Raw genomic sequence first — 228,207 nt, 5'->3', positions numbered from 1 at the left:
GAGGTCACAGCGCCGCCGCACCCCGCGCGGCCTGATCGTAGCTGCCCGACAGCGCGCGCAGGAGCGCGGCCACCCGGCTCATATCCTCGGGATCATGGCCCAACTGGCGCGCCGCCCGCACCAAAAGCGCCTCCCGCACCTCCTTGTAGCGGGCGCATAACGTCGCCCCCGCCTCGGTGATCGCCACGGTCTTTTCCTTGCCCTTGCGCCCGGCCTTCAAAAGCTGCGCCTGCGTCAGCTTCTTGATCGCGTAATTGGCCAGATGCGTATCCTCGATGTTCAGGATCAGGCAGACCTCGGCCAGCGTCTTGGGCCGCCCGCGATGATGGACCAGGTGCAGGATCAACACCTCGAGCGGCGACATCGTCGGCCCGCCCGCCGCCGTCATGCAGCGCACCATCCAGCGCTGATAGGCGTGGTTGGCCATGGTCAGCGCAAACTCGACCTCCGACAGCGCGGGCAAGGCGCTGTCGGCCAGATGCGCCGAGGATACGACAGGCCCGATATCGGGCAGGGATGGGCGGCGGTCGGTCATCGTGCGGACATGGTCGAGGGCAGCCAAAGCGCGATCTGCGGAAACAGCGTCAGGATCACGGTAGCCGCAACCAGCAGGAAGAAGAAGGGCGCGGCATAGCGCGCGATGGTGAAAATCCCCTTGCCGGTGATGGATTGCAGCACGAACAGGTTGAACCCCACGGGCGGCGTGATCTGGCTCATCTCGACGACGAGGACGAGGAAAACACCGAACCAGATCGGGTCGATGCCCGCGGCCAGAACCATCGGCAAGATGACCGAAACGGTCAGCACAACGATGGAAATCCCATCGAGGAAAAAGCCCAGCACGATGAAGAACACCAACAGCGCCGCCAGCAACGCATATTGCGAAAAGCCCTGGTCCCCGATCCATGCCGCAAGGCTGCGCGGAATGCCGGTATAGCCCATCGCCCCGGTCAGAAAGGCCGCGCCGACAAGGATGAAGGCGATCATGCAGGTCGTGACCGCTGCGCCCCGCAGGCTGTCCCACGCGCCCTTGCGATCCAGCCCCCCCGACAGGCCCGAGATGGCGAGCGCGCCCACCACGCCCACGACCGCCGCCTCCGTGGGAGAGGCAAGGCCGCCGTAGATCGAGCCGATCACGGCCACGATCAACCCGACCGTCGGCAACAACAGCGCCGCCGCCCGGATCTTTTCCCGCCAGGGTGCCGGCGGTTCGGGCGGGGGCATCAGGTGGCGGTTCCGCCAGGCCCAGAACATCGTGTAACCGCCGAACATCGCGGCCAGCATCAGCCCCGGCAGGACGCCCGCCAGGAACAGACGCGCGATGGATTGCTCGGTCGCGGCCCCGTAGACGATCAGGATGATCGAGGGCGGGATCAGAAAGCCAAAGGTGCCCGACCCCGCCAGCGTGCCGATGGCCATCTTGTCGTCATAGCCGCGCGCCTTGAGTTCGGGCAGCGACATCCGCCCCACCGTGGCCGTGGTCGCCGCAGACGAGCCGGACACGGCCGCAAACAGCGCGCAGCCCATGATGTTGACATGCAACAGCCCCCCCGGCAGCCGCCGGGTAAAGGGCGCAAGCCCCGTGAACAGGTCGGATGACAGCCGTGACCGGAACAGGATCTCGCCCATCCAGATGAACATGGGCAGTGCCGTCAGGTCCCAGATATTGAGCGCGGCCCAGGCCTTGGTCCCGAAAACGGCGCCCACCGGCGCGGGCGTGGCCAGCGTCATGGCGACCAACCCGACCGCGATCAGCGAAAAGCCGACCCACAGGCCCAGCGCCAGACAGACGAACAGAACCGCGACAAGGATGAGCGACAGGGTGAACAGATCCATCTCAATGCCCTCCGTCGTCGATGCTGCGCGCCGCTTCGGCCTCGCGGAAGGCGGGCGTGGCCCCGCGCAGCGCCGCGACCAGCTCATCGGCCAGCGCGACCGCGAACAGGATCAATCCCAGCGTCATCACCCCTTGCGGGATCCACAAGGGCACCCGCACCATCCCGAAAGAGACCGAGTTGAAGGCCCAGCTGTCCTGCGCCTGCACCCCGCTGTGCCATGCGGCGAATGCGGCCAGCCCCAGCCCCGCGGCCAGGACGATGATCGTGACCGCCCGTGCCGCCGCCCCGGGCAGCGCCTGCGCCAGCATCGTCACCCGCACATGCCCCGCCGCCCTCAGCGTCGCGGGCAGCGCCAGAAAGGCGGCACCGACGAACAGGAACCCGCCGATCTCGGCCAGCGACGGCACCTGGAAGCCGACAACCTCCCGCCCCATGGCCAACAGGAACCGGTCAAGGATACGGCCCCCGATCTGCGCAAAGACCAGGACGGCGATGGTCACCAATGCCCCGGCCGAAGCCACCAGCGCGGAAGTATAGATGAGATCGAGCATACGACGCATTGCGGCCGCCTCCCTGTCGGATGTGCCAGGCATGTTGCGCGAAACCGGGCCAGGCCCGAGGGAAAGGGGGCCGGGCATCTCCGCCCGGCCCCGTTCGATGATTACTGTGCCGCCTCGTAGGCCGCGACGATGGCCGCACCCTCGTCACCGGCGCGCGCCAGCCATTCCTCGGTCATCTGCGCCCCTGCCGCAGCCAGTGCCGCCGACAGCGCCTCGGAGGGCTGGACGACGGTCATGCCGTTGCTTTCCAGCGTGGCGATCTGGGTCGCGGTCTCGGCCTCCGACATCGCCCAACCGCGCGCTTCCGCCTCGGCGGCAGCCGCAAGCAGACCGGCGCGCTGATCCTCGGGCAGCGCGTTCAGCGCCTCGGTGTTCACGAAGATCACGTTCTTGGGCAGCCATGCGTTCACATCGACATAGACGCTCGTGAAATCCCACGCCTGCGACGACACGCCGGTCGAGGGCGAAGTCATCATCGCCGCGACCCGGCCCGTCGCGAAAGCCGTCGGGATATCCCCCGCCTCGACCTGCGTCGGCACCATGCCAAGGATATTGGCCAGCTGCTCGGTCGCGGTGTTGTAGGCGCGGAAGGTCACGCCCTGAAGCGCGGCGGGGTCCGTCACCTCCTCGGTCAGGTAAAGCGACTGGCCCGGCCACGGCACGGCGTAAAGCAGCGTCAGACCCTGCTCGGCCAACAGCGCCTCGACGGCAGGGCGCGATGCGGCCCAGAGCGCGCGGGCATCGGCATAGCTGTCGGCCAGGAAGGGGATCGAATCCGCCTCGAACAGCGGGTTCTCGTTGGCCAGACGCGACAAGAGGATCTCCCCGATGGGCGCAAGCCCCCGGCGCACGGCGTCCTTGATCTCGGGATGGCCGAACAGCGAGCCTGCGGAATGGACGGTGATGTCCAGCTGGCCGCCCGTCGCCTCGCGCACGTCATCGGCGAATTCCATGATGTTCATCGTGTGGAACACCGTGTCGCCATAGGGCGTCGGCATGTCCCATGCAGTCTGTGCCGCGGCGGGCAGGGTCAGGGCAGTCAGCGCGCTGGCCAGCGCGATCGAGCGGAAGGAATAGGTCATCAGGCATCTCCCATGGCTGTTGGACCGGCGCGATCCTGCGCCGGGATCTCGTGGTTCAGGGCTCTTCGTGACCCTGCGTAAGGAGGAGGTTGACCACTGATCGACAATTTGTCAACAAAATGTCATCGGAATGCGAGGGCGCACCAGGCACCCTTCCCGGATCGCCCGAAAAACGGGCGGCACGAACAGCGGAGAGATCACGATGACACATGCGCCCGAGCCTTGGGATTTCTGGATCGACCGTGGCGGCACCTTCACCGACGTGGTGAGCCGCGCCCCCGACGGCACGCTGACGCCGCTCAAGCTGCTCTCCGAGAATCCCGAAAGCTATGCCGATGCCGCCATCGAAGGCATCCGGCGTCTCCTGGGCGGCACCATCGAGCCTGCGCGCATCGGCACGGTCAAGATGGGCACGACAGTCGCCACAAACGCCCTGCTGGAACGCAAGGGCGACCGGACCATCCTCTTGATCACCAAGGGATTTCGTGACGCGCTCCGCATCGCCTACCAGGCCCGCCCCGATATCTTCGCCAAGGAGATCATCCTTCCCGAACAGCTCTACGAACAGGTGATCGAGGTCGAGGAACGGCTTCGCGCCGATGGCACCATCGAATTGGCGCTCGACACCACGACCCTCCATGCCCCCCTGGCCGAGGCCAAGGCCAAGGGCATCGACGCGGTTGCCATCGTCCTGATGCACGCCTGGAAAAACCCCGCGCACGAGGCGGCACTGGCCGAACTGGTGCGGGGCCTGGGCTTTGCGCAAGTGTCGGTCAGCCACGAGGTCTCGCCGCTGGTGAAACTGGTGGGACGCGGCGACACGACCGTGGTCGATGCCTATCTCTCCCCGATTCTCCGCCGCTACGTCGCGCGGGTGGCCGATGCGCTGGGGGCCACGCCCGCAGGCCAACCGGGCCCGACGCTGCAATTCATGATGTCCTCGGGGGGCATGACGGCGGCCGAGAAATTCCAGGGCAAGGATGCGATTCTCTCCGGTCCCGCGGGCGGTGTCGTCGGCATGGTGGAAACGGCGGCCGATGCGGGCTTTGACCGGGTCATCGGCTTCGACATGGGCGGCACCTCCACCGATGTGGCGCATTTCGCGGGCGATTACGAACGCGCCTTCGACACCGAGGTGGCGGGCGTGCGCATCCGCGCGCCGATGATGCGCATCCACACGGTTGCGGCGGGCGGCGGGTCGATCCTGCATGCCGAACCGGGGCGCTTCCGGGTCGGTCCCGATTCGGCGGGGGCCAATCCCGGCCCCGCCTGCTACCGGCGCGGCGGTCCCCTGACCGTGACCGATGCCAACGTGATGCTGGGCAAATTGCGCCCCGAGTTTTTCCCCCGCGTCTTCGGCCCCGATCAGGATGCGGCGCTGGACGCCGATGTGGTCCGCGCGCGGTTCGAAGCCATCGCCGCCGACGAGGGGAAAACCCCCGAGGAGGTGGCCGAGGGGTTCCTCACCATCGCGATCGAGAACATGGCAAATGCCATCAAGAAGATCAGCGTCCAGCGCGGCTATGACGTGACCAGGTACCTCCTCAATGCTTTCGGCGGCGCGGCGGGGCAGCACGCCTGCCTTGTCGCCGATTCTTTGGGGATGGAATCGGTCCTGATCCATCCGCTTTCGGGCCTCTTGTCGGCCTATGGCATCGGGCGCGCGACCGTTTCGGCCAGCCGCCAACAGGCGCTTGTCGAGACGCTCGCCCCCGAAACCCTGCCCGCCATCGACCGGCTTGCAAGCGATCTGGGCGCGGCCGTATCCGCCGACCTGTCCGAACAAGGCGTCGACCCGGCTGCTGCAACGGCCGTCACCCGCCTGCACCTGCGCTATGCAGGCACCGACACCGCCCTGCCCGTGGTCTGGACCAGCAATGCTGCTGCCGCCCGCGCGGAATTCGAAGCGGCCCACAAGGCGCAATTCGGCTTCGTCAGCCCCGACAAGCCCGTGACCGTCGAAGCCGTCGAGGTCGAGATGACCGAGGCCGCCAGCGCCCGGACCAGCGAAACCACCGCCGCGACCGCGACACGCGATGCGACAAGCGACCGCCACGTCCCGATCTTTAGCGGTGGCAAGATGGTCGAGGCCGCCGTGTTCCCACGCGCGGCGCTGTCCCCCGGCGACCGGCTGCGCGGCCCCGCGCTCATCATCGAACCCAACCAGACCGTGGTCGTCGAACCCGGCTGGACCGCCGAACTGACCGCCCGCGACGATATCGTGATGCGCCGCCACGAACGCATGGCCCGCACGCAGGCCGCTGGCACGACCGAGGCCGATCCGATCCTGCTCGAAGTGTTCAACAACCTCTTCATGAACATCGCCGAACAGATGGGCGTGGCGCTCCAGAACACCGCCCATTCGGTGAACATCAAGGAACGGCTCGATTTCTCCTGCGCGGTTTTCGATGCCTCGGGCGCGCTTGTCGCCAATGCACCGCATATGCCCGTGCATCTGGGCTCGATGGACCGCAGCGTCGAAACCGTGATCCGGCTCAATGCAGGCAACATCCGCCCCGGCGATGTCTTTGCGCTGAACGCCCCCTACAATGGCGGCACCCATCTTCCCGACATCACGGTCGTCTCGCCCGTCTTCGACGATGCGGGCGACACGATCCTCTTCTGGGTCGCCTCCCGTGGCCACCACGCCGATGTCGGCGGCACCGCCCCCGGCTCCATGACGCCGCTGGCCAAGACCGTGGACGAGGAAGGCGTGCTGTTCGACAATTTCATCCTCGTCGAACAAGGCTCCTTCCGCGAAGCGGCGCTGCGACATCTCCTGACCGATCACCCCTACCCGGCCCGCAACCCCGACCAGAACATCGCCGATCTCAAGGCGCAGATCGCCGCCAATGAACGCGGCGCCGCCGAACTGCGCCGCATGGTCGCCGAATTCGGCCTCCCCACGGTTCAGGCCTATATGGGCCATGTGCAGGACAACGCGGCAGAAGAGGTCGCGCGCCTGATCGGCGGGCTTCAGGATTGCTCCTACGACTACCCCACCGACACGGGCCAGGTGATCCGGGTCAAGATCACCGTCGACCGCGACGCGCGACAGGCGACCGTCGATTTCACCGGCACCAGCCCCGCGATGGAAAACAACTTCAACGCGCCCGAACCCGTGACACGCGCCGCCGTCCTCTATTGCTTCCGCGTCATGGTCGAGGCACCCATCCCCATGAACGCAGGCTGCCTGCGCCCCATCCGCATCATCATCCCCGAAGGCTCGATGCTGAAACCCGCCTATCCCCGCGCGGTCGTGGCGGGCAACGTGGAAACCAGCCAGCATGTGACCAACGCCATCTTCGGCGCGCTCGGGGCCATCGCCAACAGCCAGGGCACGATGAACAACCTGACCTTCGGCAATGACACCCACCAATATTACGAAACCATCTGCTCCGGCTCTCCCGCCGGCGTCATGAAATCCGGGCGCGGCTTTCCCGGCACGTCGGGCGTGCATGTCCACATGACCAACTCGCGCCTCACCGACCCCGAAGTGCTCGAGATGCGCTTTCCCGTCCTCCTCGAACATTTCGCCCTGCGTCCCGGATCGGGCGGTCAGGGCCAATGCCCCGCTGGCGACGGGACCGAACGGCGCATCCGCTTTCTGGAACGGATGGATTGCGCGATCCTCTCCTCGCACCGCAGCCTGCCGCCGCGCGGCATCGCGGGCGGCGGCGACGGGCAACTCGGCCAGACCTTCGTCCGGCGCAACGACGGCACGACCGAAACGCTGCCCGCCTGCGCCCAGACCGTCCTGGACCCGGGCGAGGCCGTCACCGTCATCACCCCCACCGCAGGCGGCTGGGGCAAGGCCTGAGCCCCCTTGCGGCCTCCCGGGCGCGACGGCACTCTCGCGCCCGAGAGGCTGGGGGAGGATGGCGTCTTGAAACCTTCGACACGATTGCGCCAGCTGATGGGGCAGGGCGGGCCGGTCGTCGCACCGGGCGGCTATGACGGCATCTCGGCGCGCATGATCGAACGCGCGGGTTTCCCGGCGGTCTATGCCAGCGGCGGGGCCATCGCGCGCGCGACCGGCCTTCCCGATCTGGGCCTCCTGAGCCTGGCCGAGGTCACCGACCGCCTCATCCCCATCGTCGATGCCGTCACCATCCCCGTGATCGCCGATGCCGACACCGGCTATGGCAATGCGCTCAACGCCCAGCACATGGTCCGCGCCTTCGAACGGGCGGGCGTCGCGGGCTTTCATGTAGAAGATCAGCATTTCCCCAAGCGCTGCGGCCATTACGACGACAAATCCATCGTCCCCACGCGCGAAATGACCCAGAAACTCCGCGCCATCCGCGATGCCGCCACCGACCCCGACCTGGTCGTGATCGCCCGCACCGACGGTCTCGCCGTCGAAGGGTTCGAGGCCACGATCGACCGCGCCCATGCCTATATGGAAGCAGGCGCCGACGTGATCTTCGTCGAGGCCCCGACAAGCATCGACCAGATCGAACAGATCGCCGAACGCCTCCCCTATCCCAAGCTCATCAACATGTTCGCAGGCGGCAAGACGCCGCTTGTCCCCACCGACCGGCTGGGCGCGCTTGGCTATGCCATCGTCATCATCCCCAGCGACCTGCAACGCGCAGCCCTCTGGGCGATGGAACAGACGCTTCATGCGATCCGCCGCGACGGCGACAGCCACGCCCTTCAGGACCGCATGGTCAGCTTCGCCGAGCGCGAGGCGATCATCGGCACCGCCGATTGGCTCGCCCGCGACAAGACCTATTCGGCATGACGGGGATCAAGATGACCAACCAACTCCGCATTCCTTGCGTCTTCATGCGCGGCGGCACCAGCAAGGCGCTCGTCTTTCACGGCCGCGACCTGCCCTCCGACATCGAGGAACGCCACCGGATCTTCCTGTCCGCCATGGGCAGCCCCGATCCCGGCAAGCGCCAGCTCGACGGGATGGGCGGCGGCCTGTCGTCCCTGTCCAAGATCTGCGTCATCGACCCGCCCAGCCGCCCCGATGCCGATGTCGATTACACCTTCGTCCAGATCCCGGTGACCGATGGCCCGCCCGATTACAGCTCCAACTGCGGAAACATGTCCTCCGCCATCGGCCCCTTCGCGGTGGAAGAAGGCTTGGTGCACCCCCCGGACGGGGAGGCCGTGGTGCGCATCCACAACACCAACACGGGCAAGATCATCGAAAGCCGCTTCGCGGTGCAGGATGGCCTGCCCATGGTCACGGGCGATTTCGTCAATCCCGGGGTCGCGGGCAAAGGCGCGCGCATCCGGCTCGATTTCGTCGATCCGGCGGGGGCGGCGACCGGGCGGCTCCTGCCGACCGGCAATCCAAGCGACCTGATCGACGTTCCGGGCCTGCCCGCCCCCATCGCGGTCTCGCTGATCGACGCGACCAACCCCGTGGTCTTCCTCCGCGCCGAGGCGCTTGGCCTGACCGGCTACGAAACCCCCGAAGAGATCGAAGGCACCCCCGGCCTCATGGACAGGCTCGAGGCGATCCGCTGCGCGGGCAGCATGGCGATGGGCCTGACCCCGACGATGGACGCCGCCCATGCCCGCGCCGGCAGCCCCAAGATCGGCATGGTGGCACCCCCCCGCGCCTATCGCAGCACGGCGGGCGAAACCCTGTCCGCCACGGATTTCGACATCGCGATCCGCATGATTTCCATGGGGCAGGCCCACCGCGCGGTCACCCTCACCGGCTCGATGTGCACCGCTGTCGCAGCCGCCCTCCCCGGCACCTGTGTCGCCGATCTGGCCAACCCACCGCAGGACGGTATCCTGCGCCTCGGCCATGCCTCGGGCGTGATGCCCGCCATGGCCCGCGTCACGCGCACCGACGACGGATGGCATGTCGCCCATGCGACCGTCTTCCGCACCGCCCGCCGCCTGATGGAAGGGCATGTGACCGTCCCGCCACGACCAAGGGCAGATCACGCGGGGCAATGACAGGACATCAGGCACCCGAAAGGGCGGCTGCCGCCCCACAGATGACCACAACGGGTTGACAGCGCTGGGTCTCTCCTGTCCACCCTCAAAGGGTCGTTTATTCAGTTCGCGCGTTCCATGTCCCTGTTCACGAGTGTCGAAACCGCCATCCTGTCGCGGGATCATCTGTTCCTTCGCGCCGCGCCCAAGGTGGTGAAGGCCGGGCTTTCGCTGGCCCATGACGGGTATGTCCTGCCGCTCGACCCTGTCGCCGATCTGCCGCCCGACCTGCGCGCCATCACCTTGCGGCACAGTTTCGCCTTTTCCGCCGCGTCTGCCATTCGCGCCGAAACGCGCCCCGATGGAACATCCCTGCCCCCCTCGACCGAGGCGATGGTGAACCAACTGCCCGATTGGGCGCTTGAAAACGGCCAAACGCTGCAATTGCAGATCGGGGAATTCGACAAGCCCCGCCTGATCGACCTCGATGCCACGGTCACGATCCCGCCCGCGTCAAAGCCCAGAACCTTCACCGCCCTGATCGCCGCCCATCGCGCCGAGGCGGAACTGATCGTGCGCTTCGACCCCGGCACGGGGGGCAGCGCCCAGACCATAGTGGTCCCTTTCGACCCCGCTTTCCTGGGCGGGCGGCGGGCCGACGGCTATCAGGCCGTCACCCTGCCCTGCCCGGCCCATGACCGGCCCGTCACCGTCAGCCTGCAAATCCGCTACCTCGGCTTTCGCGAGGATGGACAGGACAATTTCCCCTTCCTCTTCCTCGCCGATGCCCGGATTGCGGCGGCGAAAAGCGATCCGCTGGCCCCCCAGCCGCGTCAGGAAACCTTTGCCAAGACCACCAATGGTCAGTGGTTCCGCGCCCATGTCCCGCCCCGCCGACCGAATTCTCCGCCGCTCCAGCTGCGCCTCGGGAAAGAGACGCTGGATCTCTTCGAACCCGACGCCAATACCGTCACGCTGACCGACGATTACGGCCATACGCTGATGCTCAAGGCGGAACGGCCCGACAGCTTCCTCCTCTTCGCCGATGGCAAGCCGGTCGACCGTATCCATATCGGCCAGGGCGAAACCGCCATCCGCCTGCCCGCCGCCTGCCTGCGCGGCGAAATCACCGACCTGTCGATCCGCGACCTGTCGGGCAGCCAGATCTTCCTGTCGCTCGCCGTTCTGGCCCCGCGCGCCCTCACCCCGCACGACATCATCGCCCGCGAAACCCGTGCGCCCTTTCCCACCGATCTGACCCAGCGCGCCAATCACCGCTACCGCGGCCTGCGCGCCCATCTCGACCATCCCGTGCCGGGCCTCGACCCGGCCTCGCTCGCGACGGCGGCGCGCGCGCTCGATTGCACCCATGAAACGGTCAAGCTTCAGCCCATCGCCTTTCCCGCCGTGGAAAACCCGCAGGTCAGCGTCATCATCCCCGCCCACAACAAGGCCGAGGTCACCTATTACTGCCTTTGCGCGCTCCTCGTCGCCCATAACCGCGCCAGCTTCGAGGTGATCCTCGTCGACGACGCCTCGACCGACGACACCGCCACGATCGAACAGATCGTCACGGGCATCCGCGTCATCCGCAACGCCGAGCCGCAGCGCTTCATCCGCGCCTGCAACGCGGGGGTCGCCGCCGCCCGGGGCGATCATGTCGTCCTTCTCAACAACGACACCGAACCGACCGTGGGCTGGCTCGACGCGCTGCTCGATGCCTTCGCCCGCCTCGACAACGTGGGCCTTGCGGGCGCCAAGCTCCTCTACCCCGACGGCAAGCTGCAAGAGGCGGGGGGGATCGTCTGGGGCAACGGCAATCCCTGGAACTACGGCAACCGCGCCAACCCGTGGGAGCCGCGTTTTTCCTACGCGCGCCAAGCCGATTACCTCTCGGGTGCCGCCCTCATGACCACAAGGCGCATCTGGGACGAGGTCAGCGGCCTCTCCTCCTACCTCGAACCGATGTATTTCGAAGACACCGACCTCGCCTTCAAGATCCGCGACGCGGGCTACAAGACCTGGTTCGTCCCCGCCTCCATCGTCTACCATTTCGAAGGCGTGACCAGCGGCACCGACACCACCCAAGGGTTCAAGAAACACCAGGAACTGAACCGCCCGAAATTCAAACGCCAATGGGCCCGCGCCTATGCCTCCCACGGCAAGGAAGGGCAGAGCCCCGACCTCGAAAAGGATCGCGGCATCGCGGGCCGCGTCCTCTTCATCGACTACACCACCCCCCGCCCGGATCGCGACGCCGGCTCCTACGCCGCCCTGCGCGAGATCGAACTGGTCCAATCCCTGGGATACAAGGTCACCTTCCTGCCCCAGAACCTCGCCCATATGGGCAGCTACACCGACGACCTCCAGAACATCGGGGTCGAGGTCGTGACCGCCCCCTTCTACACCTCCCTCGCCGAATTCCTCACCCAGCGTGCCGCCGAATTCGACGCCGTCTACATCACCCGCTACTACGTGGCCCAGGACACGATCCGCCACATCCGCGCCCATGCCCCCCGCGCGCGCATCCTGCTCAACAACGCCGACCTCCATTTCCTGCGCGAATTGCGCGCCGCCCTCAGCACCGATGACCCCTCCCGCCTCGCCGCCATGCGCCGCATCCGCGACGAAGAGCTCGAGATGATGCGCGCCGCCGATCTCGTCCTGAGCTATAACGAGGTCGAACACGCCGTCATCGCCTCCCATACCGATGGCTCGGTCCCCGTGATGACCTGCCCCTGGGTGGTCGACATCCCCCCCGCCGTGCCGCCGCTCCCGGGCCGCGCGGGCCTCTCCTTCCTCGGCAGCTTCAAACACCACCCCAATGCCGAGGGCGTGACGTGGTTCTGCCGCTCCGTCCTGCCGCTCGTGCCCGACGCGCATCTGACGATCTACGGCGCGGGGATGGATGACCGGGTCCGCGCGCTGGCCTCGGACAGCATCGACCCCGTGGGCTTTGTCGCCGACATGGCCACGGCCTTCGACCGCCACCGCATCTTCGTGGCCCCCCTCCTGTCCGGTGCCGGGATCAAGGGCAAGGTGCTGAGTGCTCTGGCCCATGGCATCCCCACGATCCTCACCCCCGTCGCCGCCGAAGGCATCGGCCTGCGCCACGGCCACGATTGCCTGATCGCCACCACGCCCGCTGAATGGGCCGCCGCCATCACCCGCCTGTCCGAGGATGACGCACTCTGGACCGCCATCTCCACCGCCGCCCGCAGCTACGCGGCCGAGCGCTTCTCCTTCGCGCGCGGCCGCGAGACGATGAAGGCCGCCTTCGAGGCGGTGGACCTGTTCGGAGCGGGGTGAGGGACGGATGGCCGAACGCACCATCATCCTGCACTACCACCTGTTCAAGAACGCGGGCACATCCGTCGACGCGATCCTGAAACGCAACTTCCCCGACCGATGGGTCACGCGCGAATTTCCCGCCATGGGCGGCAACAACACGCCGCTGGTCGAGGCATGGATACGCGAAACGCCCGAGGCCATCGCCTATTCCTCCCACACGATGATGGGGCCGATCCCGCATATCGACGGGGTGCGCGTGATCTCCTTCCTGCTCCTGCGCGACCCCATCGAGCGGATCAAATCCGCCTACCGTTTCGAGCGGACCCAGAACGCCGACACATGGGGCGCGCGGCTCGCCAAGGAGCATGATTTCGAAGGCTACGTCCGCGCCCGCCTCGCCCGCCCCGGCGACCGCCAATGCCGGAATTTCCAGACCCACAGGCTGGCCAGCCTCATGCCGGGCGCGGAACCGGAACTCGACCGCGCGAAACGGGCGCTCGCGGCGCTGAGCGTCGTGGGACGGGTGGAGGCGTTTGACGAGGCGATGGAGAGGTTGGCAGCGGCCTATCCAGGTTTCACCCATCAGGCGGTGAAGGCGAATACATCGGCAGGCAAGGATGAGGTGGAGATGACTGCCAGCCTGCGAAAAAACCTGCAGCTCATCAACGCCGACGACCTGAATGTCTTGCACTCATTCCTTCCGCTGTCCCCGGCTGCCTAGACCTCGCGTTCAAGATACCGGCGCTCGGCATCCAGCAAGGCTTTGCTGCGTTCGCGAAGCCGCCTTGCCGGGTTTCCGGCATAGATGCCCCACGCATCGAGGCTCTTGGTCACGAGGCTCAGCGCACCCACCGCCACACCCTCGCCAATCTCCACCCCGGGTAGAACGACACTTCCCGACCCGATGATGACATGTCGTCCCACGGTCACGGGGGCGACGGTGACATTGGTGAAGTCGGGTGGCACGGTGGGGTTGGTCATGGCCGCACCGGAATAATCGTCGGAAATGGTGTAGATGCGCACGCCTTGGGAGAGGCCGACAAAATCCGCCAAGTCCAATCCTCCCGCGCAAGCCAGGTAGGTTCCCCCGCCGATATGAACATTCCGACCGATCCGGCAATGCCCGCGCGCCGCCGCGATGGTGGTCTGACCGTCGATCCGCACATTGTCACCGATATGGATGTTCTCCAGCCCGATCAGGGTGCAGTTGTGCGCAATCATGACATTCTTGCCCACATGCGCGAAACCTAGCGTGCGGAGTTCTTCGGTAGTGGCGTAGCCGGGGTTGAAGGAAGGGCTTTGCAAGATCAACGATCCTCACCAAAACTCACTCAAAACTAATTCGCGAAAATTGCTGGCGGGATTTCCAGCATGCTTCATGCAAGCCTCTGGCGGCAGCTTTGAGCAAGTTTTCTCCAAAGACGGAAGCAGACAATGCCTTCATCTTATTTCGGTACTCTACGTCTTTTTTCAGGCTTTGCAGTGCACGGTGCAAACCAGATAGATCCTCGAAGATGCAGTCTTCTGGCAAGCTCTTAGCTCCATCAGATGTAGGCAGAGTAAGCACAGGGAGGCTAGTTGATGCAGCCAGCCCGATGCCACGCCCCCTCCACCAATTGGTGGCATTACAAAAGCGTCACATATCCTATAGAGCGCTACCAAATCATCTTCGTTCTCAATAAAAATTATTTTTCGTGCATCAAGTAGATCGATGAACTCCACGCTTTCACGCAAACTGTAAGGGACAGCTTGACCAACAAGTATCCAACAAGACTCATCGTTTAGTACATTTTCAACCACCATTTGAAGAAAGCCACTTGCGTCCTCAATGGCAGAACGAGAATACCATTCGCGCCCAACGGAAACAATGACGAATGCATTCGCAGAAATGCCAAATTCTACCCTATCGTACTTTACCGCCGACGAAAACGGAATTTGTGGGTAATCGCAGATAAAAAGCTTGTCACCATATCGCTCCTGCTGAGTCTTTCCAACCCTTCCGTTCGGAATTACAATGTGATGCCCACGGGAAATATTCATTCCGTTTGCAAGCTCAATCCCGACAGATGGAAGAAATTTTGACACAACGGATGAAAGAGCCCATCTCGGACCGGGAAATTCTACGATTGACAAAGGATTAAACCGATCAAGGCAATCACTAACAAAAGAGGAAATAGATACGTCTTTTCTTACAATAAAATCAACCCTATCTAGAATATTATGGCCCTCTATCGTAGAAAAAAGATCTTCTTTTGTCAAAATGCTAACATCAGTACGACCCAAAAGTAATCCTTTAGGAGCAAGGGCATCTTCTGTAACAATGATCTTGGCCGTCCTGCCTACTTCTTCTCGAAGCCATACATATAGCCAATCAGCAATAAGTTTATTCACCGTAGATCGGGGGTTGGGATGCAATTCCTCAACAAGAATAAGTATTTCGAACTCATTGAACTCTTGGGGGTCTTTATCTGCAAAAATTGATCGCGAGGCAGCGCGCTCAAATTCATCTTGAAGAGAGTTGAGAAACCTCCATCTGAAGGACAAATCATCATGAAATGAGCTCTGTATAATTAAGTCAAGGCCAGCGAGGTATTTCGGCTTAATTCTTGCCATAAGCTGCGTATACTCACGCCGCACACAACTAGTTAGACTCAGAACGGTTTCATCGTCGGCAGACCTGAGCACCCGCAAGAAAAAATCTTCAAAATCATTGAGGCGACTCTCAGAAAGAGCCGCAAAGAAAGAAAACTAAGAATGTTATTCGTTGCTTCTCCAGAAGGTGAGAAAATTGCAAACAACTCATCTAACGAGGGAAGATTCTCTGGAAGCTTCAATAACCCATATGCCGCCGATTTTGATAAATTCCGAATATGGCCAGGAGAACCATCGCTTAGCCTGTCTGAAAAAAAATCGGTCACAGTTTTTCCCTTAACTTGAGAGGGTCCGAAAAACACGTTCCCGCAACTGACTACCCATGTCGCTCGAGAAATCCGAATAGACCGGGAAACAGGCGCAGCGGTCCTGCATGGCAAGGCTTTGTGTCAGATCAACAGCATGCATCTCCCGCCCGCCGACATAGCCACGCCGGACACCCGGCCAGTAGTATTTCTTGATCTCGATCCCGTTGTCGGCAAAGGCGCCCAGCGTCGTCGCGGTCACGGGCTGTTCGAACACGACGGGATAAGTCGACCACGGCGTCGGACCCGGGTCTTGCGCCGTCCCGAATCCGCCAAGAGCCGCGAACAACTCATCGTAAAAGGCGGCATGTGCCTGTCTTTTTGGCACGATGGCGTCCATCTTGCCCAGCATTGCCAACCCGATCGCGGCGCGAAACTCGTCGAACTTGGCGTTCTGTCCCTCGCCATAGGTTCGATCCGGGTTGAACCCGAAATTCATTGCGGCCCTGATCTTCTGGATCATGGACGCGGGTGCCGCGATGAACCCACCCTCGCCCACGGCAAACACCTTGGTGGCGTGAAGCGAAAAGACCTCGATCTCGCCGAAAGCCGACCCGAACCCCGCGCCATCCTTGGGCGCCCCCAATCCAGCCGCGGCATCGATCAGGAGCGGGCGCTCATACTCGGCACAAACGGTTCGAACGCCCGAAATGTCCCGGATCAATCCGAAAGGCCGAACATGGATAACGGCGGCTATGTCGGAATGGGCCTCGAAAGCGGCGCGCAGGCTTTCCGGCGACAGCTCCCAAGTCTGCGGGTCGATATCACAGACGACCGGTGTCGCCCCTGCCGCGAAAACAGCCTGTGGCGTGGCCGCGAAGGTGAAATCGGGAAGCGCCACCTTACGGCCCGCAACGTCGAGCGCCTGCAACACGGCGGTCAATCCGGCCGTGTTGCTCGAACACAGAACCCCCTGATAGCCGGGTGCAAGATAAACAGCCGCCATTCGGTCGGCCAACCGGGTCGCGAGCGTCCCGAAGTTGGAAAAGTATCTCTGGTCATAGGCCGCATCGAGCAGGCGCACCCACTCATCTGGGCGAGGCAGGTCGGGACGAAGGAATGGAAAAAGCACTACATACTCACTACGCTTGCACTACCGGAAAACTACGAGATCCTACCCCCTGCCATACCCGTCCTCATACCGGATGATGTCATCCTCACCCAGGTACCCGCCCGTCTGCACCTCGATCAGCACCATGGGCAATTTCCCCGGGTTTTCCAGCCGGTGCCGGGCCCCCAGCGGGATGTAGACCGACTGGTTTTCGCTCACCAGCCGCACCTCGGCGTCCACCGTCACCCGCGCCGTCCCCTGCACCACGATCCAATGCTCCGCCCGGTGATGATGGCTCTGCAAACTCAGGCTCGCGCCCGGGTGGACATGGATGCGCTTGACCTGGAATCTGTCAGCCAAAACAAGGCTTTCGAACCATCCCCAGGGTCTGTGATCCTTGGGAAATTCCGTCGCCTGACGTGCCCCCGACGCCTTCAGCGCGGCCACCGCCAGCCGCAGATCCTGCGCCCTGTCCATCGGCGCGACCAGCACCGCATCGGGCATCGCGACCGCGATCATCCTCTCCAACCCCAGCCCGATCAGCACCTGCCCCTCGGCCTCGGACCTGAGCAGCGTATCGCGGCAGTCGATCGCGTGAACCGCGCCCGACGCCGCCACGCCCTGCCCGTCCGGCCCCATCTCGCGCCAGACGGTTTCCCACCCCCCGAGATCCGACCAACCGCCGTCAAAGGGCACCACGCTCAACCTCTCCGCGCGCTCCATCACCGCGTAATCTATGGATATTTCCTCGGCCTCGCCCCAAGGCTCCGCTGCCAGCCGCAAAAAGCCCAGATCCGGCTGCGCCCCCTCCAGCGCCGCGCGAACAGGCCCCACCAGGCCCGGCGCGTGCCGCTCGAACGCCGCCAGCAGCACATCGGCGCGCGCCATGAAAATCCCCGCGTTCCACAGGAACCGCCCCTCGGCCAGCATCGCCTCGGCCCGCGCGCGATCGGGTTTCTCCACGAAGCGGCGCAAGGGTGCAGCCACCCCCGCTTCGACCCCGCCCTCGACCTCCAGGTACCCATACCCCGTTTCGGCCCGGTCCGGCGTGATGCCGAAGGTCACGATCCGCCCCTCCGCCGCCGCCCCGACCGCGACCGTGAGGGCCGCGTGAAAGGCCTGCACGTCGCGCACCACGTGATCGGATGGCGCGATCAGCACAATGGCCTCCGGATCGTTCTGGGCCACCTGCATCACCGCGGCCAGAACCGCAGGCCCCGTGTTGCGCGCCGACGGCTCGAGGATCACCGCGGCGGGATCCGCCCCCACCTCGGCCATCTGCTGGGTGACGATGAAGCGAAACTCCGCCCCCGTGACCACGACGGGCCGCGCGAATTCCTTGCCCCAGACCCGCCGGACCGAGGCCTGGAACAGGCTTTCTTCGCCCATCAACGCCGAGAATTGCTTGGGATAACTGCGTCGCGACAGGGGCCAGAGCCGCGTGCCCGATCCGCCGCACAGCAAGATCGGCGTGATGGCAACCCTACCGGTCATCCTCGTTATCTCCTGCACAGGTCGTGGCCCACAGGGGCTACGCGGATACCATCACCCGGCACACAGCGCCTTGTAAAGCCGTGATGCCAGCCATCCCTCATGCAGGTAAATCCGCCCCGATCCTCGCTGCCATGGCGCGCCCGATGGGGCGGCAGGGATGCAGGATCTGCCGCAACCGACCGGCGGGTTGAAGGGTCAGGGGGGCGCTGCCGACCTCCGCGCGCGACCCTGCGATGACCCGCGTCATCAGGCCGGGACCGGTCTTGAACCACCGATGCTCGGTTTCCCGCGACAGGCAGGCGGCAAGCGCCGCCTTAAGTGCCGCGCGGATCAGCGCATGGCCGGGCGGCGCGATCATGCAATCCATCGCGATCCCGCCGCTTCCCTCCAGAAACAGGGTCGCGCCATCGCCAAGGACCAGCGTGTCGAGCGCGCCGCCGGGGACCTGCTCGGCACTGCAAACCATGCCACCCTCTACCGACAGGACCGCCAGCATCACCAGATCGGCGCGCTGCTCCGCATCCTGCGCCATGGCAAAGGCGCGCGCGGCCTCGGACCCCAAGGCATCCGCGATCCACCGGCCAGCGGTCGCAAGATCCCACAGGCGCAGGTCCCGTCCCGTCGCGGCCTGCCAAGCCGTCACCATCCGCTCCGCAACTTCGGGCGGGGGCATCCCGCCACGCCAGACCAGGTGCAGCGCGCCCGGCACCTCAGCCTGTGCGCCGGCATCGGGGGAGGCCGGAGCGCGCCGCAAAAGCGCCGTGCGAGCGGTCAGGAAAAAGCCGCCTGCATCCTCCGCCACATCGGGTCCGAGAGCGGCAAGAATACGTGCCTCGTTCAAGAGACTGCCCAACCGCGTCGCCCGCGGGCGGCAGATCAGCGCCTCGGCCTCCGGTCCGTCGTCAATCGACAGACGGGCAAGGCTGGCTTCCGCGCCCGGCAGATCGCCACGCAAAAGCTGCGCCTCGATCAGGTCGATCAGCGGTAGCGCCCCATCCGCCCCGGCACAGGCGGCAACCGCCGCAGAAGGATCACCCACGGCCAAGGCCGCGGCCACCAGACAGGCCAGACCCGCCTCGGCAGGGGCCCCATCCAAAAGTGCCGCAACCTGCCCCGCCGATCCGCTGGCGATCATCGCCTCGGTCGTGCGCCGCAAGATCGCATCATCCCCGGGCCAGCGCCGCGCGGCCATCCGCAGGTAACGCGCCGCCAAAGGCGCCTGCCCCGCCGCCAGCAAGATACGTCCAAGCCTTTCACACGCCTCGGCATCGCGGCGCGGCACGGGCGGCCCTGCCCGCACATGATCAAGCGCCGAAAGCGGCCCCTCTGCCAACAACAGCCACTCCAGCGCAAAGGCCCGCCGATCCCCCTCGGTCCATGGGCAGAGGGTACAGGCATCGGCAAGGCTCTGCGCCTCGGCCAAACGCCCGACCTCCACCAACCGATCCGCCAGTCGCAAGGCCACGAACCACGGCAAATCCCCTTGCGTCTGAAGCCGCGCCAACAGGGCCGCGACCGCCGCATCGCCCGCCGCAAGCGCCGCCTCCAGGGCCGATAGCGCATCCCCGGTATCGGCATCGGGGGGCGTGGACCCCAGACGCGACCGCGCCACCTCGGCCACCTCCGCATGACCCGTGGCCAAAGCCTCCGACCACAAGCCGCGCGCCAGATCCGCCGCGCCCTGCGCCTCCGCGATCTCGGCCCGCAGTGCCACGCCCCACGGGGCAAAGGGGGAGGTTTCGGGCACCGCCCGCGCAAGGCTTTCTGCCCGCATATCATCCCCCGCCAGCCGATAGGCCTGTGCGGCGCGCAAAAGGATCTCGTCGTGATCCGGATGATGGGCAAGGGCCGCTTCGGCACAGCCACAGGCGGCCACGGCATCGCCCGCGACCAAGCCGATCTCGATCCGGGCCAGATGGGCCACGGCCTGAGCCGGGGACAACGCGACCAGACGCGCGCAGAACGGCTCGGCCTCCACGACGCGACCCGCCGACCGGTGCAGGGCGATGGCAAGGGCCAGATCCTCCTCCACCATCGCCGCGAGGGGCTGATCGCACAAAAGGACCAGTGCTGCCTCCGGCCCTTCGGCGGCTTGGGCCACCTCGGCGCATTTGCGGCGCAAGAGCCGTTCCTGTGGCAGATGTCCAAGCGCCTCCCGCCCCAGGGCCAGCGCGCCCGTGGCATCGCCCCGCCCCAGGACAATCTCGATCAGGCCGATCCAGGCCCACAGGTGCCTTGGGTTCCCGGCCAGAAGCTGCCGGAACAGCGGCTCGGCCCCGTCACCATCCCCCAGTTCGGCCAAGCCGCCCGCCACGCCGAACCGCAGCGCCGCGATCCAGCCCTGTTCCCCGTCGATATCGCCCAAGACCCCGGCCAGCCCGCGCAAGAGACCCGGCAGCGACCCGGCATCCCCCGCCGCCGCCATGTCAGCCCCCCGTGCGGACAGGGTCGATCCGGTCGGGCGGCGCGATGCCCCAGGCCGGAACCTGCGCCCGCGCGCGCCCCACCGCGCCGAGGTCCAGCGTGACGACCCGCAGCGCCGGTGCCTCCTCCCCCAGATCGGCCAGAACCCCGCCCCATGGGTCGACCGCCAGCGCATGGCCATAGGTCTGCCGCCCATCGGCGTGATGCCCCGCCTGCGCGGCAGCCAGAACGAAAGCCCCCGTCTCGATCGCGCGGGCGCGCAAAAGCACCTCCCAATGCGCCCGCCCCGTGGGAACGGTGAATGCCGAGGGGATGAACATCACCACCGCGCCCGCCTGCGCATAGGCCCGGTAGAGATAGGCAAACCGCAGATCGTAGCAGATGCTCAACCCCATCGGCCCCCATGGCGTCTGGGCGATCACGGCCTGCGTGCCGGGGGCAAAGCGCTTGGATTCCCCGATCGGGGCCTGCCCCTCCAGCGTCACGTCGAAAAGATGGATCTTGTCGTACTCCGCCACGATCCCGCCCTTGGCGTCGATCAGCGTGGAATGGTTCAGAAACCGCCCATCCGGCCCCAGCACGGGTGTGGAGCCCGTGTGCAGCCAAAGCCCATGCCGCGCCGCGATCTCGCGGCAGGCCCCGATGAAGGGGTCATCCCCCGCCGCGACCACCTGTTTGCGCGATGTCTCGGGATTGCGGTTCATCAGCCCCGCGACCTCGGGCAGGACCAGCATCTCGGCCCCCTCGCCCGCCGCCTGCGCCGCAAGGGCCGCGACCGTCACGATATTGGCCGCGTGGGTATCGGCAGAACACATCTGCGCCAGCGCCACGCGCAGGCTTTGTGGGTCGCTCATCGCCCCGTCCCTCGCCCTACTGATACACCCATGATCGCCTCGCCCTTAGGGACAGGGCCAAGCCTAGCCAAGACCGCCCCGCCTTGCCAAGCGCCGCTCACGACCCGGCTGCGCGCGCGATCAGCCGCTCCACCTCCGGGCCCAGCGCCTCAACGATCAGGGCAACGCCCGCCGCATTGGGATGGATGCCATCGGCCTGCATATAGGCCGTGAGCGCGCCTTGCCGGTCCGCCTCCGCCGCTTCGGACAGGGGGGCCAGAAAGCTCTCCACATGCAGCGCGCCATAGGCTCCGGCCAATTCCGGATACATCGCATCGAAGGCCGCCTGGTATTCCGGCCCGTAATTGCCCGGCGCGGTCAGCCCCACCAGCAAGACCGGAACCCCTGCCGCCTCCGCCGCCTGCAAGATACCCTCGAGGTTCGCGCGGCTCGCCTCGGGCGGGATCGCCCGCAACAGGTCGTTGCCCCCAAGCGCCACGATCATCGCATCCACATCGGGCGTCAGCGTCCAGCCCACCCGCGCCAGACCGCCCGCCGTCGTATCGCCAGAAACGCCCGCGTTCAGAATGGCCACGTCATGGCCGCGCGCCACCAGCCAATCCTGCAACTGCGCGGTGAACCCGTCCTCCTGCAGCAAACCGTAGCCTTGCGTCAGGCTGTCGCCCAAGGCCGCGATCGTCACCTCCTGCGCGGCAGCAGGCAGGACCATGGCCAGCGACAGAACAGCCGCCTTGCCCATGGTGGCACAGGCCCCATATGCCTGACACAGAAGTAAACCGAGGCGTTCAGTCATGTCCGATCCCGTCCTGTCCCTGTCCGAGGCCCGCCTGTCGCTCGATGGCAATGCGGGGCGCGTCGACATCTTGCATGGCATCACCTTGCAGGTGGACAAAGGGGAAACCGTGGCGCTCACGGGGCCTTCGGGATCGGGCAAATCGTCTCTCCTCATGCTCATGGGCGGGCTTGAACGGGCCACCGGGGGCGATCTGCGCGCCCTTGGCCGCGACCTGACCGCGATGACCGAAGATCAGCTCGCCCGCTTCCGCAGGGACCATATGGGGGTGGTTTTCCAATCCTTCCACCTGATCCCCACCATGACAGCGCTGGAAAACGTGGCAACGCCGCTGGAACTGGCCGGCCATGCCGATGCGTTCGAGCGGGCCGAGGCGGAACTGGCCGCCGTTGGCCTTGCCGCCCGCGCGCATCATTACCCCGGCCAGATGTCGGGTGGCGAACAGCAGCGCGTGGCGCTGGCCCGCGCCGCCGCCCCGCGCCCCGCGATCCTTTTGGCCGATGAACCGACCGGCAATCTGGACGGCGCGAATGGTCAGGCGATCATGGACATGCTGTTCGGGCTGCGCGACCGGCATGGCGCGACGCTCGTCCTTGTGACCCATGCGCCCGAGCTTGCCCGCCGCTGCGACCGGGAAATCCGCCTGCGCGACGGGCGGCTCGACACGGGCACCCTGCGCGAGGCCGCGGAATGACCCCTTGGTCCCCGATGTTCCTGCGCATCGCGCGGCGGGAACTCCGCGGCGGGCTCAAGGGGTTTCGCATCTTTCTCGCCTGCCTTGCCCTTGGCGTTGCCGCCATCGCCGCCGTCGGTTCGGTGCGCGAGGCGATCGAGGCCGGACTGACCCGCGAGGGCGCGGTGATCCTGGGCGGCAATGCCGAGATGTCCTTTACCTACCGCTTCGCCGATCCTGACGAACGCGCCTTCATGGAGGGGATCGCCAGCCGCGTCTCGGAAACCGTGGATTTCCGCTCCATGGTCGTGATCGACCGCGACGGCACGCTCGAGCGTGGCCTGACACAGGTGCGCGGCGTCGACAGCGCCTATCCGCTTTATGGCCATGTCACGCTCGACCCGGCCATCCCGCTCGAACGGGCGCTGGCCACCACCGACCGCCCCGGCGCGGTGATGGACCCGGTCCTGATCGACCGGCTGGCGCTGCGGATCGGCGATATCTTCCGCCTCGGCACGCAGGAATTCGAGCTGCGCGCCGCGATGCTGACGGAACCTGACGGGGCCTCGGGCGGCTTCGGCCTTGGCCCCCGCACCATCGTGACGCTGGACGGGCTTTCGGGCTCAAACCTCCTCGCCCCCGGCACGCTTTATGAAACCCAGTATCGCCTTGCCCTGCCCCCCGGCCGCGACCTGCAAACCGCCGAGACCGAGGCCCGCGCCCGGTTCGAAGACAGCGGGATGCGCTGGCGCGACAGCCGCAACGGCGCACCGGGCATGCAGGAATTCATCGAACGGATCGGGGCCTTTCTGGTGCTCGTCGGTCTGGCGGGGCTGGCCGTGGGCGGCGTCGGCATCTCGTCCGCCGTACGCGCCTATCTGGAGGGCAAGATCGAAACCATCGCCACGCTCAAGACGCTCGGCGCGGAAAGCCGCACGATCTTTGCCGCCTATTTCGCCCAGATCGGTCTTTTGACGCTGGTGGGACTTGCGCTTGGCCTGACGCTTGGCGCGCTCTTGCCGCTTGCGCTCTCCCCGATCATCGCAGCGCAATTGCCCGTGCCCATCGCCTTTGCCATCTACCCCGGCCCCTTGGCCGAGGCGGCGCTTTACGGGGCGCTGACGGCGCTGATCTTCACCCTCTGGCCGCTCGCCCGCACCGAACAGGTGCGCGCCGCAGCCCTGTTCCGCGATGCCTCCGGCCCTCAGCGCGCCTGGCCCAGACCGATCTGGACGGCAACGATCCTTGGCCTGTCCGTGGTGCTTGTCGGCCTTGCCACCTGGCTATCGGGCATTTCCCGCCTTGCCATGGGGACGGCGGCGGGCATCATCGGCTCCCTCCTTCTGCTGACATTGTCGGCCCTTGCCATCCGGGCGCTGTCCCGGCGGCTGTCGCGAGCCCGCGCGCTTCGGGGCCGCACGGCGCTGCGGACGGCGCTTGGCGCGGTCGGCGGGCCGGGGTCCGAGGCGACAAGCGTCGTCCTCTCCCTTGGTCTTGGCCTTGCGGTTCTGGCGGCGGTCGGACAGATCGACGCGAACCTGCGCGCCGCGATCCAGCGTGACCTGCCGACCGTCGCCCCGTCCTATTTCTTCGTCGATATCCAGCCCGATCAGCTGCAACCCTTCCTCGACCGCGTCACCAATGACCCCGCCGTCAGCCGCGTCGACACCGCCCCGATGCTGCGCGGCGTCATCACCCGCATCAACGGTGCGCGCGCGCGCGACGTGGCAGGCGATCACTGGGTGATCCAGGGTGACCGGGGCGTGACCTATACCACCACCGCCCCCCCGCCCGAGGAAATCACCCAAGGCCAATGGTGGCCCGACGATTACGCCGGTCCGCCCCTTGCCGCCTTCGCCGCCGAGGAAGCGGCCGAAATCGGCCTGACCATCGGTGACAGGCTCACCATCAACATCCTTGGCCGCGACATCGAGGCCGAGATTGCCGCCCTGCGCGATGTGCGCTTCGAAAACGCCGGCATCGGCTTTGTCCTGACCCTGTCGCAAAACGCGCTGGCCGGTGCCCCCCATACCCATATCGCCACCGTCTATGCCGAGGAACAGGCAGAAGCCGCGATCTTGCGCGACGTGGCGGGCGATGCCCCCAACATCACCGCGATCCGGGTCCGCGACGCGCTTGACCGCGTGGCCGATGCGCTGCGCAGCCTTGCCGCCGCCACCTCCTATGGCGCGGCGGCGACGCTTCTGACAGGGTTCATCGTCCTGATCGGGGCCGCCGCTGCCGGGGAACGCGGCCGCGTCTTCGAGGCGGCAGTGATGAAGACGCTGGGGGCCAGCCGTGCGGGCATCCTTGGCAGTTTCGCGCTCCGCTCCGCGATCCTGGGTGCGGCGGCAGGGATCGTGGCGATCTGTGCCGGGGCCTTGGGCGGCTGGGCGGTCATGACCTTCGTGATGGACAGCACCTACCGCTTCGAACCCGTTTCTGCCGTGGCGATCATCCTTGGCGGGGCGCTCGCGACCCTTCTTTCGGGGTTGGCCTTTGCCTGGCGTCCGCTGGCGACCCGGCCCGCGCGAGTGTTGCGCGCGCGCGACTGAGCGGGCTTTGCCGCGCGCCGCCCCTTGCGCCGGACGGATGCAGCGCGCAGGTGACAGGCATGTTGCGTTCACTCCGCTCCCTTTTCGGGACCAAAGCCAAACAGCCCTCTGCGGGTGCCGCGGCACCCGATCTGCCGCGCCCGGCTGCGGCCACCTATATCGTGGGCGATCTGCACGGGCGCGCCGACCTGCTTGAACTGATCCTCGAACTGGTCGACGCCCATATCGGCGGCAGCGGGGCGGAAGACCCACAGCTCGTCTTTGTCGGCGACTACATCGACCATGGCCCCGACAGCGCGGGCGTTCTGGCGCGGCTGCGCGAACTGACCCGCGATTTCCCGGACAATGTCACCTGCCTCATGGGCGACCATGAACGCATGATGCTGGATTTCCTGGCCGATCCCGCCCAACGCGGCCCGCGCTGGCTGCGCGCGGGCGGCGATGCGACCCTGATGGGGTTCCGCATCGACCCCGAAGATCTCGGCACCAATGCGCCGCCTGATGCCTGGGAAACGGCCGCAAGCCGCCTTGCCACCTCGCTTGGCCGCGATACCCGCGACTGGCTCGAGGCGCTGCCGCTGTCATGGTCCTCGGGCAATCTCTGGGCGGTGCATGCCGGCGCCGACCCTTCGCGCCCGATGGACGATCAGACCGCGCGCGTCCTCTTGTGGGGCCATCCCGAATTCGACAGCGCCCCGCGCGGCGATGATGCCTGGATCGCGCATGGCCATGTCCCGCAGGACAGGCCCGACGCCCGCGAGGGCCGTATCGCGCTCGATACCGGCGCCTGGTCCACCGGTCGCCTCAGCGCCGTGGCGATCAAGCCCGACGGCACCCACGCCTTTCTCCAGACCTGACAGGCCCGGTTCAGCGGCGCAGGTTTTCCTCGGCCCCCGGCTCGATTTTCGTCTTCCACAGGGGCACGCCGTCGCGGAAGGCCGCCCGCCCGATCATATGGGCGGCCACCGGTGCCGTGAGCAGCAGGAACAAGATCGCGGCCAGGGCCCGCGTGATCGTCGCCCCATCCCCGAAATAGACGGCCCCCGCCCCCAGGATCAGGCCAGCCCCCAGCGTTCCCGCCTTGGTCGAGGCATGCATCCGGATCAGCACATCGGGCAGCCGCAAGATGCCAAGCCCCGCGACAAAGCAGAAGAACCCGCCCAGAACCACCATCGCGGCCATCAGCCAGTCAATCATCGCCCTGCTCCTCTCCATGCTCGGGCGCGACGGCCCGCGCCTTGCGCCGCTCCACGAAGCGGGCCAGCGCGACCGTGGCCAAGAACCCCACCAGCGCCAGCACGATCGCCACGTCGATAAAGGCCGTATCGTCCGACAAGATCGCGTAAAGCCCGCAGAAACTGACCAAAAGCACCGTCATCATGTCCAGCGCCACCACCCGGTCCGACAGGGTCGGGCCGATCACCAGCCGGACAAAGGCAAAGACGACGCCCAGCATGACAAGGATGAAACTCAGATCGACCGCGATTTCCAGGATATCCATCATGCTCACTCCGTCGCCTCGATCACCCAACGCTCCATCCCTTCCGTGATCTGGCGACGGATCTCGTCGGGATCATCGGCGAACATCGCGTGGATATAGAGCGTCTTGCCGTCATCCGTCACATCGAGGCTCAGCGTCCCCGGCGTCAGCGTGATCAGGTTCGTTACCAACAGCACATCCAGCTCGCGCCGCACCGTCAGCGGGACCGAGATGATGCCGGGCCGCGACTTGTGCGCGGGCGTCAGCACATCCCAGACCACCTGCAACGACGACACGACCAGTTCATACAGGAACAGGACGATCAGCTTGGCCCATTTGCCCGCGCGCCGGAAATAGCTGTCGCAGCCGGGATACAGCGGTCGCGTCACGTACAGGCACAGCGAGCCCAGAACGAAACCCACCAACAGACCGCCCAGCGTGATGTTGCCGGTCAGCGCGGCCCAGGCCACCGCAAGCGCGATGTTGAGCAGGAAAATGGGGATCATTGCTGCACCTCCTCGGCCGGGGTGACGGTCTCGCTTGCGATCATCTCGACCGCGACAGGTTCCGCCGCGACGGGCGTGATCAGGGGCTCACCCAGAACCGCCGTGATATAATCGCTCGGGTCCAGAAGCTGCGCCGCCGATCTCTCTGCGAATTGCACGAAGGGTTCGGGGAAAAAGCCGATGATGCAGGTCAGGATGGCCAGCGCCGCGATGGGCGACAAAAAGGCCGCGCGATCCTTGCCGGACAGGCGCGACAGGCGCGGTTCCACCCCGTCGGGATGCGGCTTCCAGAAGGCGTTGCCCCAGATTTTCGTCATCGAATAGATCGTGAGCAGACCGACCGCCAGCGCGACACCCGCGATCAGGTACCCCTCGGCGTCGAGCGAGGCCTTGATCAGCACGTATTTCGCCCAGAACCCCGACAAGGGCGGGAACCCTGCCAGCGAAAACGCCGGGATCAGGAACAACAGCCCAAGGAAAGGCGCGTAGCGGTAAAGCCCCCCGATCCGGTCCAGATCGGTCGACCCCGCGATCCGCTCGGCCACGCCCGCGACAAGGAACAGGTTCGCCTTCACGATGATGTGGTGGACCAGGTAGAACACCGCCCCCACGATGGCGAGCGGGGTGAACAGCGCCAGACCCAGGATCATGTAGCCGATCTGGCTCACGATGTGGAACGACAGGATGCGCCGGAAATCGTTCATCGCGGCCGCGCCCAGAACCCCCGTGACCATGGTGAAACCCGCGACCCACAACAGGATCGTATGGGTATAGGGCACATCGGTGGTGAAGATCAGCGTGAAGGTCCGGATCAGCGCATAGACCCCCACCTTGGTCAAAAGCCCCGCAAAGATCGCGGAAACGGCGAAAGCGGGCGTGTGGTAGCTGGCCGGCAACCAGAAGAACAAGGGGAACACCGCCGCCTTGACGCCAAAGGCGATCATGAACATCACCGCCACCACGACCAAGAGGCCGGGGTTGTCGACCTCCTGCACCGCGCCATGCAGGTCCGCCATGTTGAGCGTCCCGGTCATGCCGTACAGCAGGCCCACCCCCGACAGGAACAGGATCGTCGAGATCAGGTTGAGCGTGACATACTTGATCCCGCCATCCAGCTGCACCTTGCTGCCGCCAAGGATCAGCAATCCGAAGGACGCGATCAGCATCACCTCGAACCAGACATAGAGGTTGAAGATATCCCCGGTCAGGAAGGCCCCGCACACACCCGCCAGCAGGACCTGGAACAGCGCGTGATAGCCAAGGCTCTCTTTCTTCTCGTCGATATCGGCCAGCGCATAGATTGCCACGGCAAGACCCGTGATGCCCGTGATCACCACCATCACCGCCGACAACAGGTCGGCCACCAGCGTGATGCCGAAGGGCGCGGCCCATTCCCCCATCTGCGCGGCGATCACGCCTTGATCCAGCACCTCGACCATCAGCACGATCGACGCGATCAACAGCGCCGCCGACCCGATCACCGACAGCCAGCGCCCCTCGGGCCCCGCCCGGAACAGGAAGGCCAGCACGGCGGTGGCAAAGGGGATGATGATGGGGCTAGCCAGAACCCAGCTCATTTGCGCGCCTCCGCCTGTGTCTCCAGCGGCTCGGCCAGCCGCATCTCGTCGGAATTCAGCGTCCCGAGGTTCTGATAGGTCCGGTAGACCAGTGTCAGCGCAAAGGCGAACAGGCCAAAGCCGATCACGATGGCCGTCAGCACCAGCGCCTGCGGCAGCGCATTGGCGACCAGTTCCACCGGCGCATCCGCGCCTTCGGGGATCAGCGGCGGCGATTGCGGCGTCAGCCGCCCCGAGGCGAAGATGACAAGGTTCGCCGCGTTCGAGATCAGGATCAGCCCGAACAGAAAGCGCAGCACGTTGCGCGCCAGCATCAGGTAGACCGAGGCCGCGACCAGCACACCGACCATGATGGCGATCAGCAGTTCCATCAGACTTCCTCCTCCAGCGCGAGGACAAGGGTCAGAAGCGACCCGAACACCACCAGGTAGACCCCGATGTCGAAGACAAGGACGGAACTGATCGGGATGCCCTTGTCATCGGGATCGGTCGGGTCGGCGCCCGCGAACCACCATTGGCCGGTAAAGAACGCATCCCCGAAAAACACCGCGAAAACCCCTGTGGCCAGCGCGATGCCCAAACCGATCATGGCGATATTCTGCGGCTCGTAGCGCAACGTCTCGCGCGTGGCCTGCGCGCCCATGGCGATGGAATGCAGCACGAACCCCGTGGCCCCGATCAGACCGCCGATGAACCCGCCCCCCGGCAGGTTATGGCCCCTGAGCAGCATGAAGACCGAGAACAGCAACAAAAGCGCCACGACCAGCCGCGTCGCGGCATTGAGGATGATTGAATTCATCATGTCCGGTCCTCCGGCTTGTCCTCGGTTCGGTCATAGCGGGTGCCGCGCAACAGCGCGTAGGCCGCCAGCGCCGCGATCACGACCACGGCGATCTCGCCGAATGTGTCGATGGCGCGGAAATCGACCAGGATGACGTTGACGATGTTGCGCCCATAGGCTTCGGGCCAGCTTGCGACCTCGAAGAAATCGGTCAGGCGGCGGTCGATATCGCCCTGCACCACGCCGATCATCACCATCGTCACCAAGACGCCGATGACACCCGCGAGTGCCGCATGAACAGGCCGCCGCTTGCGGTCGCGCGCCAGCCCCAGCTGCGGCAGCTTCAGCATGGCGACGGCGACCAGCACGACGACCAGCACCTCGACCAGCAATTGCGTGATGGCCACATCGGGCGCGCTGAAGATGATGAAGATCAGCGCAACCCCGATCCCCACCACGCCCAGCGCGGCGATGGCGGTCATCCGGCTCGACGTGATCGCGGTCAGGATCGCACCTGCCGTGACAAAGACGACGACCGCCCAATGCTTGAACTGCAAGCCATCGACCGCGCCCACCCAATCGATGCGGAAATCCATCGCATCCTTGGCCCAGATCGTGGCCCCGATGCCTACCGCCAGCGTCAGGAAAACGGTGAAGATATAGCGCTGCAACACCCCCGATTGCAGGAGGCGCGTCTGCCACCCGGCCAAGGCCTTCAAACCGTCCAGCACCCGGTCCCAACCCGGATCGAACTTGATCGGATTGGCCTCGAACACCCGGCCCAGCCATCCGCGCAGCGGACGATGGATCGCGTAAAGCACGGCACCGGTGGCGAATGTCGCCAAGGACAGCAGGAAGGCGGCGTTCACCTCCCGGAACAGGTAGAGGTCGACCGCATAGCCGTAATCGCCATAGACGGCCCAGGTGCCGGGGGCCACGAACCAGGCCTCCAGCGTGTCGGGGAACAGCCCGAACCCAAGCGACAGGCTGCCCAGCAAAAGCGGCCCGATCCACATCGCCCACGGCCCCTCATGCGGGGTCTGGGGCGTGGGTGCCAGCTTGCCCGTAAAGGGCCGCAGAACCGAGATTCCCGCCGCCACGAACATCAGCGCCGATGCGGCAAAGATCGTGCCGGTGATCCACAGCGTCGCGCGGTCCATGTCCAGACCCGCCTTGTAGAGAAATTCCTTGCCGATGAAGCCCACCAGCGGCGGGATACCCGCCATCGACAGCGCGGCAATCGCCCCCCCAAGGAAGGTCAGCGGCATCTTGCGCCCCAGACCGCGCAGCGTGTCCACATCGCGTGTCCCGGTCTCGTGATCCACGATCCCGATCATCAGGAACAAGGCCGCCTTGTAGAGCGAATGGACGACAAGGAAGGCCATCATCCCCGTGATCGCCGCAGCAGTCCCCGCCCCGATGAACAGCGTCAGCGCGCCCAGCGCCATCAGCGTCGTATAGGCCAGCACCTGCTTGATATCCGTCTGCCGGATCGCCAGCACGCTCGCGAAAACGGTGGTGAACCCACCCGCGATCACCAGCGCCCAGAACCACGCATCGGTCCCGCCAAGCGCCGGGTTCATCCGCGCCATCAGGTAGACGCCGCCCTTCACCATGGTCGCCGAATGCAGATAGGCCGACACGGGCGTGGGTGCCGCCATGGCATTGGGCAGCCAGAAATGGAACGGAAACTGCGCCGATTTGGTGAAGGCGCCCGCAAGGAACAGGATCAGGATCGCAGGATACAGCGGATGCGCCCGGATCAGATCACCCTGCCCCAGCACCACGGACAGCTCGAAGGACCCCGCGACAGTGCCAAGCAGGATGATCCCCGCCAGGAACGCCAATCCCCCCGTCCCCGTGACCAAGAGCGCCTGAAGCGCGGACCGCCGCGATTTCGCCTCGTCCGAGGAAAAGCCGATCAGCAGGTAGGACGAGATCGTCGTGATCTCCCAGAACACGAAGAGCGCGATCAGGTTGTCCGACAGCACCAGCCCCAGCATGCCCACCATGAACAGCATCAAGAACAGCACGAAACGCGGATATTCCGGGTGATTGCCCAGGTACTTGGTGGAATAGAGCGTCACCAGCGTCCCGATCCCCGAGATCAGAAGCGCAAAGGTCAGGCTCAGACCGTCGATCAGCACCGACAGGCGGATGTCCATTGACGGCACCCAATCCACGCCCAAAAGCACCGGCTGGCCCGCGGCCACCGCGCCCGTGTATTGCAGCATCCAGACGAAGATCGCCGCCGGGATCGCAACCGAGATCCAGCCCGAAGGCCCGCCATAGACGCGCGCCACCTCTGCCCCTGATTTCGCCACCTGTCCCTACCCTTTCGCTTTGCCGCGCACGGCGATGCGCGCGTCCTTGTCCTGCGGTGCCGCCTCCAGCGTGACGGGCGACACGAAACCCTCGGGCTTGATCGCCAGCACCGATGCCGCGCCAGCCCGCGCGACCTCATGCGCCAGGCCGACCAGAACCTCCTGCGCCGTCACACGGACCTCGGCATCGCCCCTGGCGATGGCCGGTGCCACCCCGCCCAAAACGCGCGCCAGCGCTTCGGCCATGCGCGTCACACCTGCCGCCTCCGGCCCGTCCCCCTCGGGCATGAGCGCCACCACGCCTGCGGGTCGGCCCTGCCCCACCCGCCAGACGGGGCAGGGGCAATCGGCCAAAAGCCGCGCAACCGTCTCGGCCCCCGACCCTTCGCCCACCAGCACCAGATCATGCCCTTCGCGCAGGACCATCCGGATCACCTCGACCGCCGGGTCGCCGTGCAGCAAGGCCTCCGATGCCGCGATCCCCACGACATCCGCCGCAGCCACCGCCTCGGCCAGACCGTCCCGGCGCGCCGCGATCTTGCTGTCTGGAACCGCCGCATCCGCGATCACGTCGACAAAGGTCAGCGCCGCCCTGTCCGCACGCGCGACATCGGTCGCCAAGGCGCAGATTGCGCCCGGCGCATCCCCATCGCCCAAGACCGCCAGAACCGACCCGAACCGCTGCATGGCCCCCGAACCCCATTCGCGGGACACCAGCTAGGGTGCGATGCGTCATAGGTCCAATCGAAACGAAACTGGCTTTTCATAGAAATCATCTATATCAGATCCCCATGCCGACGCTTCAGCAACTCCGCTACCTCGCGCTCATCGACGAAACCCTGCATTTCGGGCGGGCCGCCGACCGCGCCCATGTGACCCAACCCACGCTTTCGGCGCAGCTTGCCGCGCTCGAGACGAAACTGGGCCTGCAACTGGTCGAACGCTCGCGCGCGCGGGTCGTGATGACCCCCGAAGGTCACGAGATCGCGGTGCGCGCCCGCCGCATCCTGCGCGAGGTCGAGGAAATCACCGAATTGGCAGGCCGCGGGCGCCAACCGCTCGGCGGCACGATCCGGGTGGGCGTCGTGGCCTCGCTCGGCTCCTATTTCCTGCCGCTCGTCATCCCCGACCTGCATGCCGCCCACCCCGATCTGCGCCTTTATGTGCGCGAGGGCATCGCCAGCGATCTCATGACCCGGCTGGACGAGGGGGGCCTTGACCTCCTGTTCATCCCGCTGCCCGTGCGCGGCGGCGATCTGGATACCGCGCGGCTGTTCCGCGAACCGCTTCTGGCGGTGGCGGCCAATGATCACCCCTTGGCGCAGCTGCAGGCGATCCCGCGCGACCGGTTGCGCGGCGAAACGATCCTGTCGCTCGAACCCGGCCACAAGCTTCACGAACAGGTCAGCCAGATCTGCGCCGCGACCGGTGCGCAGATCAGCCTCGACTACGGCGCGACCTCGCTCGACACGATCCGCCAGATGGTGGGGATGGGGCTTGGCCTGTCGCTTCTGCCTGCCCTTTACGTCCGTTCCGAGGTGCAGCCGAACCGCCTCGTGACCGCGCGCCCGCTCTCGGGCCCGCAGCCGTTCCGCACCGTCGGCATGGTCTGGCGGGCGCGCGCGGCACGGGCGGCGGAATATGCCGAACTGGCCCAGATCCTGCGCGGCATCCTGCGCAAGACCGCGCCCGAAGTCACCGTTGTCGACTGAAGCGAAAGAAGACCCGGGTGCATCGCAACGGTTGACGGCAGGGACCGCCGCGATGCACCCGGAGGGGAGGTTTGCCTCGTCCGTGAACGCTGGAAGGGACAACCGCCAGCTTGGCAAGACCTCCTGTCGTGGCGCGTGCGTGCCCACGCTCCACCACACCAATTGCTTGGCTGGGTGAGAGGTAGCGCGCTGGCACCATAGTTTGAAGGGCGAACGCTATTGATTTCCGATTGGAAAAACCTATCGTCCTCGCCATGGCCATTTCCGCTCCTCCCATCACGCTGCGCCAGATGCGCTATCTCCTCGCGCTCGAGGAAACGCAGCATTTCCGCGAGGCCGCCGAAAGCTGCGGCATCTCGCAACCCTCGCTGTCTGTGCAGATCAAGACGCTCGAAGACGCGCTTGGCCTGACGCTCGTGGAACGCGGGCGCGGACCGGTGCGCCTCACGCTCGCAGGGCGCGAGGTCGCCCGCCGCGCGCGCGAAATCCTCGATGCGACCCAGGGCATCCTCGACCTGTCGGTCACGCTGAAATCGGGGCTTGGCGGCACGATCCGGCTGGGCACCTCGGTCACGCTCGGCCCCTATCTCATGCCCCATGTCGTGGGCGACCTGCGCGAAACCAACCCCGATCTGCGGCTCTACATCCGCGAGGCGACACCGCGCGACCTGTTGCGCGAATTGCACGACGGCGTCCACGACCTGATCCTGACGCAGCTGCCCGTCTCGGGCGCGACCCTCTCGACCGCCCGGCTGTTCCGCGAACCCCTTTCCGTGGCCATGCCCAACGGCCATCCACTCGCCGCGCGCGAGATGTTGACGAACGAGGATCTGACCCACCAGACGATCCTGTCACTCTCGCCCGCCTATGCGCTCTATGACCTGATCTCGGCGGTCTGCGCCGAAACCGGGGCCGATCTGTCGCGCGAATACGAAGGCACCTCGCTCGATGCCCTGCGCCAGATGGTGGCGATGAACATGGGCCTCACCTTCCTGCCCGCGCTCTATGTCGAAAGCGAGATCGAGGGCCGCGCGCGCGACGTGGCGATCCGCCCCTTCCGGGGACGGCGTTTTGCCCGGTCCGTGGGTCTTGTCTGGCGCTCCGCCTCGGGGGCGGGTCCGGCCTATGAACGCCTGGCCGCCGCGATGCGCGACACCGCGCGCCGTTTCCCGCAACTGGTGATCGAAGGCTGATCTTGCGCCATTGACGCCCCCCGGCGCGGGGGCGAGACTGCGGCCATGATCGCGGATCACGCGGAACGGATCGTGACAGCCTGACATGCCCGAGACCCTTCCCAAAGGCCTGACATTGCGGGGGCTCGAAGTCTTCGAGACCCTCGCGCGCACCGGCTCGGTGGCCGAAACCGCCGAACGGCTGGGCCTCAGCGCGCCAGCCGTCTCCCAGCAATTGCGCAACCTCAGCCTGACGCTCGGCGTCGAACTGGTCGACCATTCCCGCAGGCCCATGGTCCTCACCCCGGCGGGCCGCCTGTTCCTCGAACGGGCCGAAACCGCGCTTCAGGCCCTGCGCGCGGGACAGCGCGGGCTTGCGATGCTCGACCTTGCCGACCTGTCGGCGCTGTCCTTGGGCGTGATCGAGGATTTCGAGAACGAGGTGACGCCCCAGCTCGCCACCGATCTGGCCGAGGCGATGACGCAATGCGCCTTCCGGCTCGTCACCGGGGCCAGCCACGCGCTCCACGCCCAGATCGCGCGGCGCGAGCTTGATATCGCGATCTGCGCGGCGGGCAGCCCCAGCCCCGCCGGCAGCCTCACCCATCCGCTGATCGACGACCCCTATATCCTTGCCGTCCCCAAGGGCACCGATGTGGCCGGCGGGCTCGCCGCGTTGCGCAGCCTGACCTTCCTGCGCCGCGACCCCGACCAGGTCATGGGCCAGCAGATCGAACGCTACCTTGCCGCGACCGGCCTCAGCCTGCCCAACCGCTTCGAGATGGACAGCAACCAGTCGATCAGCGCGCTTGTCGCCGGGGGCACCGGCTGGACCATCACCACCCCGCTCAGCCTGTTGCGGGCAGGAAGGTTCGCGGGCGGCATCGATGCCCATCCCCTGCCCGGCCAACCGATGTCACGCCGGATCGTGCTTTATGCCACCACGGACTGGAGCGGCCCGATCCCCGCCCAGATCGCCGCACGCGCCCGCGACCTGATCGAGGATCGTTTCGCCAGCCCCGGACGCGAACGGATGCCCTGGCTGACCGAAAGTTTCCGGGTTCTGCGGGCCATCGACGCCGATCCCGCCACATCCTGATCGGGCGCGAACACACGGTCCCGCGGACAAGGTGTTGAAAATAGTTAAATTTTTCGTGATCTGAAAATTTATTTACTTTTTCTGCGCCGCGTCGAGCAAGGACTTTACAAGAAAATGCTTGCCGCTCAGTCAGATGTTCTGGATTCGACAGTGACCTGTCATCTTTTCCTCACATTCTCGTGGGTCGCGCTTGACAGTGGCCTTCGGGGATGTGGCGGTCGTCGCGGACCGTGCACAGGGGTCGGAAGGAACACGAGGACCGACCCTAAGTTGCCACCGCACATTGGCCGTTAGGTTGGGGAGGCTGACCATCTGAACATCGCCCCGTCCGGGGCAACAGGATCGCAGGGCGTCGAACATGGCGCCCCGATCCCGCAGACCGCGCATCGGTTCCGTGCCAGGGCCGTCGCTGCCTGTTCGACCTGCGCCTGCCAGGCGTAACCTTGAGGGAGAGAGAGACCTTGACCACCGATACCCAGACCCGCCCCAGCCTTCTGCCCGATGCGCATGTCGATGCCGCCCGCTACGACCAGATGTATGCCGCATCCATCGCCGACCCCGATGCCTTCTGGGGTGAACAGGGCAAGCGGATCGACTGGATCAAGCCCTACACCAAGGTCAAGAACACCTCCTTCGGGCCCGGCGATGTCCACATCAAGTGGTATGAGGACGGCACCCTGAACGTCGCCGCCAATTGCATCGACCGCCATCTCGCCACCCGCGGCGACCAGACCGCGATCATCTTCGAACCTGATGAGCCGACCGATCCGGCGCAGCACATCACCTACAACCAGCTGGCAGAAAACGTCGGCCGCTTCGCCAATGTGCTCAAGGAACTGGGCGTCCGGAAGGGCGACCGCGTCGTCATCTACCTGCCGATGATCCCCGAAGCCGCCTATGCGATGCTCGCCTGCGCGCGGATCGGCGCGGTCCATTCCATCGTCTTCGCGGGCTTCTCGCCCGACGCGCTCGCCGCGCGCATGAACGGCTGCGAGGCCAAGCTCGTCATCACCTCCGACGGCGCCCCGCGCGGTGGCCGCGTGACCGAGCTCAAGGACAACGTCAACAAGGCCATGCTGCATGTCACCCATGACGCCAAGTGCCTTGTCGTCAAGCGCACCGGCCAGCAGGTCGCCTGGGTCCAGGATCGCGACGTGTGGTACGACGATATCGCCGCCCGCGTCTCTTCCGATTGCCCGCCCGAGGAAATGAACGCCGAAGATCCGCTGTTCATCCTCTACACCTCCGGCTCCACCGGCCAGCCCAAGGGCGTGGTCCACACCACCGGCGGCTACCTGGTCTATGCCTCGCTGACCCACCAGATGACCTTCGACTACAAGGACGGCGATATCTTCTGGTGCACCGCCGACGTGGGTTGGGTGACCGGCCACAGCTACATCGTCTATGGTCCGCTGGCAAACGGCGCGATCACGCTCATGTTCGAGGGCGTGCCGACCTATCCCGATGCCGGCCGCTTCTGGGCCGTGTGCGAAAAGCACAAGGTCAACCAGTTCTACACCGCCCCCACCGCGATCCGCGCCCTGATGGGCAAGGGGCCGGATTACGTGAACAAATACGACCTTTCCTCGCTGAAACTGCTGGGCTCGGTCGGCGAACCGATCAACCCCGAGGCGTGGAACTGGTACAACACCCATGTCGGCAAGGGCCGCTGCCCCATCGTCGACACCTGGTGGCAGACCGAAACCGGCGGCCACATGATGACGCCGCTGCCCGGAGCGCATGAGCTGAAACCGGGTGCCGCTCAAAAGCCCTTCTTCGGGGTCAAGCCGCTCGTGCTCGAACCCACCTCCGGCGAGGTGATCGAGGGCAATGGCGTCGAGGGCGTGCTGGTTCTGGCCGACAGCTGGCCGGGCCAGATGCGCACCGTCTGGGGCGATCACGACCGCTTCGTGAAAACCTATTTCTCCGACTACAAGGGCTACTATTTCTCCGGCGACGGCTGCCGCCGCGATGCGGATGGCGATTACTGGATCACCGGCCGCGTCGATGACGTGATCAACGTCTCGGGCCACCGCATGGGCACCGCCGAGGTCGAAAGCGCGCTCGTCGCCCACGAAGCCGTGTCCGAGGCCGCCGTGGTCGGCTACCCGCATCCGATCAAGGGCCAGGGCATCTATTGCTACGTGACCCTCATGGCCGACGAGACCCCCACCGACGAGCTCAAGAAAAAGCTCTCCGACTGGGTCCGCGAGGAAATCGGCCCGATCGCCAAGCCCGATGTCATCCAATGGGCCCCCGGCCTGCCCAAGACCCGCTCGGGCAAGATCATGCGCCGCATCCTGCGCAAGATCGCCGAGAATGATTTCGGCAGCCTTGGCGACACCTCCACCCTCGCCGATCCGTCGGTGGTCGATGAGCTGATCGCCAACCGGGCCAAGCAGTGAGCGCCGCGATGACCGACGCCGCCACGCGCACCCGCCCCGTGAACCTGATCCTGCTCGGGCCTCCGGGCGCGGGCAAGGGCACGCAGGCGCGGATGCTGCAAGATGCCTTCGGCCTCGTGCAGCTCTCGACCGGCGACCTCCTGCGGGGGGCCGTCGCTGCGGGCACCGAAGCCGGTCTCGCCGCCAAGGCCGTGATGGAACGCGGCGAGCTTGTCAGCGATGCCATCGTCCTCAACGTGCTGCGCGAACGGCTGGCCGAACCCGATGTGGCGGCGGGGATCATCCTCGACGGGTTTCCCCGCACCGCCGGTCAGGCTGCGGCGCTCGACGATCTGATGGGCGCGCGCGGCCAGCAGATCGACGCCGTCATCAGCCTCGTCGTCGATGACGAGGCGATGGTGGGCCGCGTCTCGGGCCGCTACACCTGCGCCTCCTGCGGCGAAGGCTATCACGACCAATTCAAGCAACCCGCCGCGGCGGGCGCTTGCGACAAATGCGGCGGCACGCAGATGAAGCGCCGCCCCGATGACAATGCCGAAACGGTGCGGACGCGGCTCAACGCCTACCACGCCGATACCGCGCCGCTCATCGACTATTACGCCGCCCGCGGCACCCTGACCGAGATCGACGCCATGGCCGAGATCGAGGTGGTGCGCCAAGGGCTGGCCGCGATCGTGGGAAACCTCACGACCGCCTGAAAGAAATTCGCCGGCGGGGACAGACCCTCGCCGGTGATGACGTGTCTGCCGGGCCAAGGAGGGACCGGTCGGCAGGAACCTTCGAAGGGAGTAAGCAATGGCTAACAAGCCGGATAACAACGCATACTGGGCCGCGAACCTGCGCCTGGTCACGATCTGTCTCGTGATCTGGGCATTGTGTTCGTACGGCCTTGCGATCCTGCTGCGTCCGCTGATCAGCGGCATCGCGGTGGGCGGCACGGACCTGGGCTTCTGGTTTGCCCAGCAGGGATCGATCCTCGTCTTCCTCGTCCTGATCTTCTTCTACGCCTGGCGTATGAACAAGCTCGACAAGGAACATGGCGTGGACGAAGAATAAGGGGCGGACCGGACCATGGATCAGACAACACTCAATTTCCTCGTCGTGGGCGCGTCCTTTGCGCTCTACTTCGGGATCGCGATCTGGGCCCGCGCGGGCTCCACGTCGGAATTCTATGCCGCAGGCCGGGGTGTGAACCCCGTCGTCAACGGCATGGCAACCGCGGCCGACTGGATGTCGGCGGCCTCCTTCATCTCGATGGCGGGCCTCATCGCCTTCGTCGGCTACTCCAACTCGACCTTCCTCATGGGCTGGACGGGTGGCTACGTGCTGATGGCGATGCTGCTGGCACCCTACCTGCGCAAGTTCGGCAAATACACCGTGCCGGAATTCGTGGGTGACCGCTATTACTCCAACGCCGCGCGCGTCGTGGCCGTGATCTGCCTCATCGTGATCTCGGTGACCTACGTGATCGGGCAGATGACCGGGGCTGGCGTGGCCTTCTCGCGCTTCCTCGAGGTCAGCTCGACCACCGGCCTGATCACCGCTTCGGGCGTGGTTTTCGTCTACGCCGTTCTCGGCGGGATGAAGGGCATCACCTACACCCAGGTGGCACAGTACATCGTTCTGATCATCGCCTACACCATCCCGGCGGTCTTCATTTCGCTGCAACTGACCGGCAACCCGATCCCGGGTCTGGGCCTGTTCGGCACCATGGCCGAAGGTCAGGCCGGTGCGGGCCAGCCGCTGCTCGTGACGCTGAACGGTCTTCTGACCGACCTCGGCTTCAACGAATACACCTCGGGCAACACGCCCTGGCTGATGGCTCTGTTCACCCTCTCGCTGATGATCGGTACCGCCGGTCTGCCGCACGTGATCATCCGCTTCTTCACCGTTCCCAAGGTGGCAGACGCGCGTTGGTCGGCAGGCTGGGCACTGGTCTTCATCGCGCTGCTCTACCTGACGGCTCCGGCCGTGGGCGCGATGGCACGTCTCAACATCACCACCCAGTTCTGGCCCCAGGGCGTCGAGGGTGACGCGGTGTCCATCGAGACGATCCAGACCGATCCCGCCTACAACTGGATGCTCACCTGGCAAGCCACCGGCCTTCTGGGCTGGGAAGACAAGAACGGCGACGGCCTGATCCAGTACTACAACGAAAACGGTGCCGGCATGGCCGACATCGCAGCCGCACGCGGCTGGGCCGGCAACGAGTTGACCAACTTCAACCGGGACATCCTGGTTCTGGCCAACCCGGAAATCGCCAACCTGCCGGGCTGGGTGATCGCTCTGATCGCTGCAGGCGGCATCGCGGCGGCACTCTCCACCGCCGCAGGTCTGCTGCTCGCCATCTCCTCGGCGGTCAGCCACGACCTCATCAAGTCGGTGATCAACCCCAACATCTCGGAAAAGGGCGAGCTTCTGGCAGCCCGTGTCTCGATGGCGGGCGCGATCGTGCTGGCAACCTACCTGGGTCTGAACCCGCCGGGCTTCGCGGCACAGGTAGTGGCACTTGCCTTCGGTCTGGCGGCGGCAACGCTGTTCCCGACCCTGATGATGGGCATCTTCTCCAAGCGGATGAACGCCGAAGGCGCCACCTGGGGGATGATTGCAGGTCTCGCAGTGACCTGTCTCTACCTCTTCACCTACCTCGGCTGGTTCTTCATCCCCGGCACCAACATGCTGGCGAACAATGCCGACAACTGGATCCTGGGCATCCCGCCGACCCACTTCGGGCCGATCGGTGCTCTGATCAACTTCGGTGTGGCCTATGTCGTGTCCAGCATGACGGCAGCTCCGCCGCAGCACATCCAGGACCTCGTGGAAAGCGTTCGCATTCCGCGCGGCGCTGGCGCTGCGATCAACAAGTAAGGCGAAAGCCTGATCCAGAGCCTGCGACAAAGCGGGCTCTGGCCAAGACGGCGGCGCATCCCGACCCTTCGGGGTGCGCCGTTTCCTTTTCGGGGGGTTCGTCCCATGCCCATGACGACCGACATCGCCGCCATCCTGGCCCAGACGCATCCCTATGATCTGCTGACCCCCGAGGAACGCGCCGACCTCGCCGCCCAATCCGGCAAGCAGGCCGTCGCCGCCGGCGAAACGGTCTACCGCATCGGCCAGCCCGTCACCCATCTGTGCCTGATCCTGTCCGGCCGGATCGAGATCAGCGACGAAGGCGGCGACCTTCTGTCCATCCTCGGACCACGCAATTCCTTCGGCGAACGCGGCCTGATGCGCGACGGCATCGCCCCCGTCACAGCCACCGCGACCGAGGACAGCGTGCTGCTGACCATCGCCGCCCCGGTGTTCAAGGCGCTGGTGGCCACCCATCCCCGCGTGCTGCGCTTCTTCGACCGCACACGGCCCACCGCCGCCCGCAGGCAGGACATCACCACGATGGCCCTGTCCGAGCTGATGACGAAACATCCGCTGACCTGCGCCCCCGACACCCCCCTGATCGAGGCCGCGCGCCAGATGCGCGCCTTGGGCGTGTCCTGCATCATCGCCACCGTGGACGGGGCCGCGCGCGGCATCCTGACCACCGGCGACATCACCGCCCGCGCCGTGGCCGAGGGGCGCGCCCCCGAAACCCCCGTAGCGCAGGTCATGACCCCCGATCCCCTCAGCCTGCCCCCCAGCGCGCTGGTGGCCGATGTGCTGCACGCCATGGTCGAACGCGGCATCACCCACATGCCCGTGACCGAAGGCGGCAAGCTTGTCGGCATCCTGACCCAGACCGACCTGACCCGGTTCCAGGCCACCTCCTCCGCCGCCCTCATCCGCGAGATCGCCACAGCCCCCGACAGCGCCACGCTGGCCCGCATCGTCGCCCGCATCCCCGAATTGCTGGTGCAGCTTGTGGGCGCGCAAAACCCCCACCAGACCGTCACCCGCCTGATCACCGATATCGGCGATGCCGCGACCCGCCGCCTTCTGGCCTTGGCCGAGGCGAAACTGGGCCCGCCGCCCGTGCCCTATCTCTGGCTCGCCTGCGGATCGCAGGGGCGGCAGGAACAGACGGGCGTCTCCGATCAGGACAATTGCCTCATCCTCGACGATGCCGTGACACCCCCCGATGACGCCTATTTCGCCGCGCTGGCGCAATTCGTCTCGGACGGCCTGAACGAGGCGGGCTATTTCTACTGCCCCGGCGACATGATGGCGACCAACATCAAATGGCGCCAACCGCTCCGGGTCTGGCGGCAGTATTTCCGCGGCTGGATCAACAAACCCGACACCGAGGCGCAGATGCTCGCCTCCGTCATGTTCGACCTGCGCCCCATCGGCGGCACCACCGATCTCTTTTCCGATCTCCAGTCCGAAACCCTGGCACAGGCCGCCAAGAACTCGATCTTCGTGGCCCACATGGTCTCGAACTCGCTCAAGCACCACCCGCCCTTGGGCCTGTTCCGGGGCTTCGCCACCGCACGCTCGGGCGAACACAAGAACACGATCGACCTCAAGCATGCGGGCGTCGTGCCCGTCGTCGATCTGGGCCGCATCTACGCGCTGACCGGTCAACTGACCCAGACCAACACCCGCGCCCGCATTCTCGCCGCCATCGAGGCGCGCGCCGTCTCTCCCTCGGGCGGGCGCGATCTGCTTGACGCCTACGACATGATCGCCGACACCCGGCTGGCGCATCAGGCTGCCCAGATCAAGCGTGGCGAAAAACCCGACAATTTCATGCCTCCCGCCGATCTCAGCGACTTCGAACGCAGCCACCTGCGCGACGCTTTCGTCGTGATCAAGACCATGCAGAACGCCGCAGGCTCAGGCCGCGGCTACCTCAACTGAAAGTGACCCCAAACCCATGTTCTGGTCCCTCGTCACCGCCATTTTCGCAGGCTTCGCCGGAGCCGGGATCGGCCTCGTCCTGCGCCATCTCACGCGCCAGCGCCTGCCCAAGGGCATCATCCCCGTCTGCGCGGGCCTCGCCATGCTCGCCGCAACCGTGTCTCTCGAATACAGCTGGCAGGACGGCACCCGCGCCACCATGCCCGAGGATCTGGTGATCATCTCGACCCGCGAACAGCAGGCCTGGTACCAACCCTGGACCATGATCCGCCCATGGGTGCGCGGCTACATCAGCTTCGCCCCCTCCGAAAATGCTCAAACCGCCCCCGGCTCCGGCATCACCGTCGTGCAATTGCGCATCCAGGAACGCTGGCAGCCCCAGGTCATCCGCCCCGCGCTCGTCGATTGCGCCAATGCCCGCTGGGCCGATCTTGACCCCTCCACCGAATTCGACGCGGCAGGCGCGCCCATCAATGCCGCCTGGCGCGAAACCGGCCCCACCGACCCGATCGTCACCGCCGTCTGCGGAGGGGAGACCGCAACCGGCTGACACCCAGACCCCGCCACAACCGGGCGTCGCGCGAACCGCCGGGCCAAAGGCACCAGACCGGGGCAAGGAGGAGGCCCCAAACCCATGTTCACCCGGCTATCCCTGCGCCTGCGCATCTTCCTGTTCTTCGCCCTGATCGCGCTCGGCGGCTCCGCCCTCGTCGTGACGGGCCTCGTCATCGGCTACATACGGCTGGGCGAAGCCCATGCCCTCAGCGCCTTCATCATCTCGGGCCTTGTCGCCGTCCTCGCCATCTTCGGCCTGACGACCTGGATCTGGGTGCTCTTCGACGAACATGTCGCCCGCCCCGTGGAACGGCTGGCCGCCGATCTGCGCGCCCGCGCTCATGCCGATGTCGACCAGGGCATCGATCAGGATGTCGCCCGCTACCTCGGCGATCTCGCCCCCGCCGCCAATGCCGTCACCACCAACCTGACCGAAACCCGCAACGCCATGGCGCTGGCCGTGGGCCGCGAAACCGCGCGGCTGACCACCGAAAAGACCCGGCTCGAAACGCTCCTGGCCGAAATGCCCGATGGCGTCCTCTTCTGCACGCCCCAACACGCCATCGCGCTCTACAACGGCCAGTGCCGCGACATTCTCGGCACCTCCGAGGCGCTGGGGCTCGGCCGCCCGGTCGCGGGCCTCCTGCGCATGGGCCCGATCCGGCAGGCCTATGAGCGCCTCCGCGCCAGCACCTCGCCGGACGAAGGCACCGATATCCTCGTGACCACCCGCACTGACGCCCGCCTGCTCGAGGCGCGCCTGCGCCTCCTCCGCCTCGAGGGACAGGAAACCGACGGCCCGGGCTATATCCTGACGCTCCGCGACGTCAGCGCCGACCTCAAGCTTCAGGCCGAACGCGCCCATCTTCTGACCGACATGCTGGAGGGCGTCACCGACGCCCTGCCCGACCTGCCTGACGGATCCGCGAAAACCGCCCTCACGGCCCTTGTCGCCCGCATCACCCCCCGCAAGATCGCCACCGACACCCAATGGTGGCCGATGGAACGCCTCGCCGCCACCGATCTCGGCGCGGCGCTCACCGCCCGGCTCGCGGCACAGGGCACGCCCCTCGCCCCCGATCTCGACACGACCCTCCTGCGCTGCGACGGCTTCGCCATCACCCGGCTTCTCGAACGCCTCGCGCTGGACTGGACCGCCACGGGGGCCAAGGATCTCGCCCTCACGCTCGCGTCCACCACGCCCGACACGGCAATCCTCAGCCTCGAAGCGGCAAGCCCCGCCCCTGCCGATCCCGCGCGCTGGCTCGCCACCCCGCTTTCCCCCGGCCTCACGGGCTTCACCGGGGCCGATGTGCTGCTGAGCCACGGCACCGCCCTCACCGCCGAACCCGCAGGCCCCGGTCGCCACGCGCTCCGCCTCACGCTGCCGCTCGCCGCACCCCGCGCCATGGGCCCCTCGCGCAGCGTGCTCTACGATTTCGACCTCCTGAACGCCGACATCCCCGACGATCTCGCCGCAGCCGCGCTCAAATCCCTCAGCTTCGTCATCTTCGACACCGAAACCACCGGCCTCAATCCGCAGGTCGACGAGATCTGCCAGATCGCCGCCGTGCGCCTCGTCAACGGCAAGATCGTTCCGGGCGAACGCTTCGACATGCTCGTCAACCCGGGCCGCCGCATCCCCGCCGCCTCCACCGCCGTCCATCACATCACCAACGAGATGGTCACGGATGCCGCCCCCGTGGCCGAGGCCCTCGCCCGCTTCCACACCTTCGCCGCAGGCAGCGTGCTCGTCGCCCATAACGCACCCTTCGACATGAGCTTCCTGCGCCGCCGCGAGACCGAGATCGGCCAGCGCTTCGACCAGCCGATCCTCGACACCGTGCTCTGTTCCGCGATCCTCTACGGCCAATCCGCCGAACACACGCTCGACGCGCTCTGCGCCCGGCTCCACATCCAGATCCCCGAGGCCGACCGGCACACCGCCATCGGCGATGCCATCGGCACGGCCGAGGCCTTCCGCAAGATGATCCCGATGCTGGAAGCGGCAGAGCTGCCCAATCTTGGGGCACTCATCCGCGCCTTCGACCGCCACAGCCGCCTGATCGAGCATCTGAATTGACCGCCCGGCCAAACCGGGCCATGCCCGATGAAAAGGGGACAGTGACCAAGATGGCCCGCAAACCGCTCTACAAGACGACCGAGACGGAAATGATCCGCCGCATCGAAAGCGGCGACTGGCCCATCGGCATGCGCCTGCCCAATGAATTCGGGCTGGCCGCGGAATTCGGCGTGAGCCAGGGCACGATGCGCCGCGCGCTCATCACGCTTGAGGGCATGGGGCTTCTCGACCGCAAACCGGGGCGCGGCACGCGCGTGGCCGACCCTGCAGCCAAACCCGCCCCGCCAGTGGCCACCCCGCCCGCCCGCCTCCTCGACGGGGCAGGCCAGCCCCCCGCCTTCACCCTCCACCGCGCCCGCGCCAGCACCCGTGGCGCCACGCCCGAGGAAGCCGATCTCTTCGGCGCGGCCCGCCTCTCCACCCTCGAAAGAACGCTCCGCCGCGACGGCATCCGCGCAGCCCTCGACGAGATCACCCTGCCCGAGGCGCTGATCCCCGCCCTCCCCGAGGATGCGGCGATCGATCTCGCCGATCTCCTGGCGGCAGCAGGCCTCGCGCCCGCCGCCCTCACCGAAAGCCTCTCGGCGACCATCACCAGCATGACGGACAGCGTCGCGCTCTCCTGCGACCGCTACACGGCGCTTCTCGTGCTCACCCGCACCGCCCATGATGCCGAGGGCCGCGCCATCGCCCGCCAGACGCTGCGCATGATCGGGGACGGCCTCACCTACGGCGCATGACGGCCCCACCGCAGGCCACCACGCACCCGTGCAACGCGGCCCCCGTAACCCTTCATCAAGGTTAACGCGCGGCGCCCCCCTTCATCTTGGCCAAAAAACTCCCGCCCGCTGCCCGACAGGCGGCTTTGCCGCCGAAAGGGGAGGCTCCCGCAGCCAACCACGAAAGCCGAGGCCGGGATCAGATCCCGTCGATACACACGTATTTCGTATCGAGGTAATCCTCCAAGCCCTGGCTCCCGCCTTCCTTGCCCATGCCGCTTTCCTTCACCCCGCCAAAGGGTGCCTCGACCGTGGTGATCAGGCCCGAATTGATCCCGATCATCCCGTATTGCAGGCCCGTGTTCATCCGGAACGCCCGGCCCAGGTCGCGTGTATAGACATAAGACGCCAGACCGAATTCCGTGGCATTGGCCATCTCCACCGCCTCTTCCTCGGTCTCGAACCGGAACACCGGGGCCAGCGGGCCAAAGATCTCTTCGCGCGCGAAGGCCATGTCGCGCGTCGCCCCCGTCAGGATCGTCGGCTGAAAGAACGTGCCGCCCAACTGGTGCCGCGACCCGCCCAGGACCACGGTCGCGCCCTTGCCCTTGGCGTCGTCGAGCAATTCCTCGACCTTGGCCACGGCGGCCAGGTCGATCAGCGGGCCCTGCGCCACGCCCGCCTCGCGCCCATCGCCCACCTTCAACGCGCGGGTCTTTTCCACCAGCTTCTCGACAAAGGCGTCATGCACCCCCGCCTGCACGTAGATCCGGTTCGCACAGACACAGGTCTGCCCCGAATTGCGGTATTTCGACACGATGGCCCCCTCGACCGCCGCATCCAGATCGGCATCGTCGAACACGATGAAGGGCGCATTCCCCCCCAGCTCCATCGAGACCTTCTTGACCGTATCGGCCGAGGCCCGGATCAGCTCCTTGCCCACCTCGGTCGACCCGGTGAAGGTCACTTTCCGCACCTCGGAGCGTTCCATCATCGCGCCCGCGATGGCGCGCGCAGATCCCGTCACCACGTTGACCACGCCCGCCGGATAGCCCACCTCCTCGGCCAGCGCCGCCCAGGCCAGCCCGCTATAGGGCGTCGCCGTGGCGGGCTTGGCAACGATGGGGCAGCCCGCCGCCAGCGCCGGCGCGATCTTGCGCGCCAGCATCGACGACGGGAAATTCCACGGCGTGATCATGCCGACCACGCCCACCGGATGCTTGGTCACAAGGATGCGCCGCCCGTTCACGCCCGCCGGCACGATCTCGCCCTTGGACCGGCGCACTTCCTCGGCATACCAGCGCACGTATTGCGCCCCGATGGCGATCTCGCCCTTGGCCTCGGCCAGCGGCTTGCCCATCTCGACGGTCAGCAATTCCGCCAGCGCGGCATGGTTGTCCATCAGCGCATCATGCAGCTTCCACAAAAGCCCCACGCGCCCCATCAGGTCCATTGCCGCGAACCCGGCAAAGGCCGCCGCCGCCGCGTCGATGGCGCGATGCGTTTCCGCCGCGCCCGCAGCGGGGACGGTGCCGATCACCTCGCCCGTGGCCGGGTTCGTCACATCGATCGTCCGGCCATCATCGGCCCCGATCCACGCGCCGCCGACATAATTCGCCTCGCGCTGCCAGCTCTGCCAATCGCTCATCCCATCGCTCCCATCTTGCGGGCCAGATCGAGCATCCTGCACGAAAAGCCCCATTCATTGTCATACCAGCCAAAGACGCGCAGCATGCCGCCCTTGGCGCGCTTGATCTCGGGCCCCTGCACGATGACCGATTCCGGCCTTGCTCGCAGATCGGTCGACACCAGCACCTTGTCGGTGAACCCCACCAACCGCCCCGCCCTTTCGCGGAAAAACGCCACCGCCTCCTCGGCTTGCGGCCTTGCCTGCGTGATCACCGCCAGATCCACACAAGACACCGAGGCGACAGGCACCCTGACCGCCGACCCCGTGATCCGTCCCGCCAGATGCGGCAGCACCGCATCGACCAGCACGGCGGCACTCGTCGTCGTGGGCACCATCGACAGGGCGGCGGCCCGGCTTCTCGCGAAATCCTCGCCCATCGGCTGATCGACCGTCGGCTGGCTGCCGGTATAGCAATGCACCGTGGTCATCAGCGCGCTTTCCAGCCCCCATTCCGCGTCGATCATCGCGGCGAGCGGCGCCACCGCATTGGTGGTGCACGATGCATTCGACACGATCCGGTGCTCCGCCCCCAGCGCCGCGTCATTGGCCCCCAGAACCACCGTCACATCCGCCTCCGGCGACGGGCCTGAGACCAGAACCCGCGCCGCCCCGGCATCAAGCCCCGCTTCCGCGAAACTGCGCGTGCGCGCCAGGCCCGTGCATTCCATCACCACGTCGACGCCCGACAGGTCCAACAGCGCCAGATCCGGCACCTGCGTAAAGGGCAGCACACGCCCCCCCACGCGCAAGACGCCCTCGCCCGCGCTCACCTCTTCGGGCCAGGGCCCGAAAACGCTGTCATACTGGAACAGATGCGCACAGGTCCCGAGCGGCGCGATATCGTTCAACGCCACGATCTCGATCTCGGGCCAGCCGCCCTTGAGCCAGGCCCGCAGCACCGACCGCCCGATGCGCCCGAACCCGTTGATTGCCACCTTGATGGTCATTGCCTGTCCCCCGTTAAGGCCCAAGTGATGCCCCTGCCAAAAGGCAGGCGCAAGGCCCCCCTCCCGCAGCGCGCCGGGCCCCGCTATAGAGACGGCAGATGACACCAGAGAGACGCCTCATGGACGACACCGCCCGCCAGACCCGCGTGACCTCCAGCCATTGGGGCGCCTTCGAAGTGGTGACAGAGGGCGGGCGCATCGTCGAAACCCGCCCCTTCGCCCCCGATCCGGCCCCGCCCGCGATCCCCGCGATCCTGCCCGCCGCCGTCCATCATGCCTCCCGCGTCGCCCGCCCCTCCATCCGCCGCGCATGGCTTGCCAGCCGCGACCGGTCGGGCCGGGGCGATGGCGATTACGTCACCCCCCCTTGGGACGAGGCGCTCGACATCGCGGCCCAGGAACTCGACCGGGTGCGCAAGACCCATGGCAATGGCGCCATCTACGGCGGCTCCTACGGCTGGGCCTCGGCCGGGCGCTTCCACCATGCACAGGGGCAGGTGCATCGCTTCCTCAATTGCATCGGCGGCTATGTGGCAAGCTTCGGCAGCTATTCCACCGGCTGCGCGCAATCGATCATGCCCCATGTCTTCGGCGAGAATTTCCTGACGCTGACCTACGAGGTGCAAGACAGCTACGCCACCATCGCCGCCCATACCGAGACGCTGGTCATGTTCGGCGGCATCAACCCCAAGAATTTCATGGTCTCCATGGGCGGCATCACCGAACACCAGACCGCCGGTTGGTTCGACCGCTTCGCGCAAACCGGCATGACGCGCATCAACATCGGCCCCCAGCGGAGCGATGCGCCCGACGGCTGCGACTGGCTCCCCTGCCGCCCGGGCTCGGACACCGCGCTGATGCTGGCGCTCGCCCATGTGCTCGAGGAGGAGGGGCTGACCGATCACGCCTTCCTCGACCGCTACACGACCGGCTGGGACCGCTTCCGCCCCTATCTGATGGGCGAGGATGACGGCAGTCCCAAATCCCCCGAATGGGCCGCGCCGCTGACGGGCGTCAGCCCGAAAAAGGTGCGCAGCCTCGCCCGCCGCATGGCCACGACCCGCACGCTGATCACCGTCGCATGGTCGCTCCAGCGACAGGAACATGGCGAACAGCCCTATTGGATGTCCGCCACCCTCGCCGCGATGCTGGGCCAGATCGGCCTGCCCGGTGGCGGGGTCGGCTATGGCTACGGGGCGATCGGCGGCATCGGCAAGGATTTCAAACCCATCGGCGGCATGACCCTGCCGCAGGGCCAGAACCCCGTGCCCGACGTGATCCCGGTGGCCCGCGTGGCCGACATGCTGCTCAATCCCGGCGCGCCCTATGATTTCAACGGCGAACGCCGCCTCTATCCCGATATCCGGCTGGTCTATTGGGCGGGGGGCAACCCGTTCCACCACCATCAGGATCTCAACCGCCTGCACCAGGCCTGGCTGCGCCCCGAAACGATCATCGTCAACGAACCCTGGTGGACGCCCACCGCCCAGCGCGCCGATATCGTCTTTCCCGCCACCACCCCCTACGAGCGCGAGGATATCGGACGCTCGCCGCTCGACGACTACCTCTTTCACATGCCGCAGCTGATCCCGCCCGTGGGCGAGGCGCGCGACGATTACGCGATCTTTTCGGGACTGGCCGACCGCCTCGGCGTAGGCCAGACCTTCACCGAAGGCCGCGATCCCGCCGCATGGATCGCCCATCTCTATGCCGGGCTCATGGACCGGGGCCGCGCCGCCGGCATCGACGTGCCGACGCTCGACGAGCTTCGCGCGCGCAACTGGGTCAAGCTCGAGCTTGCGACCGACGAACAGCCCAAACCGATCCTGCGCCGCTTCCGCGCCGATCCGACGGGCGCGCCGCTCAAGACGCCATCGGGCAAGATCGAGATCTTCTCGGAACGGATCGACAGCTTCGGCTATCCCGATTGCCCCGGCCACCCGGTCTGGCTGCCCCCCACTGAGTGGCCGGGCGCGGCCACGCAGGCCACGCCCCTCCACCTCGTCTCGCCCCAGCCGGGCGACAAGCTCCATTCCCAACTCGAAGCAGCACTCGCCGATGTCGACGGCGCGCGGCCCGAGACCATTCTTCTACATGAACAAGACGCAAACCAGCGCGGCATCGCCAGCGGCGATTTGGTCCGCGTCTTCAACGCCCGCGGCGCGGTTCGCGCGCGGGCGCGGGTGACGGGCGACATCGTGCAAGGCGTCGTGGCGCTGCCCACCGGCGCATGGGTCGGCGGACCGGGCCAGAACATGGACGCCAACGGCAATCCCAATGTGCTCACCCGCGACGTGGGCACCTCGCGGCTGGGCCAAGGCACCAGCGCCCATTCCGCCCTGGTCGAGGTGGAACGCCTGTAAGGGGGGACGCAAAACTGCAGTTTTGCGTCCCGGAAATCTCCAGATTTCCGTCCGGGAAAACCCGGGTTTTCCCACCCGTTTTCCTCGAGGAAAACGCCCCCGCGCTGTGCTGACCCGGCATCACCAAGAAAAAATCCGCGCCACACGCCCCGCTCTCAACCTTTCGTCAAGATCGCGCGAGTCGTCTTAACCCCGCCGTCATACCTGTGACCGCGCGTTAACCCTGTTTGGCGGCGACATACTCGGCCAAAGCCCGCTTGTAGAGCGCCTGTATCCGCGCCGTCACCGGCCGCGATCCGTCGCCCACGGGCTTGCCGTCGATCGCGGCCACCGGCGTCTGCGCGCCGAAGGTTCCGGTCAGAAATGCCTCCTCCGCACCCGCGACCTCGAAAAGCGAAAAGTTCTTTTCGAAGACCGGAATGCCATCGGCCCGGCACAGGTCGATCACCTTCTGCCGCGTGACGCCATTCATGCAGTAATCGCCCGTGGAGGTCCAAACCTCCCCCCGCCGCACGATGAAGAAATTGCAGGCATTCGTCGTGTTCACGAACCCATGCGGGTCCAGCATCAGCGCCTCGTCCGCGCCCGCCTGTTCCGCCTGAAGACAGGCCAGAACGCAGTTCAGCTTGGAATGGCTGTTGTATTTCGCATCCTGGCTCATCGGCAAACCGCGCACCTGCGGGACGGTGGCCAGCCTTATGCCCGCGCTCGCCAAGCGGTCCACGGGCTTGGAATGTTCCATGATGATCACCAGCGTCGGCCCCGAGCGCGACAGCGACGGATGCTGGAAGGGGCGCACCTTCACCCCCCGCGTCAGCATCATGCGGCAATGCACATCCGTGACCATCCCATTGGCAAGACGCGTTTTTTCCAGCGCCTCGAAGATCCCCTGACGGTCCGTCCCCACGTCCAGACCGACCGCCTTGCAGCTGTCGAAAAAGCGATCCATGTGCTCTTCGAAAAAGGCCCAGACCCCGTCGTAAAGCCGCATCCCCTCCCACATGCCGTCGCCCAACAGGAACCCGCTGTCATAGACCGACACGGTCGCCTCGGCCCGCGGCTTCAGCGCGCCGTTGACGTAGATCAGGATGTCGGCATTGCGCGGATCTTCCAGCGCGTCATGGGTGGTGGCATGCTCGGTCTGCATCTTGGCCCTCCTCGGCGATGGCCTCAGGGATGACGCGCGCCGGGGCGCGGGTCAACCTGTTGCAGGATCAAGGATATAGCCCTCGCCCCTGACGCTGCGCACCGGATCCTGCCCCAGCGCCGCGCGCAACCGCCGCCTGGCCCGGTTCAGCTTCACATCGACCGTCCGCAACCCGTTCATCGTTTGCGCGCCATAGGCCATCCCGAGCAGCGCCTCGCGCGACCAGACCTTGCCGGGCGCATCGAACAAGGGCCCGATAAGCCGCATATCCTCGAGCGACAGGGTCGCCTGGCCCGTCCCGTCCGACAGGGTCAACCCCGCCTCGTCCAGCACGATGCCGCCCACCCAGCGCCGCCCGGCCAGCGCCACCGGGCGGCAGCGCCGCATCAACGCGCGCAGATGCAGGGTAAAGCCGTTCAACCCGCAGGCAGGGTCCAGCGGTGCAAGCTCGATCCGTGTGGGCGTCATGTCCTGCACGCCATCGGGCAATCCATCCCTGCCCAGAACGATCACCCCCAGCGTGGCGCTCCGCATCACCGCGCAGAGCCGCTCGAACAGGGCCGGGTCGGGCAGACCGCCGATCAACACGTAATCGGGCCGGGTTTCGGCCACGGCCTCCACCAGCGCCGCCTGCCCGTCAGAGCGCACCAGATGCGCCAGCCTGTCGCCCGCCCCGGACAGGAACAGCGCGACCCCAGGGTCGCCCAGATCGGCAACGCCCTTCAGGGGTTCGGCCAGATGCAGGATATCGCCCGTTTCCGGCAGCACGGCGGCCCCGGTCACCCCAGCGCGTAACCCGCGCCGCGCACCGTGCGGATCGGGTCGCCGTGATCGCCTGCCTTCAACGCCTTGCGCAGCCGGCCGACATGCACATCCACCGTCCGGCTGTCGACATAGATGTCCCGCCCCCAGACCCGGTCGAGCAATTGCTCGCGGCTCCAGACCCTTCCGGGGCGTTCCATGAAGGCCGTGAGCAGGCGGAATTCGGTCGGCCCGAGGCTCAATTGTTCCTTGTTGCGATAGACGCGGTGCTCGGCCAGATCGATCAGGATATCCTCGAATTCCAGCCTTTCGCCCACGGTCGCGGGCCGCACCCGGCGCAATTGCGTGCGCAGCCGCGCCAGCAATTCCGCCACCGAATAGGGCTTGGTCACGTAATCATCCGCGCCCGTTTCCAGACCCCGAATCTTGTCCACCTCTTCGGACCGGGCCGAGAGCATGATGATCGGGATGCGCGCGGTGTCCGTGCCCATCTTGAGCTGGCGGCACACTTCGATCCCCGAGACATGCGGCAACATCCAGTCCAGCACGATCACGTCGGGCGGCGTCTCGCGCACCATTTCCAGCGCGATGTCGCCCGCTTCGGCGGTCATCACCTGGAACCCTTCGGCCTGGATGTTATAGGCCAGCACCTCGCGCTGCGCCGGTTCATCCTCGACCACAAGCACCAGCGGTTCGCCAGCCATCGCCCCGCTCCTTACTTGGGCTCGCCCGCGTCATGCGCGGTGCGATCCTGCTTGGGGCGGTCATCCTCGGGCATGTCGCCGGTCACCAGGTAGATCACCTGCTCGGCGATCGAGGTCACGTGGTCGCCCATGCGCTCGATGTTCTTGGCCATGAAATGCAGGTGCATGCAGGTGGTGATGTTGCGCGGATCCTCCATCATGAAGGTCAGGTATTCGCGGAACAGCGCCGAATACATCTGGTCCACGTCGATGTCGCGGGCGCGCACATCGGCGGCCAGCGCCACGTCGCGCTGGATATAGGCGTCGAGCACGTCCTTGAGCATCAGCTCGACCTGCCGCGCCATCCGCCGCAACGAGGCGCCCGTGCCGTTGACCGGGGGCTGGTCGATGATCGTCTCGGTGCGCTTGGCGATGTTCTTGGCGTAATCCCCGATCCGTTCGAGGTTCGTCGACACGCGGAACACGGTCAGCACGGTGCGCAGGTCCGACGCGATGGGCTGGCGCTGCGCGATGATGCGCGCGGCCTCGTCGTTGACGCTTTCGTCCAGCGCGTCGATGGCCCTGTCGCCCGCGCGGACGGCGCGCGCCAGCTCCAGGTCGCGGGTTTCCAGCGCCTCGGTCGCCTTGGCGATGGCTTCCTCGACCAGGCCACCCATGCGCATGATCTGCGCCTGGATCCCCTCCAGATCGCGGTCGAAGCCGGAAACGATATGTTCGGAATGCGCCATGATACCTGCCCTGTTCTTACTGCCTCAGCCGATCCGGCCGGTGATGTAGCTTTCGGTCCTCGGATCCTCGGGATTGGTGAAGATCTTGGAGGTTTCGCCGAATTCCACGAGGTTCCCGAGATGGAAGAACGCGGTCTTCTGGCTGACGCGGGCGGCCTGCTGCATCGAATGGGTCACGATCACCACCGAATAGCTCTGCCGCAATTCGTCGATCAATTCCTCGACCTGCGCCGTCGCGATCGGATCGAGCGCGGAACAGGGTTCGTCCATCAACAAGACCTCGGGGCTGGTGGCCACCGCGCGCGCGATGCACAGGCGCTGCTGCTGACCGCCCGACAGGCCGGTGCCCGGCGCATCCAGACGATCCTTCACCTCGTTCCACAGCGCCGCGCGCCGCAGCGAGCTTTCGACGATCTCGTCCAGCTCCGCCTTGTTGCGCGACAGGCCGTGGATCTTGGGGCCATAGGCCACGTTGTCATAGATCGACTTGGGGAACGGGTTGGGCTTCTGGAACACCATGCCAACCTTGGCGCGCAGCTGCACCGGGTCGACGCGCTTGTCGTAGATATCCTCGCCGTCGAGGATGATATCCCCCTCGACCCGGCAGATGTCGATCGTGTCGTTCATCCGGTTCAGACAGCGCAGAAAGGTGGATTTCCCGCAGCCCGACGGCCCGATGAAGGCGGTGACGGTCTTGTCCTCGATATCGACATCCACGTCCTTGATGGCGTGGTTCGCGCCGTAAAAGACCTGCACCTTGCGGGCCTCGATCTTGATGTCCTTGGTATTCACGCCGCGCTCCGTCATCCGCATGTCGTTCATGTTGGCATCCTCCATCGGCTTTACCACCTCCGCTCGAACTTGCGCCGCAGGAGGATCGCAAGGATGTTCAGGGCAAAGAGCAAAAGCAACATCACCAGGATCGCGGATTGCGCGAGGCCCTCGCGCACCGGCGCGTCCTGGTTCTGGGCGAAAAGATAGACCACGGTCGGCATCGACTGCGCCTGCTCCAGCAGGCCGCCCGAGAAGGGCGAGGACAACAGCGCCGCACCGGTCGACACCGACAGGCCGATCAGCAGAAGCGGCGCGGTTTCACCCAATGCTTGCGCGATGCCGATGATCGTGCCGGTCAGGATGCCGGGGGCGGCCAGCGGCAGCTTGTGGTGGAACACCATCTGCACCTTGGACGCACCCACGCCCAGCGCCGCATCCCGGATCGAGGGCGGCACGGCCTTCAGCGCCGCGCGTGTGGCGATCACGATCGTGGGCAGCGTCATCAGCGACAGGACGATCCCGCCCAAGAGCGCCGTGCCCCGGATCGAATTGCCAAAGCCGAGGTCCATCAGCGTGAACAGGATCGCCGCGCCAAGGATACCGAAAACGATCGACGGCACGGCGGCAAGGTTGGCGATATTGATCTCGATGAAATCGGTGAATTTGTTCTTCGGCGCGAATTCCTCGAGATAGATCGAGGCCGCGACCCCGAAGATCAGCGAGAAGACCAGAACGACCAGCATCATGTAGGCCGACCCCATCAGCGCCGGACCGATCCCCGCGATCTCGCCGCTTTGCGAATAGGGATTGATGAAGAAATGCCAGCGAAAGGCGTTGTCGATCAGGCCCGCATCTTCCATCGCATCGACCAGCGCCAGTTGTCCGATGTCGAAACCGGGCGGCATCTGCGCCGTGCCGATCCCGGTCAATTCGCCCGACAGGTAGCGTGTGACGGCGATGTCGATGGGCACGCCCACGGATTCGGTCGTGCCGACCAGATCGGGGTTTTCGACCAGGCGGTCACGCACATCGCGGCGGTTGGTGGCGTAGATCAGCGAAGACAGCGCCGCATCGTCGAATTCGCCGGGCTGGCGCAACGCGCCCGCCGCATCCAGCAGCGCCTGCTGATAGCCCGTCGCGTTCAGCGCCGCGACAGCATCGGCCCCGCCCGCCGCGTCGATGGCGGCCACGACCTCGGCCGCTTGCGCAAAGCCCGCCGTGCCAAGCGCCTCGGCGGCCGTGTCGCGCGCAGCCTCCGCCGCCGCCGCGTCATCCCCGCCCAAGGCGCTGGCCGCAGCCCGCAAGGCGCTGCCCGCCTGCCCCAGAACGCGCGCCGCATCACCCGGCGCGCCTGCGCCCGCGATCACCTCGGCCCCGCCGGTCAGACCCACGGCATCAAGCGCGTTCAGCGCCTCGACCACCCAGCGGCGTTCCACCGTGCCTTCGATGTCTATACCTGCGTTTTCCAGCGTCATCCGCAGCGAATTGGTGAAGATCCCCCGCTCGAACCCGGTCCGCAGGTTGATGCCCCCGATCTCTTCCGGGTCGACCGGACCGCCATCGGGGTTCAGGATCGCGGGATCGTAATACAGCTCGATCTGCGCCTGGTACTGGAACAGCGCCGGCACACCGCGCGACACGATGGACCATAGCAGAACCGCCAGGAAGAACAGGACCACGGAAATCGCGCCCAGCCCCAGCCAGCGCAGGGTCGCGCCCGCACGGTGGCGTTTGCGCACCAGCGCCGATTGCGTCAGCAACGAGGATTTGGGCGCAGGCTTGGCCCCGGACAGGCTGGCGTCGGACATCAGTCGTACTGCTCCCGGTATTTGGCGACCATGCGCTGGGCGACAAGGTTCAGGCCCAGCGTGATGAAGAACAGCGTGAAGGCGAGCGCAAAGACCGCCAGCACGTCGATGGAGTCAAAGCCCGACCCTTCGCCGGTCAGAACCGCGACGATCCGCGTCGTGACCGTGACGACCGCACCAAAGGGGTTGGGCTCCAGCCCCTGCACATTCGACAGCGCGCCTGCGGCCAGAACCACGATCATCGTCTCGCCGATGGCACGCGACGCGGCCAGAACAACCGCGCCGACGATACCGGGCAGGGCTGCGGGCAGGATCACCTTGGTCACCGTTTCGGCCTGCGTGGCCCCCAGCCCCAGCGAGCCATCGCGCATCGCCTGCGGCACGGCGTTGATCACGTCATCGGACAGGGACGAGACAAAGGGCACCAGCATCATGCCCATCACCACACCCGCCGTCATGACCGACACGGTATTGGGCATGACCGTCGCGCCCACGACCGCCTGAAGGAAGGGGCCGATCGTGATCAGCGCAAAGATACCATAGACGATGGTCGGCACGCCCGCGAGGATCTCGAGCGCGGGCTTGACCCAGGCGCGGACCCATTTCGACGCGAATTCCGACAGGTAGACCGCCGCCAGCAATCCCAGCGGCACCGCCACCAGAAGCGCGACCAGCGAGATGTAGAGCGTGCCCCAGATCAGCGGCAAAAAGCCCAGAACGGATTCGTAGGCCCCGTCGCGCCCTTCCGGAATGCCGACAACGTCGCCCGCAGGCGCCCAGGCCATGCCGAACAGGAAATTGAACAGCCCGTATTCCCGGAAAAAAGTGATCGAGGGGACGGTGATAGCCGACAGGATGGCGATGGTGGTCAGGATCGCCATGGTCGAGGCAAAGACAAGAAAGCCGAGGATCCAGCGCTCGACCGCGATGCGGGCACGGAACTCGGCGGAAATGGCACGCAGCGACAGGCCGAAACCGATCAGCGCCAGCGCCAGCGCGGCGATGGGCCCGATGGTGGCAATGGCGCGGTTGAAGCCGCGCAAATCCTGCGCAACCGTCAGCATACCTTGCGTGATGCTCGCGCCCACGACCTGACCGTCGGCGCGCAGCCGCTCCTGCAGGGGCGCAAGATCGGCGCGCCACCGCTCGATATCCGCCTCGGTCGCATTGCCGTTGGCGATATAGCCGTCAATGGCCACAGCCAGCCCCTTGACCGAGGCCACGAACTGCGTGCGCAGCACGTCTTCGCGGATCTCGATCTCGCGGTCGGTCAGGCCTTCGCGTTGCTGAAAGGGAACCTGCACATCGACCAGGTCGTCCGGAATGACATTGCCGACATAGATGTTGGACACCACGCCCGAGCCGAATGCCCAGACCATGATGAAGATCAGCGCCGGGGCCGCCGTGGCGAACACCACGTGCCAGCCGTGCTGATTGGGGCGCGAATGCAGCGTGCGCGGGGCGGCGGCGGCGATGCGCGCGGCCCGTCCGCGTCCGAGGATGTAGCCCGCAACGGCCAGCGCCGTCACGATCAGCAGAACCAGGGGAAAGGTCAGCACAGCGCCCATCGGAAGACTTTCGATCTCGTATCGGGCGACAGATCCGCCCTCAGGTGGGATGGGCGGCCCCCGTTGTCAGGGGCCGCCCGGTCGTCTGGATCAAGCTCGGTTCAGCGCAGCGCTGCGACCATCGCCTGCGTTTCCGCCAGCGCCGGGTCGGGCACCAGGCCGTATTCGGACAGCGGGCCGCCGGGGCCTGCGATCTCGTCCGAGATGAAGAATTCGACGAATTCCAGCAGGCCGGGGATCACGCCGATATGCTCCTGCTTCACGTAGAACTGGAGCGGACGCGACACCGGGTATTCACCCACCGAGATGGTCTCGGTCGAGGGGGTGACGCCGGACATGGTCGCAACCTGCAGACGGTCGGTGTTGTTCTCGTAGAAGGACAGGCCGAAGACGCCGACGCCCGTGGGGGTCGAGTCGAGGTTGGCCAGCGTCTGGGTGTAATCGCCTTCGATGTCGACCGAACGGCCATCGGTGCGGACAGCCATGCAGGCTTCCTCGGCGGTGTCTTCGTCGACGCCAGCCGCGATCATCGCGTCAAAGAAGCCGCCCTGCTCGCAGCCGTCCAGCAGAACGCGCTCGTCAAAGACTTCGCGGGTGCCGTGGTTGGTGCCGGGGATGAAGGCGTTGATTTCCTGGTCGGGCAGGTCGCCTGCGACACCCAGCGACTGGGCGACGGCGGCCACTTCGGCCCAGGTGGTCAGCGTGTTGGGAACCAGCGCGCCATCGATGAAATGCTCGGCGGCCAGCGCGATGTGCCAGTGGATCGGCTCGAACGCGAAGGAGGGGCCGTTGATGTCCGAGGCAAAGACGATGCCGTCATAGCCAAAGCGCACTTCGATCGGCGTGACGCCTGCGGCCATGCAGGTTTCGCGCTCGGTCGCGCTCATCAGCGAGGACGAGTTGGCGATGTCGATCGTGCCTTCGCCGACGCCTTCGCACAGCATGCGACGGCCGGTCGAGGAACCGCCACCTTCAACGACGGGGGTCGCGAAGTCGGTTTCCGCGCCGAAGGCTTCGGCGACGATGTTGGCATAGGGCAGCACGGTCGAGGAACCGGCGACCTGAACGTTGCTGCGCGTCTGGGCCGAAGCGGCGACAGCGGAAACCGCGAGAACCGCGATGACAGCCGTGGAAAGCTTGAGGTGAGACATGACTTCTCCTGATATCTGTTCCGGACGGCAACCGTCCTTGACCCGCTGCCTAGTCGTGTTCGGTGACGCTTATTCAACAGTTTTGTAACAGGTTTGTGACAATGCACAGGGCATCGACCCAGCCCCCGAAGGGACTGCGCAAGAAACTGTTTCAATTGCATATTTTCTGACTTTGCGCGCGGCGCGGACCTAGATCGAAACCCAGATCTGGAACAAAAGACCCGCCGCAAAGGCCCCGCTCAGGGACAAAAGGATGTAGATCGCAAAGACCTGTGGCCGCGCCAGCGCCCAAACCGCCATGGCGGCGGGAATCGATGTGACACCCCCCGCCACCAGAAAGGCCATGCCGGCCCCCGGTGCCATGCCCTGATCGATCAATCCGCCCACCAGCGGCAGGGCGGCATAGCCGTTGAGATAGGCCGGAACCCCCACCAGTGTCGCCGTCAGGATCGGCATCACCCCCGTGCCGCCCAGCAGGGCGGTGACGGTTTCGGCGGGCACCCATGCCAACATCAGGCTTTCGAGCAGAAAGGCCAGCGTCAGCCACTTGGCCAGAAAGACCGTGGTGCTGGCCGCCGTCTTGCCGAATTTCGTGCGGCGCTCCGCCTCGGTCCAGAACCGCCAGACCACGGGCTTGGGCGCGCGCACCCGGGCCCCGCCGCAGCCGCCATTGCCGACCCCCTCCCGCAGCGGGTCCGACAGCGCGCCGCCCCGCGCCAGCACATGCACGACCGCGCCCCCGAATACACCCAGCCCGATGGCCGTGACCGTCTTGGCCACCGCGAATTCCAGGTCCAGCACACCCGCCGTCAGCACGAACATGGACGGGTCCATGATCGGGGAGGCCAGCCAGAACGCCATCACCGCCGACAGCGGCACCCCCATCGCCAACAGCGCCGCGATCAGCGGGATCACCCCGCAGGAGCAAAAGGGCGATATCCCGCCCGCCAGCGCCGCAAGGCCGATCATCAGGATCGGCGCCCCGGTAAAGGCCCGCGCGATCAGGTTGTCCGCCCCCGTCGCCCCCGCCCATGCCGCGATGGCGATGGACAGAACCAGGTAGGGCGCGGTGCGCATCAGCGCATCGCCCGCGAAACCCGCGCTCTCCCACGCCTGCCCCGGATCGAAAACGGCAAGCGCCAGCAAGATCAGGCAAGACGCCAACCAGACACGCTGCCCCCGCCAGATCTGACCCAGGGCCGCCCGAAACCCTGCACGGGGAAGGCTGACATCCGTCATCGCGATATCTCCGGTTTTATGGTTGCATTTGCGCGAAAAAAACCGCGGTCGCGGATCATGCCGCATCCTCCGCGCGGTCGAGCGTGACACCGACACAGCATTCCGCCGTCAGAAAGGACACGACCCGCCGCATCGCCGCGTAATCGACATGGTTGAACACCTCGCGCCCCCGCTTGTCCTGCAAGACAAGGCCCGCATCGACCAGAACCGACAGGTGATGCGCCAGCGTCGAGGGGGCCAGCCCCAGATGCTCGGCGATATCGCCCACGCGCAAACCCGCCTCTCCCGCCTTCACCAAAAGGCGAAAGATCGACAGCCGGGCCTCATGGCCAAGGGCGGCAAGCGCGCGGGTCTGGTGCTGGATCTCGGTCATGGCGCAAAAATAACCAAAAATCCGGTTTTGTCGAGACGAAATCGCAGGGCCCGTCACCAGCCCTTGCGCGCGCCCCGGTCCTGCGACAGCGATCTTTGCCCGCGTTCGACCAGCGCCTCGATCGCATCGGCCAGATGCACCTTGTCGATGTGGTGATCGCCGCGCGCCACCCGGATCTTGTGCGCCTCCAGCATCACATCGGCATGGCGGCACCCTTCGGGCGGTTCGAACCGGTAGCTCGCCAGCTCGATCCGCAGGCCCAGCGGATCGCGGAAATAGATCGAATCCATGAAACCCCGGTCCACCGGCCCCGAATGTTTCACGCCCCGCGCATCCAGCCGCGCCGCCACCTGCCAGAATGTCGCCTGGCTGACGTTGAGCGCCAGATGATGCAGCGACCCCACCGCCTCGGGCACGGGCTTGCCCGTGGGCTTGCGCGCCTCGTTGGTAAAGATCGTGATCAGCCGCCCGTCGCCCGGATCGAAATACAGATGCCCCTCGCCCGGATTGTCGAGATTGGGCTGATCAAAGACGAAGGGCATGCCCAGCACCCCCTCCCAGAAGTCGATGGAGGTCTGCCGATCCGCCCCGTTCAGCGTGATGTGATGCACGCCCTGTGTCTGTATCTTTCTCAATTCCGTGTCGGACATCGGGCCGCCTCCTGTCATTCCTTGCAAACCCGAACATAGGCCAAAAAACGCACCCGGTCCCGTGCGACGGCGCACAGGAGCTGTTTTCGGGAAACTCCGACCTAATCGGCCTTGCGCGCCTGAACACCGTAGCTGGCGAAATCGCGCGCCACCTCGGCGATCTCCGCCTCCGGCAGGACATGGCCACCGCCGATCTGCAGGACATGCCAATATTGCTGCGCCAGTGCTTCGAGCTCGAAGGCAAGCCATGTCGCCCGCGTCAGGTCAGGACCGACCGTCAGCATCCCGTGATTGGCCATCAGGCAGCCATTCAGCCTCCCCAGCACGCGCAAGATCGCCTCGCTCAATTCCGCCGTGCCGTAGCGCGCGTAATCGCAGCAGGGGATTTCCGAAGCCCCGAAGGCCGCGATCATGTAGTGGATCGCGGGGATCGAGCGGCGCGCAATAGCCAGGATCGTGGAATAGGTGGCATGGGTATGCACCACCGCCCCCACCTCGGGCCGGGCGCGCAGGATGTCGCGGTGAAACCGCCATTCGGACGAGGGTTTGAGCGGACCCTCCCACGTGCCATCCCCCGCAAGCGGCATCCGCGCGATCATCTCGGGACGCAGGTCGCCATAGGCCACCGCCGATGGCGTGATCAGCATCACCTCGCCCCAGCGCGCCGACAGATTGCCGGATGCACCCCGGTTCAGCCCCCGCGCGTCCAGCTCGCGGCAACGCTCGACCAGTTCGGCGCGCAGGCTGTCCTCGGTCATTCCGCAGCCCGTGCCGCATGTTCGGGGAACATCGCCGCCAGCCCCTCGGCACTGGCGGGCGCGATGCCGCGTTCCGTGATCAGCCCCGTCACCAGCCGCGCGGGCGTGACGTCAAAGGCGGGGTTCGCCCCCGGCGTCGCCTCGGGCGCGATCCGCACCTGCCGCACCTGCCCCTGCGCATCGCGGCCCCAGACCTGCGTCACTTCCTCGGCGCTGCGTTCCTCGATGGGGATTTCGGCGACCCCGTCCTGCACCCGCCAGTCGATGGTGGGCGAAGGCAGCGCGACATAGAACGGCACGCCGTTGTCATGGGCCGCCAGCGCCTTCAGATAGGTGCCGATCTTGTTGCACACATCGCCGCGCGCCGTGGTCCGGTCGGTGCCCACGATGCACAGATCGACCTGGCCATGCTGCATCAGATGCCCGCCCGCATTGTCCACGATCAGGTGATGGGGAATGCCATGGCTCGCCATTTCCCAGGATGTCAGATGCGCGCCCTGGTTGCGGGGGCGGGTTTCATCCACCCAGACATGCACCTCGATCCCCCGTTCCACCGCCTGGTAGATGGGCGAGGTCGCGGTGCCCCAGTCGACCGTCGCAAGCCAGCCCGCATTGCAATGGGTCAGGATGTTGACCGGCCCCGGTTTGCGGGCCGCGATCGCCTCGATCAGGGCCACGCCATGTTCCCCGATCCGGCGGTTGATCTCCACATCCTCGTCGCAGATCGCCGCCGCGCGGGCAAAGGCCGCCGCGCGCCGCTCACCGGGCGGCAAGGGGGCCAGCACCGCGCGCATGTCGTCCAGCGCCCAGCGCAGGTTGATCGCGGTCGGCCGCGTCGCATGCAGCACCGCGCAGGCATGGTCCAGCGCCCCATCCGACGCATCCTCGACCATCTGCAGCGCGATACCATAAGCCGCCGTAGCCCCGATCAGCGGCGCACCGCGCACCCACATGTCGCGGATCGCCGTCGCGGCCTCTTGCATCGTCCGCAAACCCACCACGGGGAAGTCATGCGGCAACCGCGTCTGGTCGATGATCCGCACCGTCCGCCCATCGGGATCAAGCCAGATCGACCGATAGGGAATGCCGTTGACCTTCATCGCAATTCCTTTCCGCACGTCACCGCCCGACCCTAGCAGGTCCGGCCCCCGGCTTGAATAGACCCCCGGCCCCAAACCCCGGCCCCAAACCCCAGCCCCAAACCCTTGGCACAGCCTTTGCACTTCGCCCCCCGTGACCGGTCCGGCCCACGGGACCGCCCGGTTCTTCCGCTTGCCAGAAGGGTAACGCCATGGGTGACATGCTCCGGTTTCTCGACCTCACGTCATGGGTCGCAAGTGGCGACACCGTGTCCGCCGCGCTGTTCCAGACCAATGTCGTGCAATCCTCCAACACCGGCAGACCGTGGTTTTCCGACAGCGCCGACACCGCGCTCGGCACGCCGACCGAGGCGGTTCAATCCGCGCTCGCGCATTTCGACATCGCTACAATCCGCTTTCCGGGCGGGGAAACCGATCTCGTCTTCTCGGCCGGATTGCTGCCTGACGGTGCGCTTGCCCCCAACATCGTGAACATGCTCGATTTCGCGCAAACCCATGGGCTCTCGGTCGACATGGTCCTTCCCGTGGACACGCCCGACGGCTTCAGCCGTGCCGAATTCCTGTCCCAGGTCCGGGATTTCGCCATCGCCGTCGAAGCCCGGTTTCCCGGCGTGGTCGGTGGCTACGAACTGGGCAACGAATACTGGGGCGGTCGCCTTGCCCGGGACGCCAGCCTCGAATTCGACTATAGCCACAAGGCCGGACAGGTCGCCGCAGCGCTTTCCAGCGGTTTCGAGACGGCGGGCACGGATGCCGACATCTACCTGCAGGCGGCGGGCAACCTGCGCGGGGCCTTCGGCAACAACCCCGATGCCGCCAATGCCCGGATCCAGCGCGGCGTCGACCAGACCGAGGGCGCGCGCGATGCCATCGACGGGATCATCCGCAACAGCTACTGGCGCGACCCCGAAACCGACGGGTTCGAAAACGACAGCGGCCTTTTTGCCGAGGATCGCGGGCTGGAACAGACCCTGCACGGCACCGCCCACGCCTGGGAGACATGGGCCGGTCGCGACCTGATCCAGCGGGTCGGCGAATACAACATCAACCGCAACATCGCGCTGGGGGATGATCGTGTCGACATCGGCATCCACGGCGCCTCCTACCTGCTCGAACATGTGGAAAACATGATCGATGCGGGCGTGGACCAAGCCTTTGCCTGGCCCCTGTCCCACAACACCCAGAACGCCTATCTCTTCCGCGACGAGGACATCGCAACCACCCAGGTCCATGGCCTCGACATCGCCACCAACACGACGCGCGCCGCGATGCTGGACCTCCTGCGCCAGACCCTGCCCGGCCACGAACTGGTGACGGGAAGCTGGACGATGTCCCCCGCAGCCGGCGGGGCCGACAATGATGTCGAGGTGACGCTTTTCGAGAATACCGGCGGCGAACATCTCGTGTTCCTCTCCTCGCGGTCGGATCAGCCGATGACGATCCGGGCCGATCTGTCCGATTTCGTGACCGAATTCGACACATTGCGCGCCATCTCGATCCGTCCCGCCGAAACCGGGGGCAACCTGCGCGATGCCATCGTGACCGAGGTCGCGCCGATCACCCATGGCGACAGCGCCATCGTCGAACTTGACCTCCAACCCTACGAGGTGGTCCAGCTCCGCTTCGACCGCTTTCCCGACGCCGAACCGGCCCTCGCCACCGCCGCCCCCGGCCTGCTCGCCACGGCGCTTCCCGCCGAACCCTCCGCCCAGGACGATCTGCCGGGAAACAGGCTGCGCGGCAGCGACACCGATGACCGGCTCGCGGGCACATCGGGCGATGACCTCCTGCGGGGCGGCAGCGGAAAGGACACGCTTTTCGGGGGCCAGGGGGCCGATACGCTCCAGGGCGATCTGGGCCATGACAGGCTTGATGCCGGACGCGGTGCCGACTGGCTCGATGGCGGCCATGGCCGCGACACGCTTATCGGCGGCGCGGGCAATGACACGCTGATCGGCGGCGAAGGGCACGACGTCTTCGTGCATTCCCATCCGGGCCGGGGTTTCGACGTGATCCTCGATTTCGAGATCGGCACCGACAGCCTCGTCTTCGATCACCCCGCCTTCACCGGCCCCGATGCGCTCCGCTTCGTGCCCTATCTCAGCGATGATGTTCCCTCGACGCTGATCCGCTTTACCGGGGCGGATGGGGCCGTCGACCGCTCGCTGGGCGGGATCGTCCTGCACGGGGTCGAAAACCCGACCGTCGACCAACTGAACCCGGTCTTTCCCGCCGAACCGCTTCAACCCGAACCGGCACCCGACATGACCCTGCCCATGGCCGAACCCGCCCCGGTCTCGCTCCTGTCCCTGCCCGCCCCCGCACCACAGCCAGCGGCCGAGGATGACGGCTTCCTGCACAAGATCCTGAGCCTCTTTTCCATCGACCCGGCCCAGCTCATGCCCGATGACGAGGCCGAAGATATCCTCGCCCTCGCCTTCGCCTGAAACAGGCGCGGTGGCTCAGGCCGCCGCGTCCGACGCCTCGAATGTCGCCGCGAATTTCTCGAAGAACGTGGCCGACAGCTTGCGTGCCGTGCTTTGCACCAAACGGCTGCCCAGCTGCGCCAGCTTGCCGCCGATCTCGGCCTTGGCCGCATAGCTCAGCGTCGTCACCCCATTCTCCTCGGTCAGGGTCACATCGGCCCCGCCCTTGGCGAAACCGGCCGTGCCGCCATTGCCCTCGCCCGTCAACGAAAACCGCTCCGGCGCGCCCGCCACGTCGAGCGTCACCTTGCCCCCGAACCGCGCCTTCACCGGCCCGATCTTGAGCACCACCTTGGCTTCCATCTCGGTCGGCGAATGCAGGATCAGCTCCTCGCAGCCGGGAATGCACTGGCGCAGGATCTCGGGATCGTTCAGCGCCGCATAGACACGCTCGCGCGGCGCGGGGATGACGATCGTATCGGAAAGTTCCATGGTTCTTGTCCTCTCTAGCAGCAGGGAAACCTGATCCGCGCCAGCGCCTCGGCCTGCGCAGGGGTCAGGGGTGGGAAAAGCCGGGCCAGAATGCCCGCCTTGCGGTCGGGGGCAGCGGCCTCGGGGGGCGGTGCCTCGCTCATGGCTCCTGCCCCATCCGGCGGCGCGCGACGATCTGGGCCAGGATCGACAGCGCGATTTCCTCGGGCGTCGCAGCCCCGATGTTCAGACCCGCAGGCGCGACCAGCCGATCCAGCGCGCCCGCCTCCGCCCCCTCGGCGGCAAGCTTGGCCTTGAGCGTCGCGGCCTTCTTCGGGCTTCCGACAAAGGCGACAAAACCCGCAGAACTCGCCAGCGCCCGGCCAAGCGCCAATGCATCGCCACGGCCCTGGGTTGCGACCACGACATAAAGCGCGCGCGCCCCGTCCCCCTCGGGCAGATCGCCCGCCACGCGGAAATCGAACCCCCGCGCCAGACCCGACAGCGCGCGCGCCACCGGACCATCGCCCATCACGACCAGATCGGGCGAGGGCACGAAAGGTTCCACGTAGATATCCAGCGACCCCTTGCTGGCGCAGCCGTTGCGTTCATAGACCATGCCGTCGCGCACCTCGCAGGGCTCCACCCCTTCGGCGGCCAGACGCTCGTCCGGGCGCAGCGCCACCAGCACGGGCTCGTTGCGCTCGATGGCCTTGCGCGCCGCGCGCCCGATGGCCCCCCGCGCGCAGCCGCCACCGACCCACCCCTCCAGGATCTCGCCCTCGGCGGACACGATGGCCTTGGCGCCCGCCTTGGCCGATGTGGCATCGCGCGTGCGCACCACGGTCGCGATCGCATGCGGTGTGCCATCGGCGCGCAACCGGCGGCGGGTTTCGTCCAGCGCATCCATGTCGGGTGGGGCCATCTTCATTTCCGGTCAAGCTCCTCGGCCAGCGCGGCGATGCGCTCCAGCGTGTTGGCAGGGTGAAATGCGTCGAGATGGGGCAGGGCCGCCGCCATGCCGCGCGCGACGGGCGCGTAATCGGCCCAACCAGCAAGCGGGTTCAGCCAGACGATCCGGCACCCCCGGCGGCGCAGATCGGCCAGCGCCTCACCGATCCCCTCGCCCCGGCCCGTGTCATAGCCATCCGACAAGATGAACACGACGCTCCGCCCATCGACGAAACGGCGCGCATAGGTCCGGGCGAACCGGCCCAGGTTCTCGCCGATCTTCGATCCGCCCCCGAAGCCGTCGGACAACAGCGTCAACCGGTTCAGCGTCCGCATCGGGTCGGGGTCGCGCATCGCGTCCGTGATCCGCACCAACCGCGTGTGAAACAGATAGGCATCCGCCGTCGCGTCATGGCGCATCAAACCGACAAGGAACGCCAGAAAGGGCCGCGCATAGGCCACCATCGACCCCGACACATCGCACAATGCCGCGATACGGACAGGTCGGTCCGGCCGCGCCCGGCGCGGCAGGCGCAAGGGCTCGCCCCCCGTGGCAAGGCTTTGGCGCAACGCGCGGCGCAGGTCGATCTGCGCCCCCTTGCGCGCCGCCCGCCGCCGCCGCGACCGCCGATCCTTCAGCGCGCGGCCCAGCGCCTCGGCCACCCGTTCAGCCTCCGCGATATCGGCGCGGCCCACGATGTCGCGCAGGTCCTTTTTCATCAGGCTGTCGACCCGGGTGGCGACCAACCGCCCCTCGCCGCCGCCCTCGGCCTGCCCCTCGTCGCTGCCGTCGGGGGCATGCTTTTCGCCCGCCCCTGCCGCCTCCGGCCCATCTGCCACGTTGCTGCTGCGCGTATGGGACAGGTTGGCCTCCCCGCCCGGGGCCATGCGGCTGGCCACCCGCCCCCCGTTCAGCCAATAGGCGTCGAACATCTCGTCGAACCGCCGCGCCTCATCCGCCGATCCGGTGCAGACCGCGCGCAGCGCCATCCGCGCCTCGGCCGGGTCGGTGGCACGAACCTGCGCAAGTGCTGCCAGGGCCGTTTCCGCCTCGCCCACGCCCAGGCGCAATCCATTGCCCCGCAGATGCGCGACAAAGCCCGCCACCCGCGCCGCAGGCCCCGCATCACGCGTCGCGAATTTCGTGACCCGGCTCACGCCGCCACCCCCGCCAGACGTTGCGCCACCTCGGTCGTGAACCCCGCCCTGTCGCGCTGCGTCTTGAGGAGCGTGGCAAGGCTCGCCTGCAGGATCGCGGGATCATCACTCAGGTCATTGACCCCCAACCCCGCCAGGGCCGCGGCGAAATCCAGCATCTCGGCGATGCCCGGCTTCTTCTCCAGTTCTTCGCGCCGCACCGCCTGCACGAAGCCCACGATCTGCCCCGCCAGCCGCGCCTCGATCTCGGGGCAACGGGCGGCAAGGATGGCAATCTCGGTCGCGCGGTCGGGGTAATCGACATGCGCATACAGACAGCGCCGCCGCAACGCATCCGACAGATCGCGCGTCCCGTTCGCCGTCAGGATCACGATGGGCCGTGCCGTGGCGGCGATGGTCCCCAGCTCGGGAATGGTGATCTGGAAATCCGACAGGACCTCCAGCAGATAGGCCTCGAATTCCTCGTCCGCCCGGTCGATCTCGTCGATCAAGAGTACGGGCGGCACATCTTGCGTGATCGCCTCCAGAAGCGGCCGCTTCAGCAGGTAATCCTCCGAGAATATCCGCGCCTCGACCGCGCGGCCCGTCTCGGCACTGGCGCGGATCGCCAGCAATTGGCGCTGGTAATTCCATTCGTAGATGGCGTGGCTCGCATCGAGCCCCTCGTAGCATTGCAGCCGGATCAGCCTCGTGTCCCGCGCCATGGCCAGCGCGCGGGCGACCTCCGTCTTGCCGACACCTGCAGCGCCCTCCAGCAGCAGGGGACGGCCCAGCGCCACGGCCAGCGCCAGCGCCATCGCCAGATCGGGCGGCGCGACATAGCCCTGACGGGCCAGATCGGAACGGAGGCTCTGCCAATCTTTCATGAGATCCCTCTGGGATGGGCAGGGCGATGGCCGCCCTGCCTTTTCGCGCATGGGATGGGGCGTGGGGTGGGGTTCTACCCCACCCCCGCGTCACCCATGCAGGCCCAAACCGTTGGCGATCTTCCAGATCCGCCAATGGTCATGCGGCATGTGGCTCTGCCGCAGCCCAAAGGCGCGGAAAGCATCATGGACCGCATTCGAAAACGCCGGCACGCCGCCCACGTTCGGGCTTTCGCCCACGCCCTTGGCCCCGATCGGGTGATGGGGTGACGGCGTCGTGGTGTGATCGGTCGTGTAATGGGGCGTTTCCCAGGCCGTCGGCACGAAGAAATCCATCAACGTGCCGGTCTTGACGTTGCCCAGCTCGTCATAGGCGATCTCCTGGCCCATCGCGATGGCCAGCGCCTCGGTCAGACCGCCATGCACCTGCCCCTCGATGATCATCGGGTTGATCCGGGTGCCGCAATCATCCAGCGCATAGAATTGCCGGATCTCGTGCACGCCCGTATCCACGTCGATCTCCATCACGCAGATATAGGCCCCGAAGGGATAGGTCATGTTCGGCGGGTCGTAATAGCTGACCGCCTCAAGCCCCGGCTCCAGCCCTGGAATGGCCTGGTTGTAGGAGGCAAAGGCGATCTCCTTCATGGTCTTGAAGCGCTCGGGCGCGCCCTTGACCACGAAACGGTCGACATCCCATTCCAGATCGTCGTCATGGACCTCGAGCAGGTAGGCCGCGATCATCTGCGCCTTGGCGCGGATCTTGCGGCCCGCCATGGCCGTGGCCGCCCCCGCAACCGGGGTAGACCGCGAGCCATAGGTGCCCAGACCATAGGGCGCGGTATCGGTGTCGCCCTCCTCGACCGTGATCGAATCCGCGGGCAGGCCGATCTCGGTCGCAAGGATCTGGGCGAATGTCGTCGCATGCCCCTGGCCCTGGCTGATGGTCCCCAACCGCGCGATGGCCGATCCGGTGGGATGGATGCGGATCTCGCAGCTGTCGAACATCCCCAGCCCAAGGATATCGCAATTCTTGACCGGCCCGGCCCCCACGATCTCCGTGAAATGGGTCAGACCGATCCCCAGCAGCTTGCGCGTCTCACCCCGCTTGAAGGCTTCGACGCGCTCGGCCTGCTCCTTGCGCAGCCCCTCGTAATCGACCGCCTTCAGCGCCTTGTCCCAGGCCGTGTGGTAATCGCCGCTGTCGTATTCCCAGCCCAGCGCCGAGTGATAGGGGAACTGGTCCGCCCGGATGAAGTTGATCCGCCGCAGCTCGGCCGCGTCCATGTCCAGCTCGATGGCCAGGATCTCGATCATGCGCTCGATGAAATAGGCCGCTTCCGTCACGCGGAACGAACAGCGATAGGCCACGCCGCCCGGTGCCTTGTTGGTATAGACCCCATCGACAGCCAGATAGGCGGTCGGGATGTCATAGGACCCGGTGCAGATGTTGAAGAACCCGGCGGGGAACTTGGTCGGGTCGGCACAGGCATCAAAGCCGCCATGGTCCGCCGTCACATGGCACCAAAGCCCTGTGATCTTGCCCTCCTTGGTGGCCGCGATCTTGCCCTTCATCCAGTAATCGCGGGCAAAGGCCGTGGTCATCAGGTTGTCCATCCGGTCCTCGACCCATTTCACCGGCTTGCCGGTGACGATGGAGGCCACGACCGAACAGACATAGCCCGGATAGGCCCCGACCTTGTTGCCGAAACCGCCACCGATATCGGGGCTGATGACGCGGATGTTGTGCTCTTCGATCCCCGAGATCAGCGACACGACCGTGCGGATCGCATGGGGTGCCTGGAACGTGCCGTAAAGCGTCAGCTTGCCGTTCACCTTGTCCATGCTCGCGACACAGCCGCAGGGCTCCAGCGGGCAGGGATGGGTGCGGTGGTAATAGACCATCTCTTCGGCCACCACGTCCGCGCCGGCCAACACCGCCTCGGTCGCGTCCTTGTCGCCCTGTTCCCAGGTGAAGATATGGTTGTGATGCTTGCGCGGCCCATGGGCCCCGGTCATCTTGCCTTCCAGGTCCTCGCGCAGGACGGGCGCATCGGGCGCCAGCGCCTTGAACGGGTCCACGACCACCGGCAGTTCCTCGTAATCCACCTCGACGGCCTCGATCCCGTCGGCGGCGGCATAACGGTCGGTCGCCACGACAAAGGCGACCTCCTGCCCCTGGTACAGAACCTTGCCATCGGCCAGCACCATCTGCTTGTCGCCCGCAAGCGTCGGCATCCAGTGCAGGCCGAGCGGCGCAAGATCGGCCGCCGTCAGAACGGCCAGAACGCCCGGAACCTTCAACGCCTCCTCGGTATGGATCGCCTTGATCCGCGCATGGGCATAGGGGCTGCGGACGAAATCGCCGAACAGCATGCCGGGCAGCTTGATGTCATCGACATAATTGCCCTTGCCCTGGGTAAAGCGCGCATCCTCCACGCGCTTGCGCTGCGAACCCACGCCCTTGAGCTTCTCGACGCGGTCCTCGCGGCTGATCGGGGTCTGGTCGGTCATTCCGCGGCCTCCTGGCTGGCATTCATCACCGCCGCAGCGGCCAGAATGGACTTCACGATGTTCTGGTAGCCCGTGCAGCGGCACAGGTTCCCGGCCATGCCGAACCGCACCTCCTCCTCGCTGGGGCTCGGGTTTTCCTGCAACAGGCGATAGGCCCGCGTGATCATGCCCGGCGTGCAATAGCCGCACTGCAACCCGTGGTGTTCCTTGAACATCTCCTGCAGCACATGCAGCTTGTCGGGCGATCCAAGCCCCTCGACCGTGGTGATGTCCTTGCCCGCCACCTGCGCGGTGAAAACGGTGCAGGATTTCACCGACCGCCCGTCGATATCGACGGTGCAGGCCCCGCAATGGCTGGTCTCGCAGCCGACATGCGGGCCGGTGATGCCCAGCTGCTCGCGCAGCGTGTGGATCAGCAATTCACGCGGTTCGGCCAGAACATCCTTCGTCTCGCCGTTCACTGTGATCTGGTAATGGTGCTTGCCCATGGCTTGCCCTCCCCTTCAGGCGCGCGATACGGCGCGCTCGATGGCGCGGCGGATGATGACGGCGGCGACATGCCGCTTGAAATCGACCGGGCCGCGATTGTCCTCGGTCGGGTTGATCGCGGCACTGGCCGCAGCCACGGCGGCATCCACCGCCGCCTTGTCGCAAGACGTGCCGATCAGCGCTGCGCCTGCCTCTTCCGACCAGATCGGCGTGTCGCTCAGATTGGTCATCGCGATCGAGGCCGCGGTGCAGCGCCCGCCCTCCATCGTCACCAGCGCGGCACAGGCGGCGGTCGCGTAATCGCCGATCTTGCGCTTCTGCTTTTCGTAGGCGTAGCCGCCCATGGGCGCGTCAAAGGAAATGGCGGTCAGGATCTCGTCATCCTCCCGCGCGGTCATGTAGGCCGCCTCGTAATAGTCGCGGGCCGCGACCTCGCGGCTGCCCTCGGGCCCGGTCAGATGCAGCACCGCACCCAGGCATTGCATCAACCCCGGCATGTCGTTGCCCGGATCGCCATTGGCGACATTGCCGCCCACCGTGCCCATGTAGCGCACCTGCGGATCGGCGATCTGCAACGCCGCCTCGCGCAGGATGGGGGCTGCCTCGGCCAGCGCGGCATTCTCGATCAGCTCGTGCTGGGTCGTCATCGCCCCGATGGTGACGCGCCCGCCCTCGATGCGGATGCCGGACAGGTCCTTGATGTCCTGAAGATCGATCAGATGCGAAACCGCGGCCATCCGCAGCTTCATCATCGGGATCAGGCTGTGGCCACCGGCCAGAACGCGTGCCTCGTCGCCATGCTCCGACAGGAGCGCAAGCGCCGACGCCACGTCTGCCGGTCGATGGTACTCGAACCGTGCAGGTATCATGTTTTCCTCCCTCGTGCGCGCTATTGACGCACCCCGGGAAGGTGTAGACCCGCCATCCCGCCCCAAAAGCGGGAAATGAACGACGCGGGATGCGCGGTTCACGAACTGCGAAATGCCCGCACGAACTGCGAAACCTACAGTCCCAGCACCTCACGGACCTCGGTCAGGCGCGACCGGCTCACCGGAACCTTGCCCAGCGACGCGACCCCGTCAAAGAACACGACGCCCGTGTCCTTGCGCCGCTCGAACCCGGTCACATGCGCCGGATTGATCAGGTAACTGCGATGCACCCGCAGGAAATCGGTCCCCTCCAGCCGCTTTTCCGCCTCCGAGATCGACCACGGGCACAGCGCCCGCTCCTCGCCGCGATAGAGAATCGTGTAATGCCCCTCCGCCCTGATCGCCGCGACCCCCGCAGGGTCCGCGAACAGCACCCGCCCCTCCCGCTCGTAGGGGATGGGCTGGAACCCCCGCGCGGGCTCGACCGGTTTCGCCGCGACCACCACCGGCTCCGCATCCGCGCCCACCCGCTCGGGCATCGGCGCCTCGGGCAGGGCCGCCGCCACCGCCTCCCCCTCGGGAAAGAACGTCGCCCCCGCCAGCAAAAACGCCCCGCAGATCCCGAACGCCGCCAGCGTCACCACCATCGCCAGGGCTTCGTTGCCCAGGATCAGATCGAACCCCGACAGGTCCGTCTCGAAGAATTGCGTGGTCCCCACCGCGATGAAATGCAGCGCCACGACCGCGACAGCGAAACAGACCGTCCCCATCAGCACGTTGCGCCGCGTCCGGTCCCAATAGGCGATCCAGACCGCCAGCGTCGACAGGACCAGCGAAATCGCCCCCGCCAGAACCAGCCCCCCCGGCGTATAGGCCGCGCGACAGGCCTGCATCCCCGCCATGCCGGTGTAATGCATCCCCAGGATCCCCACGCCCAGGATCACCCCCGCCGCCGTGATCCGGGCAGGCGTGCGGCGGCGGAAATGCAGCACGATCAGCGCCAGCCCCACCACCAGGATGCCCAACAGCGCCGAAATCAGCGTGATCAGCGGATCGTAGAAAAACGGGATCGGCAGCTGCAGGCCCAGCATCGCCACGAAATGCATCGACCAGATGCCGCCGCCCAGCACGATGGCCGACATGGCGACCCGCAGCTTGCGCTGCCCCTCGGGCACACGCGACAGGCCGCGCGCCATCGACAGGCCCGTGAAACCAGCCATCAACGCGATGGCGAAAGACGCAAGGACAAGCCACGCGTTATGCGAATACTCCAACCCCACGACCTCGCCCCTCCCCTGGCTCGCCCGTGCTGGGTCAAACTCTGTCCGAGGCGGGGAAAATCCACAAGCCGCCGATTGCGCCCCCCGCGCAACCGACGACGGCAAGGGCGCGCTAACCCTCCGCCATCCGCCCCGACAGGAAATCGCGGATATCGAGCAGGTCCTTTTCCTCCATCGAGACATAGACCAGCGCCATGTTGGTCCGCTCGCGGATCATCTCCCCCGGAAAGGGCAGATAGCTCAACTCGCGCGACCCGAAGGACGGCGAGGCCGTGCCGACCTGCCATTCGGTCCTCAGCTCCACATCCACCAGCTTCAGCGCCCCCCGCCCCGCCTTGCCGGGCCGTTCCAGCGGCACGCCCGCCAGCCGCAGATAGGCGGCCTTGTCGCGGGCATTGACGAAGCCGTCGATGAATTGCGCGGTCAGAACCTGCAGATCGGCCGCCGCATCCTCGGGGGTCAGATGCGAATGCAGGTGATCGGCATGGGCGTGGTTGTGCCCATGCCCATGACTATGCCCATGACTATGCCCATGCCCGTGGTGGTGATGATGGTCGTGATGGTCATGGGGCATTGGACCACCTCCGCCCCTCGAATGCGCCATGCGGGATGCTGACGGGCTTGTCGATATGGCGCTTGTGCGCGCCCATCTTGCCATGGGCCACCATGCTGCCCAGCACATCCACGATGACCCGCGTCCCCATCAGCGCGGTGATGTCGCTCGTGTCATAGGGCGGCGACACCTCGACCAGCTCCATCCCGCACAGACCCTCCGCCGCGACTTTCGATGCCAGCGCCAGCGCCTCGCGCGGCAGGAAACCGCCCGGTTCCGGCCAGCCCGTGCCGGGCACGAACCCGCAATCGATGCTGTCGATGTCGAACGACATGTAGACCATGTCCACCCCGTCCCATGCCATCTCCAGCGCCATCTCGGCGGTCTTGTCCACGCCCATCTTCTCCATGTCCGACATGGTGATGATGTTGGTCTCCCGCTCGCGGGCGACCTTCACCGCCTCGCGCGGCACCTGCCAGCCGCCGATCCCGATCTGGACAAGGTTCTTGGCCGGCACATTGGGCAACAGCGTCGAATGGAACCACGGTGTCGTGTGCATCCGCTCGTCCAGATCCTTCTCCTGGATGTCGGCATGACGGTCGAAATGCACGATCCCGATCTTTTTCGACGTGCATTCCGCGATGCCCCGCACGCAGGGAAAGCCGATGGAATGATCCCCCCCGATCATCACCGGGAAGCTGCCGGAACTGAACACGTGGCTCACCGCCCGGCTGATCTGGTCGAAAGACTTTTCAAGATTGGCGGGAATGGTGAACACGTCGCCCGCATCGCACAGCGTCATCTGTTCGCGCAGATCGACGCCCATCTCGTAATTGTAGGGCGTGTAAAGCGCGCTGATCTTGCGCACGCCCTGCGGCCCGAACCTCGTGCCTGGGCGATAGGTCGTACCGCCGTCGAAGGGGATGCCCAGAACCGTGGCATCGTAATGCTGAACCTCCAGCACATCCTCGGCATAGGGCGCTTTCAGAAAGGTGTTTATGCCCGCGTAATGCGGCAGCTCCCCCCGCGCAAAGGTGGGGATCGACTTGTCCTCGATACTGTCCGCCCCGGTCAGCCCCATCCTCAGCGCCCAGCGCCGTTCCTCGTCCCAGCGCGTGCCGGGAATATCGGCCTCCGCGCGCATCGCCTTCCACCCCAGCAGTTTGGTCAGGTCGGGGTGATGCGCCCGGCGGTCACGGTCGGGCCTGTTGCCCGGATGATGCGACCGGCTGCGGCGCGGGGTCAGGAAATACATCTTGGTCCTCTTTCAGTTGATAGGGGATGCCGCCGTTGCGCGCGTCGAAATCGTAGGTGATCGTCGCGCCAAAGGCTGTGGGGTCATGCGGGTCCCAGCGGGTCTTGTCGAAAACCACGACCCGGTCGCCCAGCTTGAAGGCCTCGCGCAGATCATGGGTGACCATGAAGACGGTCATCCGCACCTCGCCCCGCAGATCGAGCAGAAATCGGTGCATCTGCTCCCGCGTGCCGGGATCAAGCGCGCCGAATGGCTCGTCGAGCAGCAAGATACGCGGCTTGGCGGCCAATGCCTGCGCGATGGCCAGCCGCTGCTGCATGCCCCCCGACAGCGCCGCCGGGTATTGCCCCGCCACATGCGCCAACCCGATCCGCTCCAGCACCGCATCCGCCCGCCTGCGCGCGGCGCTGAGGGCTTGCCCGAAAAGCCGCCCCAAGGGCCGCTGCAACCCTTCGGCGGCGACGATATTGTCCCGCACGCTCAGATGCGGAAACACCGAATAGCGCTGGAACACGATGCCCCGCGACCGGTCCGGCTCCCCCTTCAGGGGCGCGCCATCCACCGTGATCTGCCCGCGCGTGGGCCGCTCCTGATCCAGCAAAAGCCGCAGGAAGGTGGACTTGCCGCAGCCCGACGCGCCGACGATCGAGATGAATTCCCCCTCGCCCACGCTCAGGTTCACCCGCTCGAGGATCGGCCGCGCCCCGTAGCTCTGGAAAATGTCCCTGACCTCGACCAGGCTCATCCCCGCGCCTCCGCCCAAGGATAGGCCCAGCGCGACAGCCGCATCAGCGCCCAGTCGATCAGGAAAGCCAAAACCGTGATCCACGCCACATAGGTCAGGATCACATCCATCGCGAGAAACCGCCGCACCAGGAAGATCCGGTATCCCAGCCCCGCTTCCGACGCGACCGCCTCCGCCGCGATCAAAAACAGCCACGCGGGCCCGAGCGACAGCCTGACCGCCCCAATCAGGCGCGGCATGATCTGGGGCAGCGCCACCGATACCGCGATGGCCAACGTGCTGGCCCCCAGTGTCTGCGCCTTCACCAATTGCTCTTGCGGCAATTCCAGCGTGCGCGCCGACAGGTCGCGGATCAAAAAGGGCGTGATGCCGATGGCAATCAGCGCGATCTTGGCCGCATCCCCCACCCCCAGCGTGATGAACAGGATCGGCAGCAGCGCCAGGGGCGGGATCATCGACAGAACCGCGACAAAGCCCTGCAACCCCGTCCGCACCACCGGCACCAGTCCGATGGCAAGGCCAAGGCACAGACCGATCAGCGCCGCGATGCCGACGCCTGCGCCCAACAGCGACAGGCTCGACAGCGTATCACCCCAGAACAGGATCTCGCCCGACCGGCGGTCCTCTTCCGTCAACAGCCGCCAGGCGGTCGCCCCCAGCGTCTCGAAAGACGGCAAGATGCGGTCTTGCGGGTTTTCCGCCAACCGCGCCGCCGATGCCGCGGCATAGGCCAGCCCCACAAGGACAAAGGGCAAGGCGACAAGCGCCACCCGCCCCGCGGGCCCCGGATGCCGGTTGATCCACCGCATGATCCGCCGCTCCCGCGCGCGCCGCCGTTACAGCGCCCCGTCGGCGGCCATCTGCATGTAGCTCGGATCGAACCGCAGCCGGATATTGCCCGGATCGCCCGTCACCACGCCGCCCGGATATTCGATGCCCACGAAATCCGCGCTCGGCGCGCCCTCGCCCAGGATGCCGCGCTCGAACAGGAATTCGGCGACACTCACCATCGTCTCGGGCAATTCCGGGCTCTGGACAAAGGCCACCGCATCCGCCGCCTCCCAGAACATCTGGGTCGAGGCCAGCTGCGCCTCATATCCCGCCAGATCCGTACCCGACGCCTCGGCCATTGCCGTGCGCGCCGCGATCCCCTCGGGCGTGTCGGAGGCCATGATCGCCATCAGCTCGTACCAGGCCCCCACCAGCGCGCGGCCGAAATCGGGGTTGGCCTCCAGCACCTCGGTGTTGACCACCATCATGTCGATGATCTCGCCCGGAATATCGGCCGAGGTGAACAGGATATTGGCCTCAGGGCTTTCCGCGATCGTGGACACCAGCGGGTTCCACGTCACCACCGCCTGCACATCCTCCGTCTGGAAGGCCGCGATCATGTCGGCATCCGAGGTGTTGATGACACCCGCCAGGTCGCGCTCCTCCAACCCCACGCTCTCCAGCGCGCGCGCAAGCAGGTAATGGGACACCGACAATTCCACCAGGTTCACGGGCATCCCGGCCAGATCGGCCAATCCGCCCTCCCCCTTCAGGATCACGGCGTCATTCCCGTTCGAGAAATCCCCCACGATCAACGCGGTCGTATCCACCCCCGACCCCGCCGGGATCGACAGCGTATCCATGTTGGTGGCCGACACCCCGTCGAATTCGCCCGCCGTATACAGGTTGATCGATTCCACGTAATCGTTGATCTGCACGATCTCGACATCGATCCCGTAGCGCTCGGCCCAGGCATCCATGATGCCGCTCTCCTCCAGGTAGCCCCAGGGCATCCAGCCCACGTAGATCGACCATGCGACGCGAAACTCCGTCCGCTCCTGCGCAACGGCCCATCCGGGCGACAAGGCGAGCGTCAGTGCTGTGGTGGTGGCTAGGGCAAGTCTGGTCATCGTCGGTTCCTCCGATCGGATGCGAATGTCCAAATGTCCGACCGGGGAATATGTTCAGGGAGCGGCCGAACCTGATCTTGGCGCAGTGCTCTCCCGGGATTTTGTCCCGCCGTGTACCGCGGGGGATTTGGCCCGCGCGGCGGCATTTCTCGGACCTGACCCGCACCTTTCGGCGCGCCGGAACCCTAAATGCCCTGCCCTTCCAGCATCGGGGCCGGACCGCGCCGCTGTCAAAATCCGGCCCTCGCAAAGCCCGCCCGCCGCAGCTTTCGCGCAAAAAAGCGGCGCTTTGCGGGGGCCTCTGACGCATTGTGCGGCGGAATTGCCCCGGGCCTCGGGCGCGCGGCCCGAGAATCTCCTGAGCCTATCCCCTGGCCTCAGACGGGCAGATCCTTCTGCCCCTCCGGGTCGGCGGCCACCGCCACGGGCGCCTCCGTCTTGCCCGCGATCATGCCCGCCGCGGCAAAGGCCGCGTCGCGATAGGGCATCAGCACCAGGTCGGCCCGCGCCTCCGCCAGCCGCGCCGCCGTCTGTTCCCGTTGCGCGGCCACCGCCAGCTTGCCCCGGAACCCCAGGTCCCTTGCCGCGCCCAACAGCGCCAGACGCGGGTCCTCATGCGTCAGCCCGATGTCATGCTCGGGCACGGCCATCACCAGCCATTCGGCCCCCTGCAAGGGCAGATGCGACAGGAATTCGGGATCGGTCGCATCGCCGAAAACGGCATCGAACCCGCGCGCCCGTGCGGCCCTTACCGCCTCGGGGCTGAAATCCACCCCCAGCACCCGCTTGCCGCTGTCCCTCAGCGCCAGCGCGATGCCCAGACCATAGCGCCCCAGCCCGAAGATCACGACATCATGGGGCCGTTTGCCCGCCGCCTCCCCCTGATCCCCGGCCTCGCCCCCCCGCTTGTCGAACAGGCGCAAGGCAGGCTCGCAAATCGCGTAAAGCCGGTTGGAAAAGGTGATCATGTAGGTCGAGACCGCGATGGTGATCAGCCCCACAAGCGTCACCAGCCCCAGCGCCTCCTCGTCCAGATGCCCGATGCCCACGCCCATCGCCATGAAGATCAGCGAAAACTCCGAAATCTGCGCCAGCGTCACACCGGCCAGAAACCCGGTCCGCTTGCGATAGCCCAGAACCCGCAACACCCCCATCACGATCAACGGCTTTCCCACCAGCACGAAGACCGACAGGACCAGCGCCGCCCCGATGCTCGCCCCCAGCACCGACAGGTCCAGCGACACGCCCAGCGCGATGAAGAAGAACAGGAGCAGGAAATCCCGCAGGCTCGCCAAACGCCCCGAAATCGCCTCCCGGTAGGCGGTGGAGGCCAGGGAGACACCCGCCAGCAACCCGCCCAGTTCCTTGCCCAGCCCAAGGTAATGGCCAACAGCGGCCAGCAGCGCGGCCCAACCGATGGCAAAGGACACGAGCAATTCGGGCGCTTCCGACAACCGCTCGACCAGGGGATCGGCGACATAGCGGATGAAGACGACGACAAAGACCAGCATCGCCGCGCCATAGCCCAGGACCTTCAGCACCTCGCCCAGGGCACCGCCGCCCTCGGCAGCCGCACCACCGACCGCGATGGCCGACAGGACGATCATGGCGATGACGACCACCACGTCCTGCACGATCAGGATGCCCAGCGCCATCCGCCCATGCAGCGCGTCGATCTCGCGCTTGTCCGACAAGAGCTTGACGATGATGATCGTGGACGAAAACGTCAGCGCGACCGCGACATAGACCGCCGTCCCCGCATCGACGCCCAAGGCGAGCGCAAGCCCGTAGCCGATCGCCCCCGTCAACAGCACCTGCGCCGTGCCCGCGATCAGCGCGACCGGCCCCAGCGTGCGCACAAGGTTGAAGTCGAGCTTCAACCCCACCAGGAACAGCAACAGCGCGATGCCCAGCTCGGCCAAGAGGTCGATCTGCGCATCCGATTGCGCGATATCCAGCACCGATGGCCCCGCGATGATGCCCACCGCGATGAAGCTCACGATCAGGGGTTGGCGCAGCATCAGGCCGATGAATCCAGCCCCCGCCGCCAGAACCAACAAGGCGGCAATCTCGTAGAACAGATACCCCTCGATGGCGGCGGTCATGGGGCGGCTCCTGTCGTCCGGGTCGGTGTCATTGGCGACGTTAACCGCATTCGCCATGCCCCCGCCAGCAGAGCATCCGCCGCACCCCCGGTCGGTTGATGGGACGCAAGGTGCGCCTGAAGGCACACCCTACACACCGCTCGGTAGGGTGTGCCTTCAGGCGCACCACCGAAAACCCGTAGGGTGGGTGAAACCCACCACGCAGATCCCATCAACGGCAATGGTGGGCACATTGCCCACCCCACCGATCACCGCCAGCAGGACATCCACCGCATCCCATCCCTCCCTTGGGTAGGGTGTGCCTGTCACGGCGCACCACCGAAAACCCGTAGGGTGGGTGAAACCCACCACGCAGATCCCATCACCGGCAATGGTGGGCACATTGCCCACCCGACGGGTCACACTCCCGAATGCACCGCCGGCACCTGCAACGCGGCAAACCCGTAATGCCTCAGCCACCGCAGGTCTGAATCAAAGAACGCCCGCAGATCCGGGATCCCGTATTTCAGCATCGCGATCCGGTCGATCCCCATGCCGAATGCGAAACCCTGCCACTCCGCCGGATCGATCCCGCCCGCCTGCAAGACCTTGGGATGCACCATCCCCGATCCCAGAACCTCCAGCCAATCGGACCCTTCGCCGACCTTGACGGTGCCGCCTTCCCACGAACACTGGATGTCGACCTCGGCCGAGGGCTCGGTGAAGGGGAAATGCGAGGCGCGGAACCGCGTGCGGACCTTCGTGCCGAAATAGGCGCTGAAAAACTCCTCCAGCACCCATTTCAGATTGGCCATGGAGATATCGCGGTCGATCGCCAGCCCCTCGACCTGGTGGAACATCGGCGTATGCGTCTGGTCGTAATCCGCGCGATAGACGCGGCCCGGCGCGATCACGCGCACGGGCGCGCCATGCGCCTCCATGTGCCGGATCTGCACGGGGCTCGTATGCGTGCGCAGCACATGCGGCGGGCGGTCATCGCCCTCGGCGCGATGGGTGTAGAACGTATCCATCTCGGCGCGCGCGGGATGGTGGCCCGGAATGTTCAGCGCGTCGAAATTGTACCAATCCGTCTCGATCTGCGGCCCTTCGGCCACGGCAAAGCCCATATCGGCGAAAATCGCCGTGACCTCTTCGGTCACCTGGGACACGGGGTGGATCGTGCCGACCCGCCGATGCCGCGCGGGCAGCGTCACGTCCAGCCATTCGGCTTTCAGCCGCTCGTCCAGCGCCGCATCGCCCAGCGCGACCTTCTTGGCGGCGATGGCGGTCGTCACCTCGTCCTTCAGCGCGTTGAGCGCGGGGCCCGCCACCTGCCGCTCCTCGGGGGACATGCCGCCCAGGTCGCGCATCTTGAGGCTGATCTCGCCCTTCTTGCCGAGCGCCGCGACGCGCAGCTCTTCCAGCGCGCCCTCGTCCGTCGCGGCGGCGATGCGCCCCAGCCAATCCGATTTCAGCTGATCGAGGTTCATGCTCCGGCCCCTTGCCCGTCCAATCCGCGCCCTGACCTATCACCAAACCCCACGATTGCAAGGCAGAGCGCGGCGGCGATGACGGCGCCCCCCGGGGGCCCGGCCGGAACCGCGCGCAACTCCCCCCTTTGGCAAGGTTTCGGCAACCTCTCGTCAAGGATCCGTCAAGAAAGTCGCCCGGATCTTAACCCTTTCGCAACGAAAACCCCCGCCGGGCAAACCATTGGCAGGGGCAACCCCACGACCCACCGCCCGTGTCATGGCACCTTCATCAAATTGACATAGCCAATCTTATCACGGCCAAAAAGCTTGTCGCAGGCCATCGCCTGTCCTAGGCTTCCGGTCTTTCATGCGAGTATAGGAGATTACGATGTACCGACGCACATTCCTTGGCCTCAGCCTTGCCGCGATGCCGATCCTCATTGCGGGCTGCCAGCAAACCACCTCAACAGCCGAAAGCGCCGCCAGCTTCGCCGATCTTGCGGGCACCTATACCGGGCAACAAGTGCGCGCCGACGGCTCGACCCGGCCGATGCGCGTGACGGTCGCCGCCGATGGCAGCTACACATGGGACAGCGACGGCACCACCATCACGGATGGGCGGCTGTCGCGCAGCGGTGGGGGGTTGCGTTACGTGAACGTCGCCGGGTCCCGTGGAACCGTGACCGCAGGCCAGAACCAATTGGTGTTCCGCAATACCTTCACCGGAAACAACTACACCGTGACCGTTTCCCTGTGATGGAATGGGATCGTCGCGATCCCTCAAAATCCTGTTTCCAAAAGAAAAACGGGCTGCCAAATGGCAGCCCGTCCTTTTTTCTCGATGGCCGCGGCTCAGAGAGCGGCGCGCGCCTGTGCGACGATGGCGCCGAAAGCTTCGGGCTCGTGCACGGCCAGATCGGCCAGAACCTTGCGGTCAACTTCGATCCCGGCAAGCGCCAGGCCGTTGATGAAACGCGAATAGGTCATGTCGGCGTCAAACGCGCGGACAGCGGCATTGATCCGCTGGATCCAGAGCGCGCGGAACTGCCGCTTGCGGACCTTGCGGTCGCGGGTCGCGTATTGGTTGGCCTTGTCGACGGCCTGCGTCGCGGTCTTGAAGCTGCGCGAGCGGGCGCCATAGTAACCCTTTGCCGCGTCAAGAACTTTCTTGTGACGGCGATGCGTGACGGTTCCACCTTTGGTGCGGGACATTGTGCGGCCTCCTCAGCGGTCGTAGGGCATGTAGGTCTTGACGATCTTGGCGTCGGGTGCGGACAGCGTCGTCGTCCCCCGTGCCGAGCGGATGAACTTGGTCGTCCGCTTGATCATCCCGTGCCGCTTGCCGGCCTGGCCCGCCACCACCTTGCCGGTGCCGGTCACCTTGAAGCGCTTCTTGGCGCTCGATTTCGTCTTCATCTTCGGCATTTTCGTCTCCTGTCTTCTAGAGAGCGTTCGGGCGCGACTCGGCATGCCGTTGTTGGCCGGCCGCACCGTTGGAGCGCGTCGCTTACAGCCATTGCCGCCCTCTGTCCAGAGGTCCCGCTACCTCAAAGAACCATAGCCACGACATGGATGAAGGCATCGGGAATGGAACGAAGCGTCAGCCCGCCCTCGCGCAGCGCCAGATGCACCCATCCCAAGAGGCCCAGACCGATGCCCAACGACAAAAGGCCCCGGCGCGACAAGCGCCCATCGACCCATCCCGCGACGAGCGAGGAGAGAGCCAGCATGCTGACCAGCGTGGCAAGGACGATCACGATATCGGGGTCGATCTGCATGACAAAACCTATGCGCCAAAGCCCGGGACAACACCAGATTACATAAGCGGCAAAGCCCCGGTCACCACCCGCAACTGGTCACCGGGCGATGATCCCGCCCAATCGACCCAAAGCCGCCGGGGATCATCCGCATCGATCCAGGCGCGGTCGCCCCGCTCCAACCCCCGCATCTCGTGGCCCAGAAACAGCGTCACACCCCCGGCCAGCGCATCCGTCGCGGCCAGGGTGTCGGGCAGGATCGCCACGCCCAGGATGGGCCCATCGAACAGGACCCAACCGCGCTGCCGCCCGCCCGTGCCGTCAAAGACCAGTGAATGAAAGGCCGCGACCGTCCCCGTAGGGATCGGCCCGCCCAGATCCAGCCGCAGCATGGCGGGCAGGATCACGCCCTGAGCCTCGTCAAAGGCGATCAGATCGGGACTGTCGAAGATATCCTGCCCCACGGCCAGCGGCGGCTCGTCCAGCAAGACGAACCGCCCCGCGCCGTCCTGTTCTGTGATCTGCCCGTCCAGCACATGCGCTGCCGCCGGTCCGGCCAACAGCAGCGCCAGCGCCAGCGCGCGGATCATTCCGGATCGGTGGCGTAGATCAGGCGCTCGGCGCAGGGGGCCACGCGCAGGATGTTGGTCGACCCCTGCACGTTGAAGGGCACGCCCGCGGTGACGATGATCTGATCCTCTTCGGTCGCGTAGCCGCCATCGCGCGCGGTCCGCGCCGCCGACACCACCGCGCCCTTGAACCGCGTCAACTCGCCCGTGATGTAGCACTGGCAGCCCCAGGTCAGGCACATCCGCCGCGCCACCGAGATCACCGGCGTCAGCGCAAGGATCGGAACCCGCGGCCGTTCCCGCGCCACGAGCGAGGCCGTGCCGCCCGATTGGGTGAAGCAGCAGATCGCCTTGATATCCACGGTTTCCGCGATCTCGCGCGCGGCCGCGACAATGGCATCCGCCGTCGAAGAGCGCGTGACCTGCCGCGAGGCGGCCATGATCGTGTGGAAATTCGGGTCGCTTTCGACCTCGAGCGCGACATTGTGCATGGTCTGCACCGCCTCGACCGGGTAGCTGCCCGCCGCCGATTCCGCGGACAGCATCACGGCATCGGCCCCTTCGTACAGCGCGGTGGCCACGTCGGACACTTCGGCGCGGGTGGGCATCGGGCTTTCGATCATGGATTCCAGCATCTGGGTCGCCACGATCACGGGCTTGGCCGCCGACCGGCATTTGCGCACCAGCCGCTTCTGGATCGGGGGGACGGCATGAACCGGCAATTCCACGCCCAGATCGCCGCGCGCCACCATGATCCCGTCCGAGGCGGCGAGGATTTCCTCAAAGGCCGTGACAGCCGCCGGTTTCTCGATCTTGGACAGGATCGCGGCCCGCCCCTTGGCCAGGTCACGCGCCTCGTGCACGTCGGCGGCACGCTGGACAAAGGACAGCGCCAGCCAATCGACACCCAATTCGCAGACAAACTCCAGATCGGCGCGATCCTTTTCCGACAGGGCTGCCAGCGGCAGGACCACGTCAGGCACGTTCACGCCCTTGCGGTTCGACACCGGGCCACCCGCGATCACCGTGCAATCGGCGAAATCGGGGCCGCAATCATCGACGCGCAGCCGCACCTTGCCGTCATTGACCAACAGGCGGGACCCTGGTTCGAGGGCCGCGAAAATCTCGGGATGGGGCAGGTTCACACGCTTGTCCGTCCCCGGCGTCGGGTCGAGATCGAAGCGAAAGGACGCCCCGTTGCGCAGCACATGCCCCTCGTCCTCGGCAAAGACACCGCAGCGCAGCTTCGGCCCCTGAAGATCGGCAAGGATGGCAATGGGGCGGCCCATCTCGCGCTCGACCTTGCGGATGGCGGCATGGCGGGCGCGGATCTCGTCATGGCCGCCGTGCGACATGTTCAGGCGGAACACATCGGCGCCAGCCTCGTAGAGCTTGCGGATCATGTGCTCGCCGTCCGAGGCGGGGCCCAGCGTGGCCACGATCTTGACGTTGCGGTCGCGTTTCATTGCGTGTTCCCCTGTTCCCTCTGCCCGGACAGGGCCCGGTTATGGGCCCGACCGGCTGGCCGCTCACGCGATGTTAGCGCAAACAGCCCTGTTCTACATGCTCTATGGCGCAATTCCCAGCGCCCGACAACCGGCTTGGACAGGCTGCCCTCTGGCGTCGCGGGGGCAAAGCGCCTATGCCCGCCCCCGTTGCACTCCGACAAGGTAACGACCCGATGACACAGGCTTTCAGGATCGAGGGCGCGGACAGGCGCGGGCGCTGGGTGGTGACCTGCGACCATGCCTCCAACCACGTCCCGCCCGAGGTTGCGGGGGGCGATCTGGGATTGCCGCCCGAGGACATGAACCGCCACATCGCCTATGACGTGGGCGCGGCGGGCGTATCGCTCCGGCTGGCCGAAATGCTGGATGCCCCCGTGATCCTGTCGGAATTCTCGCGCCTCGTGATCGATCCGAACCGGGGCGAGGATGATCCGACGCTCTGCATGAAAATCTACGACGGCTCGATCATCCCCGCCAACCGCCATGCCGATGCGGCCGAAATCGACCGCAGGCTCGATCTGTTCCACCGCCCCTATCACCGCGCGCTTGGCGCACTGATCGAGGGCCGCGACGATCCCGTGATCGTCTCGATCCATTCCTTCACGCCGCAATTCGTGGGCCGCCCGCTTCGGCCATGGCATGTCGGTGTGCTCTATGCGGGCGACACGCGGCTGGCCTATCCGCTGATCGCCCGCCTGCGCGCCGAACCCGATCTGTGCGTGGGCGACAACGAACCCTATTCCGGCCATCTGCCCGGCGATGCGCTCGACCGGCATGCGGTCCAGCCGGGGCGGTTGCATGTGCTGGTGGAAATCCGCAACGACCTGATCGCGACGCCCGCCCAACAGGCCGCTTGGGGCGAAAGGCTTGCGCCCCTGCTTGACGCGGCGCTGAAGAATGCCGAGGTCTGAGAAAACCGCCGGAGGATTTGCCATGGATGACCAGACCCGTACCGAGCTCGAGGCCGCAGCCTTTCGCCGCCTCCTGCAGCACATGAACGAGCGCACGGATGTGCAGAACATCGACCTGATGAACATGGCCGGGTTCTGCCGCAACTGCCTGTCGCGCTGGTACCAGGAAGCCGCGAGCGAACGCGGGATCGAGATGGACAAGGAAACCGCGCGCACCATCGTCTACGGCATGCCCTATGACGACTGGAAAGCGCTGCACCAGACCGAGGCGACCGAGGCGCAGAAAGACGCCTTTTCCAAGTCGAACCCCGGCCATTGACCGAGGCCGCGCCCAATCCGGCCTTTGACTACCGGCCGCCCGACGCGCCGCTCGACATCGTGCATGCCGATGACCAGATCGTCATCGTGAACAAGCCTGCGGGTCTCTTGTCGGTGCCGGGGCGGGGCGATCACCTGTCCGATTGCCTGCTCGCGCGGGTGCAGGCGGCCTTTCCCACGGCGCTTCTGGTGCATCGTCTGGACATGGACACATCGGGCATCATGGTCTTTGCCCTGACGCCCCATGCCCAACGCCATCTGGGCCAGCAATTCGAGACGCGGCAGACGAAAAAGGTCTATGCCGCCCGCGTCTGGGGCGAGGTGGCCGAGGCCGAAGGCACGATCGATCTGCCGCTTTGCGTGGATTGGCCGAACCGCCCGCGCCAGCATGTCGACCATGAAAACGGGCGCCCTGCAGTGACCGACTGGCGGCGCATCCGCATCGAGGACGGCACCACGCGGATGCGGCTTTACCCCAAGACGGGGCGCTCACATCAATTGCGGGTCCATATGCTGGAACTGGGCCACCCGATCCTGGGTGACCCGTTCTACGCGACGGGGGCTGCGCGCGACTATCCGCGCCTCATGCTCCACGCCGAAAGCCTGAAACTGCGGCACCCGGACGGCGGGCAAGGGATGCTGTTTCGCGCATCCGTTCCGTTCTGACCGACGCGCGCTGCGCCGATAGCCACAGCGCATCCAGATCGGCCAGAGCCTGTGCGTCGAACCTGTCGGCCTCTGCCCAATAGCGACCCGACGGGACCATGTAGCCCAGTTCCGCCTCGCGCGCCCTGGCCGCAGCCATGTGGCCAGCGTCGATGTCCACCGGCAGCGCCTCGGCCAGATCGTCGAGCGTGGCGCGCGGAAACACCAAACGGCTGTCCTGCCACGACAGGTTCACGCAGGCGCAACCCTGTTCCGCCGCCAGAAGCTGCAGCCGCGCAGCCTTGGCCTCGAGGCTCTGGAGCGTGATGTCCTCGCGCAGCGGATCGGCAGTACCCGTTCCGTAGAAATGCGTGCGCCCCGTCGCGGCATAGACCATGTCGCAGCCGAAAAACGCCATCACGCGGGGCTTGAGCGCCCCCAGCGCCCAGTATCCGGCGGTAAAGGCCATCGTGCCGCCTGCATAGACGAACCCGCCATAGGCGTTTTGCACCGGCACGTAATCCCGCGCCTCGATCCGGCGCTGGCCGGCCAAAAGACCGGGCGGGCGATGTTCGACCGGGAAATCCTCGGGGTGGATCGACACATCCCAGTCAGGCCGCAGCCGCCAGGCGTTGTTGATCGCGACAACATGATCGAAAACCGAACGATCCCAACTCTTTACGGCCACGGCAGCCGGACCGCTGCCAAGGATCAAGACAATCGGGCCCATGCCGCGCTTCCTTCTTCCGTCTTGGACGGAGATAGGCGGTTTGCGCGACAGGACCACGACAAAGTTCCGCGCCGCAGCAAAACCACGGCGCGGCAGGGATCAGTCCCAGTCGCTGACGGCCTTGACCTCGAGGAATTCGTGGATGCCCCAGACCCCGCCTTCGCGGCCATTGCCCGATTGCTTGAACCCGCCAAAGGGCGAGCCCTTGCCAAAGCCCTTGCCGTTGCATTCCACCATCCCCGACCTCAGCCGCCGCGCCACGCGGCGCAGCCGATCCTTGTCGGTCGTCTGGATATAGTTGGTCAGGCCATAGACCGTGTCATTGGCCATGCGCACCGCATCCTCTTCGGTGTCGAAGGGGATGATCGACAGAACGGGGCCAAAGATTTCCTCGCGGTAGATCGTCATGTCGGGCGTCACATCGGCAAAGACCGTGGGCCGCACGAAAAAGCCCCGGTTCAGATGACCGGGCCGCCCGGTTCCGCCCGCAACCAGCCGCGCGCCTTCGTCGATGCCGGTCTGGATCAGCGCCTGGATCTTGTCGAATTGCACCTCGGACACAACGGGCCCGATCCCGCGCCCTTCTTGGGCCGCAGGGATGACCGGCGTCTCCTCGGCTACCTTGGCCGCGATCTCGACCGCTTCGTCATAGCGTTCGCGCTGCACCAGCATCCGGGTCGGCGCGTTGCACGATTGGCCCGAATTGCCGAAACACCGCATCGCGCCGCGCTTGACGGCCTTTTCATCGGCATCGGCAAAGATGATGTTCGCCCCCTTGCCGCCCAGTTCCAGGCTGACGCGCTTGATCGTGTCGGCAGCCGCGATCGAGATCAGCCGCCCCGCCCGCGTCGACCCGGTAAAGCTCACCATGTCGACATCCGCGTGGGCGGACAGCTGGCTGCCCACGCCCGGCCCGTCGCCATTGACCATGTTGAACACACCCGGCGGCAGGCCCGCTGCATCCACGATCTCGGCAAAGACGAGACCCGACAGCGGCGCGACCTCGGACGGTTTCAGAACCATCGTGCAGCCCGCCAGAAGCGCCGGCGCGACCTTGAGCGCGATCTGGTTCATCGGCCAATTCCACGGCGTGATCAGCGCCACGACCCCGATGGGTTCATGGAAAATCCGCTCGCCCGGCGATTGCGGCCCCAGCGGGCGATCCCATTCCATCTCCTTGGCGGCGGCGATGAAGCCTTCGAAATGCCAATCGCCCGATGTCACCTGCTGCTGGCGCGACCAATCGATGGGGGCACCCATCTCGGCGCTGATGGCTTGCGCCATATCCTCGGCCCGCGCGGTATAGGCGGCCAACAGCCGCTCGAGCGCCGCGATCCGTTCGGGGATGGGGGTGGCGGCCCAAGCGTCGAACGCGGCGCGCGCGGCGGCGACGGCGGCATCTGTATCGGCCTGATCGCCGAGCGAGATCGTGGCGCAGACCTCCTCGGTCGAAGGGTCGATGACGGGCAGGTCACGCGGCGTTGCGGGGTCCACCCAGCGCCCGTTGATGTAGAATTGGCGGCTGTGTTGCATGATCGTCTCCCATGTTGGGGCGCAGCCTGTCATCCCCTGCGCCGGGCTTCAAGGCGGGTCCGCGACAGCACGGCGAACGCAAACGACCATCCCATCCGCACCGTCATGGCCGAACATCCGGCAGTCTTGCAGCAGCAGGGGAAAATGCCCGTCCTTCTTTCGCAGCTGCGGCGATTTCCACGGTGAAATCACCCTGCCGAATGCCTATATGAGTTGACAACGCAAATCAAATCAGGAGGTCCCCAGCATGGGCCTGCGCATCAACGACACCTTTCCCGACCTTGCGGTCGACACCGATCAGGGCAGCTTTTCGCTGCATGAGTTCCAAGGCGACAGCTGGCTGATCCTGTTCTCGCATCCCAAGGATTTCACGCCGGTCTGCACCACGGAATTCGGCGCGGTCGCGCAGCTGGCCGACGAATGGGCCAAGCGCAAGACCAAGGTGATCGGCCTGTCCGTGGACAAGGCCGAAGAGCATGTGAAATGGAAATCGGATATCGAGGCGACCTCGGGCGCCAAGGCCGGTTTCCCGATCATCGCCGATGACAGCCTCGCCGTGTCCAAGGCGCTCGACATGCTGCCCGCCGATGCCTACCTGCCCGATGGCCGCACCGCCGCCGACAGCGCGTCGGTCCGCGTGGTCTACATCGTGTCGCCCGATCACAAGGTGCAGCTGATGCTGACCTACCCGATGTCGGTCGGTCGCAATTTCGCCGAGGTGCTGCGCGCCCTCGACGCGCTGCAGGCCACGTGGGGCAAGCCCATCGCGACGCCCGCCAACTGGGTCCACGGGCAGGACGTGATCGTCGCCCTGTCGCTCGACACCGAAGCCGCGCGCGCGAAATTCGGCGAGGTGGATGTCAAACTGCCCTACCTGCGCACGGTCAAGATGCCGGCCTGACCCCGGCCGCCCCGAACAGGAAAAGGCCCCCGAAAACGGGGGCCTTTTTCATGGGCGCGACGGGTTTCGTCAGGCCTGCGGATAGAGATAGGCCGTCGAACCGATCTCGACGTTCTCGTAAAGCTCGATCACATGCGCGTTCACCATCCGCACGCAGCCCGACGAGGCCGAGGTGCCGATCGACCAGGGCTGCGGCGTGCCGTGGATGCGCAGATAGGTGTCGCGGTTGCCCTCGTAGAGGTAAAAGGCGCGCGCTCCCAGCGGGTTCTCGGGGCCACCCGGAACACCGCCCGCGAACTGGCTGTAGACATGGGGTTCACGCGCGATCATGTTCGCCGTCGGTGTCCAGGACGGCCATTCCTGCTTGCGCCCGATGCGGAACGTTCCCGGCTGGTAGAGACCCGGCCGCCCGATGGCCACGCCGTAGCGCATGGCCGTGCCATCCGTCCCGATGTGATACAGGTAGCGCGCCACCGCATCGACATGGATATCGCCGGGCTGCAATCCGGCCCGGTGCTGCACGCGCGTGGGCATGAAACGCGGGTGCAGACCCCATGGATTGTTGGCATTCGGATCGGGATCGGGCCGCGTGACCGTCGCGTCGAAGCCCACGGAATCCTGCGCCAGCGCAGGGCCCGCAATGGCACCCGAAAACATCGCGGTGCTTGTGATGATGAAATGACGGCGCGTGAGCATCACCCCACCTCCTTTGATCCGACAGACAGAATCGGCCCGTAAAGCCAAGGTATTACTGGCCGCTTCCGCCCCTGTGGACAAGTGGGAAGCCCGTCACGAATAGGTCATCCCTCACTCTGACAGCTTTCCCACCCACCGGCCGATAGGTTTTGACAATCCCTGTGGACAGGCCGCGCGCCGCCACAAAACCGTTACGCAGCCATGCCTAATCCCGGCCTGCAAGCCACGACTTGCCAGTCAAAGCCAGGGAATGCATCTCATGAAAGATACCGACACCAAGCATCTGTCCGCCGACGAGTGGGACGAGCTGAATTTCCCCCGCCCCGAGGTTCAGGATTTCGACCGCGTGGTCGAGCGCGCCATTTCGCGCCGTGGTTTTCTGGGCGGTGTTCTCGCCTTCGGGTCGGGTGCCGCCGTCATGGGCACCGGCCTCCTGAAAGGCACCACCGCGATGGCGCAGCCCGCCTCGCGCTTCCCCTTCACCCCCATCGCGGCACAGACCGACAACACCGTGCACGTGCCCGAGGGCTACAGCTGGAAAACGCTCGTGCGCTGGGGCGATCCGCTGTTCCCGGATGCCGCGGATGCCTGGAACCCGCAGACCGGCGTTTCGGTCGAGATGTCCGATCGCGTCTTTGGGGAAAACACCGACGGGATGGAGCTGTTCAACATCGATGGCCGCGAGATCATCGTGATCAACAGCGAATACACCAACCGCGAGGTCAACCTGCCCCATGCCACCGATGGCGTGCCCACGGGTCTTGATGACGTGCGCATCCTCCAGAACTTCCAGGGCGTCAGCGTCATGGAAATCGCCGAAGGGCCGGATGGCTGGGCCGTTGTCGTCGACAGCCCCTACAACCGCCGCATCCACCACAACACGCCGATGACCTTCTCGGGTCCCGCCGCCGGCCACGACCTGCTCAAGACCGAGGCCGATCCGACCGGCATGGCCTCGCTCGGCACGTTCAACAACTGCGGCTCGGGCCGGACGCCCTGGGGCACCTACCTGACCTGCGAGGAAAACTTCAACGGCTACTTCGGCGCCAATGGCGACCTGCCCGGCGGCATGGTCGGCGACGGCTTCCGCCGCTACGGCATCGGGGCCGATGGCTGGGGCTACGATTACCACAAGTGGGATGCCCGCTTCGACGTGGCCGCCAACCCCAACGAGCCGCACCGCGCGGGCTATATCGTGGAAATCGACCCGGCGAACCCCGACAGCACGCCGGTCAAGCACACGGCCCTTGGCCGCTTCAAGCATGAGAACGCCGCCTATGCCATCGCCGCCGATGGCCGCGTCGCCGTCTACATGGGCGACGACGAGCGGGGCGAGTTCATGTACCGCTGGCTCAGCCGTGACGTCTACGTCCCCGGTGGCGACACCTCGACCCTGCTGGTCGAGGGCGAATTGTCCGTCGCCGTGTTCGAGGATGACATGACCGGCCGCTGGGTTCCGCTGACGCCCGCCACCACCGGGATGGATGCGGCCCATATCGCCGTCTTCACCCGCATGGCCGCCAGCCGCGTGGGCGCGACGACGATGGACCGCCCCGAATGGATCGCAGTGCATCCCAATGCGGCCGAGGCCTATTGCTGCCTCACCAACAACTCGCGGCGCGGCGCGCTGACCGATGCGGGCACCGTGCGCACCAATGCGGGCGGCGATCCGATGACGGTCAACGCGGTCAACCCGCGCGAGACGAACAACTACGGCCAGATCGTGCGCTGGCGGCCCATGGGCGGGGATCACGCCGCCGAGGGCTTCACCTGGGATCTCTACGTCATGGCGGGCAACCCCACCGTGGCCGAGGGCCCCTATGCCGGCACGGCCAACATCAACGCGGGCAACCTGTTCAACTCGCCCGACGGGATGGTGATCGACAGCACGGGCCTGATCTGGATCCAGACCGACGGCGATGACAGCAACGAGGGCGACTTCGCCGGCATGGGCAACAACCAGATGCTGGCGGGCGACCCGGTCACGGGCCGGATCGAACGCTTCCTCACGGGGCCGAACGGCTGCGAGGTCACCGGCCTGTGCTGGTCGTCCGACCGCCGCACGATGTTCGTGGGCATCCAGCACCCCGGCGACAACGGCGGCAACTGGCCCGATTTCGGCGACAGCCTCGCCCGGTCGGCGGTAATCGCGGTCAAGCGCACGGATGGCGGGCTGGTCGGCTAAGGCCAACCACTACTGCAAAACAGACCGCCCCCGGAGCGATCCGGGGGCGGTTTTCCTTGGGGGTTCTTGCAATGGGATGGATGGCTGCTTGGAGCCCATAGCGGTCAGTCGGTCCTGTCTTTGATGCCACAGGCCCAGTCGCGTGTTTCAGTCCACAGCGCTTGTTCAACTGACACGAGTGCGCAGCATCTCAATAAGCGGAATTTGCCCCGTCGAGACCATCAAGTGTTCACGCCTCCTATACTCCGGGGTTAATGTGGGACATACCGCGCGAAAAAACAGTTGCTCTTTCGAGTAAATTTGAGTGAGTGTATTCACCTCTTTTACAATATTAGAAGTCACTGGAAATAATTGAATTTTGCTCCCGAAGCCACCTCGCAAAAAGTAAAGATATGCGCAGACGTTTGGGAGCAATGGTATAAATGCATCGCCAATTAGATCTGCAACCCAGTGCATCCCTTGTGGACGCCAGCTTACGGGCCGCGAAAATATCGTGTCGCATAGTCCATCGCCGAAACAAAACTCAGAATTCTCCGCATGCAGAAGTAACAGATTGCCAGAGTTACATTTCTTGAGATCAATCTGGCTCGCGAAACTCCAGAATTGCTGAATATTGGCTTTGCCCGTTTCTTCGTTGTATCCGAGCCCGAACGATTCGCCCGAACGCGAATAAAGGTACCGGAATGCTGGACTCCGCACCATGAGCGAGAAGCATAGTTTGATGAGCGTGTTTGTTGTGCGCTCTACTTCTGAAGGGCCAAACAGGACTTCATCCCCGCCTTCCAGCTGTTTGGCGATATGTTTGAGGATTGGCGGTCCCGCGTTGTCGATTTTTTCAAAGTCGGGCTCAAAGGTATGGTTCCATGGACTGACACCAAATTGCAACTTGTGGCCACCGCGCTTGTGTGCAAACCCCGTCTTGCTTGAGCCCTTTTGGGGAGGCTTCGCAGATTTTACTTCACCATATGGATTGATTAGTGAGACGTATCCGTCTTGGTCGACCCAAAGGCGCTGCAAGCCTTTAGGCCACCAGTGGTCTGCTGTAGTTTTTACGTGATATGGAAACGGCCTTCCCTGCAAGCCCAACGGATAGTCTGGCATCTCACACCTACTCTCTGCGGCCAGCGAATTAACTCGTAGAAATGACGCAGTATAGCTATCACATTCCGTCACATGCCTAGGTTATGCAGCAAGCGCGAGGGGCTAGGAGTGGATGGCTCGAACGTCCGCTCCGTCCCGCATTGCAGACCCCCTGCGCGGCACGCTCAAATCCTTTCCACAAGGTAAATGAAACTTACTTTGCCTATTGAAATCAATATCTTGTAAAAGTGTGCAAGCTTGCACGGGTCCCCGGACAACCCGCCTCGCTCCCGCCGCCCCGGTGCAGCCTGCCCCCCAACGAAAACGGGCGCGTCCGTTTCCGAACGCGCCCGCCTGTCATCTGGCAAGTCCGAGGGGACGGATCACTCCGTCGCGTCCTCGGGCTGCTTTTCCAGCTCCTTGCCGGTTTCCTGGTCGACCATCTTCATCGCAAGGCGCACCTTGCCGCGGTCGTCGAAGCCCAGAAGCTTGACCCAGACTTCCTGACCTTCCTTCAGCACATCCGACGGATGGTTCAGGCGGCGGTTCTCGATCTGGGACACGTGGACCAGGCCGTCACGCTTGCCGAAGAAGTTCACGAAGGCGCCGAAATCGACGATCTTCACGACCTTGCCCTTGTAGACGCCGCCCACCTCGGGCTCGGCCACGATCGAATAGATCATGTCGTAAGCCTTCTGGATCGAGTCGGCATTCGGGCTCGCGATCTTGATCACGCCGTCGTCGTTGATGTCGACCTTGGCACCCGACAGCTCGACGATCTCGCGGATCACTTTGCCGCCCGAGCCGATCACTTCGCGGATCTTGTCGGTCGGGATCTGCATCGTCTCGATGCGCGGGGCGTGGATCGAGAATTCGCCCGGTGCGGTTATCGCCTTGGCCATCTCGCCCAGGATGTGCATCCGGCCCGCCTTGGCCTGTGCCAGCGCGGTCTTCATGATCTCGGGCGTGATGCCCGCGACCTTGATGTCCATCTGCAGCGACGTGATGCCCTTTTCGGTGCCCGCGACCTTGAAATCCATGTCGCCGAGGTGATCCTCGTCGCCCAGGATGTCGGTCAGGATGCCGTAGGACCCGTCATCTTCCAGCACGAGACCCATGGCTACACCGGCGACCGGCGCCTTCAGCGGAACGCCCGCATCCATCATCGACAGCGACCCGCCGCAGACGGATGCCATGGAGGAGGAGCCGTTCGATTCCGTGATCTCGGACACAAGCCGGATCGTGTAGGGGAAGTCGGTGGGCGCGGGCAGCACGGCCTGCAGCGCGCGCCATGCCAGCTTGCCGTGGCCGATCTCGCGACGACCGGGGGAACCCACGCGGCCAACCTCGCCCACCGAATAGGGGGGGAAGTTGTAGTGCAGCATGAAGTTCTGCTTGAACGTGCCATGCAGCGCATCGATGAACTGCTCGTCATCGCCGGTGCCCAGCGTGGTGACGACCAGCGCCTGCGTCTCGCCGCGCGTGAACAGCGCCGAGCCATGGGTGCGGGGCAGAACGGAGGTCTGGCAGTCGATCGCGCGGACCGCATCGAGCGCGCGCCCGTCGATCCGGCGACCGTTCTTGACCACGTCCGAGCGCAGCACCATCGATTCCAGCTTTTTCAGCGCGGACCCGAGGTTCGCATCCGCGAGCTGCTCTTCGGTCAGCGTGGCCTTGATCGCTTCCTTGGCGGCGGCGACGGCGGCGACGCGTTCCTGCTTGTCGGTGATCGCATAGGCCGCGCGCATCTGCGCCTCGCCCGCCGCTTTCACCACCTCGTAAAGCTCGGAATAATCCGGGGGCGTGAAGTCGAAGGGTTCCTTGGCGGCATCTTCGGCCAGCGCGATGATCAGGTCGATGACAGGCTGGATCTGCTCATGCGCAAAGGTCACGGCGCCCAGCATCTCGTCCTCGGTCAGCTCGTAGGCTTCCGACTCGACCATCATCACCGCCGACTTGGTGCCTGCGACGACAAGGTCCAGACGCTGGTCGGGGTTGTTGCGCAGGTCCTGCATGTCGTCGACGGTCGGGTTCAGGATGTATTCGCCATCCTCGAAGCCCACGCGGCAGCCCGCGATCGGACCCATGAAGGGCGCGCCCGACAAGGTCAGCGCGGCCGAGGCCGCGATCATCGCGACGATATCGGGATCGTTGACCAGGTCATGCGACAGCACGGTGCACATCACCAGCACTTCGTTCTTGAAGCCCGGCACGAACAGCGGACGGATCGGACGGTCGATCAGGCGCGCGGTCAGCGTTTCCTTTTCGGTCGGACGCGCCTCGCGCTTGAAGAAACCGCCGGGCACCTTGCCTGCGGCATAGTATTTTTCCTGGTAGTGGACCGTGAGCGGAAAGAAATCCTGCCCCGGCTTGGCTTCCTTGGCAAAGGTCACGTTCGCCATGACGCTGGTTTCGCCCAGCGTGGCGATGACGGTGCCATCGGCCTGACGGGCGACACGCCCCGTTTCCAGCGTGAGCGTCTCTTCGCCCCACTGCATCGACTTCTTGGTGATATTGAACATCTATCGTTTCCTATCGGGGAGCACTCCCAGGCCCCTTGCCCGGGTCTCCCATGTCTATGGCGGCCCCATTGCCGCCGACCCCTGTCCTTCGCACAACGCCGGGGTCGGAGCGTCACGTCTCAGATGGGCGCGCCATAGCCCAGTTTCGCCCACAAAGAAAGGGGCATCCTCCCGCAGGGCGCGCTGCGGCGGGGGCTGGCCTGTCCATGGGGCAGACATGAAAACGCCCCGCCAAGGCGGGGCGCGATCTTGTGCCACGGGGGCTTTGCCTCAGCGGCGGATACCCAGGCGGCCGATCAGGTCGGTGTAACGACCCTCATCCTTGGCCTTGAGGTAATCCAGGAGCTTGCGGCGCTGGGCCACCATCATCAGAAGACCACGACGCGAGTGGTTGTCCTTCTTGTGGCTCTTGAAATGCTCGGTCAGCGTGGCGATGCGGCTGGTCAGGATCGCAACCTGCACCTCGGGCGAACCGGTGTCGCCGGGCTTGGTCGCGAATTCGGTCATCAGACGCTGCTTTTCTTCGGGCGTGATCGACATCGGGGTCTCCTGTTCAAAAGGGTGATGGCACAAGCCGGGATGTCGTCCAGCAGGGCCCATGGAGGGTAGCCGCACCATCACGGCGCGGATGGGGGCGTATAGGCCCCACGGCACCTTTTGAAAAGGGGGTCGCGGCATCCGGGCCTGAACCGCCACGATCCGCCGCAAAAATCGGCAAGAGCGCGCGATTTTCTGCCCGAAAGGGCCAAGAATTTCGGTCGCGTTAACACATCGCCCCGCGTTTTGTGGCAGGACAAGCCCATCCTATGCGCGGCCAAGGCACCCGAATCGCCTGGCTGCCCCCTTGCCTGTCCGGTGTTTTCGGGCGGGTTCGGTTCGTCAGAAGGCGATCCCTGCGGCGCAGAAGCGCGGGACTTCCCGATGAACCTGGACGAGTGAGGACGCGCGATGTTGGCGGCTGGTGGGCTTCTGATACTGATAGCCATGGGATACGCGGTCAGTGGCATGGTCACCGACGGCGACGAGGGGACAGGCTCTGACGACCCGACAGGCGCCCCGGATATCGACAGCCCCGAAACCGCCGATGGCGCGGGCGTCAGCGGCAATTCCGACCTCATGCGCATGCTCTTCGGCGACGACGATGACGCGACGGGCGAGGATGATACCGCCCCCGCTCCGGATGCCGCCGCTGGCACCGCCGGCAATGACGACACGCCCGGTCAACTGATCGAAGGGACGGAGGGCGACGATACCCTGACCGGAACCGATGGCGACGACACGCTCGACGGCTACGCGGGCGACGATCTGCTCGACGGCGGCACGGGCGACGATCTCCTGCGCGGACGCGAGGGGATGGACAGCCTTCTGGGCGGCGGCGGCAATGACGCGATCACGGGCGGCCCCGGCGATGACCGGATCGAGGGCGGCACGGACACGGACATGCTTGTCGGCAACGAGGGCAATGACACGATCCTCGGCGGCGCAGGCGCAGACGAGGCTTATGGCGAAGACGGCGACGATGTGATCGAGGGGGGCACCGGCACCGATTTCCTTGTGGGCGGTGTGGGCAATGACACTCTCTCGGGTGGCGCTGACGATGACCTGCTCTTCGGCAATGACGGCGACGACAGCCTGACGGGCGAGGATGGGGACGATTACCTGCAGGGCGGTTTCGGGGCCGATACGCTTGCGGGCGGGGCGGGCAACGACCGGCTCGACGGCACCTTTGCGGCGGGCGATTCCCTCTTCGGCCCCCGCGACGAGGATCAGGGCGATATCCTCGATGGCGGCGCGGGCGACGACACGATCGTCATCGGCGCGGGCGATCTGGCGACCGGCGGCGACGGGGCCGACCGTTTCGCATCCGGCAGCTTCATCCAGAACGCCGAACTGGCGGGCCATGTCACCGATTTCGACCCCGCGCAGGACGTGATCGAGGTGATGTATGACCCCGATCTGACACCAGACCCGGTGATCACGGTCGTGGATTTCCCCGACGGAACCGGGGCGAATATCCTGTTCAACGGCAACGTCATCCTGACCGTCACCGGTGCGCAGGGGCTCGATCCCGCCCTGATCGAATTGCGCGGCGTCACCCTGGACCCCGTGGCGGAAAGCGCCTGACGAACCCGCGCCCTACCCCGAAAAATGCGGCAGCATCGCCGCCAGAAAGGCGTCGGGCGCTTCCTCCATCGCGAAATGCCCGCAGCCGTCGATCTCGGCTCCGCTCACATCCTCGGCCCAGCCGCGCCAGATGCCCAAGGGATCGCCGGTGCGCGCCGGAAACCCGTGCCGCCCCCAGACAAAGCGCAAGGGGGCCGCGATCTTGCGCCCCGCCGCGCGGTCGGCCTCGTCCAGCGCCCGGTCCGTCGTCGCCCCGGCCCGGTAATCAGCGCACATCGCCGCAACCCGCGCCGGATCGCCCGCCTGCCGCAGGTAGCTGTCAAGCGCCTCGGGCGCAAAGGGCGACAGGTCGCCCGCCAGCGTCCAGCTTGCCAGTGTCCGCGCCACATAGCCCGCGCCATCCGCCCCGATCAGGCTTTCGGGCAAGGGCGCGGGCTGCGCCAGAAAGGTCCAGTGATAAGCCTTGAGCGCCAGCTCCGCCGACCAGACAGCCCAGAAATCTGCCGTCGGCACGATCTCCACGATCCCCAGCCGGTCCACCCGCCCCGGATGATCGAGCGCCATCCGGTAGGCCACCCGCGCCCCCCGATCATGCCCGATCACATGGGCCCGCGCGATCCCCAGCGCCTCCATCAGCGCCACGATGTCCTGTGCCACCCGCCGCTTGGAATAGACCCCATGCGCCGCATCATCGGGGGGCGCATCGCTGTCGCCATAGCCGCGCAGGTCGGGAATGATGACGTCGAAATCCCGCGCCAGAACCGGGGCCACCCGGTGCCAGGTCATGTGGGTCTGCGGATAGCCATGGAGCAGGATCATCGCAGTCCCCGCCCCGCCGCGATGCACCGACAGCGTCACGTCGCCCACGGAAATCCGTGACCGGGAAAACCCCTCAATCGCCATGATCCAAACCCTCCCACAGCCGTGGCTGCACCTCGTAGCCGATGTAGAGCGGATGCTTGGGATGGCCCGCCTTGCTCAGGCCCAGATGCCACAGCGCCGCGCCCGCCGCCCGCAGCATCGCCGCCACCTGCGCCCCCCGGTCCAGATGCGCGCCATGCGTGCCCCAGGCGCAGATCACCCGGTCCGCCCAGGGCAGCGCGGCAAGGATCGCGGCATCATTCCCCGGCCCGACCGGATCGGCGGCGGCCCGCATCACGCGCGGATCGGTCGCCCGATAGGCAAAGATGTTGAGCACCCGGAACGCCCCAAAGCCCAGCGCCCTTGCCCGCCTTTCGCAGCGTTCGACCGTGGGATCATTCTGCACCTCGGTCGCGGTCGAGGGGTTGAGCATGACAAAAGCCGCCTTGGGCCCGCCCCCATCCCAGACCCGCGTCAGCGTGTAGCGATAGGTCTCGCACTCGGAATATTCCGCGATCGAGGCGGCATCGCCCTTCTGATGGTGGCGCGTGATCATGCAACGGTGATGCCCCGCCGACCCGGCACAGGCAAGCCTGTCACAGGTTGAACACCCGCTCGGGGTGCAATTCCGCCCCCTTCAGACGCCCCACCGCCACCGGCTTTCCCTGGAACGACGCCCAGGCCAGATCGCCATAGTCCGCCTGCCCCGGCAGGACCTGTCCGGGGTTCCCGTTCCTGAGCCGCGCGGCCCCGGCCTCGGTCGCCTTCAGCTCGGGCAGATCGTCCAACGCCATCGAGACGGGATGGAGCAGCGCATCGATCTCGGGCGTGCGGGCCAGCGCCTCGACCCGCTCCATCGTCACCGCATCCTCGATGTCGAAGGGTCCGACCCATGTCCGCCGCAGCCGCAACACATGGCCCAGACAGCCCAGCACCTGCCCCAGATCGCGCGCGATCGACCGGACATAGCCCCCCGAACCGCAGACGAACTGAAACTCCGCATGATCCGCATCGGGCATCGACAGCAGCTCCAGCGCATCCACGTAAAGATCGCGGGCGGCCAGCTCCATCACCTCGCCGCCCCGCGCGATGTCATAGGCGCGTTCGCCATCGACCTTCACGGCGGAAAACTGGGGCGGCACCTGCTGGATATCGCCCACGAACCGGGGCAGCGCCGCGCGGATATCCTCCTCGCTCGGCCGCAGCTCCGAGGTGGCGATGACCGCGCCCTCGGCGTCATCGGTCGTGGTGGCAGCCCCCCAGCGCGCGGTGAAGTCGTAGCCCTTCAACGCTTCGCCCAGGTAGGGGATCGTCTTGGTCGCCTCGCCCAGCGCCACGGGCAGCATCCCCGTCGCATCCGGGTCCAGCGTGCCAGCATGGCCCGCCTTTTTCGCCTCGAAAGCCCAGCGCAGCTTGTTGACCACGGCGGTCGAGGTCATGCCCGCAGGCTTGTCGATCAGAAGCCAGCCGGAAACATCCCGCCCCTTGCGACTGCGACCCATGCTCAGACCTCCATCCGTGGAAAGATCGGCGGGCTACCCGCCAGCCGGGGCCGCGTCAACCACCGTGCCGATGATCGGCCCGATCGGCAGACCGATATCGGCCCGCCCGATCCCCGGCGCATAGAGCCGCGACACCCGTCCGTCGAAATAAAGCGCCTGGTTCACGCCCAGATGATCGCGGAAAAACCGCGCGAAATGGTGGAAATTCACCGGCGCATCCGAAATCACCAGATGCAGCACCTGCCCGCCATCCTCGACCCCCACACCGTTGCGGATATTGCGGCTCGTGCCATCGGCGATGAAACGCGGATGCAGCGCCCCGTCGATCACCAGCATCGGCCCCGATTGCGTGGCATCCCGGCAATCGGGCGGTGCGGCGGCATAGGTCCGGCTTTCGAGGATCGCGGCGCTGCCCTCCTGCAGACACAGCACGCCATTGGGCAACAGCCCGAAATTCCCCGGCCCGGCCGAGGTGATGACGCGCATCTCCTCGACACCATCCTCGATATAAAGTCCGACCGGCGCGCGATCCTCGTGGAACATGCCCGCATTCATGGCCAGGCCCAGCTTTCGGCCCGGGCCAAGGTCCGCCTCGACGCGGGTGAAACTGCCATAGATCGCGCCCGTCTCGTCGCGCAGGAACAGGCGCAGGTCCTCTGCCGCCAGATCGACGCGACAGGTGGTGAAGGGCGCGCCGTCGAACTCCACCGTTTCGCAGGCCGCGGACGCTGCCCCAGACAGCAAGACCAGCACCGGGACGAGGAACAGGAGCCGAAGCGCGCTCACGCCTCCTCCTCCGCGTCATCCCCCCCAAGATCGCGGCGCACCTCTTCGCGGTCGAAAAGCGCGCGGGTCTCGTCCATCCGGTCAAAGGTCTCGTCGATCAGGAACCGCAGGTCGGGGGCATATTTCAACGACATGTCGCGCATGATGGCGCGGCGCAATTCGCCCCGGTTGCGCTTGAGCGCGGTGATCGCATCCTCGCGCCGCCCGCCCCCCAGCGGCATGACATAGACCGTCGCGATCTTCAGGTCGGGCGAGGTCCGCACCTCGCCCACGGTGATCGACATGGCGTTCAATTCGGGGTCATGCACCTCGCCCCGCGCCAGCACCTGGCTCAGGACACGCCGGATCAATTCGCCCACGCGAAGCTGTCGCTGCGACGGGCCCGCGCCCTCGGAATGCCGGTTCTTTGCCATGGCTCGCCTGTCTGTTCTCTCCCCCGCACTTAGGAGATGCGCGCCCCCCCCGCAAGCGACGCCTTCCCGCGCGGGCAGCCTTCCGCTATCAGCAGGGCCCAGATGACGGAGGATTTTGACATGGGCGACAGCATCGGTATCGCGGTGATGGGCGCTTCGGGGCGGATGGGTCGGATGCTGATCGACACCATCACGGCCTCGGACAAGGCGCATCTGGTGGGCGTGACCGAACGCCCCGGCCATGACTGGATCGGCCGCGATCTGGGCGTGGCCCTTGGGGGGGCGGCCAGCGGCGTCATGGTCCATGACGACCCGCTCGAGGTGATCGTCAAGGCGCAGGCGGTGATCGATTTCACCACGCCCAGCGCCACGCTCGCCCATGCCCAACTGACCGCGCAGGCGCGCTGCGTCCATGTGATCGGCACCACCGGCCTCAGCGACAGCGACATCGCCGCACTCGATGCCGCCGCGCGCCATGCCGTGATCGTGCGCGCGGGCAACATGAGCCTCGGGGTGAACCTCCTGACCCGGCTGGCGCAGGAAGTCGCCCATGCCCTCGATACCGATTTCGACGTGGAAATCGTCGAGGCCCACCACAAGCACAAGGTCGATGCCCCCTCTGGCACCGCGCTCATGCTGGGCGAGGCCGTGGCGCGCGGGCGCGGTGTCGATCTCGCCGATGTCTCCGACCGGGGCCGCGACGGCATCACGGGCGAACGTCGACCCGGCGACATCGGCTTTGCCGCGATCCGGGGCGGCGACATCGTCGGCGAACATGACGTGATCTTTGCAGGGGCCGGCGAACGCATCATCTTGCGCCATGTGGCGACCGATCGCGGCATCTTCGCGCGCGGCGCGCTCAAGGCCGCGCTCTGGGGCCATGGCAAGGCACCGGGCCATTATTCGATGATGAGCGTTCTGGGCCTGGCGTAACGCCGCCGATCCGCTTGATTTCCACGGCTCTGTGGCTATCTCGCCCCTTGCGTTGTCAGTAGCGGGAGAGTTCCGAAATGACCCGTGCGATACCTGCCCTGCCGGGCGCACTGGCAGGTGCCATCCTGGGGATATTCGCAGCCGAACCCCTCGCCGCCGAGGGGTTCAGCGTCGTCGACAGCGCCGACCGTTTCGTATCGCTCGTGAACGGGCGCGAATTGCGGCGCTTCGGCATCCGGCTGAACGTGACGCCCGAGGGCGAGATCATCGGCCGCGCCTTCGGTGCGCCGGTGACGGGGGCCTGGACATGGCAGGGCGGCTATTTCTGCCGGGACCTGTTCTGGAACGGCGATGATCTGGGCTACAATTGCCAATTGGTCGAGCAAAGCGGCGACACCCTGCGCTTCACCTCCGATCAGGGGTCCGGCATGTCGGCGGAACTGAACCTCCAGTGACGCCGCCCCACGGCGTAGGGTGGGTGCAACCCACCCCCCGCGACAGGTGCGCCTGAAGGCACACCCTACGTGTGATGGGTGGTCTTGGTAGGGTGTGCCTTCAGGCGCACCAACCCCCAAACCACCCCTCAGAAATCGATGGCGATGCCCTTCTTCTCCCAATCCCCGAACCGCACCGGCTCGGGTCCATCCCGGCCACCGAGCTCCGTCGGAAGCTCGAGCGCCTTGGCCGCCTTGCGCCGCTCTACGGCCTCGGCCAGCGCGCGTTGCGCGGCGGGGGGCAGATGCGACAGGTCGGGGGCCTCGGGCTGATCGGACATGGCGGAAATCCTTGTCGTTGACGCCCACCTGATATACCCCGCAGAGCTTCTGGAACAAGGGCAGGTTGCATGGGGCTCGAGGCGAGACAGGCGGCACTCAGAACGCTCGACGGCGTGCTGCGCGAAAAGCGGATGCTGGCCCATCTGCCGGGCGACACGCGCCTTTCCCCCGCCGATCAGGCCCGCGCGGCCCGCCTCGCCTCGCTCGTCCTGCGCCATCTCGGCCCGCTGGACGCCTGCATCGCCCCCTATCTCGACCGCAAGCCGCCGCTGCCCGCGCTCATGATCCTGCGCCTTGCCGCGGCCGAGCTGCTGGTCGCGGGCGAAGACGCCCATGGCGTCGTCGACAGCGCCGTCACGCTCGCCAAGCGCGGCAAGGGCACGGCGCGGATGGCGGGAATGGTCAATGCCGTCTTGCGCAAACTCGCCGTCGAAGGGCCCGACCGCTTCGCCCATGAGGCGCCGCAGCGCCTGCCGGGCTGGATCGCGGGACCGGTCAAGAAACGCTGGGGGGCCGAAACCCTCCGCGCGATCGAGGCGGCGCATCTGCCCCTTCCGCCCATCGACCTGACCCTCAAACCGGGGGCCGCCCCCGATCTTCCCGGCGCCACCCGCCTGCCCACCGGCAGCCTGCGCCTGCCCGCCGGTACACAGGTCACGGCGCTTCCCGGCTATGACACCGGCGCCTTCTGGGTGCAGGATGCCGCCGCTGCCCTGCCCGTGCGCCTTCTGGGCGATGTGGCAGGCCTGCGCGTCCTCGACCTTTGCGCGGCACCGGGCGGCAAGACGCTGCAACTGTCGGCCCTTGGGGCCGATGTCACAGCGCTCGACCTGTCGCCATCGCGCATGGCGCGGGTGGAACAGAACCTTGCCCGCACCGGCCTCTCCGCCACGCGCGTCACGGGAGATGCGCTCGATCATGACGCGCCCGCCTATGACGCGATCTTGCTCGATGCGCCCTGCACGGCCACCGGCACGATCCGCCGCCACCCCGACCTGCCCCATGTCAAACCCTGGACCGAGGTCGAGCCGCTGACCCGTCTCCAGATGCAGCTGATCGACCATGCGCTCGGGCTCCTGAAACCCGGCGGCAGGCTCGTATTCTGCACCTGCTCCCTTCTGCCGGTCGAGGGCGAGTTCCAGGTCACCGCCGCCCTCAAACGCCACGAAGGCTTGCGCGTCATCCCCGCCGATGCCCCGGCGCTCGGCGGCGATTCCGCCTGGCACAGCCCCGAAGGCGGCCTGCGCCTGCGCCCCGATCTCTGGCCCGACCTTGGCGGCATCGACGGCTTCTACATGGCCTGCCTCACCCGCCCGTGACTCCCGCCGCAGCGCCGCGTATCCTCTCCGAAAACAATTGCCCGAGCAGCTTGTGCGCATGACAGACCGACCAGACAGCGACGCCGCCGCACCGCCCCCCGCCGCACGGGTGCGCGCCGCCGACCGCTGGGCGGCCTGGCGGGCCGGGATGACCGGCCCCGGCATTCGCGGCTTTCTCTGGCAGCCCGAGCCCAGCTTTTCCGGCTCCGACGCGCGCGGGCGCCAGCTCATGGCGGGAAATCTCGTCTTCGGCGGCCATCTCGTGGAAACGGCGGGCCGCCAGCCTTGGGACATTGCCGCCCCCTCCGCCGATTTTCTCGAGGCGCTGCACGGCTTCGACTGGCTGGATGATCTGGCCAGCGTGCCGGGCGGGGCGGGGCGCAAACAGGCGCAGGAATGGCTGTCGGGCTGGATGAAACGCTACGGGCGCGGGTCCGGCCCCGGTTGGACACCCGACCTGACCGGACGCCGCCAGATGCGCATGGTCACCCATGCCCTTTTCCTGATGAACGGCCAGACGCCCGAGGATCGCAGCCGGACCTTTGCCCTTCTGGGGCGACAGGCGGCCTATCTCCAGATGCGCTGGCGCAAAACGCCGCCCGGCCTGTCGCGGTTCCGGGCGCTTTCGGGCCTGATCTATTCCGCCTGTGCGCTGACCGGCATGGAAACGGCGCTGCAACCCGCCCTGCGCGGCCTGGCGCAGGAATGCGCGACCCGGATCGACGGAACGGGCGGGATCGCCTCCCGCAACCCCGAGGAATTGCTCGAGGTCTTTCACCTCCTGACCTGGGTGGCCGCGATCCTCAAGGAAATCGGCAAGCCCCCGGACCCGGCGGTCAATACCGCCATCGGGCGGATCGCGCCCACCCTGCGCAGCCTGCGCCATGCCGATGGAACGCTGGCGCGGATGCAGGGCGGCGGGCGCGGCGCGCCGGGGCGGCTCGATGCGGCGCTGGCGCGCTCCAATGTGCGGCCCTCGCGGGTCAAGGGGCTGGCCATGGGCTATGCGCGGCTGGGCGGGCGGCGCGTATCGCTGATCGTCGATGCCGCGCCGCCCCTCTTGGGTCCCGGCAGCTTCGATGCCCATGCCTCCACCCTCGCCTTCGAACTGGTGTCGGGCCGCCAGCCCGTCATCGTCTCGGCGGGGTCGGGCAAGCGCTTCGGCACCGCCTGGCGCAGGGCGGGCCGCGCCACGGCCAGCCACTCCACCCTGTCGCTCCTGGGCTATGCCAGCGCGCGGCTGGCCCGGGGCGGCGAACGTCAGGACCCCGAAAGACAGGATTTCGTCAGCGGTCCGACCCTCGTCGAGGTGCAGGAAGCCGAGATGAAAACCGCCGACGGCATCGCGCTGTCGCATGACGGCTGGCGGCAGACCCACGGGCTGGTCCACCTGCGCTCTCTCCAGCTCGACCGCGACGGCAGCCTGCTCAGGGGCGAGGACGGGCTTGCCGCCATGACCGAACGCGACCGCGCCACGCTCGACCGGGTGCTCGCGCGCCTGCCGGGCGATCTGGGCCTGCGCTACGCCCTGCGCTTTCATCTCCACCCCGATGCGACGGCCGAGATCGACATGGGCGGCACCGCCGTCTCGATCCAGCTGCCGGGCCGCGAAACATGGGTCTTCCGCTACGGCGGCGAGGCCACACTGACGCTGGAGCCGTCGATCTATCTCGACGGATCGCGGGTCAAACCCCGCGCGACAAAACAGATCGTTCTCACCGGCGCGGTGACCGGTTATGGCAGCGCGGTGAGCTGGACACTCGCCCGCCCCGTTGGCCTGTTGCCCGCACCCGGCGTGGACGAGACAGAGGACTGAGAGGAAACTTCCCACCATGACCGATACCGTGCAGCCGCGCCGCGCGCTGATTTCCGTGTCCGACAAGACCGGGCTGATCGAGTTTGCCACCGCGCTCGTGGGTCACGGGGTCGACCTGCTCTCGACCGGCGGCACCGCCAAGGCGCTGCGCGATGCGGGCCTGCCCGTCCGTGACGTGGCCGAGGTGACGGGGTTCCCCGAAATGATGGATGGCCGGGTCAAGACGCTGCATCCCATGGTCCATGGCGGGCTTCTGGCGCTCCGCGACAATGCCGACCACCTCGCCGCGATGGAGACCCACAAGATCGGCGCGATCGACCTTCTGGTGGTCAACCTCTACCCGTTCGAGGCGACCGTCGCCTCCGGTGCCGCCTATGACGATTGCATCGAGAACATCGACATCGGCGGCCCCGCGATGATCCGCGCCGCAGCCAAGAACCACGCCTTTGTCGGTGTCGTGGTCGATACCGAGGATTATGCCGAGGTGCTGGCCCAGATCGCGGAACATGGCGGCACCACGCTTGCCTTCCGCCAGCGTCTGGCGCGCACGGCCTACGCCCGCACCGCCGCCTATGACGCCGCCGTCTCGACCTGGATGGCCGCGGCCCAGGGCGATGCCACGCCGCGCCGCCGCGCCTTTGCGGGCGTGCTCAAGCAGACCATGCGCTACGGCGAAAACCCGCATCAGCAGGCCGCCTTCTACACCGACGGCTCGGGCCGCCCCGGCGTCGCCACCGCCCGCCAGCACCAGGGCAAGGAACTGAGCTACAACAACATCAACGACACCGACGCGGCCTTCGAGCTTGTCGCCGAATTCGCCCCCGCCGATGGCCCCGCCTGCGCCATCATCAAGCATGCCAACCCCTGCGGCGTGGCGCGCGGCGAAACCATGCTCGACGCCTATCGCAAGGCCTTCGATTGCGACCGCACCAGCGCCTTTGGCGGGATCGTCGCCCTTAACCAGCGCCTGGATGCCGCCACCGCCGAGGAGATCGTCAAGATCTTCACCGAGGTCGTGATCGCCCCCGACGCCGATGACGACGCCATCGCGATCTTCGCCGCGAAAAAGAACCTCCGCCTCCTGACCACCGGGGCGCTGCCCGATCCGCGCCAGCCGGTTCTCGCCTACAAACAGGTCGCAGGCGGGCTTCTGGTGCAGGACAAGGACACGGGCCATGTCCCCGAAACCGATCTGCGCGTCGTGACCAAGCGCGCTCCCAGCGCCGCCGAAATGGCCGATCTGCGCTTTGCCTGGACCGTGGCGAAACATGTGAAATCCAACGCCATCGTCTATGTCCGCGACGGCGCGACCGTGGGCGTCGGTGCGGGCCAGATGAGCCGGGTGGACAGTTCCACCATCGCAGCCCTGAAAGCGGGCCGTATGGGGGCCGAGCTGGGCCTGCCCGAGACCCCCGCCAAGGGCTCGGTCGTGGCCTCCGACGCCTTCTTCCCCTTCGCCGATGGCCTGATGGCCGCCGCCGAGGCGGGCGCGACCGCCATCATCCAGCCCGGCGGCTCCATGCGCGACGACGAGGTGATCGCGGCCGCCGATGCGGCGGGGCTTGCCATGGTCTTTACCGGCATGCGCCACTTCCGGCATTGACCCTTTTGGGGTGCGCCCGTCACGGCGCATCCCCACCCCACGCGACACCGAACAGGCAAGGCCGTCATGAAACTGCTGCTGATCTCCGCCGCGATCTGGTTCGCGCTCGACCAAGGGTCGAAATACGTCGTGGTCCATGCGATGGACCTGATCTCGCGCGGGGTGATCGAGGTTGCTCCGCCCATCCTCACCTTCAAGATGGGCTGGAACACCGGCATCAACTTCGGCCTCTTTTCCGGCGGTCCTGAGATGACGCGCTGGATCCTGATCGCCATCGCCATCGCCATCACATCCTGGCTGACCTGGTGGGCGAAGAACGGTCTGACCCGGCCCATCGCCCTGATCGCGGCGGGGGCCGTGGTCGGCGGGGCGCTGGGTAACACGATCGACCGGCTGGTCTACGGGGCGGTGGCCGATTTCCTGAACATGTCGTGCTGCGGCATCGACAATCCCTTCGCCTTCAACGTGGCCGATATCGGCATCTTTGCGGGTGCCTTGGGCTTGCTGATCTTCGCCAATGACAGCAAGATGGGCCGTGACGGGGCCTGACAATTGCGTTAGACCCGGCCACGGTGACCGACGAAGGATGACGCGATGCCGCGCCTGATGACAACGCTGACGCTTGGTGCCGCGCTGGTCGCGCTGGCGGCCTGCGGGCGGGGTGATCCGCAGCTGATGAACCTGCGCAACACCGAATCCGGCCCCGACGAATTCGCGATCCTTCCCACGAACCCGATCGAGATCCCGACCGATCTGGCCTCGCTGCCCCAGCCCACGCCCGGTGGCGCGAACCGTGTCGACCCCGATCCCGAGGCGGATGCCATCCGCGCGCTGGGCGGCGATGTCGCGCGCGCCAACCGGGCGGCAGGCGATATCGTCACCTATTCCGCGCGCTTCGGCGTGACCCCCGACATCCGCGGCACGCTCGCGGCCGAGGATCTGGCCTATCGCTCCGACAACCGGGGGCGGCCGCTCGAACGGCTGTTCAACCTGAACGTCTATTTCGACGCCTACCGCCCCATGGCGCTGGATCGTTACGCCGAGCTTGAGCGCCTGCGCCGCGCCGGGGTGCGCACCCCCGCCGCACCGCCCGAAGGCATCGAACTGGAGTGATCCGGATCACAGGCCGGATCACAGGACTGTCAGGGCCGTTGATGCCGGACCGCCAGCCCTTATCTCTACACAAACGCTGGTAACACCGGAGAGCGCCGATGCTGCACCGCCCCGCGCTGGCCCTTAGGCTGGCCCTTGCGCTGATCCTGACCCCCCTTGCCGCCTCGGCAACCGGCGATGTCACCGATTTCATGCTCGACAATGGCATGCAGGTCGTCGTGATCGAGGATCATCGCGCCCCGGCCGTCACCCACATGGTCTGGTATCGCGTCGGCGCCGCCGATGAACCGCCCGGCCAATCCGGCATCGCGCATTTCCTCGAACACCTGATGTTCAAGGCGACCGAGACCATGGGTTCGGGGGAATTCACCGAACTGGTCAAGGCGAATGGCGGCTTCACCAATGCCTTCACCTCCTGGGATTACACCGGCTATTTCCAGCGCATCGCCGCCGACCGGCTGGGCCTCATGATGCAGATGGAAGCCGACCGGATGCGCAACCTGCGCTTCGATCCGGTCGAGGTGGCGACCGAACGCTCCGTCATCCTCGAGGAACGGGCCGAACGTTTCGACAGCTCCGCAGGCGGGCTTTTCACCGAACAGACCCGCGCAGCCCTGTTCCTGAACCATCCCTACGGCATCCCCGTCATCGGCTGGCGTCACGAGATGGAGGAGCTGTCGCTCGAAGATGCGCAGGCCTTCTACGACACCTGGTATCACCCCAACAACGCGATCCTGATCGTCGCGGGCGACGTGACCCCCGACGAGGTTCTGGCGCTGGCACAGGAACATTACGGCCCGATCCCGGCCTCGGACGGCCTGCCCCCCCGCCTGCGCCCGCTCGAGCCGCCCCATATCGCCGATCGGCGCGTGGTCTACGAGGATGCGCGCGTGGCCAATCCTTACGTCACCGTGCAGATGCTCGCGCCCGTCCGCGAACCGGGCGATCAGGCCGAGGCAGCCGCACTCGTCTATCTGGCCGAAATGCTGGGCGGCGGGCAGACCTCGCTTTTCGCGCGCCGCCTCCAGATCGAGGAAGAACGCGCGCTTTACGCCGCCGCCTTCTACGATCCGACCTCGCTCGATCCCTCCTCCTTCAGCATGGTGAACGTGCCCGTTCCCGGCGTCTCCCTCGACGAGGCCGAGGCCGATCTGTGGCGCATGGTCGACACCTTCCTCGCCGAAGGCATCGACCCCGCCCAGTTCGAGCGCATCCGCTTTCGGATCGAAGCGGGCGAGATCTACGAACAAGACGATACCGCCGGCGTGGCGCAGGCCTATGGGGCCGAACTGACCAGCGGCCTCACCCTGTCGGATATCGAGGGCTGGACCGAAACGCTCCTCTCCGTGACGCCCGACGATGTGATGGCCGCCGCCCGCAGGCTCTTTGACGATCCGTCCACCGTGACGGGCCACCTGATCCGCCCCGTCACCGGGCCCGATTCCCAGAATGTGGAGATTGGCCAATGATCGCCCGCATCGCGGCAACCCTCGCCGCCCTCTGCTTCGCCTTTCCCGCGCTCGCCACCATCGAGATCGAGGAAGTCACCTCCCCCGGCGGGGTCGAGGCGTGGTTGGTGGAGGATCATTCCATCCCCTTCGTCGCGCTGGAATTCTGGTTCCTCGGCGGCTCGGCCCTTGACGCGCCCGAGGCACGCGGCGCGACCTACCTGATGACGGGCCTTCTCGAAGAAGGCGCCGCCGACATGGATGCGCAGGCTTTTGCCGCCGCCCGCGAGGGGCTGGCCGCAAGCTTCAGCTTCGACGCCTCGCGCGATGTCGTCTCCATCGGGGCCCGGATGCTGACCCAGAACCGGGATGCCGCCGCCGATCTCCTGCGCGCGGCCTTGGTCGAACCGCGCTTCGATCCCGATGCGATCGAACGGGTGCGCGGGCAGGTCCTGTCGCTTCTCGAACGCAACGCCCGCGATCCCGGCACCATCGCGCGCACCACTTTCAACGACATGGCCTATGGCGATCACCCCTATGCCACCCCGCAAGAGGGCACGCCCGAAAGCGTCGCCGCCCTCACCCGCGACGATATCCTCGCCGCCCATCGCGCGGCGCTCACCCGCGACCGGGTCGTGGTCGGTGCCGCGGGCGACATCACCGCGGCAGAACTGGGCGCGCTGATCGACCATATCCTCGGCGATCTGCCCGCCGAAGCGCCCCCGCGCCCCGGTCCCGTCACCTCCGGGCTTGCGGGCGGCGTGACGGTCGTGGATTTCCCCAGCCCCCAATCGGTGGCCTATTTCGGCCATGCGGGAATCGACCGCGACGATCCCGATTTCTTCGCCGCCTTCGTCCTGAACGAGGTTCTGGGCGGCAGCGGCTTCCAATCCCGCCTGATGCAGGAGGTGCGCGTCGCCCGTGGCCTGACCTATGGCATCGGCAGTTTCCTGTCGCTCGCGGACCTCTCGCCCGCCGTGCTGGGGCAATTCTCCTCCTCGAACGAACTTGTGGCCGAAGCGATCGACGTGGTCCGCGCCCAATGGGCCGATCTGGCCCAGAACGGCATCACCGAGGCCGAGCTTGAGGCCGCCAAACGCTACATGACCGGCGAATATCCGTTGCGCTTCGACGGCAACGGCACCATCGCCAGCATCCTTGCCTCCATGCAATCCGATGACATGCCCGTCGATTACATCACCAACCGCAACAGCTACATCGAGGCCGTGACCCTCGACGATGTGCGCCGCGTCGCCGCCCGCCTTCTCGATCCCGCGGCGCTGCATTTCGTCGTCGTCGGCCAGCCGCAGGGCTTATCCCCCGGAAACTGACGCGACGGCCTTGGAACAGAGGGGGGGCGCATGCTAGGTTTGGTGGCATGTCCCTTGATGAACCCAACATAAGCCGCCCGATCATCCGGCAACTGGATGAAGCCGCGATCAACCGGATCGCGGCGGGCGAGGTCGTGGAACGCCCCGCCTCCGCCGTCAAGGAACTGGTGGAAAACGCGCTCGATGCCGGCGCCACCCGCATCCTGGTCGAGGTGGCCCAGGGCGGCAAGGCGCTGATCCGCGTCACCGACGACGGCTGCGGCATGACACCCGAGGATCTGCCGCTGGCCCTCTCGCGCCACGCCACCTCCAAGATCGACGGCACCGACCTTCTGAATATCCGCAGCTTCGGCTTCCGGGGCGAGGCGCTGCCCTCGCTCGGCGCGGTCGGGCGGCTCAGGATCACCAGCCGCGTCGCGGGGCTCGAGGCGCATGAGATCCGCGTGACCGGCGGCGCGCTCTCCCCCATCCGCCCTGCCGCCCTGTCGCGCGGCACGGTCGTGGAATTGCGCGACCTCTTCTTCGCCACGCCCGCCCGGCTGAAATTCCTGCGCAGCGACCGGGCCGAGATGCAGGCGATCACCGATGTGATCCGCCGCCTCGCCATGGCCGAACCCGCCGTGGGCTTCACCCTCAAGGACATGACCGAGGGCGAGCGCGTGATCCTGCGCGTCGATCCCGAAACCGGCGATATCTGGCAGGCGCTGACCGCGCGCCTCTCTGCCCTTATCGGCGCCGATTTCGTCGAGAACGCCATGCGCATCGATGCCGAACGCGAGGGGCTGCGCCTGACCGGCCTTGCCGGCCTGCCCACCTATTCGCGCGGCGCTGCGGTGGCGCAATACATCTTCGTCAATGGCCGCCCCGTGCGCGACAAGCAGCTCTTCGGGGCCCTGCGCGCAGGCTACATGGATGTCCTGGCCCGCGACCGGCACCCGGCCGCCGCCCTTTTCGTCGACTGCCCCCCCGACAGGGTCGATGTCAACGTCCACCCCGCCAAATCCGAGGTGCGCTTTCGCGATCCCGCCGCCGTGCGCAGCCTGATCGTCTCGGGCCTGCGCCACGGGCTGATGCAGGACGGCCAGCGCGCCGCCTCGACCGTGGGCGACGGCCTGCTCGCCGCCTTCCGCCCCGAAGGGCCTGCGCCCACGTCCACGCCCCTGCCCCCGCGCGTCTACCAGATGGACCGCCCCAGCCAGTCCAGCCTGATCCGCGCCCGCGACTGGCAGAGCCCGCAGCTGGCCGAAGACAGCACGCCCTGGACCCCGTCCGCCCGCGTCGATGCGGGGGCCCCAGCCCCCGAAGAGACATCCCGCCCTCTCGGGGCCGCCCGCGCGCAGCTGCACGAGAATTACATCATCGCCCAGACCGAAACGGGGATGGTCATCGTCGATGCCCATGCCGCCCATGAACGGCTGGTCTACGAACGCCTCAAGCGCCAGATGGACGAAAACGGCATCGCCCGTCAGGCGCTCCTCATCCCCGAGATCGTCACGCTTGGGGCCGATGCCGACCGCCTGCTTTCCCATGCCGATGACCTGGCCGCCCTTGGCCTTGTCATCGAACCCTTCGGCCCCGGCACCATCGCCGTGCGCGAAACCCCGGCGCTTCTGGGCAGCGTCGCGGTCGAACCGCTCTTGCGCGACATTCTCGACGAAATCGACGATCTGGGCCGGTCCGAGGCCTTGCGCGCCCGTCTCGACGCAATCCTGTCGCGCGTGGCCTGCCACGGCTCGGTCCGCACGGGCCGCCGGATGAGCGCCGAGGAAATGAACGCGCTTCTGCGCGAGATGGAGGCGACGCCGAAATCCGGCCAATGCAACCATGGCCGCCCCACCTTCGTGACCTTGGCGATGTCCGATATCGAACGCCTCTTCGGGCGCAGCTGAGCCATGGAAAACGCGCCCCTCTTCGCCTTTCTCGACCGGCTCGCCGCCGATCTCAGGGCGACCTCGCCCTTCGGGGCCGGGGTCGATCCCCTGCCCGCCTATCTGCTTCTGGCGCTTGTCGTCATCGCCGCGCTGATCTTCGCCCTGATCCGCCGTGGCCTGCACCTGCGCCGGGCCGAGGCGGGGCTTGCCGAGATCGAAAGCCTGCGCCGCCAACTCGCCGTGGGCGAGGCGCGCGCCGAACGCCTGCCGCAGCTCGAACAGCAACTGGCCGAAGCGCGCGACGAACGCGACAGCCTGATGGGCGCGCTCAACCAGGCCGAGGCGCGGCTGGAAACCACCGAACGCACCCATGCCGCAAGGCTCGAGGAATTGCGCGGCCTGAACGACGCCCTGCAGGCCCGGTTCAAGACGCTGGCGAACGAAGTGCTGGAGGGCAATTCCAAGGCGTTCCTCGACCGCGTCACCGAACGCTTCGCCACCCATTCCGAGACGGCGAAAGCCGAACTGGAGGCGCGGCAGAAAGCCATCGACGGCATGGTCAAACCCTTGAGCGAACGTCTGGGGGCCTTCGACACGATCCTGCGCGAGATGGAAAAGCACCGCACCGATGCCTATGGCGCGATCCGCGAACAGGTCGAACAGCTCAAACTCGGCCAATCCCAGCTCTCGGGCGAAACCCGCAAACTGGTGCAGGCGCTCCGCGCCCCCAAGACGCGCGGCCGCTGGGGCGAGATGCAGCTCCGGCAGGTGTTCGAACTCAGCGGCATGAGCGAGCATGTCGATTTCGAAACCGAAGCGACCATGCGGACCGAAGATAACGTGCAACGCCCCGACGCCATCGTGCGGATGCCGGGTGGCCGGTCGCTCGTGATCGACGCCAAGACCTCGCTCGACGGCTATCTCGATGCTTTGGAGGCCGAAACGCCCGAGGCGCGCGATGCCGCCATCACCCGCCATGCGCGGCAGGTGGCCGAACATGTCCGCCTCCTGTCCTCCAAGCGCTACCACGACCTTCTGTCCGACACGCCCGATTTCGTGGTCATGTTCATTCCCGGCGATGTCTTCCTGTCCGCGGCGGTCGAAAGCGATCCGGGCCTTCTGGAACGGGCCATGGCGGCGCGGGTGGTCATCGCCACGCCCTCGACCCTGATCGCGCTTCTGCGGACCATCGCCTTTGGCTGGCAGCAGGAGGCGATTGCCGAGAATGCGGTGACGATCCACCGCGAGGCGAAAGAGCTTTACGGACGACTGGCCACGTTTGCCGCCAATCTGCAAAAGGTGGGCGTGGCGCTGAACCGTTCGGTGGACAGCTACAACAAGGCGATGGGCTCGCTCGAGGCCCGCGTCCTGCCCTCGGCCCGCAAGCTCGAAGAGATGCAGGTGGTGCAATCGCCCTCGCCCGACCTGCAGGATGCCCCAAGGGTGGAAACGGTGCCGCGCCGATTGACGGCGGCGGAACTGCTCACCTCCGAAGAGAGCGACGACTGACACCGATGGACCTGGCGCATGGTCCGGTGCCGGGGTGCGCCTGAAGGCAGCACCCTACACGGTGGCGGAAGAGGGGACCGTAGGGTGCGCCTTCAGGCGCACCACCCCCCGAACCTCAAACCCGCTCGATCGCGATCGCCGTCCCTTCGCCGCCCCCGATGCAGATCGCGGCAACCCCGCGCTTCAACCCGTGCCGCTCCAGGGCGTTCAAAAGCGTCACCATGATCCGCGCGCCCGAGGCCCCGATGGGATGGCCCAGAGCACAGGCCCCGCCATGCACGTTCATCCTGTCGCGCGGAACGCCCATCTCGTGCATGAAGGCCATGGGCACGACGGCAAAGGCCTCGTTCACCTCCCAAAGATCGACATCGCCGACCGACCATCCCAGCCGGTCCAGCAATTTCCGCGCGGCGGGAACGGGGGCTGTCGGGAACAGGTTGGGTTCCTGCGCGTGGCTGGCATGGCCCAGAACCCGCGCGCGCACCTTCATGCCCTGTGCCTCGGCCGCCGCCCGGCGTGCCATGACCAGCGCCGCCGCCCCATCGGAGATGGAGGAGGAATTGGCCGCCGTTACCGTCCCGTCCTTGCGAAAGGCGGGTTTCAGCGTCGGGATCTTTTCGGGCCGCGCGCTGCCCGGTTGCTCATCGACCGCAACCACCGTCTCGCCCTTGCGCGTGGTCAAAGTCACCGGCGTGACCTCCGCGCCAAAGGCCCCGCTTTCGATGGCCCTCAACGCATTGTCGAGCGATCCGAGCGCATACTCGTCCTGTGCCGCACGCGTGAACTGGAACGCCTCGGCGCAATCCTCCGCGAAAGTGCCCATCAGGCGGCCCCGATCATAGGCATCCTCGAGCCCGTCGAGGAACATGTGATCTTGCGCTGCCGCATGGCCCATCCGCGCGCCGCCGCGCATCGCGGGCAAAAGGTAGGGGGCGTTCGACATCGATTCCATGCCGCCCGCGACGATCACGTCGGACCGGCCCAGCGCCAGCGCATCCCAGGCGAACATCGCGGCCTTCATCCCCGAGCCGCACATCTTGTTGAGCGTGGTGGCCGGAACCTCCTTGGGCAGACCGGCCTTGAACCCCGCCTGCCGCGCGGGGGCCTGGCCCTGTCCGGCGGGCAGGACGCATCCCATCAACAGCTCGTCGACAGCATCGGCCGCGACCCCCGCATCCGCCAAGGCCGCGGCAATCGCGACACCGCCCAGATCGGCCGCCGCAGCCCCGGCAAGCGCGCCCTGAAACCCGCCCATCGGCGTGCGCGCCGCCCCCGCGATCACCACCTCGTCCATGCGCTTTTCCCCCTTCGATCCTTAACCTCTCGGCAAGTCTTCCCTCACCAATTGGTAAGATTTTGCCCCTATCCGTAACCAATTCCTAACAGTGGAGAGCCCGCCATGAAAATGCGTTTCGAGACCTGCGGGTCCTTCGGCCTGCTCCGCGTCGACGAAACCCGGCTCGATGCCAGCGTCGCGATCCAGTTCAAGGACCGCTTCCGCGACCTGACACAGGCAGAGATCGGCGATGTCATCCTCGATCTGGAACAGGTCGAATTCCTCGATTCCAGCGGGCTGGGCGCCTTGGTCGCCGCACGAAAACTGCTCGGCGCGGATCGTCGGCTGGAGCTGGTGGGGCTGACCCCACCTGTGGCCAGGGTCATGACCCTGACCCGGATGGACATCATCTTTCCGATCCACGCCGACCTCGCCGCCGCGCGCGCCGCGCATCTGGGCGCGGCATGACGGACAGTGCCACGGCAAACCTGCGGCGACGGCTGGTCAATCTGCGCTTCGCAGCGGATGAAACCGCCGTGCGCGCGGCGCTGATCACGGTCGACACGATCCTTGCCGACGCCGGCGCGACCCATGACCTGCGGACCCGCACCCAGATCGCGCTGGCCGAAGCCTGCAACAATATCGTGGAACACGCCTATAAACCCCTGCCCGACGGCCGCGATGGGCGCATCACGCTGGACATCTCGGGCGATGCCGGGGGGCTTCAGATCACGTTGCGCGACAGGGGCCGCGCGATGCCCGAGGGGCCGCTTCCGGGCCGCGTCTTGCCGCACATCGACCCGTCCAATCCCGCGAACCTGCCGGAGGGGGGATTCGGTTGGCCGCTCCTGCGGGAAATGACCCGTGCCCTCAGCATCTCGCGGCGGAACGGACAGAATATCCTGCGCTTCAGGCTTCTTCTGACCGACACGCCCGGCCCCCTTGGCAGATCCTTGCGGTAAATCGCCTTCGTATCGCCAGATTTCCTGCGCATTGCCGCCGCTTTGCGACGGCACAAGAACCCTGTAGCTGCAGAGGCTTCCCTCGATACCGGGTCACCCAGCCCCCACCCAGTGCCCGGTGTCGAGGTCCCTCAGCGCTCTTTCCCATCTCTTTCGTCCGGCTGCCCTTGCACTGTCCGTTGCCGGAAGTAGGTTGCCGCCCATATCCGTGGCGCGAGGGAGGGACAACATGCGCGACTTTCATCATCCGGGCCGATCGGCCGCTTTTGCCGAGAACGGCATGTGCGCCACCTCGCACCCGCTGGCGGCCCAGACCGCCATCGCGACCTTGCAGGCGGGCGGCAATGCGGTCGACGCGGCCATCGCGGGCGCGGTTCTGCTGGGGCTTTGCGAACCTGCGATGACGGGCATCGGCGGCGATTGCTTCGTCCTCATCAAGCCCGCCGGGACCGAAGAGATCATCGCGCTGAACGGGTCGGGCCGCGCGCCCGCAGCGCTGTCCGGGGCCGATCTGCGCGCCCAGGGCCATGACAAGATGCCCGTTTTCGGTCATGCCGCCCCCGTCACCATCCCCGGCGCGATCGATGCCTTCTGCCGCCTGTCGGCCGATCACGGCAAGCTGGGGCTCGATGCGGTGCTCGCCCCCACGATCCGCTATGCCGAGGCCGGTGTGCCGGTGGCCCCCCGCGCACAATTCGACTGGACCCATCACCACGAGAACATGACCGATGCGGCACGCCGTCACTACCTGATCGACGGGCGCCCGCCGCGTCTGGGCGAACGCTTCCGCCACCCCGGCCAGGCCGAGGTGCTGCGCCGCGTCGCCCGCGAAGGGCGCAAGGGCTTCTACGAAGGGGAAGTGGCCGAAGACATGGTCGCCAGCCTGCGTGCGCTCGGCGGGGTCCACACGCTGGAGGATTTCGCCAACACCGCTTGCGACTACACCACGCCGATCAGCGGCAGCTACAAGGGGATCGAACTGGTCGAGCATCCGCCGAACGGCCAGGGCGCGACCGCGATCCTTCTGGCCAATATCCTTGCGGAATTCGACCTGCCCTCGATGGACCCCTGGGGCGTCGAACGCGCCCATCTCGAGGCCGAGGCGACCAAACTGGCTTATGATGCGCGGGACCGTTTCCTTGCCGATGCCGATCACATGACGCGGCTGGCCTATATGCTCGACCCGGCCACGGCGCGGAAACTGGCCGCGCTGATCGATCCGACGCGGGCCATGGCAAGCGCAAAGGCGCTGACCGAGGAAACGCACAAGGAAACCATCTACCTGACCGTGATCGACAAGGACCGCATGGTCGTGTCGCTGATCTATTCGGTGTTCAAGGATTTCGGATCGGGCATCGCCTCGGACAAGTTCGGCATCCTGTTCCAGAACCGCGGCGCGGGCTTCACGCTGGAGGAAGGGCATCCGAACGAGGCGAATGGCGGCAAGCGCCCGATGCACACGATCATTCCCGCGATGCTCAAGCAAAATGGCCGCGTCATCATGCCCTTCGGCGTCATGGGCGGACAGTATCAATCCACCGGCCATGCAAGGATGCTGACCAACATGGTGGATTACGGCCTTGGCCCGCAGGAGATGATCGACGCCCCCCGCTGCTTCAGCGAATACGGCGAGATGCGCGTCGAAAAGGGCTATGCCCCTGCCGTGCATCAAGGGCTTGCCGATCTGGGCCACAAGGTATCCGTTCCGCCGGTGGGCATCGGCGGCGCGCAGGCGATCCGCATCCATCACGAGCTTGGCGTTCTGGAAGGCGGGTCTGACCCGCGCAAGGACGGCATCGCGCTGGGATATTGACGATCATCGGGCGGGGGCCATCGGCCCCTGCCCACACGCCCGCCCGGGTCAGTTCAGCTGATATTCCAGCGGGTAGCGGCCATCGCTGAATTCCCCGAAAAGATCGGGAAGGTCGGGGTGATCCACCGGCTCGCCGCTTTCGTCCGGGACAAGGTTCTGCTCGGACACATAGGCGACGTAATAGGTCTGATCGTTCTCGGCCAGAAGGTGATAGAAAGGCTGTTCCTTGATCGGACGCGCCTCTTCGGGGATGGCCTCGTACCAATCCTCGGTATTGGCGAACTGGGGATCGATATCGAACACAACCCCGCGAAACGGGTGCTTGCGATGCCGAACGACCTGTCCCAGCCCAAATTTTGCCGTGCTTTTCAGCATGACGGAATTCCCCCTAGACCCGTATACTTAACGCCTTCATAGGGCGAATGTCCATGGCTCGGCCTTTGGCCTCGGAGAAACAATCTGTTGGATATCGTCGTCACGGTCCTGGGTATCGTCGCCCCGGTTTTCCTGCTGGCCAGCGCCGGCTTTGCGTGGGCCAAGGCCGGATACGATTATCCGACCGAGTTCGTGACGCGGCTTGCCATGACGCTCGCGGTCCCCTGTCTGATCTTCACCGCCTTGATGCGGACAGAGATCGCGCCCGCCGCTCTTGCCGCGCTCAGCCTTGCAACGCTTGGCGCCTATGCGGCCGTTCTGGCGCTGTCATGGGGTCTGGTGGTGGTGCTGCGGCTTGATCGTGCCGCCTATGTCGCGCCGCTGGCCTTTGGCAATACGGGCAACCTCGGCCTGCCTCTGGCGCTGTTTGCTTTCGGCGAAACCGGGCTGGGTCTGGCCGTGGTGGTGTTCGCGGTCATGGCGATCCTCGCCTTCACCATCGGTCTCTGGCTGGTGGCGGGCGGCGCCACGCCCGGCCGGGTGCTGCGCGAGCCGATGCTGTGGGCGACGATCATCGGTGGCGTGTTCCTGAGCATGGGTTGGCAGACGCCCGAGTGGCTGACGCGGTCCCTGTCGCTGGTCGGGCAGATGGCGATCCCGCTGCTGCTGATCACGCTGGGCGTTGCGGTGGCAAGGCTGCGACCGGGACGGATCGGGCGGGCCATCTGGCTTTCGAGCGCGAAACTGGCCCTTGGGCTGGCCGCGGGCGTGATCGCCGGGCGGGCCTTTGGCCTCGATCCGGTGGCCTTCGGTGTGCTGGTCCTGCAGCTGGCGACACCGGTTGCCGTCACCTCCTACCTGCTGGCGGAACGCTACGATGCCGATCCCGATGCGGTTGCGGGTCTTGTCGTGGTCTCGACGCTCATGTCGGTCGCAGCCATGCCCATCACATTGTCGTTCCTGCTGTGATGGCGTGAAAACCGCGCATTCCATCGGGGCAGCTTTCCGCGTATCATGGCGCGCAAATACGAACCGGACAAATCGGGCACGAGCAGAACCATGAAACGCCGAACCCTCATCATGGGTGCGATCTGTGGCCTTGCGGCTGGATGCGGGCAGCGCGAATTCTCCGCGCCGCGCAGCCTTGACGACGCCTGTGCGCTGGGTCGGGAACGGCCGCATTACATGCGGGCCATGCAGCGGACCGAGCGCCGCTGGGGTGTGCCGGTCCATGTGCAGATGGCAACCTTTCACCAGGAAAGCCGGTTGGTCGGCGATGCGCGCCCGCCCTTCCGCTACGCGCTTGACGTGATCCCGATGGGACGGCTGAGTTCGGCCTTCGGCTATAGCCAGGCGCTGGACGGCACCTGGGACGAATACAGGGCCGACACGCGCAACCGCCGCGCGCAGCGCACCAACATCAACGATGCCGCCGACTTCATGGGCTGGTACATGAACCGCACGCGCGAGCGGAACGGCGTGGCCCTGACCGATACGCGCAACCAGTATCTCGCCTATCACGAAGGTCACGCGGGCTTTGCGCGCGGCAGCCACAACGCCAAACCATGGTTGCTGGATGTCGCCGACCGTGTCGCTGCGCGCGCCGAACTCTACGCGACACAATTGCAGACCTGCCGCTGACCCTCAGCGCTCGCGGGACTGGATCTCGAGGGTGATGTTGAACAGCCCGTTGGGGATGCGCACACCTTCCTCCATGTTGCCCAAGACGACGGTGGTCTGCGCACCGCTGCCATCGGTGATGATCCATTGCCGCAATTCCACGGGATCGTCGGTAAAGACCAGTTCGATGGTGCCGATCTCGGGGCGGTCCGGATCCTGGGCCAGAACGCGGGTGGCCGTTCCGTCGAACAGGTGCCCGATCACCTGGCCCGACGCGGCAAGATCGACATTGCGCGCAAGGATCAGTTGCAGGGGCGTCTCGGACAGGGGGTATTGTTCGGGCCGCGTGTTCGAGCGCCCGTCAAAGATCGCGACCTGCTGGCCGCCCGCGATCACCAGAAGATCATCGCCTTCGTATTCGAACCGCATCCGACCGGGCCGGTCGATCAGGATACGCCCCGTCGACACCGAGCCATCGGCATTGATCTGGGTAAAGCTGCCCTCGGCCGTCCGGATCTCGTTGAGATAGCGCGACAGGTCGGACAGGGGCACGATATCGGCGCGGGCGACAGGAGCCGCCGCAAGACCGAGCACAAGGGCAAGAATGAACCGTTTCATGCCACCTAGATATCCCATCGGCGCGGCGATTGAAGGGGATGAAACCCGCCTCACGCAAGCGTCACCGGGACCGGCGGTCCACCGCCGATCCGGTCAATCCTGTTCGGGCACGAGGATCTCGCGCTTGCCCACATGGTTCGCGCCGCTGACCAGCCCCGCCTCTTCCATCTGTTCGACCAGACGTGCGGCCTTGTTGTAGCCGATGCCGAGCTTGCGCTGGATGTAGGAGGTGGAACACTTGCGGTCCTTGATCACGATGGCCACCGCCTGGTCGTAAAGCGCATCATCGCCATCCGTGTTGCCGCCCGTGTTCAGGCCCAGAACCGCGTCGATATCGCTTTCGCGGTCCTCGTCCGGGCCTTCGAGAACGCTCGAGGCATAGGAGGGCGGGCCGAAGGATTTCAGGTGGCGCACGATTTCCTCCACCTCTTCGTCGCTGACGAAGGGGCCGTGGATACGCGTGATCTTGGCGCCGCCCGCCATGTAGAGCATGTCGCCCATCCCCAGAAGCTGCTCGGCCCCCTGTTCGCCAAGGATCGTGCGGCTGTCGATCTTGGACGTGACATGGAACGAGATCCGCGTCGGGAAATTCGCCTTGATCGTGCCGGTGATGACATCGACCGACGGGCGCTGCGTCGCCATGATCAGGTGGATACCGCTGGCGCGCGCCATCTGCGCCAGACGCTGGATGCAGGCCTCGATCTCCTTGCCCGCGACCATCATCAGGTCGGCCATCTCGTCGACGATGACGACGATGAAGGGCATGGCTTCGGGCTTGAATTCCTCGGTTTCGAACACCGGATCGCCGGTTTCGTCGTCAAAACCCGTCTGGTAGGTGCGCTTGAACATCTCGCCCTTGGCCAGCGCCTCGCGGACGCGGCCGTTGTAGCCCTCGATGTTGCGCACGCCCATCTTGGACATCTTGCGATAGCGTTCCTCCATCTCGCCCACGACCCATTTGAGGGCCACGACCGCCTTTTTCGGGTCGGTCACGACGGGCGACAGCAGGTGCGGGATGCCGTCATAGACGCTGAGTTCCAGCATCTTGGGGTCGATCATGATCATCCGGCATTCTTCGGGCGACAGCTTGTAGAGCAAGCTCAGGATCATCGTGTTGATCGCCACCGATTTCCCCGAACCGGTGGTGCCCGCGATCAGCAGGTGGGGCATCTTGGCAAGGTTGGCGATGATCGGATCGCCGCCGATATCCTTGCCGAGCGCCAGCGGCAGACGGTGGTTGCCGTCCCCGAAGCTGCGATGGCTGAGCAGCTCGCGCAAAAGCACCTTTTCGCGGTTCTGGTTGGGCAATTCGATGCCGATGACCGAGCGGCCCGGCACGGTCGATACGCGCGCGGACAGGGCCGACATCGACCGCGCGATATCGTCCGACAGGCCGATGACACGGCTGGCTTTCAGCCCCGGCGCGGGTTCAAGCTCGTACATCGTGACCACGGGGCCGGGGCGCACGCTGACGATCTCGCCCTTGACGCCGTAATCGTCGAGAACGGATTCGAGCATCCTTGCGTTCTCTTCGAGCGCCTCGTCGCTCAGGTGATGGCGCTCGATGACATCTGCAGGGGCCAAGAGCGTCAGGGACGGCGGTTCATAGACCGCTTCCTCGGGCTTTGCCTGCAAGGGCAGCGACGGCTGCGCATCCGCCTGTGCCTGCTTCGAGGGGGCGGATGGACGCGTCGCCGCGCGGGTCATCACGCGCCGCTGCAATTCCGTCTGCGGCAGGCTGTACGGGGCTGCCGCGCGGCGGATCGGCTGTTCCTGTTCGATCACGTCATCCTCGAGGAACATGTTCTCGGGCATGTCATCCTCGGGCTCCGGATAGGACAGCATGTCCGGCATCTGGGGCATGGCGGGCGCGGCCAGGGGGCCGGCGCTGCGATGGGCAGCGGTCAGGGGCGGTTCGACGCGCTGCGCCGGATTGGCGGCTGCGGCCACCGGGGCCGCGGGGCGCAGGGGGGCTGTGCCGGGCAGAACGCCAAGGCGGCGGGCGGCAGCATCCGCCACCGTATTGGGTCGACGCACACGCGACTTGATCACATCGGTGATCCGCGCGCGGATCTTGTCTTCATCGGGCGGGGCGATGCCCGCCAGCGGATCGAGCATGGCGCCCTTGGTCGATCCATGCACCGCCATTTCTGGTATGGGATCTGCCGCTGCCTCGGCATCGCGGGCGCGCAGCATCGGCATGCGGCCAAGGATACCCGGCATGCGGCGCGCCGGACCCTCCTGGTGATGCCGGTCATCCTCCGCGTCGTCGTCATGGACGATGGGAATGCGGCGCATGGCGGGATCTTGTGCAAAGCGTGCGGGTGCATGTGCCTCGCCCGTGGTTTCGCGGTAAGCGGCACGGCGGGCCGCAAGATGGCTTGCCGCCGCCCCCGCGCCCTGTCCGGCCGTACGCAGACCGCCCGATACCATGCCGATCAGCGACACCGCCCCGAGGATCAGGAAACGCAATCCCCGCCGGAACTCGGACCGGTTCACGCCTGACACGTAGAGCATCAGACCGACACCGCCCACGAATGCCAGCGCCGACAACAGGCGCAATCCCGCCTCGGGGGCAAAGGGAAGCGCGTTCAGAACCGCGCCAAGGATCGTATCGCCGAACAACCCGCCAAGGCCGAAGCTGTGGATCCAACCTTCGCCGGGGGCGAAGCTGGCCGCATGGATCGAGGCCAGGGCCACCGCGATCGGCACGAAGATCGCCCGTCCGATCACCCGGTCCTGTCCGGTCTGCGACAGGAACCGCAGGCCCCATATGGCGGCCACGATCGGCAACAGGATCGCCCCATAGCCCACGATCATCATCAAGATCGCCGCCACCGATGCGCCGAACCGGCCCAGCCAGTTCTGCGGCATGGCATCGGTCGCCGCCATGAAATTGGGGTCTTCGGGCGCGTAGGACACCAAAAGCGCAACAAGGGCCGCTGCCACGCCCAACAGGGCAAAGCCGATCCCCTGCTGGCCCAGCCGCATCAGCGCGGCTTGCGTCCGATCGTCGAGAAGCGGATCCCGCTGTCTGGTCTGATAGGCCATCGGCTCTACACCCTCATCCGTAAAGACACGATCTGAGCCGCAAGAGCCCGTCGCGCATTTCTTGTTGTTCCGCCACCATCGCCACGCGGAGCCTGTCGGCACCGGGTGTGACGCCGTCCACCGCCCGCGCGAGATACGCACCGGGCAGGACGCGGACGCCCGTTTCGCGCCAAAGCTTCAGCGCCGCCGCCTCGCCATCCGCGACGGGCAACCACAGAAAGAACCCGGCCTGCGGGGCCCTGTAGCCCGGCACATCACCAAGGATCTCGTCGGCCATGGCGTATTTCGCGCGATAGAGCGCGCGGTTTTCCTCGACATGGGTCTCGTCGTTCCAGGCCCGGGTCGCCACCGCCTGCAAGGGCAGGGGAAGGGGCGCGCCCGCGTAATTGCGCAATTGCTTCATCGCGGCGATGCTGTCCGGCCCGCCCGCGGCAAAGCCCGCGCGCAACCCCGGCAGGTTCGACCGTTTGGACAGCGAATGGAACACGACCACGCGCTCGGGGTCCGCGCCGGTCCGCGCCACCGCCTCGAGCGCGCCGGGGGGCGGCGTGTCGCGATACAGCTCGGAATAGCATTCATCGGCCAGAATGCGGAAATCGTGGCGTTCGGCCAAGGCGAGCAGCGCATCCCACCACGCCGCATCGGCCACGGCCCCCTGCGGGTTCGCGGGCGAACAGACATAGGCGATGGCGGTCCGGTCCAGCACCTCGGCGGGCAGGCTGGCGTAATCGGGCAGATCGCCCGTCGCCTCGGTCGCCGCGACATAGACGGGCTCGGCCCCAACGGCGAGCGCGGCCACGGCATAGACCTGGTAGAAGGGGTTGGGCATCAGCACGACAGGCTTCTTGCCGCCCTTGGTCTCGGGGCAGAGCGCAAGGCAGGCGTTGAACAGCCCCTCGCGCGTGCCGTTCAGCGGCAGAACCTGCCGATCCGCGGACACCGTCACATCGTAGCGCCGCGCGATCCAGCGGGCGATAGCGGTCTGCAATTCGGGCGTTCCGTCATTGGGCGGATAGCGCCCGAACCCGTCGAGCGCGCCCGCGATCTCATCCCCGACCCAAGCCGGAAAGGCATGCCGCGGCTCGCCGATCGACATATGGATGACCGACCCGCCCGCCGGATAGGCGTCGAGCAATTTCCGCAAACGCGGAAACGCGTAATCGGGCAGGTTCGAAAACCGCTCGGGAAACATCATGAAACTGCCTCATCACCGGGGTCATTGATGCCCCGTTTGCGACGAGCCTACAGGCTTGCCGTGCGTCGGTCCAGAAAAAGCCGCGAGGTTTCAGGCAGCTGTGGCGCTCACGCCAGAGCCGCCTCCGCCGCAGCACCCAGACGCAACAGCCGCTCATCCGCGCCGGGGGCGGCCAGCATCATCACTCCGCAAGACGGCACGCCCGTGGGCAGCGTCAGACCGCACAGCCCCATCAGGTTGCCGACCCGCGTGTTGCGCAGCGTCAAAAGGTTCTCCGACACGTAGAAATCGGCATCCGCCATCAGGCGGTCGATGGGCGGCGGCAGGTTCGGCACGGTGGGCAGCAGCACGGCATCATAATGCGCCGTCTCCGCCGCCCAGACCTGCCTGAGCACCCGCAAACGCCGCCACGCCGCGACGTAATCGGGCGCGCTGAAGGCCGCGCCACCCCGGAACCGGTCACGGATGCGCACATACATCTTGTCGGGTGCCGCCTCGATCACCTCGCGCCATGTGCCGTAGCCTTCGGTCGCGAAAAGGACGGGGGACAGGTCCATCGCCTCGGCGATGCCGCTGACCGTGCCCGTCGTGATCTCTGCGCCCGCACGCGCCAGACGCGCGACCGCATCGGAATACCCCTTGCCCGGCGCCTCGCGCACATCGCTGGCATAGGGCTCGAGGATCAGGAACCGTGTGCCTTGCAAGCTCGCGCCGCGCAGATCGGCCGCCTTGCCACCCTCCATCACCGCCAGAAGCTCGGCACAATCCTCGACGCTGCGGCAAAGCGGGCCGATTGTGTCGAAGCTTTCGGCAAGCGGCACCACCCCTTGCAGGCTCAACCGCCCATGGGTCGTCTTGAGCCCGACCAGATCATTCCACGCCGCAGGCACCCGCACGGACCCGCCCGTGTCCGACCCGATCCCCGCAGGCGCAAGCCCGAACGCGACCGAGGCCGCCGCGCCGGACGATGAACCGCCTGGCGCAAGGGCCGGATCGTTCACATTGGGCGGCGTGCCGGGTTCGGGATCGGTGTTGCCGCCATAGGCCGGGTTCATCCCAAGCCCGGCAAAGGCCAGTTCCGACATATGCGTCTTGCCCAGGCAGGTGAGGCCCGCGCGCGTGGCGCGTTGCAAGACCTCGGCATCGGTGTCGGGCACCCGGCCCTCCAGCAGCATCGACCCCGCTTCGGTCACCACGCCCGCGGTGTCGAACAGGTCCTTCCAGCTGATCGGCACGCCGTCGAGCAAGCCGCGCCGGGTGCCGTTCTTGGCGCGGTCGCGGGCGGCCATCGCCTCGGCGCGGGCGCGGTCCGGTGTCAGGCGGGCATAGATGCGGGGGCCGTATTCATGGCCCCGCGCGGCCTCCAGATAGGTTTCGGCCAGATCGACCGGATCGATCCGCCCCGCCCCGATGGCCCGCCCCAGATCGCTTGCGCTTTGCCACAGCCAATCGCTCATGCCCGCCCCCTGCCCATGATGTCGCAAGCGACGCTACAACCGCCTCGCGCCATGGACAATCCCGCCTGTCGGACCATAGTCGGGACCATGACACATGACGCGGATATCCTGATTGTTGGCGGTGGGCTGAACGGCCCCTGCCTTGCCTTGGCCTGCGCGCAGGCGGGGCTGTCCTCCATCGTCATCGACACGCTGCCGGTTGCGGCACAGATGGGCGCTGACTTCGACGGGCGTTCCTATGCGCTGGCGCTCGCCTCGGTCCGGATGCTGTCCGCGCTGGGGCTGTGGGAGGGGTTGCGTGACCACGCCCAACCCATCCACCAGATCAAGGCCAGCGACGGCCGCGCAGGCGAAGGGGCCGCCCCCTTTTTCCTCCATTTCGACAGCGCCGAGCTGGAAGAAGGCCCGATGGGCCACATGCTCGAGGATCGTTTCCTGCGCCGCGCGGTGCTGGATGCGATGAAGGATCAGCCGTTGATCACGCATCGCCCGGGGGCCACCGTCATGGCCCAGGCGACCGATGGCGCGGCCAGCGTCACGCTGACGGATGGCGCGGTTCTGACCGGGCGTATCCTGGTGGGGGCCGACGGGCGCAAATCGGGCACCGCCGCGCGGGCGGGGATCAGACGCACGGGCTGGGATTACGGGCAGACGGCCCTTGTCTGCGCCATTGCGCATGAAGAGCCGCATGACGGCATCGCGCATCAATTCTTCATGCCGCCGGGGCCCTTGGCGATCCTGCCCCTGCCGGGGAACCGGTCGTCCATCGTCTGGTCGGAAACCCATGCCGATGCGCGGCGGCTGATAGCGGGCAGCGATGCGGCGTTTCTCGACCATCTGCGCCCGCGCTTTGGCGATTTCCTGGGCGAGATTTCCCTGGCCGGGCAGCGCTACAGCTATCCGCTCAACCTGACCATCGCCAATGCCTTCGTGGCCGACCGGCTGGCACTGGTAGGCGATGCGGCACATGGGGTTCATCCGATCGCGGGTCAGGGTCTGAACCTCGGGCTGCGCGATGTGGGCGCATTGGCCGAGGTTCTGGCCGATGCCGCGCGGCGGGGCGAAGACATCGCGGCACCCGATGTGCTGGCGCGCTACCAAAGCTGGCGACGGTTCGACACGGCCGCGCTGGCACTGGCGACCGATGGGGTCAACCGTCTGTTTTCGAATGACAACCCGGCGCTGCGCCTGATCCGCGACATCGGCATGGGCGCGGTCAGCGCCGTGCCCGCCCTGCGCCGCGCCTTCATGCGGGAGGCGGCGGGCCTGACCGGGGATGTGCCGCGCCTGTTGCAGGGCCGGACGTTGTGAGGGGGCGGGTGCGACAGGTTCGCTTTGCGGGCGTGGTGCGCCTGAAGGCGCACCCTACGGCGGTGCGATCTGGCGAATGATGGGTAGGGTGCGCCTTCAGGCGCACCTACAAGATGCGACCATCACCGCATATCCCATCACTCCAGCGCCCGCGCCTCGCTTTCCAGCATGATCGGGATGCCGCCGCGGATCGGATAGGCCAGGTGGGCGGCCTTCGACACCAGTTCCTGACGCTCGGCATCATAGCTCAGGGGCGCATGGGTCAGCGGGCAGACCAGCGCCTCCAGCATGCGGCGGTCGATGGGCACCGCGCCGTCGCTCATTGCATCTGTTCCTCGGGCCCGCCCCCGCGCAGCGCGAATTCGATCAGCGTCACAAGCGTCTCGCGCCGGGTCGACAGCGACGGGGCCTCGAGCAGGGCCTGCTTTTCCTCGGGCGGAAAGGGGCAGAGCATGGAGAGCGAATTGATCAGCAATTCGTCCTCGGCCTCCTTCATGCTGTCCCAATCGGTCGACAGCGACATGGCGTCGAAATACCGCCCCAGAAGGTCAAGGAACCGGGGCCGGTCGAACCCGGCATCCACCTCGGTCGGGCCAAGATCGGCACCGAACCCGTCCCAGGACACATCGCAGCGGCGATAGGGGGTGAAACCCGATACCTCCTGCTTGATGCGGAACCGGGAAATCCCCGACAGCGTGATCATGTAGCGCCCATCCTCGGTTTCCGAGAACTGGGTGACGCGGCCCGCGCAGCCAATGGCATGCAGGCGGCGTTCCTTCGATCCCGGCACCTCGCGCGATTGCACCATCCCGATCAGGCGATGCGGCGTTTTCAGCGCATCATCGAGCATCGCAAGATAGCGCGGCTCGAAGATATGCAGCGGCAGGCGTGCGCGGGGCAGCAAAAGCGCCCCGGGCAGCGGAAAGATCGGGATCGTACCCGGCAGGTCGGCTGATGACATCATGGGCATGGACCTAGCCCCCCGAAGCCGTCAGGCAAAGATCATCGAGCTGAGCCTGCGCCGACCGGTCAGGACAATGGGGTCCTGCGGCTTGAGCGCCTCGAAAATCGTGAAGAGCTGCGCCTTGGCTGCGCCCTCGTTCCACTCGCGGTCGCGGCGGAACAATTCGAGCAATTCGTCGACCGCCTCCTGGACCTTGCCCGCCGCATGCAGCGCCTGCGCGTAATCGAAGCGGGCCTGGTGATCGGCGGGATTCGCCTCCACCGCGGCCTGCAGATCGGCAAGCGGACCGGCATTCGCCGCCTGGCGGGCCAGCGCGATCTGGGCGCGCACGGCCTCCAGCTCGGGGGCGGCCACGATGGCTTGCGGCGCGGTGTTCAGGATGCCTTCGGCCTTGTCGATCTCGCCCATGGCCAGATGGGCACGGGCAAGCCCGGCCATCGCGGCGGCATTCTCGGGTTCTTCCTCAAGGATCGCGGCAAAGGTCTGCGCGGCATCGACCACGGCGCCTTCGGCCAGCATCGCCTCGGCCGCCTCCAGCGCCTCGGCAAGGCCGCCGTCATCCCCACCCATCGCAACGAGCCGGTCGATGAACTCCTTGATCTGACCCTGCGGGATTGCGCCCTGGAACATGTCGACGGGGCGACCCCCGACAAAAGCCACGACCGTGGGGATGGATTGCAGCGGCAGGCCCTGCTGCGCCAAGGCCCCCGCCAGCCGCTGTTCGCGGTCCACGTCGATCTTGACCATGCGGACCTTGCCCTTGGCGGCCGTAACGGCTGCCTCCAGCATCGGGCCAAGCGTCTTGCACGGGCCGCACCACGTGGCCCAGAAATCGACGATCACGGGAACCTCGCGGCTGCCCTCGATCACGTCGGCCATGAAGGTCGCCTCGGTCCCGTCCTTGATCAGGTCGCCGGCGGGCGCGCTCTTGGCCTGCCCCTGTCCGAGCTCAAGCATCGGTCGTCTCCGTCAATTGCATGCGCGTTCGGGCCTTATATGCGCGTCCCGTCCCGGCGCGCCAAGGGTTCAAAGGTCGAATGTCGCGAAAACCGGGGCATGGTCGCTGGGCTGGGTCCAGCCACGGGCGTCCCGCAACACGCGGCTGGAATGGGCCGCGTTGGAAATGTCGGAGGTGGCCCATACATGATCAAGCCTGCGCCCCTTGTCGGCGGCATCCCAATCGGGGCTGCGATAGGACCACCAGCTGTAGAGCAGGCCATCGGGGATATCCTGCCGTGTGATATCGACCCATGCCCCCGCATCCTGCACCTGCGCCATATGCTCGACCTCGATGGGCGTATGGCTCACGACCTTCAGAAGCGCCTTGTGCGACCAGACGTCATCTTCGCGCGGGGCGATGTTCAGATCGCCGACGAGGATGGATTTTTCGGGCCGGTCGGTGCCGAACCAATCCCGCATCTCGGTCAGGAAATCGAGCTTGTGGCCGAATTTCTCGTTCACGGTGCGATCGGGTTCATCGCCGCCCGCCGGCACGTAGAAATTGTGGATCGTCACCCCGTTTTCCAGCTGCGCCGCGACATGGCGGGCGTCGCCCTTTGCGCACATGTCGCGGTGGCCCACATCCTCCAGTGGCAGCCGCGACAGGATGGCGACACCGTTGTATCCCTTTTGCCCACGGGCCACGACATGGCCGTAGCCTGCGGCGGCAAAGACATCGAGCGGCATCTTGTCGACCGGCGACTTGCATTCCTGCAGGCACAGGACATCCGGCGCTTCCTCGGCCAAAAGTTTCAGCACCAGGTCGGCACGCAGCCGGACCGAGTTGATGTTCCAAGTGGCAAGGGTGAAGGGCATCGGGTCAGGCCTTTTTTCCGGGTGGTCCTGCGGCAGCCGATGGGCCGCCGCAGGGCCTGTGTCAGGTTCGTTCAGTCGAGCAGTTCGTAGCTTGCCATCTGGCAGATATCGACGGTGTCGGTCAGTTCGCTGCCATCTTCGAAGATGAAGAGCATGTCGTATTCGCAGCTCTCGCCGCCATCCGCGATCAGCACGTTTCCGGCTTCGCCGGGCAAAAGATCGGTCGCGGCAAGCAGGTCTTCGCCCCATTCCTCGTCATCGGTCGAGGATGTGTAGAATTCCGTGAGAGCAAGCGAGGAAGAGTTGAGAAGCGCATATTCCACATCCTGGGCAAAAGCCCCCGAAGCGCTGGCAAGGGACAGGATGCTGGCTGTCAGGACAGCAAAACGCGAAGTCATTCGTTAACACTCCACGGCCGGGACAAGGGCCGGAAACATCCGGTCCCGGGGCGATCCTGGCCGGTCGGATCGCGCCCGGCGTCTCGCTATCACGCGCCCCAAGTGGCGACAACGGGAACGGCAAGTCAGGCAAAAAAGAAGGCCCGGACACAAGGGTCCGGGCCAGTCCAACAGGGAGGTAATGAAGGTGTTCTACATAACAACTTAGGGTTGCACTTTGATCTGCGTCAACATCTTTCGGGAGAGCGATCAGGCAACCAGACGGTACCCGCCGCTTTCGGTGACCAAGAGGCGCGCGTTCGAGGGATCAGGTTCGATCTTTTGTCGCAACCGGTAGATATGGGTCTCCAGCGTATGCGTGGTGACGCCTGCATTGTAACCCCAGACCTCGTGCAACAGCACGTCGCGGGCCACGACGCCATCCTGCGCGCGGTAGAGAAACTTGAGGATGTTGGTTTCCTTTTCCGTCAGGCGGATCTTTTTCTCGTCCTCGGTGATCAGCATCTTCATCGCGGGCTTGAACGTGTAGGGGCCCAGCTGGAACACCGCATCCTCGCTTTGTTCATGCTGGCGCAATTGCGCGCGGACACGGGCAAGCAGGACCGGAAAGCGGAAAGGCTTGGTCACGTAATCATTCGCACCCGCATCGAGGCCAAGGATCGTATCGGCATCGCTGTCATGGCCCGTGAGCATCACGATCGGGCATTTCACCCCCTGTTTGCGCATGCGGCGGCACAATTCGCGGCCATCCGTATCGGGCAGACCCACGTCGAGGATCACGAGATCGTAGAGCGCCTCTTTCACCCGCTCCATGCCCTGCGCGCCGGTGCCTGCCTCGAAGACGTCGAAATCCTCGGTCATCACCAACTGCTCGCTCAGCGCCTCGCGCAGATCGTCGTCATCATCGACGAGCAATATCTTTTTCAGTGTTGCCATGATCGTCGCTCCCTTGGTGTCTGACCGGCAGATTGCCGTCGTGCCCGCATTTGACAACATCGTGAAAGACTTTCTCACGGCCTCGTGTCGATACGTCAGGGAATGTTTCAAATCCCCGCGCCGGAGGATAGACATCGGGCATGAGCCTTTTGCCCACCTTGAGCGAACTCGTGGCCCGTGCCCGTGCCGACCTGCGTGTCGGCCTTCCCGTCGTGCTGGGCGAGGGGGCGCAGGGTCTGATCGCGCTTGCCGCCGAGACCCTGACCCCTGCCCGGCTGTCCGCGCTGCGCAGCCTGCCCGGACAGCCCCATGTGGCGCTGACCGCGCGCCGCGCCGAAACGCTGCGCGCGCGGGCCTATGACGGGGATCTGGCGCGGGTGATCCTGCCGCCCGATGTCGATGCCGCATGGGTGCGCGCGCTGGCCGATCCGGCGCTGGATCTGGATGCGCCGATGAAAGGGCCGCTTGCCACGGCGCGCGAGGGGGCGGTGGGCCTGCACCGTCTGGCGCTGTTGCTGGCGAAATCGGCACAGCTTTTGCCCGCGATGGTCACGCTCGAGACGGATGACCCTGCTGGCGTTGCGGCCACGTTGATGGCGACCTGCCTGACGCCCGAGGCCGCCGCGAGCGATCTGGCCCTGCACCACCCGCTGTCGCCCGTGGCCCAGGCCCGCCTGCCGATGGAGGCCGCCGAACAGGGACGGCTCCATATCTTCCGGCCCGACAATGGCGGGATCGAACATTACGCGATCGAGATCGGCCGCCCGGATCGGGACAAGCCCGTGCTGGCGCGGCTTCATTCCGCCTGTTTCACCGGCGATGTTCTGGGCAGTCTGAAATGCGATTGCGGCCCGCAACTGCACGCGGCCCTTGGCGCGATGGGACAGGCGGGGGCGGGCGTTCTGCTCTACCTGAACCAGGAGGGACGCGGCATCGGGCTTGCCAACAAGATGCGGGCCTATTCCCTTCAGGATCAAGGCTTTGACACGGTCGAGGCCAATCACCGGCTGGGGTTCGAGGATGACGAACGCGATTTCCGCATCGGCGCGGACCTGTTGCGCAAGATGGGCTTTCGCGCCGTGCGGCTGATGACCAACAATCCCCGCAAGACCGCGATGATGGAAGCCGAGGGGGTCGCGGTGACAGAGCGCGTGCCGCTGATCACGGGCACCAACCGCCACAATGCGCATTACCTGTCGGTCAAGCGCGACAAGTCGGGGCATATGCTGTGAAATCCACCGATATGGTCGTGACGCCCATGGGGCTTCGGTTTCGCGGACGGCTGTTTCCCTGCACGTTTGGGCGTGGGGGTGTCGTTTCGGCGCGGGCCAAGCGCGAGGGCGATGGGGGAACGCCCGCCGGCGTGCATCGCATCGTGGGCTGTCTCTATCGTCCCGACAGGCTGGCACGGCCCTGCGATTGGGCGGTGCCGATCCGGCCGGGTGATTTGTGGTGCGACGATCCGGGCCATGAGGATTACAACCTGATGGTCCGCGCGCCCTTGACCGCGAACCACGAAACGCTGCGGCGGGCCGATCCGCTATACGACATCGTGCTGATCACCGATTGGAACTGGCCACAGGCCGAACGCGGGCGCGGTTCGGGGATTTTCGTCCATGCGTGGCGGCGGCCCGGGTTTCCGACGGCGGGTTGCGTGGCGCTGTCGCCCCCGGACCTGCGCTGGATCGTGGCGCGGATTGGTTACCAGACCCGGCTCGTGATCCCGGAAAACCTTTCCCAATCGTGAAGATTCGGGGGCAGGTGTTGAGGGGGTCTTAACGGCTGTGCCCGGCCTACACCAATTCGTAAGCACGGTCTCCGAAGAGCGCCGAGCCCACCCGGACATGGGTCGCGCCATGGGCGATGGCGATCTCGAAATCCGATGACATGCCCATCGAAAGGCCGCTCACCCCGTTGCGCGCGGCCATGTCGGCCAGCATCGCGAAATGGGTCGCGGGGTCTTCGTCGACCGGGGGAATGCACATGAGGCCCACAAGCGGCAGGCCCAGTTTGCGCACCTCGGCGACGAAGGCGTCGGTGTCATCGGGCAGGATGCCCGCCTTTTGCGGCTCGGCCCCGGTGTTGACCTGGATGAAGACCTCGGGCGAGGTGCCGCGCTCATCGGCGAGGCGGGCGAGCGTGGTCGCCAGCTTGGGCCGGTCGAGCGTTTCGATCACGTCGAACATCTCGACCGCCTGGCGCGCCTTGTTGGTCTGCAAGGGACCGATCAGGTGCAGGCCGATCCCGTCGAATCGCGCCTGGAAGGGCGGCCAGCGGCCAGCAGCCTCCTGCACACGGTTTTCGCCGAAAAGCCGGTGGCCCGCCGCAAGCACGGCCTCGACCCGTTCGGGCGGCTGCACCTTGGACACGGCGACAAGCGCCACGGACCCGGGTGCGCGCCCCGCCCTGGCCGTTGCCGCATCGATGCGGGCGATGATGTCGGACAATCCCATGGCGACAGCTTAGGCCAAAAGAAAAGAGCGGGCACAAGACCCGCTCTTTCCATTCCGAATGATCCGGGTGGATCAGAACGCGCAGTTCCCCAGCCAGAAGGGCGGACACTTTTTGGGCAACACCATGTGCCAGCTGTTTTTGGACGTGTTTGCTGCCTGTGCCACTGACGGTGCCAGCAGCCACAGTGGCAGGCGAACGATGATCACAAGACTTGCCGATCAGGGAACCAGTGATCTTGGGCTGGCAGCTCATGCTGGACAGAGGACCCGGGCCACACCGCAACGCGACCTGAGTGTGACGAACGCGATGATCGCGCGAGGAGGGGCGTTGCCGTTATGGCGAGGAGGGGCACGTTGGCAGTGCAGGTGACGCCAAAGCCGCAGTCACAACGCCGCCGCCAAAAAGAAAAGGGGTGAGCCGAAGCTCACCCCAATCCTGTTTCCAATCCTGTGAGGGATTAGAAGGACATCGAGACGCCGAACGACCACTGCGATGCGTCACGGGTCACGCCGCCGTTGGTGACGTCGGACGAGCTTGCACCGAACTGCAGAGCAGCACCGCCGCCGAGGTCGTATGCAACTGCCACACCGTAGCCTTCGATGTCACGGTTGGCAACGTTGCCCCGGTTTTCGTACTCGCCGTAGTTGGCGCCGAACGACCATGCGTCCATCGTGTAACCAACACCGATCGCCCAGTGGCTCTGATCGTTGGCGTTGCCATCGACGGTCTGCTCGGACAGGTTCAGAGCGACCTGGAGGTCGCCAGCCGTCACACCGAAGCTACCACCGATGATGGTGGTTTCGATGCCAGCAGCGGTCGAACGGGTCTGGTAGCCAACACCAGCGCGGTAGCCGATGCCGTTCATGTCGCCGGAGTAGGTGAAGCCGAGACCGATGACCGGATCGTCGTTCCCACCGGCGGGCTGATCGTCGAGTTCGACCGACACAGCAACGCCGAAGCCTGCGACGGAGTAGTCGTAGCGCAGAACCTGGCCGTCATAGGTGCCGTCGAGGCCCGAGTTGCCGTTGAAGCCAGCGTGCGCGGTTTCCGAGTCGTCGAGCGAACCAGCGGCGAGGTTCACTTCACCCATCGCCCAGTCGAAGCCGCCGTCCGTGTCGCCCATGGTCAGACGGCCGAAGTCGCCCGAGATGAACACGGTGGTGCCGCCGTCATCGGCGCTGTCTGTCCAGGATGCTTCGTCCAGCTGGATCGAGGCACCGAAGGAGAGACCGTTGTCGGTTGCGCCCGACAGCGTGAACGTGACTTCGATGTCCTGATGGAACTGCGTTTCGCGGTTGGTGATAGCACCAGCGGCGGTGATGGTATCGCCACCGAAGATACCCATCTCGGCCGAGCCGGAGAGCGAGACGTCTGCTGCTGCGACGCCTGCGGTTGCCACCAGGGCAGTCGTAGCGAAGAGAACCTTTTTCATGGTTTTTCCCTCGTGTTTCATAGTCAAGGTGCACCTCAAGACGGGGGATCCGAATTGAGTATGCCCTTCTGTCCTCCTTCAGCCCCATGATTGCAAGCAAGCCGGACAGCCCCTCGGTCGCTTGGCCGCGCCATGGTGCAGACTTGCCACAGTCACCCCACTGGCACCCCGCAGCTACTCTATAGTCACCCCATGGGCCTGCCAGAAGGCAAAGGGCCTTGCCGTCCGAAGGGGGGACCTATACCAATCGCGAAGGATTTTTCGACGACACGGGGACCGGCGCATGGTTGGAAAGCTGGCGAAACTGGCGGCGCTTGGCGTTGCGACGGCGCTTGTGGCCGGATGCGGCGGCAACGGCATGTTCGGGGGCGGCGGTCTGTTTTTCGGCGAACGCGGGCAGGAGTTGCGGGCCGAACAGCGCGCGGCACGCGAACAGGCGCTGATCGAGGAGGGGCTGATTCCCGACCCGGGCCGCGAAACCATTTTCGACCTCTTCTCGGGCGCGGAAGATCCCAATACCAATGTCGAGGTGAACCGCTACCTGTGGAATGCCTCGCTCGAGATTCTCGATTTCATGCCGGTCGAAGCCGCCGATCCGTTCTCGGGCGTGATCCAGTTCGGCTATGGCACCCCGCCCGGTGGGCGGCAGGCCTATCGCGCCACGGTCTATGTGCAGGACCCGGCGCTGGAGGCACGCTCGCTTCGCGTGGCGGTGCAGTCGCGGGGCGGGGCGGTCAGCCGCGATGTCGCGCGCCAGATCGAGGATGCGATCCTGACCCGCGCGCGCCAGATCCGCATTCGCGACAGCAATCTCTGACGCGGCTTTACGCCCGCGCGCGCAAGCACTAACACCACGCCGGGCCGCATCAGCCCGGCGTTTTCGTTTCTTTCACACCGCCTTCAGACCAAGGACCGCCTGACATGTCCCGTTACGACCCCGCGACGCTGGAACCGAAATGGCAAAAGGCCTGGGACGAGGCCGGAACCTTTGTCGCGCGGCGCACGGGCGACAAGCCCAAGTATTACGTGCTGGAAATGTTCCCCTACCCGTCGGGGCGCATCCATATCGGGCATGTGCGCAACTACACCATGGGCGACGTGATCGCGCGCTACAAACTGGCGAACGGGTTCAACGTGCTGCATCCGATGGGCTTTGACGCCTTTGGCATGCCCGCCGAGAATGCCGCGATGGCCAGCGGTGGCCACCCCGCCGACTGGACGTACCAGAACATCGACACGATGGTGGCCCAGATGAAGCCGCTTGGCTTCGGGCTGGACTGGAGCCGCATGTTCGCGACCTGCGACGTGGAATATTACGGCCAGCAGCAGGCGCTGTTCCTCGATTTCCTCGAGAAAGGGCTGGTCTACCGCAAGAACGCGGTCGTGAACTGGGATCCGGTCGACATGACGGTCCTGGCCAATGAACAGGTGATCGACGGCAAGGGCTGGCGGTCTGGTGCCGATGTGGAACGGCGCGAGCTGACGCAATGGTTCTTCAAGATCTCCGATTTCTCGGGCGAATTGCTGGATGCGCTGGACGGGCTCGACGACTGGCCGGCCAAGGTCAAGCTGATGCAGGCCAACTGGATCGGCCGGTCACGCGGCCTGCAATTCGCATTCGGCATGGTCGAGCCGACCAAGACGCATGAACGGATCGAGGTCTACACGACCCGTCCCGACACGCTTTTGGGGGCAAGCTTCGTCGGCATCTCGCCCGACCATCCCATCGCCAAGGAGCTGGAGGCGCATGACGCAAAGGTCGCGGCCTTTTGCGCCGAGGCCCGCAAGGGCGGCACCACCGAGGAAGCCATCGAAAAGGCCGAGAAGCTGGGCTACGACACGGGCCTGCGCGTGCGCCATCCCTTTGACACGGCATGGGAATTGCCGGTCTATATCGCGAATTTCATCTTGATGGATTACGGCACCGGCGCGATCTTCGGCTGCCCGGCGCATGACCAGCGCGACCTCGATTTCGCGCGGAAATACGGGTTGCCTGTGACCTCGACCTTCGTGCCGTTGTCGGGTGATCACGTGAAACCCGAAGACGGCGGCGCGGCTTTCGTGCCGCCCAAGACCGAAAAGGTGCGCTGGACCCTACCCTTCAACTGGGCCGAAGAAGCGACGGGCGAACAAGCCATCGACGCCGCCATCGTCTTTTGCGAGGGCAAGGGCGTGGGCCAGGGCGTCACCAAGTATCGCCTGCGCGACTGGGGTCTGAGCCGTCAGCGGTACTGGGGCTGTCCCATCCCGGTCGTCCATTGCGACAGCTGCGGGGTGGTGCCGGAGAAAAAGGAAAACCTGCCCATCGAATTGCCCCGCGATGTCAGCTTCGACATTCCGGGCAATCCGCTCGACCGGCACCCGACATGGCGCGATTGCGCCTGCCCGCGCTGCGGTGCGCCGGCCCGCCGCGAAACCGACACGATGGACACATTCGTCGATTCGTCGTGGTATTTCGCGCGTTTCACCGCCCCGCGCGCGACCACGCCGACCGACATGGAGGAAGCCGCCTACTGGATGAATGTCGACCAGTATATCGGCGGTATCGAGCATGCGATCCTGCACCTCTTGTATTCCCGCTTCTTCGCCCGCGCGATGGCGATCTGCGGCCACCTGCCCGAGACGGCGATCGAACCCTTCGACGCGCTCTTCACCCAAGGGATGGTGACCCACGCGATCTACAAGACGACCGACGCCAACGGGCGGCCCGTCTACCACTACCCCGAAGAGGTGGAACTGCGCGACGGCAAGGGTTTCCTGAAGGGTGGCCGCGAGGTGGAGATCATCCCCTCGGCCAAGATGTCGAAATCCAAGAACAACGTGGTCGATCCGGTCGCCATCATCGCCCAATACGGTGCCGATACCGCGCGCTGGTTCGTGCTGTCCGACAGCCCGCCGGAACGCGACGTGGAATGGACCGCCGCAGGTGCCGAGGCGACGGCCAAGCATCTGGCCCGCGTTCACCGCATCGCGTCCGAAATTGCCGCCAGCACCGATGCAGGCACGCCCGAGGCTGATGAAGCGCTCTTGCGCGACATGCACCGGGCGATCTTCGATGTCACGAATGGCATCGACAGTTTCGGCTTCAACGCGGCCATCGCGAAACTCTATGCCTTCACCAACAGCTTGCAGAAATCGCAGGCGGGCGCGGGTGCGAAACGGCAAGCAGCACGCACCCTTGCGCAGCTCATGTCGCCCATGACCCCGCATCTGTCCGAGGAGATCTGGGCCATGCTGGGCGGCGAGGGGCTGATCGCCAACGCGCCCTGGCCCAAGGCGGAGGAGGCGATGCTGGTCTCCGACACGGTGACCCTGCCGATCCAGATCAACGGCAAGCGGAAATCCGAGATCACCGTGGCCCGCGACCTGTCCAAGGAAGAGGTTGAAAAGATCGCGCTGGCCGACGAATCTGTGCAAAAGGCGCTGGCCGGTGGCCAGCCGAAAAAGCTCATCGTCGTCCCGGGCCGGATCGTGAATGTCGTCGTCTGAACGCCACATCGAAAACCCTGACGCGGCCCCCGCCGGGGCCGTGAGGGGCACATGAAACTTCAGCCCCGCGATGTCGCCGCCTATGCGCGCGCCCCGGATACGCAGGCGGCGGGCTGCCTGATCTTCGGCGATGACGCGATGCGCGTGGCACTCCGCCGCCAGGAATTGCTCAAGAACCTGCTTGGGGAAAACGCCGAACAGGACATGCGCCTGACGCGCCTTGACGCGGCCGATCTGCGCAGCGACCCCGCCGCCCTTCTGGATGCGGTCAAGGCCGTGGGCTTTTTCCCCGGCCCCCGCGCCGTTCATGTCGAGAGTGCCACCGATGGCCTGGCCCCCGTCATCGCAGCGGCGCTGGACGATTGGCAACCGGGCGACGCACAGATCATCGTCACCGCCGGGCGGCTCACCGCCGCCTCCGCCCTGCGCAAGCTGTTCGAAGGGCACAAGACCGCCCGCGCCGCCGCGATCTACGACGAACCGCCCGGCCGCGCCGAGATCGAAACCCTGCTGGCCGAGGCGGGACTGCGCGACATCCCTCGCGATGCCATGGGCGATCTGGAGGCGCTCGCCCGCGCCCTTCCGCCCGGGGATTTCCGCCAGACCGTGGAAAAGCTGGGCCTTTACAAACGCGGCGACCCCGCCCCCGTTTCCGCAGCCGATATCGCCGCCGTGGCCCCGCTCACGATCGAGGCGGCGCTCGATGACGCGATCAATGCCACGGCAGAGGCGGCGCAGGGCCGGATCGGCCAGATCCTTGCCCGGCTTTCGGGGCAGGGTGTCGCCCCCGTCACGCTCTGCATCGGGGCTTTGCGCCATTTCCGCGCGCTTCATGCCGCCGCCTGCCATCCGGGTGGACCGGCAGCCGGGCTTCAGGCACAACGCCCGCCCGTCTTCGGCCCGCGCCGCGACCGGATGCTGAAACAGGCCCAGACCTGGGGCCGCGACCGGCTCGAGACCGCGATCAGCCTGCTGGTCGAAACCGATCTGACCTTGCGCTCGGCACAGACGGCCCCCCAGATGGCGCTGATGGAACGCACAATGATCCGGCTCGCCATGATGCCGGCAAGAGGGAGACGATGAATATGGGCTACACCCTTGTCGGCGCTGTCAAAAGCCGGGCTTTCCGCGTGCTCTGGACGCTCGAGGAACTGGGGCTCGACTACGAGCATATCGACGCCGCGCCGCAATCGGCAGAGGTCACCCGCATCAGCCCGGCGGGAAAGGTGCCCGTCCTTGTCGTCGATGGCGTGCCGATCACCGATTCGGTGGCGATCATGACCTTTCTTGCCGACCGACACGGCGCCCTGACCTTTCCCGCCGGAACGCTCGAACGCGCGCGGCAGGACAGCCTGACGAACATGATCCTCGACGAGATCGACGCGACGCTCTGGACGGCGGCCAAGCACAGCTTCGTCCTGCCCGAGGACAAGCGCCTGCCCGCGATCAAGGACAGCCTGCAGTGGGAATTCGCCCGCGCCCAGACAAACCTCGTCGCCCGCATGGCCGAGGATGGCCCCTTCCTCATGGGCGAGACGATGACCATCGCCGATATCCTGCTCGCGCATTGCGGCGGCTGGGCGATCAACGCCAAATTCCCGATCACCGAACCGCGCCTGCGCGATCATATCGCCATGATGCGCGACCGTCCGGCCTTCCACCGCGCGATTGGGGGCTGACGGGACATCCGCCCCCCTTCATCTTGGCCGAAAAACTCCGGGGGAGGCGCGCAAGGCGCGCCGGGGGCGGAGCCCCCTCTTTTTCGCGCTCACCGGCTCCATTCCGCCGCATGCCGCCCCGCCCAAAGCCCCGTCGCAAGGCATCCGGTGATCAGGTAGCCCCCCGTCGGCGCCTCCCAATCCAGCATCTCGCCCGCGACGAAGACACCGGGCAGATCACGGAGCATCAGGCCATCATCGACGGCATCCCTCGTCACGCCGCCCGCCGTCGAAATCGCCTCGTCCATCGGGCGCGGCCCGGCATGGCGGATCTCGAGCCCCTTTAGAAGCCGCGCCAGCCCCTCCCCCTCGGGCAGGGGCCGCCCGAATTCCTGCACCAGCGCCCGCTTGACCGGGTCAAGCCGCAAGACCTTGGCCATATGCTGCGCGAGCGTCCGCTTGCCGGGCCGGGCGGCAAGCCGTCGGGCCACCTCCTCCCCCGACAGATCGGGCAAGAGATCAACGATCAGGGGCGCCCCATCCCGGACATCGGCCGCAACGGCATAGATGCCCCCGCCTTCCACCCCATGGGCCGAGACGACGAATTCCCCCCGGTGCCAGCGCCCGGCCCCGTCGCGCAGGGCAACCCCTTTCACCGGCTGGCCCAGCACGGGCGTCATATGCGCCGACCAATCGACGACGAAGCCCATGTTGGCGGGCCTGAACGGGGCAAGGGGCACGCCCTTGGCCGAGAGGAGCCCCGCCCATGCCCCGTCCGATCCCAGCCGCGCCCAGCTTGCGCCCCCCAGCGCCAGAACCACGACGCGGGGGACAATGCGGCGCACACCCGCCGCCGTGTCGAAAACCCAATTCCCGCCGGACCAGCCCGTCCAGCGCCAGCCGGGCCGAATCTCCGCGCCGACACGCCTGACCCAGGCGCGGAGAAGCGGGCTGGCCTTCATCACCACCGGAAACACCCGGCCCGACGAGCCGGTAAAGACCTCTTGGCCCAGTTCCCCGGCCCAGGTCTTCACCGCATCCGGCCCCATCGCGGCCAGCATCGGCTCCAGCCAGGCCGCCGCCGCACCATAGGCCGACACGAAGCGGTCTTGGGCTTCGTCCTTGGTCAGGTTCAGGCCGGATTTTCCGGCCATCAGGAACTTGCGCCCGACCGAAGGCTTGGCCTCCAGGACCAGGACGGACCGCCCGGCGCGGACCAGGGTCTCGGCGGCCATCAACCCGGCAGGGCCTGCGCCGATCACCAGCGCATCGACCTGTTCCGCCTCCGGAGCCCAGGACTTGTCCAAGGGTCCCGGCGCGCCAGTTTCACCCGTCATGACCGATCTGCCCATCTGCCCATTGTGCCTGCGCCCGATCCCGCCCGGAGCGAAACAAAGCCTGCATCACCTGATCCCGAAACTGCGCGGCGGCAAGGGTGGCCCCACGATCCTTGTCCACCAGATCTGCCACAACGAGATCCACGCCACCCTGTCCGAGGCGGACCTTGCCCGCAGCTACAACACGCCCGAAGCGTTGCGCGCCCATCCCCGCCTTGCGACCTTTTTCGACTGGGTCGCCAAACGCCCGCCGGATTTCCATTCGAAAACGCCGGGCGCGCGGCGCGGCTGGAAACGGCGCTAGTGTCTGCGTCCCGATCAAGACGCAGACCTCAAGCTCCGTCGCACATCGCCTTGATCCGGCGCAGCACCTCCGGGTTGCCGGCCATGACATCCGTCGCGATGTCGCGCGCCTGTTCCATCAGGTGCTCGGGCAAGGTGATCCGGTCGATCAGGCCAAAGGCATAGGCCTCGTCCGCCGAGAATTTCTGCCCGCCAAGGAGCAAGAGCCTGGCCCGCGCAGGGCCCATCAGCGCGACGAGCCGCCCGGGGTCCGAGGGCTGCGGCAGAAACCCGAGCTTTGCCACCGGGTAGAAGAACCGCGCATTGGGCACGGCAAGGCGCAGGTCACAGGCCAGCGCCATGCCGAATGCCCCGCCCGCCAATGTCCCGTTCAGGGCCGCGATGGTCAGGCAAGGCAGACCCGCGATGGCACCCGATACCTGTTCCCAAAGCGGCGAGGTCGCAAGGCCTGCGCGCGCCTCGTCCAGATCGGCACCGGCGGAAAACACCTTGTCGCCCGCGCCTGTCAGGATCAGCGCCTTGATATGCGGATCGACGGTGGCCTCCATCACGACATCGGCCAGCCGCGACAGCATCGCGGCGGTCAGCGAATTGGCCTTGTCCGGGCGGTTCAGGGTGATGGTCCACAGCCCGTCGTCATTGCGGCACTCGATCATCGGCCCACCCCCACGGCCGCGCGCACATCCGCGTCGCGCAGCGAGACATCGTCACCCAGCCAAGGGTCCGCTTCGGGTCCACACATCCAGACCAGCGCCTTGGCCGCCCATTCAGGGGGGATATGCTCGGACCAATCCAGCTGGCTCACGCGGTTCACGCCGCTTTCGCGGATGGCCATCTGCATGTCGGTCGCGACCGTTCCCGGCGACAGGCCAAGGGCGCGGATACCCTGCCCGCCCAATTCGGTGTGCAGGCAGGCGGTGAACATCTTGGCCCCGGCCTTGGAGGAACAATAGGCGCTCCAGCCCTCCAGCGCATTGACCGCAGCACGCGAACTGACCGTGATGATCGTCCCGCCGCCCTGCGCCAGCATCAGCGGAACGGCGGCGCGCGCCCCGTGAAAGACGCCCTTGAGATTGATGTCGATGGCCTGCCCCCAGATATCGGGGTCCGCCGCGGCGATCCCGGCAATGGGGTCGATCACACCTGCGTTGCTGATCAGCACATCGAGCCTGCCAAAGGTCGTCGCAGCGGCGTTCAGCGCCGTCTCGACCTCCCAGTAGCGGGTGACGTCGCAAGGCACGGCCAAGGCCTGTGCGCCGATCTCGCCCGCAAGCCCTGCGATCGCGTCGCGGTCACGCGCCAGAAGCGCGACATTCGCCCCCGCCTCGGCAAAGGCGCGCGCCGCCGCCGCCCCGATCCCCCGGCTGGCACCCGTGATCGCCACCGTTTTTCCCGCAAGCTCGATTGTCATCGCCGCGCCCCTTTTGCCCATGCCGCTTTGTCCAAGTGCTAACGCGCCAAGCCGATCACGGCCAGCCCCCGGATGCCCGTCGTGCTGCAAGGGCAGGGCATCCGCACTTGACCCACGCGGGTATGACCGCGAACATCACGGCGTCACCTGCGCCCCCAGCCACGGATGGACCCCATGCCCAACGTCACCGCGCCCACCCTCACGCTTTCCGCCCTTGCCCTTTTCCTTGCCACACCCGCGATGGCCGTCACCGCCGAAGAGCTCTGGGCCGAATGGCAGTCGCAGGCGGCAGCCCTTGGCCAGACCATGACCGCCGACGAGGTCGTGCCCGGCAACGGCACCCTGACCCTGCGCGGGTTCCGCACCACCTTTGTCGATGAGGATGTCGCGACCGTGGGCCGCCTCGCGCAGATCGTGATGACCGAAGCGGGCGATGGCAGCGTGTCGATCGACCTGTCCGACGTATACGAGATCACCATAACCTTCGAGGATCTGCCGGGCGCGCCGCCGGTCAATCTGGGCGTGAACGTGATCATGCCCGACCTTGCCATGACGGCCAGCGGCGACGCGGGCGCGCGGCTTTATGCCTATTCCGCCTCGCGCATCACGATCGAGGACGGACCGATCACAGGCGGTAATGGGGCGCCGCCGACCATCGACATGAGGATCGGCATCGACAACATGACCGCCACCTACGAGATCGATGGCAGCAACCCCGAAAACATCGCTTATGTGACCGACACCCAGATCGGCGGCGTTGCGGGCGCCCTCGACATCCTGCCACCCCCCGGTGAGGAGGGAAGTCTGAAACTGGTCTTTTCCCTTGGGGCCACGACAGCGAGCGGGGCGGGCAGGCTTGGCAATCTTGCGGCCCTTGCGGCAGCGCCCGATACGATCCCGACCGATTTCGCGATCAACGGCGACTTCACCTATGCCGATGCGAGCATGGACCTGACCTTCGCGCATCCGCGCGATGCCTTCCAGGTTTTCGCCTCGAACGCAGGCGGCAGCATGTCCGCCACGGTCTCGGACAGCCTGGTCGATTACCGGATCACGGCGACGGGCAGCGCGACCCATTTCGCCTCGCCCGAACTGCCGGTGCCGGTGGATTTCACGGTCGGCAGCGCCGAGATCGCCTTCAGCCTGCCCTTGGCCGCCGCCGCTGCGCCGCAGCCGATGTCCGCGCGGCTGGCCTATCGGGATGTCATGGTCGGCCCGCAGGTCTGGGCGATGGCGGACCCGGCGGGCAGTTTCCCGCGCGATCCGATCACGGTGATCGCCGATCTGACCGGCAGCCTCCAGATCCTGACCGACCTGATGGCCGTGGACCCGACCGACATGGGCGCGCCGCCGGCGGAATTGCGCGATGTCACGCTGAACGAATTGCAGCTTTCGGTCGGCGGGGCGAGCCTGACCGGAACGGGGTCGGCGACATTCGCGCCCGGCCCGATCCCGATGCCCGTGGGCAGCGTGAACCTGCAACTGGCCGGTGGCAACGCGCTGATGGACCGTTTGCAGGCCTCGGGTCTCGTGCCGATCGAACAGATCGCCATGGCGCGCGGACTGCTGGGGGCCTTTACCCGGCCGGGTGCCACCCCTGACACGCTGGAAACGACGATCCAGTTCACCGAAGGCGGCGGCATTTCCGCCAATGGCGTGCCGCTCCAGTAACCGCGCGATCCGCGATGCGCCCGCCCGCGCCAACGCTCGGGCGGGATTTCTTTGCCTTGCAGCGATGGGGCACTGGCACTACCTCCGACGCTGGCCCGCACAGCAGGAACAGACCGAATGTCCGACACTCTCGCCCCCCTGACCGAAGCCCTGCTCGATGCCGCAAGGCGCGCCGGCGCCGAAGCCGCCGATGCCATCGCCATCGACGGGACCTCGCTCGAGATCGCGGTGCGGGCCGGGACGCTGGAACAGGCGGAACGCTCCGAAGGGGTGGAAATCGGGTTGCGCGTGTTGATCGGGCGGCGGCAGGCCTGTGTCTCGGCCTCTGACACGCGGCCCGAAACCCTGCGCGAAATGGCTGAGCGCGCCGTGACCATGGCCCGGCTTGCGCCCGAGGACCCGACCGTGGGCCTTGCCGATCCGGCGCAACTGGCCAAGGCGCGCGATGCCAGCCAGCTCGACATGTCGGACCCCTCGCCCGATCCCGACCCCGCCGCGCTGGAGGAGGCCGCCCGCCGTGCCGAGGCCGCGGCCCTTGCCGTCAAGGGCATCACGCAGGTGCAATCGGCCAGCGCGGGCTTTTCCCGCCGCCGGGTGCATCTGGCGGCCACCAACGGGTTTACGGGTGGCTACGAACGCTCTGACCACGGGCTGGGCTGCGTCGCCATCACCGGCGAAGGGCTGGGCATGGAACGCGATTATTGCGGCGATGGGCGCAACCATGCCGCCGACCTGATGAGCCCCGAAGAGATCGGGCGCATCGCCGGGGAACGCACCGTGGCCCGCGCCGGGGCGCGCAAGCCGCCGACCGGGGCCTATCCCGTCATTTATGACGAGCGCATCTCCTCGGGGTTGATCGGTCACCTTCTGGCCGCGACCAACGGCAGCGCCATCGTGCGCGGCGCAAGCTGGGCGCGCGCGCTTCTGGGCGAACAGGTGCTGCCCAAGGGCCTGTCGCTGGTTGAAGATCCGCACCGCCCGCGCACCTCGGCCTCCAAACCCTTCGACGCCGAAGGCCTGCCGACCACACGCCGCGTGATCGTGGAGGATGGCGTGCTGACCGGCTGGACCCTCGATCTTGCGACCGGGCGGAAACTGGGCCTGCCCTCGACCGCCAATGCAAGCCGTGGCACATCCTCGCCGCCCTCGCCCAGCAATGGCAACGTTGCACTCAGCCAAGGGGATATCGACCTTGCCGGGCTGATGGCCGAGATGGGCACGGGGCTTTTGATCACCTCGATGATCGGGTCCTCGATCAATGCCACCACGGGGGATTATTCGCGCGGGGCCTCGGGCTTTTGGGTCGAGAACGGGCAGATCGCCTATCCGGTGAACGAATGCACCGTCGCGGGCAATCTGCGCGACATGCTGATGACGATCCGTCCCGCGAATGATGCCCGCACGCATCTGAGCCGGGTGGTCCCGTCGCTTCTGGTCGAGGGGTTGACGCTTGCCGGTGCCTGATCCGCTCGACGATCTGGCGCTCCTGGTCGAGGCGGCGCGCGGGGCGGGCCGGATCGCCGCGCGCTATTTCCGCGACGAGCCCGAGACATGGGACAAGCCCGACGGCACAGGCCCCGTGACCGAGGCCGACATCGCCGTCGACGAGATGCTGCGCGACCGGCTGTGCGAGGCGCGCCCCGATTATGGCTGGCTGTCCGAGGAAACGCCCGACAGCCCCAAGCGCCTGCAGGCCGAACGCGTCTTCATCGTGGATCCGATCGACGGCACGCAGGCCTTCATCGAGGGGAGTTCCGCCTTTTCCCATTCGCTTGCCGTGGTCGAAGCCGGGGTCGTGGTGGCCGCCGTCGTCTACTTGCCGATCCGGGGAAAGCTTTATGCTGCCGCGCGGGGTCATGGGGCCACGCTCAACGACATGGCGATCCGCGCGGCAGGGGATTGCGCCCTGCACGAGGCCGAGGTTCTGGCGACCAAGCACACTTTGTCCCCCGACCATTGGCCGCGGGGCGTGCCGCCCGTGATCCGCGCCTATCGCCCCTCGCTTGCCTACCGGATGGCGCTGGTGGGCGAAGGCCGGTTCGACGGCATGGTGACCTTTCGTCCGACATGGGAATGGGACATCGCGGCGGGCTCGCTGATCATCGCGGAGGCCGGAGGACAGGCAACCGACGCGACCGGCGCGGCGTTGCGGTTCAACGCGCCGGTGCCGCAGGTGCGTGGGGTTCTGGCCGGATCGGCCGGTGTGCACGGCGCGCTTCTGGCCGCCCGAAGCTGATGCGGGGACAGACAGCGCCGCATCCGGGCGGTGCTTGACCCTGAACCTGCAATGCCTAGGGTGCCCGCGCGCCCAGATCCCCGGCCAAGGACACAGACCATGATCCACCGCCCATCCCCTGCCAGCGGCGCGACCCCAGTCGTTCCCCGCCGCGACATGAGCCAAGCCTGAGATCAGCCCGCGATGACGCAGTCCCTTGCCCTGAGCCTCTATCTTCTGTGGTCCCGCCTCAACGGGCCGCGCTTTGCCGAGCGCAAGCTGCGCGAACGGCTGCTCGAGGGCAAGGAGGACCCCGCCCGCATCGACGAACGGCGCGGTATCGCGGGTCGCCCACGCCCCGATGGCCCGTTGATCTGGTTCCATGCCGCCAGCGTCGGAGAATCCGTGGCGCTCCTCGAACTGGTCCGGCAATTGCTGGACGATCACGACACGCTCTCCGTCCTTGTCACCACGGGCACTGTCACCTCGGCCTCGGTCATGGCCGACCGGCTGCCCGATGGTGCCTTGCACCAATTCCTGCCGCTCGACGCGCGGCCCTTCGTGCGGCGGTTTCTCGACCATTGGCGGCCCGATGTGGCGGTCTGGACCGAAAGCGAGCTTTGGCCCGCCCTGATCTGCGAAACCAAGGCGCGCGGCATTCCCATGGTGCTTCTGAACGCGCGCATGTCCAAGGCAAGCCATGACCGCTGGCGGTTCCTGCGCGGGATGGCCCGCAGCCTCTTGTCCCGTTTCGACCGCGCGCTGGTGCAGGACGGATTGACCGAGATCTACCTGCGCCGTCTTGGCCTTCCGGTCGACCGGATGGAAGTCACGGGCACCCTCAAGGAAGGCGCAGCCGCCCTGCCGGTGAAGACCTCGGAACTGGAAAGCATGCGTGCCGAGATCGGGGGGCGGCCGGTCTGGGTGGCGGCCTCCACACATCCCGGCGAAGAGGAAAAGGTGCTGGAGGCGCACAGGCTGGCCATGCGCACCAACCCGCGGCTCCTCCTGATCCTCGTGCCCCGCCACCCGGCGCGAGGCGACGATGTGGCAAACCTGCTGACGGCGGGAAACTGGCCCTTCACCCGGCGCAGCCTCGGCGAGGGGCCGGAGGCCGAAGCGCCCGTCTATCTTGCCGATACGATGGGGGAACTGGGCCTGTGGTACCGGCTGGCCCCCGTCAGCTTCGTCGGCGGATCATGGGAGCCCATCGGCGGCCACAACCCGTTTGAACCCGCGGCCCTCGGCTCGGCCATCCTGCACGGGCCCTATGTCACGAATTTCGTCGATATCTACCAACGTCTGACCGAGGCGCGGGCGGCCCGGCTGGTCTCGGCGCCGCAATCGCTGGCCGAGGCGGTCGATGACCTTCTGTCGCCCGACCGCGCCGCCGCCATGGCCCATGCCGCCTGGGAGGTCGTCTCGGCCGGGGCGGATGTGACCGAACGGGCCAAGACGGTGCTTCTAGACATGCTCGACACGTCCCAGACGCAGACAGGGGCGCGAGGCTGATGCGCGCGCCGGGATTCTGGCATGGCGAACCGGGTCTCTTGTCGGCGCTTCTGTCACCGCTCGGACTGATCTATGCCGGGGCGACCCGGCGCAGGCTGGCGCAGGGCCCGCGACAGCGCGTGGGCGTGCCGGTCATTTGCGTGGGCAACCTGAACGCTGGCGGCACGGGCAAGACACCCGTCGTGATCGCCCTGGCCGAACGGCTGCGCGACAGGGGCGTGGTGGCCCATGCCGTCAGCCGGGGTCATGGCGGCACGCTTGGCGGGCCGGTCAGGGTCGATGAACGCCGCCACAGCGCGAGCGAAACCGGGGATGAGCCCCTGCTGCTTGCGGCCTTTCTGCCCACCTGGGTGGCAAAGGACAGGGTGGCGGGCGCACAGGCCGCCGTAGGGGCAGGCGCGCAGGTGATCTTGCTCGATGACGGGTTCCAGAACCCGGGCCTTGCCCATGATCTGTCGATCGTCGTGGTGGATGCCCATGTCGGTTTCGGCAATGGCCGCGTGATCCCGGCCGGTCCCTTGCGTGAACCCATCAAGACGGGATTGGCGCGGGCGGAGATCGTGTTGTCCGTCGGCGACGCGGCCGCACAGGCGCGGTTCGCGGCCCGATGGGGTCAGGCCGTGACCCTGCCCCGCGTGTCCGGATCGCTTGAGCCTTTGCCCATGGGACTGCCGCTGAAGGGCCTGCCGGTGTTGGCCTTCGCCGGGATCGGGCGGCCCGAGAAATTCTTTCAGACGCTCAAGGCGATGGGGGCCGATATCCGCGCCACCCATGCCCTGAGCGACCACCAGCCGCTCAGCGATGCGCTGATGACCCGAATGCTGCGCGAGGCACGCGCCATCGGCGCACAGGTGGTGACGACCGAAAAGGACGCGGTCCGCCTGCCATCCCCTTTGCGCGCGCAGGTGATGACGGTTCCGGTCCGGCTGCGGGTGGCGGATTGGGGACCGTTGGATGCGGCGCTGGACCGGGTGATCGGGTGATGGTGCGCCGTGACAGGCGCACCCTACCCGAGGATCAAAGGTCGTCCATGGCCGTAGGGTGTGCCTTCAGGCGCACCATTTTCGTCCTGACACGCAGATCAGGCCGTATCGGCGCTCCGCGCTCAGCGCTGCGACCAACCGGCCGCGCCATCCTGACCGAGCTTCGGCGCGGACCGGTCCAGCGCCAGGTCCGCATCGGAGAACCGGAACGGCGGGCGCACGCCCGGAACGCCATCGGGTGTGATGCGCGCGCCCCGTGCCACCACTTGTGGATCGGCAAAAACCTCTCCCAGATCGTTGATCGGTCCGGCCGGCACACCCTGCGCCTCGCAGGCGGCCAGCAACTCGGCCTTGCCCATCCGGCGCGTCGCGGCGCCCAGAACCTCGGTCAGCGCATCGCGATGGGCGATCCTGTCGGCATTGGTCAGGTAATCGGGATGCTCCGCCAGTTCGGGCAGACCCAAAAGCGCGCACAGCCGACGATATTGCCCGTCATTGCCTGTCGCGATGATGATCCAGCCATCGGCGCAGTCAAAGACCTGATAGGGCACGAGATTGGGATGCGCATTGCCCAGGCGCTGCGGCGCGACCCCGGTGGCAAGATAATTCATCGCCTGATTTGCCATAACGGACACGGCCGTATCCATCAGGCTCAGATCGATATGCTGCCCCCGCCCGGTGGTCTGGCGCAGGTGCAGCGCGGCCAGAATCGCGTTGGAGGCATAAAGCCCCGTGAAGATATCGGTGACGGCCACGCCCACCTTTTGCGGCTGGCCATCCGGTTCGCCCGTGACAGACATCAGGCCCGACATGCCCTGGATGATGTAATCATAGCCCGCGCGATGCGCATAAGGGCCCGTCTGACCGAAACCCGTGATCGAGCAATAGACGAGACCGGGGTTGATCGCGCTCAAGGTTTCGTAATCAAGACCGTATTTCGCAAGCCCGCCGAGCTTGAAATTCTCGATCAGCACATCGGCCCCGCGCGCCAGGTCCTGCACGCGCGCGCGACCTTCATCCGTGCGGAAATCGGCGATGACCGACCGCTTGCCCCGGTTGCAGGCATGGAAATAGGCGGCTGTCCGGTCGCCCTCCCGCTCGATGAAGGGGGGGCCCCATTGGCGGGTGTCATCCCCCTCGGGCGCCTCGACCTTGATCACTTCCGCGCCCAGGTCCGACAGCGTCTGACCGGCCCAGGGGCCGGCCAGGATGCGCGCCAGTTCCAGCACGCGGACACCGGCAAGGGGTGCCGTCATTGCGCGGCGGCGATACGCGCGTCGAGGATCGTGGCGAAATCCTCGTAGCTCATGTTCGAATGCATCTCGCCGTCGATCACGAAATGGGGCGTGCCGGGGATGTCATGCACCTCCATATGCGCCTCGTAATTGGCGATCATGGCCTGTGCCATGGCCGCATCGGTCAGGCAGGCGTCGAGCTGTTCGTCCGACAGCCCCGCCACCCGCCCGATCTGGCGCAGGTTTTCCGCCACGGCACCGGGCGCGCCCTGCGTCCATTCGGCCTGGCGCTGGTAGATCAGATCGACGATCCCGAAATAGCGATCGGGCCCCGCGCAGCGCGCCACCATCCCGGCCCAGAGCCCGAAACGGTCGAAATAGACCTCGCGGTAGATGAACCGCACCTGATCGGTGTCGATATAGTTTTCCTTGATCCGGGGCATGGTGTTGCGGTGGAAGCTCGCGCAATGCGGGCAGGTGAAGGAGGCGTATTCGATCACTTCCACCGGCGCATCGGGATTGCCCAGCACCATCTCGACCACCATCGGCAGATCGGTCGCGGCAGAGGTGTCTTGCGCATGGGCAGCCTGCGGCAGCAGCGGCAATCCGGGCGCGCTTTCCGGGCGCAGCAGCGCATAGGTTCCTGCCGCCATGACGCCGGCACCGGCGCCCATCATCAGGGTCCTGCGATCCATGTTTCCTGTCTCTCCTTAGCTTTTCCGGGGGGTTAGCACGTTGCGGGCCAGCCGCGCGAGCGCTTCTTTCAGGCGCGCATCCTCGATGCCCTCGACGCTGTCCATGGCGCGGGCAAGGCGCACGGGATCGGGCGGCGGCGGAGCCTTGGGCGCAGGCCTGCCAAAGGCGACCTGTCCCTCGGCAAAGCCTGTCGGCGCAGTCTGGGTGATATGGACATGGGCCACGGCCCGGTAGCCATAGGTGGCATTCACACGCTCGGCGATGCGGTCCTTCTGCATGTCCAGCAGCGGGGCATGCGCCCCCGTGGTCAGCAGCACCAGCGTTCCGCCAAACCCCCGGCCCCATGTGATCTTGACCGGCCGGGCAATGGCGGCGATGTCCTCGCCCACGATTTCGGGCCAATGGGTCAAGAGTTTCGCCTCGCCGAAACCGCGCTTTTCCGCAGGGGCTTTCAGCGCACCCGCCAGAAGCGCGCCAGCAGTCTCGAACCCACGCTTGCGGCGGCGGGGTGGCTCGGACGGGTCTGGAGTTCGAGTGCGCGACATGGCTTGCCTTCGGGATGTTGAGGGCAATCTATGCGGTTACGCGGTGATAACCAATAACAGCCGGGTGAGGGGGCGGATAAACCTTGCGTGACGGGTTTTCGGATGGGGCGGTCGCGGCAGCGCTTTTGCCCTGGTATGATCGACATGCGCGCGATCTGCCCTGGCGCATGGGCCCTGCGGCGCTGGCAGCAGGCGAACGCCCGGACCCCTATCGTGTCTGGCTGTCCGAGATCATGTTGCAGCAAACCACCGTCGCGGCGGTGAAAGACTATTTCCAACGCTTCACGGCACTTTGGCCCAGCGTCACCGCGCTGGCCGCCGCAGAAGATGCCGCCGTGATGGCGGAATGGGCGGGGCTTGGCTATTACGCCCGTGCGCGGAACCTGCTCAAATGCGCCCGCGTGGTCGCCAGCGATCATGGCGGCGTCTTTCCCGACACCGAGGATGGCTTGCGCCAACTTCCCGGCATCGGCCCCTATACGGCGGCGGCCATCGCGGCCATCGCCTTTGACCGGCCCGCCGCCGTCATGGATGGGAACGTGGAACGGGTGGTGGCGCGGCTTTTCGCGGTCGAAACGCCCCTTCCCACCGCGAAACCGGAGCTGCGCCTCCTGACCGAACGGCTCACCCCCGACACGCGGCCCGGCTGCTACGCGCAGGCGGTCATGGACCTTGGCGCGACGGTCTGCACCCCGCGGTCGCCCGCCTGCGGCATCTGCCCGCTTGTCGCGATGTGCCGGGGCCGGGCGCAAGGCATCGCCGCCGAGCTTCCGCGCAAAGCGCCCAAACAGGCCAAGCCGACGCGGCAGGGCATTGCCTATCTGGCCCTGCGCACGGATGGGGCCGTGCTGTTGGAAACCCGGCCGGACAAGGGGCTTTTGGGCGGCATGCTGGGCTGGCCCGGCACCGACTGGACCGAGGCCCCACCGCCCGAGGCGCCCCCCCTTGCCGCCGATTGGCACGATCCGGACCTCGAGGTGCGCCACACCTTCACCCATTTCCATCTGCGCCTGCGGGTGCTGTTGGCCCGCGTTCCGCAAGACGCCCAACCCGAGCGCGGCAGCTTTCACCCGCGCGCGAGCTTTCGACCCGCAAGCCTGCCCACCGTGATGCGCAAGGCGTGGGACGTCGCGGCAGGTGCATGGCCCAAGGATTGACGGAAGGTCCAAGCCTCCCCATCTTTTCAAGTGTAACGTTACGAGGACCCCGATGATCCCCGCCGCTCAGGTCGCACGCATCAGCCGCGCGATTCCCTTCTGGATGTCGCTTGCGCTGTCGCCGTTGCTGGTGATCGCGGCCGGACAGGGCGGATGGTGGTTGATCCTTGCACCGGTATCGACGTGGTGGCTGTTCATCGTGCTCGACGCGGCGCTCGGTCTCAACGTCGAAAACGCCGACCCGGATACGCCCGAACCCTCCCTGCGCTGGTATCGCCTGGTCACGCTGATCTGGTTTCCGGTGCAGGTGGGGACGATCTTTTTCCTGATCTGGTATGCCACCCGCGCCGATCACCTGTCCGTGGTCGAGCAATTCGCGCTGTTCTTCGGGGTTGGCGTCCTGTCGGGTACGATCGGCATCAATTATTCGCACGAGTTGATGCATCAGAAGAACCGGCTGGAACGCTGGCTGGCGGATCTTCTGCTTGCGACGGTGCTCTATTCGCATTTCCGCTCGGAACATCTGCTGGTTCATCATCGCCACGTGGGAACCGCCCGCGACCCGGTGACCGCGCGCTACAACGAAGGGTTTCACCGCTTCTTTCCCCGCGTCCTGCGCGAAAGCCTGTTCAGCGCTTTCGCCGCCGAACGGGCGATGCTGGCGCGCAAGGGCAAGCCATGGACCGACCTGTCAAACCCGTTCTGGCGCTACTGGACCCTGCAGGCCGCGTTCCTTGGCCTTGCCTTTGGCCTGGGTGGCGGGATGGGGGTGGTGCTGTTCGTCTTTCAGGCCTTCATCGCCATCTGGCAGCTTGAGCTGACCAACTACGTCGAACATTACGGTCTGACCCGGAAACATCTGGGCGACGGGAAATACGAGCATGTCTTGCCGCGCCATTCTTGGAATGCGGCGCACAAGGCGTCGAACTGGCTGCTGATCAACCTGCAGCGCCATTCCGATCACCATTACAAGCCGGACCGCCGCTTTCCCCTGCTGCAGAACTACACCGAGGATGACGCCCCGCAGCTGCCCTATGGCTATCCGGTGATGACCCTTGCCGCCATGATCCCGCCCCTGTGGCGGCGCGTCATGAACCCCCGCGTGAGGGCATGGCGGCAACGCTACTACCCCGAGATCACGGATTGGCAGCCCTACAACAAGGGACAAAACCCCCTGCCCCGCTGATCGCTGCCGTCAGCCACGCCCCGCCAGCCATGAGCGCACCGAGGCGTCGTCGGTCAAGGCGATGGCCCGTTTCCGCGCCGCCTCCGCTCCGGCACCGTCGCCGGCACGCAGGCACAGGTCGAGCCGCGCGGCCCACCACGGTTGATACCCCGTCACCCGATCAGGCGGCATCGCATCGAGAATGGCCAGTCCCCGTTCCGGCCCATGCGCCGCACCATGGACCACCGCACGCGACACTTCCGCAGCCAGACTGGGCCAGCGCGTGACAAGAAAGTCATAAAGCGCCGCCAGAACCTTCGGATTGCCGGATTGCCCCCTTGGGGCCTGCACCTGCACCGACTGGATCGCGGCCTCGGTCTGGAAGCGTCCGGGCCGACCAAGTGCCGCGGCCGCGGTCAGGACCCGTTCCGCTTCGGCCACCATCGCGGCGTCCCACTGGGCGCGATCTTGCTGGGCCAGCGGCACATAAGCCCCGTCAGATCCGCGCCGCGTGGCCCGTCGCGCCTCGCAATAGAGCATCAGCGCCACAAGACCCATCGGCTCGGGCTGCCCGGGCATCAGCCCCGCCACAAGCTGCGCAAGGTAGAGCGCCTCGCCCGCCAGATCCTCGCCCATGCGCCCGGCTGCCACGCCGCCCGGTACCTCCCATCCCAACCCGTAGGCGGCATAGACCGCCATCAGCACATCATCGAGACGCGCGACAAGCTCATCCCCCTCCGGCATCCGAAAGGGGATGCCCGCCGCCTTGATCTTGGTCTTGGCCCGCGACAGGCGCTGACCCATAGCGGCAGGTTGCACGACGAAGGCGCGCGCGATCCGTGCCGCATCCAACCCGATCACCGTCTGAAGGATCAGGGCGCTGCGTACCGTGCGGTCGATGGCAGGGTGCGCGCAGGCGAACATGAGCTTCAGCCGTTCGTCGGGAAAATCGACCGGCGCCCGATCCATCGCTTCCTCCGTCATCAGGTCAAGCACGGGCCGGGCAGCGGCCAGGTGTCCTGCGGACCGCGTCGCCCGGCCAGCGGACCGTCGCGCCACCGTCAGAAGCCAGGCCTCGGGGCTGTCGGGAATGCCGGTTTCGGGCCAACGCCTGAGCGCTGCGGCAAAGGCATCGGCCAGCGCATCTTCGGCGGCGGCGATGTCACGGGTGCGGGCGGCGACATAGGCCAGAAGCCGCCCGTAGCTGTTGCGCGCGGTGCGCGCGACAGCCTCGCGCGCACCGTGTTCCGTCACAGCAGCATGTCGGCCGGCATCACCGGCCGCACCTCGACCGAACCGACCAGGGCTGCAGGCGACCGGCCGGCCCAATCGATCGCGGCATCCAGATCGGGCACCTCGATCACGAAATAGCCGCCAAGCTGTTCCTTCACGTCGGGAAACGGCCCATCCTCGATCAGGCGCGCACCATCCCGGTTGCGCACGATGGTGGCGGTCGCGGGCGGCAAAAGCCCGTCACCCTTCACGATGATACCTGCCTCTCGCATCGCGCCGATATAGGCGCCCCAGGCGCCCCAATACTCGCCCTGTTGCGCCGGATCCTCGCGCTTGTCGAACTCGGCCATCGGCTCGCGGAAGATGATCATGTACTGCATGTCCTTGGTCCTTCTTCCACGCGGTTTCAGTTCGACATTCCGGGCATCGGGTAATGCGGCACCACCGCGACCCGACCACCCCGCGTCGCCGCCGGGGCGAGGGCGGCAAGCGCCTCGGCCTCGGCCTGCGTCGTCTCAAGAATGAAATACCCCGAAATCGTGTTTCCGTCGCCCCCCGAAACAACCAAAGGCGCGCCACCCCGCACCATGCCGGTCTCGCCCAGCATGGCGGAATAGGCCGCCCAGAGCGCCCAATAGGCTGCCCCCGCCTCGGTCATGTCGGACCTGAGCGCGATATCGGCGGGGCTTTCATGGATGAAGAGGGTAAAGGGATCGGCCAAGGCCGGGACCGACATCGCGGTCAAGGCGGCGGCAAACAGGGTGGTGCGGATCATCGGTCAGGCTCCTTGGTGTTGCGCGACGGCACAGCGCCGTCACACCCATGAGCCTCGGGTCGACCCGATTTCGACAGGTCCGGAAAAAAATCAGCGTTGGATGGCGGGCGTCTTGCCGATATGGCTGCCATCCTCGGCGGCATGGACAAGGAAATGGGCCACATCGGCCCGGCTGATGATCCCCTGCCGCCAGGTTTCGGGTTCGACGAGAACCTTGTATTTCGCGCTCATCGCATTGTCGTTCAGGATGCCGGGCCGCGCGATGGTCCAATCCAGACCCGACGCGCGGATCATCTCTTCCTGCAGGGATTTGTCCGCATAGGCCCGGCCCAGAAACAGCCTGAAGGGGATACGTTCCACGCTCGACAACTTGGCTTCGCTGTCGCCCGCACCAAAGCCTGTCACCGCCAGCAAGCGCCGGACGCCAGCCGCCTCCATCACCGGGATCAAGGTCGCGGTCACGTCGGAAAAAAGCGTCGTTCGCCGCAAGACGCGCAGGTCGCGCGGCACGCCCAGCGTCAGGATGACCGCATCGGCACCCGCAACCGCGCGGGCAAGGGCGGCAGGATCGGTCGCATCGCCTGCAATCGGCTCAAACCCCTCGGCCACGATCCCCATCTGGTCGGCACTGCGCGCAAGGGCGCGCACGGCATGGCCGCGCGACAGGGCGTAATCCACCACCTTGCGGCCGATCCCGCGGCTGGCACCGATGACCGTGATCTGCATGGCATGACCTCCTGTTCAGGGAATGTAGGGCGCCAGCGTGACACCCCCAAGACGCGAAGCCCCTACGCAACTCTTCGCGCCCTTCAGGCGCGCCCGGCTTCGGACGACCCTACGCGCGCCCGGCTTCGGACGACCCTACGCGCGTCCGGCTTCGGACGACAGCGTCAGGGGCGACACGCCCAGCGTCGCCAGCGCCGCCGCCCATTTGCCTTCCATCCGCGCGCCAAAGACGATCTCGGGCGTGGCATCGGCCGTCAACCAACCGTTCCGCGCGATCTCATCCTCCAGCTGTCCCGGCCCCCAGCCGGAATAGCCCAGCGCCATCAGCGCCCGTTCCGGCCCGACACCCCGCGCCAGATCCTCCAGCACATCGATCGTGGCCGTCATGGCGAAACTGTCGTCGACGCGCAGCTGATCGTCCTGCCGCCCCCGGTAGCCCGCGCCATGCAGCACGAAACCCCGCCGCAATTCGACCGGCCCGCCGTAACAGACCGGCAGATCCGGGGTAGCCGCACCGCGCGGGATGTCCAGCTGCTCCAACATTTCGGAAAAGCGGACATCCTCCATCGGCTTGTTGACGATGAGGCCCATCGCCCCATCCGCCGAATGCGCGCACAAAAAGACCACGCTGCCGTGGAATCGCGGGTCGCCCATGTCGGGCATGGCGATCAACAGCTTTCCGGTCAGATCGGCAAAGGCGGGCTTTCTGGTCATGGATTGAGCATGGGGGTTCGGCCCACCGCATTCAAGCGCGACACGGGCGACACGGTCACGGCAGCGTCGCCAATTCGTGACTTCCCAAACCGACCACCTGCGCCTAGCTGAGGGGCATGATCCAGACGACCAGATCCATCATCGCCGCCCTTGCCGCTTTCGCCGCCCTGCTCGGCGCGCCGCCAGCCCTCGCACAGTTCGAGGGGCGGTCCGCCGCGGATGTGGTCGAGGTCAGCTTGCTGCCCGGATGGCGGATGCAAAACGGCAACCATATGGCGGGGGTCCGCATATCCCTTGCCCCGGGGTGGAAGACCTATTGGCGCGCCCCGGGCGAAGGCGGCGTGCCCACGATCATCACCCTGACCGAGGCCTCCGGCATTGACGGCATGGCGATCCACTGGCCCAGCCCCAACGTGTTCTATGTCAACGGAATGCGCTCCATCGGATACCGGGACGAGGTCATCTTGCCCGTCGAATTTGCCCTGAGCCAACAGGGCGAGGTTTCGATCGCGGGGGAAATCGATCTGGGCGTGTGTCTGGATGTCTGCATGCCCGTCACGCTCGATCTTGTCGGTCTTTTGCCGCCCGTCACCGACCGGGTGCACGAGATCGGTCTGGCGCTCTCCGACCGCCCCCTGACCGCGACCGAGGCCGGGGCGGGGCGCGCGACCTGTGCGGTCCAGCCCATTGCCGACGGTTTGCGCGTCACCGTTTCGGTCGACATGCCCACGACCGGCAGTGACGAAACGCTGGTTCTGGAACATCGCAACCCGGGCATCTGGGTGTCCGAAGCGACCACACGGCGCGAGGGGGCAACGATCAGGGCGGTGGCCGACGTGATCCCCCCCGGTCGGCCCGGCCCCTTTCCCTTGAGCCGGTCGGATCTGCGCATCACCGTCATCGGCAGCCGGATGGCCGTCGAACTGGACGGCTGCACGGGCTGATCGGGGCTCAGCCCGCCCGGCGCTGCCGCATCAGCAGGGTGCGCAGAACCGCGACCACCCATCCGATGAGGCAGACCAGCGCCGCGCCGCCGACAAACAGCGCCAAGGCAACGCTTGTCCCCCCGCTGATCCCCGCCAGGGGACCGGCCATGTTCCCGGTCACGATCACGCTGCCCAGCGTCATGGCGAAAAGCGCGGCGGTCGCCACACCCATCGCGGCCATCCCGCGCCCAAGATCGGGTCTGCGCCGAAACGCCCCGAATGCCCGGCGCATGGCGCGCATCTGGGTCGCGAAATCGCGCTGCATCGCCATGATGGCCGGCACGACCAGCAAGACGATCACCATGCCGAACCCCAACCCGTAGACCAGCGTCACCACGGTGGGCCGCAGGAACTGCGCATCTTGCGACCGCTCATAGAGGAGCGGCGCCAACCCCAGAACCGTCGTCAACGTCGTCAGCAGCACAGGCCGCAGACGGTCGCAAACCCCGTCGATGATGGCCGGGACAAGGCCACGGGTTTCTGCATATTCGTCGATCGTCGTCACCAGAACGATGGAATCGTTGATGATGATCCCCGTCATCCCGATCAGGCCGACCACGGTGAACATCGACAAGGGAATGTCCCAGGCCATGTGGCCGTAGATCGCTCCCACCAATCCGAAGGGGATGATGGCCATCACCACCATCGGTCGGGTCCAGCTGGCGAATATCCACGCCAGAACAAGGTAGATGCCGATCAGGCACAGGATGAACCCGGTCATCGCATCGCCAAGGAATTCCCGCTCCTGTTCGGCCAGACCCGACAGGCGGGTGGCGACGCCGAACCGTTCCTCGAGCTGCGGGACGATGACCTCGGTCAGTTCCGTCATGATCTCGGCGGCGCGGGCGGGGTCATCCTCGGACAGATCGCCTGTGACCGAGATCAGCCGCAGCCCGTTCTCACGCCGGATCGACGAAAACCCCTGCCGGGCGGTTACGGTCACGATGTCGGCCAAGGGCACATATTGCCCCGACGCCGCCCGCAACAGCGTCCGGTCGAGGAAATCGGCGGTCAGTTCGCCCTCGGGCAATTCCACCCGGATCGACGCGGTGCGGGGGCCATCGGGATAGGTCGCGGCCTCGATCCCGGCCAGACGGTTGCGCAACACGCGGCCCAGTGTGCCGATGTCGAACCCCAGCGCTTCGCCCTGCGGGGTCAGCGTCAGGCTCAATTCCTCGCGGTCATAGGCCATGCTGTCCTGCAGACCCGAGACCTCGGGAAAGCGGGCCAGTTGCGTCTGCAGCCAGATCGCCGCCGCCTTGAGCGTTTCGGTCCCGGCCCCCGTGATTTGCACGTCGATCGCATCGCCCCCCGGTCCGCCGCGAAAGCCACGGAAACTGACGACCTCGGTCAGGGGCAATTGGCGCACCTCGTCCTGAAGGTCCGCGACAAAGGCAAAGGCCGAATAGGGCCGCAGGTCGGCATCGATCAATTCGATGGCGATGGAGCCCAACAGGTCCTCGTCCTTGTTCTCGACCCCGCTCAGCCCCGGCCCGCTGTTGCCGCCCACCTCGGCCAGAACGTAGATCAGCGGGTTCACGCCGTGTTCCGCCTCGTAGCGGGCGGCGACGGCTTCGGTCGCGCGCTGCATCTCGCGCACCATGGCAAGGCTGTCGTCCCGCGTCGCACCGTCGAGCATCGCGAAATTGCCGGTGACAGACGACAGTTCCGGCGCGTTGAAGAAACGCCATGTCACATCGCCCCGGATGACGCTGGACACCTGAACCGCAAGGATCAGCACCATCGCCGCCACCACAGGGTAACGCGCCGCGATCACGATCCGCATCGCGGGCCGGAAGGCCATTTCCTTGACCCTCTCGAAACCCTTGTTCACAACGCGCGAGGGCCAATCATACCAATGTTCCCGCGCCGAATGGGCCAGGGCATGGGCCATGTGGTTGGGCAGGACAAGGAAGCATTCCACAAGGCTCGCCACCAGAACCGCGATGACGGTGAAGGGGATATCGGCGATCATGCTGCCGAACCGCCCGCCGATGGCGGTCAGGGCGGCAAAGGCCAGGATCGTGGTGATGGTCGCCGAAAACACCGGTGCCGCCATGCGCCGCGCGGCGGTTTCTGCGGCCACGACCGGGGTCTCGCCCAATTGACGCGCCCGGTAATCGGCATGTTCGCCCACCACGATGGCGTCATCGACAACGATGCCCAGCGTGATGATAAGCGCAAAGAGCGAGATCATGTTGATCGTCAGCCCCGCCGCCCACATCAGCGCAATGGCCGCAAGCAACGCCACCGGGATGCCCGCCGCGACCCAAAGCGCCGTGCGCGCGTTCAAAAACAGGAACAACAGCGCCACGACCAGCAACAGGCCCATCAGCGCATTGTCGATCAGGATATCGAGCCGCCCGGATATCGCCTCGGCCTGCGTGCGGATCAGATCGATGGTCGCGCCTTGCGGCAATGTCTCCTGCATCGCGGCGGCCACTTGTTCGACCTGCGCCTGTATCGCGATGGCGTCCCCATCTTCCGACCGGTCGACGCGAATGGAAATCGCGGGGTTTTCACCCACGAAATAGGCCCGTTCCCGGTCGACCCCCTCGAGGCGCACAAGCGCCACATCCCCGATGGTCAAGGGCGATCCATCCGCGTTGATGCGAAGCGTCAGGCCCGCGATCTGGGCCGCATCGCGCTGTGCGGCACCGGTGCGGATGCGGGTATTCGCGCCCTCCACATCTCCCGCCGGCGCGGTCGAGGCTGCGGCGGCGATCACCTCGGCGATCTGGGCCATGGTCACGTCATGGCGCACCAGCGAAGCCTGCGGCACCTCCACCAATGTCTGGGGTGCGGCAACGCCCCGGATCGTCGTCCGGGTCACGCCCACCTCGAACAGGCGCGCGACGAATTCATCGGCGAACCGGCCCAGTTGCCCGGGCGCGACCGGCCCGGTGATGACCACATCGGTCACCCGATCCGACCAGCTGCCCCGGCGGATCTCGGGGTCTTCGGCATCTTCGGGCAGATCGGTGACGGCATCGAGCGCTGCCTGAACCTCGTCGGCGGCGCGCGCCATGTCCCAACCGGGGTCGAATTCCAGCGTCAGGCTGGCGCGCCCCTCGCGGCTGATGGCTTGGGACCCGGCGACGCCGGGCACGGCCAGCAGCACGGGTTCCAGAACACCGACGATGGCCTCGTCCACATCCTCGGCCCCGGCCCCGTCCCAGGCGACGACGATGGACACGTCATCGGAAATCACATCTGGAAAGAATTGCGCCCGCATTTGCGGAATCGCGGCAAGGCCCGCCACGACCATCAGCATCAACAGCAGGTTCGCCGCCGTGCGGTGCCGGGTGAAATAGCTCAGGATGCCGACACCTTTGGGCGGAAGCGCGCGCATCGTCAGCTGCCCATCCGGCTTTCAATGCGCGCGACCATCTGCGCGGGCACCTGATCTTGCCGCAACTGGTCCAGCATCCGGGCGCGGGCCTCGGCGGGGATCATGCGATTGCCTTCGACATAGGCGATCAACCGGGCGCGTCGGTCGGGATCGAGCGTGATGGTCTCGGGCTCTGCCGCGGCGTCCGGGGCTTCGGGCCGAACCGGGTTGACCCGGATGCCCGCGCCCAGAACCGGGGTGCGCACCACGACCACTTCGCGCCCGTCGAGATTGGCGGCACGCACGAGAACGGCATCGCCCTGCCGCCTCACCAACTCCACGGCCAGGGCCTCCAACCTGTCGTCTTCGCCCAGTGCCAGAACCTGTCCGTCCGAGCCGAGCGCCGAGGCCGGCAGACGCGCAACGCCGTGCACGGGCGGTTCCTGCACCTCGACCCGCACGAAATCCCCCGCGCGCAGGCCGCGCGGCGCGTCGATCCGGGCGAAAAGCAGGCGGCCCGATTGCCCGGCCTCGACCGATCCGCTTTCACGCGTCAGCACGGCATCGGCACTCAGATCGAACCCGAAGGCATCCAGCACCACCCGCACCGATGCCTCGGGCAGATCGCCCCCGGGCCCGAGAAGCTGTGCGTATTGCGCCGCCGAGATCCGGAACGCGACCTCCAACGCTTGGGGGTCGATCAGGCGGGCGACCATTTCATTTCGGTTGAGCACCCCTCCGGCGACCACATCGACCTCGGACAGGACCCCGTCGAATTCCGCACTCAGGACCGTTCGGGCCAGCATGCGCTCGGCCTCGGACAGGGCGATGCGCCGACGTTCCAGCGCCGTTTCCGCCTGCGCAAGCCGCGCCTCGGCCTGAGCCAGAGCCTGCCTGCGCGACAGGACTGCCTGATCGGCGGCGGCGGCGGTCAGTTCGACCGCTTCCACGGCGGCGGCGCTGCCCACACCCCTGTCCAGAAGATCGATCTGCCGTTCCATGGCGCGCTGGCGCAAGTCGGCCTGTGCCTGGGCGGCGCGCAGATCATCCTGCGCAAGGTCCAGCGCTGACGCAGCCTCGGCCAGTTCGTTCTCGGCATCCTGCAGGTCGGCAGCGGCCATGTCGCGCGCCGATTGCGCCTCGGCGGGATCGATGCGCATGAGGACCTGCCCTGCGTAGACAATGCCACCCTCTTCGACATTCTCGGCCAGTTCGATCACCGTCCCCTCGACCGGAGATCTCAGCTCCAGAACGCGGCGCGACCGCAGCTCGCCAAAGGCGGTCAGGACAGGCGCTTCGGTCCCGACCGAGACCGTCATCACCTCCGCCGCAAAGACACGCTCGCGCGCCGGTTGCGACGGGCCGCCATCGGCGAACCGCGTCTGGATCGCGCCCCGGATCGTCTGGCCGGCCACAGCCAACAGACCGACCGTCAATGACATCAGGAAAAGCCCGATCAGGGCGCGGCGAAAGAATCGCATGGCTCAATGCCTCAAGAAGTACCTGCACCAGAGGTAGAGGGCGGCGCGGCAAGGTCCAAGTGACCAAGTCACGCAGGATCGCGCGACCCGATCACCGCGGTTCCACGATGCAAGCGGTCATTTCCGTCGCAGATGCTCGTCGAGCCGCGGCATGATCTCCACGAAATTGCACGGCAGGTGCCGCGAATCGAGCTGGAACCGCAGGATTTCATCCCAGGCATCCCGACAGGCCCCGCTGGAGCCGGGCAGCGCGAAAAGATAGGTGCCGTTCGACACCCCGCCCGTCGCGCGGCTTTGCACCGCCGATGTGCCGATCTTCTGCATGGAGATGATCGTGAACACGGTGCCAAAGGCCTCGATCTCCTTTTCGTAGACGTCGCGATGCGCCTCGATGGTCACGTCGCGCCCGGTCAGGCCGGTGCCGCCCGTGGTCAGGATCACGTCGATGCCGGGATCGGCGCACCAGCGCCGCAATTGATCCGCGATGGCGTCACGCTCGTCGCGCAGGATGTTGCGCGCGGCCAGCACATGGCCCGCATCCGTCAACCGCTGGACCAGCAGGTCGCCCGATTTGTCCTCGGACAGGCCACGGGTATCGGACACGGCCAGAACGGCGATGCGCACGGGATGAAAGGGGCGGGATTCGTCGATGCGCGACATGGCTCACATCTTTCTCAGCCGCGCCTTGAGGGACAGAAGATCCTCCCAAGCCTTGGCCTTTTCATGGGGTTTCCGCAACAGGTGGGCGGGATGGAACATCGGGATCGCGGGGCGGTCCATCACCTCGGTCCATTGGCCGCGCAGACGCGTGATGCCCATCTTTCCGGTCAGACCCTGGCAGGCATGGTTGCCCATCAGGACAAGGATGTCGGGGGCGGCCAATTCGATATGCCGCCGCACGAAGGGACCCATGATCGCCAGTTCCTCGGGTGTTGGCTCGCGGTCCTGCGGCGGACGCCATGGCAGCATGTTGGTGATGTAGACACCCTGCGCGGGATCGGTGGCGGTGCGGCCCAGCCCGATGGCGGCCAGCATGCGGTCCAGCAACTGACCCGCCTGCCCGACACAGGGCTTGCCCTGCTGATCCTCTTCGCGGCCCGGGGCCTCGCCCACGATCATCACGCGCGCCGCCGGATCGCCATCGGCAAAGACGAGCCGCGTCGCCGTCTGGCTGAGCGGGCAATGGGCAAACGCCTCCATCGCGGCCCTGAGCGAGGGCAGGTCCCGCGCGGCGGCGGCGGCATCGCGCGCCACGGCAACGGCATCCACGGTATCGGCCCGTGCCGCAGCCTCGACCGGGCGCGCGGCAGGCTGAACAGGCCGGGCGGTGGCGGGTGCGGCGACGGGGACGACCGGCGCGGCATCCTCCAGCGCGAAACGGTCGACCGGCGCGTCGAGGATCGCCTCGTCCGCCCCAAGCTCGATCTGCCAATCCAGCAGCGCCAGCGCCTCGTGATAGCCCATGTCATCCATGCCGCGCAGGCTATGCGCAGGCGCAACAAAGGAAAAGGGGGCAACGGGTCTGATGCCTTGCCGCCCCGCCCTGCCCGCACCTATAAGCGCACACAGGCGCAAGGCACCGGGGCGGCACGATGAAATTCAGCCAGACGCATCTCTTGGGGATCGAAGACCTTCACCCGATGGAGATCACGATGCTGCTCGACCGGGCCAATATCCATGCCGAGGCCGAGCGCGGCAGCCGCCAGCACGGGCAACCGCTCAAGGGCCTGACCCAGATCAACATGTTCTTCGAGGCCTCGACCCGCACCCAAGCCAGCTTCGAGATCGCGGGCAAACGGCTGGGCGCGGATGTGATGAACATGGCGATGGCGGCATCTTCGCTGAAAAAGGGCGAGACGCTGATCGACACGGCGCTGACGCTCAACGCCATGCACCCCGATCTCCTGGTCGTGCGCCATCCGCATTCCGGCGCGGTCAAGCTTTTGGCCGACAAGGTGAATTGCGCGGTCCTGAACGCGGGCGATGGGCGGCACGAACATCCGACACAAGCGCTTCTCGACGCGCTGACGATCAAACGCGCCAAGGGGCGCATCCATCGCCTGAACATCGCGATCTGCGGCGACATCGCCCACAGCCGCGTGGCACGCTCCAACATCTTCCTTTTGGGCCGGATGGAAAACCGCGTTCGGCTGGTCGGACCGCCGACGCTGATCCCCGCCGGGGCCAGGGATTGGGGGGTCGAGGTCTACGACGACATGGCCGAAGGCTTGAAGGATGTGGATGTCGTGATGATGCTCCGCCTTCAGAAAGAGCGGATGGACGGCGCCTTCATCCCCTCCGAGCGCGAATATTTCCACCGTTTCGGCCTGAACGCCGAGAAACTGGCCCATGCCAAGCCCGATGCCATCGTGATGCATCCCGGTCCAATGAACCGCGGCGTGGAAATCGACGGGACCATCGCCGACGACATCAACCGATCCGTAATCCAGGAGCAGGTCGAGATGGGCGTCGCGGTCCGCATGGCCGCGATGGAGCTTCTGGCCGAAAACCTGCGGGAGCGGCGCGAGAAAGGCGTGGCATGACGGATACGCTCCACGTCTTTGCCATCACCGCGCCCGAGGGGCTGAGGCACACCCACCTCACCCGCGCCGAAGGGTTGGCCCCGGACCTGCCGCCCCTGACCGATTGGCTGGGCGCCGAGGTGGATACGGAAGAGATCGAGCTGTTCCCGATCCGCGATCTGGGCGACATGGCCCTGTCCGATTACATCACCATGGCCTTTGCCCCCGAAGCCATCCCTCCGCAGGCGCTGCGAAAGATCAACGGGATCAAGGGCCATGCCCTTCTGGTGCCCGAGCGCGCCCTGTCCGAAGAACCCGCGCCCACGGGCGAGGCACGGCTTATAGCCTCCCTGCCCCTCGCGCGGCCCGATCACAGCGCGACGCTGCCCAAGGCCGATGTCGCGCCGATGCCCCAGACCCTGCCGCCGCTCCCTGCCCCGCCTGCGCGTCGTGGAACAGGGGCGCTTTGGGCCATGGTCGTGCTGGGGGCCGTGGCGCTGATCCTGATATGGGCGCTGTGATGGACCCGCATCTGCCGACCCGCAACATCTTCACCCCCGAGACACCGCTCGATCCGGGCGAGGGGGTGGTCGCGCAATTCCACGCCGACCGCGCCACCTATTGGCGGGAAAACGCTTGGCTTGCGGCCATAGCCATGGCAGCGGGCATGGGCATCCTTTGGGCGCTTGGCAATGAACATGTCTGGACCGGGGCGGTCGGGGGTCTTCTGGCCATCGCGGTCCGCGCGCTTTACCTGTCCTCGGACGAGACCAGGATGCGCTGGGACCTGACAGACCGCCGCCTTCTTGGTCCCGGTCCCCGCGTCATCGCGCTGGACAATATCGCGCAGGTCAACACGATCTTTTCCGCCGTGCAGGTCGTGACCGTCACAGGCGACAAGCACCTGCTGAAATATCAGGCCGATGCCATGGCCACCAAGGCCCGCATCGACGCCGCGCGGGGGCGGGCATGACGCAGGGGGCGGGCTGGGACGGCATTCTGGAACCGGGCGAGACGATCCTGTGGCAGGGGCAGCCCCAGCCGGGGATCATCTGGCGCGACGCGCTCTCGCCGCTTGGCCTGTTCGGGGTCGTGTTCACGGGGTTCTCGCTGTTCTGGATCACCGCCGCCGCTTCGATGCTGGCCGAGGGGCCGGGCTTTCCCTTCACGCTCTTTCCGCTGTTCGGCCTGCCTTTCCTGCTGGTCGGACTTTTCATGATGGGGGGGCATGTGGTGCTGGATGCTTATGTCCGCGCGACCACGTGGTATACGCTGACGGACCGCACGGCCTATGTCGCGCGCGTAATCCTTGGAAAACGCACGCTGGAAAGCTATCCCATCGCCGCCATGGACAGGCTGGAACTCACCGATGGCATGCCGGGGGACGTGATCTTCGGCGTGGCACGGCATGCCCACCCCGAGCGCGTTGCGCGGCAGGGCCGCGCGCGCAACAAGCTGGTGACCGGAACGGTGACGCAAACGGGCTTTCGCAAGATCACCGAGGCGCGCAAGGTCTGGCGGATGATCCGCGACCGGCAGGCGGCGATGGAACGACTGGAAAGGGACGAGACGCCATGACCAACGCGCTGCTTCGCAACGCCCGCCTGATCGACCCGGAGGCGGGGACCGAAACGCTGGGCTGGCTCCGGATCGAGGGGGGGCGCATCGCCGAAACCGGCGAGGGCGCGCGCGCAGGCGGCATCGACTGCCACGGGGCCTGCCTTGCGCCCGGCATCGTGGATATCGGCGTCAAGGTGGGCGAACCGGGCGAACGCCACAAGGAAAGCTTCCGCACCGCTGGCCGCGCGGCGGCGGCGGGCGGCGTCACCACCATGGTCACCCGCCCCGACACCGCCACCCCCATCGACACGCCCGAAGTGCTGGAATTCGTCACCCGCCGCGCGCAACAAGATGCCAGCGTCAAGGTCCGGCCCATGGCCGCCCTGACCCGCGCCCGGCAGGGCCGCGAGATGACCGAGATCGGCTTTCTTCTGGATGCGGGTGCCGTGGCCTTCACCGATGGCGATGCGGTGACCACCAACACCAAGGTCCTGTCGCGCTGCATGACCTACGCAAGATCGCTCGGCGCGCTGATCGTGGGCCACCCGCAGGAACCAGGCCTGAGCGACGGGGCCGCCGTGACCTCGGGCAAATTCGCCTCGCTGCGCGGCCTGCCCGCCGTCTCGCCCATGGCCGAGCGCATGGGGCTGGAGCGTGATCTCGCCTTGGTCGAGATGACGGGCGTGCGCTACCACGCCGACCAGATCACCACCGCCATGGCCCTGCCTGCCCTAGCCCACGCCAAGGCCGCAGGGCTCGACGTGACCGCCGGTGTTTCGATCCATCACCTGACGCTCAACGCGCTCGACGTGGGCGATTACCGCACCTTCTTCAAGGTCAAGCCGCCGCTCCGCGACGAGGAGGATCGGCTTGCCATGGTCGAGGCGCTGCGCGACGGGGTGATCGACGTGATCTGCTCCATGCACACCCCGCAAGACGAGGAAAGCAAGCGCCTGCCCTTCGAAGCCGCCGCCGCGGGCGCGGTGGGGCTCGAAACCCTGCTGCCCGCAGCCTTGCGCCTTTACCATGCCGAGGCGCTGGAGCTGCCGCTTCTGTTCCGGGCGCTGTCGCTGAACCCGGCGCGGCGGTTCGGCCTTGACGGGGGGCGGCTTGCGCCCGGCGCGCCTGCGGATCTGGTGCTCTTCGACCCTGACGTGCCCTATATCCTCGACCGCTACGCGCTCAATTCCAAGTCGCGCAACACGCCCTTCGATGGCCAGCGGATGCAGGGGCGCGTGCTGCGCACATGGGTGGATGGGGCCGTGGTCTACGACCGCACGTCGGAGATGGCGGCATGATCCCCGCGCTTGAAACCGGTCCGGCGCTTCTGGGGGTGGTTGGCCTGCTCGCCTATGTGCTGGGCTCCGTGCCCTTCGGCATCGTGATGGCGCGCCTCTTCGGGCTTGGCGACCTGCGCAAGATCGGATCGGGCAATATCGGGGCCACCAACGTCCTGCGCACCGGCAACAAGCTCGCAGCCTTCCTGACGCTGGTTCTGGACGCGGGCAAGGGTGGCATCGCGGTGCTGGCCGCCCGTGCGACGCTGGGCGAGGATGCGGCGCAGGTCGCGGGCTTTGCCGCCTTTCTTGGCCATTGCTTCCCGGTGTTCCTGGGGTTCAAGGGCGGCAAGGGCGTGGCGACCTTTCTGGGAACGCTCCTGGCCCTGGCATGGCCCGTCGGATTGGCGGCTTGCGCGACATGGGCGGCGGTGGCAGCCGTCAGCCGCATCTCCTCGCTTTCGGCGCTGGTGGCAGCCGCCCTCGCCCCGGTCTGGGCCATCTTGCTTGGAAACAGCGCGGCGGCGCTACTGCTTGTCTTGCTAGCAGGACTGATCTTCTGGCGGCATGCGGGCAATATTTCACGCCTGCTCGCAGGGACGGAGCCACGGATCGGAAAATCCACAAAGGGTTGAACGACCCAGACCGCGTGGCGGTGGGGCAAAGGCCGGTGGCCCGCGCCCCTTTCAGTAGCGATGCGCCGCGTAGATCCGGCTCAGGTCGCCCGCCCATGCGCCGTGGTATTCCTCGAGCAGCTCGTCGGCAGGCACACGCCCGGTTTCCACGCTGTCCTTCAGCGCATTCAGGAAATGCGTCTCGTCGGGGATCAGGCCATCGGCACCGGGTCGCGCGCGGGCCTTGAGCCCGGCTTCGGCGATAGCAACGGCCTCGCGGGCGATATCATGCAGGCGGAGCGTTCCGACCTGCCCCTGCAACCCATCGACCGAGGCCGCAACCCGCAGCGCCTCGCGCGTTTCGGCATCCCAGCCCTTGACCAGATCCCAGGCCGCATCGAGCGCCGATTGGTCATACATCAGGCCGACCCAAAAGGCGGGCAGCGCGCAAAGCCTGCGCCACGGGCCACCATCTGCACCGCGCATCTCGATGTATTTCTTGACGCGCGCCTCGGGAAAGACGGTGGTCATGTGATCGGCCCAATCGCTCAGCGTCGGCACTTCACCGGGCAGGGCAGGCAATTGCCCCTTCAGGAAATCGCGGAAGGATTGGCCCAAAGCGTTGATGTATGTGCCGTCGCGGTAGACGAAATACATCGGCACATCGAGCACGTAATCGACCCAGGCCTCGAAGCCGAAACCCTCCTCGAAGACGAAGGGCAACATGCCGGTCCGCGCGGCATCAAGGTCGCGCCAGACCCGCGAGCGCCACGACTTGTGACCGTTCGGCTTGCCGTCGAGGAAGGGCGAATTGGCAAAGAGCGCGGTGGCCACGGGCTGCAGGGCAAGGGCCACCCGCAGCTTTTGCACCATATCCGCCTCGGAGGCGAAATCGAGGTTCACCTGAACCGTGCAGGTGCGCCGCATCATGGTGGTGCCCATGGTGCCGACGGATTGCATGTAGCCATCCATCAACTTGTAGCGACCCTTGGGCATGAGCGGCATGTCCTCGTGCCGCCAGATCGGGGCCGCGCCCAGCCCGATGAATTCCACCCCGATCCGGTCGGCGACCTCGCGCACTTCGCGCAGATGTTCGTTCACCTCGTCGCAGGTCTGGTGGATCGTCTCGAGCGGCGCGCCCGACAGTTCCAGCTGTCCACCGGGCTCGAGGCTGACATTCGCGCCATCCTTGGTCAGGCCGATGATGTTTCCGCCTTCGAAAACCGGCTGCCATCCGAATTTCTGCTGCAACCCTTCGAGCACTGCCTTGATCGAGCGCGCCCCCTCGTAGGGAAGCGGCGCAAGCGTGTCGCGGCAATAGCCGAATTTCTCGTGCTCGGTGCCGATCCGCCACTCGGATTTGGGCTTGCACCCCGAGGCGATGTATTCGGCCAATTGCCCGTGATGCTCGATGGGACCGCCGCCGGACTGAGGGATGGACATGGGTGTTTCTTTCGCGCTCGGGGCTGCCTTCGGGGGGCACAGGTGACCCGGTGGCTCTATCGTGTCAAGGCCGGAGCGTTCACACGCCGCCACAGCAGCTGTTCACCCATGCGCGTTCCCCGCCGCGCAGCCAACAGGCTCTGGCCGCCAAGACCCGGCAGCGCGGTGAATGCATCGAAGAGCGCATCGGCCCCGGCCGCGTCCACGGGCACGATCAGCATCTGCCCCGGCTCGCTCAGGATCCAGGCCGCCGCACCCGTGTGATCGCGCCGGATCGCAAGGCTTGTCAGATCGGCAAGCGAGACCGCGCCGCCGGTCTGGGGACCCATGTAAAGGATGCGCCCCTCGACCACTTGCACCACGCCCGGCCCCTCGCCCGCCGTGACGAAACGTGCCCGCCGCACCGCCGGGATCAGCGCCAGCAATGCCAGTGCGGCCAGCACATAGCCAAAGCCCTGCACGATCAGCCCCGGTCGCGCCGCGATCCACAGGCCGAGGAGGATGACGGCCACGGCCCCGATCACCTCGCGCCAGCGGTAGAGCAGGGCCGCGACCTCGGGGCGGAGAAACCCGTTCACCGCCAATCCCCGAGGCTGGATTGGAACAAGGTCAGGGCTGCGACCGCGGCCGTATCGGCGCGCAGGATGCGCGGACCCAGCGCGATGGGATGCACGAAGGGCAGGCCGCGCAAGCGGTCACGCTCGGCTTGCGAAAAGCCGCCTTCAGGCCCGATCAGGATGGCCCAGCCGCTTCCTTGGACCTGTTGGTCCGCGTCAGCCGCGACAAGGTCGGGCAGGAGCGCGGAGCGACCGACCGCACCTTCATCCGCAAAGATCAGCCGCCGCCCGTCGGGCCAATCGGCCAGAACCCGGTCCAGCCTGTGAAGATCCGTCACCTCGGGCACGAAGGTGCCGCCGCATTGCTCGGCCGCTTCCACCGCATGGGCCTGCAAGCGGTCCTGCCGGATGCGTTCGGAATTCGTGAATTCGGTCTGGACCGGCATGATGCGCGCGGCCCCCATCTCGACCGCCTTTTCCACGATGAAATCGGTGCGCGCCTTCTTGATCGGGGCAAAGAGCAGCCACAGGTCCGGCGGCAACAGCAGGGGCGCTGTCTGCCGCACGCAACGCAGGACGCCGCCGCGCTTTCCGGCCTCGGCCACGCTGGCGGCCCATTCGCCGTCGCGCCCGTTGAACAGCGCGACCTCGGCCCCCGGCCCCAGCCGCATGACGTTGAACAGGTAATTGGCCTGCTCCCGCGACAGGTCGAGTGTTTGCTCCGGGCCCAAAGGCTGGTCTACATGGAGGCGTATCTTGGGACGGTCCGACATGAGGCGCAAACTATGAGCGAGGCCAGCAAAACGCCAGAGGGTCAGGTGGCTGACGCCGTGCGCGGCAATTGGGTCGACCGGCTCGCGCCCGCGCCCACGCGCCCCTATCTGCGGCTCAGCCGGGCCGACCGCCCCATCGGGACATGGCTTTTGCTTCTGCCCTGCTGGTGGGCGATCTTTCTGGCGGCGGCCTCGGACGGGGCGGGGCTGTCGCTGCACGAGCTGTGGCTCTTCGTCGGGTCCTCCATCGGGGCCTTCCTGATGCGCGGTGCAGGCTGCACTTGGAACGACATCACCGACCGCGACATCGACGGATCGGTCGCGCGCACCCGGTCGCGGCCCATTCCCTCGGGGCAGGTGAGCGTCAAGCAGGCGCTGGCCTGGATGGTGGCGCAGGCGCTTCTGGCCTTTGGCATCCTTTTGACCTTCAACCTGCCCGCCATCCTTCTGGGGTTCGCGTCGCTCCTGACGGTTGCGGTCTATCCTTTTGCCAAGCGCTTCACCTGGTGGCCGCAGGTTTTCCTGGGCCTCGCCTTCAACTGGGGGGCGCTGTTGCTGTGGACGGCGCAGACGGGCAGCCTGGGTTGGCCTGCGGTGCTGCTGTACCTTTCGGGGATCAGCTGGACGCTCTTCTACGACACGATCTACGCCCATCAGGACCGGGAGGATGACGCCCTGATCGGGGTCAAGTCCACGGCCCGGCTGTTCGCCGACAACACCCATCTGTGGCTGCGCGGCTTTCTGGTCGCAACCATCGTCCTCATGGGGCTTGCCGTCCTTGTGGCGCTTGGTCAGGCCTCGGTTCTGGCGCTGGTGCTGGCCTTGGCGGGGATCTGGGGCATGGGTTGGCACATGCTGTGGCAGTTGCAGCGGCTCGACATCGACGATGCCGCGACCTGTCTGCGGCTGTTCCGGTCCAACCGGGACACGGGCCTGATCCCTGCGCTGTTTTTCGCCGCAGCGGCACTGGTCTGATTGAACCCGGCCGGGCTAGCCTGTAACCCCTTTGCAACGCACGCCCGCGGGCAGCCTTTGACGATACGGCCCATGATCCGTTTGCCGACCCTTATTGCTGCTGGTTCCTTTGTTCTCGCGGCCGTTCTTGCCATCTTCACCGCGGGTTTTCTCGCGGTGGCCATGGAACGGCGTTCGGTCGAGGCGATCACCGAGACGCTGCATGCGGGCGGCATGACTTGGGCCGAGATATCGGCCAACGGACTTCAGGTCTTCATCGACGGAACGGCCCCGAGCGAGGCGGCGGCCTTTCGCGCGGTCAGCCGGGCGGGCGCGATCATCGACGCGGACCGGCTGGTGAACCGTGTCGAAATCCGGCGGCGTGACGCCACCGCACCGCCGCGCTTTTCGGTCGATGTGCTGCGCACCACGACGGGTCTGCAGGTCATCGGATTGGTTCCGACGGCCACGGGTCTTGATCCGATCAATGACGCGATCATGGCCATCGAGAATGTCGGCGAGGTCACGAACCTTGTTGAAATCGCTGATTTTCCTGTGCCTCCGACCTGGGTGGCCGCACTGGATTACGGGCTGCGCGCCCTGCAAGAACTGCCCCGGTCCAAGGTCACGATCTATGCCGACCGGGTCGAGGTTCAGGCCATCAGCGAAAGCGCGGAACAGCGTGCCCGTTTCCTTGCGACGCTGGAACGGGGCCAGCCGCAGGGCGTGACCGTCGTTCTGGACATTTCGGCCCCGCGCCCGGTCATCACGCCCTTTACCCTGCGGTTCACCATCGATGCGGATGGGGCACGGTTCGAGACCTGCGCCGCCGATACGCTGGCCGCGCGCGACCGTATCATCCAGGCCGCCGCAGCCGCCGGCGCGCAGGGTGTCCTGACCTGCACGATCGGGTTGGGCGTGCCGTCGCCGCAATGGGGCGATGCCGTCGTCACCGCGATCGGGGCCCTTGCACAACTGGGGCAAGGCACGGTCGCCTTTTCGGATGCGGATGTGACGTTCATCGCCGCCGAGGGGACGGGGCAGGACGATTTTGACCGTGTTATCGGGGAGTTGAGCGCCGCGCTGCCCGATGTCTTCTCGCTCGATGGCGTGCTGCCGACCCCGCAGGTGGACAGCGCATCGGCCAGCACCGGGCCCGCGCGGCTCATCGCGACACTGAGCGAGGACGGAAGGTTGCGCCTGCGCGGGCGGTTGCCGGAGGGACCGGTGGGCCGGTCGGTAGAGGCTTATGCGCGGGCGCTGTTCGGCGCGGCGCGGACCGATATCGCGACGCGGGCGGTGGCGGACCTGCCGCAGGGCTGGTCGATCCGGGCGATGGCGGGGCTGCAGGCCTTGTCGCAGGTCGGCGAGGGCACGATGACGCTGGAGCCCGAAACGCTGCGGCTGGAGGGGCGGACGGGCGATGCGGCGGTCGCCTCCGAGATCACGCGGTTTCTGGCGGGCGAGCTGGGACAGGCTGCGGCCTTTGACGTGGCGGTGCGCTACGACGAGGCGCTGGACCCGGTCGCGGCCCTGCCGACGCCCGAACAATGCGTTGAAAGAATTCAGGAAATTCAGGCCGAGGGAAAGATCACCTTTGATCCCGGCTCGGTCGAGATCAACGAGAGCGCGGGCGAAGTGCTGGACCGGATCGCCGAGGTTTTGCCCGATTGCCAGCATGTGCGGATGGAAATCAGCGGTCATACCGACAGCCAGGGCCGCGAGGAAATGAACCTGAACCTGAGCCAATCGCGCGCGGATGCGGTGCTGAACGGGCTTTTGGCGCGGGAGGTTCTGGTGTCGAACCTTGTCGCGCAGGGCTATGGCGAGAGCCAGCCGCTGGCCTCGAACGAGACCGAGGAAGGGCGCGAACAGAACCGGCGGATCGAGTTCCGGCTGCTGGTCGAAGCGTCGGAAGAAACGGATCAAGCCCCTGTTTTGGAAGGGGAAAATGCAACAGGTGACGCGGCGGAGGTTCCGGCTGGCGCGCGTCCCCGGCCCCGGCCCGCGAGCCTGTCCGGCGCGCCCGAGCAAGAGGATGAAGCCCCATGAACCGCATCGAGTTCATCATCGTGATCGCGATCATCCTGTTCGTGGCCTTTGTGCTGGGATGGTTCGCGCATTGGCTGGTCGCGCGGTTCAGCCAGGTGACGAGCGCGGATCTCAACGAATTGGAATCGCTGGCAAAAGCGCTGCATGACGCGGAAGAAACGCGGGATCAGGCCATCGCCTATCTGCAACATCGCGAGGCGGAGCTGACCGGGCAACTGAGCCAGACGGAGGCGGAATTGCGCGCCGCGATGGATGGTCTGCGCGAGGCGCGGCACGAGACGGAAGAGCTGCGCGTCTATATCGAACGCATGAACCGCGCCGAGGATTGAGCGGCGGATCGTGGTTGATATCCGGTCAACCGCAGGCGCCCATGGTGAACAAGCGGTGAAGATTTCCGGGCAAATCCTGACAGAGGGTTAATTTTCCGGCGCGAAGATGAACGCATCCTTGCGCCGGTGCAGGGCCTTTGGGGATTTGTTCATCTATTGGCGTGACGGAGCGGTTTCGGGGCCCCGCCGGGCGTCCTTGGCCGCGTTGCGCCCCCCCCGACATGCGGACCGCCCGACCCTGCGGCGGGTGCCGTTCGGGCCGGGCGATCAGGCAGCGATGCGGGCTTTTCCCGGGACGGGCCCGGCTACTCGCCCGCCGCGACCGCGGCACGGTAGGACCTGTGGCGCTTCCACTGGCCGTAGAAGCCGTAGACGAGCGACGCGATACTGGCGGTCAGAAGCACAGCGGTGATCGGGCGGGAAACGAATTCCCAGTAGTCGTAGTTCGAGATCACGAGCCCCTGCCGCAGACTGGTTTCCGCGATCGGTCCCAGAACTAGGCCGATCACGAAAGACGCGATGGGATATTTCAACTTGCGCAAGAGAAAGCCGAAAGCCCCCATGGCGAGCATGATGCCGACATCGGAGATGTTGGAATTCAGCGCATAGACGCCGGTCATGCACAAGACGACGATGGCAGGGCCGACCAGCGCATAGGGTGCCTTGAGCACAAGGGCGAAATACCGCGCGGCGCGGATGCCGAAGACCAGCATCAGGATATTGGCCAGGAACATGCCGATGAAGACCGTGTAGACAAGCTGCGCGTTGTTTTCCATCAGCAGCGGGCCGGGGATGATGCCGTGGATCGTGAGCCCGCCGAGCATGACGGCGGTGGTGGCGCTGCCGGGAATGCCGAGCGCCAGAAGCGGCACCATGGAACCGCCCACGGCGGAGTTGTTGGCCGATTCCGGGGCAGCGATGCCATCCGCGATGCCGGTGCCGAAATCCTGCGGGCGCCGGGACCAGCGGACGGCCTCGGAATAGCTGATGAAGGCGGCGGTCGTCGCCCCGACGCCGGGCAGCGCGCCGATGATCGCCCCGATGGTGGACGAGCGCAAAAGCGTGATGCGTGTGGCCATGAATTCCTTGAGGCTGGGCAGCTGGGTCGAGACATCGGTGATGACCTGACCCGTCGTCACGCGTTCGCCCGAGCGCTGCAGCACTTCGGCGAGCGCGAAGGTGCCGATGATGGCGGGCACGAAGCTGATGCCGGTCAGAAGCGACAGGTTTCCGAACGTGTAGCGCTCGGTGCCGGTGATCGGGTCAAGCCCGACCGTGGCGATGCCAAGGCCGATCAGGCCCGCCACCAGCCCCTTGAGGATCGAACCGCCGCCGATGGCCGCGATGGCGGTGATGCCCAGAACGGCCAGCGCGAAATATTCGGCCGGACCGAAATTCAGCGCGAATTGCGCCATGGGCGGGGCCAGCAGCATCAGGACAACGGTGCCGAAGATGCCGCCGATGGCCGAAGCCGCAAGCGCGATGCCCAGCGCCTTGCCGGCTTCGCCGCGCCGGGCCATCGGATAGCCGTCCAGCGCGGTACAGGCGGCCTCGGGACTGCCCGGTGTGTTGAACAAGATGGCCGAGATGGACCCGCCGAAGGTCGAGCCGACATAGACGCCCGACAAGAGCAACAGGCCCGCGATCGGGTCGAGGACGAAGGTGAAGGGGATCAGCAGCGCGACCCCGACGATGCCGGTCAGGCCGGGGACCGAGCCAAAGGCGATGCCCCAGATCACGGCGACGATCAGCAGAAGGAACGAGGACGGGTTCCCGAAGAGATAGGCGAAGGCGGACCCATAAGCTTCCAGCATGTGACGTTTCCTTCGGCTGGCTCAGTAGAAGAGCACGTTGAATTCGTAGAAGACCCCGGTTCCCCGTGGCAGCGGCAGTTGCAGCGCCTTGGTGAAGAAGAGGACGAGAGCCACCGTGAACCCCAGCGCGAAGGCCACGCGGATCGCGTGGTTGGGATAGGGGATCACGAAGCTTGCCAGAAACAGGAAGGTGATGGTGGCAATCGGGAAGCCCACGATCTGCAGCGCGAAATAGAAGGCGAGGATGAGGCCCGCCATCGCGCCCACGCGCGCCACCGAGACCCAGTTTTCGGAGGTCATCACGAAAGCTTGCGTGTCGGCGTCTTTCGGACCCCGCAGGCCCATCAGCCCGCGCACCACCATGATCGCGGTGATCAGGGCCATGGTGCCGAAAACGGCCTTGGGCCAGAAATCCGCATCGGCCTGCGCGAAGCGGCGGGATGTGGGAAATCCGTCCGCCTCGATCCAGAGATAGATCGAGAGGAGGAAGAGGAGGCCAGCGAAAGCCACATCGAGAAGACGCGCCGCCATGGCTATCTCCAGAATCGAGAGGGATGGGGTGCTGCCCGGCCGTGGCATCCACGACCGGGCAGGTGCGACGGCGTCAGTTGTTCAGGAGGCCCAGCGCGTCGAGGACGCGGGTATAGGTCTCGACCTCGGTGTCGATGAAGGCCTGGAACTCGGCCGGATCGAGCAATTCGGACCGGAACTGGAGTGCGGCCTGTTCCTCGAATTCGCGGTAGCTGTCGCTGGCGACGGATTGCTCCACCAGGCTGTACATCGCGTTCACGATCTCGGGGTCGACGCCTGCGGGCATGGCGAAGGCGCGCCAGCGGCCGAGCGTCACGTTATAGCCCAGCTCGACCGCCGTGGGCACATCGGGCAGGACCGGCAGGCGTTCTTCGGAGAAGACGACGAGCGGGCGCATGTCGCCCGATTCGATCAGGCCGCGTGCGGGGCCGTATTCCTCGTGCATCGCGTCGACCTGACCGCCGAGCGTGTTTGACACCATTTCGGCCGAGCCGAAGGGAACGGTGGTCAGTTCGGCACCGGTTTCGATGTTCCAAAGGCCGATGACGGTATCGTCGAAGCCTGCCGCACCAGTGATGCCGATGGTCAGATCGCCGGGATTGGCGCGGGCGTGTTCCATCAGCTCCTGGATGGTCTGGAACGGGCTCGATGCCGGAACGACGATCATGCCCTGGTCGAACTGGACCCGTGCGACGGGGGCGAAATCGGCCATGTCGATGCGGCCGAGCGCGTGGTTGATGATTTCATCGGGGCTGATCGCCATCATCGTGTAGCCGTCGCGGGGACGCTGCATCAGGTTGGCGAAGGCGGGAATGCCGCTGCCGCCCTGGATCGAGATCGGCACCATGGATTCGCCGGCCACCTCCTGGAAGGGCGCGGCCACGGCGCGGACGAAATTGTCCGTGCCGCCACCCGGACCGTAGGAATGGATCACTTCAACTGTGCGTTCGGGGTAGTCCGCTGCCGCCGGGCTGGCGGCCACAGCCAGGCTGGCTGCGGTGAATGTCGTGATGACGGTTGCCTTCAACGAAACCATGGCAAGTTCCTCCCTTGGTGGTCTCTGGGGTTTGGTGCAGTTGCGGTGTGTTTCCCGGGGCGCAACCGCACGAGCGCCCCGGGCAGGCGTTATTCCGCGGCGATCGCGGCGGGGATGTCCTCCTCCAGGACAGCCATCGCCGCTGCCGTTCCACCGGCGGAATGGGGGATGCGCGATTTGGCGAGCGCCATCTCGATGCCCGAGAGGGTACCCATCAGCATCGCATCGTTGAAATCGCCCAGATGGCCGATGCGGAACACCTTGTCGGCGACCTTGGACAGGCCGTTGCCGAGCGAGATGTCGAAGGAGCGCAGCACCTGCGCGCGGAAGGCATCGGCGCTGTGGCCCTCGGGCATGAGGACGGCGGTCAGGACGCCGCTTTCCTGTCCCTGCTGGCGGCAGAGCACCTCGAGCCCCCAGGCGCGGACGGCGGCACGGGTGGCGCGGGCATGGCGGGCGTGGCGGGCGAAGACGTTGTCGAGCCCTTCCTCGTGCAGCATCGCGATGGCCTCGTTCAGGCCGTAAAGCGCGTTGGTGGCGGGCGTGTAGGGGAAATAGCCGGTGGCATTGGGCCCGGTCATGTCGTGCCAATCCCAGTAGGACCGGCGCATGCCGCCCTTGCGCGACACTTCCATCGCCTTGTCGCTGACGCAGTTGAAGGAGATGCCGGGCGGCAGCATCAGGCCCTTTTGCGAACCCGAGACGCAGACATCCACGCCCCATTCGTCGAAGCGGAAATCGACCGAGGCGAGGCCCGATATCGAATCCACCATCAAGAGCGCGGGATGGCCCGCCGCGTCGATGGCCGCGCGGATGTCGGCGATGGGAGAGACGGAGCCGGTCGAGGTCTCGTTGTGGACCACGCAGACCGCCTTGATCTCGTGGGCGGTATCCTTGCGCAGATAGGCTTCGATGGCATCGGCATCGGCCCCGCCGCGCCAGTCGCCTTCGATGAATTCGGCGCGCACGCCGAGCCGGTCGGCCATCTTTTTCCACAGCGTCGCGAAATGGCCGGTTTCATACATCAAGACGCGGTCGCCCTCGGCCAAGGTGTTGACCAATGCGGCCTCCCAGGCGCCGGTGCCGGAAGCGGGATAGATGAAGACGCGACCGGCCTCGGTCTTGAAGATCGTCTTCATGCCGTCGAGCGCGGTCTTGCCCACATCGGCGAAATCCGGGCCGCGGTGGTCGATCACCTGCGCGCTCATCGCCCGGAGGATGCGCTCGGGCACGGCACTTGGCCCAGGAATCTGCAGGAAGTGTCGGCCTGCGTTTCTCCGCTTCATTTTGTCCTCCCTAGACCGGAGCGCACCACGGCGGTATCGTCTTGTTGTGCGCATTATTTAGAATTATGAATACAAAATGCAGACGCCTGTCAAGGCATCGCACAGGGGGAGGAAGGGAATGCCGCTCGACCAGCTCAAGTATCAGTTTTCAGGGGAAATCCTGACCGATGCCTTTACGCGGGGGCGGTATTCGACGGATGCGTCGATCTATCAGATGATGCCGACGGCGGTGGCGATTCCCCGGTCCAAGGAGGATGTCATGGCCGCGCTGTCCATGGCGCGGGCCGAGGGATTGAGCGTCACCGGGCGGGGCGGCGGCACGTCGCAATGCGGGCAGACGGTGAATTCGGGGCTGATCATCGACAATGCCCGGCATTTCAACCGCATCCTCGAGATCGACGTGGAAGGACGCCGCGCCATCGTGGAGCCGGGCGTCGTGCTGGACGAGCTGAACCGGGCGCTGAAACCCCATGGTCTTTGGTTCCCGGTGGATGTGTCGACCGCATCGCGCGCCACCATCGGGGGGATGGCCGCCAACAATTCCTGCGGGGGGCGGTCGCTGAGATACGGGACGATGCGCTCGAACGTGCTGTCCATCGACGCGATCCTTGCCGATGGGACGCAGGCGCGCTTTGGCGAGGTGCAGGGCGGGCGGCTGTCGAACCATCCTGCCGCCGACATCATCAACGACATGCTGCGGATCGGAGCGGATCACGCGGAGCTGATCGATGCCCGTTTCCCCAAGCTCAACCGCCGCGTGGGGGGCTACAATCTCGATGCGCTGATCCCCGGCGGGGGCGCCCCCAACCTGTCGCATCTGTTGGTCGGGTCCGAGGGGACGCTGGCCTATTTCACCGCCATCGAGCTGAAGCTTTGGCCGCTGGTGGGCGAGAAGGTCCTGGCCGTCTGCCATTTCCCGAGTTTCTACCAGGCGATGGATGCGACCCAGCACCTGGTGGCGCTGGACCCGCTGTCGGTCGAATTGGTCGATGACACGATGATCGCGCTGTCGCGGCAGATCCCGCTGTTCCGGCGCACCATCGACGCGGTGGTCACGGGCGAGCCTGCCGCGCTTTTGCTGGTCGAATTCGACGAAGGCTCGGCCGAGGGCAATGCCCGCAAGCTGGCCGAGATCGAGGCGCGGATGGGGGAATTGGGCTTTTCGTGGCAGGGCACGGGGCGAAGCTGGGGCGGGGTGACGCCGATCACCGATCAGCGCCTGCAGAGCCAGATCGCCGAAGTGCGCAAATCGGGCCTGAACATCATGATGTCGATGAAGGAGGACGGCAAACCTGTCTCTTTCGTCGAGGATTGCGCGGTCGCACTGCCCGATCTGGCCGATTACACCGCCCGGTTGACGGAGGTGTTCGAGCGCCACGGCACGCGCGGCACGTGGTATGCCCATGCGTCGGTCGGGTGTCTGCATGTGCGGCCGGTGCTGAACCTGAAGCTGGCCGAGGACGTGCAGAAGATGCGCTCCATTGCCGAAGAAGCCTTTGCGCTGGTCGCGGAATACAAGGGGTCCCATTCGGGCGAACATGGCGACGGCATCGTGCGGTCGGAATTCCACGAACGCATGTACGGGACCGAGGTCACCGATCTGTTCCGCAAGGTGAAGGACCGCTTTGACCCCACGGGGGTGATGAACCCCGGCAAGATCGTCGATCCGCCCAAGATGGATGACCGCAGCCTGTTCCGCTATCCGCCCGATTACAGGGTCGCGCCGCTCAAGACGCAGTTCGACTGGTCCGCCTGGACCGGCGAAGGCGGCGGTTTTCAGGGCGCGGTCGAGATGTGCAACAACAACGGGGCTTGCCGGAAGCTGCAGGGCGGGGCGATGTGCCCGTCCTACCGGGTGACGCGCAACGAACGCGACGTGACGCGGGGGCGGGCGAATTCGCTGAGGCTGGCGATCTCGGGACAGCTGGGCCCGGATGCGCTGACCTCCGACGCGATGGCCGAGACGATGAAGCTTTGTGTCTCGTGCAAGGCCTGCAAGCGCGAATGCCCCACGGGTGTCGACATGGCCCGGATGAAGACGGAGGTTCTGGCCGCGCGTGTGGCGAAGCACGGGCTGACCCTGCATGACAGGCTGGTGGGCTACATGCCGCGCTATGCGCCCCTTGCCGCGCGGATGCCGTGGCTGATGAACCTGCGCAACAAGATCCCCGGATTGGCCAAGCTGACCGAGGGGCTGACCGGCTTTGCCGCCACGCGCGATCTGCCGACATGGTCGCATCGCCCGTTCCGCGACAGCGAGGTGCAGGCGGAGCGGCCCGATGTGATCCTGTTCGCCGATGCGTTCAACCGCTATTTCGAGCCCGAGAACCTGCGCGCGGCGGCGCGTGTCCTGAAAGCTGCGGGGCTGAAGGTTTCCGTCGCACGGCCAACGGATGGCGGTCGCCCGCTCGATTGCGGGCGCACGCTGTTGTCGGTGGGATTGGTCGAGGAGGCCCGCGCCGAGGCCGAGCGGCTGATCGCGGCGCTGTTGCCCCATGCAGAGGCCGGGGTGCCCATCGTGGGGCTGGAGCCCTCGTCGCTTTTGACGCTGCGCGACGAGATCCCGGCGCTGATCACCGATGGCCGGGCCGGGATCGTCGCGGAACAGGCGCTGATGCTCGAAGAATACCTCGTGCGCGCGAAAATCGCTTTGCCCTTGCAACCTCTGGGACGCAAGATCCTGTTGCACGGGCATTGCCACCAGAAGGCGCATCAGGTCATGCCAGATGTGCAGGCGGCGCTGGCCATGATCCCCGAGGCGGAGGTCGAGGTGGTCGAGACCAGTTGTTGCGGCATGGCCGGTGCCTTTGGCTATAATCGGGAGACGGTCGAGGTTTCCCTGAAGATGGCCGAGGCGAACCTGTTGCCCGCGGTGCGGGCAGCGGATGAAACGACATTGATCGTTGCCGACGGCACATCCTGTCGGCATCAGATCGCGGATGGAACCGGACGCCGGGCGGTGCATGTCGCCCGCATCCTCGAAATGGCCCTATTGGATCGAGGTCTGTGAGATGAACCTGTCTACCCCGCTGGCGCGCCCGTCGCTGCATGACGAGCTTGTCACCCGGCTGCGCGAGGCGGTCGTGGAGGGTGTGCTGGAACCGGGGTCAAAGATCCCCGAGCGCGAATTGTGCGAGAATTTGGGCGTGTCGCGCACCCCCCTGCGCGAGGCGCTGAAGGTGCTGGCGAGCGAGGGGCTGGTGGTGCTGGAGCCCAACCGGGGGGCCCGCATCTCGCCCATCACGATGGAGGAGCTGGAAGCCGCCTTTCCGGTGATCGCGGTGCTGGAGGGGCTGGCGGGCGAGCTGGCCTGTGCACGGGCGACGGATGCGGAGATCGCGGCCATCGTGGCGCGGCATGACGACATGTTCCGCGCTTTCGACGCGGGCGACCGGCCGAGCTATTTCAAGGCGAACCGCGATATCCATGCCGCGCTGTTTTCGGCGGCGCGCAACCCGGTGCTGGAGCAGCATTACGCGATGCTGTCGGCGCGCGTGGCGCGGGCACGGCTGTTGGCCAATGTCTCGGACACGCGATGGGCGGAGGCCGTGGCCGAGCATCGCGATATCGTCGAGGCGGTGGCGGAACGCGATGGCGCGCGGTTGGGTGCGCTGCTCGAGATGCATCTGAACAACAAGCTCGCCTCGCTCAAGAAAAGCGCGGGCTAGGTCGCGGGGTGCGGGGGGTGCGGGACGCTCAGCGCCCGGTCCACTCCGGCTTGGTCTTGCCCAGGAAGGCTTCCATGCCGATGCGGAAATCCTCGCTCATGTAGCACGAGGTGATCAGGTCGTCGTCATCGACCTTGGCCGCCGCGCGGTTGCGGCGCAAAGCCTCCTTGGTGGCGCGGAGCGTCAGGGGGGCCATGCCGCCCACGAGCGCGGCAAGCTCCGCTGCACGCGCCATCAGCGCGGCCTCATCGGGCAGGATTTCTGAAACCAGACCGCAGGACAGCGCCTCATCGGCTTCGATCAGGCGGGCGGTGAAGATCATCTCGCGCACCCGGCCCGCGCCGATCAGCTCGCTCAACCGCGCGAGATTGGCGGCGGCCAGGCAATTGCCCAGCGTGCGCGCGATGGGAAAGCCGTATTTCAGCTGCGCCGAGGCGATGCGCAGATCACAGGCCGCCGCGATGGAGGCCCCGCCGCCCGTGCAGGCCCCGTGGATCGCCGCGATGGTCGGCACGGGGCAGCGTTCGATGGCATCGAGCACCGCATCGATCCGGCGTTCATAGGCCAGCGCATCCTCTGCCGTCTCGAAGGCGCGGAACTGCGTCATGTCGGTGCCCGCCGCATAGGCCCTGCCGCCCGCGCCGGAGGTCACCATGGCCCGGACCGAGCCGTCGGTGGGCATGGTGGCGCAGATCCGGGCCAGGCGTTCATACATGGCGAAGGTCAGCGCATTGCGCGCCTCGGGCCGGTTGAAGGTGACCCAGAGGATTCCGTCGCGAAGATCTTCGGTCAGGTCGGGCAGATCCGTGTTCATCGCCATGCCTTGTCGTTCTTTCGGGAGGGGGTGTGGGGCCTGCCGCGCGCCAAGGGCAAGGCGCGGGGCCGGGAAGCTCTAGCGCATCCAGCGGGCGAGCGCGTCTTCATCCTCGTCCTTGGCGTCGACCCAGGCGGCGCCTGCGGCCGTGACCTCCTTCTTCCAGAAGGGGGCGCGGGATTTGAGGTAATCCATCAGGAATTCGGCCCCCGCGAAAGCGTCGGCGCGGTGGCGGGCGGCGGTGGCGACCATCATGATCGGCTCGGAGGGCGCAAGGGGCCCGTAGCGGTGCAGGATCATGGCGTCGGTCAGGGAAAATCGGTCGATGGCCTGCGCGCGGATATCGGTGAGCGCCTTTTCGGTCATGCCGGGGTAATGTTCGATCTCCATCACCTGGAGATCGCCGGTGGCCACGTCGCGGGTGATGCCCGAAAAGCTGACCACGGCCCCTGCCCCCGAAACGCTGGCGGCGAAGGCGTTGAGTTCGGCCCCCATGTCGAAGGCGGCCTGTTGCACGCGGATCGGGTCGGGCATGGGGTCAGCCCCCGGTCATGGGCGGGAAAAACGCCACTTCGCGCGCGCCCGAAAGGGGCGCGTCCATCTCGACCAGGGTCTGGTCGATGGCGGCGCGGATGCCTGCGGGATCGGAAAAGGCGAGCGCATAGCCTTCGTCGCGGGCCGACAGCTCGGTGATGAGGTCCGATAGGGTCGCGGCCTCGGTCTCGATCGTTTCGGAAGCGGTGCCGGTGCGTTCGCGCAGCCAGGCGAAATAGCGGATATCGAGTTTCATCACGTGTCCTTCAGGAAGGGCAGGGCCTTGCGGAAGTAATCGTAGCCGGTGACGAGCGTGAGCGCTGCGGCCAGCCACAAGAGGACGAGGCCACCATAGGAGGTGAGCATCAGGCCCTGGTATTTCCAGTTGAGGCCGACGGCATCGGGGATGTCGCCGTTCAGGATGCCCATCACGATCTCGCCGTTCATGCCGAGCGTCTGCATCAGGAAGTAATGGTCGAAAAGACCCCAGGCAAACAGCATGGTGATGGCGACCATCTGGACCATCGTCTTCCACTTGGCCAGCGGCGTGACCTTGAGCGTGGCGGCGGAATGGCCGAGAAATTCGCGCAGGCCCGAGACGAAAACCTCGCGGAAGAGGATGGCGGTGACGGGGATCAGCGTCCAGGCGGTGATGCCGTGGATGCCGAGGATCACGGCCAGCGCGATGACCACGACCGCCTTGTCCGCGATCGGATCGAGCATCGCGCCGAAGCGGCTGATCTGGTTCCAGGCGCGGGCGAGATAGCCGTCGACATAGTCGGTGAGCGAGGCCGCGAGGAAGAGGATCATCGCCACCCAATCCGCGAAAGGCCGCGGCAGGACGAGGAACACGAGCCCCACGAGAGGGGCCGCGATCATCCGGGCGACGGTCAGGATATTGGGCAGGGTCCAACGCATGGGGCAGGTTTAGCGCGGGCGCGGGGGAGAGGGAAGCGGGCGCGGTAGCGGTGTCACCCCCGGTCCTGGAAGTAATCGTAGATCTTTTGCGCCAGCGCGTCGTTGATGCCCTCGACCGCCGTGAGGTCGGAGAGGTTGGCGCGGGAGACGGCCTTGGCCGAGCCGAAATGCGCGAGCAGGGCGCGTTTGCGGGTGGCGCCGACGCCGGGGATGTCGTCGAGGGGGGTGGCGCTGACGGCCTTGGACCGTTTGGCGCGGTGGGCGCCGATGGCGAAGCGGTGCGCCTCGTCGCGCAGGCGCTGGATGAAATAGAGCACGGGATCGTTGCGCTGGAGCGCCATGACCGGCTGGCCGGGGCGGTGGAATTCCTCCTTGCCCTGGTCGCGGTCGATGCCCTTGGCCACGCCGATGAAGGGCAGATCGTCGATGCCGAGATCATCCATGATCTGTTTGACTGCCGAAACCTGTCCCGCGCCGCCGTCGATCAGGAGGAGATCGGGCCAGGCTTCGGACATCCGATCGGGGTCTTCCTTGAGGAGGCGCTGGAAGCGGCGGGTCAGCACCTCTTTCATCATGCCGAAATCGTCGCCGGGGGTGAGGTCGTCGCCGCGGATATTGAACTTGCGGTATTGGGATTTGAGGAAGCCGTCGGGGCCTGCGACGATCATCGCGCCCACGGCATGCGCGCCCTGGATGTGGGAGTTGTCGTAGACTTCGATCCGCTTGGGGGGTGTGTCGAGGTCGAAGGCATCGGCCAGACCGTCCAGGAGCTTGGTCTGGGCCTGCCCCTCGGCCATGCGGCGGGCGAGGCTTTCGCGGGCGTTGCGCATCGCGCTGTCGATCAATTCGGCCTTTTCGCCGCGTTGGGGGACGAGCAATTCCACCTTGCGCCCCAATTTCTGCGAGAGCGCATCGGCCATCAGGTCGGCATTGTCGATCTGGTGGGAGAGGATCAGCTGGGGGGGCGGGTCCTTTTGGTCGTAGAATTGGCCCAAGAACGCCTCGAGCACCTCGGGGGCGTCGATGTCGGCGCCCACGCGGGGGTAGAAATCGCGGTTGCCCCAGTTCTGGTTGGCGCGGATGAAGAAGACCTGAACGCAGGCCTGCCCGCCTTCCATGTGCAGCGCGATCACATCGGCCTCGCGCACGCCACGGGGATTGATGCCTTGGGCGGATTGCACATTGGTCAGCGCGCGGATGCGGTCGCGGAGCGCTGCGGCGCGTTCGAATTCCATGGCCTCGGAGGCCTCGGCCATCTGGGTGGCGAGCTGGGCCTGAAGCTCGGTCGAGTCGCCCTTGAGGAAGCGGACGGCATCGGCGACGGAGGCAGCATAATCCGTCGCGCTGATATAGCCGGTGCAAGGGGCCGAGCAGCGCTTGATCTGGTAGAGCAGGCAGGGTCGCGTGCGGGATTCAAAGGTCGCATCGGTGCAGTTGCGGAGCAAGAAGACCTTTTGCAGCTGGTTGAGCGTGCGGTTCACGGCCCCCGCGCTGGCGAAGGGGCCGAAATAATCTCCCTTTTCCGTCTTGGCCCCGCGATGTTTCTTGATCTGGGGAAAGGCATGGGCGCGCGCGACGAGGATGTTGGGGAACGATTTGTCGTCGCGCAGGAGCACGTTGTAGCGGGGTTTGAGCTGCTTGATGAGGTTTTGTTCCAGAAGCAGCGCCTCGGTTTCGGTGCGCGTGGTCAGGAACATCATCGAGGCCGTTTCGCGGATCATCCGCGCGATGCGGGGGCTGTGCCCGGACGGCTTGGCGTAATTGGACACCCGCCGTTTCAGCGCCCGCGCCTTGCCCACGTAAAGCACCCGGGATTGGGCATCGAGCATCCGGTAGACGCCCGGCGAATTGTCGAGCGTCTTGAGATAGGAGTGGATGATCTCATGCCCGGTTTCGGGCGCTTTCGAGGTCGGTTCGGTCATGGTCGGGACTGCTTTGGCGATTCCCTGTTCGGCTGCAACGGAACGGTGTTTTGATCAAGGGAAGAAGACTCCACCAAACCTGTGGACAAGCTTGAGGAAAAATCTTGGGAGAGGGAAAATTTTCCTTGTTTCGAGGTGGGTTCTGAGCTTTGCCTATTTTTTAGGCTAACTTTTAACGCTCTGATTTCAAAGCGTTTATTTTTCAAACGCCGATCCTGTCATCATCCTGTTACCTTGCATTTACAAGGACTTCACAAAATCGGGGCCGGTGGAAAACTCCGCATCGCGCCCCGACCCGTGGCGCTATTCAACCCCAAGGACGTCCGGGGTCTGCCATGCGAGATGCTGGCCCCCATCGACGCAGATGAGCTGGCCGGTCACGGCGCGCGCGGTCAGGAAATAGCGCAGCGCGTCGCAGATGCCCGCGGGGTCCGCGCCCCGGTTCAGGATCGTCGCCGCGCGCTGGCCCGCGAAATGCGCGGCGGATTGGCGGGCGCCCTGCATGGTCGGACCGGGACCGATGGCATTGACCCGCACGCGGGGGGCCAAAGCCTGCGCCGAGGTGCGGGTGAGCGCCCAGAGGCCCATCTTGGCGATCGTGTAGCTCATGAATTCGGGCGTGGGTTTCAGGACGCGCTGGTCGATCATGTTGACGATCAGGCCCTGCGCCTGCGGTTCGCCGTTTTCATCCGTGAGGGGGTCCGGCACCTGCGCGGCCATGGCTTGCGTCAGGACGAAGGGGGCGCGGAGGTTCGATTCCAGGTGCCTGTCCCAGCTGCTGCGGGTGGCGGTGGCGATATTGTCGTATTCGAAGATCGAGGCGTTGTTGATCAGCACCGTGATCGGGGCATCGAGCGCCGCGACCGCGCGGGGGAGCAGGGTCTGGGTCTCGTCCTCGTGGGTCAGGTCGGCTTGCAGCGTCACGGCGCGGCGGCCGAGCGCGCGCACCTCATCGGCCACGGTCGCGGCCTCTTCGGCGCTGCCGGAATAATGGATGGCCAGATCATGGCCCGCGCGCGCAAGTTCCAGCGCCATGGCGCGACCCAGACGCCGCGCCGCCCCCGTGACCAATGCCGTCATCACAATCTTCCTATGCCAGGACCATCAGAATGTAGGCGACATAGAGCGCGGTGAAGATCACGCCAACCAGACGCCCCATGCCCCAGCGCAGGAAGACGAAGGGCGCAAGCACCGCAGAGGCCGCCAGCATCACCCAGACATCGAAGCGCAGAAGCGCCGGATCGACGGGGATCTGCCCGACAAGGGAGGCCACGCCGATGATGCCCAGAAGGTTGAACATGTTCGAGCCGATGACATTGCCGAGCGCCACATCGGCATGGCGGCGCAGCGCGGCCATGACGGTGGTGGCCAGTTCCGGCAAGGAGGTGCCGACCGCAACAAGCGTCAGGCCGATCACCGTGTCGCTGACCCCGAAGGCCTGCGCGATGCTGACGGAGCTGTCGATCAGCAGTTCGGCCCCGATGGGCAGGCCGATCAGGCCCAGCGCGAGAAAGCCCAGGATCTTCCACCAGGGCATGTCGGGGTCCGCCTCCTCGGGGAGATCGTCGTCGTCTTCTGCCGCTTGGGCATCGGCGGCGGCGGCGCGGCGGTGGGCCTGCACCTCGCGCGCGGAATCGAACAAGATCAGCGCCAGCGCGCCCAGAAGGATCAGGCCCGCCCACCAGCGATAGGGACCCAGAAAGCCCAAGCCCACGAACAGCGCGCTGCCCAGCATCATGAAAAGGAAGCTGCGGCGCGTATCGCTGCCCGTGGCAAGCCCGAAGATCATCGCCGGGATGCCGAGGATCAGCAGCACATTGGCGGTGTTCGAGCCGATCACGTTGCCCAGCGCCAGACCCGGCACGCCATCGAGCACCGCCGTGATCGAGATCAGGAGTTCGGGCGCGGAGGTGCCGAAGGCCACCACCGTCAGGCTGACGATCAGTGCCGGGATGCCGAGCCGGAGGCTGAGGTTGACCGCGCCCTTCACCAGGAGGTCCCCGGCCAGAAGGAGAATGATCAGGCCGAGGCCGGCATAGGCGAATTCCGTGATCAAGATGTCAGCCCTGTTCGTTCTTGCACGTGCGGCAGGGGCCGCCGCGCAGGTTGTAGCGCCCGCAATCGGGGCAAAGTCTGGGTTTGGGCAATCCGCCCGCGCGGTCGCCCCTGCCCCCGATCCGGGGCCAGCGCAGGCGGCCGAACATGGCGAGCACCGCCATGAAGATCAGGAAAAGGCTGACGATCTTGAGCATCACGACAGGCCGTAGCGCGCCCGGAGCGCGCTGTCCTGGAGGGTGCCGGTCAGTTCGGCGGAAAGGCTGGCGCTGAAGCGCTGGAACAGGCCCCGGCGCGGGCCGAAGCGCTGGAAGCGGGTTTTCTTGCCGTAGCGGTCTTTCAGGACCGGGACGATATGGCCGATCCCGTCGGCAAGCCCGAGGTCGACGGCGCGCTGCCCGACCCAGAATTCGCCGGTGAAAAGATCGGCATCCTGCGCCAGCCGTGCGCCGCGGCGAGATTTCACATGGGCGATGAAGCTGTCGTGGATCTGGGACTGGATGGATTTGAGGCGTTCGACATCCTCGGGGCGTTCGGGGCGGAACGGGTCGAGCATCGACTTGTCCTTACCCGAGGTATGGACGCGGCGTTCGATGCCGATGCGCGCGATCGCCTCGTGCAGGCCGAAGCCCGCCGAGATGACGCCGATGGAGCCCACGATGGAGCTTGCGTCGATCCAGATGTCATCGGCGGCGCAGGCCAGCCAATAGCCGCCGGAGGCTGCCACATCCTCGACGAAGGCATGGACGGGGATCTGTTTTTCCTCGGCCAGGCGGCGGATGCGGGCGGCGATGAGCGAGGATTGGGCGGGGCTGCCGCCCGGCGAATTCAGGACAAGCGCGACGGCGGTCGGTTTTCCCTTGGCGAAGGCGCGTTCGATGGCGGGCGCGAGGGCGGCATCGCTGAGTGTGCCGCCACGGTTGGAGGCCGCGATCACGCCCGACAGGGTGATGACCGAGACGAGCGGGTCCTTGGCGATGAACGGAACGAAACGCTTCATAAGGCGCGATGTAGGCCGTGGCGCGGGCGCGAACAAGGCGGGGCCCTCGGGTTTCGGGGACGTTGTGTCGGATGTGCCTGTGGGGGGCTCTGCCCGTTGCTGAGGGTGGGGGCTCCGCCCCCCGGGGCCTTTTGGCCCCTCCCCCCGGGATATTTGGGAAACAGAGAAGCAGGCGGTCAGGGTTCCTCCGCGAGGCGGCGGCGGAGGTCGGTTTTCAGGACCTTGCCGTAATTGTTCTTGGGCAGCTCTTGCAGGGTCACGTAGGCCTTGGGCCGTTTGAAGCGCGCGATATGGGCGAGGCAATGGGCATCGAGCGCTGCCGGATCGGGGGTGGAACCGGGCGTAGGGACGATGAAGGCCACGACCTCTTCGCCCCATTCGGGGGAGGGGCGGCCGATGACCGAAACCTCGTGGATGGAGGGGTGGGTCAGGAGAACCTCCTCCACCTCGCGGGGGTAGATGTTGCTGCCGCCCGAGATGATCACATCCTTGGAGCGGTCGGCGAGGGTGAGGTAGCCATGGGCGTCGAGGCTGCCCATGTCGCCGGTCATGAGCCAGCCGTTGACGAGCGTTTTCGCCGTGGCCTCGGGGTTTTGCCAGTAGCCGGGCATGACGGGGGCGCCGCGCACCATGATCTCGCCGATCTCGCCCCTGGGCAGGGGGGTGCCTGTGGCGTCGCCGATGGCGATTTCCACGAGGCTTTGGGCGCGGCCGACAGAGGCGAGGCGCGCGCGCCAGTTGGGGTGGCTGCGATCCGCGACATCGGCGCGCGAGAGCGCCGTGATCGCCATGGGGCATTCGCCCTGCCCGTAGATCTGCACGAATTTGGGACCGAAGAGCGCCACGGCCTCTTCGATATCGGCGCGATACATGGGGCCGCCGCCATAGACGATGGTGCGGATGCCGCGGCCCTTGCTGCCCATGGCGCGGGCGGCATCGGTCAGGCGGCGGACCATGGTGGGGGCCATGAACATCGAGGTGGGGCCAAGGGTTGCGGAGAGCGCCAGAACCTCGGCAGGATCGAAGCCGCCCGAGGGGGGCACGATGTGGCGCGCGCCCATGCGGACATGGATCGGAGCGTAAAGGCCCGCGCCATGGCTCATCGGGGCGGCATAGAGCGCGGCATCCAAGGGGCTGACCGGATCGACATCGACGGGATAGCAGAGCGAGGTGGCGGCGAGCATGCCATGGGTGATCTGCACCCCCTTGGGCTGGCCGGTGGTGCCCGAGGTGTAGAAGAGCCAGGCCAGATCGCCGGGCGCGCGGTCGGTGATCGGGGCGGGCGCGCCCGTGGTCATGGAGGCGAAGGCGGGGCTGGCGAGCGGGGTCTGCGGCATGTCGGTGTCGGGGGCGAGGCCGGGGCCGAGGAACAGGTGGCGCGCGCCGCTGTCCTGGAGGATGAACGCCGCCTCGCGCGGGTGGAGCTTGGCGTTGATCGGCACGGCGGCGGCCCCGGCGATCCAGATGCCGTAGAGGGCCGTGAGGTAATCGGGGGCATTGCCGGACCAGATCGCGACGCGGTCGCCGGGCAAGATGCCCCTGGCGGTCAGGGCCGTTGCCAGGGCGGCGGCGCGAGCGTGGAAGGTGGCGTAATCGGCCATGAGCCTGTCGCCCAGCATCAGGGCCGGGCTGTCGCCGGCGACTTGCGCGCTGCGGGCGAGCCAATGGGCGATGTTCATGGACCTGTCCCCCCTGTTCCGGCGGGATGTTCCCTTGCAGGGCGCGCGGCTGCAAGGGGGTGCTGGCAGGGCGCGCGCGGGGCGGCTAGGCTGGGGACGCGCGCGCAAGGAGAAGGTCCGCCCATGCCCCATGATATCGTGATCCTTGGCATATTCGTGGCCGATGCGGCGTTCCGCTGTGACGCGCCGCCCCGGTTGGGGGAGACGGTGCTGGGAACGGGGTTCACCCTTGGCCCCGGCGGCAAGGGGTCGAACCAGGCGGTGGCCGCCGCCATGGCGGGGGGCGATGTGGGGTTCCTGACCCGGATCGGGAAAGACACGTTCGGCGCGATGGGGCAGGAGACCTGGGCCCGGGCGGGGGTCCATCCGCTGGCCGTGATCGACGAGAGCCTGCCCACCGGGGCTGCGGGGATATTCGTGGAAACGGGCACGGGCAAGAATGCCATCGTGGTCAGTCCCGGTGCGGCGGGGGCCATCAGCGTGGCGGATGTGGCGGCACAGGCCGAGGCGATCGGACAGGCTAGGGTGGCGCTGACGCAGCTGGAACAGCCGATGGCGGCGGCAGAAGCGTTTTTGCGCGTGGCGCGGGAGGGGGGCGCGATCACGATCCTGAACCCTGCGCCTGCGGCCCCCCTGCCCCAAGGGATGCTGGCGCTTTGCGATTACCTGATCCCGAACGAGGCGGAGGCCGAGGGGTTGACGGGCATTGCCGTGACGGACCGCGACAGCGCGGCGAGGGCTGGGGGCGCATTGCTGGATCAGGGCGTGGGCAAGGCGGTGATCGTGACGCTGGGGGGCGATGGGGCGCTCGTCTGCGATGCGGCGGGCGCGCGGCATGTGCCGCCTATCAACGCAGGGCCGGTGGTGGATACAACCGGCGCAGGCGATGCGTTCAACGGCGGGTTCGCCACGGCGCTGGCCGAAGGGCGGGGGCTGGAGGATGCCTTGCGCTTTGCCACCGCCGTTGCCGCGATCTCGGTCACGCGGGCGGGGGCGGCGGCGGCGATGCCCACCCGTGCCGAGGTAGAGGCGTTGCTGGCGCGCTGAAGCATGTCGCGCAAAAGTGGGAACCGGTTTTGCGCTCCCCGGACATGCGAAGTCAGAAAGAAAAGGAGCGGCGCGTTATCGCGACGCTCTTTAGGGTAGAAGGTTCATCTCGCGCAGGCGGTCGGTTGCGGCGGGGTGCTGCGCCCTTGGCACGAGGTCGAAGAAGCGTTGCAAGATGCCCGGCCATTGCGGGGCGGCGCGCAGGAACATGAAGCGGTGATAGTGCAGGATATGCGCATCGGGCGTCTGGTCGATGGCCGAGCCGCGATGCGACAGCGCGTGGTTCCAGCTTTCGTCCAGCACATGGGCGGTATAGCCGAAGCGCGCGATGGCGAGCGGCAGGGTGATCTGGTCGAGCCAGGGGCGCTTGTTGGCGATCTTGCACTTGTGGTCGAAGTCGAGCGCGGTTTCGAGCCAGTGATCGGCAAAGCGTTTGCCGTCTGGCTGCGCATCCTCGGGCATGGCGACGAGGCCCGCGTTGAAATAGGGCAGGTGTTCGGGCCGGTCGCCGCGCAAGAGGCGGACGCGGGACGTGGGGAGCGGCAGGCCGAAATGGTCATAGGCGCGCTGCCAGCGGTCATCGGGGCCCCATGTGGGCCGCCCCTCGGGTGCTGCGGCGATGTGGGTGGCGGGCAGATCGGCCAATTCCGTCAGGGGTTTGAGGCAGATCATGTCGGTATCGAGAAAGATGCCGCGCCCGGGCCCGCGGTGGTCGGTCGCCGCGACGATCTTGTTGCCATGCGGATAGGGTTTGGCCCAGTTGGGCGATTCCGGCAGGGCGCGCAGGTCGACGCCTGCCTCGGCATAGATGGCGCGGGTGACGGGGCCGACCTGCTCCAGCCAATCGGGGCTGGCATAGGCGTAGAGATGGACATCGCCCCGCCCCCGATGGGCATGGGCAAGGCTTGCCGCCAGAAGCCAGCTTTGCCATTCGAGGCGCTCGCCATCGGCCACGAAGAAGATATGGGTATCGGTCATGCCTGCGCCGCATCCTGCCCGGGTTTCGGCAAAAGATGCCCGCACAACGAAGGTTTGGCCAGTTCAGACCTCGAGATCGGCGACGAAAATCCCGTCGTGACCACCCCGGCAGGCGGCAACCAGCATGCCGCCCGCGCGGATATGGTCGGGGTGCTGTTCATAGGCGAGATGGGCGGCGCGATCGGTGAAATGGACCGAGAAGCCGTAGGTATAGCGCGCCGATTTCCCCTCGAAATCGCGGTTGGGGCCATGGGTGAAGCCGGAGGCACCCGGCAGAGCGTCACAGACGGCGGCAAGGATCGGCATGGCGGCCTTGATCGCGGCCAGCGCCTCGGGCCCGTCGGGGTCCATCAGGACGATATGGTGCAGCATGGTCTAGCCTTCGATCAGGATGGCGCGGAAGTCGTTCACGTTGGTGAGGGTGGGGCCGGTGACGACCTGCCCGCCGATCTTGTAGAAGAAATTATGGGCATCGTTCTGCGCCAGCGCCCCGGCCGCGTCGATGCCTGCGGATGCGGCGCGCGCCAGCGTATCGGGGCCGATGAGCGCGCCCGCGACCTCGGCCGCGCCATCGACGCCATCGGTGTCGCAGGCGATGGCATGGATCCCCGGTGCGCCATCGAGGGCCAGCGCCAGCGCCAGCGCGTATTCGGCATTGGGGCCCCCTATTCCGTCGCCGCGCCGCGTCACGGTCAGCTCACCGCCCGACAGGATCAGGCGCGGACCCTTGGCGGCGCGGGCCAGGGTGGCGTGGATGGTGGCGACCTCGCGCGCCTCCCCCTCCAGCGCGTCGCCGAGGATGTCGACGGCGTAACCCTGCGCGCGGGCCAGATCGGCGGCGGCGGCCAGAGATTGGGCGGGGGCGGCGTAGATCACGTTTTCCACCCGCGACAGGCGCGGATCATCGGGCAGGACCGGGTCACCGCCCGCGCGCAGGAAGGCGTCGATGGAGGGGGGCGGCGTGACGCCCCAGCGGGCGAGCGTGGCCAGCGCGCGGGCCGCATCGCCGCGATGCCCGACCGTGGGGCCAGAGGCGATATCGCCCGGATCATCGCCCGGAACATCCGAGATCATCAGCGCGAGCATCCGTGCGGGATAGGCTGCGGCGGCGAGCCGTCCGCCCTTGACCGCCGATATCTCCTTGCGGATGCCGTTGATGTCGCCGATGGGCGCGCCCGAGGCCAAGAGGCCCTGGGTCAGCGCCTGTTTCTCGGACAGCGTGATGCCGGGTGCGGGCGCACAGAGCAGGGCGGAGCCACCGCCCGAGATGAGGGCGAGGACGAAATCCCCCTCCCCCAGCCCGGACAGGAGGTCGAGCATCCGGCGGGTGGCGGCGACGCCTGCGGCATCGGGGACGGGGTGGGCCGCCTCCACGATCTCGATCCCCTTGCAGGGGCGGGCATAGCCGTAGCGGGTGATGACCAGGCCCTCGCAGGGGCCCCATGCGGCCTCGACCGCTTCGGCCATGCGGGCGCTGGCCTTGCCCGCGCCGATCACGACAACCCGGCCGGGCGGCTTGGGCGGCAGGCGCTGGCCAAGGCTTTGCATCGGGTCGGCGACGGCGACGGCGCGGTCGAACATCGCGCGGAGCAGATCGGGGGGGGTCATTCTGGATGGCCCGTGCTGGACATGCGGGAAACGAGATGGACGGGGCTGCGCAATTCGGGGGCGGGGCGCTGCCCCTCCACCATCCAGGCCAAGAGGCGCGTGGCCGTGTCGCGGGCGAAGCCGGCGATATCGCAAGCGACCGAGGAGAGCGGCGGCCAGGCCTGTTGCGCCTCTTCGATATCGTCGAAGCCGACGACGCGGAATTCCGCCCCGATGGGCCGACCGGCGCGGGCGAAACCGGCCATCAGGCCCAGCGCCACGAGATCGTTGAAACAGATCGCGGCATCGACATCGGGGTGATCGGCGATGAGCTGTCCCGCCGCCTGCATGCCGAAGGCGCGGCTGGATTTGCCGTGGAGCGCGATTTCCTGATGCCCTTCGGATTTCAGCACCTCGCGCCAGCCGGATTTGCGTTCGCGCGTGATGGCGCGGCCCGGCAGCCCCCCGACAAAGGCGATGTTGCGCGCGCCCTGTTCGAGCAGGTGGCGCGCGGCCATGGCGCTGCCGCTGGCATAATCGAAACTGGCGAAGGGAAAGAGATCGGTCCGCTCATCCATCTTGCGCAGCACCTGCATCACCGGCAGGCCGGTGCGCGCCAATTGGTCGAAGGTCTCGGACGCGCCGCCATAGGCGGGCGAGATGACGAGCGCGGACACGCCATGTTCGATCATGGAGCCCACCAGTTTCGCCTGAAGCTCTGCATCCTCGTCGGAATTGGCGATGACGGTGGCATAGCCTTCGGCCGCGAGCGCCATTTGCAGGCTGGTCGCGAATTCGGTGAAAAACGGGTTGCGCAGGTCGTTGATCACAAGACCCACCAGACCCACCGAGGCCGAGCGCAGGTTGGCCGCCGCGCGGTTGTAGACATAGCCGATCTCGGCCATGGCCCGTTCAACGGCGGCGCGGGTTTCGGGGCGCACCTGTTTGGACCCTTGCAGGACCAGGGACACGGTGGATTTCGACACGCCCGCGCGGGCGGCGACATCGAGGATGGTGGGGCGGCGGATCATGCGCCCTAGTTAGCCGCCGATCCCGTGCAAGGCCAAGAGCGATCGCATCCGGGTTTGGGCCAGATCGGGGTCGGACAGGAGCCGCGCCTGATCGGCCAGGCGGTAGACCTGCGCGTAATGCGCAATCTCGCGCGAGGATTGGAAGCCGCCGGGCATGATGAAATGGCTTTGCGTGCCGTTGAGCCAGCTCAGAAAGGCGATGCCCGCCTTGTAGAACCGGGTCGGTGGTTTGAAGATTTCGCGGCTGAGGGGCACGGTGGGCGCGAAGAGCGCGTGATAGGTGGCGCTGTCGCCCATCGCCAGCGCCTCCAGCGCCTGGGAGGCGGCGGGGGCGATGGCGGCAAAGATGCCCAGAAGCGCGTGGGAATGGCGGGTCCCGTCGCCCTCGATCAGGGGGGCGTAGTTGAAATCGTCGCCGGTATAGAGGCGGACACCGGGCGGCAGCTTGGCGCGGAACGATTCCTCGTGCGCCTGATCGAGGAGGCTGATCTTGATCCCGTCGATCTTGGCGGCGTGGCGCGTGATGATGTCGAGGACGACATTGTTGGCCGTCGCGATATCCTGCGCGCCCCAATAGCCGGTCAGGGCGGGGTCGAACATGTCGCCCAGCCAGTGCAGGATCACGGGGTTTGCGGATTCTTCTATAAGTTTTCCGTAAAGCGCGGCGTAATCCTCAGGCCCCGCCTTGATCGCGGGCAGGGCGCGGGTGGCCATCAGGATGATCTGGCCGCCTGCGGCCTCGATCGCCTCCATCTGGGTGCGATAGGCGGCAAGGATCGCGTCAAGGCTGGTGAGATCGGACAGGGTCAGGTGATCGGTGCCCGCGCCACAGGCGACGCGGGGGCGCAGGGGATGGGCCCGCGCCTCGGCCATGGTGCGTTGGATCAATTCGAGCGCGGTGGGCCAATCCACGCCCATGCCGCGCTGCGCGGTATCCATCGCCTCGGCCAGACCCAGACCCTGATCCCAGAGCCGGTGGCGAAAGCCCAGTGTCGCCTCCCAATCGACGGCGGGGCGGCCATCCCACGGGCTGCGTTCGGCCATCGGGTCGCTGATGACATGGGCCGCGGCAAAGGCGGTGCGGGTGAGCGCCACACGGGGGCTGCGCGGGGTCAGCGGGTCGCCCGACAGGCGGTAGTCCTCCAGCGTTCCGGCATAGGTCGGCAGCAGCATCTCAGGCCCTCGCGTCTTGGCGGATCATGTCGGCGGCTTTCTCGCCGATCATGATGGCGGCGGCATTGGTGTTGGAGGAAATGACCTTGGGCATGATGGAATTGTCCACCACGCGCAGCCCCGCGATGCCGTTCAACCGCAGGCGGGGGTCGACCACGGCGGCAGGATCGCTGCCCATCCGGCAGGTGCCCGCGCAATGGTGCGAGGTCTTGGAATGTTCGCAGATGAAGTCGAAATAGTCCTGATCCGTGCGCACATCCGGCCCCGGCAGGCGTTCGGCCAGCACGTAGTTGGCAAGGGGCGCCTGGGCCATGATCTCTTGCGTCAGTTTCAGCCCCCGGATCGACATCTCGCGGTCATGGGGATCGGACAGGTAATTCGGGTCGATCAGCGGGGCCTTGGCCGGATCGCTGGAGGCCAGCCGCACGCTGCCACGCGAGCGCGGGCGCAGGTGGCAGGAATTGAGCGTCACGCCCCCCTGCGGCATGGCCGCGACACCCTTTTCGATGCCGGTGCCAAGGCCGAGATGGAACTGGATATCGGGGGAACGGGCGTCCCGGTCGGCATACCAGAACCCGCCCGTTTCAAAGAGCGAGGAGGCGACCGGCCCCTTGCGCGTCAGCAGGTATTGCAGACCGGCAAGGGCGGCCAAGTGCGGTTTGGCGTAGCGGTCGTAGCTGTAGGGGCCGCTCAGTTCCACGATGCAATAAAGATCGAGGTGATCTTGCAGGTTCTCGCCCACCTGTGGCTGGTCGAGGATCACGTCGATCCCCAGTTCCTGCAGATGATCCGCCGGACCGATGCCCGACAGCTGCAACAGGCGCGGGGAGCCGATGGCGCCGGAGGACAGGATGACCTCGGTCGTCGCGGTGACATGGGTGCCGTCCATCAACTCGACGCCCGTGGCGCGGCCGCCCGTGACCGTGATGCGCCGCACCTGCGCGCCGGTTTTGATGGTCAGGTTCGCCCGCCCCTCGTTCGGGGCGACATAGGCCATCGCGGCAGAGGAGCGGCGCGCGTTGCGCTGGGTCAGCTGGTAATAGCAGACGCCATCCTGTGTTTCGCCGTTGATGTCCATGTTGCGCGGGATGCCGAGGGCGGCGGCCGCCTCGAAATACGCCTCGCAGATCGGCAGGGGGGCGATGGGTTGGGATACGCCCAAGGGGCCGCCCTTGCCGTGGTAGCGGTTGTCGTAGGTGTCGTTGTCCTCGGCCTTGCGGAAATACGGCAGGACATCGTCGTAGGCCCAGCCGTCACAGCCCATCTGCCGCCATTCGTCGTAATCCTGCGCATTGCCGCGCGTGTAGATCTGCGCGTTGAGGCTGGAGCCGCCGCCGATGACCTTGCCTTGGGTATAGTTAAAGACGCGCCCCTTCATGTGGCGCTGCGGCACGGTTTCCCAGCCCCAGGAGCCCAGGCCCTTGGTCATTTTCGCGAAACCTGCGGGCAGGTGATAAAGCGGGTTGCGGTCGCGCCCCCCGGCCTCCAGCAGCAGCACCCGTGCCGTCGTATCCTCGGACAGGCGGCCGGCCAGGACACAGCCCGCGCTGCCGCCGCCGATGATGATGTAATCGAACCCCTCGGCCATGATCGCCCCTTTAGAGCCGGTGAATGGAAAGCCCGCCATCGACGGGGATCACGGCCCCGGTGGCAAAGGCGAAATCGCCGCGCGCAAGCGGCAGGATCACTTGCGCGATATCGGCGGGATTGCCCCAGCGGCGGGCGGGGACAAGGCCATCGGCGATGCGGCTGTCATAGCGGTCGCGGACGGGCGCGGTCATCGGCGTTTCGATGATGCCGGGACGGATGTCGAAGACGCCGATATTCTCGGGCGCAAGCCGCGCGGCAAAGGCTTGCGCCATCATGGCGGCCCCTGCCTTGGAGATGCAGTATTCCGCGCGGTCGGGCGAGACCATCGTGGCAGAGACCGAGGTGATGAAACAGATCGACCGGTAGGGATCGGGCGGCAGGTCACGCATCCGCCGCGCGCAATCTTGTGCAAGAAAGAAGGCACCGCGCAGGTTCACGTCGATGCAGCGGTCGAAACTGTCGGGCTTCATGTCCAAGAGGTCGCCGCGCACCATCGCAGGCACGCCTGCGTTGGAGATCAGCGTCGTGACCGGCCCCACGGCATCGAGCAGCGCGGGGATGGACGCAAGGTCCGTCAGGTCATGCCGGTGATAGGTCGCACCCGGCATCCCGGCCAGGGCGGATTGCACCACCGCCGCCTCCGGCGACAGCTCGGCGGCAAGCGCCACCTGCCAGCCCGCGCCATGGAGCGCTTGCGCGATTCCCAACCCGATGCCCTGCTGCCCGCCGGTGATCAATGCGCGTCTCATGCGGCCTCCTGCGCGATGCGATCCGCCTGCCGCAAAGCCAGCGCCGCGATGGTGAGCGACGGGTTCACCGCCGCCGAGGTCGGCAAGAGCGACGCGTCGCAGATCCAGAGATTGGGGTGATCGTGGCAGCGGCCATAGGAATCTGTCACGCTGGTTGCGGGATCTGCGCCCAGCCGCGCGGTGCCGCATTGATGGGACGGCGTGCTGCGGTCGAAGGGCTTGGACAGAAGCACGGGGAACCCCGCCTTGCGGAGCGCGGTCTTGAGGCGGGCGACCAATGCCTCATGCGCCGCCCAGTTGGAGCGCCGCCAGTCCAGCACGATGTCATCGCCCCGGACCCTGACGCGGCTGTCGGGGTCGGGCAGATCCTCGGACATGACATAGAAATCGATGGCGCGATCCGCGATCAGCTTGGCCAGGGCGCGCGGCAGACCCGTTTGCGCGGCAAGGATCGGGGCGGAAACCCGGCCCAGAAGCTGGATATTGCCCAGCGGTTCCCCCTTGGGTCCGCCGGTCAGATACCAATCGTTCAGCATCAGGGTTTTCTGGTAGATCGACGCGTTGCGGCGGGGCGAGACCGCCAGCAGGGCCGAGGCGTTGTGGTTCATGAAATTGCGCCCGACCTGATCCGAGCGGTTGGCAAGGCCCGTGGGATGATCGGCATTGGCGGATCGCAGGAGCAGCGCGGCGGTGTGCACCGCCCCTGCCGCCAGCACGATACGCGGCGCGGTCAGACGCCCGGCGCTGGTAAGAAGACCGGTGATGCGGTCGCCCTCGGCCTCGATCCGGTGCACGGTGACGCCGGTTTGCAGCCGCACATTGGGGTGCTGCAACGCGAGCGTCAGCGCGGCGGTTTCGGCGTCGAGCTTGCCGCCCGTCGTGTCGGGGAAGGCATCCCAGGGCGTTGCGGCGCGCGCAAGCCAGCGGTCGATGTCGACGGCCAGCGGCAGGGGCGCGGGGTGGAGGCCGACCCCGCGCAGGCGGTGGTCGAGATCGACGATGGCGGGCTCATGCGGGACGGGGGGAAAAAGGTAGTCGGCGGCGCGCGGCGGTTCGGTCGGGTCGATGCCGCCCTGCCCGCGCACCTGATAGAGCGCCTCGGCTTGGGTGTACCACGGCGCGAGCGTGTCATAGGCAAAGGGCCAGCCGGGTGTGGTGCCGCCCATGTGGCGGATGGGGGCGAAATCGGCCTCGCGGTAGCGGATCATCACCGCGCCGTAGAATTTGGAATTGCCGCCGACGCAGGCGTAATTGCCGGGATTGAATCGCGCGCCCTCGGGCGTCAGCCATGTCTCGGCGGGGCGGAAATGGCCCTTGCCAAAGATCGCTGCGGGATCGCGCGCCTCGGCACAATCCTCCAGCCTTTCACCGCGCTCCAGGATCAGGATGCGCAGGCCCGTCGCCGCCAGCCCCGCGGCCAGCGTCGCGCCCCCCATGCCGGAGCCGACGATGATGATATCGGCGTCGCTCACCTGATCCTCCCTGCCCTTGCAACTTAGCTATTGGATCGTTCCAATTCCAGCGGAAAAAATCGCCCGCAGGCCGAGATGACCTGCGGGCGCGGGATCAAGCGATGCGGGTCTCGGTCTCGATGTCGAAGAGCACCGCCTTGTCCATGTTGACCGCGAAATCAAAGGGTTGGCCGGGCCGCACATCGGCATCCGCCCGCATCCGCGCGACGCAATCCTTGCCCGCGAGCGTCATGGTGACAAAGGTGTCGGCCCCGGCGGGTTCGGTCACCCCGACGGTATTGGCCAGCGGCTGGATGTTGCGGGCGTTGCGGTCCGCGCCCTCGGGGTCGGTGATCGCCTCGGGGCGGATGCCCAGCATCACCTCGCGCCCCAGATAGGATCGGGCGGCGGCGGGCGCATGGGGCATGGCCAGCGCGCGTTCGCCGCCATCGGCCCCGGCCATCACGGCATGGGGGATGCCGTTGCGCTCCTCCAGCCGGACCTTGAGGACATTCATCGCGGGGCTGCCCATGAAGGTCGCAACGAACAGGTTGGCGGGGGTGTCGTAGATCTCCTTGGGTGTGCCGAGCTGCTGGACATAGCCGTTGAACATGACCGCGATCCGGGTCGAGAGCGTCATCGCCTCGATCTGGTCATGGGTGACATAGACGATGGTCGTGCCCAGCCGGTGGTGCAGCTTCTTGATCTCGGTCCGCATGTCGACGCGCAGTTTCGCGTCGAGGTTCGACAGCGGCTCGTCAAAGAGGAACACATCGGGGTTGCGCACCAGCGCGCGGCCCATCGCCACCCGCTGACGCTGACCGCCCGACAATTGCCCCGGCTTGCGGTCCAGGAGATGCTCGATCTGCAAGAGCTGGGCCACATCCTTCATCGCCTTTTCCCGCTCGGGCTTGGGCGTGCCATGCATCTCGAGGCCAAAGGTGATGTTCTTGCCCACCGTCATGTTGGGGTAGAGCGCGTAGGATTGGAACACCATCGCGATGTTGCGCCGCGACGGGTGCACGCCGTTCATCACCCGGTCCTTGATCCGGATCTCGCCCGAGGTGATCCCCTCCAGCCCCGCGATCATGTTCAGAAGCGTGGACTTGCCGCAGCCCGAGGGGCCGACGAGGACAAGGAATTCCCCCTCTTCCACGGCGATGTCGACCTTGTGCAGCACTTCGACCGCGCCATAGGACTTGGTGACATTGTCGATGTCGAGAAAGCCCATCGGGTTATCCTTTCACAGAACCCGCCATCAGACCGCGCACGAAATAGCGGCCCGCGACGATATAAACGAGAAGCGTGGGGGCGGCGGCCATGATGGCACCTGCGAAATGCACGTTGTATTCGCGCACCCCCGTGGAAGAGTTGACGAGATTGTTGAGCGCCACCGTCATCGGCGCCCCGCCCCCCGAGGCAAAGGAGGCCCCGAACAGAAAGTCGTTCCAGATATTGGTGAATTGCCAGATGAAGCTGACCGCGATGATCGGCCCCGACGAGGGCAGCATGATCCGCCAGAAGATCTGGAAGAACCCCGCCCCATCGATTTGCGCCGCGCGCACCAGTTCTGTCGGGAAGGCCGCGTAGTAATTGCGGAAATAGAGCGTGGTGAAGCCGATCCCGTAGACGAAATGCACAAGGATCAAGCCCGTCGTCGTCCCCGCCACATCCAGAATCCCAAGGATGCGCGCCATCGGGATCAGCACGATCTGGAACGGGATGAAGCACGAGAACAGCAAGAGGCCAAAGATGATCGTGGCGCCGCGGAAATGCCACTTGGTCAGGACATAGCCGTTCAGCGCCCCCACCACCGTCGACAGGACCACGGCTGGCACGGCCATCACGATGGAATTGATGAAATAGGGGCGCAGGCCCGTCGGCTCGACCCCGATCTGGGCCGTGGACCATGCCGACAGCCAGGGCGCGATCGTCCAATCCTGCGGCAGGGCGATCATGTTGCCGCCGGTGATTTCCGACAGGGGTTTGAGCGAGTTCACCAGCATGATGCCGAAGGGCAAAAGGTAGAACAGCGCGAACAGGAGCAGCACGAGATAGATGAACACCCGCGCGGCATTCGAGGACCGGATCGCGGTTTCGGTGGATGCGACAGCCATCACTTCTTCTCCCGCAGTTCGGCGTAGAGGTAGGGGACCATGATCGCGGCGATGGTCATCAGCATGATGACCGCCGAGGCAGCACCGATCCCCATCTGGTTACGCGTGAAAGTGTAGGAATACATGAAGGTCGCAGGCAGCGCCGTGGCATTGCCGGGGCCCCCACCCGTCAGCGCGATGACAAGGTCATAGGACTTGATCGCGAGATGGCTCAGGATCACGAAGGCCGACAGGAAGGCGGGGCGCAGCTGCGGCAGGATGATCCGGCGATAGAGGTTCCAGTTCGACGCGCCATCCATTTGCGCGGCCTTGAGGATCTCGTTGTCGATCCCGCGCAGGCCCGCAAGAAACATCGCCATGACAAAGCCCGAGGATTGCCAGACGGCGGCGATGACGATTGTATAGATCGCCATCTCGCGGTCCTTGATCCAGTCGAAGGTGAAACTTTCCCAGCCCCAGAGCTGCATGGTGTTTTCCAGCCCGATGGCCGGGTCGAGAAACCATTTCCACGCCGTCCCCGTGACGATGAAGGACAGGGCCATCGGATAAAGGAAAATGGGGCGCAACACGCCCTCGCCCCGGATCTTCTGGTCGAGCAGGATGGCCAGGGTCAGGCCGATCAGCGTGCAGATCACGATGTAGAGCGAGGCAAAGATCGCAAGGTTCGTCAGCGCGACATTCCATTCGCGCACCCGGAACAACCGGTCGTAATTGTCGAAACCCACCCAGCCATAGGACGGCAGCATCCGGCTGTCGGTGAAGCTGAGGTAGATGGTGAAGGCGATGAAGCCGTAGACGAAGACCAGCATGATCGCCAGCGACGGGGACAGCACCAGCTTGGGCAGCCATTCCTGCAACCGCGTGCGGAAATCCGCGCCCGTGTCGGTCGTTGTGGCCATCGGCCCCTCTCCCCCTTTGCGGCGACTGGAAACCGGGCCCTGCGCCCGGAGAAAATGAACCGGCCCCGCAAGGGGGGCCGGTCCGAAACGCCCGTGATTACTGGGCGATCTCGACAGCCGTCACCAGTTCGGCGGCGGCGGTTGCGGCGTCATACTCGCCGTTGAAATGCGCGGTGATCACGTCATACATCGCGTTCTGCACGGCGGGCGGGTTGGCATGGCCATGCGCCATCGACCCGAAGAGGCCACCGTTTGCCGCAGCTTCGGCCAGCTGCGCCATGCCCATCTGGCCACAAGCGTCGAACTGGTCCGAGGGGATGTCGGTGCGCGCGGGCACCGAGCCCTTGACGAGGTTGAAGGCGACCTGGAATTCCGGGCTCAGCACGGCCGAGGCCATGGCGAGCTGGGCTTCCTGGGCTGCCGGGTCGCTCACGTTGAACATGGCGAACTGGTCGGAGTTGAAGGTGACGGTGCCTTCGGTGCCGGGCACGCGGAAGCACTGGAATTCGTTGCCGGCGGTCAGGCCCGCATTGACGAATTCACCCTTGGCCCAGTCGCCCATGATCTGGAACAGCGCTTCGCCGTTGATGACCATCGCGGTGGCGAGGTTCCAGTCGCGGCCCGAGAAGTTGTCATCGACGAAACCACGCAGCGTTTCCATGCGCTGGAACGCTTCGACCATCGTGTCCGACCCCAGCGCTGCGGGGTCCAGGTCGACCATCGCGGCCTGGTAGAAGTCCGGCCCGCCGACGCCCATCACCATCGAATCGAAGATGGTCGCGTCCTGCCAGGCCTGACCGCCATGGGCGAGCGCCACGTGGCCTGCGGCCTCGGCGGCTTCCATCGCGGCGACGAATTCGTCCCAGCTGGTCGGCTGTTCGATGCCCAGCTCCGCCATCAGCGCGCTGTTGGCCCAGACCCAGTTGGTCGAGTGGACGTTCACAGGGGCGGCAACCCAGTGGCCGTCATAGGTCGAGAACGCCTGAAGCGCTGCGGGAACCACGTCGTTCCAGCCCTGTTCGGCGGCCAGCGCGTCAAGGTTGGCCAGCGCGCCTTCGGCGGCCCAATCCTGGATCGAGAAGCCGAGCATCTGAACGGCGGTCGGTGCATCGCCTGCGGTGACGCGAGCGCGCAGAACGGTCATGGCGTCAGAGCCGCCGCCCCCTGCGACGGGCATGTCCTGCCAGCCGATGCCGCCAGCGGCCAGCGTGTCGCGCAGCGTGCCCACGGCGGCAGCTTCGCCACCGGATGTCCACCAGTGCAGCACCTCGACCTCCTGGGCTGCGACCGCCGTGGTCGACAGCGCCAGAATGGCGGCGCTCATGTGCAGTTTCTTCATCATGGTCATGTTTCGGTTCCTCCCTGATTGACCACGCCCTTACGGGCTTGCGTAAATTAAAACGTTATAATTTGGCCTTCCGTCAACTGATAATTTTCGACGGGGGCGCATGGCAAACCCACAAAACGCCCTGCATATGCAGCATTTTTCTGCATCGCGGCATTTTCATGTGCAACGGTTTTCATGTTGAAACGTTTGAAATGCCTGTCAATATGGCCAAGCTCCAACCACAGGCCCGGCAACGCCCGATGACCGACGACAGCAGCCTTTCCGCCCTGCATGGGCATGGCGAAAAACCCACCCTGCGCACGCTGGCGCAGGCCACGGGCTTTTCGGTGGCGACCGTATCGCGGGCCCTGGCCGATGATCCGCGAATCGCCGCCAAGACCCGCGCGACGGTCGCCGAGATGGCCAAACGGCTGGGCTATATCCCCGACCGCGCCGCGCGCCGCCTGCGCACGGGCCGGACGCAGGTGATCTCGCTTCTGCTCAACACCGAGCATGAATTTCTCGGCTTCACCCATGAATTCCTGACCGGCATCACCGAGGTTCTGGCCGGCACCGGCTATTCCGTCACGGTCGTGCCCGACCACCCCGGCGATGACCGGCTTGCGCCCGTGCGCACGATCTTGCGCAACAACCTTGCCGATGGGCTTTTGTTCACCCGGACCGAAGCCTTCGATCCCCGTGTGCGCCTGCTGATGGAGGCGGATTTCCCCTTTGTCAGCCATGGCCGCACCGAATTCACGGCACCGCATCCTTGGGTCGATTACGACAACGAAACCTTTGCCCGTCAGGCCGTGGCCCATCTGGTGGCCAAGGGGCGGCGGCGCATCTGCATGGTGCTGCCGGGCGACCAGTTCACCTTTGCCCAGCATCTGCGCTACGGCTTCGTCTCCGCCGCGCGGGAGGCGGGCATCGCCCACGAGATCGTGCCGGGTATCACGCTCGACAGCCCCACCGCCGCGATTTCCGCCGCCCTGGCCGAGGCGCGGCGCGGCCCCAACCCGCCCGATGGCTATGTCTGCGTGGGCGAGGTGACGGCGCTGGTGGCGCTTGCGGCGCTGGCCGATACCGGGGCGGTTCATGGCGTCGATGCCGATATCGTGGCCAAGCGCGCCTCGCCGATCTTCGACAATATCCGCCCCCGCATCGGGACCGTGTTCGAGGATCTGCGCGCCACGGGCCGCGCCATGGCGGAAATGCTGCTCAGGCGCATGGCAGGCGAACCGCCCGAGCGGCTCAACCGGCTGTTCCAGCCCGATCCGCCGCGCTAGGCTCATGCCACCCAGGCCCCGCGCGTCTGGCCGATGCGCATCTGCACGGTCTTGACCTCGAGGAATTCCTCCAGCCCGTAGCGGCCCAGCTCGCGCCCCTGCCCGCTTTCCTTGAACCCACCAAAGGGCAGTTCCGCGAACCCGTCCATCCAGGTGTTGGTCCAGATTGTCCCCGCCCGCACCCGGCGCATGAAATCCAGACAGGTGGAGACATCGCGGCTCCAGACCCCCGCCGACAGGCCATAGGCCGCGTCATTGGCAAGCGCGATGGCCTCGTCCGCCGTGCGAAAGGTCAGGACCGACAGGACCGGGCCGAACACCTCTTCGCGGGCGATGGCCATCTCGGGGCGGACATCGGTGACGATGGTGGGCTGGTAGAATTGCGCGCCCAATCCCCCCACGGGCAGCGCCGCACCGCCCAGCGCCACGCGCGCGCCTGCCGCCACCGCACCCCGGACATAGCCGTCGATCTTGTCCAGATGCTCGGGCGAGATGATCGCGCCCACCTGCGTGCGCGGATCGAGCGGATCGCCAAAGGGCACCTTGCGGCTGAGCGCCACGATCTTGTCGACCAGTTCGGCGGCGACATCTTCGTGGACGATGATCCGGCTGCCCGAATTGCAGCATTCGCCCGCGTTGAAATAGACGCCAAAGGCGATGGCATCGGCGGCCTGATCCAGATCGGCATCGGCAAAGATGACCTGCGGGTTCTTGCCCCCCAGTTCCAGTGACACTTTCTTGAGCGTTGCGGAGGCTGCGGCGGTGATCCGTTTGCCAACGCCGGTCGATCCGGTGAAGGACACCATGTCGACGCGGGCATCCGTCGACAGCACCTCGCCCACCGGGTCGCCATAGCCCAGGACGATGTTGCACACGCCCTGGGGCAGGCCCGCTTCTTCTAGAAGTTCACCCAGCATCACGGTCGTGCCCGGTGTCAGTTCCGAGGGTTTGACCACTGCCGTGCAGCCCGCCGCGAGCGCAAAGGGCAGCTTTTGCGAGATGATGAGAAACGGGAAATTCCAAGGGGTTATGAGCGACACCACCCCGATGGGTTCCTTCAGCACCAGCCCCAGCATGTCGGGACCAAGGCTGTTGTGGCTTTCGCCCGATTGCGTGCGCGCCAATGCCGCCGCATAGCGCCAGATATCGGCGGCGCCCTCGATCTCGGCCATGGCCTGCGCGATGGGTTTGCCGGATTCCAGCACCTCCTGCCGGGCGATCTTGGCGCGGTCGCGGTCGATCAGGTCGGCGACCTTGAGCAGAAGCGTCGCCCGCTCCTTGCCCGAGGTTTTGGGCCATGCGCCTGTATCGAAAGCGTTTCTTGCCGCAGCGATGGCAGCCTCGGCCTCAGCCCTGCCGCCCTTGGCCGCGACCGACACCGCCACGCCATGCGCGGGCGAGCGCCGTTCGCTTGTCGCGCCATCCGCGCTATCGACCCACGCGCCGCCGATCCAATGCCGCAAGCGCAGCGGCGCAGCCGGCAGATCGGCGGCATTGGTGGCGGGGATGACGGTCAGATCCAGCATGCATCACGCTCCGGGGAATTCGGGTTTACGTTTCTCGGCAAAGGCTTGCACGCCTTCGGCCTTGTCCTGGCTCGCACCGATCATGCCGCCGCCCAGGGCCTCGATCATGGCGGCGCGATCCTCGCCCACGGCGGCATGGATCTGGTATTTCGCCACCTCCACCGCGCGGGGGGAGGCATGGGAAAGCCCGCCCGCGATGCCAAGGGCCGTGGCCAACGGGTCATCCGCCACCTCGGCGACAAAGCCCAAGCCATGGGCGCGCGCCGCATCGATCCGCCGCCCGAACAGCGCCATTTCTTTCAGCACGGGTTCCGGGATCAGCCGCGCAAGCCGCTGCGTGCCCGACCACCCCGGCACGATGCCCACCTGCGCCTCGGGCAGCGCCAGTGTCGCCCCCGGCGCCATCACGCGGATATCGCAACAGGCGGCCAGTTCCAGACCGCCACCGAAAGCCGGGGCGTGGATCACGGCAATCGTGGGTTTCGACAGCCGCGCGAGGCGATCAAAGATGCGATGCCCCTCGCGCACCCACGCCCGGGCAAAATCAAAGGGCGACAAGCCCGCCCAGGCCTTGATATCGGCCCCGGCGCAAAAGGCGCGTGTGCTCTCCGACCGGAGGATCACGGCGCGGATATCGGGGCTGCGTTCCAGCGTGGCGCAATGCGCCTCCAACTGCGCGAGCATGTCGGGGGTAAAGGCGTTGAGCTTGGCCGGGTTGTCCAGCACGACATGTGCCGTCGCCCCGTCGAGGATCAGGTGAACCGCGCTCATGGGGACCATCCCATCGGTTGATCGCGCAAAAGCGCCACGGGCATGCTCGTGGCATTTTCCGCCACCTGCACGCGCCCACCGCTGGCCGCCACGATATCGCGGGTGGGATCGATGCCGGGCATGATCTCGACCGCCTGCAACCCCTGCGCGGTCAGGCGGATCACGCAACGCTCGGTCACGTAGATCACATCCTGCCCCTGCGCGACCGCACGGCGGCCCGAGAAGGTGACGTGTTCGACCTGATCCACCATCTTGGCGAATTTGCCGGGCTTGGCGACGGTGAGGCCCGTATCGGTCAGCGAGAGCTCGGCCCCGGCCTCGAAAAACCCGGAAAAGACGATCTTTTTCGCATGCGCCGTGATGTCGACGAACCCGCCGCAGCCAGCGGTCAGATAGGGTTTCTTGCCCAGTTTCGAGACATTCACGTTGCCCTCGACATCGACCTCGAGAAAGGACAGGAACGTCTGATCAAAGCCCCCACCCTGGAAATAGCTGAACTGGTTGGGCGAGGGGACGAAAGCATCGGCATTCGACGCGCAGCCAAAGGCGAAGCCGGTCAGGGGCATGCCGCCCACCGCGCCCTGTTCGATGGCCCATGTGACGGCCTGCGCATGGCCTTCTTCCAGAAGAACGCGCGGGACCATGGCGGAAATCCCGAAGCCCAGGTTCGCGGTCTGCCCGCGCCGCAACTCCATCGCGGCGCGGCGCGCGATGACCTTTTCCACGCCATGTTCGGCCAGGCTGAAACTGTCCCAGGGGCGCATGATCTCGCCCGAAATGGCAGGGTCGTATTGGGTTTCGGTCGTCTGTTTCTGGTCGGGGGCAACCACGATCAGATCGACCAGATGGCCCGGCACATGCACGTCATGGGGCCGCAGGCTGCCCGCCGCGGTCATCCGCTTGACCTGCGCGATGACGAGGCCACCGTGGTTGCGGGTGGCGATCGCCTGATCCAGCCCGCCCAGATACGCGCCCTCATGCTCATAGGTCAGGTTGCCGCGTTCATCGGCGGTGGTGGCGCGGATGATGGCGACATTGGGCACGATGTTGGGGAAATGCAGCCATGTCTCCCCGCCGAAATCCTGCCGCTGCACGATGGGCGATGCCGCCGCCCGCGCATTCATCGCGCAGCCCTCGCGGATCGGATCAACGAAGGTCTCGAGCCCCACACGCGTCAGCACACCGGGCCTGCGCGCGGCGACATCGCGGTGCATGTCGAACAAGATGCCCGAGGGGACATTGTAGGCCGCGACACGATCCTCCACGACCATCTTCCAGATCTCGGGCATGGGCAGGTTCGACGGCCCCGACGGGTAGCTGCCCGCAATGACCCGCGCCAAAAGCCCGTCCTGCGCGATATGGTCGATCCCCTTGACCCCGTACATGTCGCCCGCCGCAATGGGGTGCAGCGTCGTGAGGCCCCTGGGATGCCCCTCGGCCCGGAACCGTTCGCCCAGCGCTTTCAGCACCGCATCGGGACAGCCCAAGGCGGAGGAGGACGACACCGTGACAACCGCATCATCGGGAATGCGCGCGACAGCCTCGGCCGCGGTGACATGCTTGCCCATGGTTCAGACCCCGCCGTAATCGACCGTGGTGCGCTGGCCGGTCTTGGCGGCCTTGGCCACGGCGGCGGCGACGGCCAGCGACTTGATCCCGTCGATCCCGTCGGCGGCGGGCCGCCCCTGCCCCTGGATGGCCGCATGAAACAGGTTGAGCGACCTGAGGTAGAGGTTGTGATCCGAATAGGGCAGCGCCTCTTCGCCCGCATCGCTGCGCAGCAGGATCTCGCCCACGGGGGCTTGCGTCATCACGTTGCGGGCGACGATCGCGCCCTTGGTGCCATAAATCTCGAACCCCGTCCGCGCATGGGCATGGGTAAAGCTTTCATGCGCCATGACCATCGCGCCCGAAGGCATGGTCCAGACCGACATGCAGCTGTCCTCCACCCCCTTGCCAAGACCCGACACCCCGTCGATGGCGACCACGTCGACCGGGTCCTCGCCCAGATGGAAACGCACGGTATCGGCGTCATGGACCACGATGTCGGGAATGACACCGCCCCCGGCGGCGGGATTGTCGAGCCGCCACCCCTGCAAGACGGGCGGCAGGTAGACGGCGTGGAACACCCTCACGCTCAGCACATCGCCGATCCGGCCCGCGGCCACGGCATCGCGGATCGCCAGATGGGTGCCCGCGTTGCGCAGGTGGTGATTGGTGCCGAAGACCAGCCCCGCCGCCTCGGCCGCACGGACCATGGTGACGGCATCGGCGACGCTCATCGCCAAGGGCTTTTCGCAGAGCACATGCTTGCCCGCCGCAATCGCCGACATGGCCTGCGGGAAATGCTTTTCGTTGGTGGTCGAGATATAGACCGCGTCCAGATCATCGGCGGCCAGCATCGCATCGAGATCGGCATATCCTTTCGCGATGCCATGCTCGGCGGCATAAGCCTTGGCCCGATCCGCATCCGCGCTGAGGACCGAGCGGATATCGCCCCCCGCCCCGCGAATGGCCCCGATCATGTGATTTGCCGCGATGTTGCTCGCGCCGATCAATCCCCACCGCATCAGGGGCCCCTCCCTCTGTCGCGCGGCCCCGAGTCGGAGGTGCCGCATCGTGATACGGGCTTTTTGGAACGATCCAATTCGCAAGTCAACAGCCGTGATGCGGGCGATTGCCCGCAGGCTCAGGCGATGCGCGCGCCGGGTGGAATCGTCGGCGGGGCGGCGTTCAGCGTCTCGATGGCAAAGCCTGCGGCGGCCTTGTACCCGGCCATGAAGGCGCGGCGCTCGGCCTCGGGGATCACGGCGTCGATGTCGTCGAACACCCCGCCGCAGCGCTCGTCGAGCAGCCCCAACAGGCCAAAGGGCCCCATGCCGCGATTGCGCAGGACCAGATCCGACACCGGGCCGCAGAGCTGCGCGTCATAGGCGGCCAACGCCTCGGGCGTCACGCCATGCGCCAGCATCCTGGCCCCGATCACGCGGGCATCCACGATGGCCTGGCTCGCGCCATTGGACCCCGTGGGATACATCGCATGGGCCGCATCCCCCATCAGCGCGACCGGGCCATCCACCCATGTCGGCACCGGGTCGCGGTCGATCATCGGGTTCTCATAGGCGCAATCGGCCCGGGCCAGCATCGCGGGCACATCCAGCCAATCGTAGCGGAAGGCATCGAAATGATGGACGAAATCCGCGACCTCGACCGGTTTGAACCAGGCGTCATCGGGCCAGCCGCCCGAGGCATCCACCGTCACCTCGGCGATCCAGTTGATCAGTGCGGTGCCATCCTCCGCCGGGTGGCCGATCGGATAGATCACCATCCGGTGCCGATGCGTGCCGAGGCCCACAAAGGACGACCCGCCGCGCAAGGGTTTCGCCCGGACCGTGCCGCGCCACATCACGGCACCCCCCCAATGGATCGGCGGCTGGCCCGGATGCATCTGGGCGCGGATGCGCGAATGGATGCCATCGGCCCCGATCAGCAGGCGGCCCGGAACCTGCCGCGTCGTGCCATCGGCAAGCGCGACCTCTGCCACCACCCCGTCACCCTCGCGCCTATAGCCCGTGACCCTTGCCCCAAGGGTGAGGCAATCAGGCCCCGCGCGCTCCAAAAGGCGGCGGTAGAGCAGCATGTGGAACTGACCGCGATGGACGGCATATTGCGGCCAGTCATAGCCCGCCAGACGCCCGCGCGGTTCGGCATAGACCTCCCGCCCGTTCAGACCCACCAGCGCCCATTCCCGTGCCGGCAGGCCGACGGTGTCGAGATCCCCCTCCGTGATCCCCAGATCGAACAATTCGCGCACGCCATGGGGTTGCAGGTTGATGCCCACGCCCAGGGGCTTCATCTCGCGGCTGGATTCGAACAGGTGAAAGGGCACGCCGATCTGGTGCAGCGTCAGCCCCAGCGCCAGACCGGCAATCCCGCCCCCCGCGATCAGGACAGGGGCAGTCATCGCGGCGCCATCCGGATCGCGCCGTCCAGCCGGATCACCTCGCCGTTCAGCATCGGGTTGCGGGTGATATGCTCGACCATGGCGGCGTATTCATCCGGCTGGCCCAGACGCGACGGAAACGGCACCTGCGCGCCGAGCGATGTCTGGACCTCTTCGGGCAGGCCCTGCAACAGGGGCGTCAGGAACAGGCCCGGCGCGATGGTGCAGACGCGGATGCCCTTGTCGGCCAGATCGCGCGCCATGGGCAGCGTCATGCCGACAACCCCGCCCTTCGATGCCGCATAGGCGATCTGCCCGATCTGCCCGTCATAAGCCGCGACCGAGGCCGTGTTGACGATCACGCCGCGCGCGCCATCGGCATCGACCGGGTCGGCGGCGACCATGCGCGCGGCGACCTGTGCGGAGCAGTTGAACGTCCCGATCAGGTTGATCCCGATCACCTTGGCGAAAAGCGCCGGGTCATGCGCCTCCCCCCGCGACACGGTCTTGGCCGCGGGGCCAATGCCCGCGCAATTCACCAAAACGCGCGGGGTGCCGAACCGCCCCTCGACCGCGGCGATGCCCTGGGCGACCGAGGCCGGATCGGATACATCGACCGCCACGAACAGGCCACCCAAAGCCTCCGCCTGCGCCTGCCCCCGTTCCGCGTCCAGATCGAAGATCGCGACCTGTAGGCCCGCCGCCGCCAATCGCGCCGCCGTCGCGGCCCCAAGTCCCGAGGCCCCGCCCGTCACGATGGCGCAATGCCCTGCCCAATCCTGCATCCCGAACCCTCCCCGTTCCTGCCCGTCGTTTGTGTGCGCAACGCGCCCGCCTCGCAAGCCTTTGCGCGGCGCACAGCCCCAAGGTTGCCCTTTGCGGCTTTTGCCCCTATGCCCCGCAGGGAAACATGGACCTGCGCCTTTCGGCGCGGGTGGCTCTTCCGGCCGCCGATCCGCCGGACAATATCACCAACCGTGCGCCTTGCACGCTGGCCGCGCGCCCCTGATGCGGTCGGGTTCGGACAAGATTTCACATGATGTCATTCGACACCTACCGGGCCCAATGGCTCGGCAATATCCGCGCCGATCTCTTGGCGGGCCTTGTCGTGGCGCTGGCGCTCATCCCCGAGGCCATCGCCTTTTCGATCATAGCGGGCGTCGATCCCAAGATCGGGCTTTACGCCAGTTTCTCGATCGCGGTCATCACCGCCATCGCGGGCGGGCGGCCCGGCATGATCTCGGCCGCGACCGCCGCCACCGCCGTCCTGATGGTGACGCTGGTGCGCGATCACGGGCTGCAATACCTGCTGGCCGCGACCGTTCTGGCGGGGCTGTTGCAGATCGCGATGGGGCTTTTGCGGCTGGGCTTCGTCATGCGCTACGTGTCCAAGTCCGTGATGACGGGCTTCGTCAATGCGCTCGCCATCCTGATCTTCATGGCGCAATTGCCCGAGCTTGATCCGCGCAACGTCACGGGTCTGACCTATCTCCTGGTCGCCGTGGGGCTTGCGATCATCTACCTCTTTCCCAGGATCACCAAGGCCGTGCCCTCGCCGCTGGTCACGATCATCGTTCTGACGCTGGTCACGGTGACGCTCGGCCTCGATGTGCGGACGGTGGGCGACATGGGCGCATTGCCCGACACGCTGCCCGTCTTCCTCATCCCCGAGGTGCCGCTCAATTTCGAGACGCTGGCGATCATCTTTCCCTATTCACTGGCCGTGGCGGTCGTGGGCCTGTTGGAAAGCCTGATGACCCAGAACATCGTCGACGATCTGACCGACACGAAATCGAGCCGCGATCAGGAATGCATCGGCCAGGGTCTGGCCAATACCGCCACGGGCTTCATCGGGGGCATGGCGGGCTGCGCCATGATCGGGCAATCCATCATCAACGTGAAATCCGGCGGGCGCGGGCGGCTGTCGTGTTTCGTGGCGGGCGTGTTCCTCCTGATCCTTGTCGTGGGTCTGGGCGATCTGGTCAGCATCATTCCCATGCCCGCGCTGGTGGCGATCATGATCATGGTCTCCATCGGCACCTTTTCATGGTCCTCGATCAAGAACCTTGCCGTGCATCCCCGCTCCTCTTCCATCGTCATGCTGGCGACCGTCGCCACCGTGGTCTGGACCCATAACCTCGCCATCGGGGTTCTGGTGGGCGTGCTGCTTTCGGGCATCTTCTTTGCGGGCAAGATCGCGCAGCTCTTCAAGGTCCGCTCCGACATCAGCGCCGATGGGCGCGTGCGCACCTACCATGTCGAAGGGCAGCTCTTTTACGGCTCGGTCGAGGATTTCATGGATGCCTTCGATTTCCGCGATGCGCCCGAGCGCGTCGTGATCGATGTCAGCCGCGCCCATATCTGGGACATCTCCTCGGTGCAGGCGCTCGACATGGCGATCCTGAAATTCCGCCGCGACGGCGCCGAGGTCGAGGTGGTGGGCATGAACGCCGCCACCGAAACGCTGGTCGACAAGCTGGCCATCCACGACAAGCCGGGCGCGATGGATGCGCTTCTGGACCACTAAGGGAGGGACGCCATGACAGGCAGGATCATCGCACTGGTCGACGGGTCGATCTATTCCGAAAGCGTCTGCCACCACGCGGCATGGATCGCAGGGCGGGTGCAGGCACCGGTCGACCTGATCCACGTTCTGGGCCGGCGCGAGGCCCCCGTGGGCACCGACCTGTCGGGCGCGATCCGGCTGGGCGCGCGCAGCGCGCTGCTCAACGAACTGGCCGATCTCGACGCCCAGCGCGCCAAGCTGATGGCGCAAAAGGGCCGCGCGATCCTCGAGGATGCCCGCGCCATTCTCGACGCTGACGGGGTGGCCGAGATCACAACCCGGCTGCGCCACGGCGATCTGATCGAAACCATCGCCGATACCGAGGACGACGCCCGCGTCATCGTCATCGGAAAACGCGGCGAGGCGGCGGATTTCGCCAAGGGGCATCTGGGCTCGAACCTCGAACGCATCGTGCGCGCCGCCCACAGGCCGGTCTTGGTGGCGTCGCGCGCCTTTGCGCCCATCGCCCGTGTGCTGGTCGCCCATGACGGCGGCACCTCGGCCGACAAGGCCGTGGACCATATCGCGCAAAGCCCGGTGTTTCAGGGTCTCTCCATCACCCTCGTGACCATCGGCCCGGACACCGCCCAACACCGCGCCACCCTGTCGGGGGCCGCGACACGGCTTTCCGCCGCGGGACTGTCGGTCGACACCCGCATCCTCCCCGGCCAGCCCGAGACGGAACTGGCCCGGCTGGTCGAGGCCGAAGGCTTCGACATGCTGGTGATGGGCGCCTATGGCCATTCCCGCATCCGCAGCCTCGTGATCGGTTCGACCACCACGGAAATGGTCCGCTCCTGCAAGGTGCCCGTCGTCCTGATGCGCTGACCGCGCGCGGGTCTTCACAGCGGCTCGAGGCGGCGCGGAATGCCCCCACCGGTGGGGCCGATCTGCTAACCTCTCCCGGACCATAGACCGTTCCGGAGCCACGCATCATGCCGACCCCACCCCTTCTGCCGCGCGCGGCGTTTCTGGCGGCCATGATCGCGCTGGGGTTTGCCGGCACGGTCCCTGCCCAGACAAACCCTTTCGCCGCCGACTGGCCCGCGACCGATTTCACCCGGCTTGCCGTCGACCTGTCCGAGGTCATATCGGGCGGACCGCCGCGCGACGGTATCCCCGCCATCATGGACCCCGTGTTCCTGCCCGCTGCAGAGGAAACCCGGCTCGACGACCGCGAACCGGTGATGACCTTTCAGCCCGAAACCGGCTCCGCCCGCGCCTATCCGATCCGCTACCTGATGTGGCACGAGATCGTGAACGATCGCATCGCGGGCCAGCCCATCGCCGTCACCTTCTGCCCCTTGTGCAACACCGGCATGGTCTTTGACGCGCGGCTGGGCGGGCAGACCCACAGCTTCGGCGTCTCGGGGCTTTTGCGCCATTCCGACATGATCATGTATGACCACCAGACCGAAAGCTGGTGGCAACAGGCGACCGGTGACGCGATCGCCGGGGCGATGACCGGTCAGCGCCTGATCCAACTGCCCGCATGGATGGAAAGCTGGGCCGCCTTTCGCACCGCCCATCCGGGCGGGCTGGTGATGGATGAACCCGATTGGCGGCGCGCCTATGGCAGCAACCCCTATCGCAGCTACGACACGACCCGCCCCTTCCTTTATGCGGGCGAGGACCCGCCGCACGGCATCCCACCGCTGGAACGGGTGGTGCGCGTGGGCGACCGCGCCTGGCCCCTGACCCGGCTCGCCCGTGCAGGCACGATCACCGAAGCGGGCGTGACGCTGAGCTGGGTGGCGGGTCAGGCCTCGGCGCTCGATACGGGCGAGATCGCGGCGGGCCGCGACGTGGGCAATGTTCGGGTGCGCGATGCGGCGGGGCGCGATGTGGTCCACGACATCCCCTTTGCCTTCGCCTTTCACGCCTTTCACCCCGATGGCCGCTGGATGCTGGGGCAGTGATCCGGGCCACGCCCATCTCCCGTCTTTCCCATCGCGCGGGACCTGCATAGTATCCCCCTTGGTAGCGAGGGGGGGCAGTTCGTGCGGACACAGGTCGCGATCATCGGGGGTGGGCCATCGGGCCTTTTGTTGGCGCAGCTTCTGCACCGCCACGGCATCGACAGCGTGGTGCTGGAACGCAAGACCAAGGATTACGTGCTGTCGCGCATCCGGGCGGGTGTTCTGGAACAGGGCCTCGTCCAGCTCATGGAACAGGCGGGCTGCGCCGACAGGCTCCGGTCCAAGGGCCATGTCCATGACGGCACGTTGATCGCCTATGGCGACACGATGTTCCGGCTGGATTTCACCGATCTGACCGGCACCCCGGTCATCGTCTATGGCCAGACCGAGGTGACGCGCGATCTTTACGCCGCGCGCGAGGCGGCGGGCGGCCCCATCGAATTCGAGGTCGAGGATGTCACCATCCACGATGCCGACACCGACAGCCCCCATGTCACCTACAATGTGGGCGGCGAGCCGCGGCGCATCGATTGCGATTTCATCGCGGGCTGCGACGGGTTCCACGGCGTCAGCCGACAGGCGATCCCCCTGACCATCCGCCGCGAATACGAAAAGGTCTATCCTTTCGGCTGGCTGGGCGTCCTGTCCGAAACCCCGCCCGTGAATTCCGAATTGATCTATGCCAACAGCCCCCGCGGCTTTGCGCTCTGTTCCATGCGCAGCGACACGCTCAGCCGCTATTACATCCAGTGCTCGCTGTCGGACAAACCCGAGGATTGGACCGATGCCGCCTTCTGGCAGGAACTGAAACGCCGCATCCCCCCCGATCAGGCCGAGCGGCTCGTCACCGGCCCCTCGATCGAGAAATCCATCGCCCCCCTGCGGTCCTTCGTCACCGAACCGATGCGCTGGGGCCGCCTGTTCCTGTGCGGCGATGCCGCCCATATCGTGCCGCCCACGGGGGCAAAGGGGCTCAACACCGCCGCCTCCGACGTGCACTACCTCTTCACCGGCCTCCGGCAATTCTACGACACCGGCGCAACCGACGGGATCGACAGCTATTCCGCCAAGGCTCTCGCCCGCGTCTGGAAGGTCGAGCGCTTCAGCTGGTGGTTCTCGAGCCTCATGCACCGCTACCCCGATCAATCCGATTTCGACCTGCGCATCCAGATCGCCGAGCTGGAATTCCTGCGCACCAACCGCGCCGCCCAACAGGCGATGGCGGAAAACTACGTGGGCCTGCCCTATTGACCGCGCCCGAAAGGATCAGCCGATGACCGACCGCCACACGACAGGCATGACAACCCGCCGCGCGGTTCTGGGCGATGCCCATGTCGACCGGGCCGAGGCCGCGAAAACCGCCTTCGACGCGCCCTTCCAGACGCTCATCACCGAAAGCGCATGGGGCACGGTCTGGTCGGATGACACGATCACGCGGCGCGAACGCTCGATGCTGACGCTCGCCATTCTGGCCGCCACCGGCAGTTTCGACGAAATCCCGATGCATGTGCGCGCCACGGCCAACACCGGGGCCAGCGCCGATGACATCCTGCAAGCCTTCCTGCATGTGGCGATCTATGCCGGCGTGCCCAAGGCCAACCACGCGATCAAGCTCGCCAAACAGACCCTGGCCCAGATGGAGGAGGAGGAGGCGCGATGAACACCCCCGCCGAATATTACCAGCGCGACCCCGACCGCCATCCGCCCGCCCTGACACCGGGCTACAAGACGTCCGTGGCGCGCAGCCCGCGTCTGGCCCCCATCAGCCTCGAACAAAGCGTGAGCGAGATCACCGGCCCCACCTTCGGCCACGCCGATATCGGCCCGCTCGATCACGACCTGATCCGCAACTACGCCAAGACGGGCGATCCCATCGGCGAACGCATCATCGTGCATGGGCGCGTGCTCGATGAAAACGCGCGCCCCGTGCCCAACACGCTCGTGGAAATCTGGCAGGCCAACGCGGGCGGGCGGTATCGCCATGTGAATGACCGCTACCTTGCGCCCATCGACCCGAATTTCGGGGGCTGCGGGCGCACCCTGACCGATGCCGATGGCTATTACTTCTTCCGCACGGTCAAACCGGGCGCCTATCCGTGGCGCAACCGGATCAACAACTGGCGGCCCGCGCATATCCATGTGTCGGTCTTCGGCGCGTCCTTTTCCCAGCGCCTCATCACCCAGCTCTATTTCGAGGGCGATCCGCTGATCCCGCTCTGCCCCATCGTGCAGACCATCCCCGACCCGACGGCGGTAGAGGCGCTGATCGCCCGGCTCGACCTGAACGCAAGCGTGCCGCTCGACAGCATCGCCTACCGCTTCGACATCGTCCTGCGCGGGCGGCGGTCGACCCTGTTCGAGAACCGACTGGAGGGGAATTGATATGACCCGCCTTCCCTATCTCAAGGAAACACCGTCCCAGACCGCCGGTCCCTATGTCCATATCGGCCTTGCGCCGGGGGCCGCAGGTTTCGACATCTACGAGCGCGAACTGGGCCATGACATCGCGGGCCCCCATGCCGCGGGCCAGCGCATCCGGGTCGAGGGGCTGGTGATCGACGGCACCGGCAGCCCGATCAAGGACGTGATGCTGGAAGCATGGCAGGCCAATGCCGCAGGCCATTACGCCCACGCGCAAGGCGGCGGCCCGGTCGAGGACGGCTTTCGCGGCTGGGGGCGCGTCATCACCGATTTCGCGACCGGCGAATGGGGCTTCGACACCGTCAAACCCGGTCCCGTTCCGGGCCGGAACGGCACGGTCCAGGCCCCGCATATCAGCCTCTGGCTGGTGGCGCGCGGCATCAACCTCGGCCTGCACACCCGCCTCTATTTCGAGGATGAGGCCGACGCCAATGCCGCCGATCCGGTCCTGAACGGGATCGAATGGGCCGCCCGCCGTCCCACCCTCATCGCCCGCCGCACAGGCCACGACGGCCATGTCATCTACCGCTTCGACATCCGCATCCAGGGTGAGGGCGAAACCGTCTTTTTCGAGATCTGACCATGACCAATCCCTGCATCATCTGCGTGGCCATCACGGGCTCGCTGCCCACCAAGGCGAACAATCCCGCCGTGCCGATCACCGTCACCGAACAGGTGGAATCCACCCATGAGGCGTTCGAGGCCGGGGCCACCATCGTCCACGCCCATGTCAGGAACGACGATCAGACCCCATCGTCGGACCCCGAGAAATTCGCGCGGCTGAAAGAGGGGCTCGAGAAACACTGCCCCGGCATGATCATCCAGTTCTCGACCGGTGGCCGCTCCGGTGCCGGTCAGGCGCGGGGGGCGATGTTGCCGCTGCGCCCCGACATGGCCTCCCTCTCCGTGGGCTCGAACAACTTCCCCACGCGGGTCTATGAGAACCCGCCGGACCTGGTGGATTGGCTGGCGTCCGAGATGCTGACCTACGATGTGAAGCCCGAGATCGAGGCCTTCGACCTCAGCCACATCCTGAAAGCGCGCGAAATGGCCGACAAGGGCCAGCTCAAGGGCACGCCCTACGTCCAATTCGTGATGGGGGTGAAGAACGCCATGCCTGTCGACCGCGAGGTCTTCGATTTCTACATCAAGACCGTCCACCGCCTCTTCGGCCCCGATGCCCCATGGTGCGCGGCGGGCATCGGCCAGAACCAGTTGACCCTCAACGAATGGGCCATCGCGGCGGGCGGCCATGCGCGCACGGGGCTTGAGGATAACGTGCGGCTCGACCGCGACCGGCTTGCGCCGTCCAACGCCGCCCTCGTCCGCCGCGCGGTCGAGATCTGTGACAAGAACGAACGCCCCGTCGCCACATGGCAACAGGCGCGCGCGATCCTTGGCCTGAAAGCGGCTTAACCCTCACCGAAGATCAGCGCGTAGACAAACCGGAGCGCCACCACCGCAAGGAAACTGCCAAAGGCCAGCTCGAGGCTCCGCCGCGACAGCTTGTGCGCGAGCGCCACGCCCAACCGCGTCGTCAGCATCGAGGTCGGCATGGTCAGCGCAAAGGCCGCCCCCGACACGAAGCCGAGAGAGGTGGGCGGCAGCCCCTCCTGCCCCAGGCCCGCCAGCACGTAGCCGATGGTGCCGGGGATGGCGATCAGCACGCCCACCCCCGCCGAGGTCGAAATCGCCCGGTGGATCGGCACGCCATGCAGCGTCAGGAACAGGTTCGACACCGCCCCGCCCCCGATCCCCATGATCGCGGAGACCAGGCCGATCACCCCGCCCGCAACCCGCAGCGCCGCGCGCCCCGGCAGGCTGTCGGCCAATTGCCACCCCTTGCCGCCCGTCAACAGCTTGGTCGCATTGATCGAGGCGACCATGACGAACACGGCCTGGAACACCGCAGGCGGCGCAAACCGCGCGATCACCGCGCC

215 protein-coding genes, 1 riboswitch and 1 other annotated feature (2 of these 217 only partly in view) are annotated in these 228,207 nt (G+C 66.4%); of the genes, 81 read left to right on the top strand and 134 right to left on the bottom strand.

The features are described 5' to 3' along the window. The 5 genes from AABA51_RS01940 to AABA51_RS01920 form a co-directional block, all read right to left on the bottom strand. Positions 1-8, bottom strand: the start of a protein-coding gene (locus AABA51_RS01940; protein WP_338273880.1) for a hypothetical protein. The gene continues 931 nt to the left of window position 1, outside the view; only the first 8 of its 939 coding nucleotides appear in the window; the start codon lies at positions 6-8; its stop codon lies beyond the left edge, outside the window. Next, positions 5-535 carry a winged helix DNA-binding protein gene (locus AABA51_RS01935; protein ID WP_338273878.1) on the bottom strand — a complete coding sequence of 177 codons (531 nt, stop codon included), beginning with the start codon at positions 533-535 and terminating at the stop codon, positions 5-7. Before AABA51_RS01935 ends, AABA51_RS01940 begins: the two co-directional genes overlap by 4 nt. Continuing rightward, positions 532-1,836, bottom strand: a complete 1,305-nt coding sequence (locus tag AABA51_RS01930; RefSeq protein WP_338273876.1) for a TRAP transporter large permease — start codon at positions 1,834-1,836, stop codon at positions 532-534. The genes AABA51_RS01935 and AABA51_RS01930 overlap by 4 nt, the downstream gene beginning before the upstream one ends. Before the next feature lies 1 nt (position 1,837). Then, complete coding sequence (locus AABA51_RS01925) at positions 1,838-2,398, bottom strand: TRAP transporter small permease (protein ID WP_338273874.1); 561 nt, start codon at positions 2,396-2,398, stop codon at positions 1,838-1,840. Positions 2,399-2,499: 101 nt separating this feature from the next. Continuing rightward, on the bottom strand, positions 2,500-3,480 hold the full coding sequence (locus AABA51_RS01920) for a TRAP transporter substrate-binding protein (RefSeq protein WP_338273872.1): 981 nt from the start codon (positions 3,478-3,480) through the stop codon (positions 2,500-2,502). Between the two features lie 202 nt (positions 3,481-3,682). Between AABA51_RS01920 and AABA51_RS01915 the strand changes: the two genes are divergently transcribed. The 5 genes from AABA51_RS01915 (at position 3,683) to AABA51_RS01895 (ending at position 13,402) form a co-directional block, all read left to right on the top strand. Further along, positions 3,683-7,300: a hydantoinase B/oxoprolinase family protein gene (locus AABA51_RS01915; RefSeq protein ID WP_338273870.1), complete on the top strand. Its 3,618-nt coding sequence runs from the start codon at positions 3,683-3,685 to the stop codon at positions 7,298-7,300. 66 nt (positions 7,301-7,366) lie between these two features. Next, positions 7,367-8,227 (top strand): isocitrate lyase/PEP mutase family protein, encoded by an 861-nt coding sequence (locus tag AABA51_RS01910; RefSeq protein WP_338273868.1) that lies wholly within the window; start codon positions 7,367-7,369, stop codon positions 8,225-8,227. Between the two features lie 11 nt (positions 8,228-8,238). Further along, complete coding sequence (locus AABA51_RS01905) at positions 8,239-9,411, top strand: 2-methylaconitate cis-trans isomerase PrpF family protein (protein ID WP_338273866.1); 1,173 nt, start codon at positions 8,239-8,241, stop codon at positions 9,409-9,411. A gap of 117 nt (positions 9,412-9,528) precedes the next feature. Then, a complete protein-coding gene (locus AABA51_RS01900; RefSeq protein ID WP_338273864.1) occupies positions 9,529-12,699 on the top strand; it encodes a glycosyltransferase in 3,171 nt (1,056 codons plus the stop codon). Between the two features lie 7 nt (positions 12,700-12,706). Beyond that, positions 12,707-13,402, top strand: a complete 696-nt coding sequence (locus AABA51_RS01895; RefSeq protein WP_338273862.1) for a hypothetical protein — start codon at positions 12,707-12,709, stop codon at positions 13,400-13,402. Here the strand turns inward: AABA51_RS01895 and AABA51_RS01890 are convergent. The 8 genes from AABA51_RS01890 to AABA51_RS01855 all read right to left on the bottom strand — a co-directional run bounded on the left by AABA51_RS01890 (position 13,399) and on the right by AABA51_RS01855 (position 22,254). After that, positions 13,399-13,986: an acyltransferase gene (locus AABA51_RS01890; RefSeq protein WP_338273860.1), complete on the bottom strand. Its 588-nt coding sequence runs from the start codon at positions 13,984-13,986 to the stop codon at positions 13,399-13,401. The two genes, AABA51_RS01895 and AABA51_RS01890, sit on opposite strands and share 4 nt — an antisense overlap. Before the next feature lie 165 nt (positions 13,987-14,151). Then, entirely contained in the window at positions 14,152-15,225 is a 1,074-nt protein-coding gene (locus tag AABA51_RS01885) for a hypothetical protein (RefSeq protein ID WP_338273858.1), read from the bottom strand. Positions 15,226-15,332: 107 nt separating this feature from the next. After that, a complete protein-coding gene (locus AABA51_RS01880) occupies positions 15,333-15,599 on the bottom strand; it encodes a hypothetical protein (RefSeq protein WP_338273856.1) in 267 nt (88 codons plus the stop codon). 10 nt (positions 15,600-15,609) lie between these two features. Beyond that, positions 15,610-16,662 carry a DegT/DnrJ/EryC1/StrS family aminotransferase gene (locus AABA51_RS01875; RefSeq protein ID WP_338273853.1) on the bottom strand — a complete coding sequence of 351 codons (1,053 nt, stop codon included), beginning with the start codon at positions 16,660-16,662 and terminating at the stop codon, positions 15,610-15,612. Positions 16,663-16,752: 90 nt separating this feature from the next. Further along, on the bottom strand, positions 16,753-18,183 hold the full coding sequence (locus AABA51_RS01870) for a mannose-1-phosphate guanylyltransferase/mannose-6-phosphate isomerase (RefSeq protein ID WP_338273852.1): 1,431 nt from the start codon (positions 18,181-18,183) through the stop codon (positions 16,753-16,755). A 97-nt stretch (positions 18,184-18,280) separates the two neighbouring features. Further along, positions 18,281-20,608, bottom strand: coding sequence for a hypothetical protein (locus tag AABA51_RS01865; protein ID WP_338273850.1), 2,328 nt, complete (start codon positions 20,606-20,608; stop codon positions 18,281-18,283). A gap of 1 nt (position 20,609) precedes the next feature. Continuing rightward, positions 20,610-21,461, bottom strand: coding sequence for a carbon-nitrogen hydrolase family protein (locus tag AABA51_RS01860; protein WP_338273847.1), 852 nt, complete (start codon positions 21,459-21,461; stop codon positions 20,610-20,612). A gap of 97 nt (positions 21,462-21,558) precedes the next feature. Beyond that, positions 21,559-22,254, bottom strand: a complete 696-nt coding sequence (locus AABA51_RS01855; RefSeq protein WP_425328829.1) for an arylesterase — start codon at positions 22,252-22,254, stop codon at positions 21,559-21,561. Between AABA51_RS01855 and AABA51_RS01850 the strand changes: the two genes are divergently transcribed. The 3 genes from AABA51_RS01850 to AABA51_RS01840 are packed head-to-tail and all read left to right on the top strand — an operon-like array spanning position 22,253 to position 26,339. Then, complete coding sequence (locus tag AABA51_RS01850; RefSeq protein ID WP_338273846.1) at positions 22,253-22,948, top strand: ABC transporter ATP-binding protein; 696 nt, start codon at positions 22,253-22,255, stop codon at positions 22,946-22,948. The genes AABA51_RS01855 and AABA51_RS01850 overlap by 2 nt on opposite strands. Beyond that, positions 22,945-25,482: an ABC transporter permease gene (locus AABA51_RS01845; RefSeq protein WP_338273844.1), complete on the top strand. Its 2,538-nt coding sequence runs from the start codon at positions 22,945-22,947 to the stop codon at positions 25,480-25,482. Before AABA51_RS01850 ends, AABA51_RS01845 begins: the two co-directional genes overlap by 4 nt. A gap of 59 nt (positions 25,483-25,541) precedes the next feature. Then, complete coding sequence (locus AABA51_RS01840) at positions 25,542-26,339, top strand: metallophosphoesterase family protein (RefSeq protein ID WP_338273842.1); 798 nt, start codon at positions 25,542-25,544, stop codon at positions 26,337-26,339. Positions 26,340-26,349: 10 nt separating this feature from the next. Here the strand turns inward: AABA51_RS01840 and mnhG are convergent, their stop codons facing one another. The 8 genes from mnhG to AABA51_RS01800 are packed head-to-tail and all read right to left on the bottom strand — an operon-like array spanning position 26,350 to position 32,864. Continuing rightward, the gene (gene mnhG / locus AABA51_RS01835) at positions 26,350-26,679 is read right to left on the bottom strand and encodes a monovalent cation/H(+) antiporter subunit G (RefSeq protein WP_338273840.1); all 330 of its coding nucleotides are present in this window, start codon (positions 26,677-26,679) and stop codon (positions 26,350-26,352) included. Further along, positions 26,672-26,986 (bottom strand): cation:proton antiporter, encoded by a 315-nt coding sequence (locus AABA51_RS01830; RefSeq protein ID WP_338273839.1) that lies wholly within the window; start codon positions 26,984-26,986, stop codon positions 26,672-26,674. The genes mnhG and AABA51_RS01830 overlap by 8 nt, the downstream gene beginning before the upstream one ends. Before the next feature lie 2 nt (positions 26,987-26,988). Further along, a complete protein-coding gene (locus tag AABA51_RS01825; RefSeq protein WP_338273836.1) occupies positions 26,989-27,468 on the bottom strand; it encodes a Na+/H+ antiporter subunit E in 480 nt (159 codons plus the stop codon). Next, complete coding sequence (locus AABA51_RS01820; protein WP_338273835.1) at positions 27,465-29,045, bottom strand: Na+/H+ antiporter subunit D; 1,581 nt, start codon at positions 29,043-29,045, stop codon at positions 27,465-27,467. The genes AABA51_RS01825 and AABA51_RS01820 overlap by 4 nt, the downstream gene beginning before the upstream one ends. Further along, complete coding sequence (locus tag AABA51_RS01815; RefSeq protein ID WP_338273833.1) at positions 29,042-29,416, bottom strand: Na+/H+ antiporter subunit C; 375 nt, start codon at positions 29,414-29,416, stop codon at positions 29,042-29,044. Before AABA51_RS01815 ends, AABA51_RS01820 begins: the two co-directional genes overlap by 4 nt. Beyond that, the gene (locus AABA51_RS01810; protein WP_338273831.1) at positions 29,416-29,847 is read right to left on the bottom strand and encodes a Na+/H+ antiporter subunit B; all 432 of its coding nucleotides are present in this window, start codon (positions 29,845-29,847) and stop codon (positions 29,416-29,418) included. Before AABA51_RS01810 ends, AABA51_RS01815 begins: the two co-directional genes overlap by 1 nt. Next, the gene (locus AABA51_RS01805; protein WP_338273829.1) at positions 29,844-32,150 is read right to left on the bottom strand and encodes a putative monovalent cation/H+ antiporter subunit A; all 2,307 of its coding nucleotides are present in this window, start codon (positions 32,148-32,150) and stop codon (positions 29,844-29,846) included. The genes AABA51_RS01810 and AABA51_RS01805 overlap by 4 nt, the downstream gene beginning before the upstream one ends. Positions 32,151-32,156: 6 nt before the next feature. After that, positions 32,157-32,864 (bottom strand): hypothetical protein, encoded by a 708-nt coding sequence (locus AABA51_RS01800; RefSeq protein ID WP_338273827.1) that lies wholly within the window; start codon positions 32,862-32,864, stop codon positions 32,157-32,159. A 77-nt stretch (positions 32,865-32,941) separates the two neighbouring features. Between AABA51_RS01800 and AABA51_RS01795 the strand changes: the two genes are divergently transcribed. From AABA51_RS01795 to AABA51_RS01745, 11 genes are all read left to right on the top strand, one after another. Next, entirely contained in the window at positions 32,942-33,862 is a 921-nt protein-coding gene (locus AABA51_RS01795; protein ID WP_338273825.1) for a hydrogen peroxide-inducible genes activator, read from the top strand. Positions 33,863-34,116: 254 nt separating this feature from the next. Next, positions 34,117-35,055, top strand: coding sequence for a hydrogen peroxide-inducible genes activator (locus AABA51_RS01790; protein ID WP_338273823.1), 939 nt, complete (start codon positions 34,117-34,119; stop codon positions 35,053-35,055). 85 nt (positions 35,056-35,140) lie between these two features. Then, positions 35,141-36,133, top strand: coding sequence for a LysR family transcriptional regulator (locus tag AABA51_RS01785; RefSeq protein WP_338273821.1), 993 nt, complete (start codon positions 35,141-35,143; stop codon positions 36,131-36,133). 461 nt (positions 36,134-36,594) lie between these two features. Next, positions 36,595-38,538, top strand: coding sequence for an acetate--CoA ligase (gene acs, locus AABA51_RS01780; protein ID WP_338273819.1), 1,944 nt, complete (start codon positions 36,595-36,597; stop codon positions 38,536-38,538). 8 nt (positions 38,539-38,546) lie between these two features. Continuing rightward, on the top strand, positions 38,547-39,236 hold the full coding sequence (locus AABA51_RS01775; protein WP_338273817.1) for an adenylate kinase: 690 nt from the start codon (positions 38,547-38,549) through the stop codon (positions 39,234-39,236). 97 nt (positions 39,237-39,333) lie between these two features. Beyond that, a complete protein-coding gene (locus tag AABA51_RS01770) occupies positions 39,334-39,594 on the top strand; it encodes a DUF4212 domain-containing protein (RefSeq protein ID WP_338273815.1) in 261 nt (86 codons plus the stop codon). Between the two features lie 15 nt (positions 39,595-39,609). Further along, positions 39,610-41,406 (top strand): sodium:solute symporter family protein, encoded by a 1,797-nt coding sequence (locus AABA51_RS01765; protein WP_338273813.1) that lies wholly within the window; start codon positions 39,610-39,612, stop codon positions 41,404-41,406. Between the two features lie 105 nt (positions 41,407-41,511). Further along, complete coding sequence (locus tag AABA51_RS01760; RefSeq protein WP_338273812.1) at positions 41,512-43,332, top strand: DUF294 nucleotidyltransferase-like domain-containing protein; 1,821 nt, start codon at positions 41,512-41,514, stop codon at positions 43,330-43,332. A gap of 16 nt (positions 43,333-43,348) precedes the next feature. Beyond that, positions 43,349-43,882 carry a hypothetical protein gene (locus tag AABA51_RS01755; RefSeq protein WP_338273810.1) on the top strand — a complete coding sequence of 178 codons (534 nt, stop codon included), beginning with the start codon at positions 43,349-43,351 and terminating at the stop codon, positions 43,880-43,882. An 84-nt stretch (positions 43,883-43,966) separates the two neighbouring features. Then, the gene (locus AABA51_RS01750) at positions 43,967-45,970 is read left to right on the top strand and encodes a 3'-5' exonuclease (RefSeq protein WP_338273808.1); all 2,004 of its coding nucleotides are present in this window, start codon (positions 43,967-43,969) and stop codon (positions 45,968-45,970) included. Positions 45,971-45,990: 20 nt separating this feature from the next. Further along, complete coding sequence (locus tag AABA51_RS01745; RefSeq protein WP_338273806.1) at positions 45,991-46,710, top strand: GntR family transcriptional regulator; 720 nt, start codon at positions 45,991-45,993, stop codon at positions 46,708-46,710. A 178-nt stretch (positions 46,711-46,888) separates the two neighbouring features. Here the strand turns inward: AABA51_RS01745 and AABA51_RS01740 are convergent, their stop codons facing one another. Together AABA51_RS01740 and AABA51_RS01735 are read right to left on the bottom strand one after the other, a co-directional pair. Further along, entirely contained in the window at positions 46,889-48,337 is a 1,449-nt protein-coding gene (locus AABA51_RS01740) for an NAD-dependent succinate-semialdehyde dehydrogenase (RefSeq protein WP_338273804.1), read from the bottom strand. Then, complete coding sequence (locus AABA51_RS01735) at positions 48,334-49,326, bottom strand: type I glyceraldehyde-3-phosphate dehydrogenase (protein WP_338273802.1); 993 nt, start codon at positions 49,324-49,326, stop codon at positions 48,334-48,336. Before AABA51_RS01735 ends, AABA51_RS01740 begins: the two co-directional genes overlap by 4 nt. 119 nt (positions 49,327-49,445) lie before the next feature. Here AABA51_RS01735 and AABA51_RS01730 point away from each other — a divergent pair, with 119 nt between their 5' ends. Beyond that, the gene (locus tag AABA51_RS01730) at positions 49,446-51,689 is read left to right on the top strand and encodes a molybdopterin-dependent oxidoreductase (RefSeq protein WP_338273800.1); all 2,244 of its coding nucleotides are present in this window, start codon (positions 49,446-49,448) and stop codon (positions 51,687-51,689) included. 217 nt (positions 51,690-51,906) lie between these two features. On the opposite strand, the gene AABA51_RS01725 is transcribed toward AABA51_RS01730, so the two are convergent. From AABA51_RS01725 to mtnA, 13 genes are all read right to left on the bottom strand, one after another. Continuing rightward, the gene (locus AABA51_RS01725; RefSeq protein WP_338273798.1) at positions 51,907-52,836 is read right to left on the bottom strand and encodes an aminotransferase class IV; all 930 of its coding nucleotides are present in this window, start codon (positions 52,834-52,836) and stop codon (positions 51,907-51,909) included. A gap of 51 nt (positions 52,837-52,887) precedes the next feature. Next, a complete protein-coding gene (locus AABA51_RS01720) occupies positions 52,888-53,619 on the bottom strand; it encodes a winged helix-turn-helix domain-containing protein (RefSeq protein ID WP_338273796.1) in 732 nt (243 codons plus the stop codon). Next, the gene (gene phoB, locus AABA51_RS01715) at positions 53,616-54,302 is read right to left on the bottom strand and encodes a phosphate regulon transcriptional regulator PhoB (RefSeq protein WP_338273793.1); all 687 of its coding nucleotides are present in this window, start codon (positions 54,300-54,302) and stop codon (positions 53,616-53,618) included. Before phoB ends, AABA51_RS01720 begins: the two co-directional genes overlap by 4 nt. Before the next feature lie 11 nt (positions 54,303-54,313). Then, positions 54,314-55,030, bottom strand: a complete 717-nt coding sequence (phoU, locus tag AABA51_RS01710) for a phosphate signaling complex protein PhoU (RefSeq protein ID WP_338273791.1) — start codon at positions 55,028-55,030, stop codon at positions 54,314-54,316. A gap of 24 nt (positions 55,031-55,054) precedes the next feature. Further along, on the bottom strand, positions 55,055-55,852 hold the full coding sequence (gene pstB / locus AABA51_RS01705) for a phosphate ABC transporter ATP-binding protein PstB (RefSeq protein ID WP_277825915.1): 798 nt from the start codon (positions 55,850-55,852) through the stop codon (positions 55,055-55,057). Between the two features lie 20 nt (positions 55,853-55,872). Further along, positions 55,873-57,612, bottom strand: a complete 1,740-nt coding sequence (pstA, locus tag AABA51_RS01700; RefSeq protein ID WP_338273789.1) for a phosphate ABC transporter permease PstA — start codon at positions 57,610-57,612, stop codon at positions 55,873-55,875. After that, positions 57,612-59,180: a phosphate ABC transporter permease subunit PstC gene (pstC, locus tag AABA51_RS01695; protein WP_338273787.1), complete on the bottom strand. Its 1,569-nt coding sequence runs from the start codon at positions 59,178-59,180 to the stop codon at positions 57,612-57,614. Before pstC ends, pstA begins: the two co-directional genes overlap by 1 nt. 101 nt (positions 59,181-59,281) lie before the next feature. Further along, entirely contained in the window at positions 59,282-60,331 is a 1,050-nt protein-coding gene (locus AABA51_RS01690) for a PstS family phosphate ABC transporter substrate-binding protein (protein ID WP_338273785.1), read from the bottom strand. Between the two features lie 189 nt (positions 60,332-60,520). After that, complete coding sequence (locus AABA51_RS01685) at positions 60,521-61,570, bottom strand: permease (RefSeq protein WP_338273783.1); 1,050 nt, start codon at positions 61,568-61,570, stop codon at positions 60,521-60,523. Positions 61,571-61,625: 55 nt separating this feature from the next. Next, on the bottom strand, positions 61,626-61,943 hold the full coding sequence (locus AABA51_RS01680; protein ID WP_338273781.1) for an ArsR/SmtB family transcription factor: 318 nt from the start codon (positions 61,941-61,943) through the stop codon (positions 61,626-61,628). A gap of 53 nt (positions 61,944-61,996) precedes the next feature. After that, a complete protein-coding gene (locus AABA51_RS01675) occupies positions 61,997-62,578 on the bottom strand; it encodes a VOC family protein (RefSeq protein ID WP_338276381.1) in 582 nt (193 codons plus the stop codon). 116 nt (positions 62,579-62,694) lie between these two features. After that, on the bottom strand, positions 62,695-63,351 hold the full coding sequence (locus AABA51_RS01670) for a class II aldolase/adducin family protein (protein ID WP_338273779.1): 657 nt from the start codon (positions 63,349-63,351) through the stop codon (positions 62,695-62,697). After that, positions 63,348-64,451 (bottom strand): S-methyl-5-thioribose-1-phosphate isomerase, encoded by a 1,104-nt coding sequence (gene mtnA / locus AABA51_RS01665; protein ID WP_338273777.1) that lies wholly within the window; start codon positions 64,449-64,451, stop codon positions 63,348-63,350. The genes AABA51_RS01670 and mtnA overlap by 4 nt, the downstream gene beginning before the upstream one ends. 191 nt (positions 64,452-64,642) lie before the next feature. Here mtnA and AABA51_RS01660 point away from each other — a divergent pair, with 191 nt between their 5' ends. Next, a complete protein-coding gene (locus AABA51_RS01660; RefSeq protein WP_338273774.1) occupies positions 64,643-66,898 on the top strand; it encodes a hypothetical protein in 2,256 nt (751 codons plus the stop codon). A 15-nt stretch (positions 66,899-66,913) separates the two neighbouring features. Here the strand turns inward: AABA51_RS01660 and AABA51_RS01655 are convergent, their stop codons facing one another. The 16 genes from AABA51_RS01655 to pheS all read right to left on the bottom strand — a co-directional run bounded on the left by AABA51_RS01655 (position 66,914) and on the right by pheS (position 83,503). Next, positions 66,914-67,369, bottom strand: coding sequence for an SRPBCC family protein (locus AABA51_RS01655; RefSeq protein ID WP_338273772.1), 456 nt, complete (start codon positions 67,367-67,369; stop codon positions 66,914-66,916). Positions 67,370-67,383: 14 nt separating this feature from the next. After that, positions 67,384-67,512 carry a hypothetical protein gene (locus AABA51_RS01650; RefSeq protein ID WP_338273770.1) on the bottom strand — a complete coding sequence of 43 codons (129 nt, stop codon included), beginning with the start codon at positions 67,510-67,512 and terminating at the stop codon, positions 67,384-67,386. After that, a complete protein-coding gene (locus AABA51_RS01645) occupies positions 67,509-68,279 on the bottom strand; it encodes an XdhC family protein (RefSeq protein ID WP_338273768.1) in 771 nt (256 codons plus the stop codon). Before AABA51_RS01645 ends, AABA51_RS01650 begins: the two co-directional genes overlap by 4 nt. Beyond that, a complete protein-coding gene (locus AABA51_RS01640) occupies positions 68,276-69,457 on the bottom strand; it encodes a vWA domain-containing protein (RefSeq protein ID WP_338273766.1) in 1,182 nt (393 codons plus the stop codon). The genes AABA51_RS01645 and AABA51_RS01640 overlap by 4 nt, the downstream gene beginning before the upstream one ends. After that, positions 69,454-70,323, bottom strand: coding sequence for an AAA family ATPase (locus AABA51_RS01635; RefSeq protein ID WP_338273764.1), 870 nt, complete (start codon positions 70,321-70,323; stop codon positions 69,454-69,456). Before AABA51_RS01635 ends, AABA51_RS01640 begins: the two co-directional genes overlap by 4 nt. A 90-nt stretch (positions 70,324-70,413) precedes the next feature. Then, positions 70,414-72,837 carry an aerobic carbon-monoxide dehydrogenase large subunit gene (locus AABA51_RS01630; protein WP_338273762.1) on the bottom strand — a complete coding sequence of 808 codons (2,424 nt, stop codon included), beginning with the start codon at positions 72,835-72,837 and terminating at the stop codon, positions 70,414-70,416. Next, complete coding sequence (locus AABA51_RS01625) at positions 72,834-73,325, bottom strand: (2Fe-2S)-binding protein (protein ID WP_338273760.1); 492 nt, start codon at positions 73,323-73,325, stop codon at positions 72,834-72,836. Before AABA51_RS01625 ends, AABA51_RS01630 begins: the two co-directional genes overlap by 4 nt. A 15-nt stretch (positions 73,326-73,340) precedes the next feature. Continuing rightward, the gene (locus AABA51_RS01620; protein WP_338273758.1) at positions 73,341-74,195 is read right to left on the bottom strand and encodes an FAD binding domain-containing protein; all 855 of its coding nucleotides are present in this window, start codon (positions 74,193-74,195) and stop codon (positions 73,341-73,343) included. 134 nt (positions 74,196-74,329) lie between these two features. Then, complete coding sequence (locus AABA51_RS01615; protein WP_338273755.1) at positions 74,330-75,475, bottom strand: MHYT domain-containing protein; 1,146 nt, start codon at positions 75,473-75,475, stop codon at positions 74,330-74,332. Between the two features lie 112 nt (positions 75,476-75,587). Further along, on the bottom strand, positions 75,588-76,049 hold the full coding sequence (locus tag AABA51_RS01610; protein ID WP_338273753.1) for a hypothetical protein: 462 nt from the start codon (positions 76,047-76,049) through the stop codon (positions 75,588-75,590). Beyond that, entirely contained in the window at positions 76,039-77,283 is a 1,245-nt protein-coding gene (locus AABA51_RS01605; protein ID WP_338273752.1) for an agmatinase family protein, read from the bottom strand. The genes AABA51_RS01610 and AABA51_RS01605 overlap by 11 nt, the downstream gene beginning before the upstream one ends. Then, a complete protein-coding gene (locus tag AABA51_RS01600) occupies positions 77,222-78,028 on the bottom strand; it encodes an ABC transporter ATP-binding protein (RefSeq protein ID WP_338273749.1) in 807 nt (268 codons plus the stop codon). Before AABA51_RS01600 ends, AABA51_RS01605 begins: the two co-directional genes overlap by 62 nt. After that, complete coding sequence (locus tag AABA51_RS01595) at positions 78,025-78,837, bottom strand: ABC transporter permease (RefSeq protein WP_338273747.1); 813 nt, start codon at positions 78,835-78,837, stop codon at positions 78,025-78,027. Before AABA51_RS01595 ends, AABA51_RS01600 begins: the two co-directional genes overlap by 4 nt. Before the next feature lie 27 nt (positions 78,838-78,864). Further along, positions 78,865-79,929, bottom strand: coding sequence for a putative urea ABC transporter substrate-binding protein (locus tag AABA51_RS01590; protein WP_338273745.1), 1,065 nt, complete (start codon positions 79,927-79,929; stop codon positions 78,865-78,867). 88 nt (positions 79,930-80,017) lie between these two features. Continuing rightward, positions 80,018-80,129: riboswitch (guanidine-I (ykkC/yxkD leader) on the bottom strand. 177 nt (positions 80,130-80,306) lie between these two features. Next, complete coding sequence (locus AABA51_RS01585) at positions 80,307-82,034, bottom strand: cation:proton antiporter family protein (protein ID WP_338273743.1); 1,728 nt, start codon at positions 82,032-82,034, stop codon at positions 80,307-80,309. 398 nt (positions 82,035-82,432) lie between these two features. Beyond that, complete coding sequence (gene pheS / locus AABA51_RS01580) at positions 82,433-83,503, bottom strand: phenylalanine--tRNA ligase subunit alpha (protein WP_338273741.1); 1,071 nt, start codon at positions 83,501-83,503, stop codon at positions 82,433-82,435. A 370-nt stretch (positions 83,504-83,873) separates the two neighbouring features. Here pheS and AABA51_RS01575 point away from each other — a divergent pair, with 370 nt between their 5' ends. Further along, complete coding sequence (locus AABA51_RS01575; RefSeq protein ID WP_338273739.1) at positions 83,874-84,242, top strand: hypothetical protein; 369 nt, start codon at positions 83,874-83,876, stop codon at positions 84,240-84,242. A gap of 95 nt (positions 84,243-84,337) precedes the next feature. On the opposite strand, the gene rplT is transcribed toward AABA51_RS01575, so the two are convergent. The 5 genes from rplT to pyk form a co-directional block, all read right to left on the bottom strand. Further along, entirely contained in the window at positions 84,338-84,697 is a 360-nt protein-coding gene (gene rplT / locus AABA51_RS01570; protein ID WP_277824664.1) for a 50S ribosomal protein L20, read from the bottom strand. 12 nt (positions 84,698-84,709) lie between these two features. Continuing rightward, positions 84,710-84,910: a 50S ribosomal protein L35 gene (gene rpmI / locus AABA51_RS01565; protein ID WP_277824666.1), complete on the bottom strand. Its 201-nt coding sequence runs from the start codon at positions 84,908-84,910 to the stop codon at positions 84,710-84,712. A gap of 122 nt (positions 84,911-85,032) precedes the next feature. Next, positions 85,033-85,263, bottom strand: a complete 231-nt coding sequence (locus tag AABA51_RS01560; RefSeq protein ID WP_338273734.1) for a hypothetical protein — start codon at positions 85,261-85,263, stop codon at positions 85,033-85,035. 38 nt (positions 85,264-85,301) lie between these two features. Continuing rightward, entirely contained in the window at positions 85,302-85,832 is a 531-nt protein-coding gene (locus tag AABA51_RS01555; protein WP_338273731.1) for a hypothetical protein, read from the bottom strand. Next, a complete protein-coding gene (gene pyk, locus AABA51_RS01550; RefSeq protein ID WP_338273729.1) occupies positions 85,829-87,277 on the bottom strand; it encodes a pyruvate kinase in 1,449 nt (482 codons plus the stop codon). Before pyk ends, AABA51_RS01555 begins: the two co-directional genes overlap by 4 nt. A gap of 215 nt (positions 87,278-87,492) precedes the next feature. On the opposite strand from pyk, the gene AABA51_RS01545 reads away from it, so the two are divergent. Genes AABA51_RS01545 through AABA51_RS01535 form a run of 3 tightly spaced genes read left to right on the top strand, consistent with a single transcriptional unit; the run spans position 87,493 to position 89,214 of the window. Next, complete coding sequence (locus AABA51_RS01545; RefSeq protein WP_338273727.1) at positions 87,493-88,230, top strand: N-formylglutamate amidohydrolase; 738 nt, start codon at positions 87,493-87,495, stop codon at positions 88,228-88,230. 22 nt (positions 88,231-88,252) lie between these two features. Continuing rightward, positions 88,253-88,549: a DUF1244 domain-containing protein gene (locus tag AABA51_RS01540; protein WP_338273725.1), complete on the top strand. Its 297-nt coding sequence runs from the start codon at positions 88,253-88,255 to the stop codon at positions 88,547-88,549. After that, the gene (locus AABA51_RS01535) at positions 88,546-89,214 is read left to right on the top strand and encodes a pseudouridine synthase (RefSeq protein WP_338273723.1); all 669 of its coding nucleotides are present in this window, start codon (positions 88,546-88,548) and stop codon (positions 89,212-89,214) included. Before AABA51_RS01540 ends, AABA51_RS01535 begins: the two co-directional genes overlap by 4 nt. Here AABA51_RS01535 and AABA51_RS01530 read toward each other — a convergent pair. Then, a complete protein-coding gene (locus tag AABA51_RS01530) occupies positions 89,132-89,923 on the bottom strand; it encodes a hypothetical protein (protein WP_338273721.1) in 792 nt (263 codons plus the stop codon). The genes AABA51_RS01535 and AABA51_RS01530 overlap by 83 nt on opposite strands. 99 nt (positions 89,924-90,022) lie before the next feature. After that, a complete protein-coding gene (locus tag AABA51_RS01525) occupies positions 90,023-91,456 on the bottom strand; it encodes an aldehyde dehydrogenase family protein (protein WP_338273719.1) in 1,434 nt (477 codons plus the stop codon). 247 nt (positions 91,457-91,703) lie between these two features. On the opposite strand from AABA51_RS01525, the gene AABA51_RS01520 reads away from it, so the two are divergent. Further along, positions 91,704-92,357: a peroxiredoxin gene (locus AABA51_RS01520; protein ID WP_338273717.1), complete on the top strand. Its 654-nt coding sequence runs from the start codon at positions 91,704-91,706 to the stop codon at positions 92,355-92,357. Between the two features lie 69 nt (positions 92,358-92,426). On the opposite strand, the gene AABA51_RS01515 is transcribed toward AABA51_RS01520, so the two are convergent. Then, entirely contained in the window at positions 92,427-93,053 is a 627-nt protein-coding gene (locus AABA51_RS01515; protein WP_338273715.1) for a L,D-transpeptidase, read from the bottom strand. Positions 93,054-93,312: 259 nt separating this feature from the next. Between AABA51_RS01515 and AABA51_RS01510 the strand changes: the two genes are divergently transcribed. Continuing rightward, positions 93,313-95,238 carry a PhoX family phosphatase gene (locus AABA51_RS01510; RefSeq protein ID WP_338273713.1) on the top strand — a complete coding sequence of 642 codons (1,926 nt, stop codon included), beginning with the start codon at positions 93,313-93,315 and terminating at the stop codon, positions 95,236-95,238. Positions 95,239-95,403: 165 nt separating this feature from the next. Here the strand turns inward: AABA51_RS01510 and AABA51_RS01505 are convergent, their stop codons facing one another. From AABA51_RS01505 to rpsO, 3 genes are all read right to left on the bottom strand, one after another. Continuing rightward, the gene (locus AABA51_RS01505) at positions 95,404-96,339 is read right to left on the bottom strand and encodes a hypothetical protein (RefSeq protein WP_338273711.1); all 936 of its coding nucleotides are present in this window, start codon (positions 96,337-96,339) and stop codon (positions 95,404-95,406) included. Positions 96,340-96,701: 362 nt separating this feature from the next. Beyond that, positions 96,702-98,840, bottom strand: a complete 2,139-nt coding sequence (pnp, locus tag AABA51_RS01500) for a polyribonucleotide nucleotidyltransferase (RefSeq protein ID WP_338273709.1) — start codon at positions 98,838-98,840, stop codon at positions 96,702-96,704. Positions 98,841-99,110: 270 nt separating this feature from the next. Beyond that, positions 99,111-99,380 (bottom strand): 30S ribosomal protein S15, encoded by a 270-nt coding sequence (gene rpsO / locus AABA51_RS01495; RefSeq protein ID WP_338273707.1) that lies wholly within the window; start codon positions 99,378-99,380, stop codon positions 99,111-99,113. Between the two features lie 444 nt (positions 99,381-99,824). Here rpsO and AABA51_RS01490 point away from each other — a divergent pair, with 444 nt between their 5' ends. Then, a complete protein-coding gene (locus tag AABA51_RS01490; protein WP_338273705.1) occupies positions 99,825-100,964 on the top strand; it encodes a calcium-binding protein in 1,140 nt (379 codons plus the stop codon). Positions 100,965-100,976: 12 nt separating this feature from the next. Here the strand turns inward: AABA51_RS01490 and AABA51_RS01485 are convergent, their stop codons facing one another. The 5 genes from AABA51_RS01485 to rbfA are packed head-to-tail and all read right to left on the bottom strand — an operon-like array spanning position 100,977 to position 104,526. Then, complete coding sequence (locus AABA51_RS01485; RefSeq protein WP_338273703.1) at positions 100,977-101,867, bottom strand: alpha/beta fold hydrolase; 891 nt, start codon at positions 101,865-101,867, stop codon at positions 100,977-100,979. After that, entirely contained in the window at positions 101,857-102,381 is a 525-nt protein-coding gene (locus AABA51_RS01480; protein ID WP_338273701.1) for a DUF1643 domain-containing protein, read from the bottom strand. Before AABA51_RS01480 ends, AABA51_RS01485 begins: the two co-directional genes overlap by 11 nt. Before the next feature lie 40 nt (positions 102,382-102,421). Further along, a complete protein-coding gene (truB, locus tag AABA51_RS01475; protein ID WP_338273699.1) occupies positions 102,422-103,327 on the bottom strand; it encodes a tRNA pseudouridine(55) synthase TruB in 906 nt (301 codons plus the stop codon). A 33-nt stretch (positions 103,328-103,360) separates the two neighbouring features. Then, positions 103,361-104,113: a phosphodiester glycosidase family protein gene (locus tag AABA51_RS01470; RefSeq protein WP_338273697.1), complete on the bottom strand. Its 753-nt coding sequence runs from the start codon at positions 104,111-104,113 to the stop codon at positions 103,361-103,363. Further along, positions 104,110-104,526, bottom strand: coding sequence for a 30S ribosome-binding factor RbfA (gene rbfA / locus AABA51_RS01465; protein WP_338273695.1), 417 nt, complete (start codon positions 104,524-104,526; stop codon positions 104,110-104,112). The genes AABA51_RS01470 and rbfA overlap by 4 nt, the downstream gene beginning before the upstream one ends. Positions 104,527-104,646: 120 nt before the next feature. On the opposite strand from rbfA, the gene dapB reads away from it, so the two are divergent. Next, positions 104,647-105,459, top strand: coding sequence for a 4-hydroxy-tetrahydrodipicolinate reductase (gene dapB / locus AABA51_RS01460; protein WP_338273693.1), 813 nt, complete (start codon positions 104,647-104,649; stop codon positions 105,457-105,459). A gap of 77 nt (positions 105,460-105,536) precedes the next feature. After that, the gene (locus tag AABA51_RS01455) at positions 105,537-105,914 is read left to right on the top strand and encodes a dihydrodipicolinate reductase (RefSeq protein WP_338273691.1); all 378 of its coding nucleotides are present in this window, start codon (positions 105,537-105,539) and stop codon (positions 105,912-105,914) included. A 128-nt stretch (positions 105,915-106,042) separates the two neighbouring features. Here the strand turns inward: AABA51_RS01455 and AABA51_RS01450 are convergent, their stop codons facing one another. Further along, positions 106,043-106,234 (bottom strand): DUF1674 domain-containing protein, encoded by a 192-nt coding sequence (locus AABA51_RS01450; protein WP_338273689.1) that lies wholly within the window; start codon positions 106,232-106,234, stop codon positions 106,043-106,045. A 69-nt stretch (positions 106,235-106,303) separates the two neighbouring features. Between AABA51_RS01450 and AABA51_RS01445 the strand changes: the two genes are divergently transcribed. From AABA51_RS01445 to rmuC, 9 genes are all read left to right on the top strand, one after another. Further along, complete coding sequence (locus AABA51_RS01445) at positions 106,304-107,554, top strand: RsmB/NOP family class I SAM-dependent RNA methyltransferase (RefSeq protein ID WP_338273687.1); 1,251 nt, start codon at positions 106,304-106,306, stop codon at positions 107,552-107,554. A 58-nt stretch (positions 107,555-107,612) separates the two neighbouring features. Next, complete coding sequence (locus tag AABA51_RS01440; RefSeq protein ID WP_338273685.1) at positions 107,613-109,370, top strand: heparinase II/III family protein; 1,758 nt, start codon at positions 107,613-107,615, stop codon at positions 109,368-109,370. Between the two features lie 16 nt (positions 109,371-109,386). Further along, positions 109,387-110,973, top strand: a complete 1,587-nt coding sequence (gene purH, locus AABA51_RS01435; RefSeq protein ID WP_338273683.1) for a bifunctional phosphoribosylaminoimidazolecarboxamide formyltransferase/IMP cyclohydrolase — start codon at positions 109,387-109,389, stop codon at positions 110,971-110,973. 66 nt (positions 110,974-111,039) lie between these two features. Beyond that, a complete protein-coding gene (gene lspA, locus AABA51_RS01430; protein ID WP_338273681.1) occupies positions 111,040-111,522 on the top strand; it encodes a signal peptidase II in 483 nt (160 codons plus the stop codon). Positions 111,523-111,567: 45 nt separating this feature from the next. Next, the gene (locus tag AABA51_RS01425) at positions 111,568-112,086 is read left to right on the top strand and encodes a DUF3035 domain-containing protein (RefSeq protein WP_338273679.1); all 519 of its coding nucleotides are present in this window, start codon (positions 111,568-111,570) and stop codon (positions 112,084-112,086) included. Positions 112,087-112,184: 98 nt separating this feature from the next. Next, positions 112,185-113,555 carry a M16 family metallopeptidase gene (locus AABA51_RS01420; RefSeq protein ID WP_338273677.1) on the top strand — a complete coding sequence of 457 codons (1,371 nt, stop codon included), beginning with the start codon at positions 112,185-112,187 and terminating at the stop codon, positions 113,553-113,555. After that, positions 113,552-114,865 (top strand): M16 family metallopeptidase, encoded by a 1,314-nt coding sequence (locus tag AABA51_RS01415; protein ID WP_338273675.1) that lies wholly within the window; start codon positions 113,552-113,554, stop codon positions 114,863-114,865. Before AABA51_RS01420 ends, AABA51_RS01415 begins: the two co-directional genes overlap by 4 nt. Before the next feature lie 47 nt (positions 114,866-114,912). Then, on the top strand, positions 114,913-116,754 hold the full coding sequence (mutL, locus tag AABA51_RS01410) for a DNA mismatch repair endonuclease MutL (protein WP_338273673.1): 1,842 nt from the start codon (positions 114,913-114,915) through the stop codon (positions 116,752-116,754). A 3-nt stretch (positions 116,755-116,757) separates the two neighbouring features. Continuing rightward, positions 116,758-118,245, top strand: a complete 1,488-nt coding sequence (rmuC, locus tag AABA51_RS01405; RefSeq protein ID WP_338273671.1) for a DNA recombination protein RmuC — start codon at positions 116,758-116,760, stop codon at positions 118,243-118,245. Positions 118,246-118,360: 115 nt separating this feature from the next. On the opposite strand, the gene AABA51_RS01400 is transcribed toward rmuC, so the two are convergent. Next, positions 118,361-119,539: an acetyl-CoA C-acyltransferase gene (locus tag AABA51_RS01400; RefSeq protein WP_338273669.1), complete on the bottom strand. Its 1,179-nt coding sequence runs from the start codon at positions 119,537-119,539 to the stop codon at positions 118,361-118,363. 105 nt (positions 119,540-119,644) lie between these two features. Here AABA51_RS01400 and AABA51_RS01395 point away from each other — a divergent pair, with 105 nt between their 5' ends. From AABA51_RS01395 to AABA51_RS01385, 3 genes are all read left to right on the top strand, one after another. Continuing rightward, positions 119,645-119,989, top strand: a complete 345-nt coding sequence (locus AABA51_RS01395) for an STAS domain-containing protein (RefSeq protein ID WP_338273667.1) — start codon at positions 119,645-119,647, stop codon at positions 119,987-119,989. Beyond that, on the top strand, positions 119,986-120,483 hold the full coding sequence (locus AABA51_RS01390; RefSeq protein ID WP_338273665.1) for an ATP-binding protein: 498 nt from the start codon (positions 119,986-119,988) through the stop codon (positions 120,481-120,483). Before AABA51_RS01395 ends, AABA51_RS01390 begins: the two co-directional genes overlap by 4 nt. Before the next feature lie 229 nt (positions 120,484-120,712). Continuing rightward, on the top strand, positions 120,713-122,296 hold the full coding sequence (locus AABA51_RS01385) for a gamma-glutamyltransferase family protein (RefSeq protein ID WP_338273663.1): 1,584 nt from the start codon (positions 120,713-120,715) through the stop codon (positions 122,294-122,296). A gap of 48 nt (positions 122,297-122,344) precedes the next feature. Here AABA51_RS01385 and hspQ read toward each other — a convergent pair whose 3' ends face one another. After that, the gene (gene hspQ, locus AABA51_RS01380; protein WP_338273661.1) at positions 122,345-122,671 is read right to left on the bottom strand and encodes a heat shock protein HspQ; all 327 of its coding nucleotides are present in this window, start codon (positions 122,669-122,671) and stop codon (positions 122,345-122,347) included. A gap of 87 nt (positions 122,672-122,758) precedes the next feature. On the opposite strand from hspQ, the gene AABA51_RS01375 reads away from it, so the two are divergent. Further along, positions 122,759-123,640 carry an AEC family transporter gene (locus AABA51_RS01375; RefSeq protein ID WP_338273659.1) on the top strand — a complete coding sequence of 294 codons (882 nt, stop codon included), beginning with the start codon at positions 122,759-122,761 and terminating at the stop codon, positions 123,638-123,640. A 90-nt stretch (positions 123,641-123,730) separates the two neighbouring features. Then, positions 123,731-124,312, top strand: coding sequence for a lytic transglycosylase (locus tag AABA51_RS01370; protein WP_416915075.1), 582 nt, complete (start codon positions 123,731-123,733; stop codon positions 124,310-124,312). Positions 124,313-124,315: 3 nt separating this feature from the next. Here AABA51_RS01370 and AABA51_RS01365 read toward each other — a convergent pair whose 3' ends face one another. From AABA51_RS01365 to AABA51_RS01350, 4 genes are all read right to left on the bottom strand, one after another. Further along, positions 124,316-124,909, bottom strand: a complete 594-nt coding sequence (locus tag AABA51_RS01365) for a LolA family protein (protein ID WP_338273657.1) — start codon at positions 124,907-124,909, stop codon at positions 124,316-124,318. 93 nt (positions 124,910-125,002) lie between these two features. Next, a complete protein-coding gene (locus tag AABA51_RS01360; RefSeq protein WP_338273655.1) occupies positions 125,003-127,960 on the bottom strand; it encodes a DNA translocase FtsK in 2,958 nt (985 codons plus the stop codon). Between the two features lie 13 nt (positions 127,961-127,973). Then, positions 127,974-129,152 carry an aminotransferase class I/II-fold pyridoxal phosphate-dependent enzyme gene (locus AABA51_RS01355; RefSeq protein WP_338276379.1) on the bottom strand — a complete coding sequence of 393 codons (1,179 nt, stop codon included), beginning with the start codon at positions 129,150-129,152 and terminating at the stop codon, positions 127,974-127,976. Between the two features lie 110 nt (positions 129,153-129,262). After that, positions 129,263-130,612, bottom strand: coding sequence for an amidase (locus AABA51_RS01350; protein ID WP_338273653.1), 1,350 nt, complete (start codon positions 130,610-130,612; stop codon positions 129,263-129,265). A gap of 51 nt (positions 130,613-130,663) precedes the next feature. Between AABA51_RS01350 and AABA51_RS01345 the strand changes: the two genes are divergently transcribed. Beyond that, positions 130,664-131,923 carry an FAD-dependent monooxygenase gene (locus tag AABA51_RS01345; RefSeq protein WP_338276377.1) on the top strand — a complete coding sequence of 420 codons (1,260 nt, stop codon included), beginning with the start codon at positions 130,664-130,666 and terminating at the stop codon, positions 131,921-131,923. 137 nt (positions 131,924-132,060) lie between these two features. Here the strand turns inward: AABA51_RS01345 and AABA51_RS01340 are convergent, their stop codons facing one another. From AABA51_RS01340 to AABA51_RS01315, 6 genes are all read right to left on the bottom strand, one after another. Beyond that, a complete protein-coding gene (locus AABA51_RS01340) occupies positions 132,061-132,246 on the bottom strand; it encodes a Trm112 family protein (RefSeq protein ID WP_338273651.1) in 186 nt (61 codons plus the stop codon). Further along, positions 132,243-132,887, bottom strand: coding sequence for an LON peptidase substrate-binding domain-containing protein (locus AABA51_RS01335; protein ID WP_338273649.1), 645 nt, complete (start codon positions 132,885-132,887; stop codon positions 132,243-132,245). Before AABA51_RS01335 ends, AABA51_RS01340 begins: the two co-directional genes overlap by 4 nt. A gap of 27 nt (positions 132,888-132,914) precedes the next feature. Next, entirely contained in the window at positions 132,915-133,844 is a 930-nt protein-coding gene (locus AABA51_RS01330; protein ID WP_338273647.1) for a tetratricopeptide repeat protein, read from the bottom strand. Positions 133,845-133,913: 69 nt separating this feature from the next. Beyond that, positions 133,914-134,702, bottom strand: coding sequence for an exodeoxyribonuclease III (locus tag AABA51_RS01325; protein ID WP_338273645.1), 789 nt, complete (start codon positions 134,700-134,702; stop codon positions 133,914-133,916). A 71-nt stretch (positions 134,703-134,773) separates the two neighbouring features. Continuing rightward, positions 134,774-135,100 (bottom strand): hypothetical protein, encoded by a 327-nt coding sequence (locus AABA51_RS01320; protein WP_338273643.1) that lies wholly within the window; start codon positions 135,098-135,100, stop codon positions 134,774-134,776. A 249-nt stretch (positions 135,101-135,349) separates the two neighbouring features. Then, positions 135,350-136,036 (bottom strand): response regulator transcription factor, encoded by a 687-nt coding sequence (locus AABA51_RS01315; RefSeq protein WP_338273641.1) that lies wholly within the window; start codon positions 136,034-136,036, stop codon positions 135,350-135,352. 140 nt (positions 136,037-136,176) lie between these two features. Here AABA51_RS01315 and ribA point away from each other — a divergent pair, with 140 nt between their 5' ends. Together ribA and AABA51_RS01305 are read left to right on the top strand one after the other, a co-directional pair. Beyond that, the gene (ribA, locus tag AABA51_RS01310; RefSeq protein WP_338273640.1) at positions 136,177-137,268 is read left to right on the top strand and encodes a GTP cyclohydrolase II; all 1,092 of its coding nucleotides are present in this window, start codon (positions 136,177-136,179) and stop codon (positions 137,266-137,268) included. Further along, positions 137,265-137,783: a L,D-transpeptidase family protein gene (locus tag AABA51_RS01305; RefSeq protein WP_338273638.1), complete on the top strand. Its 519-nt coding sequence runs from the start codon at positions 137,265-137,267 to the stop codon at positions 137,781-137,783. The genes ribA and AABA51_RS01305 overlap by 4 nt, the downstream gene beginning before the upstream one ends. A 46-nt stretch (positions 137,784-137,829) precedes the next feature. Here the strand turns inward: AABA51_RS01305 and AABA51_RS01300 are convergent, their stop codons facing one another. Both AABA51_RS01300 and AABA51_RS01295 read right to left on the bottom strand, forming a co-directional pair. Then, entirely contained in the window at positions 137,830-138,489 is a 660-nt protein-coding gene (locus tag AABA51_RS01300) for a YggS family pyridoxal phosphate-dependent enzyme (RefSeq protein ID WP_338273636.1), read from the bottom strand. 458 nt (positions 138,490-138,947) lie between these two features. Continuing rightward, on the bottom strand, positions 138,948-139,922 hold the full coding sequence (locus AABA51_RS01295; protein ID WP_338273635.1) for a porin: 975 nt from the start codon (positions 139,920-139,922) through the stop codon (positions 138,948-138,950). 283 nt (positions 139,923-140,205) lie between these two features. Between AABA51_RS01295 and AABA51_RS01290 the strand changes: the two genes are divergently transcribed. The 4 genes from AABA51_RS01290 to AABA51_RS01275 all read left to right on the top strand — a co-directional run bounded on the left by AABA51_RS01290 (position 140,206) and on the right by AABA51_RS01275 (position 145,090). Further along, complete coding sequence (locus AABA51_RS01290) at positions 140,206-140,739, top strand: DUF3576 domain-containing protein (protein ID WP_338273633.1); 534 nt, start codon at positions 140,206-140,208, stop codon at positions 140,737-140,739. A 104-nt stretch (positions 140,740-140,843) separates the two neighbouring features. Further along, positions 140,844-143,411, top strand: coding sequence for a leucine--tRNA ligase (gene leuS / locus AABA51_RS01285; protein ID WP_338273631.1), 2,568 nt, complete (start codon positions 140,844-140,846; stop codon positions 143,409-143,411). A gap of 51 nt (positions 143,412-143,462) precedes the next feature. Continuing rightward, the gene (gene holA, locus AABA51_RS01280; RefSeq protein WP_338273629.1) at positions 143,463-144,494 is read left to right on the top strand and encodes a DNA polymerase III subunit delta; all 1,032 of its coding nucleotides are present in this window, start codon (positions 143,463-143,465) and stop codon (positions 144,492-144,494) included. Positions 144,495-144,496: 2 nt separating this feature from the next. Continuing rightward, the gene (locus AABA51_RS01275) at positions 144,497-145,090 is read left to right on the top strand and encodes a glutathione S-transferase family protein (RefSeq protein WP_338273627.1); all 594 of its coding nucleotides are present in this window, start codon (positions 144,497-144,499) and stop codon (positions 145,088-145,090) included. 89 nt (positions 145,091-145,179) lie between these two features. On the opposite strand, the gene AABA51_RS01270 is transcribed toward AABA51_RS01275, so the two are convergent. After that, the gene (locus tag AABA51_RS01270; RefSeq protein WP_338273625.1) at positions 145,180-146,406 is read right to left on the bottom strand and encodes a TIGR03862 family flavoprotein; all 1,227 of its coding nucleotides are present in this window, start codon (positions 146,404-146,406) and stop codon (positions 145,180-145,182) included. Here AABA51_RS01270 and AABA51_RS01265 point away from each other — a divergent pair. Next, entirely contained in the window at positions 146,405-146,710 is a 306-nt protein-coding gene (locus tag AABA51_RS01265) for an HNH endonuclease (RefSeq protein ID WP_338273623.1), read from the top strand. The genes AABA51_RS01270 and AABA51_RS01265 overlap by 2 nt on opposite strands. A gap of 28 nt (positions 146,711-146,738) precedes the next feature. Here AABA51_RS01265 and AABA51_RS01260 read toward each other — a convergent pair whose 3' ends face one another. Next, positions 146,739-147,365 (bottom strand): enoyl-CoA hydratase/isomerase family protein, encoded by a 627-nt coding sequence (locus AABA51_RS01260; RefSeq protein ID WP_338273621.1) that lies wholly within the window; start codon positions 147,363-147,365, stop codon positions 146,739-146,741. Continuing rightward, positions 147,362-148,120 (bottom strand): SDR family oxidoreductase, encoded by a 759-nt coding sequence (locus tag AABA51_RS01255; RefSeq protein WP_338273619.1) that lies wholly within the window; start codon positions 148,118-148,120, stop codon positions 147,362-147,364. Before AABA51_RS01255 ends, AABA51_RS01260 begins: the two co-directional genes overlap by 4 nt. A 174-nt stretch (positions 148,121-148,294) precedes the next feature. Between AABA51_RS01255 and AABA51_RS01250 the strand changes: the two genes are divergently transcribed. From AABA51_RS01250 to lpxK, 5 genes are all read left to right on the top strand, one after another. Next, positions 148,295-149,791 carry a DUF2125 domain-containing protein gene (locus AABA51_RS01250; protein ID WP_338273617.1) on the top strand — a complete coding sequence of 499 codons (1,497 nt, stop codon included), beginning with the start codon at positions 148,295-148,297 and terminating at the stop codon, positions 149,789-149,791. Between the two features lie 117 nt (positions 149,792-149,908). Then, on the top strand, positions 149,909-151,255 hold the full coding sequence (locus AABA51_RS01245) for a TldD/PmbA family protein (RefSeq protein ID WP_338273615.1): 1,347 nt from the start codon (positions 149,909-149,911) through the stop codon (positions 151,253-151,255). Beyond that, on the top strand, positions 151,242-152,027 hold the full coding sequence (locus tag AABA51_RS01240; protein ID WP_338273613.1) for a 3'(2'),5'-bisphosphate nucleotidase CysQ: 786 nt from the start codon (positions 151,242-151,244) through the stop codon (positions 152,025-152,027). The genes AABA51_RS01245 and AABA51_RS01240 overlap by 14 nt, the downstream gene beginning before the upstream one ends. Positions 152,028-152,210: 183 nt before the next feature. Next, positions 152,211-153,518 (top strand): 3-deoxy-D-manno-octulosonic acid transferase, encoded by a 1,308-nt coding sequence (locus AABA51_RS01235; protein WP_338273610.1) that lies wholly within the window; start codon positions 152,211-152,213, stop codon positions 153,516-153,518. Continuing rightward, a complete protein-coding gene (gene lpxK / locus AABA51_RS01230; RefSeq protein WP_338273608.1) occupies positions 153,518-154,501 on the top strand; it encodes a tetraacyldisaccharide 4'-kinase in 984 nt (327 codons plus the stop codon). Before AABA51_RS01235 ends, lpxK begins: the two co-directional genes overlap by 1 nt. Positions 154,502-154,623: 122 nt before the next feature. On the opposite strand, the gene AABA51_RS01225 is transcribed toward lpxK, so the two are convergent. Genes AABA51_RS01225 through AABA51_RS01215 form a run of 3 tightly spaced genes read right to left on the bottom strand, consistent with a single transcriptional unit; the run spans position 154,624 to position 156,977 of the window. After that, positions 154,624-155,757 carry a CaiB/BaiF CoA transferase family protein gene (locus AABA51_RS01225; RefSeq protein WP_338273606.1) on the bottom strand — a complete coding sequence of 378 codons (1,134 nt, stop codon included), beginning with the start codon at positions 155,755-155,757 and terminating at the stop codon, positions 154,624-154,626. After that, positions 155,754-156,431, bottom strand: coding sequence for a DsbA family protein (locus AABA51_RS01220; RefSeq protein WP_338273603.1), 678 nt, complete (start codon positions 156,429-156,431; stop codon positions 155,754-155,756). Before AABA51_RS01220 ends, AABA51_RS01225 begins: the two co-directional genes overlap by 4 nt. Before the next feature lie 15 nt (positions 156,432-156,446). Continuing rightward, positions 156,447-156,977 carry a DUF721 domain-containing protein gene (locus tag AABA51_RS01215; RefSeq protein WP_338273601.1) on the bottom strand — a complete coding sequence of 177 codons (531 nt, stop codon included), beginning with the start codon at positions 156,975-156,977 and terminating at the stop codon, positions 156,447-156,449. A gap of 83 nt (positions 156,978-157,060) precedes the next feature. Here AABA51_RS01215 and mutY point away from each other — a divergent pair, with 83 nt between their 5' ends. Together mutY and AABA51_RS01205 are read left to right on the top strand one after the other, a co-directional pair. Next, positions 157,061-158,134 (top strand): A/G-specific adenine glycosylase, encoded by a 1,074-nt coding sequence (gene mutY, locus AABA51_RS01210; RefSeq protein WP_338273599.1) that lies wholly within the window; start codon positions 157,061-157,063, stop codon positions 158,132-158,134. Positions 158,135-158,186: 52 nt separating this feature from the next. Then, complete coding sequence (locus AABA51_RS01205) at positions 158,187-159,320, top strand: alkane 1-monooxygenase (protein ID WP_338273597.1); 1,134 nt, start codon at positions 158,187-158,189, stop codon at positions 159,318-159,320. A gap of 9 nt (positions 159,321-159,329) precedes the next feature. Here AABA51_RS01205 and AABA51_RS01200 read toward each other — a convergent pair whose 3' ends face one another. From AABA51_RS01200 to AABA51_RS01180, 5 genes are all read right to left on the bottom strand, one after another. Next, positions 159,330-160,553 carry an RNA polymerase sigma factor gene (locus tag AABA51_RS01200; protein WP_338273595.1) on the bottom strand — a complete coding sequence of 408 codons (1,224 nt, stop codon included), beginning with the start codon at positions 160,551-160,553 and terminating at the stop codon, positions 159,330-159,332. After that, a complete protein-coding gene (locus tag AABA51_RS01195; protein ID WP_338273593.1) occupies positions 160,550-160,912 on the bottom strand; it encodes a YciI family protein in 363 nt (120 codons plus the stop codon). Before AABA51_RS01195 ends, AABA51_RS01200 begins: the two co-directional genes overlap by 4 nt. Positions 160,913-160,938: 26 nt before the next feature. Then, entirely contained in the window at positions 160,939-161,307 is a 369-nt protein-coding gene (locus AABA51_RS01190) for a hypothetical protein (RefSeq protein WP_338273591.1), read from the bottom strand. Between the two features lie 90 nt (positions 161,308-161,397). After that, positions 161,398-162,033 (bottom strand): NAD(P)-dependent oxidoreductase, encoded by a 636-nt coding sequence (locus AABA51_RS01185; protein WP_338273589.1) that lies wholly within the window; start codon positions 162,031-162,033, stop codon positions 161,398-161,400. 135 nt (positions 162,034-162,168) lie between these two features. Then, positions 162,169-162,747 (bottom strand): YqgE/AlgH family protein, encoded by a 579-nt coding sequence (locus AABA51_RS01180; protein WP_338273587.1) that lies wholly within the window; start codon positions 162,745-162,747, stop codon positions 162,169-162,171. A gap of 116 nt (positions 162,748-162,863) precedes the next feature. Here AABA51_RS01180 and AABA51_RS01175 point away from each other — a divergent pair, with 116 nt between their 5' ends. Continuing rightward, a complete protein-coding gene (locus tag AABA51_RS01175) occupies positions 162,864-163,691 on the top strand; it encodes a protein-disulfide reductase DsbD domain-containing protein (protein WP_338273585.1) in 828 nt (275 codons plus the stop codon). Positions 163,692-163,698: 7 nt separating this feature from the next. Here AABA51_RS01175 and AABA51_RS01170 read toward each other — a convergent pair whose 3' ends face one another. The 4 genes from AABA51_RS01170 to AABA51_RS01155 form a co-directional block, all read right to left on the bottom strand. Then, positions 163,699-167,085, bottom strand: coding sequence for an efflux RND transporter permease subunit (locus AABA51_RS01170; RefSeq protein ID WP_338273583.1), 3,387 nt, complete (start codon positions 167,083-167,085; stop codon positions 163,699-163,701). A 2-nt stretch (positions 167,086-167,087) separates the two neighbouring features. Then, a complete protein-coding gene (locus AABA51_RS01165; protein WP_338273581.1) occupies positions 167,088-168,545 on the bottom strand; it encodes an efflux RND transporter periplasmic adaptor subunit in 1,458 nt (485 codons plus the stop codon). Positions 168,546-168,662: 117 nt separating this feature from the next. Beyond that, a complete protein-coding gene (moaB, locus tag AABA51_RS01160) occupies positions 168,663-169,205 on the bottom strand; it encodes a molybdenum cofactor biosynthesis protein B (protein WP_338273579.1) in 543 nt (180 codons plus the stop codon). Between the two features lie 3 nt (positions 169,206-169,208). Continuing rightward, positions 169,209-170,018: a uracil-DNA glycosylase gene (locus tag AABA51_RS01155; protein ID WP_338273577.1), complete on the bottom strand. Its 810-nt coding sequence runs from the start codon at positions 170,016-170,018 to the stop codon at positions 169,209-169,211. Between the two features lie 119 nt (positions 170,019-170,137). On the opposite strand from AABA51_RS01155, the gene AABA51_RS01150 reads away from it, so the two are divergent. The 6 genes from AABA51_RS01150 to plsY are packed head-to-tail and all read left to right on the top strand — an operon-like array spanning position 170,138 to position 174,539. Continuing rightward, positions 170,138-171,088 (top strand): aspartate carbamoyltransferase catalytic subunit, encoded by a 951-nt coding sequence (locus AABA51_RS01150; protein ID WP_338273576.1) that lies wholly within the window; start codon positions 170,138-170,140, stop codon positions 171,086-171,088. Beyond that, positions 171,085-171,588 (top strand): hypothetical protein, encoded by a 504-nt coding sequence (locus AABA51_RS01145; RefSeq protein WP_338273574.1) that lies wholly within the window; start codon positions 171,085-171,087, stop codon positions 171,586-171,588. Before AABA51_RS01150 ends, AABA51_RS01145 begins: the two co-directional genes overlap by 4 nt. After that, complete coding sequence (locus AABA51_RS01140; protein ID WP_338273571.1) at positions 171,588-172,040, top strand: hypothetical protein; 453 nt, start codon at positions 171,588-171,590, stop codon at positions 172,038-172,040. The genes AABA51_RS01145 and AABA51_RS01140 overlap by 1 nt, the downstream gene beginning before the upstream one ends. After that, entirely contained in the window at positions 172,037-172,645 is a 609-nt protein-coding gene (locus AABA51_RS01135; protein ID WP_338273569.1) for a hypothetical protein, read from the top strand. The genes AABA51_RS01140 and AABA51_RS01135 overlap by 4 nt, the downstream gene beginning before the upstream one ends. Continuing rightward, positions 172,642-173,925, top strand: coding sequence for a dihydroorotase (gene pyrC / locus AABA51_RS01130; protein WP_338273567.1), 1,284 nt, complete (start codon positions 172,642-172,644; stop codon positions 173,923-173,925). Before AABA51_RS01135 ends, pyrC begins: the two co-directional genes overlap by 4 nt. Then, entirely contained in the window at positions 173,925-174,539 is a 615-nt protein-coding gene (gene plsY / locus AABA51_RS01125) for a glycerol-3-phosphate 1-O-acyltransferase PlsY (protein WP_338276375.1), read from the top strand. The genes pyrC and plsY overlap by 1 nt, the downstream gene beginning before the upstream one ends. Positions 174,540-174,590: 51 nt before the next feature. On the opposite strand, the gene AABA51_RS01120 is transcribed toward plsY, so the two are convergent. Genes AABA51_RS01120 through AABA51_RS01110 form a run of 3 tightly spaced genes read right to left on the bottom strand, consistent with a single transcriptional unit; the run spans position 174,591 to position 177,291 of the window. Beyond that, entirely contained in the window at positions 174,591-175,961 is a 1,371-nt protein-coding gene (locus tag AABA51_RS01120) for a glutamate--cysteine ligase (protein ID WP_338273565.1), read from the bottom strand. 56 nt (positions 175,962-176,017) lie between these two features. Beyond that, entirely contained in the window at positions 176,018-176,539 is a 522-nt protein-coding gene (locus AABA51_RS01115) for a hypothetical protein (RefSeq protein ID WP_338273563.1), read from the bottom strand. Beyond that, the gene (locus tag AABA51_RS01110) at positions 176,536-177,291 is read right to left on the bottom strand and encodes a 16S rRNA (uracil(1498)-N(3))-methyltransferase (protein ID WP_338273561.1); all 756 of its coding nucleotides are present in this window, start codon (positions 177,289-177,291) and stop codon (positions 176,536-176,538) included. Before AABA51_RS01110 ends, AABA51_RS01115 begins: the two co-directional genes overlap by 4 nt. Positions 177,292-177,303: 12 nt before the next feature. Here AABA51_RS01110 and ubiA point away from each other — a divergent pair, with 12 nt between their 5' ends. The 3 genes from ubiA to AABA51_RS01095 all read left to right on the top strand — a co-directional run bounded on the left by ubiA (position 177,304) and on the right by AABA51_RS01095 (position 180,626). Next, the gene (gene ubiA / locus AABA51_RS01105) at positions 177,304-178,266 is read left to right on the top strand and encodes a 4-hydroxybenzoate octaprenyltransferase (RefSeq protein ID WP_338273559.1); all 963 of its coding nucleotides are present in this window, start codon (positions 177,304-177,306) and stop codon (positions 178,264-178,266) included. A 162-nt stretch (positions 178,267-178,428) separates the two neighbouring features. Beyond that, positions 178,429-180,297 carry an OmpA family protein gene (locus AABA51_RS01100; protein WP_338273557.1) on the top strand — a complete coding sequence of 623 codons (1,869 nt, stop codon included), beginning with the start codon at positions 178,429-178,431 and terminating at the stop codon, positions 180,295-180,297. Beyond that, positions 180,294-180,626 carry a hypothetical protein gene (locus tag AABA51_RS01095; protein WP_338273555.1) on the top strand — a complete coding sequence of 111 codons (333 nt, stop codon included), beginning with the start codon at positions 180,294-180,296 and terminating at the stop codon, positions 180,624-180,626. Before AABA51_RS01100 ends, AABA51_RS01095 begins: the two co-directional genes overlap by 4 nt. Before the next feature lie 305 nt (positions 180,627-180,931). Here AABA51_RS01095 and AABA51_RS01090 read toward each other — a convergent pair whose 3' ends face one another. From AABA51_RS01090 to AABA51_RS01075, 4 genes are all read right to left on the bottom strand, one after another. Next, entirely contained in the window at positions 180,932-182,440 is a 1,509-nt protein-coding gene (locus tag AABA51_RS01090; RefSeq protein WP_338273553.1) for a tripartite tricarboxylate transporter permease, read from the bottom strand. A 21-nt stretch (positions 182,441-182,461) separates the two neighbouring features. After that, a complete protein-coding gene (locus AABA51_RS01085) occupies positions 182,462-182,971 on the bottom strand; it encodes a tripartite tricarboxylate transporter TctB family protein (RefSeq protein WP_338273551.1) in 510 nt (169 codons plus the stop codon). Positions 182,972-183,044: 73 nt separating this feature from the next. Next, on the bottom strand, positions 183,045-184,007 hold the full coding sequence (locus AABA51_RS01080; protein ID WP_338273548.1) for a tripartite tricarboxylate transporter substrate binding protein: 963 nt from the start codon (positions 184,005-184,007) through the stop codon (positions 183,045-183,047). Between the two features lie 89 nt (positions 184,008-184,096). After that, the gene (locus AABA51_RS01075) at positions 184,097-185,293 is read right to left on the bottom strand and encodes a pyridoxal-phosphate-dependent aminotransferase family protein (protein ID WP_338273546.1); all 1,197 of its coding nucleotides are present in this window, start codon (positions 185,291-185,293) and stop codon (positions 184,097-184,099) included. Between the two features lie 118 nt (positions 185,294-185,411). On the opposite strand from AABA51_RS01075, the gene AABA51_RS01070 reads away from it, so the two are divergent. Both AABA51_RS01070 and AABA51_RS01065 read left to right on the top strand, forming a co-directional pair. Continuing rightward, positions 185,412-188,303, top strand: a complete 2,892-nt coding sequence (locus AABA51_RS01070) for an FAD-binding and (Fe-S)-binding domain-containing protein (protein ID WP_338273545.1) — start codon at positions 185,412-185,414, stop codon at positions 188,301-188,303. Position 188,304: 1 nt separating this feature from the next. Further along, positions 188,305-188,961, top strand: coding sequence for a GntR family transcriptional regulator (locus AABA51_RS01065; protein ID WP_338273543.1), 657 nt, complete (start codon positions 188,305-188,307; stop codon positions 188,959-188,961). 28 nt (positions 188,962-188,989) lie between these two features. Here the strand turns inward: AABA51_RS01065 and AABA51_RS01060 are convergent, their stop codons facing one another. The 10 genes from AABA51_RS01060 to AABA51_RS01015 all read right to left on the bottom strand — a co-directional run bounded on the left by AABA51_RS01060 (position 188,990) and on the right by AABA51_RS01015 (position 197,883). Then, complete coding sequence (locus tag AABA51_RS01060) at positions 188,990-189,781, bottom strand: enoyl-CoA hydratase/isomerase family protein (RefSeq protein WP_338273541.1); 792 nt, start codon at positions 189,779-189,781, stop codon at positions 188,990-188,992. Between the two features lie 72 nt (positions 189,782-189,853). Next, the gene (locus AABA51_RS01055) at positions 189,854-190,309 is read right to left on the bottom strand and encodes a molybdenum cofactor biosynthesis protein MoaE (protein ID WP_338273539.1); all 456 of its coding nucleotides are present in this window, start codon (positions 190,307-190,309) and stop codon (positions 189,854-189,856) included. A gap of 4 nt (positions 190,310-190,313) precedes the next feature. Further along, the gene (moaD, locus tag AABA51_RS01050) at positions 190,314-190,565 is read right to left on the bottom strand and encodes a molybdopterin converting factor subunit 1 (protein WP_338273537.1); all 252 of its coding nucleotides are present in this window, start codon (positions 190,563-190,565) and stop codon (positions 190,314-190,316) included. Beyond that, positions 190,565-191,227 carry a CDP-diacylglycerol--glycerol-3-phosphate 3-phosphatidyltransferase gene (pgsA, locus tag AABA51_RS01045; protein ID WP_338273535.1) on the bottom strand — a complete coding sequence of 221 codons (663 nt, stop codon included), beginning with the start codon at positions 191,225-191,227 and terminating at the stop codon, positions 190,565-190,567. The genes moaD and pgsA overlap by 1 nt, the downstream gene beginning before the upstream one ends. A gap of 53 nt (positions 191,228-191,280) precedes the next feature. Next, positions 191,281-193,149: an excinuclease ABC subunit UvrC gene (uvrC, locus tag AABA51_RS01040; protein ID WP_338273532.1), complete on the bottom strand. Its 1,869-nt coding sequence runs from the start codon at positions 193,147-193,149 to the stop codon at positions 191,281-191,283. A 303-nt stretch (positions 193,150-193,452) separates the two neighbouring features. Continuing rightward, entirely contained in the window at positions 193,453-194,229 is a 777-nt protein-coding gene (locus tag AABA51_RS01035; protein ID WP_338273530.1) for an SDR family oxidoreductase, read from the bottom strand. Positions 194,230-194,239: 10 nt separating this feature from the next. After that, positions 194,240-195,205, bottom strand: a complete 966-nt coding sequence (locus tag AABA51_RS01030; RefSeq protein ID WP_338273528.1) for a calcium/sodium antiporter — start codon at positions 195,203-195,205, stop codon at positions 194,240-194,242. Positions 195,206-195,209: 4 nt separating this feature from the next. After that, entirely contained in the window at positions 195,210-195,401 is a 192-nt protein-coding gene (locus AABA51_RS01025; protein ID WP_338273526.1) for a hypothetical protein, read from the bottom strand. After that, positions 195,401-196,204: a S49 family peptidase gene (locus AABA51_RS01020; protein ID WP_338273524.1), complete on the bottom strand. Its 804-nt coding sequence runs from the start codon at positions 196,202-196,204 to the stop codon at positions 195,401-195,403. The genes AABA51_RS01025 and AABA51_RS01020 overlap by 1 nt, the downstream gene beginning before the upstream one ends. Before the next feature lie 176 nt (positions 196,205-196,380). After that, the gene (locus AABA51_RS01015) at positions 196,381-197,883 is read right to left on the bottom strand and encodes a class I adenylate-forming enzyme family protein (RefSeq protein ID WP_338273522.1); all 1,503 of its coding nucleotides are present in this window, start codon (positions 197,881-197,883) and stop codon (positions 196,381-196,383) included. 123 nt (positions 197,884-198,006) lie between these two features. On the opposite strand from AABA51_RS01015, the gene AABA51_RS01010 reads away from it, so the two are divergent. Next, positions 198,007-198,930: a ribokinase gene (locus tag AABA51_RS01010; RefSeq protein WP_338273520.1), complete on the top strand. Its 924-nt coding sequence runs from the start codon at positions 198,007-198,009 to the stop codon at positions 198,928-198,930. 90 nt (positions 198,931-199,020) lie between these two features. Here AABA51_RS01010 and AABA51_RS01005 read toward each other — a convergent pair whose 3' ends face one another. The 12 genes from AABA51_RS01005 to AABA51_RS00950 form a co-directional block, all read right to left on the bottom strand. Continuing rightward, positions 199,021-199,908: a hypothetical protein gene (locus tag AABA51_RS01005; protein WP_338273518.1), complete on the bottom strand. Its 888-nt coding sequence runs from the start codon at positions 199,906-199,908 to the stop codon at positions 199,021-199,023. A gap of 63 nt (positions 199,909-199,971) precedes the next feature. Next, the gene (locus AABA51_RS01000; protein WP_338273516.1) at positions 199,972-200,280 is read right to left on the bottom strand and encodes a Dabb family protein; all 309 of its coding nucleotides are present in this window, start codon (positions 200,278-200,280) and stop codon (positions 199,972-199,974) included. A 3-nt stretch (positions 200,281-200,283) separates the two neighbouring features. Further along, positions 200,284-201,516, bottom strand: coding sequence for a glycerate kinase type-2 family protein (locus AABA51_RS00995; protein ID WP_338273514.1), 1,233 nt, complete (start codon positions 201,514-201,516; stop codon positions 200,284-200,286). Then, entirely contained in the window at positions 201,513-202,526 is a 1,014-nt protein-coding gene (locus tag AABA51_RS00990) for a LacI family DNA-binding transcriptional regulator (protein ID WP_338273511.1), read from the bottom strand. Before AABA51_RS00990 ends, AABA51_RS00995 begins: the two co-directional genes overlap by 4 nt. A 9-nt stretch (positions 202,527-202,535) precedes the next feature. Further along, positions 202,536-203,699 (bottom strand): dihydrodipicolinate synthase family protein, encoded by a 1,164-nt coding sequence (locus AABA51_RS00985; RefSeq protein ID WP_338273509.1) that lies wholly within the window; start codon positions 203,697-203,699, stop codon positions 202,536-202,538. A 1-nt stretch (position 203,700) separates the two neighbouring features. Next, complete coding sequence (locus AABA51_RS00980; RefSeq protein ID WP_425328837.1) at positions 203,701-205,287, bottom strand: GMC family oxidoreductase; 1,587 nt, start codon at positions 205,285-205,287, stop codon at positions 203,701-203,703. Positions 205,288-205,297: 10 nt separating this feature from the next. Then, a complete protein-coding gene (locus tag AABA51_RS00975) occupies positions 205,298-206,038 on the bottom strand; it encodes a 3-ketoacyl-ACP reductase (protein ID WP_338273505.1) in 741 nt (246 codons plus the stop codon). Next, the gene (locus tag AABA51_RS00970) at positions 206,035-207,510 is read right to left on the bottom strand and encodes an FAD-dependent oxidoreductase (RefSeq protein WP_338273503.1); all 1,476 of its coding nucleotides are present in this window, start codon (positions 207,508-207,510) and stop codon (positions 206,035-206,037) included. The genes AABA51_RS00975 and AABA51_RS00970 overlap by 4 nt, the downstream gene beginning before the upstream one ends. Before the next feature lie 94 nt (positions 207,511-207,604). After that, positions 207,605-208,720 (bottom strand): ABC transporter ATP-binding protein, encoded by a 1,116-nt coding sequence (locus AABA51_RS00965; RefSeq protein ID WP_338273501.1) that lies wholly within the window; start codon positions 208,718-208,720, stop codon positions 207,605-207,607. Positions 208,721-208,724: 4 nt separating this feature from the next. After that, positions 208,725-209,606 (bottom strand): carbohydrate ABC transporter permease, encoded by an 882-nt coding sequence (locus AABA51_RS00960; protein ID WP_338273498.1) that lies wholly within the window; start codon positions 209,604-209,606, stop codon positions 208,725-208,727. Next, positions 209,606-210,505 (bottom strand): carbohydrate ABC transporter permease, encoded by a 900-nt coding sequence (locus AABA51_RS00955; RefSeq protein ID WP_338273496.1) that lies wholly within the window; start codon positions 210,503-210,505, stop codon positions 209,606-209,608. The genes AABA51_RS00960 and AABA51_RS00955 overlap by 1 nt, the downstream gene beginning before the upstream one ends. A 97-nt stretch (positions 210,506-210,602) precedes the next feature. Then, positions 210,603-211,853: an ABC transporter substrate-binding protein gene (locus AABA51_RS00950; RefSeq protein ID WP_425328828.1), complete on the bottom strand. Its 1,251-nt coding sequence runs from the start codon at positions 211,851-211,853 to the stop codon at positions 210,603-210,605. Positions 211,854-212,092: 239 nt separating this feature from the next. Between AABA51_RS00950 and AABA51_RS00945 the strand changes: the two genes are divergently transcribed. Beyond that, positions 212,093-213,121 (top strand): LacI family transcriptional regulator, encoded by a 1,029-nt coding sequence (locus tag AABA51_RS00945; protein ID WP_338273493.1) that lies wholly within the window; start codon positions 212,093-212,095, stop codon positions 213,119-213,121. 2 nt (positions 213,122-213,123) lie between these two features. On the opposite strand, the gene AABA51_RS00940 is transcribed toward AABA51_RS00945, so the two are convergent. From AABA51_RS00940 to AABA51_RS00915, 6 genes are all read right to left on the bottom strand, one after another. After that, positions 213,124-214,647 carry an aldehyde dehydrogenase family protein gene (locus AABA51_RS00940; RefSeq protein ID WP_338273491.1) on the bottom strand — a complete coding sequence of 508 codons (1,524 nt, stop codon included), beginning with the start codon at positions 214,645-214,647 and terminating at the stop codon, positions 213,124-213,126. A gap of 3 nt (positions 214,648-214,650) precedes the next feature. Continuing rightward, positions 214,651-215,418, bottom strand: a complete 768-nt coding sequence (locus AABA51_RS00935) for an enoyl-CoA hydratase/isomerase family protein (protein WP_338273489.1) — start codon at positions 215,416-215,418, stop codon at positions 214,651-214,653. After that, complete coding sequence (locus tag AABA51_RS00930) at positions 215,415-216,986, bottom strand: acyl CoA:acetate/3-ketoacid CoA transferase (protein WP_338273487.1); 1,572 nt, start codon at positions 216,984-216,986, stop codon at positions 215,415-215,417. Before AABA51_RS00930 ends, AABA51_RS00935 begins: the two co-directional genes overlap by 4 nt. Positions 216,987-216,989: 3 nt before the next feature. Beyond that, positions 216,990-217,988: a Gfo/Idh/MocA family protein gene (locus AABA51_RS00925; RefSeq protein WP_338273485.1), complete on the bottom strand. Its 999-nt coding sequence runs from the start codon at positions 217,986-217,988 to the stop codon at positions 216,990-216,992. Positions 217,989-218,107: 119 nt separating this feature from the next. Beyond that, positions 218,108-219,382 carry a flavin-dependent oxidoreductase gene (locus AABA51_RS00920; protein ID WP_338273482.1) on the bottom strand — a complete coding sequence of 425 codons (1,275 nt, stop codon included), beginning with the start codon at positions 219,380-219,382 and terminating at the stop codon, positions 218,108-218,110. Further along, the gene (locus AABA51_RS00915; protein ID WP_338273480.1) at positions 219,379-220,146 is read right to left on the bottom strand and encodes an SDR family NAD(P)-dependent oxidoreductase; all 768 of its coding nucleotides are present in this window, start codon (positions 220,144-220,146) and stop codon (positions 219,379-219,381) included. Before AABA51_RS00915 ends, AABA51_RS00920 begins: the two co-directional genes overlap by 4 nt. Before the next feature lie 124 nt (positions 220,147-220,270). Then, positions 220,271-220,329: a sequence feature (sul1 is cis-regulatory element that is thought to sense ions involved in sulfur or methionine metabolism; They are found in Alphaproteobacteria), on the top strand. 68 nt (positions 220,330-220,397) lie between these two features. Between AABA51_RS00915 and AABA51_RS00910 the strand changes: the two genes are divergently transcribed. From AABA51_RS00910 to AABA51_RS00875, 8 genes are all read left to right on the top strand, one after another. Further along, positions 220,398-221,888: a SulP family inorganic anion transporter gene (locus AABA51_RS00910; RefSeq protein ID WP_338273478.1), complete on the top strand. Its 1,491-nt coding sequence runs from the start codon at positions 220,398-220,400 to the stop codon at positions 221,886-221,888. A gap of 12 nt (positions 221,889-221,900) precedes the next feature. Beyond that, complete coding sequence (locus tag AABA51_RS00905; RefSeq protein ID WP_338273476.1) at positions 221,901-222,755, top strand: universal stress protein; 855 nt, start codon at positions 221,901-221,903, stop codon at positions 222,753-222,755. Between the two features lie 107 nt (positions 222,756-222,862). After that, positions 222,863-223,846 (top strand): DUF3179 domain-containing protein, encoded by a 984-nt coding sequence (locus tag AABA51_RS00900; RefSeq protein WP_425328827.1) that lies wholly within the window; start codon positions 222,863-222,865, stop codon positions 223,844-223,846. Between the two features lie 81 nt (positions 223,847-223,927). Next, positions 223,928-225,097, top strand: a complete 1,170-nt coding sequence (gene pobA, locus AABA51_RS00895) for a 4-hydroxybenzoate 3-monooxygenase (protein ID WP_338273474.1) — start codon at positions 223,928-223,930, stop codon at positions 225,095-225,097. Positions 225,098-225,119: 22 nt separating this feature from the next. Beyond that, positions 225,120-225,506: a 4-carboxymuconolactone decarboxylase gene (pcaC, locus tag AABA51_RS00890; RefSeq protein ID WP_338273472.1), complete on the top strand. Its 387-nt coding sequence runs from the start codon at positions 225,120-225,122 to the stop codon at positions 225,504-225,506. Next, positions 225,503-226,228, top strand: coding sequence for a protocatechuate 3,4-dioxygenase subunit beta (gene pcaH / locus AABA51_RS00885; RefSeq protein ID WP_338273470.1), 726 nt, complete (start codon positions 225,503-225,505; stop codon positions 226,226-226,228). The genes pcaC and pcaH overlap by 4 nt, the downstream gene beginning before the upstream one ends. 1 nt (position 226,229) lies before the next feature. After that, positions 226,230-226,847 (top strand): protocatechuate 3,4-dioxygenase subunit alpha, encoded by a 618-nt coding sequence (pcaG, locus tag AABA51_RS00880; RefSeq protein ID WP_338273469.1) that lies wholly within the window; start codon positions 226,230-226,232, stop codon positions 226,845-226,847. Between the two features lie 2 nt (positions 226,848-226,849). Continuing rightward, positions 226,850-227,683, top strand: coding sequence for a 3-keto-5-aminohexanoate cleavage protein (locus tag AABA51_RS00875; RefSeq protein ID WP_338273467.1), 834 nt, complete (start codon positions 226,850-226,852; stop codon positions 227,681-227,683). On the opposite strand, the gene AABA51_RS00870 is transcribed toward AABA51_RS00875, so the two are convergent. Then, positions 227,680-228,207: the 3' portion of a sulfite exporter TauE/SafE family protein gene (locus AABA51_RS00870; RefSeq protein ID WP_338273465.1), read on the bottom strand. The gene runs 312 nt beyond the window's last position; only the last 528 of its 840 coding nucleotides appear in the window; its start codon lies off the right edge, out of view — the gene reads right to left on this strand; its stop codon occupies positions 227,680-227,682. The genes AABA51_RS00875 and AABA51_RS00870 overlap by 4 nt on opposite strands.

It is taken from the genome of Roseicyclus marinus (assembly GCF_036322625.1).
In the GTDB taxonomy this organism is placed as follows: Bacteria; Pseudomonadota; Alphaproteobacteria; order Rhodobacterales; family Rhodobacteraceae; genus Roseicyclus; species Roseicyclus marinus_A.
The sequence above is the reverse complement of the archived record's forward strand: the minus strand, read 5'-3'. Positions and strand labels throughout refer to the sequence as shown.

Bases quoted from the DNA above. Each gene is read 5' to 3' on its own strand.
- AABA51_RS01935 (WP_338273878.1), bottom strand. From the start codon at position 535: ATGACCGACCGCCGCCCATCCCTGCCCGATATCGGGCCTGTCGTATCC.
- AABA51_RS01930 (WP_338273876.1), bottom strand. From the start codon at position 1,836: ATGGATCTGTTCACCCTGTCGCTCATCCTTGTCGCGGTTCTGTTCGTC.
- AABA51_RS01925 (WP_338273874.1), bottom strand. From the start codon at position 2,398: ATGCGTCGTATGCTCGATCTCATCTATACTTCCGCGCTGGTGGCTTCG.
- AABA51_RS01920 (WP_338273872.1), bottom strand. From the start codon at position 3,480: ATGACCTATTCCTTCCGCTCGATCGCGCTGGCCAGCGCGCTGACTGCC.
- AABA51_RS01915 (WP_338273870.1), top strand. From the start codon at position 3,683: ATGACACATGCGCCCGAGCCTTGGGATTTCTGGATCGACCGTGGCGGC.
- AABA51_RS01905 (WP_338273866.1), top strand. From the start codon at position 8,239: ATGACCAACCAACTCCGCATTCCTTGCGTCTTCATGCGCGGCGGCACC.
- AABA51_RS01900 (WP_338273864.1), top strand. From the start codon at position 9,529: ATGTCCCTGTTCACGAGTGTCGAAACCGCCATCCTGTCGCGGGATCAT.
- AABA51_RS01895 (WP_338273862.1), top strand. From the start codon at position 12,707: ATGGCCGAACGCACCATCATCCTGCACTACCACCTGTTCAAGAACGCG.
- AABA51_RS01870 (WP_338273852.1), bottom strand. From the start codon at position 18,183: ATGACCGGTAGGGTTGCCATCACGCCGATCTTGCTGTGCGGCGGATCG.
- AABA51_RS01865 (WP_338273850.1), bottom strand. From the start codon at position 20,608: ATGGCGGCGGCGGGGGATGCCGGGTCGCTGCCGGGTCTCTTGCGCGGG.
- AABA51_RS01860 (WP_338273847.1), bottom strand. From the start codon at position 21,461: ATGAGCGACCCACAAAGCCTGCGCGTGGCGCTGGCGCAGATGTGTTCT.
- AABA51_RS01850 (WP_338273846.1), top strand. From the start codon at position 22,253: ATGTCCGATCCCGTCCTGTCCCTGTCCGAGGCCCGCCTGTCGCTCGAT.
- AABA51_RS01855 (WP_425328829.1), bottom strand. From the start codon at position 22,254: ATGACTGAACGCCTCGGTTTACTTCTGTGTCAGGCATATGGGGCCTGT.
- AABA51_RS01845 (WP_338273844.1), top strand. From the start codon at position 22,945: ATGACCCCTTGGTCCCCGATGTTCCTGCGCATCGCGCGGCGGGAACTC.
- AABA51_RS01840 (WP_338273842.1), top strand. From the start codon at position 25,542: ATGTTGCGTTCACTCCGCTCCCTTTTCGGGACCAAAGCCAAACAGCCC.
- mnhG (WP_338273840.1), bottom strand. From the start codon at position 26,679: ATGATTGACTGGCTGATGGCCGCGATGGTGGTTCTGGGCGGGTTCTTC.
- AABA51_RS01830 (WP_338273839.1), bottom strand. From the start codon at position 26,986: ATGATGGATATCCTGGAAATCGCGGTCGATCTGAGTTTCATCCTTGTC.
- AABA51_RS01825 (WP_338273836.1), bottom strand. From the start codon at position 27,468: ATGATCCCCATTTTCCTGCTCAACATCGCGCTTGCGGTGGCCTGGGCC.
- AABA51_RS01820 (WP_338273835.1), bottom strand. From the start codon at position 29,045: ATGAGCTGGGTTCTGGCTAGCCCCATCATCATCCCCTTTGCCACCGCC.
- AABA51_RS01815 (WP_338273833.1), bottom strand. From the start codon at position 29,416: ATGGAACTGCTGATCGCCATCATGGTCGGTGTGCTGGTCGCGGCCTCG.
- AABA51_RS01810 (WP_338273831.1), bottom strand. From the start codon at position 29,847: ATGATGAATTCAATCATCCTCAATGCCGCGACGCGGCTGGTCGTGGCG.
- AABA51_RS01795 (WP_338273825.1), top strand. From the start codon at position 32,942: ATGCCGACGCTTCAGCAACTCCGCTACCTCGCGCTCATCGACGAAACC.
- AABA51_RS01790 (WP_338273823.1), top strand. From the start codon at position 34,117: ATGGCCATTTCCGCTCCTCCCATCACGCTGCGCCAGATGCGCTATCTC.
- AABA51_RS01785 (WP_338273821.1), top strand. From the start codon at position 35,141: ATGCCCGAGACCCTTCCCAAAGGCCTGACATTGCGGGGGCTCGAAGTC.
- AABA51_RS01775 (WP_338273817.1), top strand. From the start codon at position 38,547: ATGACCGACGCCGCCACGCGCACCCGCCCCGTGAACCTGATCCTGCTC.
- AABA51_RS01770 (WP_338273815.1), top strand. From the start codon at position 39,334: ATGGCTAACAAGCCGGATAACAACGCATACTGGGCCGCGAACCTGCGC.
- AABA51_RS01765 (WP_338273813.1), top strand. From the start codon at position 39,610: ATGGATCAGACAACACTCAATTTCCTCGTCGTGGGCGCGTCCTTTGCG.
- AABA51_RS01760 (WP_338273812.1), top strand. From the start codon at position 41,512: ATGCCCATGACGACCGACATCGCCGCCATCCTGGCCCAGACGCATCCC.
- AABA51_RS01755 (WP_338273810.1), top strand. From the start codon at position 43,349: ATGTTCTGGTCCCTCGTCACCGCCATTTTCGCAGGCTTCGCCGGAGCC.
- AABA51_RS01750 (WP_338273808.1), top strand. From the start codon at position 43,967: ATGTTCACCCGGCTATCCCTGCGCCTGCGCATCTTCCTGTTCTTCGCC.
- AABA51_RS01745 (WP_338273806.1), top strand. From the start codon at position 45,991: ATGCCCGATGAAAAGGGGACAGTGACCAAGATGGCCCGCAAACCGCTC.
- AABA51_RS01740 (WP_338273804.1), bottom strand. From the start codon at position 48,337: ATGAGCGATTGGCAGAGCTGGCAGCGCGAGGCGAATTATGTCGGCGGC.
- AABA51_RS01735 (WP_338273802.1), bottom strand. From the start codon at position 49,326: ATGACCATCAAGGTGGCAATCAACGGGTTCGGGCGCATCGGGCGGTCG.
- AABA51_RS01730 (WP_338273800.1), top strand. From the start codon at position 49,446: ATGGACGACACCGCCCGCCAGACCCGCGTGACCTCCAGCCATTGGGGC.
- AABA51_RS01725 (WP_338273798.1), bottom strand. From the start codon at position 52,836: ATGCAGACCGAGCATGCCACCACCCATGACGCGCTGGAAGATCCGCGC.
- phoB (WP_338273793.1), bottom strand. From the start codon at position 54,302: ATGGCTGGCGAACCGCTGGTGCTTGTGGTCGAGGATGAACCGGCGCAG.
- phoU (WP_338273791.1), bottom strand. From the start codon at position 55,030: ATGGCGCATTCCGAACATATCGTTTCCGGCTTCGACCGCGATCTGGAG.
- pstB (WP_277825915.1), bottom strand. From the start codon at position 55,852: ATGAACGACATGCGGATGACGGAGCGCGGCGTGAATACCAAGGACATC.
- pstA (WP_338273789.1), bottom strand. From the start codon at position 57,612: ATGTCCGACGCCAGCCTGTCCGGGGCCAAGCCTGCGCCCAAATCCTCG.
- pstC (WP_338273787.1), bottom strand. From the start codon at position 59,180: ATGGGCGCTGTGCTGACCTTTCCCCTGGTTCTGCTGATCGTGACGGCG.
- AABA51_RS01690 (WP_338273785.1), bottom strand. From the start codon at position 60,331: ATGTCTCACCTCAAGCTTTCCACGGCTGTCATCGCGGTTCTCGCGGTT.
- AABA51_RS01685 (WP_338273783.1), bottom strand. From the start codon at position 61,570: ATGACGGATGTCAGCCTTCCCCGTGCAGGGTTTCGGGCGGCCCTGGGT.
- AABA51_RS01680 (WP_338273781.1), bottom strand. From the start codon at position 61,943: ATGACCGAGATCCAGCACCAGACCCGCGCGCTTGCCGCCCTTGGCCAT.
- AABA51_RS01670 (WP_338273779.1), bottom strand. From the start codon at position 63,351: ATGACCGAGGACAGCCTGCGCGCCGAACTGGTCGAGCGTTGCCGCGAG.
- mtnA (WP_338273777.1), bottom strand. From the start codon at position 64,451: ATGAAGGTCAACGGCATTCCCTATCGGTCGATCTGGCTTGATCCCGAT.
- AABA51_RS01660 (WP_338273774.1), top strand. From the start codon at position 64,643: ATGGGTGACATGCTCCGGTTTCTCGACCTCACGTCATGGGTCGCAAGT.
- AABA51_RS01655 (WP_338273772.1), bottom strand. From the start codon at position 67,369: ATGGAACTTTCCGATACGATCGTCATCCCCGCGCCGCGCGAGCGTGTC.
- AABA51_RS01650 (WP_338273770.1), bottom strand. From the start codon at position 67,512: ATGAGCGAGGCACCGCCCCCCGAGGCCGCTGCCCCCGACCGCAAGGCG.
- AABA51_RS01645 (WP_338273768.1), bottom strand. From the start codon at position 68,279: ATGAAGATGGCCCCACCCGACATGGATGCGCTGGACGAAACCCGCCGC.
- AABA51_RS01635 (WP_338273764.1), bottom strand. From the start codon at position 70,323: ATGAAAGATTGGCAGAGCCTCCGTTCCGATCTGGCCCGTCAGGGCTAT.
- AABA51_RS01630 (WP_338273762.1), bottom strand. From the start codon at position 72,837: ATGACCGACCAGACCCCGATCAGCCGCGAGGACCGCGTCGAGAAGCTC.
- AABA51_RS01625 (WP_338273760.1), bottom strand. From the start codon at position 73,325: ATGGGCAAGCACCATTACCAGATCACAGTGAACGGCGAGACGAAGGAT.
- AABA51_RS01620 (WP_338273758.1), bottom strand. From the start codon at position 74,195: ATGATACCTGCACGGTTCGAGTACCATCGACCGGCAGACGTGGCGTCG.
- AABA51_RS01610 (WP_338273753.1), bottom strand. From the start codon at position 76,049: ATGCCCCATGACCATCACGACCATCATCACCACCACGGGCATGGGCAT.
- AABA51_RS01605 (WP_338273752.1), bottom strand. From the start codon at position 77,283: ATGTATTTCCTGACCCCGCGCCGCAGCCGGTCGCATCATCCGGGCAAC.
- AABA51_RS01600 (WP_338273749.1), bottom strand. From the start codon at position 78,028: ATGAGCCTGGTCGAGGTCAGGGACATTTTCCAGAGCTACGGGGCGCGG.
- AABA51_RS01595 (WP_338273747.1), bottom strand. From the start codon at position 78,837: ATGCGGTGGATCAACCGGCATCCGGGGCCCGCGGGGCGGGTGGCGCTT.
- AABA51_RS01590 (WP_338273745.1), bottom strand. From the start codon at position 79,929: ATGACCAGACTTGCCCTAGCCACCACCACAGCACTGACGCTCGCCTTG.
- AABA51_RS01585 (WP_338273743.1), bottom strand. From the start codon at position 82,034: ATGACCGCCGCCATCGAGGGGTATCTGTTCTACGAGATTGCCGCCTTG.
- pheS (WP_338273741.1), bottom strand. From the start codon at position 83,503: ATGAACCTCGATCAGCTGAAATCGGATTGGCTGGGGCGCATCGCCGCC.
- AABA51_RS01575 (WP_338273739.1), top strand. From the start codon at position 83,874: ATGTACCGACGCACATTCCTTGGCCTCAGCCTTGCCGCGATGCCGATC.
- rplT (WP_277824664.1), bottom strand. From the start codon at position 84,697: ATGTCCCGCACCAAAGGTGGAACCGTCACGCATCGCCGTCACAAGAAA.
- rpmI (WP_277824666.1), bottom strand. From the start codon at position 84,910: ATGCCGAAGATGAAGACGAAATCGAGCGCCAAGAAGCGCTTCAAGGTG.
- AABA51_RS01560 (WP_338273734.1), bottom strand. From the start codon at position 85,263: ATGCAGATCGACCCCGATATCGTGATCGTCCTTGCCACGCTGGTCAGC.
- AABA51_RS01555 (WP_338273731.1), bottom strand. From the start codon at position 85,832: ATGATCCGCGCGCTGGCGCTGGCGCTGCTGTTGGCCGGACCGGCGGCA.
- pyk (WP_338273729.1), bottom strand. From the start codon at position 87,277: ATGAAACGCGACCGCAACGTCAAGATCGTGGCCACGCTGGGCCCCGCC.
- AABA51_RS01545 (WP_338273727.1), top strand. From the start codon at position 87,493: ATGACACAGGCTTTCAGGATCGAGGGCGCGGACAGGCGCGGGCGCTGG.
- AABA51_RS01540 (WP_338273725.1), top strand. From the start codon at position 88,253: ATGGATGACCAGACCCGTACCGAGCTCGAGGCCGCAGCCTTTCGCCGC.
- AABA51_RS01530 (WP_338273721.1), bottom strand. From the start codon at position 89,923: ATGGGCCCGATTGTCTTGATCCTTGGCAGCGGTCCGGCTGCCGTGGCC.
- AABA51_RS01525 (WP_338273719.1), bottom strand. From the start codon at position 91,456: ATGCAACACAGCCGCCAATTCTACATCAACGGGCGCTGGGTGGACCCC.
- AABA51_RS01520 (WP_338273717.1), top strand. From the start codon at position 91,704: ATGGGCCTGCGCATCAACGACACCTTTCCCGACCTTGCGGTCGACACC.
- AABA51_RS01515 (WP_338273715.1), bottom strand. From the start codon at position 93,053: ATGCTCACGCGCCGTCATTTCATCATCACAAGCACCGCGATGTTTTCG.
- AABA51_RS01510 (WP_338273713.1), top strand. From the start codon at position 93,313: ATGAAAGATACCGACACCAAGCATCTGTCCGCCGACGAGTGGGACGAG.
- AABA51_RS01505 (WP_338273711.1), bottom strand. From the start codon at position 96,339: ATGCCAGACTATCCGTTGGGCTTGCAGGGAAGGCCGTTTCCATATCAC.
- pnp (WP_338273709.1), bottom strand. From the start codon at position 98,840: ATGTTCAATATCACCAAGAAGTCGATGCAGTGGGGCGAAGAGACGCTC.
- rpsO (WP_338273707.1), bottom strand. From the start codon at position 99,380: ATGTCGATCACGCCCGAAGAAAAGCAGCGTCTGATGACCGAATTCGCG.
- AABA51_RS01490 (WP_338273705.1), top strand. From the start codon at position 99,825: ATGGGATACGCGGTCAGTGGCATGGTCACCGACGGCGACGAGGGGACA.
- AABA51_RS01485 (WP_338273703.1), bottom strand. From the start codon at position 101,867: ATGGCGATTGAGGGGTTTTCCCGGTCACGGATTTCCGTGGGCGACGTG.
- AABA51_RS01480 (WP_338273701.1), bottom strand. From the start codon at position 102,381: ATGATCACGCGCCACCATCAGAAGGGCGATGCCGCCTCGATCGCGGAA.
- truB (WP_338273699.1), bottom strand. From the start codon at position 103,327: ATGGGTCGCAGTCGCAAGGGGCGGGATGTTTCCGGCTGGCTTCTGATC.
- rbfA (WP_338273695.1), bottom strand. From the start codon at position 104,526: ATGGCAAAGAACCGGCATTCCGAGGGCGCGGGCCCGTCGCAGCGACAG.
- dapB (WP_338273693.1), top strand. From the start codon at position 104,647: ATGGGCGACAGCATCGGTATCGCGGTGATGGGCGCTTCGGGGCGGATG.
- AABA51_RS01455 (WP_338273691.1), top strand. From the start codon at position 105,537: ATGACCCGTGCGATACCTGCCCTGCCGGGCGCACTGGCAGGTGCCATC.
- AABA51_RS01450 (WP_338273689.1), bottom strand. From the start codon at position 106,234: ATGTCCGATCAGCCCGAGGCCCCCGACCTGTCGCATCTGCCCCCCGCC.
- AABA51_RS01445 (WP_338273687.1), top strand. From the start codon at position 106,304: ATGGGGCTCGAGGCGAGACAGGCGGCACTCAGAACGCTCGACGGCGTG.
- AABA51_RS01440 (WP_338273685.1), top strand. From the start codon at position 107,613: ATGACAGACCGACCAGACAGCGACGCCGCCGCACCGCCCCCCGCCGCA.
- purH (WP_338273683.1), top strand. From the start codon at position 109,387: ATGACCGATACCGTGCAGCCGCGCCGCGCGCTGATTTCCGTGTCCGAC.
- lspA (WP_338273681.1), top strand. From the start codon at position 111,040: ATGAAACTGCTGCTGATCTCCGCCGCGATCTGGTTCGCGCTCGACCAA.
- AABA51_RS01425 (WP_338273679.1), top strand. From the start codon at position 111,568: ATGCCGCGCCTGATGACAACGCTGACGCTTGGTGCCGCGCTGGTCGCG.
- AABA51_RS01420 (WP_338273677.1), top strand. From the start codon at position 112,185: ATGCTGCACCGCCCCGCGCTGGCCCTTAGGCTGGCCCTTGCGCTGATC.
- AABA51_RS01415 (WP_338273675.1), top strand. From the start codon at position 113,552: ATGATCGCCCGCATCGCGGCAACCCTCGCCGCCCTCTGCTTCGCCTTT.
- mutL (WP_338273673.1), top strand. From the start codon at position 114,913: ATGTCCCTTGATGAACCCAACATAAGCCGCCCGATCATCCGGCAACTG.
- rmuC (WP_338273671.1), top strand. From the start codon at position 116,758: ATGGAAAACGCGCCCCTCTTCGCCTTTCTCGACCGGCTCGCCGCCGAT.
- AABA51_RS01400 (WP_338273669.1), bottom strand. From the start codon at position 119,539: ATGGACGAGGTGGTGATCGCGGGGGCGGCGCGCACGCCGATGGGCGGG.
- AABA51_RS01395 (WP_338273667.1), top strand. From the start codon at position 119,645: ATGAAAATGCGTTTCGAGACCTGCGGGTCCTTCGGCCTGCTCCGCGTC.
- AABA51_RS01390 (WP_338273665.1), top strand. From the start codon at position 119,986: ATGACGGACAGTGCCACGGCAAACCTGCGGCGACGGCTGGTCAATCTG.
- AABA51_RS01385 (WP_338273663.1), top strand. From the start codon at position 120,713: ATGCGCGACTTTCATCATCCGGGCCGATCGGCCGCTTTTGCCGAGAAC.
- hspQ (WP_338273661.1), bottom strand. From the start codon at position 122,671: ATGCTGAAAAGCACGGCAAAATTTGGGCTGGGACAGGTCGTTCGGCAT.
- AABA51_RS01370 (WP_416915075.1), top strand. From the start codon at position 123,731: ATGAAACGCCGAACCCTCATCATGGGTGCGATCTGTGGCCTTGCGGCT.
- AABA51_RS01365 (WP_338273657.1), bottom strand. From the start codon at position 124,909: ATGAAACGGTTCATTCTTGCCCTTGTGCTCGGTCTTGCGGCGGCTCCT.
- AABA51_RS01360 (WP_338273655.1), bottom strand. From the start codon at position 127,960: ATGGCCTATCAGACCAGACAGCGGGATCCGCTTCTCGACGATCGGACG.
- AABA51_RS01355 (WP_338276379.1), bottom strand. From the start codon at position 129,152: ATGTTTCCCGAGCGGTTTTCGAACCTGCCCGATTACGCGTTTCCGCGT.
- AABA51_RS01350 (WP_338273653.1), bottom strand. From the start codon at position 130,612: ATGAGCGATTGGCTGTGGCAAAGCGCAAGCGATCTGGGGCGGGCCATC.
- AABA51_RS01345 (WP_338276377.1), top strand. From the start codon at position 130,664: ATGGACAATCCCGCCTGTCGGACCATAGTCGGGACCATGACACATGAC.
- AABA51_RS01340 (WP_338273651.1), bottom strand. From the start codon at position 132,246: ATGAGCGACGGCGCGGTGCCCATCGACCGCCGCATGCTGGAGGCGCTG.
- AABA51_RS01335 (WP_338273649.1), bottom strand. From the start codon at position 132,887: ATGATGTCATCAGCCGACCTGCCGGGTACGATCCCGATCTTTCCGCTG.
- AABA51_RS01330 (WP_338273647.1), bottom strand. From the start codon at position 133,844: ATGCTTGAGCTCGGACAGGGGCAGGCCAAGAGCGCGCCCGCCGGCGAC.
- AABA51_RS01325 (WP_338273645.1), bottom strand. From the start codon at position 134,702: ATGCCCTTCACCCTTGCCACTTGGAACATCAACTCGGTCCGGCTGCGT.
- AABA51_RS01320 (WP_338273643.1), bottom strand. From the start codon at position 135,100: ATGACTTCGCGTTTTGCTGTCCTGACAGCCAGCATCCTGTCCCTTGCC.
- AABA51_RS01315 (WP_338273641.1), bottom strand. From the start codon at position 136,036: ATGGCAACACTGAAAAAGATATTGCTCGTCGATGATGACGACGATCTG.
- ribA (WP_338273640.1), top strand. From the start codon at position 136,177: ATGAGCCTTTTGCCCACCTTGAGCGAACTCGTGGCCCGTGCCCGTGCC.
- AABA51_RS01300 (WP_338273636.1), bottom strand. From the start codon at position 138,489: ATGGGATTGTCCGACATCATCGCCCGCATCGATGCGGCAACGGCCAGG.
- AABA51_RS01295 (WP_338273635.1), bottom strand. From the start codon at position 139,922: ATGAAAAAGGTTCTCTTCGCTACGACTGCCCTGGTGGCAACCGCAGGC.
- AABA51_RS01290 (WP_338273633.1), top strand. From the start codon at position 140,206: ATGGTTGGAAAGCTGGCGAAACTGGCGGCGCTTGGCGTTGCGACGGCG.
- leuS (WP_338273631.1), top strand. From the start codon at position 140,844: ATGTCCCGTTACGACCCCGCGACGCTGGAACCGAAATGGCAAAAGGCC.
- holA (WP_338273629.1), top strand. From the start codon at position 143,463: ATGAAACTTCAGCCCCGCGATGTCGCCGCCTATGCGCGCGCCCCGGAT.
- AABA51_RS01275 (WP_338273627.1), top strand. From the start codon at position 144,497: ATGGGCTACACCCTTGTCGGCGCTGTCAAAAGCCGGGCTTTCCGCGTG.
- AABA51_RS01265 (WP_338273623.1), top strand. From the start codon at position 146,405: ATGACCGATCTGCCCATCTGCCCATTGTGCCTGCGCCCGATCCCGCCC.
- AABA51_RS01270 (WP_338273625.1), bottom strand. From the start codon at position 146,406: ATGACGGGTGAAACTGGCGCGCCGGGACCCTTGGACAAGTCCTGGGCT.
- AABA51_RS01260 (WP_338273621.1), bottom strand. From the start codon at position 147,365: ATGATCGAGTGCCGCAATGACGACGGGCTGTGGACCATCACCCTGAAC.
- AABA51_RS01255 (WP_338273619.1), bottom strand. From the start codon at position 148,120: ATGACAATCGAGCTTGCGGGAAAAACGGTGGCGATCACGGGTGCCAGC.
- AABA51_RS01250 (WP_338273617.1), top strand. From the start codon at position 148,295: ATGCCCAACGTCACCGCGCCCACCCTCACGCTTTCCGCCCTTGCCCTT.
- AABA51_RS01245 (WP_338273615.1), top strand. From the start codon at position 149,909: ATGTCCGACACTCTCGCCCCCCTGACCGAAGCCCTGCTCGATGCCGCA.
- AABA51_RS01235 (WP_338273610.1), top strand. From the start codon at position 152,211: ATGACGCAGTCCCTTGCCCTGAGCCTCTATCTTCTGTGGTCCCGCCTC.
- lpxK (WP_338273608.1), top strand. From the start codon at position 153,518: ATGCGCGCGCCGGGATTCTGGCATGGCGAACCGGGTCTCTTGTCGGCG.
- AABA51_RS01225 (WP_338273606.1), bottom strand. From the start codon at position 155,757: ATGACGGCACCCCTTGCCGGTGTCCGCGTGCTGGAACTGGCGCGCATC.
- AABA51_RS01220 (WP_338273603.1), bottom strand. From the start codon at position 156,431: ATGGATCGCAGGACCCTGATGATGGGCGCCGGTGCCGGCGTCATGGCG.
- AABA51_RS01215 (WP_338273601.1), bottom strand. From the start codon at position 156,977: ATGTCGCGCACTCGAACTCCAGACCCGTCCGAGCCACCCCGCCGCCGC.
- AABA51_RS01205 (WP_338273597.1), top strand. From the start codon at position 158,187: ATGATCCCCGCCGCTCAGGTCGCACGCATCAGCCGCGCGATTCCCTTC.
- AABA51_RS01195 (WP_338273593.1), bottom strand. From the start codon at position 160,912: ATGCAGTACATGATCATCTTCCGCGAGCCGATGGCCGAGTTCGACAAG.
- AABA51_RS01190 (WP_338273591.1), bottom strand. From the start codon at position 161,307: ATGATCCGCACCACCCTGTTTGCCGCCGCCTTGACCGCGATGTCGGTC.
- AABA51_RS01185 (WP_338273589.1), bottom strand. From the start codon at position 162,033: ATGCAGATCACGGTCATCGGTGCCAGCCGCGGGATCGGCCGCAAGGTG.
- AABA51_RS01180 (WP_338273587.1), bottom strand. From the start codon at position 162,747: ATGACCAGAAAGCCCGCCTTTGCCGATCTGACCGGAAAGCTGTTGATC.
- AABA51_RS01175 (WP_338273585.1), top strand. From the start codon at position 162,864: ATGATCCAGACGACCAGATCCATCATCGCCGCCCTTGCCGCTTTCGCC.
- AABA51_RS01170 (WP_338273583.1), bottom strand. From the start codon at position 167,085: ATGCGCGCGCTTCCGCCCAAAGGTGTCGGCATCCTGAGCTATTTCACC.
- AABA51_RS01165 (WP_338273581.1), bottom strand. From the start codon at position 168,545: ATGCGATTCTTTCGCCGCGCCCTGATCGGGCTTTTCCTGATGTCATTG.
- moaB (WP_338273579.1), bottom strand. From the start codon at position 169,205: ATGTCGCGCATCGACGAATCCCGCCCCTTTCATCCCGTGCGCATCGCC.
- AABA51_RS01155 (WP_338273577.1), bottom strand. From the start codon at position 170,018: ATGGATGACATGGGCTATCACGAGGCGCTGGCGCTGCTGGATTGGCAG.
- AABA51_RS01150 (WP_338273576.1), top strand. From the start codon at position 170,138: ATGAAATTCAGCCAGACGCATCTCTTGGGGATCGAAGACCTTCACCCG.
- AABA51_RS01145 (WP_338273574.1), top strand. From the start codon at position 171,085: ATGACGGATACGCTCCACGTCTTTGCCATCACCGCGCCCGAGGGGCTG.
- AABA51_RS01140 (WP_338273571.1), top strand. From the start codon at position 171,588: ATGGACCCGCATCTGCCGACCCGCAACATCTTCACCCCCGAGACACCG.
- AABA51_RS01135 (WP_338273569.1), top strand. From the start codon at position 172,037: ATGACGCAGGGGGCGGGCTGGGACGGCATTCTGGAACCGGGCGAGACG.
- pyrC (WP_338273567.1), top strand. From the start codon at position 172,642: ATGACCAACGCGCTGCTTCGCAACGCCCGCCTGATCGACCCGGAGGCG.
- AABA51_RS01120 (WP_338273565.1), bottom strand. From the start codon at position 175,961: ATGTCCATCCCTCAGTCCGGCGGCGGTCCCATCGAGCATCACGGGCAA.
- AABA51_RS01110 (WP_338273561.1), bottom strand. From the start codon at position 177,291: ATGTCGGACCGTCCCAAGATACGCCTCCATGTAGACCAGCCTTTGGGC.
- ubiA (WP_338273559.1), top strand. From the start codon at position 177,304: ATGAGCGAGGCCAGCAAAACGCCAGAGGGTCAGGTGGCTGACGCCGTG.
- AABA51_RS01100 (WP_338273557.1), top strand. From the start codon at position 178,429: ATGGAACGGCGTTCGGTCGAGGCGATCACCGAGACGCTGCATGCGGGC.
- AABA51_RS01095 (WP_338273555.1), top strand. From the start codon at position 180,294: ATGAACCGCATCGAGTTCATCATCGTGATCGCGATCATCCTGTTCGTG.
- AABA51_RS01090 (WP_338273553.1), bottom strand. From the start codon at position 182,440: ATGCTGGAAGCTTATGGGTCCGCCTTCGCCTATCTCTTCGGGAACCCG.
- AABA51_RS01085 (WP_338273551.1), bottom strand. From the start codon at position 182,971: ATGGCGGCGCGTCTTCTCGATGTGGCTTTCGCTGGCCTCCTCTTCCTC.
- AABA51_RS01080 (WP_338273548.1), bottom strand. From the start codon at position 184,007: ATGGTTTCGTTGAAGGCAACCGTCATCACGACATTCACCGCAGCCAGC.
- AABA51_RS01075 (WP_338273546.1), bottom strand. From the start codon at position 185,293: ATGAAGCGGAGAAACGCAGGCCGACACTTCCTGCAGATTCCTGGGCCA.
- AABA51_RS01070 (WP_338273545.1), top strand. From the start codon at position 185,412: ATGCCGCTCGACCAGCTCAAGTATCAGTTTTCAGGGGAAATCCTGACC.
- AABA51_RS01065 (WP_338273543.1), top strand. From the start codon at position 188,305: ATGAACCTGTCTACCCCGCTGGCGCGCCCGTCGCTGCATGACGAGCTT.
- AABA51_RS01060 (WP_338273541.1), bottom strand. From the start codon at position 189,781: ATGGCGATGAACACGGATCTGCCCGACCTGACCGAAGATCTTCGCGAC.
- AABA51_RS01055 (WP_338273539.1), bottom strand. From the start codon at position 190,309: ATGCCCGACCCGATCCGCGTGCAACAGGCCGCCTTCGACATGGGGGCC.
- moaD (WP_338273537.1), bottom strand. From the start codon at position 190,565: ATGAAACTCGATATCCGCTATTTCGCCTGGCTGCGCGAACGCACCGGC.
- pgsA (WP_338273535.1), bottom strand. From the start codon at position 191,227: ATGCGTTGGACCCTGCCCAATATCCTGACCGTCGCCCGGATGATCGCG.
- uvrC (WP_338273532.1), bottom strand. From the start codon at position 193,149: ATGACCGAACCGACCTCGAAAGCGCCCGAAACCGGGCATGAGATCATC.
- AABA51_RS01035 (WP_338273530.1), bottom strand. From the start codon at position 194,229: ATGACGGCATTGGTCACGGGGGCGGCGCGGCGTCTGGGTCGCGCCATG.
- AABA51_RS01025 (WP_338273526.1), bottom strand. From the start codon at position 195,401: ATGCTCAAGATCGTCAGCCTTTTCCTGATCTTCATGGCGGTGCTCGCC.
- AABA51_RS01020 (WP_338273524.1), bottom strand. From the start codon at position 196,204: ATGAAGCGTTTCGTTCCGTTCATCGCCAAGGACCCGCTCGTCTCGGTC.
- AABA51_RS01015 (WP_338273522.1), bottom strand. From the start codon at position 197,883: ATGAACATCGCCCATTGGCTCGCCCGCAGCGCGCAAGTCGCCGGCGAC.
- AABA51_RS01010 (WP_338273520.1), top strand. From the start codon at position 198,007: ATGCCCCATGATATCGTGATCCTTGGCATATTCGTGGCCGATGCGGCG.
- AABA51_RS01005 (WP_338273518.1), bottom strand. From the start codon at position 199,908: ATGACCGATACCCATATCTTCTTCGTGGCCGATGGCGAGCGCCTCGAA.
- AABA51_RS01000 (WP_338273516.1), bottom strand. From the start codon at position 200,280: ATGCTGCACCATATCGTCCTGATGGACCCCGACGGGCCCGAGGCGCTG.
- AABA51_RS00995 (WP_338273514.1), bottom strand. From the start codon at position 201,516: ATGACCCCCCCCGATCTGCTCCGCGCGATGTTCGACCGCGCCGTCGCC.
- AABA51_RS00990 (WP_338273511.1), bottom strand. From the start codon at position 202,526: ATGATCCGCCGCCCCACCATCCTCGATGTCGCCGCCCGCGCGGGCGTG.
- AABA51_RS00985 (WP_338273509.1), bottom strand. From the start codon at position 203,699: ATGCTGCTGCCGACCTATGCCGGAACGCTGGAGGACTACCGCCTGTCG.
- AABA51_RS00980 (WP_425328837.1), bottom strand. From the start codon at position 205,287: ATGGCCGAGGGGTTCGATTACATCATCATCGGCGGCGGCAGCGCGGGC.
- AABA51_RS00975 (WP_338273505.1), bottom strand. From the start codon at position 206,038: ATGAGACGCGCATTGATCACCGGCGGGCAGCAGGGCATCGGGTTGGGA.
- AABA51_RS00965 (WP_338273501.1), bottom strand. From the start codon at position 208,720: ATGGGCTTTCTCGACATCGACAATGTCACCAAGTCCTATGGCGCGGTC.
- AABA51_RS00960 (WP_338273498.1), bottom strand. From the start codon at position 209,606: ATGGCTGTCGCATCCACCGAAACCGCGATCCGGTCCTCGAATGCCGCG.
- AABA51_RS00955 (WP_338273496.1), bottom strand. From the start codon at position 210,505: ATGGCCACAACGACCGACACGGGCGCGGATTTCCGCACGCGGTTGCAG.
- AABA51_RS00950 (WP_425328828.1), bottom strand. From the start codon at position 211,853: ATGACCATGATGAAGAAACTGCACATGAGCGCCGCCATTCTGGCGCTG.
- AABA51_RS00945 (WP_338273493.1), top strand. From the start codon at position 212,093: ATGACCGACGACAGCAGCCTTTCCGCCCTGCATGGGCATGGCGAAAAA.
- AABA51_RS00940 (WP_338273491.1), bottom strand. From the start codon at position 214,647: ATGCTGGATCTGACCGTCATCCCCGCCACCAATGCCGCCGATCTGCCG.
- AABA51_RS00935 (WP_338273489.1), bottom strand. From the start codon at position 215,418: ATGAGCGCGGTTCACCTGATCCTCGACGGGGCGACGGCACATGTCGTG.
- AABA51_RS00930 (WP_338273487.1), bottom strand. From the start codon at position 216,986: ATGGGCAAGCATGTCACCGCGGCCGAGGCTGTCGCGCGCATTCCCGAT.
- AABA51_RS00925 (WP_338273485.1), bottom strand. From the start codon at position 217,988: ATGCGGTGGGGATTGATCGGCGCGAGCAACATCGCGGCAAATCACATG.
- AABA51_RS00920 (WP_338273482.1), bottom strand. From the start codon at position 219,382: ATGACTGCCCCTGTCCTGATCGCGGGGGGCGGGATTGCCGGTCTGGCG.
- AABA51_RS00915 (WP_338273480.1), bottom strand. From the start codon at position 220,146: ATGCAGGATTGGGCAGGGCATTGCGCCATCGTGACGGGCGGGGCCTCG.
- AABA51_RS00910 (WP_338273478.1), top strand. From the start codon at position 220,398: ATGATGTCATTCGACACCTACCGGGCCCAATGGCTCGGCAATATCCGC.
- AABA51_RS00905 (WP_338273476.1), top strand. From the start codon at position 221,901: ATGACAGGCAGGATCATCGCACTGGTCGACGGGTCGATCTATTCCGAA.
- AABA51_RS00900 (WP_425328827.1), top strand. From the start codon at position 222,863: ATGCCGACCCCACCCCTTCTGCCGCGCGCGGCGTTTCTGGCGGCCATG.
- pcaC (WP_338273472.1), top strand. From the start codon at position 225,120: ATGACCGACCGCCACACGACAGGCATGACAACCCGCCGCGCGGTTCTG.
- pcaH (WP_338273470.1), top strand. From the start codon at position 225,503: ATGAACACCCCCGCCGAATATTACCAGCGCGACCCCGACCGCCATCCG.
- pcaG (WP_338273469.1), top strand. From the start codon at position 226,230: ATGACCCGCCTTCCCTATCTCAAGGAAACACCGTCCCAGACCGCCGGT.
- AABA51_RS00875 (WP_338273467.1), top strand. From the start codon at position 226,850: ATGACCAATCCCTGCATCATCTGCGTGGCCATCACGGGCTCGCTGCCC.